Here is a 224,215-nt window from a genome sequence, read left to right on the forward strand (position 1 = left end):
TCAAGTTTTAACCATCGAAAGGACTCCCGTGGCGAACATGCAGGGTGCGCCGAGCTCGCAGGAGGAGCAGCAGTCGGCGCTCGAACAGTTCGGCGTGAACCTCACCGCCATCGCGAAGAGCGGCAAGCTCGACCCGGTGATCGGCCGTGACGCCGAGATCCGCCGCGTCAGCCAGGTGCTGACCCGGCGCACCAAGAACAACCCGGTGCTCATCGGCGAGCCCGGCGTCGGCAAGACCGCCGTCGTCGAGGGCCTCGCGCAGCGCATCGTCGCGGGCGACGTCGCCGACTCCCTCAAGGACAAGGAGCTCGTCTCCCTCGACATCTCGGCGCTCGTCGCCGGCGCGATGTACCGCGGCCAGTTCGAGGAGCGCCTGAAGAGCGTGCTCAAGGAGATCAACGAGGCCGAGGGCCGCATCATCACCTTCGTCGACGAGCTGCACCTGCTCATGGGCGCGGGCGGCGGCGAGGGCTCGGTCGCGGCGTCGAACATGCTGAAGCCCATGCTCGCGCGCGGCGAGCTGCGCCTCATCGGCGCGACCACGCTCGACGAGTACCGCGAGTACATCGAGAAGGACGCCGCGCTCGAGCGCCGCTTCCAGCAGGTGTACGTCGGCGAGCCCAGCGTCGAGGACACGGTGGCGATCCTGCGCGGGCTCAAGGGCCGGTACGAGGCCCACCACGGCGTCACGATCACGGATGCCGCGCTGGTCGCGGCCGCCTCGCTCTCGAACCGCTACATCTCTGCACGCCAGCTGCCCGACAAGGCCATCGACCTCGTCGACGAGGCGATGAGCCGGCTGAAGATGGAGATCGAGTCGTCGCCCGTCGAGATCGACGAGCTGCAGCGCCAGGTCGACCGCATGAAGCTCGAGGAGCTCGCGCTCAAGAAGGAGAAGGACGACGCCTCGAAGGAGCGCCTCGCGTCGCTGCGGGAGACGCTCGTCGAGCAGGAGCGCCAGCTCGCGACCCTGCGCGAGCGGTGGGACCGCGAGCGGATGAGCCTCAACCGCGTCGGCGACCTGAAGAAGGCGCTCGACGAGGCGCGCACCGAGCGCGACCTCGCGATGCGCGCGGCCGACTACGCGAAGGCGTCGAAGCTCGAGTACGAGACGATCGCGCGCCTCGAGCGCGACCTGGCCGAGGCCGAGCGCGCCGAGGAGGCGCCCGACGAGCCCCGCATGGTCAACGAGCAGGTCACCGACGAGGACATCGCCGCGGTGATCGCCGCGTGGACCGGCATCCCGGTGGGCCGCCTGCTGCAGGGCGAGACCGAGAAGCTGCTGGCGCTCGAGACCGAGCTCGGCAAGCGGCTCATCGGCCAGCAGACCGCGGTCGCGGCGGTCGCCGACGCGGTGCGCCGCTCCCGCGCCGGCATCAGCGACCCGAACCGCCCGACCGGCTCGTTCCTGTTCCTCGGGCCGACGGGCGTCGGCAAGACCGAGCTCGCCAAGGCGCTCGCCGAGTTCCTCTTCGACGACGAGCACGCCATGGTGCGCATCGACATGTCCGAGTACGGCGAGAAGTTCTCGGTGTCGCGCCTCGTCGGCGCGCCCCCCGGCTACGTCGGGTACGAGCAGGGCGGGCAGCTGACCGAGGCCGTGCGCCGGCGGCCATACTCGGTGATCCTGCTCGACGAGGTCGAGAAGGCCCACCCAGAGGTCTTCGACGTGCTGCTGCAGGTGCTCGACGACGGCCGCCTGACCGACGGCCAGGGGCGCACGGTGGACTTCCGGAACACCATCCTGATCCTCACCTCGAACCTCGGCTCGCAGTTCCTCATCGATCCCGCGCTCTCGTGGGACGAGAAGGAGGCCGCCGTGCGCGATACGGTGCGGCAGGCGTTCAAGCCCGAGTTCGTGAACCGGCTCGACGACATCGTCGTCTTCTCGTCGCTGTCGGAGGCGGAGCTCGGCGAGATCGTGAACCTGTCGATCGACCGGCTCGAGCAGCGGCTGCACGAGCGGCGCCTCGAGCTGGGCGTCACGCCCGACGCGCGGGCCTGGCTCGCCGAGCGCGGGTACGACCCGATCTACGGCGCACGCCCGCTGCGACGCCTCATGCAGCACGAGATCGACGACCGGCTGGCGCGGGCGCTGCTCTCGGGCGAGGTGCGCGACGGCGACACGGTGCGCGTGGAGCTCGCCGAGGACGGCGAGGGCCTCGTCGTCGCGCGAGCCGACGCGGCCGTGCCCGCGGCGTAGGCCGCTAGGCGGAAGGAGGGGTCCGGCTCGCTCGAGCCGGGCCCTTCCCAAGCGACGTTCAGGTTCGCTATCGTCGGCCCTGTCAGAGGCGTCGAACGAGGGGATTCGCCATGGCCGAGACAGGGACCAGTACGATCGCGCTCTCCGGCGGGCAGTCGACCGCCGTCAAGATCTTCGGATGGCTCGGCGTCGTGGGCGGCGCGCTGCTCATCATCGTCGGCATCGTCGCGTGGATCGCGGTGTCGAACCAGCTCCGCGCGGAGAACATCATCGTGCCCGACGACGCCTCCGCGTTCCAGGGCCAGCAGGTCGCCGGGCCGCTCACCGCGTTCGTGCAGGCCGACATCATCAACCACCACGCCCTCGAGGCGAGCGGCGGCGCCACCTACGCCGAGCTCGACCGCGAGGACCCGGTGCGCGACACCATGATGAACGCGTCGTTCCTGCGGGCGTCGCTGTTCACGTCGGTCGTCTCGTTCGGCATCGCGCTGTTCGCGGCCGGGGTCGGCGTGATGTTCATCCTGTTCGGCATCGCGCTGATCATGATCGCACCGTCGCGCAAGACCGCCGCAGCGTGACGAACGGATGCCCCGCCGGGGCGTGACGCGGCTCGCCGAGCGCGGCCGCCCCGGGGCATCCGTCAGTCGCGGTGCAGCACGAGTTCGTCGAGCGGCATGCGCCGGCGCGGGGCGACCTCGCGCTCGCGCAGTCGCTCCGGCAGCGCGTCGGGGCTCGCCAGGGCGCCGATCGCGATGACCGAGACGGGGTCGAACCGCTCGTCGAGCCCGAACGCGCCGCGCACCGCGTCGCGATCGAAGCCGCCCATCTGGTGCGCGTGCAGCCCGTCGTGGTGGGCCTGCGCGGCGAGGTAGGCGACCGACTGGCCGAGGTCGTAGTGGCTCCACGGACGGGGTGATCCGTCGAGGTCTGTCGTCTCGGCGACGTTGACGATGAGCGCGGCCGCCTTGTCGGCCCACGCCTGGTTGCCGCTCGCGAGCGCCGCGTGGATGCGCCCGAACGTGGGGGTGCCGCGACGGCCGACGATGAACCGCCACGGCTGCGAGTTGCTCGCCGAGGGTGCCCAGCGTGCGGCCTCCAGCGCCGCGTCGAGGGCCCTGGCCTCGATCGCCGCGCCGGCGTCGAACGAACGGGGACTCCACCGCTCGGCCAGCACGTCGAGCAGGGGGGTGCGGGTGTCAGCGGTGCGGGGATGCGCGTCCGCGATGCCGGCGTGGTCGATCGTCATGGGTCCTCCGGGTGATGCGTGTGCGTTCAGCGCACTGCATCGTCGGAGGCGCACCCGGTGGGAACGCGGGCCGAGGACGAGGTATTCCATGCTTCCGCATGGGATTCGCAGGCGGGGCTGCGCGCCGGCGAGCGGACGTCGTCAGGCGGGGAGCCACTCCGCCACGGCGATGCCGGCGACCGCCGCGACCGCGCCGACGATCAGGAGCGCGAGCATGATCGTCAGCGCCCGCACGCGGATGCCGGGCTGCTCGACGGTCGTGCGCACGACGAGCATCGCCGCGAACACCGCGACGATGCCGATGATCGCGCCGGTGGCGATGACCGGCTGCCACGCGGCGAGCAGCACCAGGAGCACGATGAGGAACGTCGAGGCCAGGGCGGCGACGATGATGAGCTGGCGCCCCTCGGGCCCCGCTGCCGGTGCGGTCGTCGGATCGACGCCCGGGTCGAGTCGATCGCGTCGTCCGTCGCGTGCGTCCACCAGTGCGATTCCCGTCGTCATGCGTCGCTCCCCCTTGCTTCCGAGCCAGATCACGGGGACCGCCGCGCGGATTCTCCGGCGGCGGTTCGTCTCATGATCACCGGGGGTGCGGACGCGTCGCGCCAGTGCCAGCACCGAGACCTGATCCGTTCTCAGGAACCTCGAAGCCGCAGGGCGGACGGATGGCGCGCCGAACCGGGCGTGGGCGGACGTTCGGCCGGCGTGTCAGGCGCGGGTGAGCTCCGCGCGGATCGCCGACACGAAGGCGTCCACGTCGTCGGCGAGCGTGTCGAACGCGCACATCCAGCGCACCTCGCCGCGCGCGGCATCCCAGTCGTAGAACCGGAACACGTCGCGCAGGCGGTCGGCGACGCCGGCGGGCAGGGTCGCGAACACCGCGTTCGACTGGGTCGGCTGGCTGAACTCCAGGCCCGGCAGCTCGCCCGCCTCGACACCCGCCTCGAGTGCTCCGCGCAGGCGCCTCGCCATGGTGTTCGAGTGCGTCGCGTTGCGCAGCCAGAGGTCACCCTCGAGGAGCGCGATCAGCTGTGCGGAGACGAAGCGCATCTTCGAGGTGAGCTGCATGTTGAGCTTGCGCAGGTACCTGATCGAATCGGGGCCGGTGGTGCCCGCGAGCTCCAGCGCGTCGTCGGAGAGCACCACGACGGCCTCGCCGTAGAGCAGGCCGTTCTTCGTGCCGCCGAAGCTCAGCACGTCGACGCCCGCGTCGGTCGTGAAGGCGCGCAGCGGCGCGTCGAGGGTGGCGGCGGCGTTCGCGATACGCGCGCCGTCCATGTGCAGCTTCATGCCGCGCGCGTGCACGTGGTCGGCGATGGCCCGCACCTCGTCGACCGTGTAGGCCGTGCCGAGTTCGGTGGTCTGCGTGATGGAGACGACCAGCGGCTGGGCGCGGTGCTCGTCGCCCCAGCCCCACGCCTCGCGATCGATGAGCTCGGGAGTGAGCTTGCCGTCGGGAGTGGGCACCGGCAGGAGCTTCAGGCCCGCCACGCGCTCGGGCGCGCCGCCCTCGTCGGTGTGGATGTGCGCCGTGCTCGTGCAGACCACCGCACCCCATCGGGGCAACATCGCCTGCAGGGCGGTGACGTTCGCGCCCGTGCCGTTGAACACCGGGAAGGCGTGCACGCCCTCGCCGAAGTGCTGGGCGAACACCTCCTGCAGGCGGGTCGTGTACACGTCCTCGCCGTAGGCGATCTGGTGGCCGTCGTTCGCGTTCGCGATGGCCTCGAGCACCTCGGGGTGCACGCCGGAGTAGTTGTCGGAGGCGAAGCCCCGGAGGGCGGGGTCGTGCAGTCGTGCGGTCACCCGTCCATCCTCGCATCCGTCGCCCCGCAGGGCTCGCCGTCGGCGGTGGCGGAGAGTAGGCTCCGGACTGTCCGACAAGAAACGAGGGAGTCTCATGTCGCACGTATCGTCCATGACCGCCGTCCTGGCGGCATCCGACCTCGACCGCGCCCGCACCTTCTGGCATGACGTGTTCGGCCTCGACCCGGTGCTCTCCGACGTCACCGGCGACTACTACGCCGTCGGCGGCACGAGCGTGCTCGTCTACCCGACGTCGTTCGCCGGCACCGCGAAGAACACCACGCTGTCGCTGCTCACCGACGACATCGCCGCCGACATGGCCGAGTTCCGCGCGCGCGGCGTGGTCTTCCACGAGTACGACCTGGAGGACGGCCCGCAGACGGTCGACGGCGTCGCCGACTTCGAGGGGTCGCGGGCCGCCTGGTTCGACGACAGCGAGGGCAACATCATCGCGCTCATGCAGCCGTCGGAGGAGATCCTGGCGAAGGTCGCGGCGGGGTCCGCCTGATCCGCGGCCCCTGCCACGCGGCAGCCGGCCGTCAGCGCCCGAGCGCCTCGCGCAGCTTCACCCGCCCGCCCATGCGCAGCAGGGCGTTGCCGTAGATGCGGCTGCCGATGAGGATCGCGAGCGCCGTGGTCGCGACGAGGATCGCGAGCGAGAGGAGCGGCTCCCACCACTCGGCGGTGCCGAGGAACACGCGCACGGGCATGCCGACCGGTGCGGAGAACGGCACGTAGCTCATGACCGCGAGCACCGTCTCGTTGCTGTTGAAGAACACCACGAGGAAGTACGGGATCATCACCAGCATCGTCACCGGGGTGGTCGTGGTGCCGACGTCCTCTGCGCGCGAGACCATGGCCGCCGCGGCCGCGAAGAGGGACGCGAGCATCACGAACCCGAACAGGAAGAAGACGATGAACCAGAGCACGCTCGGACCGAGCTCGCCGAACAGCACGCGTTGCCCGGTGGCGGCCAGGCCGAGCAGCGCGAGCCCCGAGATGACCACGATCTGGGTGAACGCGAGCACGCTGTTGCCCACCACCTTGCCGGTGAGCAGCGTGCGCACCGGGATCGCCGAGAGCAGCACCTCGACCACCCGCGTCTGCTTCTCCTCGACCACGCTCTGCGCGATGATCTGGCCGAACGTCAGCGCTGACATGAAGAACACCAGTCCGAAGCCGAGGGAGACGAAGTAGACGAGCGCCGGATCCTGATCGCCCGGGTCGAGCACCGCCACGTTCGGCGGCACCGAGAGGGCCTGTACGACCGAACCCGGCGGACCCTCGAGCCCGATCACGGTGATGCCGACGGGTGATGCCCCGGGCTCGGCGTCGGGCACGATCTCGGGCACGAGCGCGTCGGGCACGACGATCGCGTCGACCTCCCCGTCGCGCAGCAGACGCTCGGCCTCGGTGGTGTCGTCGGCGTCGACGACCTGCAGCACGTCGGTGCCGGCGAGCGCAGCCCGGGCCTCGCCGACGGCGGCCACGCTCGGCGGTTCGGCGTTCGAGCTCGCGACGCTGCCGATCACCACCGCCGCGAGCGCGGCGAGGACGATGATGGCGGTCGACACGACGAAGGCGACGCTGCGCAGGCGCACCAGGATCTCGCGTACCGCGACGAGCCACGCGCTCGCGGCGAACCCGGGTGCGGTCGGTCGGGCGTCGTGTGCGACCTCGGACTGCCCGGCGACGCGGCTCATCGGACGACCTCGCGGAAGATCTGGGCGAGCGTGGTCTGCTCGCGGGTGAAGCCGACCACCTCGCCGTGCTCGACGGCGCGGCGCAGCACGGCCTGCCTCGTGGCATCCGCATCGACGTCGAACAGCGCCCACCCGCCGTCGCTGTCGACCACCTCGACGCCCGGCACCTCGCGCAGCCAGCCCACGTCGGCGTCGAGCAGCAGCTCGTAGCGCGACGAACGGTGCGACTCGCGGAGCGCGTCCCGCCCGCCCGCCGCGGCGATGCGGCCGCCCGCGATGATCACGAGGTCGTCGCAGAGGCGCTCGACGATGTCGAGCTGGTGCGACGAGAAGAGCACGGGCGCGCCGGCTGCCGCAGCATCCGTCAGCACCTGCTGCACCGCCTCGACCGCGATGGGGTCGAGCCCCGAGAACGGCTCGTCGAGCACGAGCACCTCGGGCCTGTGCACGAGCGCGGCGGCGATCTGGGCGCGCTGCTGGTTGCCGAGCGACAGGGTCTCGAGCTTGTCGTCCCTGCGCTCGCCGAGTGAGAGGCGTTCGAGCAGCTCGAGCGCGTTGCGGCGCGCGGCGGCGGGCGCCCAGCCGTGCAGCCGCGCGAAGTAGACGAGCTGCTCGAGCACCTTCATCTTGGGGTAGAGCCCGCGCTCCTCGGGCATGTACCCGAACCGCTGGCGGTCGGTCCGGGTCAGCCCGCGCCCGTCCAGCGTCACCGTGCCGCCGTCGGCGGCGAGCACGCCGAGCACGATGCGCATGGCCGTGGTCTTGCCGGCGCCGTTGCCGCCGACGAATCCGGTCAGGCGCCCGGGGGCGACGGTGAAGGAGACGTCGTCGAGGGCGAGACGCTCGCCGTACGACTTGGAGACGTGGTCGAGCCGGAGCATGGGCTCCACGCTACGCGTGATCGCCCGGTGCGCCGGACCGGCGACCCGGTCAGCCGAGCGGGTCGGCCGCGAGGTCGCGCACCGTGTAGAACTCGTGGTCCCAGAGGGCGTAGATCACCCAGGTCGGCAGGATGTACGAGGCCGGCATGAAGTCGCGCTGCGAGGCGTGGATCTGCCAGCCCTCGAACTTCTTGCCCACCTCGGCGGGCATCGCGTAGTCGGGGTCGGGCTGGTTCGCGGCGACGAACGCGCCGGTCTCGCCGCCGAACATCGTGAGCGCCTTGGTCGGGCTGATCGTGTACACGATGGTGTCCGGCCCGGTGTAGGGGCCGGCGGATGCCGCGACCTGCCCGATCGCGAGCTCCGTCGCCCGCCCGATCTCCATGTGGTCGGCGTGGCCCGTCGCGCCCGACTCGGGCCAGAACGTCACCACGACGTCGGGGCGGAAGTCGCGCATGGCGTCGGCGATGCGCTCGACCAGCTCCTCCTCGTCGACCTCGGGCACGCCGCCGTCGGGGTAGTGCCACACGTCGTGCTCGTCGACGCCCAGGTTGAAGCTGTTCTTCAGCGCCTCGGCCTCGCGCACGATGCCGAGGTCCTGCTGCCGGGCGACCGTCGGCACCTGGTGCCCGGCCTCGCCGCGGGTCGCGGTGATCAGCGCGGTCTCGGCGCCGTCGTGTTGCTTCGCCCGCCAGAACAGGCCGTTCACGGTCTGCTCGTCGTCGGGGTGGGCGAAGACGCCGAGCACGCGCTCGCCGCCGACCTCGCCGATCACCGAGTCGACGCCGGTCGCGGTGGGCATGTGGAACAGGTCGCGTCCGGCCCAGTACGCGGCGCCCAGGGCGGCGGCGACGACGGCGGAGACGGTGATGAGCGCGACGGTGCGCTTGCGCATGGGGGTGGTGCCTTCGGTTCGGGGGTGCGGATGCCCGTCGCGGCCGTTTCGGGTCGGCGCGCGGGGCGACGGGGCATCGTAACCCGGCGGCATCCGCCCGCCGCAATCGCCTGTGGATGCGCCCGTGGGGTGGGCGCTTCTCCGGAGGTCGGCGCGGGTCAGGCGAGGGTCGTGACGCGACCGTTCAGCTCGCCCGCATCCGCTGCCCACAACCCGACGACCGCGTCGGCGAGCGCGTCCTCGAGCCCCGAGAGCGAGCGCACGCGGAAGATCGTCGCCGCGCCGGTATCGCCGGCCTTCGCGAACCCGTCGGCGAGCGAGCGCATCCACGACTCGCTCGCGGCCTTGACCGCGCTGTAGTTCGCGCTGCCGGCCGTGGGCTGTTCGACCGTGGTGGAGGAGACGATCGCGATGCGCCCGGCATCCGATGCGGTGAGGTCGTCCCAGAGCGTGCGGCTCACGAAGCGCAGCGCCGTGAAGCTCGCCTCGAGCGCGCGGAAGTCGTCGTCGGTCTGCCCCGGGATGCCCCCGCCGCCGCGCCAGCCGCCGACCAGGTGCACGACGCCGTCGACGTCGCCGATGCGCGCGTGCACGCGCATCGACAGCTCGAGCACGTCGTACTTGACGGTCAGGTCGGCGAGCTCCGTGATCACCCCGGGCACGGATGCCTCGAGCTCGTCGAGTCGGCCCCGGTTCGAGCCGACCGCGATGACCCGCGCCCCGTCGGCGAGCAGCGCCTTCGCGACCGCGCGCCCCGAGGCACTCGTCGCGCCCGCGATCAGTACCGTGCGTCCGTCCGTGCTCACGTGCGTCTCCCCTCGCCTGGCGGCCTCGCCCCTACGAGACTGCCGCATCGTCGCCGGGCGGTGCCAGTCCCCTGATCAGGCGTCGGGGGTCGCGCCGGTGATGCCCACGGTCGAGGCGATCACGTCGCGCATCTTCTTCTCGAGCGCCTCGTAGAACATCGACAGCGGGAACTCGTCGTCCATGACCAGGTCGGTGTAGCCGCGCGGCGCGCCCGCGAGCACCTCGTCGGGCAGTCCGCGCGCCCACTGCGAGGCCGGGTTCGGCTCGAGCACGCCCGAGACGAGCTCGTAGGCGGCGAGCCAGTGCGCGGTCTTCGGCCGGTCGATCGAGCGCCAGTACAGCTCGTCGATCGCGTCGCCGAGCGCGACGACCGCGTCGGGCACGCCCTCCCAGTCGAACGCGAGCTTCGTGTCGGTCCAGTGCAGCACGCCGCGCTGGTGCAGCCACGCGAACAGCAACTGCCCGCCGAGGCCGTCGTAGTTGCGCACGCGCGTGCCGGTGATCGCGAAGCGGAAGATGCGGTCGAAGATCACCGCGTACTGCACGAGGCGGGCGAGGTCGAGCACGTACGCCTCGACGTCGGAGAGCGGCTCGGCAGCGGCATCCGCCGCCCTCGCCTCGAGCCGGCGCTGGATGCGCACCGACTCGCGGAACGCGGTCATGTCGCAGCGCAGCTCCTCGAGCGAGTAGAGGAAGAACGGCATGCGCTGCTTGATCATGAACGGGTCGAAGGGCAGGTCGCCGCGCATGTGCGTGCGGTCGTGGATGAGGTCCCACATCACGAACACGCGCTCGGTGAGGCGCTGGTCGTCGAGCATGCGCGCGGCGTCGGCGGGCAGGTCGAGCTTCGTGATGTCGGCGGCGGCGCGCACGACGCGGCGGTAGCGGGCGGCCTCGCGGTCCTGGAAGATCGCGCCCCACGTGAACGGCGGGATCTCGCGCATCGCGACCGTCTCGGGGAACAGCACGGCCGAGTTCGTGTCGTAGCCGGGCGTGAAGTCGACCAGGCGCAGGCTCACGAACAGGGCGTTGCCGTAGTCGGATGCCTCGAGGTGCGCGATCGACTCGGGCCAGATCGTCTCGACGACGAGCGCCTCGAGGTGCCGATCGGCCGAGCCGTTCTGGGTGAGCATCGGGAAGACGACGAGGTGGCGCAGCCCGTCGATGCGGTGACGCTGCGGCTGGAACGCGACGAGCGCCTCGAGGAAGTCGGGCACGCCGAGCCCCTCGTCGCGCCAGCGGCGCAGGTCGCGCGGCAGCTGGGCGAGGTAGTCGGCGTCGTGCGGGAAGCGCGGGGCGAGGGCGTCGACGGCGGCTGCGACGCGGTCGATGAGGGCGGATGCCGCGGGGTGGTCGCCCTCCTCGGGGACGGAGCCGTCCTTCGCCTGGAGCGCCTGGAGGGCCGTGGCCGCCTGCTTCAGGTCGAGCCAGGCCGGGTCGTGCTCGACGCCGTGCGCGAGGGCGATGGCGTCGGCCGGGCTGGGCGCGTCGGCGGTGTCGATGCGGGGGTCGAGCTGGGTCTGCGACACGGGTGCCTCCGATCTCGCGGCCGTCGTCGGCCATGGTGCGTGGCGGCGGAATCGCCGCTTGCAGCAAGGCTAGGCGCAAGATCGCGGCGATTGGTTGCGACCTGACGCACGTATCCTGCGCGTGCGCGGACGGGTGCGGTGAGGATCGCGGGCCCGCGCAGCATTGCGCAGTTCGGCGTTCGGGCGGTCGGCGCCCGTGCTCCGGGCTGGGGGCGTGCGCACTCACAGCGGACGCCGGTGCGAGGCATAGCTCGCGCATGGGATCGCTGCCTACCGTGGCCGCAACATTCCCCGAGAGAGCCGAGGTTCCCGCATGTCCGCCACCCCCGCACGCCCCGTGTCCCCCGCCAAGCTCGCGCTGCCGCTGGTCGGCCTGGCCGGCTCGATCGCCGCGCTGGCGTACGGCGCGCTGATGACCGCGCGCACGATGGGCACCCTCACGACCGCGCTCGACTCGGGTGCCGCGACCGCGGCCGACGTGTACGGCGGGCAGTCGTGGGTCGTCGTCTGGGCGGCCGTGCTCGGCGCCGGCATCATCGGCACCGTCGTCGCGATCTCCGCGCTCGCGGTGCTCGTCGGCCTCGGCGGGTTGCGTCGCTCGGTCGCGGAGCCCGCGCCCGTCGAGGACGAGGCCGACCCGGCCGACGACTACGTCTGGGACGACGACGAGGAGCCCTCGGGCGCGAACGAAGCCGCCGCGCCCGCGGACGGGCAGCACGCGGCGGCAACCGCCGTCGGCGCGGCCGAGGTGGATGCCGCCGAGGAGTTCGTGCCCGCTCGCTAGCGCGAGAGATCGGCCGCCCCTGCCGACCTGGCGAGCGAACTCGTCCACCAGGTCAGCCAGCCGAACACGAGTGCGATGCCGATGAACAGGCGGATGCTCGCGGCGGGGCCGAACGGCAGTGACAGCGCGTAGCCGATCACGGCGACCGCGATCGTCAGGCCCGCCGCGACCCTGCGGTCCTCCGTCGCGAGGCGGCGTCCCACCACCAGCGCGGCGATGACGATGGCGGTGAACGCGATCGGCGGCGCGACAGCGTGCAGCACGGCCGGGAACTCGACCTCCGACGGTATGCCGTCAGGCGTCCCGGGCGGGAAGCCCAGCGCGGCGCCGGCCGGGAACACCCCGCCGATCACGAGCCCCACGCCGAAGACGCCGACCAGGAGCGGCGCCCAGCGTCGTCCCGGCCCGGTCGGGATCGCGCGCGCGATGCCGAACGCGCTCGTGAAGGCCAGCACGCCGGCGAGCACGAAGTTCGCCGCCTGCACCCAGCCGCCGTGGCCGGCGGCGAGCAGGCTGATCGGATGCCTCGCGAGGTCGAATCCCTCCCGAGTCGCCATCTGGATCACGACGACCGCGATGAAGATCGGGCCGGCGAGCGCGCCGCAGCGCAGGAGCGATCGGGTGCGTCGGGTCGCCAGGCGAGCCGCGACGGCATCGGTCGCTGAATCGGTTCGGGGTTCCATGGTGAGGTCCTTCCTGACATCCCGGTGTCCGGGAGCGGAACCCGGAACGGTCCCGTCACGTCTTCGTCGCCCGGCACTGGCGGTTCTCGACATCGCGCGGAAGAATCCGCAGGGGGGCTCAACTCCGCACGCGTGTGTCGAGAACCGTGTCGCGCGGGCGACGTACTGGTGAGCGGGCGGATCGCCCGGCGGGAAGGGGACGAGACCGTGAGGTTCATCGGGATGCTGCGCCACGACGAGGGTGCGGAGGTCACGCCAGCGACCTACGAGCGCATGGCGGAGTTCGCGCGAGAGGGGCGCCTGAACGGCACGCTGGTCGAGCTCGGGGGCCTGCAGCCGAGCGCGGCGGGTGCCCTCGTCTCGCTCGCCGGCGGGCGGATCACCGCGGTCGACGGTCCGTTCACCGAGGCCAAGGAGCTCGTCGGCGGCTACGCGATCTTCGACGTGCGGTCGCGCGTCGAGGCAGTCGAGCTCGGGCGCCGCCTCATGCAGATCCACCTCGACACCGTGCCCGGGTGGGAGGGCGCCGTCGAGTTGCGGGCGCTCCAGGAGTAGCCGCGACCGTGTCGGAGGCGACGGCGGCAGGGCCGGACGGCGTGGGCGACGCCGCCGCGACCCGGCGCGCGATCGAGGGCGTCTGGCGAATCGAGTCCGCCAAGGTCGTGGCCGCCCTCGTGCGCATGGTGCACGACGTCGGGTTCGCCGAGGACCTCGCGCAGGACGCGATCGTCGCTGCGCTCGCCCAGTGGCCCGAGAGCGGGATCCCCGCGAATCCCGCAGCGTGGCTCACGACCACGGCGAAGCGGCGGGCCGTCGACACGTATCGTCGGCACGCCCGCCGGGACCGGGCGCTGCAGCAGCTCGCCCATGAGCTCGCGGAGGAGACCGCGGTGGATCCCGCGGCCGGCGTCGACCACGTCGAGGACGACATGCTGCGGCTCATGTTCATCTGCTGCCATCCGTCGCTCACGCCGGAGGCCCAGGCGACGCTCACGCTCCGGCTCGTCGCGGGCCTGTCGGCCCGGGAGATCGCGCGCGCGTACCTCACGAGCGAGCCGACCGTCGCGCAGCGGATCAGCAGGGCCAAGCGCACTCTCGCGCGATCCGGAGCGGCACTCGAGGAGGTCCCGGCCGACGAGCGAACGGCGCGGCTCGCCACCGTGCTCGGCATCGTCTACCTGATGTTCAACGAGGGCTACACCGCGACCGAGGGAACCGACTGGATGCGGGCGGCCCTCTGCGACGAGGCGACCCGGCTCGCGCGGATCCTCACCGCGCTCGCTCCCGACGACCCCGAGGTACATGGTCTTTCGGCGCTGCTCGAGCTCCAATCGTCGCGCCTCGCGGCACGTCTGGACGACGCGGGGCGTCCCGTGCTGCTGGATGACCAGGACCGCTCGCGCTGGGACGGCGGGCGGATCCGGCACGGCCTCGATGCGCTGGCCCGGTCCGACCGCCTGGTCGCGATCGAGGGCGGGGTACGGGGTCCGTACCACCTGCAGGCGGCGATCGCAGCGTGTCACTCCCGGGCGACGCCGTCGTCGACCGACTGGCCGCGCATCGCCGAACTGTACGCGGAGCTCGCACGCTGCACCGGGTCCCCGGTCGTGGAACTCAACCGCGCCGTCGCCGTGGGACGCGCGTACGGTCCGGACGCCGGGCTCGCGCTGGTCGAGCAATTGGCGGAGCATCCGGCACTCGCCGCGTACCACCTGCTCCCGAGCGTGCAGGGAGACCTGCTGGAGCGCTCCGGGCGCACGGCGGACGCTGCGCTCGCCTACCTGCGCGCGGCGGACCTCGCGACGAACGCCCGGGAGGCGGAGCTGCTGCGCGCCCGCGCCGCCCGTGCCGTCGAGCCGTGATCGGTCTGCGGGTGCTGTTCGGGACGGAGCCCGTCAGGCGCGGAGCAGCTCCGCGATGCGCGCGGGCGCGGCCTCGTCCTGCAGGGACGTGGTGTCGCCGAGCGGGCGACCCTCGGCGAGGTCGACCAGCAGGCGTCGCATGATCTTGCCCGAGCGGGTCTTCGGCAGGTCGGGCACGAGCACGACGTCGCGCGGCTTGGCGATCGGCCCGATCGCGGCGGCCACGTGGGCCCGCAGCGCGGTGATGCGAGCGGATGCCTCGGGCGAGGCATCCGCACCCCCGACCAGCCCGTCAGAGGCGACCACGAAGGCCGCGACCGCCTCGCCGGTGGTGGCATCCGACACCCCGACCACGCCGGCCTCGCCGACCGACGGGTGCGCGACGAGCGCCGACTCGATCTCGATGGTCGAGAGCCGGTGCCCCGAGACGTTGATCACGTCGTCAACCCGGCCGAGCAACCAGATGTCGCCGTCGGCGTCGACCTTCGCACCGTCGCCCGAGAAGAAGTAGCCGCGGTCGGCGAAGCGCGCCCAGTACGAGTCGCGGTACCGCTCGGGGTCGCCCCACACCGTGCGGGCCATGCCCGGCCACGTGCCGTCGATCACGAGGTAGCCGCCCGAGCCGCGGGGCACGTCGTCGCCGCGGTCGTCGACCACGCGGGTGGTGAGGCCCGGCAGGGCGCGCAGCGACGAACCGGGCTTCAGCGTCGAGACGCCGGGCAGCGGCGCCATCACGGCCGCGCCGGTCTCCGACTGCCACCAGGTGTCGACGATCGGGGCCGTGCCCGCGCCGAGCTGCTCGCGGAACCACACCCACGCCTCCGGGTTGATCGCCTCGCCGACCGAGCCGAGCAGGCGGATGCTCGAGAGGTCGTGCTCCGCCGGCACCCCGTCGGGGAACCAGGTCATGAGCGAGCGCACCAGCGTCGGCGCCGTGTAGTACGTCGTGACGCCGTAGCGCTCGATGATCTCGAAGTGGCGGGCCGGATGCGGCGTGTTCGGCGTGCCCTCGTAGATGACGCTCGTGATGCCGTTCGACAGCGGGCCGTAGAGCACGTACGAGTGGGCGGTGACCCACGCGAGGTCGGCGGTGCACCAGTAGACGTCGTCGGGCTTCGCGTCGAACACCGCCCAGTGCGTCGCCGACGCGTGGGTGAGGTAGCCGCCCGAGGTGTGCACGAGCCCCTTCGGCTTGCCGGTCGTGCCCGACGTGTAGATCACGAACAGCGGGGTCTCGGCGTCGAACGCCTCGGCCTCGTGCTCGGGCGACGCGGTGTCGACGACGTCGTGCCACCAGACGTCGCGGCCGGGCGTCCACGGCACATCCGGAGTCTCGTCGCCCGTGCGGCGCACGACCAGCAGGTGCTCGACGGATGCCACGCCGGCGACGGCCTCGTCGGCCGCGTGCTTCACGGGCACGGCGGCCCCGCGGCGGAACTGCCCGTCGGTCGTGACGACGAGCTTCGCGCCCGTGTCCTCGACCCGGAAACGCAGCGCCTCGGCCGAGAACCCGCCGAACACGAGCGAGTGCACCGCGCCGATGCGCGCGATCGCGAGCGTGATGATCACGGTCTCGGGGATCACCGGCAGGTACAGCACGACCCGGTCGCCGCGCTCGACGCCCAGCGCCGTCAGCGCGTTCGCGGCGCGCTTCACCTCGCGCTCGAGGTCGGCGTAGGTCAGGGTGCGGCGGTCGCCGCGCTCGCCCTCGAAGTGGAAGGCGACCCGCTCGCCCCGACCCGCGGCCACGTGGCGGTCGACGCAGTTGACGGCGACGTTCAGTCGCCCGCCGGCGAACCACTCCGCGCGCGGCACGCTCAGTGCGCCGTCGGCGGTGGGAGCGGCCGGATGCCACGTGTGCGTCGTGTGCCAGGGCTCCGCCCACTCGAGGCGGGCGGCCTGCTCGGCCCAGTACGCGACCGGGTCGGCCGCGGCCGCGGCGTGCAGCGCGTCGGCGTGGGCCGCGCTGACGTTGGCGGCCTCGGCGAACGGCGCGGGCGGTGCGAAGCGACGCTCCTCGTGGAGCAGGGCGTCGAGGGTCATGCGGTCGGTCCTGTCAGTGCGGGGTGCGGGTGCGGGTGCGGGGTGCGGGTGGCGTGGCCGGGTCGTGCGGTTCGTAGGAGATTCGGGCCGGCTCGGGCGGGCGACGCGGCGTGTCGCCGCGAAACTCCTACGTTTCGCGCGTGCGGTGTGGGTCGGGGTGTGCGGATCGTAGGAGATTCGGGTCAGGGTGGGCGGCCGAGGCGGCGTGTCGCTGAACAGCTCCTACGGTTCGCACGGCGGATGTCTCAGAGGCATTCGCTCGGTGCGTCGCAACCGGGCCCGCCTCAGCGCGCTCGGTATGTGCACCCGCGTCACGTCCAGCGCCGCACGGCCCAGCGCTCGAACACGCCGATCAGCGAGTCGGAGAGCTTGCCGATCACCGCGAGCAGGATGATCGCGAGGAACGTGCGGTCGAGGCGGCCCGTGTTGGTCGAGTCGGTCAGCAGGAAGCCGAGGCCCATCGACGCGCCGAGCAGCTCGGCGGCGACGAGGAACAGCCACGCCTGGGCGAGCGCGAGGCGCAGGCCCGCGATGGTCTCGGGGATCACGGCGGGCAGCTGCACGGTGCCGAACAGGCGCGTGCCGTGCAGGCCGAAGGCGCGGGCGGCCTCGATGAGCTGGCGGTCGACGTGGCGCAGCGCGCTCGCGACGACGGTGTAGACGGGGAAGAACGAGCCGATGATGATCAGCGTGATCTTCGACTCCTCGCCGAGCTTCAGCCAGAGGATCAGCAGCGGCAGCCACGCGAGGCTGGGCACGGCGCGCAGCGCGCCGAGGGTCGGGGTCAGCAGGATGTCGCCGAGCTTCGAGAGCCCGACGATCGCGCCGAACAGCAGGCCGAGCGTCGCGCCGATCGCGAATCCGATGAGCACGCGCTGGGTCGAGATCGCGACGTACTGCCAGAACAGGCCGCGCTCGATGAGGTCGATCAGGGCGAGCCAGACCATGGTCGGGCTCGGCAGCTGGGAGGTCGGGACGATGCCGTTCTCCGACACGAGGTGCCAGGTGAGCAGCACCGCGACGGGGATGAGCGCCCCGCCGACGATCACGAACCACTTGCGGTCGACGAACCGGCGGCGCGGGGTGGCGGGGGCCGCCGGGCGCGAGGTCGCCGTGGGCGCGGGCCGGCTCGGGGCATCCGTCGTCTGCTGGGTCATGCCGGCGCTCCTCGTGGTCGTGTTGGGTTCGGTGGTGACAGGCGGATGCGCCGAGCGATGACGCTCCCCGTCGCGGTCGTCCGGTCGTGCCCGGTCGGTCGTCGTCGTGGTCGTCATCGCTCGGCGCTCCTGGGACTACTCGGCGCCGAAGCGGCTCGAGTCGGCGGCCTCGGCGAAGGACGCGTCGATCAGCGTGGCGAGCGCCTCGTCGACCTGCTCCTGCGTCGCGACGTCGCCGAGCTCGACGAACACCGGGCCGATCTTCGCGAACAGGTCGAGCTGCGTCTGGCCGGGGATGCCAGAGACGTCGAGGTTCGAGCGCTCGTCGATGACCTTCTGCGCGATCGAGACGTCGAGGCTCGCGACCTCGGCGAGGATCTCGGCGGTCTCCTCCGGGTTCTCCTGCGCCCAGACGCGGGCCGACTCGTACGCGTCGATCACGAGCTGCAGCAGCTCGGGCCGGTTCTCGATGAAGTCCTCGGTCGCGTTGAGGGCGCCGTACGAGTTGAAGCCGACCTCGCGGAAGAACAGCTCCGCGCCGTCGACCTCGGCACCGGCCATGATCGGGTCGAGGCCCGCCCATGCGTCGACCGAGCCGTTCTGCAGTGCCGCCCAGCCGTCGGCGTGCTGCACGTTCTCGACCGTGATGTCGTCGATCGCGACACCCTCGGCCTCGAGCGCCTGCAGCAGGAAGAAGTACGGGTCGGTGCCCTTGGTGGCGGCGACCTTCCTGCCGACGAGGTCGTCGACGCTCGAGATGCCGTTCTCGGGCAGGGTCACGAGCGCCGACCACTCGGGCTGCGAGTAGATGTCGACGAGCTTGATGGTCGAGCCGTTCGCGCGGGCGAGCAGCGCGGCCGAGCCGGCCGTCGAGCCGACGTCGATCGCGCCGGCGCGCAGCGCCTCGTTCGCCTTGTTCGAGCCGGCCGACTGGATCCAGGTGACGTCGAGGCCCTCGGCCTCGAGCCAGCCCTGGTCCTTGATGATGAGGCTCAGCGGGTTGTAGGTCGCGAAGTCGATGTTGAGGCTCTGGCCCTCGAAGCCGTCGCCGGTGCCCTCGCTCGAGGAGCCGCTGTTCTCGCCCGCGACGCAGCCGGTGAGGAGCAGGGCGGATGCCGCGGCGGCGGCCGCGAGGGTGAGGAGTCTGGTGCGTGCCATGTTCGTGTTTCCTTCTCTGGGTGCTGTGGTGCGGTGAGGCAGGCGTCGGTGGGCAGCGGGCATCGCCCGCCGGGTCGGCGCCGACCGGTGGTGGTGTGTGATTCGGGTCAGTACGGGTAGTGCGGGATGGTGGTGGTGGCCTCGACCCCTCGGGTGGCCCCGTGGCGGTCGATGCCGAGGCCGTCGAGGAGACGACCGCGGAGCTCGGCGAGCTCGGCCGAGCCGCGGTCGCGCGGACGGTGGCCGGGCACGACCACCGTCTGGCGGATGTCGGCGCCCTGGGGGCCGCCGTCGTTGCCGAGCAGGATGATCCGGTCGGCCAGCTGGAGCGCCTCGTCGACGTCGTGCGTGACGAGCAGCACCGTGGTGGGCGCCGCCGCGTGCACGTCGAGCAGGAGGTCCTGCATCTTCAGGCGCGTGAGCGCGTCGAGCGCGCCGAACGGCTCGTCGAGCAGCAGCACGCCGGGGTTCCGCGCGAGCGCCCGGGCGAGCGACGTGCGCTGCGCCATGCCCCCCGAGATCTCGCGTGGGCGGTGGTCGGCGAAGTCGGCCAGGCCGACCAGCTCGATCAGTCGCCCGACGACCTCGCGCCCGTCGGCCTTCGCGGTGCCGCGCGGCAGGCCGAGCGCGATGTTCGCCGCGACGCTCCGCCAGGGCAGGAGCCGGGGCTCCTGGAACCCGACGGCGCAGCGCGCGTCGTACCGGGCGACGGGCGCGCCGTCGATGGTGACGGAGCCGGACGTCGGCGCGTCGAGCCCGCCGGCGATGCGGAGCAGCGTCGACTTGCCGCATCCGCTCGGCCCCAGGATCGCCAGGATCTCGCCCGGCTCGACCTCCAGCTCGACATCGCGGAGCACCTGGCGCGACTCGCCGCCCGCGACCGGGAAGGCCCGGCCGAGGTCGTCGAAGCGCACGCCGTACGCGTGGTTGGGCACCTCGCCGAGACCGGCGATCGGTGCGACGGTCGAGGTGGTCATGACGTGCTCCGTGGGGTCGTGTTGTCGGGGACGTCTTCGACCGTAGGGGTGAGCCGGGCTCGTGTCAGGCCGACCCGGAACACGAGGTAACAGAGGCGCGACACACGGCGTCACAGTCGGCGTGCGCCGTGCCCCGCCCGGCGACGGCAGAATGGGTGGATGCCTCGAAGCGCACGCGGATCCCACGTCCTCATCACCGGAGCCGCGGGCGGCATGGGGCGGATGTACGCGGCGCGGGCGATCGCCGAGCGCGCCGCGTCCGTCACCCTGTGGGACCGCGACGCCCGCGCGCTCGCGAGGACCGCGGAGGAGCTCGGGCAGGTCGCGCGCGGGCGCACCCGGGTGCGGTCGTACGTGGTCGACGTCGCCGACCTCGGCGCGATCGCGAAGGCCGCGCACCAGGTGCGTCGGGCGTCGGGCACACCCGACGTGCTCGTGAACAACGCCGGCATCGTGCGCGGCAACCGGTACTTCTGGGAGACCGACTCGGGCGACGACACGCGCGCGACCATGCGCGTGAACGCCCTCGCGCCCATGTACATCGCGCGCGAGTTCCTGCCGGGCATGATCGCGTCGTCGCGCCCGGCGCGCATCGTCAACATCGCGTCGGCGGCGGGCACCCTCGCCAACCCGCGGATGGCGGCCTACGCGGCGTCGAAGGCCGCGGTCATCGGCTGGAGCGACTCGCTGCGCGTCGAGCTCGAGCAGGCGGGTCACGAGCACGTGCGCGTGACGACCGTCACGCCGAGCTACGTCTCGACGGGCATGTTCGCGGGGGCTCGCGGACCGGTGCTCGCTCCGATCCTGCCGCCCGACCTCGTGGTCGACCGGGTCTGGCGCGGGATGCTGGCGGGCCGGCCGCTCGTGCAGCTGCCGTGGAGCGTGGGCCTGTCGCGCGTGCTGCGCGCGGTGCTGCCGGTGCGCGCGTTCGACCGGATCGTGGGCGGCTGGTTCGGCGTCTACCGATCGATGGAGCGGTTCACGGGGCGCTGACGGCCCGACCCGCGCCGGGCGTCAGCTCGCCGCGGGCGCCGGCTTCGGCGGGTCGTCGGAGAGGCCGAGCAGGAACTCGAGGATCGCGACCGCCGGCGCGGTCAGCACCGGCCCGTGGCCGAAGGCCCACTCGGCGTCGCTCGCCCGGAGGGTGTGGTGGGCGATGACGGCACGCCGGTCGTGGGGCGCCGAGGTCGCGGCGTAGAGGGCGACCGAGCCCGAGACCAGTTCGGAGAGTTCGACCGTGGTGTCGGACTCCCGGCCGAAAGCGAGGGCGGCGCGCACGGTTCGCGCGAGCGAGCGGATCGGCTGCCGTCCGCCGTCGCGGAGCTCCGCGGCGAACGCGTGCAGCCCAGCGGGGGTCGGCGCCGGCGCGGGGTCCGACGGGCGCAGGCCGGCCTCGTCGATGAATCGTGCGATGCGCGTGCCGGGGGCATCCGTGCGTGCTGCCACGGCCGCGACCTGGTCGACCACCTCCGCGACCTGGGCGCGGCGATCGGAGGTCACCGACGACTCGTCGACGCGGGGGCGCTGGCTGAGGGGGAGGAATCGGGCGAAGTCCGCCATGGCACGAGTGTAGGCCCGGCGTCGTGCCACGCGCTCCCGGGGCGTGCGGACCCGGACCTCCGCTCGCTACGCTGACCGGAACCCCGGGAGGTCCCGTGAGCATCGAAGCCGATCGCCGACTCGCACTCAACGACTTCGCGGGCGCGGGCCTGACGCCCTTCGCGTACGCCGACGGGCCCTGCGGCATCCGGGGCGCGGCTGGCGCCACCGCGCTGCCGAGCACGATCACCCTCGCGGCATCCTTCGACCCGTCGCTCGCCGAGCGCTACGGCGACCTGCTCGGCACCGAACTGCGCGCCGCCGGGTGCAACGTGCTCGTGGGCCCGGCGTTCGATGTCGTGCGCGACCCGTACGGCGGGCGGAACGGGGAGTGCCTGGGTGAGGACCCGCTGCTCGTCGGCGAGCTCGGCGGGCGCATCGCGCGGGGCGTGCACGCGCACCGTGCGCTGACCGTCGCCAAGCACTACGTCGCCTACGACCGCGAGTCGCTCCGCACGGGCGACGGGCCGTACGAGCAGCGCACCGACGCACGCGACATGCGGGTGGATGCGCGCACGCTGCACGAGGTGCACCTCGAGCCGTTCCGTCGCGCCGTGCAGGACCACGGCGTGGCGATGCTGCTCGCCTGCTACATCCGGGTGAACGGCGTGTACAGCGCGCAGTCGGAGGAGCTCCTGCAGCTGCCGCGGCGCGAGTGGGGCTTCACCGGCGCGACCCTGCCCGACTTCCTGTTCGCCGTGCGCGACGCCCGGGCCGCGCTCGCCGCCGGGCTCGACCTGCCCGCGCTCGCCCTCGCCGGCCCGCCCCCGCTGTCGGAGCGCACCGAGGAGATGGTGGCGTCGGCCCCCGACGCGCTCGTCGCGGGCATCGGCGACCACGTGCGCGCCGCGGCCGCGCAGGTCGCGCTCGAGCCGGCCGGTGCGGTGGACCCGTCGCTGCTCGGCACCCCCGCGGCGCTTGCGCTCGCCGAGCGGATCGCGGTCGACGGCGCGACGCTCCTGCGCAACGAGGGCGTGCTGCCGTTCGCGCCGGGCACGCGGATCGCCCTGATCGGCGGCGAGCAGGTGCGCCACCGCCTCACGGTTGCGGGGTCGGCGGGCGTGGCGCTCGTCGATGAGCGCCTGCCCGATCTCGAGGAGCGCCTCGCGGACGAGGGGCTCCGGGTGGCGGCACGGGCCGGCGGGCTGCCGGACGTGCCGGTCGCGGCGCTCACCGCCGATGACTGCGTGGGGCTCTGGGCGGTGGTGACGGATGCCTCGGGGACGCGCGAGGTCGAGCTCGACGTCGCCCGGCTCGCGGCCGACCCCGATGACGCGGGGCGGCCGTGGAACGCGGAGCTGACGGCCGTGCTGCCGCCCCAGCTGGGCGCCGCGGTCGCGGTGGTCGAGTTCGCCGGGGTCGCCGAGGTGCTGCTCGACGGGGAGGTCGTCGCATCGGGCGTGCGGGAGGCGTCGCCGCTGCTCGAGGGGCCGGCGTTCACGCTGCGCGCCGGGCTGCCGGCATCCGATCGGGAACGCACCCTCGTGGTGCGGTACCGCACCGGACCCGCGTTCGCGCTCGCCGAGATCGGCATGGTGCCGCACCTGTCGCTCGGCGTCGTCGCCCTCGAGCCGGCGCTGCGCGCCGTGTCGGCCGCCGCCTCCGGCGCCGACGCGGTCGTCGTGCTCGCCGGGCGGGTGACCGGCGCGGGCATGGACGCCGACGGACTCCGCCTGCCGGTCGGGCAGGGCGACCTGATCGCCGCAGCGGCCGGGAGCGGCCGGCCGGTCGTCGTGGTCACGCACGGCGCGGGGCCGATCGACATGCCGTGGCGCCGGAGCGTGGCGGCGATCCTGCACGTCGGCCATGGGGGCGAGCGGTTCGCGCCGGCGCTGGCGCGCGTGCTCTCGGGGAGCGCGGAGCCGGGCGGCCGCCTTCCCGTGACGTTCCCCGACCGCGCGCTCCCGGTGCCGCGCGCGGCGATCGACGAGGACGGCGGGCTCGAGCCGACCGAGGGCGTGGACGTGGGCTACCGCTCGTACGAGCGCGCCGGGGTCGCGCCCGCCTACTGGTTCGGGCACGGACTCGGGTACGCGCGGATCGACTGCCCGGCGGCGCGGGTCGCGGGCCGGCGGGTGCAGGTGGACCTCGAGTGCGGGCCGGAGCGCGGCGGCAAGGCCGTGGTGCAGCTCTACGCGCGGCCCGCGCATGGCGAGACGCTCAAGCTCGCCGGGTTCGGTGTCGCCCGGCTGGACGCCGGCGAGCAGCGAACCCTCGAGATCGAGGTCGATGCCGCCGCGCTGGCGATGCGCTCGGGCGACGCGATGGTGCCCCCGTCGGGAGTCGTGCCGGTGCACGTCGGGTTCTCGCGGGGCGACCTGCGGCGCGTCGTCGAGGTCGACCTGGGCTGAGCGGGCCGCGTAGCGGCTCAGCCGCCGCCGTTGCCCTTGTCGGGGTTTCCGCCCGGTCCCCAGCCGTTGCCGTTGCCGCTGTTGCCGGGCTCGTCCTCCACCGGCTCCTCGGTGGGCTCGGGTGTGGGCTCGGTCGAGCCGGAGTCGTCGTCGGTGTCACCCGCACCGGTGTCCGCGCCGGTGCCGGTGCTCGATCCCGCGTCGCCGCCGGTTCCGGCCGCGTCCTCGGCGGGCTCGGCGGTCGGGTCGGCATCGGCGTCGCCGTCGTCGGCGCTCGCGGGCGCATCCTCCGCGGGCGGCGGCGTGGTCGGCGCGGCGCCGGTGCCCGTGCCGCCCTCGGTGGTCCGCGCCCCCTCGGCCTCGGAGGTGCCGACCGATCCGACGAACGCCGGAACGGCCAGCATCGAGACCACCGCGACCAGGAGGACCGCGGCGGCGGCCGAGCCCCAGGTGACGAATGCCCGACGGCGTCGCTCGCTCGTGCGGGCCTCGCGACGGGTGGCCGCGCCTGCGGGTGCGTCGGTCGCGGCGCCGGTCGGCGCGTCGGCCATCCCCTCCGTCCAGAACCCGGGCAGCAGCGCGGTGGGGGCGTCCGCGGCGGCGTGCGCGTCGGCCTCCGGCACGGGAAGTGGCATCGTGGCCGGATCCGATGCGCCCTCGGGCTCGTCGGTCTCGGATGTCACCGTTCGAGGCTAACCCGCGAGGGGCCCGGTCGCAGCCCGGCCAGGCGCATCAGTCGCCGTTCCCGTTGCCGTTGTTGTTGCCGCGTCCGCTGTTCCCGTTCCCGTTCCCGTTGTTGTTCCCGGGTCCGCTGTTGTCGTCCGACGCCTGGTCGCCGCCGGTATCCGCGCTCGTCTCTGCAGCCTCCTCCGCGGCCGCCTCTGCCGCCGCCGCCGCAGCAGCCTCCTCGGCCGCCTGCTCATCGGCGAGCGCCGACTCGAGGTCCGTGCGCACCAGTGCGATGGCCTCGCGCACCTCGGCCTCGCGGTCGTCGTCGATGCGCCCGTCGTCCGAGGCGGCGGCGAGTTCCTCCTCGAGCAGGTCGAGCGCCGCCATGGCACCGGCCAGGTCGCCCTCGTCGCTGCGCTGGGCGACCTCCGCCACCCCGGCCTGGAGGGTCTCCCCGGTGGCCGTGTCGAGGTCGGGACCTGCGGCGCACCCGGCGAGGGACCACGCCACGGCGGCGGTCGCGACGAGCGCGAGCACGCCGCGCGCACGGGTGCGGGTCATGGCGTCACCACCTCCATCAGGTGCTCGAGGTGCACGCCGAGGTCGCCCTCGATCGCGGGCATCTCCGGCGCCGCCGGGGTCTCCTCAGGCGTCATCGCGGCGATGGCGACGGTCGCGACCACGCCGATCAGCAGGAGTGCCGCGGCGACGATCGCCACCCAGGCGAGGGGTCGCATGCGCCGGGGTCGTCGGGCGCGCCGCGGTGCCTCCGGGGTCGGCCGGACCGGCTCCGGATCGGGTTGGCTGAGGATGCGGGTGGCCGTGGCGCCGTCGCCGGCCGGAACCGTCGACGCATCGGCCGTCGTGGGGTCGGCCGTCGCATCCGCTGTCGTGGCCATCGCCGCGGTCGAGAGCGCGGACGCCTGCGCGACCGCCGCGGTGGCGTCGGGCTCCGCCTGACCCGCCGTCGCCGCCGGGGCCACGAATTCCGGGGCCGGGACCGCGGCGGCGAGCGTCGTACCGGCCGTGGCGACCTCGGCGGCCGTCGGCCGGTGGCCGGGCTCGCGGGCCGTCATGGTTCGGAGCAGCGTCACCCACTCGTCCCCCAGCTCGTCGGGCACGACCGGGTCGTGCTGCAGCCGGGCCGCGGCCGACTCGAGCGCCTCGCCCGGGTACGCGCGCGTCCCGGTGAGTGTCTCGAGCACCACCAGCCCGAGCGCGTAGACGTCGCTCGGCGGCCCGGGCACGTCACCGCGCACCTGCTCGGGACTGAGGAACGCGGCCGTGCCGACCAGTGCGCCCGTGCTCGTGACGCGGGACGAGTCCTGGAGGCGGGCGATGCCGAAGTCGGCGAGCTTGGCGCGCCAGCGCCGCGGCGGCAGCGCGGTGCGATCGAGCAGCACGTTCGCGGGCTTGATGTCGCGGTGCACGATTCCCCTGCCGTGGATGACGTGCAGCGCCTCGCCGAGGTCGGAGAGCAGGCGGGCCGCGTCCTGTGCCGCGAGCGGTCCGCCATCCAGCTCGGTGGCGAGGTCGACGCCGTCGACCAGCTCCATGGCGATGTACTCGCGCCCGTTCGAGGGGTCGGTGCCCGCGTCGAAGAGCGTGACGAGGTTCGCGTGGGTGACGCTGGCGAGCAGGGCGACCTCCGACTCGCGACGCTGGGCGTCGTCGATGCCGGATGCCTGCGCGTCGAAGAGCTTCACCGCGACCGTGCGGCCGAGCACGACGTCCTCGGCACGGTGCACGGCGGCCATGCCGCCGCGCCCGATGAGCGGCCCGACGCGGTATCGGCCGTGGAGGAGGGGGGTGTCGCCGGTGCCGGGTGGGGCGTCGACGGATCCTGGGGAGGTCATCAGCGCGAAGCTACCGCCGGAACCCGAGAATTGGCAGGGGGTGGACAGATCCCGTGATCGGTGTCTCCAGTGCTACTGGTACGAGACGAGATCGGGCACCGGGTCGACCTCCTGCATCGTCTGCTCGGGCGTGAGCATGGGTGCATCCTCGTCGATGAAGTTCTTCCAGCCCCAGAAGACGCCCTCCGGCGCGTCCTGGTGCAGCGTGCGCCAGGTCGCCTGCTTCGCCGGCTGCGAGCCCTGTCCGTCGGCGTGCAGCAGCACCGTCACCTCGGGACGGGTCGTGTCGACGTCGTCGCGGTCCAGGATCATGTCGAGCCGGAACTGGTGCAGGATGAGCAGCTTCGGCGGCAGGTCGTGCTCGTCGCAGATACGGGCGAGCTCGTCGATGACGTCGTTCACCTCGGCCGCCTCGACCTGGCCGATGTTCACGAGGTGCCGCTGGTCGGGTTCGAGCCGCCACTCGGGGTCGAGCGCGAGGCCGACCCACGGGTACTCCAGCAGCGGGGCGTACTGCGCGAGCTGCGCGGGGAACGTGTCGCGCCCGGGCTGCAGGTCGAGCACCACGTAGAGTCCCGCGTTACCCGCCGCCTCGACCCACGGCCGCAGCGACTGGGCGTCGGGCTCGCTCGAGAAGTCGCCGTCGTCGGTGGGTGAGCCGGATGCGACGGTGGTGATGATCTCGAAGCCGGGAAGCACCGTGCGGTCGGTCAGCGGCTCGTAGGCCGCCGCGAGGTCCTCGGCGCGCGCGATCGACTCGTCGATGCCCTGCTCGCCGAGGATCCCGAGGATCGGCTCGCCCGGCAGCCCGTATTCCAGCACCAGCATGTGCTCCGGGAAGAGCTGCTGCCCGCCACCGGGGAGCTGCACGCCGGTGCGGGCCGAGCGCACCTGCCAGTCGAGCGACTGCTGCGCGGCGAAGGCCGCGCCGGCGAGCACGACCGGCCCCCCAGAGGCGGCGAGCCGCTCGATCACGCTCGGCGAGGCGAGGAGGTCGGGATCGTCGGCGGGGAGGAAGACGACGGATGCCCCTGCCGCGCGCGCGTTCGCGACGGCGGCGAGCTGCGCCGGCTCGTCGACGGCGACCAGCGTGGTCGTGTCGAGCGGTGGCGCGCGGGTGACCTCGGGCAGGGTGGGGGTGGCCTGTGCGTCGTCGGCACCGGGCGCCGGGGAGGCGGGCGGCGTGGACGCGGCCGGGTCGGCGAGCAGCACGCCGTCGCCCGGTTCGAGCTCCGCGACGGCCTCGAGCGGTTCCGTCTCGGCGGCGACCGTCTCGAGCGCGATGCCGAGTGCCGCGGCCGTGCCCGCGTCGTCGCCCTGGTCGACATCGATGACCGTGTCGACGCCGGGCGGCGGGGCCGCACCGACCGTCACCACGTGGGTCGCGCCCAGCCGGGCGAGCTCGTCGGCGGTCGCGGGTGCCGGTGCGACCGCGGTGCCGGTCGGCGAGGGGGTCGGAGCATCGCTCGCCGCGCCGTCGGCGGCCGGGTCTGCCGACTCGGTCAGCAGCATCGGCACGCCCAGCGCCACCGCGATCGACGCGGCCGCGAGCCGGTCGTCGGGCTCCTCGCCCGCGAGCACCGCGACCGGCGAGGAGGCGAAGAACGCCGCGCTGGCGGCCGCCGCGGCGGCGACCGGGTCGGCCTGGTCGACGATCGTGACGGCGTCGCTTCCGGTCACCGTCTCGACGGCGGGAAGCGCCGGCGGTGGGGCATCCGCCTGCTCGCCCTCGGGCCAGGTGCACCCGGCGAGCGCGACCGCCGCCGCAAGGCAGGCCGCCGCCCCCGCGACCCGCACCGCCCTGCCCCCCGACACGGCGCCCCGCCTATCCGAAGATCATGGGGACGTCGTCGTCGCCCCCGGAGTCGAGGTCGAGCTCGACGAGCACCGGCACGTGGTCGCTCGGCGCATCGCCCTTGCGCTCGTTGCGGTGGATCGAGGCGCTCGTGACCACGTCGGCGAACGCCTGCGAGCCCAGCACGAAGTCGATGCGCAGGCCCTCGTTGCGCGGGAACTTCAGCTGCTTGTAGTCCCAGTAGGTGTAGCCCTCGGGCACGAGCGGGCGCACCACGTCGGTGACCCCGGCGGCGGTCAGTTCGGCGAAGGCCGTGCGCTCGGCCGGCGAGACGTGGGTGGTCGCGCCCTCGATCACCGCGGGGTCGCCGTTGTCCTCGTCGAACGGCGCGATGTTGAAGTCGCCCATGAGGGAGAACGGCTGCTCGGGGTGCGCGGCCGTCTCTGCGCGGGTGTGCTCGGTGAGCGCCGCCAGCCAGTCGAGCTTGTAGACGTAGTGCGGGTCGGCCAGGCCGCGGCCGTTCGGCACGTACAGGCTCCAGGCGCGCACGCCGTCGACGGTCGCCGCGATCGCTCGGGCCTCGCGCGGCAGATCGGGCCCCTCGTGCCCCTTCTGGAAGCCCGGCATGCCCGGGAACTCGGTCTCGATGTCGTCGAGCCCGATGCGGCTGGCGATCGCCACGCCGTTCCACTGGTTCAGCCCGTGGATCGCGAGCTCGTACCCGGCCGCCTCGAACGCCTCGATCGGGAACTGTTCGGGCTTGCACTTGATCTCCTGCATCGCGAGCACGTCCACGTCCTCCCGGATCAGCCAGTCGACGACGCGACCCGATCGGGCGCGGATCGAATTGACGTTCCAGGTGGCGATGCGCATGGCGTCCAGCCTAGGCGCGCCGTGCGACGTCGGCGGACCGCCGGAACGCGACCGCGACCCTCCGTTGAATATTGGATACAAGAGAGCCCGAAGTCCGGTACGGTCGCAGCATGAATGCACGCGCAGGGCAGGCGAAGGCGGGCGATCAGGCGACGGATGCGGCGGGGGCGCCGAGCTCCGACGGCGGCGCGGAGGCGCTGCGGCGCCTGGCCGGGCAGCACTCCTCGGGCTACCGGTCGGTCGGCGTCATGGCCTACGACATCATCCGCGACGCGATCCTGAGCGGCGCGCTGCTGCCGGGGCAGAAGCTGCGGCAGGAGACCCTCGCCGAGCTGATCGGCGTCTCGCGCGTGCCCGTCCGCTCGGCGCTCATCCAGCTCGAGGCCGACGGGCTGGTCGAGCTGCAGGACCGGCGCGGCGCCGTGGTGAAGTCGGTCTCGGTCGAGCAGGCGCGCGAGGTCTACGACATCCGCACGCTGCTGGAGCTCGAGGCGCTGCGGCGATCGATGGAGCACATGACCCCCGAGCGCCTCGCGCGGATGCGCGAGCTCGGTCGCGCGGTCGACTCCGAGCAGGAGGGTGGCGGGTTCATCGATGCCCGCACGGACTTCTACGCGGAGCTCTACGACGCCGAGCGGCATCCGGTGCTCTGGGAGACCATCGAGCAGCTGAAGCTCAAGGTCGGCCGCTACGTGCTCGGCTGGAGGCTCGTCGGCGACGACGGGAACGGCCAGGCGCACTCGCACTCGCACGAGCACCTCATCGACGCCGTCGAGGCGGGTGACGTCGAGCACGCGCTCGCCGTGCTGCGCGAGCACCTCGAGTCGGTGCGCGACGCGGTGCTCGCGCTGCTCGAGTCCGAGGCCCGGGAGCGCGCGGGGGCCTAGCGGGGAGACCCTCCGTGGGAGGCATCCGCCTGCCCTTCTTGCTTTTTGGATCCAGTATCCGACAAACTGGCTCCGGCGGCCAGGTCCGCCCGAACACGACCGGTGGAAGGATGGAGGAGTGTCAGTGCACATCGGCTACGCCGCGATGCTCGAACGATTCGCTCCATCGGAGGCGGTCGAGCTCGCCGCCCTCGCCGAGTCGCACGGCTTCCGCGGCGTGATGGCCGCCGACCACTTCCAGCCCTGGCTGCCGCGCCACGGGCAGTCCGCGTTCGTCTGGAGCGTGCTGCCCGCGATCGCCGAGCGCACGACCGGCGACATCGGGCCCGGCGTCACGACGCCGACCTACCGCTGGCACCCGGCGATGGTGGCCCAGGCGAGCGCGACCATGGCCGCGATGTACCCGGGCCGGCACTGGCTCGGCATCGGCTCGGGCGAGGCGCTCAACGAGCACGTCGTCGGGCGCTACTGGCCCGAGGCGCCCGAGCGCATCAACCGCATGTTCGAGGCCGTGGACGTCATCAAGAAGCTGTTCGCCGCGTCGGCGGCGGGGCGCGACGTGCGCCACTCGGGCCCGCACTTCACGCTCGAGTCGACCCGGCTCTGGACCATGCCGCAGACTGCACCCGAGATCCTGGTCGCCGCGGGCGGACCGGTCACCGCCAAGCGCGCCGGCCGCACGGTCGACGGGCTGATCACCATGGACGCCCCGCCCGAGCGCCTCGAACTGCTGCTCGCGCGGTTCGCCGAGGGTGCCCGGGACGCGGGCCGCGACCCGAGCCGCATGCCCAAGGTGCTGCAGTTCCACCTCTCGTGGGCGCCGACCGACGAGGAGGCGATGGCCAACGCGATGCGCGAGTGGCCCATCGCCGGCATGCGCATCGGCAAGGGCGACATCCGCTCGCCGTTCGAGTTCGAGCAGCTCGCGCGCGGCGTGCGCCCGGAGGACCTGGCCGACCGCCTCACCATCTCCGCCGACCCCGACGTGCACCGCGCCGCGATCCAGCGCGCGTTCGACCTCGGGTTCGACCGCGTCTACCTGCACAACGTCGGACGCAACCAGACCGAGTGGTTCGAGGTCTTCGGGCGCGAGGTGCTGCCGAAGGTGCGCCGATGAGCGCGGCGATGCAGGTGTGGGCGCTCGAGGGAGTGCCCGAGGTGCGGCCGGGTGCGGACCTGGTCGAGCTGCTGGCGGATGCGGCGGGCGAGGCGCTCGAAGGCGGCGACATCCTCGTGGTGACCTCGAAGATCGTCTCCAAGGCCGAGGGGCGCATCGTCGCCGCGGCCGACCGGGAGGACGCGATCACCGCCGAGACGGTGCGCGTCGTCGCGACCCGCGCGTACCCCGGCGGCATCACGCGCATCGTCGAGAACCGCCTCGGCATGGTCGCCGCGGCCGCGGGCGTCGACGCGAGCAACACCGACGACGGCACGGTGCTGCTGCTGCCGGTCGACCCCGACGCGTCGGCGCGCGCGCTCGCCGCGGGGCTGCGCGAGCGCCTCGGCGTCGAGGTCGGCGTGATCGTGAGCGACACGCTCGGCCGCCCGTGGCGCGAGGGGCAGACCGACGTGGCCATCGGCGCCGCGGGCGTGCACGTCGTCGACGACCTGCGCGGGCAGACCGATGCGGCGGGCAAGCCGCTCATGGTCACGCTGCCGTGCGTGGCGGACGAGCTCGCCGCCGCCGGCGACCTCGTGAAGGGCAAGGCGAGCGGATGCCCCGTGGCCGTCGTCCGCGGCATGGGCCGCCTGGTCGGCCCGCTCGATCTTCCGGGCGCGCGCACCATCGTGCGCCCGAGCGAGCGCGACATGTTCCGCCTGGGCACCGAGGAGGCGCTCGAGCGGGGCAGGCGCGAGGGGTACGCGGCGGGGGTCGCCGCGGCCGGTGCCGGCGACGGGGGGACCTACGACGAGGGGTACGCCGCCGGCTTCGACGAGGGGAGGGCCGAGGCATGACGCACTGGACCGTCGTGATCCCGGTGAAGGAGCCCAGCAGGGCGAAGTCGCGGCTCGGCAAGGACGTGCCGCCCGAGGCGCGCGCGGCGCTTGCCCGCGCGTTCGCGCTCGACACGATCGCGGCGACGGCGGCGACGCCCGCGGTCGACCGGGTCGTCGTCGTCACGCACGCCGAGCTGCCGATCGAGCCGGGGCCCGCGCGCATCCAGCTCATCGACGACGGTCGCGCCCACGGGCTGCCCGCCGCGATCGAGCTCGGCATCGCGCACGCCCGCGCGACCGGCGCGGGCTGGACGGCCGTGCTGCTGGGGGACCTGCCGGCGATGCGTCCGGACGAGCTCGACGGCGCGCTGAACGCCGCCGCGATGCATCCGCTCGGCTTCCTGCCCGACGCAGACGACCACGGCACCGTGCTCGCGACAGCGGGCATCGACGTGCCGTTCGCGCCCGCGTTCGGCGGGGCATCCGCCACCGCCCACGCAGAACAGGGCTTCGTGCCGCTCGACGTCGACGGCGTGGTGGGCCTCCGCCGCGACGTCGACACCGCCGAGGGCCTCGAGGTCGCGCTGCAGCTCGGCGTCGGCCCCAACACCGCAGAGGCGGTCGCCGCGTTCACCGACGGCGTGCTGCCCCACCACAGGACCACCACCGGAAAGGGAACCAGATCGTGACACTCACCCTCGGATACAAGGCCTCCGCCGAGCAGTTCGGCCCGCGCGAGCTCGTCGAGATCGCCGTCGCCGCGGAGGGCCACGGCTTCGAGTCGGTCGCCGTGAGCGACCACTTCCAGCCGTGGCGCCACACGGGCGGGCACGCGCCGTTCTCGCTCGCGTGGATGGCCGCCGTCGCCGAGCGCACCTCGACCATCCGCATCGGCACGAGCGTGATGACCCCGACGTTCCGCTACAACCCGGCCGTGATCGCGCAGGCGTTCGCGACCATGGGCTGCCTCGCGCCCGACCGCATCTTCCTCGGCGTCGGCACCGGCGAGGCGCTGAACGAGGTCGCCACCGGCTTCCGCGGGGCGGGCGAGCAGGACTGGCCCGAGTTCCGCGAGCGGTTCGCCCGCCTGCGCGAGTCGGTGCGCCTCATGCGCGCGCTCTGGAAGGGCGACCGCGTGTCGTTCGAGGGCGAGTACTACTCGACGCACGACGCGTCGATCTACGACGTGCCCGAGGGTGGCATCCCGGTCTACATCGCCGCCGGCGGCCCGACCGTCGCGAAGTACGCGGGGCGCGCGGGCGACGGCTTCATCTGCACGTCGGGCAAGGGCCAGGAGCTCTACGTCGACAAGCTCATCCCCGCCGTGAAGGAGGGGGCGGATGCCGGTGGCCGGTCGTTCGACGACGTCGACCGCATGATCGAGATCAAGCTCTCGTACGAGGAGACCGAGGAGGCCGCGCTCGACAACACGCGCTTCTGGTCGCCGCTGTCGCTGTCGGCCGAGCAGAAGCACGACATCACCGACCCGGTCGAGATGGAGCGGGCAGCCGACGCGCTGCCGATCGAGCAGATCGCGAAGCGCTGGATCGTCGGCACCGACCCCGACCAGGTCGTCGACCAGATCTGGCAGTACGTCGACTGGGGCATGAACCACCTCGTGTTCCACGCCCCCGGCCACGACCAGGCGCGGTTCATGCAGCTCTTCGAGCGCGACCTGGCCCCGCGCCTGCGCGCCCGCGCCGCCTGACCGCCCCGCGGTTGCTCGAGACCCGTCGATTCCCTGCGTTCTCAGCGCTGAGAGTGCAGTCTTTCGACGGGTCTCGCCCGTGGTGGGCGCGAGGCGGGTCGAGACCCGTCAGAAACCTGCGTTCTGGGGCCTGAGCGTGCAGTGTATTGACGGGTCTGGGGTGAGCGGATGCGGGGGAAGCGACCGCGCTCACAGGAAGCGGGCGTAGCCTTGGGGCATGCGCCCGAACGACGCCGGTTCGCGCCGGAAGCGTCGGCTGATCGCCTGGACTCCCGCGGTCGCCGTGCCCGCGGTCATCGCCGCGGGCGTACTGCTCGCGCCCGTCTCGGCGAACGCGGCGATCGACCTGCCCGACCTCGAGCCCTCGGAGCTGCTCGAGCTCGTCGAGTCGAGCGAGGTGCGCGCGCTCTCGGGCACGGTCGAGCAGACCTCCGACCTGGGCATCCCCGATCTCTCCGGCCTCACCGGCGGCATGGGCGGCGGCCCCGGCGGTGACGGCACCGGCGACGCCGGCCCGAGCATCGACGACCTGCTCGAGTTCGCGACCGGTTCGCACACCATGCGGGTCTACCTCGACGGCGACCGGGCACGCCTGCAGGTGCTCGACCGGTTCGGCGAGCGCGGGGTCATCGCGGGCCCCGACGAGGTCTGGTTCACCGACTCGCGCGAGGAGACCGCGACGCACGTGACCCCGCCGTCCGAGTCCGAGCTCGCTCGACTCGAGGCGTGGAAGGACGCGCAGTCCGAGGCGTGGAAGGCCGAGCACGGCGACGAGCTCGAGGCATCCGCCGACATGCCCACGCCCGAGGAGGTCGCCGACGACGTGCTGGCCGCGCTCGACGCGTCCGACGAGATCGCGGTCGGCGACGACGGCCGCGTGGCCGGGCGCGACGCGTACGAGCTCGTGGTGACGCCCGCCGACCCCGACACGACGATCGGACGCATCGCGATCGCGGTCGACGCCGAGACCGGCGTGCCGCTCGCGGTGGAGGTGGTCGCCCGAGGGGCATCCGACCCGGCCTTCACCGTCGGGTTCACGTCGGTGTCGTTCGACGCGCCCGACCCGGCGCTCTTCGCGTTCACGCCGCCCGAGGGCTGGACCGTCACCGAGCAGCCGATCGAGGTGCCGAGCGACGAGGAGCTCGCCGCCATGGCCGAGGGCGAGGGAGAGGCGCACGCGGGCGAGCCCGGCGATGCGCCGACCGTGGTGGGCGAGGGCTGGTCGTCGGTGGTCGTGTTCGACCCGGCCGAGATGGCGGCGGATGCCCCCGAGACCGACGCGCCGGAGGCCGACGCGCCCGACGGAGCCATGCCCGACGCGGGCTTCGACCCGTCGCAGCTCGAGCAGCTCGCGACCCCGGTCGACGGTGGACTGCTGTTCCAGACCACGCTCGTGAACGTGCTGTTCGCCGACGACGGCCTGGTCTACGCGGGCGCCGTCACCCCGCAGGTGCTGCTCGACGTCGCCGCCGGAACCCGCTGACGCGTGGCCGACCTCGCGATCGAGACCGGCGGTCTCACCAAGCGCTTCCGCCGCCAGGTCGCCGTCGATGGCATCGACCTGGCCGTGCCGCGCGGCGCGGTGTACGGGTTCCTCGGGCCGAACGGGTCGGGCAAGACCACGACGATCCGGATGCTGCTGGGCCTCGTCGGCGCGACCGCCGGCGGCATGCGGGTGCTCGGCGAGGACATGCCGTCGTCGACCTCGACCGTGCTGCCCCGCGTGGGCGCCCTTGTCGAGGGGCCGGCGTTCGCCCCGTTCCTCTCGGGGGCGGCGAACCTCGAGCGCCTCGACACGGCCGATCGCTCGGCGCCGGGGGCGACGCGTCGCGACCGCGTGGCATCCGCCCTCGAACGGGTCGGACTCGCCCACGCCGCCCGCAAGAAGGCGCACGCCTACTCGCTCGGCATGAAGCAGCGCCTCGGCCTCGCCGGCGCCCTGCTCATGCCCCGCGAACTGCTCGTGCTCGACGAGCCGACGAACGGACTCGACCCGCAGGGCACGCGCGAGGTGCGCGCGCTCATCCGCTCGTTCGCCGAGGACGGCACGACCGTGTTCGTGTCGAGCCACCTGCTCGCCGAGGTCGAGCAGCTCTGCACGCACGTCGGCGTGATGAGCGCGGGGCGGCTCGTCGCGCAGGGGCCGCTCGACGCGTTCCGCGACGGCGGTGCGGCGCGCGTGCACCTGCGCACGCCCGACGCCGGCCCTGCGCAGCGCGTGCTCGACCGGCTGGGGCTGACCGCGGATGCCGCTGAGCCGACCCCGCACGCCGACGGCGCCGACGTCGTGGCGACGCTGCCCGACGACGTGCGACCCGAGGAGGTCGTCGCGGCGCTCGTCGCCGACGGGGTGCGCGTGCGCGGTTTCGAGGTGCGGCACGCGAGCCTCGAGGAGCGGTTCGTGGCACTCACCGGGGAGGGGTTCGAGGTTGCGCGCTGAGGACGAGCCCGGGCCCGAGGCATCCGTGCGGTTCACCGGCCCGGATGAGCCGGAGCGGCGCGAGGAGCGCGTCGGGAAGTCCTTCGTGGCCGGGGCGTCCGTGGTCGGCGACGCCATCGTGCACGCGGCTCCGGCGCGCCCGGCCCGCGGGCCGGGCCTCGCCCTGCTCGGCTCGGAGCTGCGCACCATGTTCCGGCGCTGGCGCACGTGGGCGATGCTCGGGGCGCTGGCGCTCATCCCGATCCTCATCGCGGTGGCGGTGCGGCTGACGTCGGGCGAGGGCGGCGGGCCGCCGTTCCTCGATCAGGTCACGCAGAACGGCGTGTTCGTGGGCGTGACCGCGCTCGTGGTCGCGACGCCGCTGTTCCTGCCGCTCACGATCGCCGTGGTCTCGGGCGACACGATCGCGGGCGAGGCGAGCAACGGCACGCTGCGCTACCTGCTGCTGGCGCCGGCCGGGCGCGTGCGGCTGCTCGTGATCAAGTACGCGGGCGCCGCGGTGTTCTGCCTCGCGGCCGCGCTCACGGTCGTGGTCGCGGGCGTCGGCATCGGGGCGGTGCTGTTCCCGATCGGCCCGGTCACGCTGCTGTCGGGCGACACCGTGAGCCTCGGCGAGGGGCTGCTGCGCTTCCTCGCGATCGCCGGGTACGTTTCGGTCTCGATGCTCGGACTGTCGGCGATCGGCCTGTTCCTGTCGACCCTGACCCGGGTGCCGGTCGGGGCGATGGCGACGACAGCGATCCTCGCGGTGACCGCGCAGATCCTCGACGCGCTGCCCCAGCTCGAGTGGCTGCACCCCTGGCTGTTCACGCACTACTGGCTCGACTTCGCCGACCTCATGCGCCAGCCGCCGTTCTGGGACACGTTCGCCGCGAACGCGCTGCTCCAGGCCGGCTACGTGGCGGTCTTCGGCGCGCTCGCCCTGGGTCGCATCCGCACCGCCGACATCCTCTCCTGACCCGAGTCAGCGGGCGCGGGGCGGGGCCACGCAGTAGTCGGCGAAGCGGCGCCACGGGGCATCCGGGTCGGTGTTGTCGACGATGGCCGTCGCGGCCGTGTTGGGGTGGGCGTCGTCGACGTACAGCTCCTGCGCGCCGGAGTAGCGGGCGGCGAGCGGGTCGTCGGGGTCGGTCGAGAGTCCGTCGCGCTCAGCGAGGCGCCGGGTGCGCTCGGCGGGATCGACCTCGAGCCAGACCGAGAAGTGCCACAGCCCGCGCAGCTCGGGGCGGTGCAGGAACGCGCCGTCGGCCACGAGCACCGCGTCGGGGCCCGCGGTGCGTGCGGGCTCGTCCACGGGCAGGTCGGTCGCCAGGTCGAACACGCGGGTGCGGAACGGCGGCTGCGGCGAGGCATCCGTCGCCCGCACCCGGAACGGTTCGACCAGATCGCGCCGGAACGCCCCGTCGTCGAAGGTGTCGTGGTAGTTGCCCCAGGCGGAGTGCCGGCCGCGCGCCCAGCGCTCGGCGCTCGGCCGGGCGAAGTCGTCATGCGAGGCCTCGACGACCTCGACGCCGCGTTCGCGCAGCACCTCCGCGAGGTCGTGCCCGAAGCGGGACTTGCCCGCGCCCTTCGGGCCGTCGATGCCGATCATGCGTCGTCCGCGCGGAGTGAGCGCGAGGAACTCGTCGGCGAGGGCGTCGAGCACCTGCCGGCGCTGCGCGGAGAGCTCGGTCACCGGATCAGGCTACGCCCGCCCGGGCGCGGGTCGGGCGACGGATGCCTCGGGCTCAGCAGCATCCGCCCGCCGAGCCGTCGGTCGAGCAGGCGCCCGTCGCCGGCAGCGTGAGCTCGACCGACGCGGCACCGGCGGCATCGCCCGCCAGCCACGCGGCGATCGAGCGCACCTGCTCGTAGCCGGTCGCGGCGAGGAACGTCGGCGCGCGGCCGTAGCTCTTCATGCCGGCGAGGAAGAAGGCGGGCTCCGGATGCGCCAGCTCGGCGTATCCGTGCGGCTCGACCGTGCCGCAGGTGTGCACGTTCGGGTCGATCATCGGGGCGAGGCGCTTCGGCGCCTCGACCACGTCGTCGAGCTCGAGGCGGATTTCGCGGAGCATCTCGAGGTCGGGCCGGAAGCCGGTCGCGTTGACGACGAGGTCGAACTCGCGGGTCACGAGGTCGCCGGCGCGCGACCCGGTCACCAGCACGGCACCGTCGGCGGATGCCCCGAGGCGCACGATCTCGAACCGGTCGAGCAGCCCGATCTCGCCGACGTCGACGGCGCGGTCGACGTTCTGGCCGATCGTGGCGCGCGCGGGCAGCCCGTCGTCATCGCTCGAGGTGAGGCGCGCGGCCCGGCTGGACCGGATCGCCCACGTGACCGACGTGCCCGGCTCTTCGCGGGCGAGGTCGACCAGGGCGAGCAGCGTGTGCGCCGCCGAGTGCCCGGCGCCGACGACGAGCGTGCGGCGGCCCGCGAAGCGCGCGCGGTCACGGCCGAGCACGTCGGGCAGCGGCGGCACGATGCGGTCGGCGACCCCGGCCGCACCGAGCGGGTCGAGGCCGTTCGACCCGAGCCGGTTCGGCGTGCGGATGGTGCCCGATGCGTCGATCACGGCGCGGGCGCGCAGCTCGGCGACCTCGCCGTCGACGTCGCGCGTGCGGAGCACGAACGGGGCGGCGGCGCGGCCGGTGGTGCGCGTGCGGTCCATGCCCTCGCGGCTGACCGCGAGCACCTCGACGCCGGTGCGGAGGTGCGGGGCCAGCGCGGGGAGGGCGGCGAGCGGCTCGAGGTAGTCGTCGACGAACTGGTCGCCCGTGGGCAGGCGCGCGGGGTTCGGCGCGGTCCAGCCGGCGGCGTCGAGCAACTCGCGGGCGGCCGGGTCGACCAGCAGCGCCCACGAGGAGAAGAGCCGCACGTGCCCCCACGAGCGGATGCCGGCGCCGACGTGCGGGCCGGCCTCGAGCACCGTGAACGGGATGTCGCGGGCGTGCAGTTCGGCGGCGGCGGCGAGCCCGATGGGGCCCGCGCCGATGATCGCGACCGGCAGTGCGTCGAGGCGGGGGCGGCTCGTGATGGGTGGCATGAGGTCGACGAGGGTCATAGTGTCTCCTGTATCGATGATCATCGATGTATCGTGCAGCACGACTATATCGATGAACGTCGATATGCGGTAGCGTGTTCCGCGTGACCAGCCGACCCATCGCCCTCCTCGACGCCCCCGACGGCGCCACGATCGTCGACGCGGCCCCGGCGGCCGGTGCCGTGACGGTCGGCGCCGACTCCGCCGCATCCGCCGCCGCCTGCTGCGCACCGCTCGTCACCGAGCCGCTCGGCCACGACGAGGCCGTCGAGCTCGCGCACGCGCTCAAGGCGCTCGCCGACCCGACGCGTCTGCGCCTGATGTCGATCGTCGCCGCGTCCGAGGGCGGCGAGGCGTGCGTCTGCGACCTGATCGAGCCGGTCGGGCTCAGCCAGTCCACGGTCTCGCATCACCTCAAGGTGCTGACCGAGGCCGGGTTCCTCACCCGGTCGCAGCGCGGCACCTGGGCGTACTTCTCGCTCGTCCCCGGCGCGCTCGAGGGCCTCGCCGCCGTGCTGGGCGACGCGTGAACGCGGCATCCGCCCGCCGTCTCACCGCGGAGTTCCTGGGCAGTGCCGGGCTCGCGACCGTCGTGATCGGCTCCGGCATCATGGGCGCCTCGCTCACCGACGACACCGGTCTCGCGCTGCTGATCAACTCGATCGCGACCGCGTTCGGGCTCGCCGTGCTGATCCTCGCGTACCAGACCGTCAGCGGCGCGCACTTCAACCCCGTGGTCTCGCTCGTCGACGCCGCGCTGGGATACCGCGGCTGGGGCGACGTGGCGCGCTACATCCCGGTGCAGGTGATCGGATGCCTCGCCGGCGCCGTCGTCGCCAACCTCATGTTCGCGCTGCCCGCCGCCACCTGGAGCACGACCGATCGCGCGACGCCCGCGCACCTGCTCGCCGAGGTCGTCGCGACCGCCGGGCTCGTCGGGCTGATCTTCGCGCTCGCACGCACGGGGCGTGCCGCGTGGGCCGGGCCCGCCGTCGGCGCGTACATCGGCGCGGCGTACTTCTTCACGTCGTCGACGAGCTTCGCGAACCCGGCGATCACGGTCGGCCGCATGATCTCGGACACGTTCGCGGGCATCGCCCCGGCATCCGTGCTCCCCTACATCGGCGCGCAGCTCGTGGGCGCGGCGATCGCGCTCGTCGTCGTGCGCTTCCTCTTCCCGAAGCCGCTGCCGCACGCCGCCTGAACCGGCGCCAGTGCTCGTCAGTCGCGGTCGTCGACGTAGGCGATGAGGGGGCGGCCCGTGCGCGGGTGCTCGAGCACGTCGGCGCGGACGCCCCACACGTCGTGGATCAGTTCGGGCGTGAGGGTCTCGGCGGCGGGGCCGGCCGCGACGACGCGGCCGCCGTGCAGCACCACGATGTGGTCGGCGTAGGCGGCGGCGAGGCCGAGGTCGTGGAGCGCCGCGAGCACCGTGAGCCCGCCGCGCGCGAGCTCGCCGAGCAGCGAGAGCGTGGTGAGCTGCGCACGGATGTCGAGGTGGTTCGTCGGCTCGTCGAGCAGCAGCAGCGCGGGCTCCTGCGCGAGGGCGCGGGCGAGGTTCACGCGCTGGCGCTCGCCGCCCGAGAGCGTGCCGTACTCGCGGTCGGCGAGGTGCGCGAGCCCGGCGTCGTCGATGCAGCGCTGCACGAGCGCGCGGTCGAACTCGCCGAGCCCCTGGAACGCGCCGAGGTGCGGCGTGCGCCCGAGGGCGACGACCTCGTGCACGCGCAGGCCCGGCTCGTCGCGCACCTCCTGCTCGGCGAGCGCGATCACCCGGGCGCGGTGACGACGCCGCAACGTCGACAGGTCGCGGTCGCCGAAGCGCACGGCACCCGCATCCGCCCGCTCGAGCCCAGCCACCAGGTGCAGCAGCGTCGACTTGCCCGCACCGTTGGGCCCGACCAGCGCGCCCACCGACCCGACCGGCACCGTGATGTCGACGTCGTCGACGATGAGCCGCTCTCCACGCGTGAACCGCACCCGTTCGCCCGCGAGCCCGCTCGCCGGGCCCGCCGGGCCCGGCGGGTTCGCCGAGTCGTCACGAAGTGTCGCTTCGGGCCCGCGGACTCCGGCACTTCGTGACGACTCGAGGGCAATGGGGTCGGGCGTGGTGCGGGTCATGAGATCCTCCGGCTGCGGAGCATGATCAGGGCGAATACGGGTCCGCCGATGAGGGCGGTGAGGATGCCGACGGGCAGCTCGCGCGGGTCGAAGAGCGTGCGCGCGCCGGTGTCGGCCCAGACGAGGAACAGCGCGCCCGCGAGGGCGGACAGCGGCAGCAGGGCGCGGTGGCGCGAGCCGACGAGCAGGCGAACGGCGTGCGGGAGGATCAGGCCGACGAATCCGATCGCCCCGGAGACCGCGACGAGCGCGCCCGTGAGCAGCGCGGTGCCGGTGAGCAGCAGCGCGCGGCTGCGGCCGACGTGCACGCCGAGCGCCGCGGCCGCGGTGTCGCCGAACGCGAAGGCGTCGAGCGTGCGCGCGCTCGCGATGAGCGGCAGCCCGATGAGCACGACGGCGCCACCGGCGATCGCGACCGACGTCCAGTCGGTGCCGGCGAGCGAGCCGAGCAGCCAGTTGAGGATCTCGCGGTAGCTGTCGCCGGTCGCGCTCCAGAAGATGACGAGGCTCGTGATCGCGCCGAACACGCTCGACACGGCGAGGCCGGCGAGCACGGTGCGGGTCGGCGTGAGCGTGCCGGCGGCGCTCGCGAGGCCGAGCGTCGCGACGAGGGCGACGAGCGCGCCGGCGAACGCGGCGACCGGCAGCAGCAGGCCCGCGCCGAGCACGATCACCACGACCGCGCCGACCGACGCGCCCGACGAGAGGCCGAGCAGGTACGGGTCGGCGAGCGGATTGCGCGTGAGCGCCTGCATGACCGCGCCGCACAGCGCGAGGCCGGCGCCGACCGCGGCGGCGGTGAGCACGCGCGGCATGCGCAGCTCCCAGACGATGCCGTCGCGCAGCGGCGACAGGGTCGGCTCGCCGACGCCGAGGTGCGCGAGCACGCTCGCGAGCACGTCGGCGGGGCTGAGGCTGGCGGGTCCGATGGTCACGGCCACGACGACGGATGCCACGAGGGCGACGCCGAGCAGCACCGCCCAGCCCGCTGTGCGCAGGCCCCGTCGCGCGCCGCGCGGCGGCGTGCCGCGTGCAGCGGAACCTACCGGCGCGTCCGGAGCGGAACCCGGCGCCGCCCCGGACGCAGCGGCGCCCGCACGCGCGGACGCCGCGGTGGCGCGCGACGCGCGCTCCGTGGCATCCGTCTGCTGTGTCATGACTACCCGAGCTCCTCGAGCTGCGCGACGATGGACTCGACCGCGCTCACGTTGCGCACGCCGGCCTCGGTCGCGGGGAAGTCGACGATCACGTAGCGCTGCTGCTGCACGGCGGGCAGCGCGGCGGTCGCGGGGTTCGACTCGAGCAGCGCGATCTTCTGGTCGGCGGTGTTCCAGGCGGCGTCGACCAGCACGATCACGTCGGGCTCGGCGTCGACGATCGCCTCCCAGCCCATCGAGGTCCACGTGTCGTGCACGTCGGCGGCGATGTTGGTGAGCCCGGCGGCGTCCATGATCATCTGCGGTGCGCCGATGCCCGCGCCGACGTACGGGGTGTCCTCGCCCGAGCTGTACCAGAGCGCGGTGAGGCCCTCGGAGTTCGGCACGATCGCGTCGAGTGCGGCCTGCTGCCCGGCGATGAGCCCCTCGGCTGCGGCGGGCACGTCGAAGATCGCGCCGGCCTCGGTGAACTCCGCGAACACCTCGTCGAAGGTGAGCGGGTCGGGCATGTAGCCCTCGGCCTTGCACGCTGCGGGGGCGACGTAGGTGTGCACGCCGAGCTGCTCGAGCGTGTCGCGCTCGCCGGCGCCGTCGGCCGAGAAGTTCGACTCCCACCCGGCGAAGACCAGGTCGGGCTCGGCGGCGAGGGTGACCTCCTGCGACGGCACGCGGTCGCTCAGCACGGGGATCTCGTCGGACAGCCCCGAGTACGCCTCGGGCACGGGCCCGTCGGTGAACGCGACGCCGACGATGCGGTCGCCGAGGCCGAGCGCGAGCATCAGCTCGTAGGTCGACGACTTGACGGTGACCACGCGCTCGGGGGCGGCGTCGAAGGTCACCTCGGTGCCGCAGTTGTCGATCGTGAGCGGGTAGCCGGCGGCGGCCTCGGGCGCACCGGTCTCGGCGGGTGCGTCGGCGGTCGCGCAGCCGGCGAGCAGCAGGGCGGCGAGGGGGAGGGTCGCCGCGAGGGCGCGGCGGGGGGAGACGGATGCAGCGGGCATGGGGCCTTCCGGGTCGGCACAGCGGAGGTGCAGCGGATGTGCGGCAGCAAGAGGTGCACGGATCCGACGAACGTCGGCGACTCGACCCAAAGCCCGGGCCTTCGCACCGGTCAGAGCAGGACCGGCGGTCGTTCGGCAGCATACTCCGGAGCCGATTCGGAAATCAATACTGGATTCTGGATCCAGAATCCGACATGATGAACGTGCGGGCCGATCGGAGACCTCCGACACCGGCGCAGGCGGGCGATCGATCGCCCGGCCGTCCGGATCCCGCGCACCACGTCGTTCGATCCGAGAGGACCGCATCCATGAAGACCACCCCGGTCGAGTTCTTCAGCGAGGGGGACCGCATCGCCGGCCTCTGGCGCACGCCCGACGGCGACGGGCCGTTCCGCGCGATCGTGCAGGGGCCGGGCTGGCTCGGCCTCAAGGACGCCAAGCTCTACGTGCGCTACCACGAGGCCCTCGTGGCGGCCGGCTTCGGCGTGCTGGTCTTCGACTACCGCGGCTTCGGCGACTCCGGCGGCGACCGAGGCATCCTCTCGCCCGTCCGCCAGCTCCAGGACCTGGTCAACGCGGTCACCTACCTGACGATCCGCGACGACGTGGTCGCCGACGCGATCGGCGTCTTCGGCACCGGCGGCACCGGCGGCGGCAACGCCGTGCTCCTTGCCGACGCCGACCCGCGCGTGCGCGCCGCGGTCAGCCAGGTGCCCGTCGCCGACGGCGCCGACTGGCTGCACCGCATGCGCCCCGAGCACGAGTGGCTCTCGTTCCTCGCCGGGCTCGAGGAGGACCGCCGGGCTCGGGTCGCCACCGGCACCGGCCGGCTCGTGCACCCGCGCGAGGAGATCATGGTGCCGACGCCCGAGCGCCGCGCGACCAAGATCAAGGCCGACGTCGACGACCGCATCCCGAGCGCCGTGCCGCTCTCGGCCGCCGACGAGATCCTCGCCTACCGCCCCATCGACGCGGCCGAGCGGCTCACCACCCCGCTGCTCGTGATCGGCGTCGAGGGCGATGCGACCACGCCGACAGACCACGCCGAGCGCCTCTACGAGGCCGCGCAGGGACCGAAGCAGCTCATCATGCAGCGGCACACCACGCACTACGCGGCGTACGACCGCTACTGGACCCAGACGACCCCGCGCATCGTCGACTGGCTCGACCGGCACGTGCAGCCGAGCGATGTCGTCGCGCGCACCGCGGCCGCCGACGGCGCGGCCGAGACCACCGAGCACATGGAGGCACCCCAGTGAGCATCGACCTCAGGATCTCCGGCGGCGTCGTGATGACGCCCTCCGGCCCCACCACCGCCGACGTCCTCGTCGCCGGCGGCCGCATCGCCGGCATCGTCGGCAGCGACGTCTCGATCGAGTCGGACCGCACGATCGACGCGACCGGCCGGCTCGTGCTGCCCGGCATGGTCGACGTGCACGTGCACACGCGCGAGCCGGGCTACGAGCACAAGGACGACATCCTGACCACCACGCAGCAGGCCGCCGCCGGCGGGGTCACGACCATCTTCGGCATGCCGAACCTGCAGCCGCCGACCACCGACGTCGCGACCCTCTCCGACGTCTTCGAGCGCTACGGCCGCACCTCGATCGTCGACTGGAACCACAACCCGGCGCCGACGAAGCCCGCCGAGATCCAGGGCATGTCCGACCTGGGCATCCGCGCCTACAAGATCTACATGGTCGTCGACACCGGTCGCACCTACCCGCACCCGGCCGGCACCGGCATGCACGACCACGGCCACCTGCTGCAGATCATGGACCACATCGTGGCCACCGGGAAGCGGTTCATCATCCACCCGCACGACCAGGCGCTGATGGACTACATCGAGGGCCAGTACCTGGCCCGCGGCGAGAACACCCCCGAGGGCTACGCGTCGGCGTACGCGGCACGCGAGGGCGTCATCTGGGACACGGCGATCGACGTCGTGCTGCGCCTGGCCGAGGCATCCGGATGCCCCGTGCACATCGCGCACATCCAGACCCGCCGCTCGATCGAGGCCGTGCGTCGCGCGAAGGCCGCGGGCGTCGACGTCACCTGCGAGGTGAACCACTGGGCGCCGTTCCTCTCCACCTGGGAGGACGTGCAGGTGCTCGGGCCGTACGCGCTGTCGTACTGGGTGCCCGACGACAACCGCGCCGCCGTCTGGGAGGGCATGCGCGACGGCACCATCGACATCGCCAGCTCCGACCACGCGCCGCACACGCGCGAGGAGAAGGAGATCGGCTGGACCGAGATGTGGAGCGCCCACACCGGCACGCCGGGCATCCAGTACTACTACGAGCTCATGCTCGACGCCGTCAACCGCGGCGAGCTGAGCCTGCAGCGCGCGATCGACATGGTCGCGACCGTGCCGGCGGAGAAGTTCGGCCTCGAGGGCGTGAAGGGCTCGCTCGTGGTCGGCGCCGACGCCGACATCGTGATCGCCGACATGGCCCACGAGTGGACCATCACCAACGACGACGTCATGTCGAAGACCGGGTGGACCCCCTACGACGGCCGCACGGTCAGCGCGCGCATCGAGCGCACGATCGTGCGCGGCCGCGACGTCTACGCCGACGGCGCCGTCGTCGGCGAGCCCGGGTACGGCGTGCTCGCCGCAGCCCGCAACGACCCCGCGGCCCAGGCCGCCGAGCACACGGCCGACCTGGCCGGGAAGGACCTGAAGTGACCATGAAGTTCGGACTGCTGCTGCCCCACTTCGGCGAGCAAGCCAGCCGCGAGAAGCTGCTCGAGGGCTCCAAGCTCGCCGAGGACAAGGGCTTCGACTCGGTGTGGGTGCGCGACCACCTCGTCTTCGAGCCGCACGGCGAGATGGAGAAGCCCAACCGCACCTTCTACGACGCGCTCACGACGCTCACCGCGATCGGCGCCGTCACCGAGAAGCTCGAGCTGGGCACCGGCTCGCTCATCCCGTTCCGCCACCCGCTCGTCACCGCGCTCATGGCCGGCACGATCACCCAGCTCGTCGGGCCGCGCCTGATCCTCGGGTTCGGCGCCGGCACGTTCGACCACGAGTTCGAGGCGATCGGCTGGGGCGACCTCGACCGCGTCGAGGCGGTGCGCTCCAACGCCGAGATCCTGAAGCGCGTGTTCACCGAGAACGACGTGACCTACGACGACGGTGTCTTCTCGTTCGAGAACGTGACGATCGAGCCGAAGCCCGTGGGCGGCCGCGTGCCGTTCTGGTACTGCGGTGCGACCCCCCGCTCGGCGCGCCTCGCGGCCGAGTACGCCGACGGCTGGATGCCGGGCCGCATCTCGCTCGCGACGATGGACCGCCGCATCCAGAAGATGCGCGAGATGACGGATGCCTCGGGCCGGCCCATGCCGACCGTCGCCGTGATCCCCCCGACGTCGATCGAGGAGACCCGCGAGGAGGCGCTGCAGCACGTGAACGTGCCCGGCCTGCTCGCGTGGGCCAACAAGGCCAAGTTCGCGGTCAAGCCCCCCTCGGGTACCTTCGAGACCGTCGAGGACCTGGAGGGCCAGCTCATCGTCGGCAACCCGGACGAGGCCGTCGAGGAGATCAGGAAGTTCCAGGCGCTGGGCGTCGAGCACCTGGTGTTCGACTTCCGGTTCAAGTTCGACCGTTTCTTCGAGCAGATCGAGCTCCTCGGCAGCGAGGTGCTGCCGAAGCTGCGCTGACGCCGGAACCCGAGGAGCCGACCAATGACGGTGAGAGAGAGTGCGCCCATGACCGAGACGAGCGAACGCGACGAGAGCACGGCGGCCGAGCCGCTGATCTCGGTGCGCGACCTGAGCGTGCGGTACAACGTGGCCCGCACCGGCAACACCCTGACCGCCATCGAGGGCGTCGACCTCGACGTGCGCGAGGGCGAGTTCATCACCGTGCTCGGCCCCTCGGGCTGCGGCAAGACGACGTTCATGAACGTGATCGCCGGGCTGGTCGCGCCGACGACCGGCTCGGTGACCGTCGACGGGAAGCCGGTCACCGGCCCGGGGCCGGACCGCGCGGTGGTGTTCCAGGACTACGCGCTGCTGCCGTGGCGCACGGTGTTCGACAACGTGAAGTTCGGCCTCGAGATGCAGAAGGGGCTGAAGGGCGACGGCTGGCGTGGCCGCGTGCAGGAGGCGATCGAGCTGGTCGGCCTCTCGGGCTTCGAGTCGTCGTACCCGCGGGAGCTGTCGGGCGGCATGCAGCAGCGCGTCGGCCTCGCCCGCGCGATCGTCGCGAAGCCGCGCATCCTGCTCATGGACGAGCCGCTCGGCGCCGTCGATGCGCTCACCCGCGAGGTCATGCGCGACGAGATCGAGAAGCTCATCGCCGCGACCGGCAAGACCGTGCTCTTCATCACGCACTCGATCGAGGAGGCGATCCTGCTGGGCGACCGCATCGTCGTCTTCAAGAGCCACCCGGGTGCGATCAAGGAGATCATCGAGACCCGGCTCGACCGGCCGCGCTCCGAGCGCAGCGTGCAGTCCGACCCGCGGTTCCTCGAGCTGCGCGACCACCTGTGGGACGCGCTGCAGGGCGAGGCGACGGCGGCCGCGCACAGCTCGAGCACGAAGACGCGCGCGACGAAGGTGCAGGACGGATGAGCACCCTCCTCGCCTCCGGGCCGAACCTCGGCAAGGGCGGCGCAGCGGCGTGGCTCGCGAGCCTCGACACTCGCGGCAAGGCCGTCGTCATCGCGGTCGAGGTCGTCATACTCCTGGCGCTGTGGGAACTCGTCGTCGGCGTGCTCGGCTGGATCAACCCGGTCTTCTTCCCGCCGCCGTCGGCCATCGCCGGCGGGTTCGGCGAGCTGGTCGCCAGCGGCGCGCTCTGGTCGAACATCGCCATCTCGATGCAGGCGTGGCTCACCGGCTTCGCGATCGCCGTGGTGGTCGGCGTGCCGGTGGGGCTGCTCATGGGCAGCTCGCTGCCGGTCGACCGGGTCGTCGGCCCGATCGCCTGGACGATCTACGCGACCCCCGCGATCGCCTACCAGCCGCTCGCCAAGGCGTGGTTCGGGTTCGGCATCGGCCCCGTGATCTTCCTGGTCACGATCAGCGCCCTGTTCCCGATCCTGCTGAACATCGCCGCGGGCATGCGCACGACGAGCCAGTCGATCATCCGAGCGGGTCGCGTCTACGGCGGCTCGCGCATGGACCTGTACCGCAAGGTGTTCCTGCCGACGACCGTGCCGTTCCTGTTCGCCGGCCTGCGGCAGGCGGTCGTGCTCGCCACGATCGGCATGGTCGTCGCCGAGCTCGCCGGCTCGTCGTCGGGCATGGGTGCGCTCATCATCCGCTCGGCGAACACCTACCAGACCGACCAGGCCTTCGCCGCGATCGCGGTGGTGGTCGTGTGGAGCGTCGGCATGACGCAGGTGATGACCGGCATCGAACGCTGGGTCGCGCCGTGGACGAGGAAGGCCCGCCGATGATCACGACCGCACCCCGCGTGCTGCGCCCGCGCAACCTGGTGGGCGGCGAGGCGAAGTGGCGCTGGCTGCTGCTCGCGGTGATCGCCGCGATCCTCGTCGTCTGGGAGGCATCCGTCACCTGGCTGCAGCTCGTGCCCGCCGCGTTCCTCCCGCCGCCCACCGCCGTCTTCGCGTCGTTCGTGCAGCTGCTCGTCGACCCGGAGTTCTGGCAGGCGTTCGTCTTCAGCTTCCAGAACCTCGTCATCGGCCTGCTGATGGCCGTGGTCGTCGGCGTCACCGTCGGCCTCGCGGTCGGCTGGTCGCCGGTGCTGCGGTTCACGGTCGCGCCGTTCCTCTGGCTGCTCTACTCGACGCCCAAGGTCGCGCTCGCGCCGCTGTTCATCCTCGTGCTCGGGCTCGGCAACGAGTCGAAGATCGCCCTGGTGTTCCTGCTCGCGGTGTTCCCGATCATCCTGAACACGATGGAGGGCGCCGTCACGGTGAGCGACTCGCTCGTGAACGCCGGCCGCGTCTACGGGGTCAACGGCGTCGCGCTCGGCTGGAAGGTCATCTTCCCGGCGACACTGCCGTATTCCCTCGCGGGCATCCAGCGCGGCGCGGCCCTCGGGTTCACCGGCGAGGTGCTCGGCGAGTTCCTCGGCGGCACCGGTGGGCTCGGCCACATGCTCGAGTACGCCGCCTACCAGTTCCAGATGGACGAGGCGATCGCCATGGTCATCGTCATGGTGGTCATCGCGAACCTCACGCTCGTGCTCATCGCGGCGCTGCGCAAGCGCCTCGCGCCCTGGTACGACGACCGGCAGATCATGGGCGCGTCCTGACGGACGCCCGGAAGGAGCGCGGATGCAGAAGGAGATCATCGTCCCCGAGGGCGTCTACCCGCCCACGGCCGACTTCAGCCAGGCCATCCGGGTCTCGGGCGGCGACCTGCTGTTCGTGAGCGGCATCATCGGCTACCGGCTCGACGGCACCATGCCGACGACCGCGGTCGAGCAGGCCGAGGTCGCGTTCGACAACCTCCGCCGGGTGCTCGAGTCGGCCGGCGGCACCATGGCCGACATCGTCAAGGTCAACGTGTACCTGGGCGAGGACTTCCGGCTCATGCGCGACGAGCTGCGGGAGGTGCGTGCCCGGTTCTTCACGAACGACTTCCCCGTGTCGACGCTCGTGCAGGTCGCCGGCTTCGCCAACCCCGACTACCTGTTCGAGATCGAGGCCATCGCGGCCCTGCCGTCGAAGGAGTAGGCGCCCCGCGAGAAGACCGCCGGCCCCCGTTTCATGCGCAGTAGACGGGGGCCGGCTTCTCGCGTGCCCGGGCGTCGTGCCCGCCTCGTGCCCGCGCCTCGTGGGCCGGCGGGTGGGGCGGATGCCTCGGGCCCGACCGCCCACGCCACGGCCCCGTGGTTTCGCTGCGGCCAGTCCACGTCGTGCGGGCCAGCCGTGCAGGGCTGGCCGCAACGGGTCCGGCTGGCCGGCGCGTGTGCCCGGCGGGATCCCGCGTCCACTATGGCCCACCGGTGCACCGGCCGACGCTGGGCGCGCCCTCAGGGGCATCCGCTCGCCCTCGAATGCGCACGGAGCACCCCGCACGCAGCGAAGCGCCCCCACCGTCATGCGCTGCGGTGGGGGCGCTTCGAAGGATAGACCCGACTCAGGGGTAGGGCAGCGTCTCCGGTCCCTCGTTGCCGAGGCCGAGCAGCTCCTGCGCCTTCAGCAGGTAGGCGATCTGCGACTCGTCGAACTCGATCGGCTGCAGCGACTGCGTCTCGACCGTCTCGTCCCACGCCGCGGCGTCGAAGTAGAGGTTGTCGCAGGCGAGGTGGCCGTCGAGCACCCACGGGGTCTCGTTCGCGCGAAGGTCGGCCACGTCGTAGTCGTTGGCCTCGTAGATGTCGAGCACGCTGTCGACGTTCTCGGGGAACTCGCCCGGCGCCGGGGCGGTGATGTAGCCGACCGCCTTGATGGTCGCCCGCAGGAAGCGGATGAGCGTGTTCGGGTTCTCCTCGATCCAGCCGTCGCCGGCGATCTGCACGTCGTTCGCCCAGTTGCGCAGCGACTCGACGATGATGTTCGCGTCGTGCGCCTCGAGGGCGGGCAGGTCGTCGCCGTAGAACGGCTGGAGGGTGATGCGGTCGTTCACGAAGAACTCCGTCCACGACTCCGAGCCGGGGCCGGGGTAGACGACCTCGACGTCCACCGTGTCGAGGTCCCAGCCCTCCTCCTGCAGCACCAGCGCGCGCTGGTACTCGGCCGGGTCGCCCGGCGTGCCGGCGAGCACGACCGAGGTGCCGTCGAGCTGGTCGACCGAGGTGATGCCGTCCTGCACGGCGAAGTCGAAGTTCTGGCGGCAGTAGTGGCCGCTCACCAGGTCGACCTCGACGCCGCCGCGGATCGCCTCGATCACCGTGCCGGTGCTCTCGACGCCGATGTCGGCGCTGCCCGAGGCCACCGCGGCGGTGACGTTGTCGGCCGTGATCACCTCGACCGTGAGGCCTTCCTCCTCGTAGTACCCGAGGTCGGTGGCGAGGATGTACATGGAGTACATCGTGATGTCGGGGAACGGGATGGCCACCGTGATCTCGGTGTCCTCGGCGGGCCCGGGCTCGCCGTCGGCGATCTCGACGGGTTCGTCGGATCCCGTGGCCGTGTCGGTCGCCGCACAGCCCGCCAGCAGCGCGAGGGCGGAGACCCCCGCGGCCAGCATGAGGCCGTACCGTGCTCTGGAATTGCGCATGACTTTCTCCATTCTCGGCGGGTTCCTCGCGGTCGGCGTTCCGCTGTGCAGAAGGCCTCCCGCGAATTGCGGATACTGTATCCAAAGTGGTGGAGGGTGTCTACGGATGCGGCGAGACTCGCAACGCGGTCGTTACCTGGGCACGTATCGTCGAATGACCGTGGACAGCTCCGGGCAATTCTGGATACAGTATCCAAGACACGTTGACGGAGCCGCCCGGCGGCTCCACCGAGGAGGCGAGACGAGATGGTCCGAGCGGCGCGCCTCACCGCGCACGGCCTCGAGGCGCTGAGGGTCGAGGACGTGGCCTCGCCCGAGCCCGGTCCGGGCGAGGTGCTCGTCGCCGTCGAGACCGTGGGCGTCAACCAACTCGACCTGAACCTCATCGCGGGCGTGGGCCCGGGCGCGGCCGTGCGTCTGCCGCGCACGCTGGGGCTCGACCCCGCCGGCACGATCGTCGCCGTCGGCGACGGTGTCGACTCGTCGCGGGTCGGCGAGCGGGTCGTCGTGAAGCCCAACGTGCCGTGCGGCGCGTGCTCGTGGTGCGCTCGCGGTCGTGAGGCCGACTGCCTGGCGCAGACGGTGATCGGCGGCCAGCGGGACGGCGGCGCCGCCGAGCTCGTCGCCGTGCCCCACCGCAACGCCGTCGACCGGCGGGACCTCGACGCCGCCGTCGCCTCCGCGGCCGTGCACAGCGTGCCGATCGTGCTGAACGCGCTCGAGACGGCCGGTGTCGCCGCGGGCGAGCGGGTGCTCGTCACGGGCGCGGGCGGCACGCTGGGGCAGGCGGCGGTGCAGCTCGCGCGCCACCTGGGCGCCGAGGTGGTCGCCGCGTCGCGGCAGCCGCTCGACCTCGGCGCCGACGTCACGACCGTGCGGGCGCCGTCGCCCGCCGAGCTCGCGACGGAGCTCGCACGCGCGGTGCCCGACGGCGTCGACGTCGCCCTCGACGTGAGCGGCCACGCCGGCATGCTGGCCGCGGGCGTCGGGGCGCTCCGCTGGGGCGGCCGGGCCGTCTTCTGCTCCGCCTCGGTCGAGACGTCGCTCGAGCTCGACGCCCGCGCCTTCTACCTCCGGCGCCTCCGACTCATCGGGGTCGCGAGCGCCGATCACGCCCAGGTGCGCCGCGGCATCGACCTCGTCGCCGACGGTGTCGTGCGGCCCGCGATCGCACGCCGCTATCCACTCGACCGCATCGCCGACGCGTACCGCGAGTTCGGCGAGCACCGCACGGGGAAGGTGATCGTCGATGTCGCCTGAGCGAACCGCCGCACGCGGTGGGCAGGGGGCGGATGCCGCCTCGAACCCCTCCGCCGAGTCCCCGGCGCCCATCGTCGACCGCCAGGCGCTGCGCGCCTCGATGCACCGCTCGTCGGCCCGCCTCTGGAAGGACGCCGAGGCGGGCGTCGTGCGTCCCTGGGTGTCGGCCTCGCTCGAGCGCGACGTCACGGCCGTCTCTCGATTCACGCAGTACGGCACCGACGTCGAGTTCCGCGCCGACGAGGCGCCCGACCGCGGGGGCGCGGGCTCCGCGCCGAGTCCCATGCGGTACCTGCTGAGCGGCATCGCGTTCTGCGTGCTCGGCTGGGCGGCCAAGACCTGGTCGTCGCGCGACGTGGCGGTGCTGCGCCTCGACCTCGACGTGCGCACCCTGCTCGACACGCGCGGCGAGCTCGGCGTGGGCGATGCCCCGCCGCATCCGCAGTGGTTCGTGCTCGATGTGCGCGTCGAGGATACGGCGACGGATGCCGCGGCGGTGGGCATGCTCCGCGAGGCGGTGGCGCGATGCCCCATCAGCGCGCTCATGTCGCGCGCGGTGCCAGTGCACCTCATGCTGGAGCACAACGGACGCAGCGTGCTCGACGAGCGCCCCGCCGAGCTGCGCACCGAACACGAACAGGAGCAGACCCGATGACCGACCACTCCCTGCCGGCCGATGGCGCCCGGGGGCCGCTCGCCGGCGTGCGCGTGATCGAACTGGGCCAGTACATCTCGGGCCCGTACGCGGCGAAGCTGCTGGCCGACCTGGGCGCCGACGTGATCAAGGTGGAGTCGCCCGACGGCGACCCGATGCGCAGGTGGGAGGGCAGCGGCACGTACAGCCCGCAGTTCGCCGCCTACAACCGCGGCAAGCGCGGGGTCGTGCTCGACCTGAAGGACCCGGAGGGCCTGGAGCGTCTGCTCGAACTCGCCGAGGGCGCCGACGTGCTGATCGAGAACTTCCGCCCTGGGGTCGCCGAGCGCCTCGGCTTCGGCCCCGGGGTGCTGCGCGCCCGCAACCCGCGGCTCATCTCGTGCGCCATCACGGGCTTCGGCCCCGAGGGCCCCTACGCGAAGCGCCCCGCCTACGACACGGTGATCTCGGCGGTCGGCGGCATGTACAGCCAGGTCGTGCCCGACAGCGTGCTGCGGCCGCTCGGGCCGGCGTTCTCCGACCTGCTGTCGGGCATGTCGGCCGCGCAGGCCGTGCTCGCCGCGCTCCACGCCCGCGAGGCGCGCGGCGAGGGCGAGCACCTCGAGGTGTCCATGGTCGGCTCGCTCATCGACTTCGTGACCGAGGCCGCGTCGACCTATCTCGAGACCGGGCAGGTCGCCGCGCCCGACTCGCGGCCCCGGCGCGCGCAGGCCTACGCGTGCGTGGGCTCCGACGGCAAGGCGTTCGTGATCCACATGTCGGTGCCCGAGAAGTTCTGGACCGGCCTGCTCGAGGTGCTCGAACGCCCCGACCTCGCCGACGATCCGCGCTTCGCGACGCGCGAGGGACGCGTGCGCAACTACGACGAGCTCGACGTCGAACTGAAGGCCATCACCGCGACCGAGCCCCGCGAGCACTGGATGCAGCGGCTCGCCGCGCACGACATCCCGCACGGCCCGCTGAACACCGTGGCCGACCTGTTCGACGACCCGCAGGTCGCCGTGATGGGCCTGGTCGAGGAGATCGCGAGCCCGGCCGGTGGCACCGTCCGCGTGCCCGCGCCGAGCACGCGGTTCCACCGCAGCGGCCGGCCCGAGCTGCGCGCCGCGCCGCTGCTCGGCGCCGACACCGACGCCCTCACCCGGCCGCGCACCGAAGGAGCCCGCGCATGAGCATCCCCGACGACCTCGTCGCCATCGACGCGCACACCCACCCGCAGACCGAGGAGTTCCTCGCCGCCATGGGGTCGCGACACACGCAGATGGCGAAGCACTTCGGCCGCGAGCGGCCCGTGGTCTCGTTCGCCGAGCAGGCCGACCAGTACCGCGACCGGCGCATGATGGCGGTCATCGTGAACTCCGACTCGGAGACGACCTCCGGCATCCCCGGCGCGCCGAACGACCTGCTCGGCCGGGCGCAGGCCGACCACCCCGACGTCTTCCTCGCCTTCGCCGGCATCGACCCGTGGAAAGGCGAAGCCGCGATCGCCGAGATCCGCCGCATGCACGCCGAGTACGGCATCAGGGGCGTCGGCGAGCTGAACCCGGCACGCCAGAAGTTCCTGCCGAACGACCGTCGGTTCTTCCCGATCTGGGAGACCTGCGCCGAGCTCGGGCTCGTGGTCATGTTCCATTCCGGCTTCCCGGGTGCGGGCGCGGGCACGCCCGGCGGCGGTGGGTACCGTCTCGAGAACGCCAGGCCCGTGCCCTACATCGACGACGTCGCCGCCGAGTTCCCCGAACTCAAGATCATCAGCGCGCACCCCGCGTGGCCGTGGCACCTCGAGAACCTCGCGATGGTCTGGCACAAGTCGAACGTCTACCTCGACCTCTCCGGCTGGGCGCCGAAGTACCTGCCCCCGGAGGTCGTGCGCTACGCGGACTCGCTCATCACCGACCGGGTGCTGTTCGGGTCGGACTGGCCGGTCATGACGGCCGACCGCTGGATGCGCGAGTTCGACGACCTCGGACTCAAGGAGACGTCCAGGCAGAAGATCCTGCTGGACAACGCCCGGACCCTGTTCGGGCTCTGACCGGGTGCCGCGCCGGGGGTTCCGTCCACCGCCGGTCGCGGCATCCGATCGCCCTCGACCCCCCGCACTCGACCCCGACGGAAGGCGGCACGCATGGCCGAACTCGTGATGGCGGCGGCGACGCCGCACAACCCGCTGCTCTGGCGAGCGATGCGCGACCCGATGCCCGACGACCTCGCCGCGGTCGCGGGCAACTTCGCGCGCATACGCGAGACCATGCGCGAGCTCGAGGTGGACGTGCTCGTCGTCGTCGGCACCGACCACATCCGCCAGTTCTTCTTCGACCACGCCCCCGCGTTCGTCGTCGGCAAGGCCGCGCAGTACCACGGCACCTACGAGAACGAGGTGCGCACCTTCGGCATGGAGTACGTCGAGCTGACGGGGCATCCGGAGCTCGCCGAACGCATCGCCGGCCGCGAGCTGCTGCCCGAGGCGATCGACTTCGCCGTGAGCCACGAGTGGCGCCTCGACCACGGCTTCGTGATCCCGCTGCAGTACCTGCGGCCCGAGCTCGACCTGCCGATCGTGCCGATCCACACCAACGCGACCCTGCCGCCGCTGCCCTCGCCGCGCCGGTTCGCGGTGCTCGGCGAGCACCTGCGCGAGACGATCGCCGCCTGGGAGTCCGACGCGCGCGTCGCGCTCATCACCTCGGGCCACATGGCGACCGACGTCGGCGGCCCGAGGCAGTTCGCCGGCTCGCCCGACCCCGCGTTCGACGCCGACGCGGTCGCCTGGATGCGCGACGGCGACCTCGAGGGCGCGGTGAACGGATGCCGCTTCGATCGCGTCATGGCCGCGGGCAACGTGACCTACCAATACGTGAACGTGATCACGGCGCTCGCCGCGATGGGCGGCCGGCCCGCCGACCTCGCGGAGGCGACCGAGTCGCGCTTCGCGTCCAGCCCGTTCTTCATGTGGAGGAAGCCGGCATGACGAAGTACATGATCGACAAGTTCATGCGTGCGGTCGAGATGAGCGACGACGCGGTCTCGCGCTACGTCGCCGACCCGGCCGGCTTCGTCGACGCCTGGCTCTCCGGCGGCGGCACGCCGGACCTCCCGACCGACGACCGGGTGCTCACGCCCGAGGAACGCGAGGCGTTCGCCACGGTCGACCACGCCGCGCTCTACGCCCTCGGCGCCCACCCGTACCTGCTGTGGCACTTCATCGAGGCCGCGCACACCCATGAGTTCGGCGACGGCTTCGGCTGGCGCGACCTGGTCGAGCGGTATCGGGCGGACGTCGCGCCGCACGGGCACGTCGACTACATCCCCTGACGTCCGCCGGGGGGCGGGGCGGCGAGCGGATGCCCCCGGGTCAGCCGGTCGCGATGTCGATGGCGTGACCGGCGATCGCGGCCGACGTGTCGACGTCGTGCATCCAGAGCGGCACGGCGGCTGCGCGGATGCCCGCCGAGACGAGCGACGACGTACTCGCGGCATCCGCCTCGTCGACCAGCCACGCGTCGAGCAGCCCGGCGTGCGAGCTCGCGCCGTAGTGGCGCGCGACCGCAGCGGCATCCGTCGCCACCCCGATCGCCGTGAGGCACGCATCGGCCATGCCGCGCACGACCGAGCCCGCGATGATCGGCGAGACGCCGACGACGGGGGCGGATGCGGCGGTGATCGCGTCGCGCACGCCCGGCACGCCGAGGATCGGGCCGATCGAGACGACCGGGTTCGAGGGGGCGAGCATGATGAGGTCGGCGTCCGCGAGGGTGTCGAGCACGCCCGGGGCGGGGCGCGAGACCTCGATGTCGAGCTGGCGGAACGACCGCGCGCGCATCGTCGCGCGGTGGCGGGTCCACCACTCCTGGAAGTGCATCTCACGGCTGCCGGTCGGCGCCTCGGGGTCGTCGACGAGCACCTGGGTGTCGATCTCGTGGTCGGTGACCGGGTGCAGGCGCGCACCGAGCGTCCAGCGCTGCTGGAGTCGCTCGGCGACCTGCGTGGGCGTCCTCCCGTCGCGCAGCCACGAGGTGCGGGCGATGTGCGTGCCGAGGTCGAGGTCGCCGAGGGTGAACCACGGCCAGCCGACGCCCCACGCGGCGAGCTCGTCGCTCACCCGCTCGGTCTCGCCGGCACGGCCCCAGCCACGGACCTCGTCGTTCACGCCCGCGAGGGCGTAGAGCAGCGAGTCGAAGTCGGGCATCAGGCGCAGCCCCGCGAGCCAGAGGTCGTCGGCCGTGTTGACGATCACGTCGATCTCGGCGGTCGTGCCGCCCTCCCCGTCGGGCCAGCGGCGGATGCACTCCTCGCGCAGCCCGCGCGTGAACCGCGCGCCCCCGACACCGCCCGCGAGCACCACGATCCGCATTCGACCAGCCTACGTCCGCGCGCGGCGCGATCGCGCCGCGCGCCCACACCGCGCGATCGCGTTGCGGCCAGCCTGCGTCGCCCGGGCCAGCCGTGCAGGGCTGGCCGCCACGGCGTGGACTGGCCGAACGGAGTTGTGGAGTCGAGTCGGCACGCTCGAGTCGTTCGGGCACGTCGAGTTCGACGTGCCGGTGGGAGTTCGACGTGCCGAGTCCGGGGAGGCGGGCGGGGCGGATGCGGGGGTCAGCGCGTCCCGCGCACGCCGGCGAAGTAGCGCGAGATCGCGATGCCGGCGGCCCATGCGCTCGCGAGCGTCACGACCGTGTCGGCGTTCGCGCCGAAGCGGAACCGCCCGACCCCGAACAGGAGCGCGGCGCCGCCGATCGCGTTCGCGCCGCTCCATACGACGTTCGTCTCGGGCGACGACTCGCCTACCCCGGGCGGGCGCCCGAACGGGCTCTGGAATCGCTTGCCCGACAGCCCGTGCACCCCGTGCGGCACCGCGTTCACGAGCAGCGCGGCGCCGGCGGCATGCGCGAGCAGGTGCCCGACCGGCGTGCGGCCGGTGGTGCGGTGCGAGCGTGCGGGCTTCGGCATCGGCGTCCCTCCGGTCGGCGTCGCGGCGAACGTAGCACGCCGTGCGCGTGCGCCGGCTGATGGTCTCCACCGATCAACTCGCGCGTCAGGCGCGGTTGCGGCCAGTCTGCGTCGTGGCGGCCAGCCGTGCATGGCTGGCCGCCACGATGGGGACTGGCCGTCGCGGAGCTGCGGGCGGTTGGACGCGGGTCAGTAGCCGCCGGCGGCGTGGTGGTGGGCCGCGGTCGCGAGCGCGTCGGCCACGTCGTCGATGCCCTCGCGCACGACGCCGACGGTGACGCGCACGAAGTCGCGTGGGCGTCGCGAGGCCGGCCCGCCGGTCCGCGACGAAGGTCCGACGGCCCGCGCGGGCGAACCGGCGAGCGACCCGCCGGCCCCAGCGGCATCCGCCCCCGCCGCCAGGAACGGCGTGCCCGCCGCGACCCGGATGCCCCCGGCCGCGAGCTGCACGAGCGCCGATCGCTCGCTGAGCACCGGCACCCACAGGTTGATGCCGTCGGCCGGCGCGACGTCGACCCCCCGCGCGCGAAGCGCGTCGCCGAGCGCGCGCTGGCGCGTGTAGTACTGCCGGCGCGCCTCGGCGACGGCATCGATCGAGGCACCGTCGGTGAGCAGGTCGAGGAGGATGCCCTGGAGCATCCGCGAGGTCCAGCCCGGGCCGATCATGCGGCGCGCGATCACGCGCTCGACGAGGTGGCGCGGCCCGCCGAGGGCGGCGATGCGCAGGTCGGGTCCGTGCGACTTCGAGAAGCTGCGCACGTGCACCACGCGCTCGGGCAGCCACGTGCCGAGCGTCACGTCGCCCTCGGTCGAGATGAGGCCCGAGTGGTCGTCCTCGACCACGAGCAGGTGGTCGGTATCGGGCGCGTTCCGGATGACCCCCGCCAGCGCCTCGGCCCGCTCGGGCGTCATGGACGCGCCGGTCGGGTTCTGCGCGCGCGGTTGCAGCAGCACGGCGGCGGGGCGGCGCAGCAGGGCGGCCGCGAGCGACTCGGGCACCATGCCCGACGCGTCCATGCGCACCGGCACGGGCTCGGCGCCCAGCAGTTCGATCAGGTCGAGGAACGGCGGGAAGCCCGGATGCTCCACCACGACGCGATCGCCCAGGCGCACGACCTGCTCGAGCGTGCGGCTGATCGCGTCGAGCGCGCCGTCGACCACCATGATCGTCTCCGCCTGCGCGGGCCATGAGGACGCGAGCACCGCGGCGAGCTCCGGGATCACGGGCTCCTGCTGGTAGCTGCCGGTCTCGGCGCGGGCCGAGACGCGCGAGAGCGCGGGCCCGAGCGGCGGCAGCAGCAGCGGGTCGGGCGTGCCGCGCGAGAGGTCGAGGCGCACGGGGTCGTCGGGGGCGGCCATGCCGCGCATGCGCGGGGCCAGCCAGGTCGGCGCGGTATCCCGCACGAAACTGCCCGCGCGACCGCGCGACTCGATCAACCCCGCGCGGGCGAGCGCCTGCCACGACTGGCTGATCGTGGCGGGGCTCACCCCGAGCGCGGTGCCGAGCTCGCGCACGGTGGGCAGACGGATGCCGGGGGCCAGGTCGCCGTCGTTGATCAGGCGTGCGAGCACGGCAGCGATGGCCCGCGGGGAGCGATCGGGGAATTCGGGAGCGACGCTCAGCCCGGGGAACAGCGCGCCGAGGTCGGGCGCATCCGAAGCGGCATCCGTCACCGACGCACCCGCGCGAGAGCCGGACGACGCCGGCTCACCGGCATCCGTCGCCCCTCGCACCGTCTCACCGCCCACACGAATACTCGACACGACCATTGCCTCCTGACGAAGAGAGGGACAGGATGATTAACCACAACGTCACAGGGTGAAACACAAGAGAAATGTTCACGCCGAAGAATAACAGAACGGGCGCGGAGCCCGGGCAGACACGTTCCATCGGCATCACGACTCGGCGTTCCCCCAGCGCCCGGTAGGCCCATCACAGCCCACCGAGCGGCGGCAGCGACGCCGACCGACTCAGGAGGCAGCATGACGATCGTTCGAGCGGCGATCACGCAGACGACGTGGACCGGCGACAAGGACTCGATGCTCGACAAGCACGAGCAGTTCGCGCGCGGCGCCAAGGAGCAGGGCGCCCAGGTGATCTGCTTCCAGGAGCTGTTCTACGGCCCCTACTTCGGCATCACCGAGGACGTGAAGTACTACGACTTCGCCGAGCCGGCCGACGGCCCGATCGTGCAGCGCTTCGCCGCGCTCGCGGCCGAGCTCGGCATGGTGATGGTGCTCCCGATCTACGAGGAGGAGCAGCCCGGGGTGTACTACAACACCGCGGTCGTCGTCGACAACGACGGCACCATCCTCGGCAAGTACCGGAAGCACCACATCCCGAACCTCGACAAGTTCTGGGAGAAGTTCTACTTCCGCCCCGGCAACCTCGGCTACCCGGTCTTCCAGACCGCGGTCGGGCCGATCGGCGTGTACATCTGCTACGACCGGCACTTCCCCGAGGGCTGGCGCGAGCTGGGACTCAACGGCGCGCAGATCGTGTTCAACCCGAACGCGACCAAGCCCGGCCTCTCGAACCGCCTGTGGGAGATCGAGCAGCCCGCCGCCGCCGCGGCCAACGGGTACTTCGTCGCCGCGCCCAACCGCGTCGGCCGCGAGGACAACGAGTACGGCGACCTCGCCGTCGACTTCTACGGCTCGAGCCAGTTCTGCGACCCGCAGGGCAACATCGTCGGCGAGTACGGCTCGCAGCACGACGAGGAGATCGTCGTGCGCGACCTCGACATGGACATGATCCGGCAGGTGCGCAACGCCTGGCAGTTCTACCGCGACCGTCGCCCCGAGTCGTACACCTCGATCCCGAAGCCGTGAGACGTCGCCACGGGGCAGCCGGCACCTCTCGCGGATGCCCCGGGGCGACCACCCGCGCACCAGACATCCCGACCCGCATCCAGCGAAGGAGCGCACCATGGCAACCACCCTCATCACCGGCGGCACGGTCGTCAGCGCGACCGGCCGGGCGAACGCCGACGTGCTCGTCGACGGCGAGCGCATCGTCGCCGTGCTCGAGCCCGGCAGCGAGCTGCTCGGCACCGACCTGAAGTCGGGCGTCGACACCGTGATCGACGCGACCGGCAAGTACGTCATTCCGGGCGGCATCGACGCCCACACCCACATGGAGCTGCCGTTCGGCGGCACCGCCGCGATCGACACGTTCGAGACCGGCACCCGAGCGGCCGCGTACGGCGGCACGACCTCGATCGTCGACTTCGCCGTGCAGCGCTACGGCGAGCGGGTGCAGGACGGCCTCGACGCCTGGCACGCCAAGGCCGCCGGCGAGTGCGCCATCGACTACGGCTTCCACCAGATCATCGGCGGCGTCGACGCCGACGCGATCGCGGCGATGAAGACGCTGCCCGACCAGGGCGTGACGAGCTTCAAGCTCTTCATGGCCTACCCGGGCGTCTTCTACTCCGACGACGCGCAGGTGCTGAAGGCCATGCAGGTCAGCCGCGACACCGGCATGCTCACGATGATGCACGCCGAGAACGGCCCCGCCATCGACGTGCTCGCCGAGCAGCTGATCGAGGAGGGCAAGACCGACCCGTACTTCCACGGCATCGCCCGCGCCTGGCAGATGGAGGAGGAGGCGACGCACCGCGCGATCATGCTCGCGAACCTCACCGGCGCGCCGCTGTACGTCGTGCACGTCTCGGCCAAGCAGGCCGTCGAGCAGCTCGCCTGGGCGCGCGACAAGGGCCAGAACGTCTTCGGCGAGACCTGCCCGCAGTACCTCTACCTCTCGCTCGAGGAGCAGCTCGGCGCCTCGAGCGAGGAGTGGGGCAACTTCGAGGGCGCCAAGTGGGTGTGCTCGACGCCGCTGCGCTCGCGCGAGGAGGGCCACCAGGACGCCATGTGGCAGGCGCTGCGCACGAACGACCTGCAGATGGTCTCGACCGACCACTGCCCGTTCTGCATGAAGGACCAGAAGGAGCTCGGCCTCGGCGACTTCCGCAAGATCCCGAACGGCATCGGCTCGATCGAGCACCGCATGGACCTCATGTACCAGGGCGTCGTGACCGGCGAGATCACCCTCGAGCGCTGGGTCGAGCTCACGAGCACGACCCCGGCGCGCATGTTCGGCATGTACGGGCAGAAGGGCGTGATCCAGCCCGGCGCCGACGCCGACATCGTCGTCTACGACCCGAACGGGCACACCTCGATCGGCCTCGGCAAGACGCACCACATGGCGATGGACCACTCCGCCTGGGAGGGCTACGAGATCGACGGGCACGTCGACACGGTGCTCTCGCGCGGCAAGGTCATCGTCGACGACAACGCCTACCTCGGCGCCAAGGGCGACGGCCGCTTCATCAAGCGGGGACTCACCCAGTACCTCGTCTAGGGGCGAGCGGATGCCCCGGGCGCAACGCCGGCCCAGGGGCATCCGCCCTCGCACCACCCGCTCAGGAAGGAACGCATCATGGACTTCGGAGTCGTCCTCCAGACCAACCCGCCCTCGTCGCGCGTCGTGCAGCTCTCGCAGCTCGCCGAGGTGCACGGCTTCAGCACCGCGTGGACCTTCGACTCGCACCTGCTCTGGCAGGAGCCGTACGTCATCCACTCGCAGATCCTCGCCGAGACCAAGCGCATGAAGGTCGGCCCGTTCGTGACGAACCCGGCCACGCGCGACTGGACCGTCACCGCGTCGACCTTCGCGACGCTCAACGAGATGTACGGCAACCGCACGATCTGCGGCATCGGCCGCGGCGACTCGGCGGTGCGCGTGACCAACGGCAAGCCCGTCACCATGCGGGAGCTGCGCGAGTCGATCCACGTGATCCGCGAGCTCGGCAACTCGCGCGAGGTCGAGTACAAGGGCTCGAAGATCCGCTTCCCGTGGTCGGTCGGCTCCGAGCTCGAGGTGTGGGTCGCCGCATACGGGCCGATGGCGCTGAAGCTCACGGGCGAGGTGGGCGACGGGTTCATCCTGCAGCTCGCCGACGTCGACATCGCGAAGTGGATGATCCGCACCGTGCGCGAGGCCGCCGAGGCCGCGGGCCGCGACCCCGACAGCATCACGTTCTGCGTCGCGGCGCCGTTCTACGTCGGCGACGACTGGGAGCACATGCGCGAGCAGTGTCGCTGGTTCGGCGGCATGGTCGGCAACCACGTGGCCGACATCGTGACCAAGTACGGCACCGACGGCGACGTGCCGAAGGCGCTGACCGACTACATCGCGGGACGCACGGGCTACGACTACAACACGCACGGCAAGGCCGACAACGACCACGTCGACTTCGTGCCCGACGAGATCGTCGACCGGTTCTGCCTGCTCGGCACCGCCGAGGACCACATCGCGAAGCTCGAGGAGCTCAAGGCGATCGGCGTCGACCACTTCGCCGGCTACCTCCAGCACGACAACAAGGAGGAGACGCTGCGGGTCTACGGCGAGACCGTGATCCCCGCGCTCTCCGACCTCGTCCTGGCCAAGGAATGACGGGAACCCTGCAGGAACAGACGACGGATGCCGCCCAGGCGGCCTCCGCACCCGACCGCGCGCCCGCGCCGGGCGCGCGTCGCCGTCGCGGCGGCCGCCAGGCCGCCCGCTGGGTCTGGGGCGTCGCCGGCGTCCTGCTCGTCGCGGTGATCTGGGAGCTGTACAAGTGGCTGGCCCCGGCCGACGGGGTCGTGATCGGCGAGACGCGCGTGCTGCCGCGCACGACCGACCTGGCCATGCCGCACGTGTGGGACATGCTCGCCCGCCTCGGCGAGCCCGTCACCCGCGCGCCGGGCGCGAACGTGCTGTGGCTCGAGATCGCGCTCGCTGCGCTCGTCACCCTCGGCATCGCCGCCGCCGGCTGGCTCGTCGGCGTCATCGTCGGCATCGGCCTCGCGCTCGTGATGCAGCGCTGGCGGCTCGCCGAGTGGGGCCTGCTGCCGTGGATCATCGTCAGCCAGACCGTGCCGCTCATCGCGTTCGCGCCGGTCGTGCGCAGCTGGGGCTCGCGCGTCGAGATCGGCGCGTTCGAGTGGCAGGACTGGATGTCGGTCGCGCTCATCGCCAGCTACCTCGCGTTCTTCCCCATCGCCGTGGGGGCGCTGAAGGGCCTGCAGTCGCCCGACCGCATCCACACCGAGCTCATGAAGACGTACGCCGCGGGCTACTGGCAGACCCTGTTCCGGCTGCGCTTCCCGGCATCCGTGCCCTACCTGCTTCCGGCCCTGCGCCTGGGCGCCGCGAACGCCGTGATCGGCGCGGTCGTGGCCGAGGTGTCGACGGGCCTGCAGGGCGGCATCGGCCGCCTCCTCATCCAGTTCGCCGGGCAGGCGTCGGGCGACCCCGCGAAGGCGTGGGCCCCGATCTTCGGCGCCATCGTGCTCGGCCTCGTCGCCGCGGGCTCGATCGCGCTGCTCGGCGTCATCCTGCAGAACTACCGCCGCGTGGAGGTCACCGCATGAGCACCGCACCGACGACGACCGCAGCCGTGCGGGTCACCGGGGTCGACAAGACGTTCGAGACCCGGTCGGGCGTCGTGCACGCCCTGCAGGGCATCGACCTCGAGGTGGCGGCGGGCGAGTTCGTCTCGCTCATCGGGCCCTCGGGGTGCGGCAAGTCGACGCTCATGCGCCTCATCGCCGACCTCGACGAGCCCACCGCCGGCACGGTCGAGGTGAACGGCACGTCCGCCGCGCAGGCGCGCAAGGACCAGGCGTACGGCATCGCGTTCCAGCAGGCCGGCCTGCTGCCGTGGCGCACGGTCGCCGCGAACGTGTCGCTGCCGCTCGAGCTGCACGGCCCGTCGGGTGCGGCCCGTCGTGAGCGCGTGGCCGACCTGCTCGAGATGGTCGGCCTCTCCGACTTCGCCGACCGCTACCCCGACCAGCTCTCGGGCGGCATGCAGCAGCGCGTCGCGATCGCCCGGTCGCTCGCCGAGAAGCCCGGCATCCTGCTGATGGACGAGCCGTTCGGCGCGCTCGACGAGATGACCCGCGAGAAGATGCAGACCGACCTCGTGCGCATCTGCGCCGAGACCGGTGCCGCGGTCGTGTTCGTCACGCACTCGATTCCCGAGGCCGTGTTCCTGTCCGACCGGGTGGTCGTGATGAGCCCGCGCCCGGGGCGCATCCAGGAGATCGTGCCGATCCAGGTGGGGGCGGATGCCGCGCGCGACGACCACCTCCGCGAGGAGTCGGTCTTCTTCGAGCACGTCACCGCGGTGCGCGAGGCGCTGCACGGCGGCACCGCCGCCTCGACCGCCCGGGGGGTCGAGACCCGATGACCCTCGCCACGCTGAGCCCGCGCGCCGAGACGACGGTGCGCATCGTCGCGCCGGTCACGGTCGGGCTCCTCGTGCTGGGCGTCTGGCAGTTCCTCGTCACCGTCGTCGGCGTCAGCGACTACCTGCTGCCGAGCCCGGCGTCGATCGTCGAGGAGCTCGTCGCGTTCTGGCCCTCGATCGTGTCGGCCACGGTCATCACCGGCACCAACGCCCTGATCGGCCTCGTCGTCGGCACCGTGCTCGGCGTCGGCCTCGCGGCGCTCGCCGCGCGCTGGCGCGCGGTCGACGACATGTCCGCACCGATCGTCGCGGCGCTCGCCGTGATCCCGATCGTCGCACTCGCGCCCGTGCTCAACTCGATGTTCGGCGCCGACAGCCAGTTCGGCCGGCAGGCCATCGCCGCGCTCGCGTCGTTCGTGCCCGTGTTCATCAACACCCTGCGCGGGTTCCGGCAGACCCTGCCCGTGCATCGCGACCTCATGCGCGCCTACGCCGCGAGTGGCAGCCAGGTCTTCCGCACCGTGACGCTGCCGACCGCGTTGCCGTTCGTGCTCACGGGCATCCGCATCGCCTCGTCCCTCGCGGTGATCTCCGCGCTCGTCGCCGAGTACTTCGGCGGCCCGCGCGGCGGCCTCGGCGGGCTCATCTCGACGTCGGCCGCCTCGAGCGCCTACGCCCGCGCGTGGGCGTACGTCGTGGCATCCATCGCCCTCGGCCTGCTCTTCTACCTCGTGACGCTCGGCATCGAGCGCCTCGTGCTGCGCCGCATCCCGGCCGGAGGTGCGCGATGACGCGCGCCGCCGCCGGCATCGCGGCACCCGGACCCGGTACGCGAGGCGTACCGGACGGACGCCCTCGCACCCGGAGGCGACCTGCACCACCAGCACGCACCGAGCACTCGAAAGGACTGACATGAAGCACAGCACTCGCCGCGGAATCGCGGCCGGAGCGTTCGCCCTCTCGGCGGCGCTCGTCCTCGCAGCCTGTTCCTCGTCTGACGACTCCGGAGACACCGGGTCGGACGCGGGCGGCGACGAGCTCACCGAGGTGAAGCTCCAGCTCCAGTGGCTCCCGCAGGGCCAGTTCGCCGGCTACTTCGCAGCGGTCGAGAACGGCTACTTCGAGGAGGAGGGCCTGGAGGTCGAGATCATCCCGTCCGGCGGCGACATCGTGCCCCAGGACGCCCTCGCCAACGGCGACGTCGACTACGCGATCGCGTGGGTGCCGAAGGTGCTCGGCTCGATCGAGGCCGGCGCCAACCTCACCAACATCGCGCAGATCTTCCAGCGCTCGGGCACCCTGCAGGTGTCGTGGGCCGACTCCGACATCTCGTCGGTGGCGGACTTCGAGGGCAAGAAGATCGGCTCGTGGGGCTTCGGCAACGAGTGGGAGATCTTCGCGGCCATGGCCGCCGAGGGCCTCGACTCGTCGACCGTCGAGATCATCACCCAGGACTTCAACATGAACGCCTTCCTGCAGGGCGACATCGACGCGGCCCAGGCGATGACCTACAACGAGTACGCGCAGCTGCTCGAGACGCCGAACCCCGACACGGGCGAGCTGTACACGGCCGACGACTTCAACGTCATCAGCTACCAGGACACCGTCGGCGCCATGCTGCAGGACGCGATCTGGGCCGACACCGAGCGCCTCGAGTCCGACGCCGAGTACGAGGAGATGACGATCAGCTTCCTGAAGGCCGTCATCAAGGGCTGGGCGTTCGTGCGCGACAACCCCGAGGAGGCGTCGTCGATCACCATCGCCGCCGGTTCCGGCTGGGGTCCGAGCCACGAGCTCTGGATGGTCAACGAGACCAACAAGCTCATCTGGCCGGCGCCCGCGGGCATCGGTGTCATCGACGAGGCGGCCTGGGACCAGACCGTCGAGGGCGCGCTGAGCGCCGTCAACGAGGTCGGGGCCAGCCCCATCACGACCGAGCCGCCCGCGACCGCCTGGTCGAACCAGTACATCGAGCAGGCCATCGCCGAGCTCGGTGACGAGGTCGACACGACCGGTGAGTCGTTCTCGCCGATCGAGGTGGAGCTCCTGGAGGGCGGCAACTAGCCATGCGCACCACCGGCGGCCGGATGCCACGGGCGGAGACCCCGCTCGCGGCGTCCGGCCGTCGCCGTGCCGGGCGGGTCCGCGCCAGCGTGGCATCCGCCCGGCACCACCACCAGACCGCACCGCGCCGCACGAGGGGGAACCCATGACCGACACCGCCGCACCGAACCCCGATCTCGACGAGCTCGCCCGCGAGCTCGACCACGCCCACGTGTTCCACTCGTGGTCCGCGCAGGGCTCGCCGCCGCAGCTCACCATCGCCGGCGGCAAGGGCACGAAGGTCTGGACGCACGGGGGCGACGAGTACCTCGACTTCTCGAGCCAGCTCGTCAACGTGAACATCGGGCACCAGCATCCGTCGGTCGTGTCCGCGATCCGCGAGCAGGCGTCGCTGCTGTCGACCATCGGCCCGCCCATCGTGAACCTCGCGCGCGGCGAGGCGGCCAAGCGCATCACGGCGCGAGCGCCGCGCCGGTTCCACAAGGTGTTCTTCACCAACGGCGGGGCGGATGCGAACGAGAACGCCGTGCGCATGGCGCGCCTGCACACCGGGCGCGACAAGGTGCTCTCGACGTACCGCTCGTATCACGGCAACACCGGCGCCGCCGTCGTCGCGACGGGCGACTGGCGCCGCATCCCGAACGAGTACGCCCGCGGGCACGTGCACTTCTTCGGGCCGTACCTGTACCGCTCCGAGTTCTGGGCGACGACGCCCGAGGAGGAGTCGGAGCGCGCGCTGCAGCACCTGCGGCGCGTGATCGAGAGCGAGGGGCCGTCGTCGATCGCGGCGATCCTGCTCGAGACGATTCCGGGCACCGCCGGCATCATGCTGCCGCCGCCCGGGTACCTGGCAGGGGTGCGCGAGCTTGCGACGCAGCACGGCATCGTGCTGATCCTCGACGAGGTCATGGCCGGGTTCGGGCGCACCGGGCGCTGGTTCGCGTTCGACGGGTACGACGTCGAGCCCGACCTCATCACCTTCGCGAAGGGCGTGAACTCGGGCTACGTGCCGGTCGGCGGCGTGCTCATCGCCGAGGAGATCGCGGCGGACTTCGATGCGAAGGTGTTCCCGGGCGGGCTGACCTACTCGGGGCATCCGCTCGCCGCCGCCTCCATCGTCGCCGCGCTCGACGCGATGGAGTCGGAGGGCATCGTCGACAACGCCCGGCGCGTGGGCGCCGAGGCGATCGGGCCCGGGCTCGAGGCGCTCGCCGAGAAGCACGAGATCATCGGCGAGGTGCGCGGCGAGGGCGTGTTCTGGGCGATGGAGCTCGTGGCCGACCGGGCGACGCGCGAGCCCGTGGCGCCCGCGGTCGTCGCCCGGGCGAAGGGCGAGCTCGCCGCGCGCGGGCTGCTCGCGTTCACCGCGGAGAACCGCATCCACGTCGTGCCGCCGTGCGTCGTCACCGACGACGAGGTGGGGCAGGCGATGGACATCTACGACGAGGTGCTGGGGCTCGACCTGCTCGGCTGAGCGGGCGACCGACGGCACGGTAAGGGAGAGGGAATCATGACGGAGACGACGATGACCCCGCAGGCGCAGGTGCCGACGGGTGCCACGGTGATGGGCCACTGGATCGACGGGCACGAGGTCGCCGGCGAAGGTTCGCGCACCGGGCCGGTGTACGACCCCGCGCTGGGCGTCGTGCAGAAGGAGGTGCGCTACGGGTCGGCGAGCGACGTCGACACGGCCGTGCAGGTCGCGCGCACCGCGTTCGCGAGCTGGAGCGAGGTGTCGGTCGCGAAGCGCCAGGGCATCATGTTCGCCTTCCGCGAGCTGCTGAACGCGCGCCGCGGCGAGCTCGCCGAGATCCTCACGGCCGAGCACGGCAAGGTGCTGTCGGATGCCGGCGGCGAGATCGCCCGCGGGCTCGAGGTCGTCGAGTTCGCGTGCGGCCTCGGCCACCTGCTGAAGGGCGAGTTCAGCGACAACGTGTCGACCGGCGTCGACGTGTACTCGCTGAAGCAGCCGCTCGGCGTGGTGGGCATCATCAGCCCGTTCAACTTCCCGGCGATGGTGCCGCTCTGGTTCTTCCCGCTCGCGATCGCGGCCGGCAACACGGTCGTGCTGAAGCCCAGCGAGAAGGACCCGACGGCGGCGAACTGGATGGCCGCACTGCTGAAGGAGGCAGGCCTGCCCGACGGCGTGTTCAACGTCGTGCACGGCGACAAGGAGGCCGTCGACGCGCTGCTCACGCACGAGCACGTCGCCTCGATCTCGTTCGTCGGCTCGACGCCGATCGCGCGGTACGTCTACGAGACCGCGACCGCGCACGGCAAGCGCGTGCAGGCGCTCGGCGGGGCCAAGAACCACATGCTCGTGCTGCCCGACGCCGACCTCGACCTCGTGGCCGACTCGGCCGTGAACGCGGGCTTCGGCTCGGCGGGCGAGCGGTGCATGGCGATCAGCGTCGTGATGGCGGTCGACTCGATCGCCGACGAGCTGGTGGGCAAGATCACCGAGCGGATGTCGCGCCTGACCACCGGCGACGGCCGACGCGGCTGCGACATGGGCCCGCTCATCACCTCCGCGCACCGCGACAAGGTGTCGGGCTACCTCGACGTGGCCGCCGCTGACGGCGCCACCGTCGTGGTCGACGGGCGCGAGGCGACGTTCGACGGGGCATCCGACGGCTTCTGGCTCGGGCCGACCCTCATCGACAAGGTGCCGACCTCGTCGACGGTCTACACCGACGAGATCTTCGGGCCGGTGCTGTCGGTCGTGCGGGTCGAGGGCTACGAGGAGGGCATGGAGCTCATCGAGCGCGTGCCGTACGGCAACGGCACGGCGATCTTCACGAACGACGGCGGCGCCGCCCGGCGCTTCCAGCGCGAGGTGCAGGTCGGGATGGTCGGCGTGAACGTGCCGATCCCGGTGCCGGTGGCGTACCACTCGTTCGGCGGCTGGAAGGCGTCGTTGTTCGGCGACGCCAAGGCGTACGGCCCGCACGGCGTGGAGTTCTTCACGCGCGAGAAGGCCGTCACGTCGCGCTGGCTCGACCCGAGCCACGGCGGGCTGAACCTGGGCTTCCCGCAGCACGACTGATGGGTGGGGGCGTCGTCGTTCGTCGGGTTCTGGCCGACGAATGGATGCAGGTGCGCGACCTCCGCGTCGAGGCGGTCTCCGACCCCGACGCGGCGGTCGCGTTCCTCTCCACCCGGGAGGAGGAACTCGCGCGCGACGACGCGTTCTGGCGCGACCGCGCGGCGACGGCCGGGTCGGCCGACTGGGTGGCGCAGTTCGTCGCCGCGTCGCCCGACGGGCTGCTCGGCTCGGCGACCGTGCTCATCTGGGAGGCGGGCGCGACCGATCACCTCGGGCATCGCGTCGAGGAGCGGCGGGCGGATGTGCTCGGCGTCTACCTGCGGCCATCGCATCGCGCGGCCGGCACCATCGACGCCCTGCTCGACGCCGCCGCATCGTGGGCGGCGTCGCGGGGTCTCGCGGCGCTCACGCTCGACGTGCACGTCGACAACCTGCGCGCGCAGGCGGCCTACCGGCGCTGCGGCTTCGCGTCCACCGGCGTGGAATTCACCAGCTCGATCGGGCCCGAGCTGCAGATGCGGCGGGTGCTCCCCGTCTCCTAGGACGGGTTGTTCGCCCTCGTCGCCCCCGACGCGGCGAGTTGTTGCACGCGCTGCGCCGAGAGCCCGAGCACGGCTCCGGCATCGCGGTAGGTCAGCCCGTCAGCTCGGAGCGTCGCTACTGCGCGGCGTGCGAGCTGAGCCGCCGCCTCGCTCTCGGTGCGCGCGGTCGCTTCGCGCCGTCGCGACTCCTCCCACGCCTCACGGGCGTTCTCCGGAATCTCGAAGGTCACGGCGACATCGAATGCGTCCGGCTCCACGTCGAGCCAGAGCGCGATGACCTCGCGGGCGACCTCCTCGACCTCGGCGGTGTTGCGCGCCTGGCCCACGGTGTCGAGCTCGGGGACCTCCACGAGCCACCAGCGCCCGTCGCGGCGCGCATTGGCTCGGTACGCCTTTCGCTGCGACATCAATCCATCCTCCTTCGCGAACTCTAGGCCCACTTGATGTGTCCGTAAAGGGGTACCTGATAGACCCCGTCATCGCCGATCAACGATCGTCCAAGACGGCGACAATTAGCTTCCGAGGCTCGACCTCCTTCGTGCGGCCTCCCGGACGAGGGTCATTGCCTCCGTCATCCCGTACTTGTCTTCGAGGCGGTGGATCACGACCTCGGTTGAGGAGCGAGGCCCGGAGCGCCCGCTCCTCGCGGCGATCTCGGCCACAGCGGTCAACGCGCGATGCGGGCTGATCTGCGTCGCATCCAGGGCGAATTGGTGCGGCGGCATGGCGCCCATGCCGCTCGGGAGTCGACTCGCGGGGAAGTCCCGCAGGTTCGAGGTGACGATGACGGCTGCGCCTCCGAGGTGCGCCGCCGCAACGACGTGTTCGTCGTCGGGATCGGGGAGTCCATAGGTGCCTTCGAGCGCCTCCCACCCGGTGATCTCGGCGTCGACGAAGGCGGATCGCATCGTGCTGACGAGACGCGCGGCGCGGCGTTCCGACTGCTCGGTCTCGATGCCGTGGCGATCGCGAAGCTTCCGGGCCTCGTGGTACTCGAGCTCGGCGAGGATGGCACTGCTCCAGATCGGCCGATAGATCTGTTCGATCGCAAGTGAGAGCAGGAAGTCCCGCTGAAGGCTCGGCCAGAGGACGCTCGTGTCGAGGAGGGCGGTGAACACACCTCGACGATGTCAGCGGGTACCCACACCGCCCCGACGCTGGGCCGCAACGGCTCGACGGGCCGCCTTGAGCTCCCCGAGGACCTCGTCGACCGGAGCATCCTCATCGAGCTCGTCGGAGAGCACGCTCAGGGCGGCATACTGCTGTTCCCGCCGGAACCTGCGGAACTCGAGCAGGTCGCTCAGGGTGATCCTGCGATGGCTGCCGACACGCTCGAACGGGATCCTCCCTTCGTCGAGGAACTTGATCAGCGTCGGCCGGCTCACCCCGAGCAGCTCGGCTGCCTGCTGCGTCGTCAACGTCTGCGCCACCGGTGAGATGGTCACCGACAGCCCGCGTTGCATCGCCTCGACGACCTGCCGGAGCACCGAAAAGACCTCCTCTGGGAGTTCCACCTGGTCGCCTGGCTCGGCACCGGCGAGGAGATAGCGCGGTACGGGCGCGTTGCGCCCCGTGGTCTCGTGGGCAGCGAGGAAATCATGAACGCGAGCGATGCCGTCGTCGTCGGCAGCTTCGTACGTCTCCGGCGCGAGTGCGGAAGCGGCGTTCGTCATCTGATCTCCCCTTAACGCAAGAAACGTAACACACTTCGTCTCTTGCGGATAGTCAGATGGTCGAGACCTTGGTCAGGCACTGCTGTGTGGAGAGCTAGTGGAAGCGGATTGGCGCGCCCGGTAGGTTGGCGGCGACCGCTGCGAGGAGGCCGTGCCATGAAGCGTCGCACCATCGGGCTCGCATCTGCCGCGGTGGGATTGGTCGCCGCAGTCGGCCTGGGTGCCTGTGCCGCGTTGGCGATGGTTCCGACGTTGGCGGCACCAGGGGGCGTCTCCAGTTCGCCGGGCATCGCGACCGAACGGATGCCCGCGCCGGAGTATCCGCGAAACGCGAACGGGCAGACCTACGGGTCCGCCGCCGACGCACCAGCTCCCGGCGCGGAGCCAGACCTCATCCTCGTGATGGCCACGAACGGCATCGAGGGCTACGTGCAGAAGGCGGAGCTCGACGACGCGAACGGCTCCGCCGCGGCCGAGACCTTCACGAGCCCGGAGCAGGCGCTCGCGTGGCAGGAGGCGAACTCCCACGATCGGTACGTGCCGGTCTACGACCGGGACGGCGAGCGCGTCATCGGCGAGTTCCTCATCGCCGGACTCGACTCGTGGCGAGCGGTGCCCGACGAGGCCCCGCTCGACTAGGGTCAGGCGCCCCGAGCGGATGCCGCGGCGAACGCCGCCACGCGACGCTGCGCCTCAGGCGCGGCGAACGCGGCGCCGATCGTACGCGCCTCGTCGTCGAGCGAGTCCCGGAACGAGCGGGTGCCGCCCGCGTGCAACAGGCGCTTCGCCTGGCCGTAGGCGCCGGTCGCGCCCGACAGCCACACCTCGGCGATCGCCCGCGCCCGCGCATCGAGCTCGTCGGGCGCGACGACCTCGGCCACGAGGCCCCACTCGTACGCCTCGGCCGCGGTGAGCATGCGGTCCGAGAGCGTGAGCTCGAGCGCGCGTCGCATGCCGACCGCCTCGGGCAGCAGCGTGCTCACCCCGCAGTCGGGCGTGAGGCCCATGTCGGCGTAGCGGCTGCCGAAGGTGGCGCGATCGGATGCCACGATGACATCGGCCACGAGCATGAACCCGAGCCCGCCGCCGACCACGACACCCTGCACGGCCGCGACGATCGGCACGGCGGACTCGCGGAGCATCCGATGCCCTTCGTGGATGTCGTCGGCGAGGCCCTTCACCGTCGCCTCGCCGCCGGTGGGGTCGTTCGCGGAGAGCTCCGACATTGCGCGCACGTCGCCGCCCGCGCAGAACGCGCGGCCCGTGGCATCCAGCAGCACCGCACCGATGTCGTCGCGCGTCGAGACGGCCTCGGCGGCGGCGCGCCAGCCCGCGATCGCCTCGGGGTCGACGGCGTTCAGGCGGTCGGGGCGGTTCAGGGTGATGCGGGCGAGCCCGTCGGTCACGTCGAACAGGATCGCGTCGTCGCTCATGACGAGGGAGTCTAGCCCGTGAATCCGACCGGGCGGTCGGTCACGCGTCGCCTCACGCGGCGGCGTGCTCGGCCTGCACCTGCGCGGCGCGGCGCACGAGCGCGTCGACGACCGTGCGCACCGCGAGTCGCTCGGCGACGTCGGGCCGCATGAGCGCCACGATCGTGCGTTCGGCGGCGATGCCGCGCAGCGGCTTCAGCACGACGTCGGGCGAGGCGTTGCCCGAGGTGAAGCGCGGCACGAGCGCGACCCCGTGGCCGGCGGCGATGAACGCCTCGATGACGCGCAGGTCGCTGAAGCGCTGCCCGATGCGCACGCGGTGCCCGGCCTGCTGCTCGATCTCGTGCAGCACGCGCTCGAACGGCAGCCCGGGCGGCACGCCGAGCCAGAGCTCGTCGGCGACGTCGGCCGCGGTCACGTACGACCGCCCGGCGAGGCGATGGTCGGCGGGCAGTCCGACGTCGAGCGGCTCGTGCATGAGCTCGACCGCCGTGAGCCCGCGACCGCCCCACGACAGCAGGCCGGGCATGGTGTGGGCGAGCACGATGTCGTGGTCGTTGGTGAGGTCGGGGAACTCGTCGAGCCCCGGGTCGAGGTCGCTGCAGTGCAGCACCAGGTCGTCGATCGCGGCCAGCTCGGTGAGCACGTGGGGCAGGAGCATCTGCCCGGCGGTCGGGAACGTCACGAGCGTGACCTCGCCGCCGGGGTCGTTGCGGAACTCGTCCCACAGCGCCTCTGCGCGCTCGAGGGCGACCGCGACGTCGGCAGCGCTCCGCGCGAGCGCGTGCCCGGCGCTGGTCAGCACGACCCCGCGACCCGAGCGCTCGGTGAGCGGCATGCCCGCCTCGCGCTCGAGCACCTTGAGCTGCTGCGAGACGGCCGACGGCGTGCGGCCCGTCGCCTCGGCGACCGCCGTCACGCTGCCGCGCTCGGCGAGTTCGCGGAGCAGGTCGAGGCGTCGCACATCCATGTAGCCAGCCTACAGAAACAGTGAAGTATTGTGAGCTTGTGCTGAAGAGTCATTCGCGGTTCAATTGACGTGACGCCGGCGCGACCACGAGGGTCCCGAGCCGGCGTCGGTCATCTTCCGTCGAAAGGATTCATCGTGTTCGCACTCATCGCACTGCTCGCAGTCACCGCCGGTGCGGCTGTCGTCATGGCAGTCGTCGAGACGGCACGTGACGGCTACGGCCGTACCCCCGAGCGTGAGTACCCGCGCGCGATCTGACGCGCGACTCCTCGCAGCAGGGAAGCAGGGCCCTGCAGACGGCCGCCGGGTGGGCAGGGACTCCCACCGGCGGCCTTCGTCGTTCCCGCGCCCGGGGGCGGCGCGTCGTGCACAGGCGGCCCGAGCCACCCCGGGTATGGTGTACGGCCGACGCCCAATAGAGTGGACGCCGTGACCGACGCACGCCAGCAGCTCATCGACTACATCACGGCCGAGGCCGTGTTCCACGGCGACTTCACGCTCACCAGCGGCAAGAAGGCCTCGTACTACGTCGACCTGCGCAAGGTGAGCCTCGACCACCGCGTCGCGCCGCTCATCGGGCAGGTCATGCTCGATCTCATCGCCGACATCCCCGACGTCGCCGCCGTGGGCGGCATGACCATGGGCGCCGACCCGATCGCGTCGGCGATCCTGCACCAGGGCGCCGCGCGCGGCGCCGAGTACGACGCGTTCGTCGTGCGCAAGGAGCCCAAGGACCACGGCCGTGGCCGCCAGGTCGAGGGCCCCGACCTCGAGGGCAAGCGCGTGATCGTGGTGGAGGACACGTCGACGACCGGCGGCTCGCCGCTCAAGGCGATCGAGGCCCTGAAGAAGGTCGGCGCCGAGATCGCGGCCGTGGCCGTCGTCGTCGACCGAGGCACCGAGGCGCGCTCCGTGATCGAGGACGAGGGCTTCCTCTACCGCTACGCGATCGGACTCGACGACCTGGGGCTCGCCTGATGGCAGCAGGCAGGGATCGCGACGAGGACGACGTCGCCGGGGGTGCGGACTGGCTGATGGGCCAGCTCGGCGGCGACGCGTCCGAGCCGGACGAGCCCGAGGCGGAGGCGTTCGGCGACGAGGGGGCGACGGATGCCCCTGGGTCGGCCGAGTCCCCGGACGAGCCGGCGGCCGAGGAGCCGAAGGCCCGCATCGACTGGGAGCCGCCGCCCCCGCCCGCCGCGGAGGAGGTCGACGACTGGTTCTCGGTCGCACCATCGCCGAAGCGCCGCGGTTCGACGCCGGAACCGGCCGAGGCGCCGGCCGCGCCGGCGGAGGAGTCCAATTCGCCCGCCGAGGAGCCTGATGCGCCTGCCGAGGCGCCCGTCGCGGAGCCTGCCGCCGAGCCCGCAACGCCGATCGCTCCGCCTGCTCCGTCCGTCGCCGAGTCCGCCCCGAAGGCCGAGCCCGCCCCGGAGGCCGAGCCCGCGAAGCCCGAGGCCGATGCGCCCGACGACCTGGACGACGCCATGCGCGCGGCGCTCTGGTCGATGATCCCGCAGGACGAACAGGCGCCACCGCAGGCGCCCGTTCCACCGCCCGCGGCGGCCGCCCCGCCCGTGCCGCCCCCGCCGCCGGGCCCTCCGGTGCCTCCCGTGGCACCTCCCGCGCCTCCGGCCGCGCCGCCCGCCGAGCCGGGTGCGTCGTTCGCACGCCCGGCCGAGGAGGCGCCCGAGGCCGGGGACGACGGGCTCGTCTGGTCGATCTTCGACGAGGAGCACCCGACCGCCGTCGCCCGTCGCCGGGAGACCGGCGAGGTCCCCCGGCTGCCGGTCGAGCCCGAGCCCGAGCCGGAGCCCGAGCCCGATGACACGGCGGTGTACCCGCCGGGCATGGTCGGCGGCGGGACCGAACCCCCCGCGCCGGATCCCTTCGCCTCCCTGACCGCCGGGGGCGCCGCGGGTGCGAGCGCATTCGCGTGGAACCTCGAGCCCGACCCGAACGCCGCCGATCCCCTCGCGCCGCCGCGCAGGCCGTCGTGGCGACGGCCCGACACCGCGGGCGTCGACGACGCCGGTGCGGCCGGCGACGACCGCAGCGCCGACACGGACGGCGCGACCGGGGCGAGCCGGGGCACCGAGTCCGACCAGGGCGACTCGACCGCATCGGGGTCGGCCTGGGCGGCGGGCAGCGCGTTCGGCGCGGCAGCTGCCGGTGCCGGCGCGGCGGGTGCATCCGCTCCCTCCGAGGGCATCTGGAGCCTGATGGGCTCCGGCGCGACGCCTCCCGACGACCGCGGCGGCACGACCGGCGGCGCGTTCGACATGCCGGACCCGTTCGGCCGGCCCGATCCGTTCGACTCGGGCGATCCGTTCGCCGCGGACGCGCCCCGGGCGGGCTCCTCCATGTCGCAGGCGCGCCCGGGCCACGAGGGCTTCACCGCCGACCCGTTCGGCGAGGACGTCGGCGGGACCCCGTTGACGCCGCCGGCCGAGCGCAGCGACCCGTTCGCCGAGCTGTTCGGGGGCCTCGGCGACGAGCCGGCCCCGCCGGCGCACACGTGGGATCGCGCGGAGTTCGCCGACGACACCGCACACGTGCCGGGCGTCGCGCCCATCGGCATGCCGCCCACCGCCGCCGACGAGGAGAACGCGACCCGGCTGCTGCCCCTCGCCGGGTTCATGGCCGCGCAGGGCGGCCAGGGCGCGGGCGCGCCGACCGCCGTGCTGTCCCGCGCAGGCGACGATGCACCGCCGCCGGGGGCGCCGTCGTCGCGGGGTCCCGAGGGCACGGGTGCCGGCGGCTCGGGAAGCGGCGGCTCGACCCGCACGCTGCTGTGGATCGCCGGAGGCCTGGTCGCGGCGATCGCGCTGATCGGGCTGTTCTTCCTGGGCACGCAGCTCGGCGGCACCGTCGTGACCGCCACGACCCCGACGCCCACGCCCACGCCGACCCCCACGCCGACGCCCACGATCATCGCGGGCCCCGCCTCCGCGCAGGCGCCCGGCACCCACGCGTGGGACACGCTCTTCGGCACCGAGTGCATCGACCCGTTCGACTCGCCCTGGGCCGAGGAGTTCACGGTCGTCGACTGCGCGACCCCGCACGCCGCGCAACTCGTGTTCCGCGGCACGCTCGGCGAGATCGGCGATCCCTTCCCCGGCGAGGCCGAACTCGCCGCCTCGATGGGCGAGCGCTGCACCGAGCCGGGACTCGTCGACCTCGCGACGGTCGCCGACATCGACGACCTGCAGGTGCAGGCGTCGTTCCCGGTCACGGCCGAGCAGTGGGACGAGGGCCAGCGGGCCTACTACTGCTTCGTCGACCGCGCCGGCGGCGAGCCGCTCACGGGCAGCATCGCGGGCCCCGGCCCGAGCTGATCGCGCCGACGCGCTGAGACGCCGGCCCCGGTGGCGCGGCCCGATGCCGGGGCTCGCGGCCACGCGGCATCCGCCCGTCAGTGCCCGGCGCCGAGGCGCCCCGTGAGCCGCTCGCGCATCTTGACGCTGGCGTCGTTGAGGCCGACGAGTTCGACGGATGCCCCGTGCGCCTCGTACTTCGTCACGATGGCGTCGATCGCGGCGACCGTCGACGCGTCCCAGATGTGCGACGACGACAGGTCGATGACGACGCGCGACGGGTCGTCGGCGTACTCGAACTGCGTGGTGAGGTCGTTCGACGAGGCGAAGAACAGCTCGCCGGTCACGGTGTAGTGCACGATCTCGCCCTCGTCGTCCTCGCCGACCTTCCGGCCCACCGAGGTGAAGTGCGCGACGCGGCGCGCGAACAGCACCATCGCGATGACCACGCCGATGATGACGCCGATCGCGAGATTGTGCGTGACGACGACGATCGCGACCGTCGAGACCATGACGATCGTCTCGCTCAGGGGCATCCGCCGCAGGGTCGCCGGGTGGATCGAGTGCCAGTCGAAGGTCGCGACCGAGACCATGATCATGACGGCGACGAGCGCGGCCATCGGGATCAGCCCGACGATGTCGCCGAGGGCGACCACGAGGATCAGCAGGAACACGCCCGCGAGGAACGTCGAGATGCGCGTGCGCGCCCCCGAGACCTTCACGTTGATCATGGTCTGGCCGATCATGGCGCAGCCGCCCATTCCGCCGAAGAGGCCCGAGAGGATGTTCGCGGCGCCCTGGCCGAGCGACTCGCGGGTCTTGCGCGAGTGGGTGTCGGTGATCTCGTCGACGAGCTTCGCGGTCATGAGCGACTCGAGCAGGCCCACGAGGGCCATCGCGAGCGCGAACGGCGCGATGATCGTGAACGTCTCCCAGGTGAACGGCACGTTCGGGATGAACAGCTCGGGCAGGCTCTTCGGCAGCTCGCCCTGGTCGGCGACGTTCGGCACGCTCCAGCCCATGACGAGCACGATGCCGGTGATGATCACGATCGCCACGAGCGGCGCCGGCACGATCTTCGTCAGCCGAGGCAGCAGCACGATGATGATGATGCCCGCCGCGACGAGCGGGTAGACCAGCGCCGGCACGCCGAGGAGGTGCGGCAGCTGCGCCATGAAGATGAGGATCGCGAGCGCGTTGACGAACCCGACCATGACGCTGCGCGGGATGAACCGCATGAGCTTGGCCACGCCGAGCGCGCCGAGCACGAGCTGGAAGATGCCCGCCAGGATCACCGTCGCGATGAAGTACTCCATGCCGTAGTCGCGGGCGACCGGGGCGATGACGAGCGCGACCGCGCCCGTGGCCGCGGTGATCATGGCCGGCCGGCCGCCGAGGAACGCGATCGACACCGCCATCACGAACGACGAGAACAGGCCGACCCGCGGGTCGACGCCCGCGATGATCGAGAACGAGATGGCCTCGGGGATGAGCGCGAGCGCGACGACGAGGCCCGCGAGCACCTCCTTGGTGAGGATCCGCGGCGAGCGCAGCGCCTCCATGACGGAGGGGCGCGCGCGGTAGCGCTCGCGCTCGGCGGCGCGGTCGACGGTGGCGATGCTGGAGGTCATTCGGGGGCTCCGAGGGTCGTGTGACGATCGGTGCGCCCCATCGCGCACGCGGGAACAGCCGGTTGTTCGGCGAAAAGGGGGAGGCTCCGGCGGATCGCGCCGGTCATGACACCATACCCGACCGCCTCCGTGCTCCCCGCCTCGGTGCTCCCCGGATCGGGCGTGGCCCGCGGTTAGGCTGGCGCGCAGGGAGGGGTGCGCGTGGCAGCTGCAGCTCGGGCCGGATCCGTGGTCGTCTTCGGCTCGCTCAACGTCGACTCGACGAGCTACGTCGACCGCTTCCCGCTGCCCGGCGAGACGCTCGCGAGCACGGGGTTCGCGACCGCGCTCGGCGGCAAGGGCACGAACCAGGCGGTCGCGGCGCATCGGTCGGGTGCGGCGGTGCGCCTGGTCGCGAGGGTGGGGGCGGATGCCTCCGGCGACTTCGCCCTCGCCGAGCTCGCGCGCCACGGGCTCGACGTCGCCTCGATCGCCGCGGTGCCCGACGCCCCGACCGGCGTCGCGCAGATCACCGTCGACGCGTCGGGCGAGAACACGATCGTCATCACCGCGGGCGCGAACGCCGCCCTCACGCCCGAGCTGGTCGTGGAGCGGCACGACGACATCGCCGCCGCCGACCTCGTACTGACGCAGGGCGAGGTGCCCGCGCCGACCATCGAGCGGCTCGCGGCCGCGTGCGCCCGGTTCGGCACGCGCTTCGTGCTGAACCTCGCGCCGCCGATCGACGTGTCGCGCGGCGCACTCGCCGAGTGCGACCCGCTCGTGGTGAACGAGCACGAGGCGCGGTCGGTGGGCATCGCGCCGGAGGGCGCCGGGTCCGCCGACGACTGGTGGGGCGCGGCCGAGGCCGCGGTGGGCCGGGTCGCGCGCTCGGTGGTCGTCACGCTCGGCGCCGAGGGTGCGGTGGGCGCCGCCCCCGGCGTATCCGTCGCCTGTGCCGCCCCCGAGGTCGACGCCGTCGACACGACGGGTGCCGGCGACGGGTTCACCGGCACGCTCGCCGCGTTCCTCGCGGGCGGCGCCGAGCTCGACGAGGCCGTCGTGGCAGCGGTCGCGGCCGGCGGGCTCGCGGTGCAGCGCCGAGGCACGACCGACTCGTACGCGAGCCGCGACGAGATCCTGCAGGCGATGGAGGACGACGCATGACCGATCCGATCCCGCTGATCCTCGACTGCGACCCGGGGCACGACGACGTGTTCGCGCTCTGGCTCGCCGCCGCGAGCCCCGCGGTCGACCTGCGCGCGATCACGACGGTCGGGGGCAACGTGCCGCTCGAGTTCACGTCGATGAACGCGCGCATCGCGTGCACGGTCGCGGGCGTCGAGGTGCCGGTCGCGGCAGGGGCATCCGGCCCGCTCGTGAAGGTGCTGCAGACGGCGGAGTGGATCCACGGGGCGAACGGGCTCGGCGGCCCCGAGCTGCCCGAGCCGACGGTGCCGCTCGACGACCGCGACGCGACGACGCTGATGGCCGACGTGCTGGCCGAGGCATCCGAGCCCGTGGCGATCGTCGCGACCGGGCCGCTCACGAACGTGGCCGTCTTCCTGCGCGATCGCCCCGAGCTGGTCGACCGCGTGCGCGAGGTGGTCTGGATGGGCGGGTCCACCGAGCGCGGCAACGTCACGCCCTACGCCGAGTTCAACGCCTGGGTGGACCCCGACGCGGTCGCGATCGTGCTGGGCAGCGGCGTGAAGTTCACGATGGTGGGGCTGAACACCACCCACCGCGCGCTCGTCACGAGCGAGGTGCAGGCGCGCATCGCCACGGTCGGCAACCGCACCGCCGGGTTCGCCGACGAACTGCTCGACTACTTCTGCCACACCAACGCCGAGGTGTTCGGCCTGCCCGACGGGCCGCTGCACGACCCGGTGGCGGTGGCGGTGCTCACCGACCCGGGCTGCATCACGACCGTGCACACGCGACTCGACGTCGAGCTCGCCGGCACCGAGACGAGCGGCGCGACCGTGGTCGACTTCGACGGCATGCTCGCGCGCGAGCCGAACGCCCACGTGGCGGTCGACATCGACGTGCCCCGCTTCTGGAACGGCGTCGTCGACGCGGTCGCCCGCCTGGCCTAGGAGGGCGCTCCTACAGCTCGGTCTCGACGGGCTCGGATGCGACGAGCTCGTGCACCCCGTCGATGACCTCCGACGGGCGGAACGGGAACTTGTCGATCTCGCTCTGGTCGCTGATGCCGGTCATCACGAGGATCGTGTGCAGCCCCGCCTCGATGCCCGCGACGATGTCGGTGTCCATGCGGTCGCCGATCATCGCGGTGTTCTCCGAGTGCGCGCCGATCTTATTCAGCGCCGACCGGAACATCATCGGGTTCGGCTTGCCGACCACGTAGGGCTCGCGCCCGGTCGCCTTGGTGATCATCGCGGCGATCGCGCCGGTCGCGGGCAGCGGGCCCTCGGCGCTCGGGCCGGTGGCGTCCGGGTTGGTGACGATGAACCGCGAGCCCGTGCCGATGAAGCGGATCGCCTTCGTGATCGCGTCGAACGAGTAGTTGCGCGTCTCGCCGACGACCACGAAGTCGGGGTCCGACTCGGTCATGATGTAGCCCGCCTCGTGCAGCGCGGTCAGGATGCCCGCCTCGCCGATCACGAACGCGGTGCCGCCCGGCTGCTGCTGCTTCAGGAAGTCGGCGGTCGCGAGCGCCGAGGTCCAGATCGACTCCTCGGGAACGTCGAGTCCCGACCGCCGCAGGCGGGCCGACAGGTCGCGCGCCGTGAAGATCGAGTTGTTCGTCAGCACCAGGAAGGGGGTGCCGGTGTCACGCCACTGCTGCAGCAGCTCGGCCGCGCCGGGCAATGCGTGGTTCTCGTGCACGAGCACGCCGTCCATGTCGGTCAGCCAGCACTCGACCTCGTCACGTCGTCCCATGTGATCAGACTAGGGCTGCCGGCTGAGGGGGACATGCACGGATGCCACGGGGTCGCCGTGCCCCGATCGCGAGCGTGCGGCGGATTCGGCCGGGTCAGTTCAGCCGCTCCTCCCAGTCGTCCGGCACGTTGCCCGCCGGGCCGGGGCACGCCTGCTCCAGGGGCCGCGAGAACGGCGGCGACAGCGGAACGGGCCTGGCCGGCGCGTCGAGCTCGAAGTCCCAGAACCAGTCCTCGTCGGGCTCGAAGGTCGTCATGACCGGATGCCCGTGGGTCGCCGCGTGCTCGCGCGCGTGCCGTGCGGGCGACGAGTCGCAGCATCCGATGTGCCCGCACGCGACGCAGCGGCGCAGGTGCCACCACCATCCGCCGGCCTCGATGCAGGAGGCGCAGACGGTGCCCTGCGGCGGCTGCGCGAGCTCGGTCATGCCGGCACCTCCATCGCCGCGAGCGCCCGGTGCACGGATGCCACGGCGCTGGAGCCCTCGCCGACGGCGGCCGCGACGCGCTTCATCGAGCCGCGCCGCACGTCGCCCGCGGCGAACACCCCTGGGATCGACGTCTCGAACGGCAGTGGCATGCGGCCGATCGCCTGCCACTCGTCGCCGAGGCCGAGCACGTCGGCACCGGTGAGCACGAACCCGTGGTCGTCGCGGTCGACGTCGGCGAGCCAGCCGGTCGACGGCTCGGCGCCGATGAAGCAGAACAGCTGGCTGCAGGCGACGCGCTCCACAGAGGCATCCGCCCCGCCCGTCGCCCGGAGGCCGACCCCCTCGATCGCGCCCTCGCCGTACAGCTCGCCGACCTCGGTGCCGGTGCGCACCTCGATGCGCGGGTCCTCGCGGATGCGGTCGACGAGGTAGCTCGACATTCGCGCCCCGATGTCGTCGTTGCGCACGACCAGGTGCACGCGGCAGCCGCTCGCCGCCAGCGCGAGCGCGGCCTGCCCGGCGGAGTTCGCCCCGCCCACGACGACCACGTCGCGCCCCGCGGCCTGACGGATCTCGAGCGCCGTGGCGGCGTACGAGATGCCCGCGCCCTCGAACTCGGCCCAGCGGGGCAGGGCGAGCGTGCGGTACGAGACGCCGGTCGCGACGATCACGGAACGCGCGTCGACGGTCGTGCCGTCCGCGAGCACGAGCCGCAGCGGGCCGCCGTCGTGCTCGAGCCGCACGCCCTCGCACGGCGCGACGACCTGCACGCCGAACTTGAACGCCTGCAGCGACGCCTGCGCGGTGAGCGCGTCGCCGCTCACGCCGAACGGGAAGCCGAGGTAGTTCTCGATGCGCGACGTCGACGCCGACTGCCCGCCGGGCGCGACCGAGTCGAGCAGCACGGTGCGCAGGCCCTCGGATGCCCCGTAGATCGCGGCGGCCAACCCGGCGGGGCCCGCGCCGACGACGGCCAGGTCGACCGCGACGTCGTCGTCGGCCGTGTACGCGAGGCCGAGCAGCTCGGCCACCTGCCCGGGCGTCGCGTTGCGCAGGTACTCGCCCTGCACGATCGCGATGGGCAGGTCGTCGGGAGTGAGGTGGTGCACGTTCAGGTAGTCGGCCGGCACGTCGTCGGGATCGACCCAGGTGTGCACGAGCTCGAGCCGCTCGACGTACCGGCGCAGGGCGTGGCCCTCGACGGTGCGGTCGGATGCCACGATCTTCAGCGTCCATGCGGCGGGGCCCGAGCGCAGCTGCTCGCGCCTGGCCCACAGCGCCCGCAGCATGAGGTCGCACAGCTCGTCGTCCTCCGCCATGAGGCGGGTGAGCGCGGCGTGGTCGATGCGGTGCACCGTGCCCGCCTCGGAGACGCGTGCGGTCAGGAACGCGCGCTGCCCGTTGAGCAGCCCGAGCTCGCCGACGAACCCGCGCGGCCCCACGGTCGCGATCGTCGCCTCGCCCGCCCACGGCAGCGCGTCGCGCACGACGTCGACGGCTCCGCGCTCGACGAGCACCAGGTCGTACCAGCGCTCGCCGGTGTGGAACAGCACCTCACCCGGCTCGGTCTCCACGGCGACGCCGTATCGGGTCAGCCGCTCCCACTGCGCGTCCGTCAGCTGGGGCATGGCCGTCGTGTGCTCGGCTCCCATGCCCCCATCGTGCATCACGTCGGGCGCGGCGGGAAGGGGCGGGGCCGGTCGGGTCAGGCGGTCACCCAGATCGCCTCGGCGTGCGTGCGCGGCAGGTGCAGCGGCGCCGAGGCGACGGGCGCCGGCCCCGGGGCATCCGCTCGCCCTGCCGCCGACGCGGAGGCGATCGACGCGGGGTCGAGCTCGACCGTGACGGCGTCGGGCGTGGCCTCCGTGAGCGTCAGCACCGTGTCGAGGCCGACGCCCACCTCGACGAGGTCGCGCAGCACCGCGGGGTCGCGGTCGCTGATGCGCACCACGCGGCCGACATGGGCGACGGATGCCTCGGAGAGCAGCACCGCGTCGGCCTGCACGCGCGTGCCGTCGGCGTGGGGGATGGGGTCGCCGTGAGGGTCGCGGTCGGGCCGGCCGAGCCGGGCGTCGATCGCCTCGAGCAGCCGGTCGCTGAGCGCGTGCTCGAGCACCTCGGCCTCGTCGTGCACCTCGTCCCACGCGTAGCCCATCTCGCGCACGAGCCAGGTCTCGATGAGCCGGTGCCGCCGCACGACCGCGAGCGCCCGCGTGGTGCCGCCGGGCGTCAGCCGCACCGCGCCGTACGGCACGTGCGACACGAGCCCGGCCGCCGCCATCTTCTTGACCATCTCGGTGACCGAAGACGGGGCGACGCCGAGCTTGCCGGCGAGCACCGAGGGCGTGATCGGTTCGTCCTGCCACTCGGTGTGGCCGTAGATGGTCTTGAGGTAGTCCTCGACCGCGGGGCTCGTGGAGGCGGGCATCGGGGTCAGGATAGCGGCGGCGTTCAGGTGACGCTGGCCGCCACGTCGTCGGTGGGCGCCCCCGTGCGCCGAACGGGCGCTCGCCGCAGCATCCGCACCACCACGCCCTGCCGCGGGGCGAACAGGTACGCGATCGCGAACGCGACGCCCATCGCGAGCACGACCATGCCGCCCGACGACGTGTCGAGGTAGTAGCTCGCGTAGATGCCGGCCACGGCGCTCGCCGCGGCGATCGCGGGCGAGATCAGCAGCATCCGCCCGAACCGGTCGGTGAGCAGGTACGCGGTCGCGCCCGGGATGATCACCATCGCCACCACGAGCACCACGCCGACCGCCTGCAGCGCGACGACGACCGTGAGCGCGAGCAGGCCGAGCAGCAGCGCGCCGAGGGCGCGCGGGTTCAGGCCGATCGCGTTGGCGTGCGTCGGGTCGAACGCATAGAGGGTGAGGTCGCGGCGCTTGAACACGAGGATCGCGAGCGTGAGTGCGCCGAGGCCGAGCACCTGCACGAGGTCGGCGGTGTTCACGCCGAGCAGGTTGCCGAAGAGGATGTGCCCGAGGTCGGTCTGGCTCGGGAAGACCGAGATGAGCACGATGCCGAGCGCGAACAGGGTCGTGAACACCACGCCGATCGCGGCGTCCTCCTTCACCCGGCTCGTCGAGCGCACGAGGAAGATGAGTGCGACCGCGGCGAACCCGAACACGAGCGCGCCGACCGCGAACGGCGTGCCGAGCAGGTACGCGATCACGACGCCCGGCAGCACGGCGTGCGACACGGCGTCGCCGAGCAGCGACCAGCCGATGAGCACGAGCCAGCAGCTCAGCACGCCGCAGACTATCGCCGCGGTCACGGTGACCGCGAGGGCGCGCTGCATGAAGTCGTAGGTCAGCGGTTCGAGGAGGAAGTCGATCACGCCGCCTCCTCGGGCCGGCGCAGCACGTCGAGGCCGAATGCCCGCACGAGGTGCTCGGGCTGCAGCACGACCTCGGGCGCGCCGTGCACGAGCACGCGCCGCAGGAACAGGATCGCCTCGTCGGCGAGGTCGGCCAGCGCGTGCAGATCGTGGGTCGAGACGAGCACCGTCGCACCGCCCTCGGCGAGCTCGCGCAGCAGTTCGGTGATGGTCGCCTCGGTGCGCTTGTCGACGCCCGCGAACGGCTCGTCGAGCAGCAGGATGCGCGCCCCCTGCGCGAGGCCGCGTGCGACGAAGGCGCGCTTGCGCTGCCCGCCCGACAGTGCGCCGATCTGGCGGCCGGCGAGGTCGGCGAGCTCGACCCGCTCGAGCGCGTGGTCGACGGCCTCGTGGTCGGCGCGGCGCGCACGACGGGTGGGTCCCTGGAACCCGTAGCGCCCCATCATCACGACGTCGCGCACGCTGAGCGGGAACGACCAGTCGACGTCCTCGCTCTGGGGCACGTAGCCGATCGCTCCGGCCTTGCGGGCTGCCTTCGCAGGCCCGCCGTCGATCGTGATGCTGCCGGTGTCGGGCCGCACCATGCCCATGATCGCCTTGAAGAGGGTCGACTTGCCCGACCCGTTCATGCCGACGAGTCCGCAGACGCGGCCGGCGCCGATCTCGAGCGAGGCGTCGTCGACGGCGAGCACGTCGCCGTAGCGCACGGTGAGGTGCTCGACCGCGATGGCGGGGTCGGTGGCGGATGCCCGGGGGCCGGTCGCGCCCGTCATCCCGCGCTCCCCGTGAGGGCCTGCACGATCGTGTCGGCGTCGTGGCGCAGCAGTTCGAGGTACGTCGGCACGGGGCCGCCGGGCTCGGAGAGCGAGTCGACGTAGAGGGTGCCGCCGAACGCGGCATCCGTCGCCTCGACCACCTGCTGCATGGGCTTGTCGCTCACCGTCGACTCGCAGAACACGGCCGGCACGTCGTTGTCGCGCACGAACTCGATCGCGCCCGCGATCTGCTGCGGGGTGGCCTGCTGCTCGGCGTTGACGGCCCAGATGTAGCGCTCGGTGAGCCCGGCGTCGCGGGCCAGGTACGAGAAGGCGCCCTCGCAGGTGACAAGCGCCCGCTCGGCCTCGGGGAGGGTGGCGAGCTCGGCGACCAGCTCGTCGTGCACGGCCCGCAGCTCGTCGGAGTAGGCGGCGGCGTTCGCCGCGTACGCCTCGGCGTTGTCAGGGTCGAGCTCGGCGAACGCGTCGGCCATGTTCGCGGCGTAGACCTGCACGTTGAGCGGCGACATCCAGGCGTGCGGGTTCGGCAGGCCCGCGTACGCGTCCTCGGTGATCGACATCACCTCGACGCCCTCGCTCACCACGACGTGCGGCACGTCGAGCCCCTCGACGAACTGCGCGAACCACGCCTCGAGGTTCAGCCCGTTGTCGAGGATGAGGTCGGCATCGGCTGCGCGCCGCAGGTCGCCGGGCGTCGGCTCGTACCCGTGGATCTCCGCGCCCACCTTCGTGATCGACTCGACCCGCAGGTGCTCGCCGGCGACCTCCTGTGCGATGTCCTGCAGCACCGTGAACGTGGTGAGCACGACCGGGCGGTCGTCGTCGTCCCCGTTCGCGGCAACGGAGCATCCGGCCAGCGCGAGTGCGGCCGCGACGGCGCCCGCGATCGCGGCGACGGCGCGTGCGCTGCGGCGTCGGCCCGGGGCATCCGTCGACCTTTTCGGCATGCCGAAATCGTACACACTTTTCGGGTCGCCGAAAAGCAGGCGAGCGGATGCCGCGTGTCGGCGTTCGCGGCGTCGCCGCTGCCGCCCGGGGCATCCGCCGTAGCCTTGGGGCGTGCAGACCTCATCCGAGCCCGAGCGCGCGCCCGAGGGGCAGTCCGTGGCGCAGCCCGAGCCGAGCCCCGAGCGCTCGACGCACGGCGTCGGCCCGTGGCCCGGCGGGCCGGACGAGTGGCCCGACGACCCGCGCTTCGACCCCGAGCTGCTCGCGGCGGGCGACACGCGCAACGTGATCGACCGGTACCGCTACTGGCGCATGGACGCGATCGTGGCGGATCTCGACGAGCGCCGGCATCCGTTCCACGTGGCCATCGAGAACTGGCAGCACGACATGAACATCGGCTCGATCGTGCGCAGCGCGAACGCGTTCGCGGCCGACACCGTGCACATCATCGGCCGCCGGCGCTGGAACAAGCGCGGCGCGATGGTGACCGACCGCTACCAGCACGTCGACCACCACGACGACATCGCATCGTTCGTCGACTGGGCGCGCGAGGCGGGCGTGCCGATCATCGCGGTCGACAACGTGCCCGGCGCGGTGCCGATCGAGACGTTCGCCTGGCCGGAGACCTGCGTGCTCCTGTTCGGGCAGGAGGGACCCGGACTCTCGCCCGAGGCGACCGCTGCCGCCGACGCGGTCGTCGAGATCGCCCAGTTCGGCTCGACCCGCTCGATCAACGCCTCCGCGGCCGCCGCGATCGCGATGCACTCCTGGGTGCTCGCCCACGCCGACCTGCCCGGCTGACCGGCGCTCGCGAACGGTCATCTCGTCGTTTCGGCCAGCCCGCGGCGTCGCGGCCAGCCGTGCACGACTGGCCGGCGCGGCGCAGGCTGGCCGGCACGCTCAATTCGCGCGGGCACGTCGGATTCGGCGTGCCGAACCGAGTTCGACGTGCCGGCGCGTCTGCAGCGGGTCGCTTCCACGTGACGGCCAGCCCGCGGCGTCGCGGCCAGCCGTGCACGACTGGCCGGCGCGAGGCGGACTGGCCGGCGCGAGGCAGACTGGCCGGCACGCTCGACTCGATCGGGCACGTCGAATTCGGCGTGCCGAACCGAGTTGAACGTGCCGAAACGACCGGCCCGTGAGGAACTGGCGCGACGCGTCAGTCGGTGCCGAGGTCGAACGCGGCCGCCTCGTTCGCGGCGTCGGTCGCCGCCTCGAGGTCGCGGTCGTGCACCTCGCCCGCCGGCTCGCCCACGATCGCGAGCGCCTCGCCCTCGGTGAGGTCGCCCACGAGCGACGCGGTCGCGCCGCCCACGATGCCGAGGTGCGCGTACTGCTCGAGGCGTGCGCGCGAGTCGGCGATGTCGAGGTTGCGCATCGTCAGCTGTCCGATGCGGTCCTCGGGGCCGAAGGCCTGGTCGCCGACACGCTCCATCGAGAGCTTGTCGGGGTGGTACGACAGCGCGGGGCCCGACGTGTCGAGGATCGTGTAGTCGTCGCCGCGGCGCAGGCGCAGCGTGACCTCGCCGGTCACGGCCGAGCCGACCCAGCGCACGATCGACTCGCGCAGCATCAGCGACTGCGGGTCGAGCCAGCGGCCCTCGTACATGAGGCGCCCGAGGCGGCGGCCCTCGTTGTGGTAGTTCGCGACGGTGTCCTCGTTGTGGATCGCGTTCAGCAGCCGCTCGTACGTGATGTGCAGCAGCGCCATGCCCGGCGCCTCGTAGATGCCGCGCGACTTCGCCTCGATGATGCGGTTCTCGATCTGGTCGCTCATGCCGAGCCCGTGGCGGCCGCCGATCGCGTTCGCCTCGAGCACGAGCGCCACCGGGTCGGAGTACTCCACGCCGTTCAGCGCCACCGGGCGGCCCTGCTCGAACCGTACGGTCACGTCCTCCGCGGCGATCTCGACGTCCTCGCGCCAGAACTGCACGCCCATGATCGGCTCGACGATGGTCACGCCCGCGTCGAGGTCCTCGAGCTTCTTCGCCTCGTGGGTCGCGCCCCAGATGTTCGCGTCGGTCGAGTAGGCCTTCTCGACGGATGCCCGGTACGGCAGGTCGCGCGCCTGCAGCCACTCGCTCATCTCGGTGCGGCCACCGAGCTCGGTCACGAAGTCGGCGTCGAGCCACGGCTTGTAGATGCGCAGCCGCGGGTTGGCCATGAGGCCGTAGCGGTAGAACCGCTCGATGTCGTTGCCCTTGTAGGTGGAGCCGTCGCCCCAGATGTCGACGCCGTCCTCCATCATGGCGCGCACGAGCAGCGTGCCCGTGACCGCGCGGCCGAGCGGCGTGGTGTTGAAGTACGTCTTGCCGCCCGAGCGGATGTGGAAGGCGCCGCACTGCAGCGCGACGAGGCCCTCCTCGACGAGCGCGGCCTTGCAGTCGACCAGGCGCGAGATCTCGGCGCCGTACTCGATCGCGCGGCCGGGCACGGCCTCGACGTCCGGCTCGTCGGGCTGGCCGAGGTCGCCCGTGTAGGTGCAGGGCACGGCGCCCTTCTCGCGCATCCAGGCGACGGCCACCGAGGTGTCCAGACCGCCGGAGAAGGCGATGCCGACGCGCTCGCCGGCGGGAAGGGAAGTGAGGACCTTGGACATGCGTACCAGCCTACTTGCGCGCGCGTGCGCGACCTGAATCGTGACGGGGCGGGCGAGGGCGGCGGATGCCTCTGAGCGGGCGTCCGGCTCGAGGCATCCGTCACCCGGCACTGTGCAGCGGATGCCGCTGGGTCTACCGTTGCCTCATGACCGAGATCACCGACGATCTTCCCGCCCGTCTGCTGCACGAGGAGCACTCCGGGTGGCGCGCCATCCTCGACGGCCACGGCGGCGAGCACTACACCCGCGCGATGACGCGCGACGGACTCATGATCGTGGAGGGCGCCGTGCTCGGCCGCGACGAGATGATGCAGGCGTTCGCGGGCACCGCGCCGTGGGAGCACTACGAGATCCACGAGCCGGCCGTGGTGCGGCTCGGCGACCGGGCCGGCGTGCTCGCCTACCGGGCGGTCGCCCGCCGCGGCGACGACGAGGTGCAGCTGCGCATGTCGACCACGTACCTCTACGAGGGCGGGGCGTGGCACGTGGCCGCGCACCAGCAGACCCCGGCCTGAGGCTGCCGACCGGCGCATCCGTTGTCCGGTTTTCGTACGGCCGGCCGTCATGACCCGGGCTGAAACGGGGCCTCGCGATAGAGTGAAGTGTGAGCGCAGACGAGACGAACGGGCGTACCGAACGGTACCTGCCCGATGAGACCGCCGTACGCGAGGCGCTCCAGGGGGGCGGGCGAGCAGACGTCGCCCGCATCGTGGGGGCATATCCGCAGTCGCCGCTGGCCTGGGCAGAACTCGCCGACATCGCCGACTCCGAGGGTCGCGTGACCGACACGTATGCGAGCGCGACGGTCGCCGTCGATCGCGCGCGCGAGGTGCTGCGCGAGTCCGGCTGGCAGCCGGGCGACGCCGTGCTCTGGTCGCACGAGCCCAACCGCGCCTACCTCCGCGCGCTCGACGCGAAGCGCCGCTCGGCCAACGTGCTGGGGCTGGCCGCCGAGGCCGGTGCCGCCGCCGACGAGCTCGCCGCTGCCGACCCGGACGCGCAGATGCGCATCCACTCGGAGTTCACGCCGACCCAGGTGATCAACGTCGAAGAGGTGCAGGCCATGCTCGCCGAGCGCATGGCGGCGCAGGTCGCCGAGGCCGAGGCGGCGATCGCCGCGGCGGATGCGGCCGGGCCGACCCCGTACGCCGAGCAGCCCGCGTACTCCGAACCGGTCGCGCCGCCCGCGCCCGTCGGAGCCGCCTACGCGGCGGCCTCCGACGTGCCGCCGATGGTCGCGCCCGAGGCCGACCAGGCCGTGCCCGCACCGGTGCCCGCGAGCTGGGCGTTCGACGGTGCGCCGGCGCCGTCGTACACGCCCGGATACGGGGAGGCGGCCGCGCCCGCCGCCGAGGAGGAGTCCCCGCACGACACCGCGGAGATCCCCGACGACGTCGACGGGTCCACGCCCGGCCCCGAGGCATCCGCCGCCCCCGCCGACGAGGGCGAGCCGGTCTCGGTCGACGAGAACGACGGAGGGCGCTGACGTGCCGGCGATCATCCTGATCGGTGCGCAGTGGGGTGACGAAGGCAAGGGCAAGGCGACCGACCTGCTCGGTCCGCGCGTCGACTACGTCGTCAAGTTCAACGGCGGCAACAACGCGGGCCACACCGTCGTCGTGGGCGACGAGAAGTACGCGCTGCACCTGCTGCCCTCGGGCATCCTGACCCCCGGCGTCACGCCGGTCATCGCCAACGGCGTGGTGGTCGACATCGAGGTGCTCTTCGACGAGCTCACCGCGCTGTCGTCGCGCGGCGTCGACGTGTCGAAGCTGCGCATCAGCGCCAACGCGCACGTCATCACGCAGTACCACCGCACGCTCGACAAGGTGACCGAGCGCTTCCTCGGCAAACGCCAGATCGGCACGACCGGTCGCGGCATCGGGCCCGCCTACGCCGACAAGATCAACCGCGTCGGCATCCGCATGCAGGACCTCTTCGACGAGAACATCCTGCGCCAGAAGGTCGAGGGCGCGCTCGACCAGAAGAACCACCTGCTGCTGAAGGTCTACAACCGCCGCGCCATCGGCGTCGACGAGATCGTCGACGACCTGCTCTCGTACGCCGAGCGCCTGCGACCGATGGTCACCGACACCGCGCTGCTGCTGCACCAAGCGCTCGACGCGGGCGACACCGTGCTGTTCGAGGGCGGCCAGGCGACCATGCTCGACGTCGACCACGGCACGTACCCGTTCGTCACGTCGTCGAACGCGACGTCGGGCGGCGCGATCACCGGCTCCGGCATCGCACCGAACCGCGTCGACCGCGTGATCGCCGTCGTGAAGGCGTACACGACCCGAGTCGGCGCCGGCCCGTTCCCGACCGAGCTGTTCGACGAGTCGGGCGAGTTCCTCCGCTCGAAGGGCTTCGAGTTCGGCACGACCACCGGCCGCCCGCGCCGCTGCGGCTGGTACGACGCGCCGATCGCGCGCTACACGGCACGCATCAACGGCGTCACCGACTTCGTGCTGACCAAGCTCGACGTGCTCACCGGGCTCGAGACGATCCCGGTCTGCGTCGGCTACGACGTCGACGGCACGCGCTTCGACGAGATCCCGGTCAGCCAGTCGGACTTCCACCACGCGACGCCGATCTACGAGGAGTTCCCCGGCTGGACCGAGGACATCACCGGCGCTCGTTCGTTCGACGACCTGCCGAAGGCCGCACAGGACTACGTGCTCGCGATCGAGGCGATGAGCGGCGCGCGCATCTCGGCGATCGGCGTCGGCCCCGGCCGCGACGCGATCGTCGTGCGCCACGACCTGCTCGACTGACGTTTCGGGTCACTTTTCAGGAAGGCTGCCCGGATCTGCCCGACCCGTCGCCGGGTGTGTGCGGCACTTTTCAGGAGCCGCCGCGGGCCTGTGGCGCAGATCGCCGCAGCCTCGGGCTCTCGCGCACGAGATCGGCGGCGGGCAGTGGCCCGATGCATGAATCTGCACCGGCACTCGGGCTGCTTCCTGAAAAGTGACGGATGCCCGTGAGCCGGCGCTCCTGAAAAGTGCCGCGCTTCAGGGGGCGGCGATCAGCTCGAGCACCTCGCCCTCGTGCAGCGCGAGGTAGACGCGATCGCGCAGCGCGTTCGCCTCGGCGTCGGTGAGCGTGCGGTCGAGCGGGCGCAGCACGAGGCGCACCAGCGCGTTGCGGTCGCCCGGCCTTGTGCGCAGGCGTTCGCGGGCCGCGGCGGGCAGCTCGGCGGCATCCGTCACCGCCAGCACCTCGAGCGACTCGAGCACGTCGGCCTCTGCGCCGAGCGCGTCGCGCGCCCGGTCGCCGAGCAGCTCGTCGTCGACGTCGTCCGCGACCACAATCGACAGGTCGCGGCGCACGGCGGGCTGCGACGACACGGGCCGCCACGGCTCGAGGTCGCGCATCTGCGCGGCGACGAGCGGGTGCGCCGAGCGCAGCATCCGGATGTCGGGGATGCCCTTGCGCAGCATGAGCGCGCGGTCGAGGCCCATGCCGAGCGCGACCCCGGTCCAGAGGTGCGGGTCGAGGCCCGCGCGGCGGATCACCCCGCGATCGATCGCGCCGCACTCGGCGAGCTCGACCCACTCGCCGTCGTGCCAGACGTCGACCTGCCGGCCGTCGCGGGTGTACGGATGCCTCGCCGGCACCTGTCGCCACCGCGCGCCCGGCAGCACAGCCTCGACGACCGCGCCCGCGAGCTCGTCGAGCGTCTCGCCCGGCAGGTAGCCGCGGTCGGCGACGCGCCAGAGGTCGAGCTGGTGCGGGGTGCCGACGTGCAGCCGGTCGACGGCGTCGCGGCGGTGGGTCACGCCGGGGAGGGCATGCACGACGTCGTAGCCGCGTGGGGGATCGGCGGCCAGGCCGCGCAGGATCGCCGGCATGCCCGAGCTGGTGTGGCTGCGCAGCATCACGCCGGGGGCGACGTACCGCGTGTAGCGGGCGTCGCGGGTGACGTCGGCGGGGTCGTAGCCGAGGTGGTCGTAGTTGTCGGCGACGGTCACGAGCGGGGTCGAGCGGGTCACGGCGACGGGCGCGCCCCAGAGGGCGCCGACGGCGTCGAGCACGTCGGCCAGCACGAGCTGCATGGCGTGAGCGCCCTGGGCGGGGTCGGCGAGGTCGCGCACGGCGAGGGCGTGGCGCACGGCGTCGGCCGTGAGGAGTTGCTCGGTGGGAGCGGGCCCGGGAGCGGATCCCGGGGTCGGTTCGGCGAGGGTGGGCATTGCGGAGTCCTTTGCGAGTCGGTGCGGAGGGAGGATGCTCCCCCGTCCGGTCCGACTCACCGGGACGTCGCGGCCCGACTAGCGTGCGCGCATCGACGATCGCCCCGGGCCGGTTGCCGGCCGGGGGCGAGGAAATCGCCGGGCGTACGCCATGCGCATGAGGATAGCGGCATTCAGGGGCATCCGCCGCCCGTGAATGTTCAGCGCGAGCCCGCGGACGGGTGCGGCGCGCGACCGCGCACCAGCAGCAGCGCGAACACGACCGCGGACGTCAGGCCGGTGGCCAGTGCGACGGCCGCGAGCGGTGTCGTCGACAGAGGACCGGCCAGCCCGACGAGCGGCGCCGCAGCTGCGCCGGCGACGAACCGGCTCAGGCCGAGCACCGACGACGCCGTGCCCGCGAACGCGGGGTAGTCGGTGAGCGCCATCGTCGTGGACGGCGGGGAGACGGCGGCCGCGCCTGCGGCGATGAGCAGGAACGCCCCCACCATGACGGCGAGGGGCGGTGGGGCCGAGGCGGTGGCCGCGAGCACCGTCGCGCCCGCGATGACGAGCGCGATGCCCGTCGCGAACACTACGCGCTCGCCCCACCGCTCGGCCGCTCGGCCCGCGGTGAACCCGAACGCGGCGAAGCCCGCGGCATTGACCCCGATGACCAGGGCGTATTGCGCGGGCGAGAGCCCGAAGAGGTCCTGCAGCACGAACGGCGCGGCCGCGAGGTACGCGAAGTACGTCGCCGAGGTGAGCGAGCTCGCGGCGGTCGCGCCGACGAAGCGTCGATCGCGGGCGAGTACGGCCAGGTGGGCGAGCGTGTGGCCGGCCCCGCCCGTGACGCGACGCTCGACCGGAAGGGTCTCGCGGAACGAGACGGCGACGGCGAGTGTGATGACGAGCCCGAACGCGGCGAGGAGCACGAAGAAGCCCTGCCACGCCACGTGCGCCGCGAGGACGCCTCCGATGACGGGCGCGACGATCGCCGCGAGACCCGAGAGCACGACGATGCGGCCGTTGTAGCGGTTGAGGCGCGGGCCCTCGTAGAGGTCGCGGCCGCAGGCCTGGGCGATCACGAGGCCGAACCCGCCGGCCGCGCCCTGCACGAGCCGGAGCACCACGAGGAGGGTGATCGAGTCGCTGAACGCGCAGGCCAGCGACGCGACGGTGTAGACGACGAGGCCGCTGAGCAGCACGACGCGGCGACCGTAGCGGTCGGAGAGCGGGCCGGCGATCACCTGCCCCAGGGCGAGGCCGAGCAGGCACGTCGTCATGGTGAGCTGCGCCGCCGAGGTGGTGGTCGCCAGATCCGCTGCAAGGCTCGGCAGGACCGGCAGGTAGAGGTCCATCGACAGCGGTCCGAAGATGGTGAGCGTCGCGAGGATGACCGCGATCCAGATCGGCGACTCGCGCAGCCGATGCAGCGGCGTGCGTGCGGCCGCGCCGGCGGACGGGGTCATCGAGCATTCACCTCGTCGCGCCAGGCGAGCCACTCCGACACGAGCGACGCGTCGTAGCCGTCGCCGTCGAGCCCGAGTGTGAAGATCGTCGCGCCGAGGGCGTGGAGGTCGTCCGCCTCGGCGAACGTGCGGTGCGCGATCGTGTCGACGACGCCGGCCGAAACCTCGATCTCGGTGACGTCGCGCCCGACGGCGTCGGCGTGGGCGGCGAGCACCGACAGCTTGTGCTCCATCTCGGAGGCATCCGAGTAGCTGTGCCAGATGTCGGCATGCCGCGCGACGATCCGCAGGGTCTTCTTCTCGCCTGCGCCGCCGATCAGCACCGGGATCTTGCGGGTCGGCGGCGGGTTGAGCTTCGCCCAGCGGCCCTCGATCGTCGGCAGGTCGGCGGCGAGGGCGTCGAGACGCGACCCGACCGTGCCGAACTCGAACCCGTACTCGTCGTAGTCGCGCTCGAACCAGCCCGAGCCGGTGCCGAGGATGAACCGGCCCATGCCCGTGCCGTGCGCGCTGATGTGGTCGATGGTGCGCGCCATGTCGGCCTGCAGGTGCGCGTTGCGGTAGCTGTTGCAGTTCACCAGGGCTCCCAGCTCGACCCGGCGGGTCTGCTCGGCGAGCGCGGCGAGCATGGTCCACGACTCGAAGTGCAGCCCGTCGCGATCGCCGTAGAGCGGGAAGAAGTGGTCCCAGTTGAAGAGGATGTCGACGCCCAGCTCCTCGAGCTCGGCGGCGCGGTCGCGGATGGTCTCGTAGCGGGCGTGCTGCGGCTGCAGCTGGACGCCGATGCGGACGGGGCGGGTGGTGGGGGTGGGCGTGGTGCTCATCGAGGGGCTCCTTGGTGTGCGGTAGCGGTGCGGATGCGGGTGGGAAGCGCCGGTCGGCGCGCGACGACCAGGTGCGGTCAGTCCGTCGCGGGCTCGAATCGGAGGGCGCACGTCGGTGCGCAGGCGACGATCTCGTCGAGCCCCGAGGTGACGGATGCGACGAGCACGAGTCCGTCGTCGGGCACGCTCGTGCCGTCGGCCGAGAACACGTAGAGGCTGCGGTCCTGGGCCCGGTAGGCCACGTCGCTGGCGCGGTAGCCGTCGGCGGGCACGGTGGGCGCGAACCGGAGCGGGAACGTGAGCGAGGCGACGACGGCGTGCCCGAAGCGCTGCTCGAACTCTGTGGAGGCGAGGGCGTCGCCCGAGAGCTGTCGCTCGACGGCGGGGTCGTGCCACTCGACCTCGACCGCAGTGGCGGCCGACCGGTCGGGAACATCGGCGAGGTGCGCCGGAAGGATGGTCAGCAGGCCGGCTGCTGCGACGACGGAGGCCGTCACCAGGGACGCCACCCGACCAGTCGATGCGACGCGGGCGGTCGTCGTGCGGGAGGTGAGTACTGTCATGCGGCCAGTGAACCGCTCGCCTCGCGGGCGCGGGAGTCCCGCCCCTGACGCGCCCTGACAGGGCACCCCAGTACGGCTCGACACCGACGTAACCTGTGGGCATGGAGACGCACGACGAGGTTCGCGAGTTCCTCATGTCACGGCGTGCTCGGGTCGAGCCCGAGCAGGTCGGACTGCCGCGCGGCACCGACCGGCGTGTGCCGGGGCTGCGGCGCGGCGAGGCGGCCGCGCTCGCCGGCGTGAGCGTCGAGTACTACGCGCGCCTCGAGCGCGGGGCGATCGCCGGTGCATCCGGTGCCGTGCTCGACGGGCTCGCCAGGGCGCTGCTGATGGATGATGCGGAGCGCGAGCACCTCTACCGGCTGGCGTCCCGCTCCGGCCGGGCATCCGCCCCCTCGCCCAGGGGTCGCCGGAAGGGCGAGCGGGCCTGGCAGCCGTCGCCGAGCATGCAGTGGGTGCTCGACTCGATGCACGACGCCGCGGCGCTGGTCGGCAACGGGCGCACCGACCTGCTCGCGTACAACGCCCTCGGCGGGGCGCTCATGCACGAGATGATCGCCTCGTCGACGACGCCGACGCCGAACTTCGCTCGGTTCCTGTTCCTCGAACCCGTCGCGCGGCGCTTCTATCCCGACTGGGACGCGATGGCGGCCGTGAACGTGGCGCAGCTGCGCACCGAGGCGGGGCGCGACCCGCACAGCAAGCCGCTGCACGACCTCGTCGGCGAACTCTCGACGCGCAGCGACCGGTTCCGCGAGTTGTGGGGTCGCCACGACGTCTGGCACCACGAGTCGGGCACCAAGCGGTACCACCACCACGTGGTCGGCGACCTGACGCTCCACTTCAACGGGCTCGACGTCGTCGGCGAACCCGGCGTGCAGCTCACGGTGCTCACCGCGCAGCCCGGCAGCGCGGACGCCGAGGCGCTGCGGCTGTTGAGCAGCTGGGCGGCGACGCCGGAGCATGCGGTGGACGCTGAGGCGCCTGCGGAGCGGTCGTCGGGGTCGGCGGCCGGCTCGCGTACCTGAGCGGCTCCGGCTCGCCGGGGCATCCGTCGCCCCCGCGGTGCAGACTGGTCGCGTGACCGCCACCACCCCCGAACGCGTCGACCTCGTCGGCCGGTTCATCCGCCTGACGCCGCTCGCCGAGTCCGACCTCGACGAGCTGTACGACGCGATCGGGTCGGCGCGGGTGTTCGCGAGCGGGTACGGCGGCGGGCCGGCCGGGCTGCCCGGTGACGCGGCGGCGTTCCGCGAGTTCGCGCGCGGCTACTACCACTGGGGCGAGCGCGGCATCGCGTACGCCATCCGGCTCGAGGGCGGGGCGGATGACGGCCGCATCGTCGGCACCTCGACGCTCGGCGACTTCGAGCCGGTCAACGAGGCCGCGCACCTCGGCTGGACCGCGTACGACCCGCGCGTGTGGGGCACGGTCGTGAACCCCGAGGCGAAGCTGCTGTTGCTGGGCGCCGCGTTCGACCACGGCTTCGGCCGGGTGAAGCTGCAGGCGGATGCGGTGAATGCGCGCTCGCGCGCCGCGATCCTGCGCCTCGGGGCGACGTTCGAGGGCGTGCTTCGCCGGGTGATGCCGAAGCCCGACGGCACCTGGCGCGACACGGCCGTGTACTCGGTGCTGGCCGACGAGTGGCCGGGCGTGCGCGCGGGGCTCGAGGAGCGCATCGCAGCCTGGGGCGACCGGCCCGTCGAGCTCGCAGACTCCGCGGTCGACTGAGCTGGAAGCACACCGCATCCGGTCTGTCCACCCCCTCGCCACCCGCCGGAGGCCGACCTAGCGTCGAAGGCGAGACGCGCGCCGCGAGGGGAACAGGCGGCGCCCGCCGAATCAGGAAGGAGTCTCCATGGGAACGGACGACAAGGCACAGAACAAGGCCGAGGAACTGGTCGGCAAGGCCAAGGAGAAGGTCGGCGAGGCCACGAACGATCGTGAGATGCAGGCCGAGGGCAAGGCCGAGCGGTCCAAGGCGAACCTCAAGCAGGCCGGCGAGAACGTGAAGGACGCGTTCCGCTGACCCGCTGACCGACGCGCCCCGTGGGAGGAGCGCGTCACTTTTCAGGAAGCCGGGTAGCGGCCGCGGCGAGAATCGCCGCGGCCGAGCTCCGGGACGCATGGATCGAGCTGCAACAGCACCGACCCTGCAACCTTCCGCACCGGCTCCCGGTGCGACTCCTGAAAAGTGACCATCCCCACGGGGCGCTTCCGTGCGTGGGCGAGCGGATGCCCCGTGCCGACGTGCGCCCACCTGGCAGCCGATGCGCTAACATACCGAGCGGTCGGTTTTTTGCGAGAGGAATCACGATGGGGCGATTCGACGGCAAGGTGGCGCTGGTCACCGCGGGCAGCAGGGGCATCGGCCTCGCGACGGCCAGGCGACTGGTCGACGAGGGGGCGCAGGTCGTGATCACGGCCAGGAAGCCGGACGGGCTGGAGCAGGCGGCATCCGACCTCGGGCCCGCCGTGAGCTGGGTCGCCGGCCGAGTCGACGACCCCGACCACCGCGCCGAGGTGTTCGCCCACGTGCGCGAACGCCACGGCGGCCTCGACGTGCTGGTGAACAACGCCGGCATCAACCCGATCTACGGGCCCGCGCTCGAGGCCGAGCCGTCGGCGGTGCGCAAGATCCTCGACGTGAACGTCGTGAGCGCGCTCGACTGGTCGCGCGACGCCGTCGCCGCGGGCCTCGCAGACCGCAAGGGCGCCATCGTCAACATGGGGTCGATCTCAGCGCTGACCGCGAGCCCCGGCATCGCCTTCTACGGCGTCTCGAAGGCGGCGCTGCTCGGCCTCACCCGCCAGCTCGCCTGGGAGCTCGCCCCCGAGATCCGGGTCAACGCGATCGCACCGGCCGTCATCAAGACGAGCTTCGCCCGCGCGCTGTACGAGGGCCGCGAGTCGGAGGTCGTCGAGGGGTACCCGCTCGGTAGGCTCGGTGCGCCCGAGGACGTCGCCGCCGCGGTCGCCTTCCTCGCCTCGTCCGACGCGTCGTGGATCACGGGGCAGACCATCGTCATCGACGGCGGCGGCTCGCTCTCGCCGGTGCTGTAGGAGGCATGATGAAGGACTTCAGCGTTCGCGACCAGGTGCAGCAGGCGGCCGTCGAGCTGTTCGCCACCAAGGGCTACGCCACCACCTCGGTGCAGGAGGTCGTCGAGGCGGCCGGCGTCACCAAGGGCGCGATGTACCACTACTACCGCTCGAAGGACGACCTGCTCTTCGGCATCTACGAGCGGCTGCTCACCCTGCAGCAGGAGCACCTCGACGAGATCATCGGGCGGGGGATGCCCGTGGCCGAGACGCTCCGCGCCGCGTGCGTCGACGTCATCGAGACGTCGATCGAGTACCTCCCCGAGGGCACCGTGTTCTTCCGCTCGATGCACATGCTCACGCCCGAGCGGCACGACGAGGTCATGAAGCGGCGGCGGCACTACAACGACGACTTCGTCGCCCTGATCGAGCGTGGCCAGGCCGAGGGCGTGTTCCGCACCGACATCCCCCGCGCCGTGCTCATGGCGCACTTCTTCTCCGACATCCACTACCTCTCGCAGTGGTACAACCCGTCCGGGCCGGAGTCGGGCACCGAGGTCGCCGAGCAGGTCACCGAGCTGTTCCTCGACAGCCTGACCAAGGGCGTCGGCGCATGAGCCGGGTCTGGCAGGTCGTGCGCCACGGCGACCCGAGCGCGGCGCTCGAGCTCGGCGACCGCGAGGTGCCGACGCCCGGCCCCGGCGAGCTCGTCGTGCGCACCCGCGCCGTCGCGCTGAACTTCCCCGACGTGCTGCTCTGCCGCGGCGAGTACCAGGTGCGGCCCGAGCTGCCGTTCCCGCCGGGCATCGAGGCGTGCGGCGAGGTGGTCGCGGTGGGGGCGGATGCCCCTGAGTCGGCCGCCTTCGCCGTCGGCGACCGGGTCGTGGGCTCGCGTATCGGCACCCTTGCGGAGCACGCCGTGCTCGACGCGGCCGTGACCTTTCCCGCGCCCGACGCGCTCTCCGACGCCGAGGCGTCCGGGCTGATCATCGCGTACCAGACCGCGTACGTGGCGCTGCATCGCAGGGCCCAGCTCCAGGCGGGCGAGACCGTGCTCGTGCACGCGGCGGCCGGCGGGGTCGGCACCGCGGCCGTGCAGCTCGCGAAGGCGGCCGGCGCGCGCGTGATCGGCGTCGTGAGCTCGCCCGAGAAGGCGGAGGTCGCCCGCGCTTGCGGCGCCGACGAGGTCGTCGATCGCACGAGCGAGGACGTCATCGCCCGGGTCAAGGAGCTCGCGGGACGGCACGGCGTGGACGTCGTGTTCGACCCGGTCGGCGGCGACGCGTTCGACCAGTCGACGAAGGTCATCGCGTTCGAGGGCCGCATCGTCGTCGTCGGCTTCGCCGGCGGACGCATGCAGGAGGTCAAGCCGAACCATGCGCTGGTGAAGAACTACAGCGTGCTCGGCCTGCACTGGGCGCTGTACAACACGTACCGGCCCGACCTCGTGCGCGAGGCGCACGCGGAACTCACGCGGCTGGCCGCCGAGGGACTGATCCGCCCCGTGATCGGGGAGCAGGTCGGGTTCACGGATGCCCCCGAAGCGCTCGACCGACTCGCCGCTGGCGCCACGGTGGGCCGCAGCGTCGTGCTGGTCGACTGATCGACGTGGCCGACTGATGAGCAGGGCGACGCTTGGACGGCGACGACTGATGGGCCGAGCGCCGGATGGGCCGAGCGCGGATGGACGGCAACGACTGATCGCGGCGGCTCGACTGATGGGCAGGGTCGACTGATGGGCCGCCTCGACGGACGAGTGGCCCTCGTCACCGGCGCCGCCCGCGGTCTCGGTGCCGCGTACGCCCGCGCCCTGACCCGCGAGGGCGCGCGGGTCGTTGTCGCCGACGTGCTCGACGACGCCGGAGAGGCGCTCGTCGCCGAACTGCTCGGTGCGCGCTACCTGCACCTGGACGTGACCGACCAGGCGCACTGGGAGTCGGCCGTCGTCGACATCGTCGCCGAGGCGGGTCGACTCGACGTGCTCGTGAACAACGCCGGCATCGCCGATCGCGGCAGCCTCCGCTCGTACACGCTCGAACGCTGGCAGCGGATGATGGACGTCAACGTCACCGGCACCTTCCTCGGCCTGAAGGTCGTGTCGGCGGCCATGCGCGAGGCCGGCAACGGCGGGTCGATCGTCAACATCTCGTCGGTCGAGGGCCTGCGCGGCAGCATCGCCCTGCACGGCTACGTGGCGAGCAAGTTCGCGGTGCGCGGGCTCACCAAGTCGGCCGCGCTCGAGCTGGCGCGCGACGGCATCCGCGTCAACTCGGTGCATCCGGGCTTCATCGACACCGCCATGACCGCCGACATGGATCCGGCCGACGCCGGCATCCCCCTCGGCCGCCCCGCCGCGCCTGAGGAGGTCGCCGAGCTCATCGTCTTCCTCGCGAGCGACGCGTCGAGCTACTCCACCGGCGCCGAGTTCGTCGCCGACGGCGGCCTCACGGCCTCACTCCCGCACCACTGACCCCCGGGGCATCCTCCCTGCCCCTTTCTCCGCCCCTCTCCGCCCTGCCCCTATCTCCGCCCGCCCTCTGCCCCGGCCATGTACGCGGATGCGGAGTTCGCGGCCGACGCGCCGGTGACGGATGCCTCAGGGCGGCGTGTCGCGGGACATCTCCGCATCCGCGTGCATGCCTGGGCACGCATCGGCCCGCCGGCATCCGCTCGCAACCGCCCGTCGCGGCACGGCGGGCGTGCGAATCGTCGGAGATTCTCCGCGACACGCCGATGACGGATGCCTCGGGCCGGCGTGTCGCACGAAGTCTCCGACGGTTCGCACACGCGAGGGCCGCGACGGCCGTGGGGCCGCGCGTCGGCCCACCCGCATCCGCCCGACCGCCACGCGAGCCCCGATCGGCGGCCCTCGCGGGGAGCGCTCTCCACGGAACATACCGCCCAGTCGGTTTCTCTGCTACAGTGGCCGAACCAACGACCGGCGACACGATGAGGTGCCCATGTCCGTCGATGCTCCACCCGCCCGCGACGAGGCGTCCCCGCCCGCGGCGGACCCGCTGCGACTCGAGCACGTCACCGTGCGGTTCGGCGGCATCGTCGCGATCGACGACGCGTCGCTCGCGGTCGGCGCCGGCCACGTCGTCGGGCTGATCGGTCCGAACGGCGCCGGGAAGACCACGCTCTTCAACGTCGCCTGCGGCATCGTGCGCCCCCGCACCGGCACGGTCCGTGTCATGGGCGTCGACCGCCCCCGCCCGCACCGCCTCACCGGCCTGGGTGTGGCCCGAACCCTCCAGGGTCTCGGCCTCTTCCCCGGACTCACGGTGCGCCAGAACGTCATGGCCGGCCTCAGCCACGGAGCGCCCGGCGCGGCGGCGGGACTCGTCGGCGCACCCGCATCCGCCCGCTTCCTGCGCGAGGCCGCCGAGCGCGCCGAGGCAGCCCTCGAACGGGTCGGCCTCGCGAGTGCAGGCGAGCGGATGCCCGAGGCCCTGCCCTACCCCGAGCGCAAGCGCGTCGCCCTGGCCCGCGCCTTCGTCTCCGAGCCGCACCTGCTGCTGCTCGACGAGCCCGCCGGTGGCCTCGGGGCGGCCGACATCGACGAGCTCGCCGCCCTCGTGCGCGACTTCGCCGGCGGCGAGCACGGCCGCTCGGTGCTGCTCGTGGAGCACCACGTCGACCTGGTGATGTCGCTCTGCGACCGCATCGCGGTGCTCGACTCGGGGCGCATGCTCGCCACGGGCACGCCCGACGAGATCCGCGACGACCAGGCCGTCGTCGACGCGTACCTGGGCGTCGACGTCGACGGGGAGGATGCCGCATGACCGACACGCTCACCGCCACCGCTCGCGCCGACGCGCAGCCCGCGCCCCTGCTCGAGGTCTCCGGCCTCGTCGCCGGCTACGGGCAGGGCGAGGTGCTGCACGCCGTCGACCTCGCGGTCCCGGCCGGCTCGGTCGTCGCCGTCGTCGGCGCGAACGGCGCCGGCAAGTCCACGCTGCTGCGCGTGCTCTCGGGACTCCTCCCGGCGCAGGCCGGCACCGTGCGCTTCGACGGCGACGACCTCGCCACGGCGCGCGTCGAGGACCGCATCCGCCGCGGCATCGTGCACGTGCCCGAGGGCCGCCACGCGGTCGCCGAGCTCACGGTCGACGAGAACCTCCGCCTGGGAGGCCTCTGGCGAGGCGATCGCCGCGAGCTGCGCGCCGACGTCGACGCCGCCTACGATCTCTTCCCCGCGCTCGCCGCGCGCCGCACCAGCCACGGCCACTCGCTCTCGGGCGGCGAGCGGCAGATGCTCGCCATCGCCCGCGCGCTCGTCGCCCACCCGCGCCTGCTGCTGCTCGACGAGCCGTCGCTCGGGCTCGCCCCGCGCATCGTCGCCGAGATCCTCGGCACGCTCGCGCACCTGCGCGCCGAGCGGGGCCTCGCGATCCTGCTCGTCGAGCAGAACGTGCGCAGCGCCCTCTCCGTCGCCGACACCGGGGTCGTGCTGAACCTCGGGTCGGTCGTGGCCGCCCGACCGTCCGCCGCGCTGCTCGATGACGAGCAGCTCCGACACGCCTACCTGGGGTTCTGAATGGACGTCCCGATCCTGCTGCTCGCCGGCACCGGCCTCGCCCGGGGTGCGATCTTCGCCGCCTTCGCGCTGGCCCTGGTGCTCATCTGGCGCGCGGCCCGCATCGCCAACTTCGCGCAGGGCGCGATGGCCACCGTTTCGTGCTACGTCGCCTTCCACGTGAGCGCACTGACCGGCAACTACTGGATCGGCCTCGCGGCGGCACTCGTCTCGGGCGCGGTGCTCGGCTGGATCGTCGAGCGGGGCGTGATGCGCTTCGTCGACCGGTCGAATCCGCTCGCTGCCGTCATCGTCGCGATCGGCCTGGTCATGGTGCTCACCTCGACGCTCGCGATCGCGTTCGGGGCCGACTACCGGCCCATGCCGGCGCCGTTCCCGCGCGAGCCGATCCGCATCGGCGACGTGGCGGTCATCTCGCCGTACTCGCTGTTCGTGCTCGTGGTCGTGGGCGTGCTCATGGCGGCACTCGCGCTGCTGTTCACCCGCACGAGCGTGGGTCTCGCGATGCGCGCCGCCGCGTTCGCCCCCGAGGTGTCGCGCCTGAACGGCGTGCGCGTCGACCGCATGCGCACCCTCGGCTGGACCCTCTCGGCAGCGGTCGGCGGCCTCGCCGCGCTGCTGGTGATCCCCACCGAGCTCGGCCTCAACCCGCACGCGAGCGACCAGCTGTTCGTCTACGCGTTCACCGTCGCGATCGTCGGCGGGCTCGACTCCCCGGTCGGCGCGGTCGTCGCCGGCCTCGCGGTCGGCGTGATCCTCACCTTCGTCACGGCGTTCGCGGGCGCGACCTTCGCGCCGATCGCCATCGTCCTCATCCTGCTGGTCGTGCTGCTGGCCCGCCCGCAGGGACTGTTCGCCGCGAGGGAGGCGAGGGTCGCATGACCACCACCACCGAACGACCCGCCGACACGAGCGAGGCCCGCATGCCAGAACAGCGAGCGGATGCCTCCGGCCGACGCCCCGCCCTCCTCGGCACGGTGCGCGGGCGGTACGCCGTCGCCGCGATCGGCCTGGTGCTCGCCGTCGGCGCGACCTTCCTGCTCGACCCGTACCGCAACTACCTGCTCTCGCTGACCGCCGCGTACGTCTGCGCGACCGCGGGGCTCACCATGCTCGTGGGTCGCACCGGGCAGCTCTCGCTCGGGCACGCGGCCTTCATGGCGACCGGGGCATACGCCTTCGCGCTCACGTCGAACGGCCTCGCCGAGGCCGGCATCGAGGGCCCAGTGCTGCTCCTCGCTCCGTTCCTCGTGGCCGTCGTCGCAGCGACCGCGTTCGGCACGCTCGTCGGCGCCGCCGGCGCCCGCCTGCATGGGCCGTACCTCGCGGGCCTCACCCTCGCGATCGTGCTCGCCCTGCCCGCCGTGACGAGCACCTTCTCGGGACTCCTCGGCGGCGACCAGGGCCTGTACGTGCAGACCGAGCGCCGCCCCGAGGTGCTCAGCACGGTGATCGCGAACGAGCAGTGGCAGGCGTGGGTCGCCCTCGTGGCGGCCGCGATCGTGCTCGTGCTGCTCGCGCAGCTCGGGCGCTCGCCCAGCGGCATCCGCATGCAGGCCGTGCGCGACGACACGGCCGCGGCCCGGCTCTCGGGCATCGACCCGTTCCGGGTGAAGGTGCAGGCGTTCGCGATCAGCGCGGGCGCGGCCGGCCTCGGCGGGGCGGTGCTGGCGTACGTGACGCAGGCCGCGAGCCCGGGCGCTTACGGCCTGGCGTTCTCGCTGTTCCTGCTCGTCGCGATCGTCGTGGGCGGCACGGGCACCCTGCCCGGCGCCGTCTGGGGCGCGCTGCTGCTCGTGCTGCTGCCCGAGGCCATCGCCGCCGTCACCGAGACCCTCCCGCTTCCCGACGACGCCGTGAGCCGGCTCGACGGGAACCTGGCGGTCCTGATCTTCGGCGCCCTGCTCGTCGTGATCATGATCGCCGCACCGCGCGGCATCCAGGGGGCGCTCGTCGCCCTGCGGGGCCGCATCCGCTCTCGCACCACCCGCACCACCCGCACCACGTCCACCTGAACGCGCACCACCACACCGCATCATCCGCACCGCGTCACCATCACCGCGTTGCCCACACCGAGAGAAAGGGTGTCGACGATGACACAGCACACCACCAGATGGATCGCCGCGCTCGGCGCAGCGGCCCTCGCCGTACCGGCGCTCGCCGCGTGCAGCACCCCCGGGGACGCCGCGCCCGGCGTCACCGAGGAGTCGATCGTGATCGGCACCCACCAGCCGCTCACCGGCCCCGCGGCCGCCGGCTACGCGTCGATCTCCGCCGCCACGCAGGCGTACTTCGACTACGTGAACGACAACGGCGGCATCAACGGCCGCACCATCGAGTACCTGGTCAAGGACGACGGCTACAACCCGGCCGAGACCCAGACCGTCGTGCGCGAGCTCGTGCTCGAAGACGAGGTCTTCGCGATCGTCGGCGGCCTCGGCACGCCCACGCACAGCGCGGTGCTCGACTTCCTGAACGACAACGAGGTGCCCGACCTCTTCGTGGCATCCGGCAGCCTCGCCTGGGACCAGCCCGAGGCGTACCCGATGACGTTCGGCGTGAACACCGACTACACCCGCGAGGGCAAGATCCTCGGCGCGTACGCGGCGGAGGAGTTCCCCGACGGCACGTACTGCTACCTCGGTCAGGACGACGACTTCGGCGAGGACTTCTCGGCCGGCGTGCTGCAGACCCTCGGCGCCGACTTCGCCGAGTCGCAGGTCTACACGGTCTCGAACCAGGACGTCTCGGCGCAGGTCGTCGCCATGCAGTCGGCCGGATGCGACGTGGCGTTCCTCGCCTCCATCCCCGGGTTCACCGCGCTGACGATCGGCACGGCCGCACAGCTCGGATGGTTCCCGCAGTACATCACCGCCAACCCCGGCGCCGACTACCCGACGCTCGCCGAGTACCTGGGCGAGTCGGCCCCGCTGCTGCTCGAGGGCTTCATCTCGTCGAACTACCTCGGCGCCGCCGGCGACGACAGTGACGAGTGGGTGCAGCTGTTCCGCGATATCAACGACGAGTACGGCGACCCCGACGTGTTCAACGGCAACACCGTCTACGGCATGGCGATCGGCTACCTGACCGCCGAAGCGCTCGCCAAGGCCGGTGACAACCCGACCCGCGAGTCGCTGCTCGAGGTCGTCGCCTCGGGCGAGCTCGTCGGCAGCGGCGTCGTGCCGCTCGCCTTCGGCGCCGACAGCCACTCCGGCTACGCAGGCGCGCAGATCACGCAGGTCGTGAGCGGCGCGCAGGTGCCGATCGACGGCTCGCCGTTCGTGACCGACTCCGGTGACGGCCCGGTCGAGGTGTACGAGGGCGGCTCGGCCCCGATCGAGAACGACGGCATCCCGGTCGGCTGACGCCGGTTGAGCCGAGCGGATGCCCCTGAGCTGCGTGGTGGCTCAGGGGCATCCGCTCGTGCCCTTGGACATGTGAAGGAGGTCCACCATGCGTGGAGTGGTCATCCACGCCCCCGGCGACGTCCGGGTGGAGGAGCGCGAAGATCCGACCATCATCGACCCGACCGACGCGATCGTGCGGCTGACCGCGACCTGCATCTGCGGGTCGGACCTGTGGCCGTACCGCGGCATCGAGCCGGTCGACCACACCCCGATGGGGCACGAGTACGTCGGCGTGGTCGAGGAGATCGGCGCGGACGTGAAGACCCTCAAGGTGGGCGACTACGTCGTCGGGTCGTTCGTGATCTCCGACAACACGTGCGAGATCTGCCGGTCGGGCTACCAGTCGCAGTGCGTGCACCGCACGTTCGTCGCGCAGATCGGCACGCAGGCCGAGAAGGCGCGCATTCCCTACGCCGACGGCACCCTCGTCGCGACGCCGGGCGAGCCGACCGAGGAGCAGGTGCGCCACCTGCTCGCGGCCTCCGACGTGCTCGGCACCGGGTGGTACGCGGCCGTGGCCGCCGAGGCAGGCCCGGGCAAGACGGTCGCCGTCGTGGGCGACGGCGCGGTCGGGCTGATGGCGGTGCTCGCGGCGAAGCAACTCGGCGCCGAGCGGATCATCGCGATGTCGCGCCACCCCGAGCGGCAGGCACTCGCCCGCCACTACGGCGCGACCGACATCGTCGAGGAGCGCGGCAAGGCGGGCATCGCGAAGATCAAGGAGCTCACCGACGGGCTCGGTGCGCACTCCGTGGTCGAGGCCGTCGGCACGCAGGAGTCGTTCATGCAGGCGGTAGGCGCCACCCGCGGCGGCGGCCACCTGGGCTACGTCGGCCTGAACTACGAGGTGCAGATCCCCGGCATCCGCCTCTTCTTCGCCGGCATCCGCGCCGAGGGCGGCCCGGCTCCCGTGCGCCGGTTCCTCCCCGACCTCATCCGCCTGATCTGGGACGGCGCCATCGACCCCGGCAAGGTCTTCGACCTCACCCTGCCGCTCGAGGAGGCGGCCGAGGGCTACAGAGCCATGCACGAGCGCCGCGCCACCAAGGTGCTGCTCACCCTCTGACCACGCCGCCGCGTCGATGGATCGAACCATGCAGGCCCCCGCGCGAGTTGCATGAAACGGCCGACGCGCGAGCGACCCGCCCACTCGTAGCGTCGCCTCCATGGAACTCGCGACCCTCGCCGGCACGGTGTCGACCGTGCTGTTCGCCACGGCGAACCTGCCGATGGTGGTCAAGGCGGTGCGCTCGCGCGACCTCGCGTCGTACAGCCTCCCGGCGCTGTGGATGGGCAACATCGGCAACCTGTTCCACACGTTCTACGTCGTCACGCTCCCGTTCGGGCCGGTCTGGGTGCTGCACGGCTTCTACCTGGTCACGATGCTGGCGATGCTCGCCATGTATCTGCGCTACCGGGTAGGCTCCCGGCATGACCGACGCCAGCGTCATGATCGACGCGGCGCGCCGGGCCCATCGCGACGCGAACTGGCGTGACGCTCGAGCGGGGTTCCTCGCGGCGAACGCCGACGGCGGCCTCGCCCCGAGCGACCTGCGCGCCCTCGCCGCGAGCCAGTGGTGGCTGAGTGACATCGACGGATGCCTCGTGTCGCTCGAGTCGGCCTACCGCGCGTCGCGCGCGGAGCATGACGAGGTCGCCTGCGCCGACACCGCGCTGCTCATCTCGTTGCTGCGCCTCACGCGCGGCGAGCTGACCGTCGGCACGGCCTGGGCGCGTCGCGCGCAGAAGCTGCTGGCGGATCGCCCCGACAGCCTGTCCCACGCCTACCTCGCCTACTTGGAGGGTGCCAGCGGCATCGCCGCGGGCAGCGAGGACCTGTGGACCGCGGAGTCGGTCGCGCGACTGCGCGAGCTGGACGACGCCCTCGACGACCCGGCCGTCGGCGCGATCGCCGCCGTGGTCGAGGGCATGCGCGCGATGCGCTCGGGCGACGCGGCGGGCGGGTTCGGCAAGCTCGACGAGGCGATGCTGGCGGTCGTCGGCGGTGACGTCGCCCCGGAGTGGGCCGGGGACATCCTCTGCATGACCATCCACGCCTGTTACGAGCTCGCCGACTACCGGCGCATGGCCGAGTGGACGCACGCCACCGAGGAGTGGTGCGCCGGATACGGCGCCGACGCGGTCTACGTCGGCGTGTGCCGCGTGCACCGCCTCGAACTGCGTAGCGCCGGCGGCGACTGGACCGAGACCGAGTCCGAGCTCGAACGGGCGTGCGCCGACCTGCAGTCCGCCGACCCCTGGGTCGCGGGCGAGGGCTGGTACCAGGTCGGCGAGATCCGGCGGCTGCGCGGCGACGTCGCCGGAGCCCGCGCGGCGTACGACCAGGCCCGCGAGCTCGACATCGACCCGGCACCCGGCGAGGCGCTCCTGCACCTCGCAGACGGCGACGGCGAGCGGGCGTGGGCGCTGCTCACCTCCGCCCTGATCGGGCGCGACCGCCTGGCCCGCGTGCGCCTATTGCGCGCAGGAATCGAGGTCGCGATCGCCACCGGCCGTGAGGCTGATGCCCGCGAGCTGCGCGACGAGCTCGTCGCCGCGGCAGAGGACTTCGGCACCGACGGCTTCCGCGCCTGGGCGGAGCACGGCAGCGGCATGGTCGCACTCGCCGAGAGTGACGCGACCGGCGCGGTGGAGGCGTTCCACCGCGCGCTGGGCCTGTTCACCCGGCTCGGGCTGCGGTGGGAGCAGGCCAGCATGCGTTCGTGGATCGCCGCTGGCCTCGACGCGCAGGGCGACGCCGCCGCGGCAGCGCAGATGCGCGCGGACGCCGCAGCGGCGTTCGATCGCCTGGGCGCGTTGCCGGTCGTCGTGCAGAAGCGCCCGGAGGCGCCGCGCACCGGCCCGCTCACCGAGCGCGAGGGCGAGATCCTGGCGCTCGTCGCGCAGGGGGCATCCAACCGCGATGTCGCGACCCGGCTGTTCATCAGCGAGAAGACCGTCGGCCGCCACCTGGCGAACATCTACCTGAAGCTCGGCGTCGGCTCCCGCACGGCCGCGGCCGCATGGTGGCGGGACGAGACCGACGGTTCGTAGGCCAAGGGGTCGCGGGCCCGGCCCAGCAGCCCCGCCGACCGCCCCGTGCATCACGCTATGCAGACCGCCGCCCACGGATGCATGATTCGGCCGATGAGCCGCACCCTCCCCGCTCCGTAGCTTCGGAAGTGCCGACGACGCGTCGGCACGACCTGGAGGGGACATCATGACCATCACCGAGCACGAGGCGCGGGTCGCGCCCGAGCCCATCGACACAGAGAGCACGGCCGACACGGTCGACGACGCCGCAGTCGACGCCTTCGGCGAGCGCATGTTCGCGTCGATCCTCGGCGCGGTCGAGACGATGGCGGTGCACGTCGGCGGCCGGCTGGGCTGGTACGACGCTCTCTCGGGCGGCGCCGCCCTGGCGGCCCCCGAGCTCGCCGCCCGCACCGACACCGATGCGCGCTACGCGCGGGAGTGGCTGGAGCAACAGGCATCCGTCGGCATTCTCACCGTCGACGACCCCGCGGCGCCCGCCGACGAGCGTCGGTACTCGCTGCCGGCGCACGCCGAGCCGGTGCTGACCGACCGGAGGAACCTCGCCTACATCGCGCCGCTCGCGCGCATGTTCGCCGCCGCGAGCCAGGCGATGCCCGGCATCCTCGACGCGTACCGCACGGGCGGTGGCGTGAGCTGGCAGCAGTTCGGCGCCGACGCCCGCGAGTCGCAGGCCGAGGGCAACCGCCCCTGGTTCGACGCGATGCCCGCGGTGCTGGCCGACGTGCCGCACGTGCACGAGGCGCTGTCGCGGCCGGATGCCCGCATCGCCGACGTCGGCATGGGCCTCGGTTGGTCGTCGATCGCGCTGGCGTCGGCGTACCCGCAGCTGCGGGTCGAGGGCTTCGACGTCGACACCGCCTCGGTGGTCGCCGCGGGCGAGAACGCGCGGGAGGCGGGCGTGGCCGATCGCGTGCGGTTCCAGGCGACGGATGCCGCCGAGCTGGCCGAGCACGGCCCGTTCGACGCGATCTTCGCCTTCGAGTGCATCCACGACCTGCCCCACCCGGTCGAGGTGCTGCGGGCGATGCGCGACGCCGTACGCCCGGGCGGCTCGGTCGTGATCATGGATGAGGCGGTCGCCGACGCCTTCGCGCCGAACGCCGGCGACCTCGACCGGCTGATGTACGGCTTCAGCCTGTTCGTCTGCCTGCCCGACGGCCGCTCGCACGGGTCGAGCGCCGCCACCGGCACCGTCATGCGCCCCGACACGCTGCGCGGGTACGCCCGCGAGGCCGGCTGGAGCGACGTGCGCGTGATCGTGCCCGAGTTCGGCTTCTGGCGCTTCTACGAGCTCATCTGACGGATGCCTCGCACAGCCCGCCGTCCCGGGGCATGATGGGCCCATGCCAGCCGCCCATCGCCCCGGACTGCGGGTCACTGCCGGGCTCACGATTCCCGAGTCGGAGCTGACCTGGCGCTTCTCGCGGTCGTCGGGCCCGGGCGGGCAGGGCGTGAACACTGCCGACTCCCGGGTCGAGCTCGTGTGGGATGTCGCGGGCTCGACCGCGCTCTCGGCGCAGCAGCGCGAGCGCCTGCTCGACCGCCTGAGCGGTCGACTGGTGCACGGGGTGCTGACGATCGCCGCATCCGAGCACCGGGCCCAGCTGCGCAACCGGGACGCCGCCCGGGCGCGGCTCGCCGAGCTCGTCGGCGACGCCCTGCGCCCGCCGGCGCCGTCGCGCCGACCGACCAAGCCGAGCCGCGGCTCGAAGGAACGTCGCCTCAGCGCGAAGAAGCGCCGCACCGACGTCAAGCGCCTGCGGCGCCCGCCCGTCGACTGACTCGCGCCCGGGCCGAGCCGCAGGTTACATCGTGTACGACGTGCTAGGTGGATGGCCGTAGATTGCTGGTGTCGAGCACGAATCCCTTTGCGGCGAGGCGCTCGAGCATCTGTCGTCTCTCCTGCGTGTCCGCCTCGTTGGGGTGCGAAGAGTTCGCGCCGTCTTCCCTAGGCGTCTTCATTGCAAACTCGAAGGCCCCGCGGTCAGGGTCTGAGAGCGAACTACTCGCGACGGTCAGGAACTCATCGAAGTGGAGCCGTGCACGGAGGTGCCTCTCCAACTCGGTCCGCTGAGCCTCCGCAGCCGAGCGGGTGCGAAAGCGGATCTCTTCTGCTTCGGCCCGCAGTTTCTCGGCCTCTGCTGTGTTCCGTTCGGCTTCTGCGTCAGCGGCCCGGCCCTCCGCCCTTCGTGCGGAGCTGTTGCTGAAAGTGTCCACGACAGTTGCGATGGCCTGTAAGCCCTTCACGAGTACCCACGACCATCCAGCGATGAGTATCCCGACTTCGAGCGGACTTCCGTAGTGTATGTGGGAGAGCTTCACCTCCCTCGGCAGTCGCCCAACGTGACCCACATACTCCACGCGGGCCATTAGCGTTGCGAGCTCGATCACAGATTCGACATCCGCCATGTCTTGCTCGAACCCAGCAAGCGTCACGTTCGGCGACTCATTGATGATCAACGACACCGACGACGCCTGTGTGTTGGTACGAATGCCCGGCATAGGCGGAGCATATCGTCGCTTGGGGCTCGAACTAGATGGCAACATGGCCGGCAAGTGGGCACGGCTCCTAGATATTGCTTCGCTGGAATGGTCGAGAGACAGCACGTCGCCAAGCGGGGCTTGCGTGCTTTGCGCCGCAAGGGCGCTCGCCGAGAGGGGGCACGTATCGACTCTGTGGCGCCGACAGCCACGCTGGCTACTCGGGCGCGCAGCTCGCGCAATTTGCTGTCTCCGCGCAACTGGCGGTCGAGGGCATGGCGTTCAGTGCCGGTGACTGCACAATCGATGCGCTAGATGTACTGACCCGGATCGTTGTTGACGTAGGAGAGGCCTCCGGGCGGCCTGGGGTGAGATGCTTCTAGCGCGCTAACGCATGAGTGACGGACACCTCGGTGTCGTGTGGCCCCGGGGCGCACGTCCTGCACCGCATGTCAGCAGAGGCCAGTCTTGCCATGGATCACAATTGGACGTGAGAGCTCATCCACCAACGTCTTCCCGAACATGGCGCGAGGGAATCCAACGTGCGAGCTCTTCCAGCAACGTCTCCCGGAATATGGCGCGAGCGAGCGAACTCGTCTCATCCGGCTCCCAAGATCTCGAGACCTCCTCTGGTGTGCGGCCCGCCGATAGTTGCTCTCGAATCCACACGCGGTCTCGGTCCTTGTCTGCTTCTCGCGCCGCCCTGTGCTGGGCCTGCCACGCCTCGTGGGCCTCGCGCCGTTCCTGAGTGCGACGCGCCATGCACGGTTCGCAGATGTCCGACCAAGAGGTTCGACTCCTTATCCGGATCTCGGTGTCGCAGCCCCCAACGCACCAAACCACTACTTCGCTGGAGCCGGAATGCCTGTGCACAGCAGCCGCGCCTCCTTCTATCGCAAAGGCGTCGGAGATGTCTCGTGCCCTGATGTCGGGGTGATCCCAGTACAGCGCCCGGACAGTCTCTCGACTCACGTGTTGGTTGTTGAGATCCAAGGCCGAGCCATACCTCTGGATCATGGGACCTACGGCGTCACGTGCCAGTTGGAGGCGCCGTTCGGCTTCATCGCGGGCCGCTCGCGCAGCCGCAACTTCCGCGGCGGCCCGCCACATCTGGGCCTCACACTCAGCGATGAGTTCGGTCGAGGTACTCAATCGGTCTCGCCGGTCAACCCGTGCCATGTACGTAGAGTACTGATGTCCACCGACGCCTGACTGGCACTCAGGGCTGTAGGACGGCTGTAGGACGGTCTCTGCTCTGAACATGCGCGGCGGCAACATGGACGGCCCTTGTTGACAGCCTCGGCATATCGGATCATCGGCCCGGCCGCGCGTCAGGACTTCGCGTGATGGCGGCGTGCGGAGCGCAACCCGGGGTGGGTTGGCGAGTTAAAGATGAAACCGTCGTGACCCAAGGATCTACGACGGTTTCCGAAACCCAAACGGCCGTTGCCGTGGGAATATGACCCCATACTATCCTCGCTAGCGTGATCCCACAACTGCATCCGGCCGAGCAGACGGCGCTTGTCCAGAGTCTTGCCAAGCAACGTCTTCGGCGATTCCGGGCTGCCACCGCAGGTGACAAGGATGCCGTCGCGCTGTACCTCATCGATGCAGAACTTGCAGCGAATCTCCATGCTGGCGTGAGATTCGCGGAGGTCGCTCTGCGGGAGACCATTCACCGCTCGCTCGCAGCACAGTACGGCGAGCGATGGTTTCAGAACCAGAGAGAACTGCTGGACGCAACCGCAGACGAGGCGTTCTCTGAGGCCGAGGCCGCCGTAGGTGTTAACGCTCCGTCGGGCAAGATCATCGCCCAGGTGATGCTGGGCACATGGGTCAACCTGCTAGGCAGGGGGGACAAGAGGTCAGACGGGTCGCGTGCCTACTACGTCCGGGATCTCTGGGAACCCGCGCTCAAGCACAGGCTCTCGGCGCCACGCAGGGATATTGCGCGACTCGCGCAACGCGTCAACTGGGCACGCAACCGCATCAGCCATTGCGAACCGGTTGTGTTCGGATGCCCCATGCCCGGACTGGGAACCGACGGTGTTCAGGTTCGTCGTTCGCCAGCACTGATCTTCGCCGATGTGCAGAACCTGCTGCGGTTCACGACTTTGAACTTCGCTGGCTGGCTCGATCGATGGGAAACCACACACGGGCTATGCGCACACCCACTCGTGGAACGAGCACTAGATCACATTGCTACCGACAAGACCATCCAGCTTGAGCGATAGCCGATCGAGGTCCCAGATGCGGGATGACGGGTGAGGCGTTGCCAAGGACGGCGCTGTCCGGCAAGAGTCGGCTCGGGACACGAGAACCTCCGGTTCAGGGGGTAGTGGAAGCAGTTCCACTCCGCCGGGAGGTTCTCGTAGCGTCACGGCATCCAGGTCAAAGAATATCCCTGGGCACTACCCATGGTTCCACTGCTCAAGTCGGTTCGTCTAGGAAGCCCCTCGCACGCAAGGCGTCCACGAGCGGACCAGCGACTTCATCGCCCAGTTCCGATCGAATCAAATCAACGAGCCGACGAACTCGGTAGGAAAGACCAAATCCGCTTCGGACTGTGTTCCTTGCACGTGCCGCGAAGAACTCGACCAACTCTGGCCCGTGGGCGGCGAGGACTCCGGCCGGAAAGTCGGTCAGAACGGACTGCTCGCCAAACCCGGGGGCCCGCCCGTCAAAAAGCGCGATGCCATCGGGGATAGCGGTGCCGCAAAATGGGACGGCGTCAGCCCAGCACGCGAGCTCATCTGCTGATGCGATACGCGGGACTCCATTGAGTCGATCATGGACGTGAGCGCGCAACCACCGCTCCCAAATCGCCGCGCCATCAACCCGATCAACGCGGAGAAGTCTAGTGATTGACCCCGCGAAGCGCTCCGCGTACGCACCGTTCTCCGAAAGCACACTTCGGTCAAGTAGCCCCTGACGCTCTTCGTTCGTGACGCCCGAAAACGAAGCGACCGAAACCACGACGCCGAAGAACTGCTGCCGGATCGTCTCTTCAACGATGCTCCCGAGTCGATCCCATGCAGCCACCATTGCGTCAAGCAGACCTGCCGCGAGCAATCTGTCGTTGTATCGCGGGTGGTGCAGGAACGCGTTCCAGACGAGCGCAGCGCTCTCGGCGTCGTTGAACAGCGGGAGAAGGTGCGCAGAGGCAAAGTCGGCGTCTGCCATAAACAGGAAGAACAACTGGCTCGTGAACGCGGGACGTGTCGCGTCGAGGGCGTGGGATGGGCCGGCTAGAAGCTGAATCACCGCCTCTTGCTCCTCTTCGTTGAGGCCAGCCCAAACGTCTCGGTCCTGCCTCCAACGCCTATCGATTTCGGTCAGCCAGTAGAGGGCAAGGCTCCCAGGCCACGAGTTCAGATACAAAGGTGCCAACGACATCACGTCAACACCTTGGGCATGACTAAACGCACTACCATGTGCAAGCCAAAGCGCCCGCGCCATGGCTCGCATGTTCTTCAGCGAGTCATCTTCAACATCATCGACTCGCTTTCGTACCTGCTCAACTAGGAATCGACCAACCTGAAAGGCCGCCTCAGCGTCTGGCACAAGCGTGCTCGTCCTCTCAATAGCAACGAGTGCTGAAGAATTGAGATCAGCTTTCGACCATCCAGCCACGATTGCGCGAAGCATCTCAGCCTGTCGCGGCTGATCTGCGACCTGCAAGAGGACTTCGTCCCACAGGCTGTCACCAATCGATGCGTCGCTCTCTACCGACTGCGTGAGCAAAGAAAGCGTGTCACGCCAGGTCGGCTCATCGAACGCCCGCTCAGAGAAGTCTCTCGAGAGCAGATCCGCGAGTGTCGTCGCGGCATCGGCGCGGATGCCAGCCGTGAACTCGGATGGATCTACGGGCAGTCGACCGCCCCATGTGCCGGACGACATCCATGTGTCGAAGTCCGGATGATCTCTCGGAGCAAAGTCCTGGTTCGCTTGTCGGATGGCCTCGAGAGCGGAGCTTGCCTCTACCCACGACGGCGCGTGGGCGACCAGCCACACTAGCAAGTTGTACTTGCCGTACTCCACGTGCCGATCGCGATCAGGAGATTCCGCGGGGAGATCCGGCCCGACCATTACGGTCTCGAGCACCCGCCCTCGAGTCTCGCTGGATGCACCGGCGACGCTGGCAGCTAGGACGGCATAGGTTTCATGCTTCAGACCGTCCTCGTAGAGATCGCTTCGGTCCAGCAGCCATTCGAGCTTGGAATTCGAGTCGAGATCCGAATCTACCGCCGTCAGGTGTAGAGCGACTCGCTGGAAGAGTTGGCGCCCAGTTGCCCACCATCTACCGGGCAGGTCCCGTTGAGTTGCATACACTCGAAGACCGAAGTCGCGCAGTGCATCGATGATCGCATCGATGGGCTCGCGGAACTCATCCTGCGGATGCGGTTCAATCGCCGAACGACCGAATGAAAGCGCGTCCCAACCGGGCTCCCCACGATATGTATCGAGCAGGTCATAGGCCGCGGTCAATGCCTCCTCGAGCGCGAGACCCAGCGATTGATCCCCGGGCCGCGCCGCTTGAACTGCAGCGGACAGGTGAGGGGTTAGCGCATACTCGTCGCCATGCCAACTGACGTCGGCGTCGGGCACGGCCGTCGGGGTCTCGGGCTCCTCGAGGAACCATCGAGGCTTGAGGACCAGAAACGGGCGGATAGCGAAACGCAGGACGGAAACACTTCGCGGCGCTGCGCCGGGAACGAACGGAAGCAACACGTCCGATCGCGCGGGCGCGGTAAACCCGTGCACCGACGTCGCGAGAAAGGCGCGCCACCGTGCTCCTGCTGTCGGGTCTGCCTGATCTAACTCCTCAACGGAGAAGCCAGCCGTTGTGAACAACGGTTCCGCGAACGTCTGGCCGAGGCGCTGCACAGTCTGAAGTGCGGCTCCATGCAAGCCTGGGGCAGCGAGGAACGTGCGGCAGAACCATTTCCCTAGGATGGCCGAGGCCTCGTCCACGTCCCCGGGCTCAAAGAGCTCTCTGAAACCCGCGAAACTCTCCAGCCAGCGAAGCCACTCGAGCTTCAGCTCAGTCGACTCGGACGTGGTCGCCTTTGCAAAGTCGGAAGCACCCTCACGGCAAGTTAGCCGCTCAATCAGATAGTCGCGATCCACCGGAGTAAGAGTCGGACCAGCGGAAACGATCTCCTGGATCCGGGCGCCATGCTCGATCTGTCCCATCCGAGCGCGGACATCCCACGCTATGAGGGCTCGAACGAGCGCCCCATGATCATGACCCGACACCGGGTACGCCACGGGCCGGACGCCGAGTCGTTTCCACTTGATGTCATGTGCGCTGTCGGCGCTGGTTAGGGCAAAGCGGGGGGTGCCAGAAGGCAGGCCTAGTGCGAGATAACGCATGATCGGGTCGTCGTGACTATAGCCAATGAAGACGACGGTGAACCGCTGGAACATAGGCAATAGAAACCGCGTCGCCCATGCAGCGGTGAGGTAGGCGCGGCCGAAGTCTTGATCGGTGAGAACAAGTTCGCGCGGATGCCGTGTCACCGAGCCGTGAAGGTGTACGAGCCCTTCAAAGTCATCCCCGAGAGGTAGCGCCGGTCCGATCCACTTGTCCGCAATAGCGATGCCCTCACTAGCAGCTGCTGAGGCAAGATGGTCATCGAAGTTGGTCGTCACCACCCTCAAGGAGCCTGTGGCAGAAGCTAGTCGGACGATAGCGCCGTGGGTCGAGTTCGGCATTGAGTTGGCAGTCGAGATGATGTCTCGAGTGTGACCGTGGGCGTCGAAATCATCCGGCATCGAGCCGAGGAAATAGTCGATCGCGACCGCGTCGTCGTATGGGACGCGAGCTAGGACCGCCAACTTCTCGGCGAGCACCCCAAACAGCGGAAGATCTGAAGGGGGTGCAACGCTTGCTCCTGCACCAACGAAGAACACGAGGCGACCTTCTGCCTGTGCGGCGAGCACTTCATCGGGCAGTTCAACATCACCGGTGATCCACATTAGCCGATCAAAGCCTCATTCATTGCAAGGAGTTGCGCCTCGTTGTCTCCGCGCGGCCTGTTTGCTTCCGCCCAATGGGGCTGCACCAGACACCTGTGGGGCTTCGGCTTCGCTGACCGCGCCATCTCGAACTCTCTCACACGGAGCGTCATAGCTCCTGACTCTCACCACACGGAAAAACTCACGTTACCCCGGCGCAGAGAATTGTGCGGGGAGGTAGGTGCCGTGAGTCGCCCTACGGTTCGGGCGCGCGTACTGTACGAAGGACCATGACGCGATGGAGGCGAGAACCACTTGACCAATCAGGATCCGGATGCGGGTGTTCGTCCCAGTTTGGACGAACTTCGCGAGCGGGCTCTCTGGATCATCCAGCAGGTTCTCGTGCCGATTCCGGTACGAGTCCGGGCGCTGGTCCCGATGAAATCAGTCGGTGACGCCTACGAGGAGCTCGCCGAAGCGCTGCGGGACGAAGATGTCGACACGCTCACTGAACGACTCGACGATATTCGGACTTACGCCGAGGCGCTCGTGGAGAGCGCCCGCACCGTGCAGGCAACGGTGGTCGACTACGCAGTCGAGCGGGGGCTCCATTTGGATCCTGAGGATGTAGATCGATGGAGCGAACCGGAACTTTCAGCGCGTGTAGGCCTGAAGCACCGCGAGGCTGCACACAACATTGTCACGTACACCCTCTACTCGCGTCCCGGCAATGAACTGATCGGAGAGGTTACTGGTTCCGCCTCAAGTTCGTATCTCGAAGCAATGGACCTCGCACAGGACGAGGCGAATGCGCGCGGTGTGCAGATCAGTGTCCTTGGCGACAGGGGGTCAGTCGGCTTCGCCAGCCCTAAGGCGGGCTACCCGTAGACAAACGGGCGCTTGTCAGAAGTACCCTAGCTGCCGGTCGGCCGACTCCTGCTGCAATCGTGTGGGTCCTCAGGTGCCCGATCGGCCTTGCCTCGTTCGGGAGTTTGTACGTGTGCAGGCAGCCGGCACCGTCGTGGAGGGAGGCAGCCCGCCCGCGCCGGCGTTTTGACGGTGGCTCCGACCGGCATGAATCCGGCGACTCATCGATCTTCAGGCGAAAGTTCTCTCGGATTCGCGGCCGATGTGGGCTACTGGCTGTCAATGCGCCACCACCGCGGAGTACCGCGCCACCAACTCGCGCTTGAGCACCTTGCCGCTGGCACCCAGCGGCAGCTCGGCGACGAAGTCGATGTGGCGGGGGTACTTGTAGGCGGCCATGCGCTCCTGGGCCCAGGCGATGAGCTCGGCCTCGGTGACGGATGCGCCGGGCTCGAGCACGGCCGCGGCGTTGACCTCCTGGCCGCGGGTCTCATCTGAGAGGCCGAAGACGGCGATGTTGGCGACGTCGGGGTGCTGGATGAGCACGGCCTCGACCTCGCTCGGGTAGACGTTGTAGCCGTTGCGCACGATCATGTCCTTCTTGCGGTCGCAGATCGTGATGTAGTCGTCGTCGTCCTTCGTGCCGATGTCGCCGGTGCGGAACCAGCCGTCGGTGAACGCCGCCTCCGTGGCATCCGGCATCGCCAAATAGCCCGCGAACAGCGCGTGCCCGCGCACCACGATCTCGCCGGCCTCGCCGTGCGGCAGCAGCACGATTTGATCCTCGACCTCGGCGTCGGCGATCTCCACGTCGACGCCCCAGAGCGGGGTGCCGACCGTGCCGGGGCGGGTGGGCACGCCGACCGAGTTGAACGCCACGGTCGGCGACGTCTCGGTCAGCCCGTACCCCTCGTGCACCTCGGCACCGAACGTGCGCTCGAACTCCTCGAGCACGCTCACCGGCAGCGCCGCCCCGCCCGACACGGCGAAGCGCAGCTGCGGGTGCTCCGACTGCCGGCGCGCCGCGTGCAGCAGCGCGATGTACATGGTCGGCACGGCCGTGAACAGCGTCGCGCCGTGCTTCGTCATGAGCGCGAGCGCCTCGTCGGCGTCGAACTTCGGCAGCAGGATGATCGCCGCGCCCTTGCGGAACGAGATGTTCAGCACCGACATCTGCCCATAGGTATGGAACAGGGGCAGGCCGCCGAAGAGCACGTCGTCGCTCTGCAGCGGGAACGTGTCGATGAGGTTCGTGTTGACCTGCTCGATCATGCCGAGGTGCATGCCGACCGCGCCCTTCGGCTTGCCGGTCGTGCCGCTCGTGTAGAGCACCGTGGCGGCGTCCATCGGCGAGACCGACGCGTAGCGCTCGATGGGCACGGCGACGGATGCCTCGTCCTCCAGCCGCGGCACCGGAACCTGGTCCTTCATGGCCTCGGGCAGCAGCACCGAGACCATCGGCACGCCCGCACGCGCGGCGGCCGCCCCGGCCTCCTGCAGCATCGGCGCGGCGACGACCGCGAGCTTCGCGCCCGAGTCGCGCAGCACGTACTCGATCTCGTCGGCCTTGAACAGCAGGTGCACGGGCACGACGACCGCACCGAGCGAGAGCACCGCGTAGTAGACGCGCGGGAAGTCGGGCACGTTCGGCACGATCATCGCGACGCGGTCGCCCGGGCCGATGCCGCGGTCGCGCAGGGCGCCGGCGTAGGCGCGGGTCTGGCGCCACAGGTCGCCGTACGTGGTCTTCTCGTCGTTCCAGATGAGGGCGACGTTGTCGGGCATGCGGTGCGCGGTCTCGGAGAGGATCGCCGCGATCGACATGGTCGCGCGGCCGTAGCCGTCGATGATGCGGTCGGTCATGTCAGGGTGCCTTTCGTCGTCGTTGACGTGCCGGGGAAGGGCCAGGCGGGGTCGCGCAGCTGTGCGCGCCCCAGGGAGTTCAGGTGCACCTCGTCGGGGCCGTCGGCGAGGCGCAGGGTACGGGCGGCAGCGTACATCTCGGCGAGCGGGTGGTCGCTCGAGACTCCACCGCCCCCGTGCAGCTGCATCGCGCGGTCGAGGATGCCCTGCACGGTGCCGGGCACGGCGATCTTGATCGACTGGATCTCGGTCATCGCCTGCCGGTTGCCGACGGTGTCCATGAGCCACGCGGTCTTCAGCACGAGCAGGCGCATGGCCTCGAGCTCGACGCGCGAACGGGCGATCCACTCGCGCACCACGCCCTGCTCGGCGAGCGGCCGGCCGAACGCGACCCGCGACCCGGCGCGCTCGCGCATCAGCTCGATGGCGCGCTCGCCCATGCCGATGAGGCGCATGCAGTGGTGGATGCGACCGGGCCCGAGCCGCGCCTGCGCCATCGCGAACCCCTCGCCCTCGCCGCCGAGCAGGTTCGACACCGGCACGCGCACGTCGTGGAACGCGACCTCCGCGTGCCCGCCGTGGTCGCGGTCGTCGTAGCCGAACACGGTGAGCGGCCGCACGACCTCGACGCCGGGGGCGTCACGGGGCACGAGCACCATCGACTGCTGGCGATGGCGCGGAGCATCCGGGTCGGTCTTGCCCATCACGATGAACAGCGTCGCGTCGGGGTTCATCGCCCCGGTCGACCACCACTTGCGCCCCGAGATCACGAACTCGTCGCCGTCGCGGCGGATGCGGGTGGCGATGTTCGTCGCATCCGACGACGCGACCTCGGGCTCGGTCATGCAGAAGGCCGAGCGGATGCGCGCATCGAGCAGCGGGGCCAGCCACTCGTCGCGCTGCGAAGCCGTGCCGAAGTCGTTGAGCAGCTCCATGTTGCCCGTGTCGGGCGCGGCGCAGTTCATCGCGACCGGCGCGAGCTTCGGGCTGCGCCCGCTGAGCTCGGCAACGGGGGCGTAGTCGAGGTTCGACAATCCTGCGCTTCCGTCGTCGCGGGTGCCGGGCAGGAACAGGTTCCACAGCCCGCGCTCGCGGGCCGCCCGCCGCAGGTCGTCGACGACCGGGCGGAAGCCCCACTCGTCGGGCGTCGCCGCGAGCTGCTCCGCGAGCACCGGCTCCGCGGGCAGCACCTCCTCGTCGAGGAACCGGCGGGTCTCGTCGGCGACGGCGGCGGCGCGGGCGCTGGGCGCGAAGTCCATCAGGCGTCCTCCTCGAGCGCGCGCAGGCCGTAGCGCGCGAGCGGCGCGACGAGGTTGCCGATGCCGTCGAACCCGGGCCCGAGCGTCTCGCCGGCCTCGTGCCGGTAGTGGATGCCCTCGAGGATGATCGCGAGCTTCAGCGCCGCGAACGCGAGGTACCACGACAGCGACGGCAGGCGGATGCCCCTGAGCTCGGCGTACCTCGCGCACAGCTCGTCGAACTCGGGATACCCGACGGCCGGGTCGATGGCCGTGAGGCCGAGGTCGGGCGAGCCGAGGCCGACCTCGGCGAGGTTCCAGTAGAGGCCGAGCAGCCCGAGGTCGGCGAGCGAGTCGCCGATGGTCGCCATCTCCCAGTCGAGGATCGCCGCGACGCTCGCGCGGCCGCCGGCGTCTTGCGCGACGAGCACGTTGTCGAGCCGGAAGTCGCCGTGCAGCAGCGACGTGAATCTGGTCTCGGGGATGTCGTTCGCGATGCGGTCGAGCAGCCGGTCGAGGTCGGGCAGGTCGCGGCTGCGCGAGCCGTCGTACTGCTGCCCCCACCGGCGCACCTGGCGCGCGAGGTACCCGTCGGGCCGGCCGAAGTCGGCGAGGCCCACGTCGGCCGGGTCGAGCTCGTGCAGCGCGGCGAGCGTCTCGACGAGGCGGAAGCCCAGGCCGTTGAGCGTCTCGGGGTCGAAGCCGGCGTTGTCGGCCGCGGTGCGCAGGATGCGTCCCTCGACCAGTTCCATCAGGTAGAAGTCGGTGCCGACGCCAGCGGTGCCGTCGGTGTCGTCGACGAGCACGTAGGCGGCGGGCACGGGCACGTCGGTGCCGGCGAGCGCGGAGATGATGCGGAACTCGCGGCCCATGTCGTGCGCGGTGCGCAGCACGTGTCCGAGCGGCGGGCGGCGCAGCACCATCGGGCGGGCGCCGCCGTCGATGCGGTACGTGAGGTTGGACTTGCCGCCGGCGAGGAGCGTGGCCGTCAGCGCGCCGTCGAGCGGGTCTGCGCCGAGCAGGTCGGGGCGGTGGTCGGCGAGCCAGGCGCGCAGCGCGACCGGGTCGACCCCGGCGGGTGCGGCCGTGTCGACCGCCGCCGCGGTGCGGGTGCCGCGCTCGGCGGTGGGCGCCAGTGCTTCGTCCACGTCTCGTCCTCCCGGCCGGGCCGCGTCGTCGCGGGATCCCGGTGTCGAGAGACTAGCATACCGCCCGGTCGGTTTATTGTGAGCGACGTGTGCGGACCGGGCGCGCGGGCGTTCCGCGGCGGGCTGGGGCGGCGGTTCAGGCCGGTAGGCGCCGTCGGTCAGCCCGGCGGCGAGCTCAGCCCTCGCCGCCGGCGACGACGAGCTCGCGCTCCATCGCCACCCGCAGCGTGGCCGGCACCGGCGTCGGCCGGCGCGACTCGCGGTCGACGAACACGTGCACGAAGCGCCCGGTCGCGAGCAGTTCGGCGTCGGATGCCCGGAAGATGCCGGTCTCCCACGTCACGCTCGACGTGCCCAGGCGCCCGATGCGCACGCCCACCTCGAGCACGTCGGGGTAGGCGCCCGACGCGTGGTAGTCGCACGACGAGCTCACCACGAGTCCGATCGCGTCGCCCTGCTCGATGTCGAGCCCGCGCGCGATCATCCAGGCGTTCACCGCGCTGTCCATCGCCGCGTAGTAGACGACGTTGTTCACGTGCCCGTACACGTCGTTGTCGTTCCACCTCGTCGGGAACGACGCCAGGTGGCCGTAGTCGGCTGGGCGAGGCATCCGCTCGCCCTCTGCCGTGCCGGCGCTCGCCGGGCGCGTGCCGCTCATCGCCCGAGCACCAGCGCGAACGCGTCGCGCGCCTTGGCAGCGTCGGGTTCGTCGCCCGTGATGAGGTCGGCGTAGATGAACGACTCGGCGATGCGCGCGAGCAGGTACGCCAGGTCGGCCGTCGGCAGCGGTGGCGCGTAGGTGCCGCGCACGGCCTCCTCGTCGATCGCGGTCTCGATGACGACGCGCAGCCGGCGCTGGATCTCGCTGTCTGCGGTCGTGAGCAGCCGCAGCGCGCGGGCGGGCTCGCGGGTGAGGAAGGTGCGGAAGTAGTCGGCGTCGATCAGGGCGTCGACGAACGCGCTCAGCAGCTCGACCAGGCGCGCGGGGCCGTGCAGCTCGGGGTGGTCGGCGCGGTCGAGGGTCGGGATCGCGAGCGACCAGAGCACCTCGCTGAGCAGCGCGTCGCGGTTGCCGACCCAGCGGAACAGCGACGTGCGGTCGACGCCGAGGTCGGCCGCGAGCGCGCCCATGTCGATGCGCGACCCGGCGATGAACTCGTGCCGCGCGGCCCGGAAGGCCCGCAGCGCGTCGGCGTGCGGTTCGCCCGACATGCCGAGGCGATCGCTGAGCCGGGTCGGCACGGCGCGCACGGCCACGAGCCCGAGACGAGGGGCGGATGCCTCGTCGGCGGCCGGTTCCGCGGGTCGTGTGCCCGTGGCATCCGTCGTCGTCATCGCCGCTCCTCTCACCGGTTCGCAGCCCCACTGTAACCCGGCCGCTGGACAAGTGTGCAACAATCCGTAGAATGTTGCACGCCCCGACCGGGGATGCACCGACGACGCTGTCGAGAGGACGCCGACGATGACCGACCAGATGACCACGCTGACCGAGACCCCGCTGCTCGCGGCGGACTTCTACGGGTTCCAGTCGACGCTCACGCCTGAGGAGCAGGCGTCGCTCGGCCGCATCCGCGCCTTCCTCGAGGGGGAGCTGAAGCCCATCGCCGACGAGTACTGGGACCGCGCCGAGAGCGCCGTGCACCTCATTCCCCGCTTCGCCGAACTCGGCGTCTTCGGCGCCGCCTGGCCCGAGACCCGCCAGTTCGAGAACAGCGAGCTGTACCGGGCGTGGGTCGCGCTCGAGATCGCGCGGGTCGATCCGTCGAGCTGCACGCTCGTGGGCGTGCACAACGGGCTCGGCATGACCTCGATCGCCGTCGGCGGCTCGGAGGAGCAGAAGGCCGAGTGGATGGGCCCGATGGCGCGGGGCGAGGTCATCGGCGCGTTCGGGCTCACCGAGCCGGGGCACGGCTCCGACACCGCGCGCGGGCTGGAGACCACCGCCACCCGCCGCGGCGACGAGTGGGTGCTGAACGGCGCCAAGCGCTGGATCGGCAACGCCACCTTCGCCGACATGGTCATCATCTGGGCGCGTGACACCGCCGACGACCAGGTCAAGGGCTTCATCGTGCGCACGCCCGCGATCGGGTTCACCGCGACGAAGATCGAGCGGAAGCAGTCGCTGCGCGGCGTGCAGAACGCCGACATCGTGCTCGAGGACGTCGTCGTGCCCGAGCGCGATCGCCTGCAGCGCATCGACTCGTTCCGCGACCTCGCCGTCGTGCTGCGCCTCACCCGCGCCGGCGTCGCCTGGCAGGCCATCGGCGTCGCCGTCGGCGCCTACGAGGCCGCGCTCGCCTACTCGAAGGAGCGCGTGCAGTTCGGCAAGCCGATCGCGTCGTACCAGCTCACCCAGGAGAAGCTCGCCACCGCGCTGTCGAACATCACCGCGTCGATCGCGATGTGCGTGCGCCTCGCCGAGATGGAGGGCGAGGGCGAGCAGCACGACCACCACTCCGCCATGGCCAAGGCGTTCACGACCAAAATGATGCGCGAGACCGTCGCGCTCTGCCGCGAGATCGCGGGCGGCAACGGCATCCAGCTCGACCACGGGCTCGCACGGTTCTTCGCCGACGCCGAGGCCGTCTACACGTTCGAGGGCACGTACGACATGAACCAGCTCATCGTCGGCCGCGCCATCACGGGCATCGCGGCGTTCCGCTGAGCGTGCATCCAGTGGCATCCGTCACCCTTGACCCAGACCCCGCAGGCGCGGTCGCCGGCCTGCGGGAACCCCGACCCGAAGGAGCATCCGCATGACCGAAGCAGTGATCGTCTCGACCGCCCGCTCGCCCATCGGGCGCGCCCGCAAGGGATCGCTCGTGAGCATGCGCGGCGACGACATGGCCGTGCAGATGGTCGCCGCCGCCCTCGCGAAGGTGCCCGAGCTCGACCCGCACGAGATCGACGACCTCATCATGGGCTGCGGACAGCCCGGCGGTGAGCAGGGCATGAACATCGGGCGCGTGGTCGCGGTGCTGCTCGGCATGGACCACCTGCCCGGCACGACCGTGAACCGGTACTGCTCGTCGAGCCTGCAGTCGACGCGCATGGCGTTCCACGCGATCAAGGCGGGCGAGGGCGACGTGTTCATCTCAGCCGGCGTCGAGGCCGTGAGCCGCATGGGCATCGGGTCGGCCGACTGGATTCCGGGCGCCGAGCTCGAGAACCCGGTGTTCGGGGAGGCCGTGGCGCGGTCGGCGCGGTCTGCCGAGGGCGGGACGACCTGGCACGACCCGCGCGAGGACGACCTGCTGCCCGACGTGTACATCGCGATGGGCCAGACCGCCGAGAACGTGGCGCAGCTCACGGGCGTCTCGCGCGAGGAGCAGGACGAGTACGCCGCGCTCAGCCAGAACCGGGCCGAGCAGGCGATCGCCGACGGGTTCTACGAACGCGACATCACGCCGCTGACGCTGCCCGACGGGTCGGTGGTGTCGTCGGATGACGGGCCGCGGCCCGGAGTGACCGTCGAGGCGCTCGCCGGGCTGCAGCCGGTGTTCCGGCCCGACGGCACGGTCACGGCCGGCAACGCGTGCCCGCTCAACGACGGCGCCGCTGCGCTCGTGGTGATGAGCGATGCGAAGGCCGCCGAGCTGGGGCTGACGCCGCTCGCGCGGATCGTGTCGACCGGGGTGACCGGGCTCTCGCCCGAGATCATGGGGCTCGGGCCGGTGGAGGCGAGCCGGCAGGCGCTTGGGCGTGCCGGGCTGACGATCGACGACATCGACCTCGTCGAGCTGAACGAGGCGTTCGCGGCACAGGTCATTCCGTCGGCGCGCGAGCTCGGCGTCTCGTGGGACAAGCTCAACGTGCACGGCGGCGCGATCGCGGTGGGGCATCCGTTCGGCATGACCGGTGCGCGCATCACGTCGACGCTGCTCAACGGCCTGCGGGCGCGCGACGCGCAGTTCGGCCTCGAGACCATGTGCGTCGGCGGCGGCCAGGGCATGGCGATGGTGGTCGAGCGGCTGAGCTGAGGGCTGCGGGGCGGTCCGTTGGGTCGGGCCGCCCGCGCCGCATCAGGCGCGGCCGAGGATGCGCGCGACGATGAGCTCGGGCGACTCGTCGGGGCCGATGCGCTGCTCCTCGACGAAGGCGAGCGGCTGCCAGCCGTGGTACCACTCGCGCATCTCATCGACGCCGAACTCGTTGGCCAGCGGACGCGTCGCGTGCCGTCGCGCGGTCTCGTCGAAGTCGAGGTCGAACGCGAAGAACCGGGCGTCCGTCGAGTGCGCGGCGATGCGTTCGATCATCTCGCCGTAGCGGTGGGTGCTCAGGATGCCCTCGAGGATGACGTGGTCGCCGCGACGGAGGCAGTGCACCGCCGCGAGCTCGAGCAGCTCGGCGTGCGCCATGTCGTTGTGGTCCGACTCGCGGTAGACCTCGCGGCGGAAGTGGTCCTGCCCGAGATTCGCGGTCGGCCCCTCGAGCTCGGCCTGCAGCAGGCGCGCGACGGTGCTCTTCCCCGACCCCGAGTTGCCGCGCAGCACGATCAGCACAGTGGGGAGACTAGCGCCATCACTCCGCGCGTGTCGCCCCCAACGAGTCGTCATGAAGTGTCGTTATCCATGCTCGGAGTCCGACATTTCATGACGACTCGGGAATCGAGAACGCGAGTCAGTCAGGGGGCGGGGCGCGGCACGACGAGCGTCAGCCACTGGGCCGCGAGGGCGGGCGTCTCCGACTCCTCGATCTCGACGGTGAGGTCCTGCGTCACGCGGACGCCGGATCGCCCCGGCGTGGCATCCGTCACCTGTCCCACCACCCGCACGCGCGAGCCGACCGTCACCGGCGCGAGAAACCGCACGCGGTCGAAGCCGTAGTTCACGCCCATCGCGACGCCGCGCACGTCGAGCAGTGGTGACGCGAGCGCCGACAGCAGCGACAGCGTCAGGAAGCCGTGCGCGATCGGCGCGCCGAACGGGCCGGCCTTCGCGCGGTCGACGTCGACGTGGATCCACTGGTGGTCCTCGGTCGCGCGGGCGAACTCGTCGATGCGCGCCTGGTCGATGGTGAACCACTCGCCGGGGCCGAGCGAGACGGGGCCGGCGGCGACCGCCTCGACCAGCGCGGCGGGGGAGTCGAAGGTCGCGGTCACGAGGTCGGCCCGCCCGCCACGTAGAGCACCTGGCCCGAGCAGAAGCCGGCCTCCTCGGAGCAGAAGTACGACGCAGCCGCCGCGATGTCGTCGGGCACGCCCGCGCGCTGCACCGGGATCTGCTGCACGGTCGCGGCGACGAACTCGTCGAACGGCACGCCGATGCGCTCGGCCGTCGCGCGGGTCATGTCGGTCTGGATGAACCCCGGCGCGATCGCGTTCGCGGTCACGCCGTAGCGGCCCAGCTCGATCGCGAGCGTCTTCGTGAAGCCCTGCATGCCCGCCTTCGCGGCCGCGTAGTTCGCCTGCCCGCGGTTGCCGAGCGCAGACGTGCTCGACAGGTTCACGATGCGCCCCCACTTCGCCTCGACCTGGTGCGCCTGCACCGCGCGGCTCATCAGGAACGCGCCGCGCAGGTGCACCTGCATCACCAGGTCCCAGTCGTCGTCGGTCATCTTGAAGAGCAGATTGTCGCGCAGGATGCCGGCGTTGTTGACCAGGATCGTCGGCGCACCGAGCTCGTCGGCGACGCGGGCGACGGCGGATGCCACGGCGGCGGAGTCGGACACGTCGGCGCCGATGCCGATCGCGCGGCCGCCCGCGGCGGTGATCGCGTCGACCGTCTCGGCGGTCGCCGCCTCCTGCAGGTCGATCACGGCGACGGCGTTGCCGTCGGCGGCCAGGCGTCGGGCGACGGCGGCGCCGATGCCGCGGGCGGCGCCGGTGACGATGGCGATGCGTTCGGTCATGGGGTTCCTCTCGGTGGTGGTGGGGCTGGTGCGTGGTCGGGATGGTTCGGCGGGTCAGGGGTGGATGAGCTGCCGGAGCACATGGCCGCCGGCGAGCGCGTCCATGGCCTCGTTCACGTCGGCGAGCGCGACCTCACCCGAGACGAGTCGCTCGACGGGCAGTCGGCCGGCCCGCCAGAGGTCGACGTAGCGCGGGATGTCGCGTGACGGCACCGACGAGCCGAGGTAGCTGCCGACGACGGTGCGCGCCTCGGCGGTGAGGGTGAGCGGCGCGATGGTCGAGGTCGCGTCGGGGCGCGGCAGGCCGACGGTCACGGTCGTGCCGCCGGGGGCGGTGGCGGCGAAGGCGGTCTCGAAGGCGCGCGGATGCCCCGCCGCCTCGATCACGGCAGGCGAGCGGATGCCCCGGGCGGCCAGTTCCTCGGGCGTGTACGTCTCGGCGGCACCCGCCTGCCTCGCCGTCCCGAGCTTGTCGGGCAGCGCATCGACGCCGATCACGGGGTGACCCAGCGCCACCGCGACGAGCAGCGCGGCCATGCCGACCCCGCCGAGTCCGACCACCATGACCGTCTCGCCCGGCGCGGGTCGCGCGGCGTTCAGCACGCCCCCGCCGCCGGTGAGCACGGCGCAGCCGAGCAGCGCGGCGACGTCGGGCGGCACGTCGGCGTCGACGGGCACGACGGACGCGCGGTCGACCACGGCGTGCGTGGCGAACGCGGAGGCGCCGAGGTGGTGGTGGAGGTCCTGCCTGCCGGCCGGGCCGGCGCGGTGCAGCCGGCGCTCGCCGCCGAGCAGCGTGCCGGCGGCGTTCGCCGCGCTGCCGCGCTCGCACGGCAGGCGCCCGTCGGTCGCGCAGCCGGCGCATGCACCGCACCGGGGCAGGAACGTGAGCACGACCCGGTCGCCCGGCGAGAGGTCGTCGACCGCATCGCCCGCGACCTCGACGATGCCGGATGCCTCGTGCCCGAGCACCATCGGCGTGGGGCGCACCCGGTTTCCGTCGACGACCGACAGGTCGGAGTGGCAGATGCCCGCAGCCTCGATGCGCACGCGCACCTCGGTCGGCCCGGGATCGTCGAGCGACACCTCCTGCACCGTGAGCGGGCGCGACGCGGCGAACGGGCGGGGTCGGTCGCACGCCTCGAGCACGGCTGCCGTGATCTCCATCGACCCCTCCCGGTTCCGCCCGGACCTCCCTCGGACCGGTGCGGGTTCCTAACATACCGAACAGTCGGAATGTTCGCATGTCGGTGCTCTCGATTATTCTGCATTGTGTGCAACGACAGCCCGACGCTCCGCGGCGGCGAGACGTGCGCGTGAGCGAGGGCATGGCCCCGATCGAGGAGCGCCTGCACACCGCACGGCACGTCGCCGGCGACCCGCGCGAGGCCCGGCATCGCGGTGAGCCCGACGTGCGGCGCGACGCGTCCTCCGACGCGCGCGGCACGGACGGCGACGCGGCGACCCGGCGACGCGACGAGCGCACGCGCGCACGCCGCGCCGTGATCCGTGACGCGGGCCTGCACGGCTACGAGGAGCGGCCCGCCCTGCCGGCGGCCCCGCGCGGCCGCCGCGGCCGTCGCGCGCGCGGCGACGAGGGCACCGACCACACGATCGGCTGACCGAGGGCAGCGGATGCCGCCCGCATCCGTTCCTGCCGTCGATCGGCGGAATCCGGACATCGCGTCCTCCGCCCCACGCGCGGCGCCCGAACGCCGAGTAGCGTCCGATTCGTGACACACGGCAACACCGGCGCGATCGCACAGGCGCCCTCCACACCCGGCAGCTCCGGGGCATCCCCTTCGCCCGCATCGGCCAACGCGACAGGCCCCGGCCGCCTCTCGGTCGCGCTCCAGTTCGTCGGCATGGGGCTGATCTGGGGCGCCAGCTTCCTCTTCATGAAGGTCGCGCTCGACGGCGTGAGCTACTCGCAGGTCTCCTGGTCGCGGCTCGTGCTCGGCGGGTTGACCCTCGGCATCATCGTCGCCGTCATGCGCCCGCGCGTCGGCGCCGGCCCCGTGCTGCCGCGCGAACCGATGGTCTGGGTGCACTTCACCGTGATCGCCGTCACGTTCTGCGTGATCCCCCACACCCTGTTCGCGTGGGCCGAGCAGTACGTCACCTCGAGCCTCGCGTCGATCTACAACGCCGTCACGCCCATCGCGACCGCGCTCATGGCCACGCTCGCGTTCCGCGTCGAGCGGCTGACCACCCTGCGCTGGGCGGGCGTCGGCGTCGGCGTGGTCGGCGTGCTCGTCATCATCGGGCCCTGGCAGGTCTCCCTCGGCGGCGAGCTCGCCGGCCAGCTCGCGTGCCTCGGCGCGGTCGTCTGCTACGGCTTCAGCCTCGGCTACACGAAGAAGTTCCTCAGCTCGCGGCCGATCGCGCCGACCACCTTCGCGTTCCTCAACATCGGCATCGCGGGCGTCATCATGGCGCTGCTCACGCCCGTGGTCGCGTGGCAGCCGGTCGACCTCGACCTGACGATCGTGCTGAGCCTGCTCGCGCTCGGCGTGCTCGGCACGGGTCTGGCCTACATCTGGCAGGTGAACGTGCTGCGCGCGTGGGGTCCGACCGCGATGTCGACCGTCACCTACGTCACGCCCGTCGTCGGCGTCGTGCTCGGCGTGCTGCTGCTGCACGAGCGGTTCGGCTGGCACGAGCCGGTCGGCGCGGTGCTGGTGCTCGTGGGCATCCTGCTCGCGCAGGGCCGGGTCGACGCGCTGCTGCGCCGCCGGGCCATCGCGGCGGGCGCGCCGGCGGCGCCCGGTCGCTGAAACCTGGGACGGCGCATCCACCCCGACTCGCTAGGGTCGTGTGCATGGCTGAGATCCGCCCCGACGACCAGGCCGCTGCGATGACGGAGCTGCTGGGCATCCGCTCGAGCATCGACAACATCGACGCGGCGCTGATCCACCTGCTCGCCGAGCGGTTCAAGTTCACGCAGAAGGTCGGTCGACTGAAGGCCGAGCACGGCCTGCCCCCGTCGGACCCGGAGCGCGAGAAGCGCCAGATCGCCCGCCTGCGCGCCCTCGCCGTCGACGCGCACCTCGATCCGGCGTTCGCCGAGAAGTGGTTCAACTTCGTGGTCGCCGAGGTCATCCAGCACCACGAGCAGATCGCGGGCGAGGCGACGGATGCCGCGAGCGAGCCGGGCTCCGACGCATGAGCTGGTACCCCACCGCGCTCCCACCCCTCGGCGGGCGCACGTACCTCGTCACCGGCGCGAACGCCGGGCTCGGGTTCTTCACGAGCGCGCGGCTCGCCGGCGCGGGCGCGCACGTCGTACTGAGCGGGCGGAGCCCGGAGCGGCTGGCCGCGGCCGTCGCCGCGATCCGCGAGCGGCTGCCGGAGGCATCCGTCGACACCCTCGTCATGGACGTCTCGTCGCTCGACTCGGTCGGCGCCGCCGCGTCGCAGGTGCAGTCGTTCGACCGCCTCGACGGGCTGGTGCTGAACGCCGGCTCGGTGCATCCGCCCCGCGCACGCGAGGTCTCGGCCGACGGCCACGAACTCGTGCTCGCCACCAACCACCTCGGCCACTTCGCCTTCGTCGCGCAGGTGCTTCCGGTGCTCGAGCGGTCGGATGCGGCGCGCATCGTCTGGCTCGGCTCGCTGTCGTCCCGGCTCAGCGGGTTCGACCTCGAGGGCCTGCAGCTCGAGGACTCGTACGACTTCTGGACCGCGTACGCGCACTCGAAGATCGCCGCGCAGTCGACGGGCTTCGAACTCGCGCGCCGCCTCGAGACGGCGGGTTCGTCGGTGTCGAGCATCGTCGCGCACCCGGGGTACTCGATCAGCGGCCGCACGCCGTACGTGCCCGGGGTGAACGAACCCTCGGGCGCGACCCGGTTCGCCGACAACCTGCAGGCGCCGTTCACGCAGGGGAAGCACCGCGGCGCGGCGTCCGTGCTCGTCGCGGCGGCGGCGCCGGAAGCCGGCAACGGCGACTACTGGGGCCCGCGCTGGTGGACCAAGGGCGTGCCGACGCGCCACCGTCCGGCGCGCACCTCGATCGACCGGGCGATCGCGTCGCAGCTGTGGACGCGGTCCGAGCAGTGGACCGGGCAGACCGTGCCGGTGGCCGGGTGAGCGGGCCGCGATGACCGACCGGGAGTCGCTGGGCGGCCGGCTGTGGTCGGCGTTCCGGACGCGCGCCGCGGAGGTGCTCGTCGTCGTCGGCGCCGTGGTGGTGGTGCTCGCGCTCGTGACCTCGCGGTTCGGGTTCATCCTGGTCGGGCTGATGGTCGTGGTGATCGGGGCGGGCATCCGCGCGCGGACGACCCGCGGCCAGGAGCCGGACCCGGAGCCGAAGCGGCGCCGGTCGCGTCGAGGCGGCGACGCCGCGGACGGGAGCGGCGCATGATCAGCCGGGAACTCGGGCTCGCCCTGCGCGAAGCCGGACTCGTGTGGCACCCCGCATCGGGCGACCGGTTCCAGCTCGACCTCACCAGCGACGTCGAGCCCGAGATCGAGGCGGACGTGTTCACGGTGAGCGACATGACGATCGAGCCGCACGACTACTCGACCGGCACCATTCTCGGGTTCAACGGCACGACCGAGTGGGCGCTCGACTCGGTCGACCTGGCCGACGCGGTCTGGCTGCCGCGCGAGGACCAGCTTCGTGAACTGCTGCGTGGCACGTTCCGGTCGCTGCGCCGCCTGGAGGACGCCTTCGAGGTCGAGATCGAGCTCGCGGGCGAGCGCCTCCGCTTCGAGCACCCCGACCCCGCCGAGGCCTACGGGCTCGCGCTGCTCGAGCTGGTCGGCCGCACCCGCTGATCCGTGCGCCCGCCCCCGGCCCCGGCGGCGCCCGCCCGCGCGCCCTCGCTCCGCCGGCCCTCGCCCCCGCGGTTCCGCGCCCCCACCGGTCCCCTCCCGCGGGTCCCCGAGTCGTCATGAAGTGTCGCTATCCGCGCCAGGAGGCGACAGTTCGTGACGACTCGGCGAGCGGGCAGGGCGCGGGGGGCGGGTCTGTCTACGATCAGGGCATGGCGGATGCCGCTGATGCCGCGATCGTACGAGCGCGGGGAGCTCTCGTGGCCGCGCGCGAGGCGCTCGTCGCCGCCGACGCGCGCGACGAGGCGCTCGCCGTGTTCGAGCCGTCGCGCCGCGTGCTCGGCATCGCCCGCAAGCCGAAGATGCGCCCCGTCGGGCGGGTCTGGCGGCTGGGCGTGCTGCTCGTCGGCACCGACGGCACGCTGCACGCGACGGGCGAGGTGACCCGCGCCACGCCGCCCGGCCGGGCCACGTTCCAGGCGAACTCCGCCGAGGTGCGCCGCGTGTACCGGGCGGCCGCGTTCGACGGGCCGTTCGCACGCGACGAGACCGTGAACTTCCACACCCGCGAGCTCCCGCTCGATCCGGCGGCGCTCGCCGCATCCGACGGCCCCCTGCTGCTGCGCGACGGCGAGCTGCTCGTGCGCTGGAACCCCTCCTTCGACGACGCGGTGATCCCGTTCGACCGCTACCTCGCCGACCGCCTCGACCTGCTGCTCGACCCACCCGAGGGCGCCTGACCTCATCGGCGAACAGACGCGCGACCGGTGAGGTGGGTGGCGGGAGGATGCGGGCCGGCTATGCGCCGCGGAGGGCGAGCGCGGCGCTCACCCAGCGCGCGTAGGCGTCCCACGGATCCTCGACGCCCGCGCGCAGCGCCGCCACGTGCGCGCCGAGCTCCGCGTGCTGCTCGAACCACTCCGTGCCCGGGATGCGGTGCGCCGCGAACGTCGCGTGCCGGCGCTGTTCGAGCGCGCGTCCACCGCGCTCGAACGCGAGCACCTCGTCGTGCGGCAGCGCCGCGAACCGCCCGCGCGGATTCGACGTCGTGCCGATCTTCACCCGGTCGTCGAACCGCAGGTAGTACACGACCTCCACCCGCGGCGTCCCGCCCTCGCCGTCGGGCACGTCGCCGACGCGCCACTCGCACGTCGCGCACACCCACCCCGACGGGTACCGCACGCCGACCCGGCCGCCGCACGCCCGGCACGGCCCGGGCAGCAGGTCGGTCACGCCCACGTCGCGCGCGACCCAGTCGTACGCGGCGAGCAGGTGCCGCGTGCAGAGCGCCACGGGCGCCCCCGGCTCCACCCTGCGATCGCACGCGCGCCCCGAGGCATCCGCCGCCCAGCACCCGCCCGAGCTGCGCTCTCCCACGCCGGCACCGCCCACGCCGTGCTCGCCCTCGCCACCCATGCGCGCACCCTACGCCGGCCCGCCGACGCCACCCGCGTCGCCCTCCCCCGGCCCGGCCCGTGCGGACCGTAGGACGACACGCCGTCGGCCGCAGCCGGCCGCGGCGTGTCGGGCCGGATCTCCTGTATTCGGCACGCGAGCACGCCGGTACGCAGGCATGCCGGCACTCCGGCACGCGGACACGCCGGCACGCCGCACGCCGGCACGCCGGCGTACATCCGAGCCCTCATCCGCCGAGGCTGGGAATCCGGGGTGCATCGGCGGCCGTGACCGGGCGCAGACGTACGCTGGAACCAGTGGACCGCCGCAGCGGCGCGCCCGTGACGACGCGGCATCCACGACCCCGATGCGGGAGCCGGTTCGGTATCCGGTGCTCGCGAGGAGGTGGGGTCGATGGACGCGAACGCGACGCAGGCGCTCGAGGCGCCGCGACCGGATCGGAAGCCCGCGAACAGCGACTTCACCGACCTGGCCCGGATCATGCGCGACGAGGGACTCCTCCGCCGCAGGTACGGGTACTACTGGACCAAGCTCATCGCGGTGCCCGTCATCATGGCGGCCGCGATCACCGGCTTCGTGCTGCTCGGCGACACCTGGTGGCAGCTGTTCACGGCCGTGCTCTTCGCGTTCCTGTTCACGCAGGTCGCGTTCCTCGGGCACGACGCCGCGCACCGGCAGATCTTCCGCTCCGGTCGGTGGAACGACTGGATCAGCATCGTGCTCGGATCCCTGTTCATCGGCATGAGCTACGGCTGGTGGCAGCACAAGCACACCCGCCACCACGCGAACCCGAACCGCATCGGGTCCGACCCCGACATCGACCTGCCCGTCGTCGCCTTCACGCCTGAGCAGGTGCGTCGCCCGCGGCCCGCGATCCTGCAGTGGCTGATCGCGCACCAGGGGGTGTTCTTCTTCCCCATCCTGCTGCTCGAGGGCATCTCGCTGCACGCCTCGAGCGTGCGCCGGGTGTTCGTGCGCGAGCACCTCGCGCGCCGCGCCGCCGAGGCCGGCCTGCTCGCGGTGCGGCTGCTGGGCTTCCCGGTGCTGGTGCTGCTCGTGCTGTCGCCGGGCAAGGCGGCCCTCTTCCTGGCGGTCGAGCTCGGGCTGTTCGGCGTCTACATGGGCATGTCGTTCGCGCCCAACCACAAGGGCATGCCGCTCGTGCCGAAGGACCTGCGGCTGGACTTCCTCCGCCGCCAGGTCATGATGAGCCGCAACATCCGCGGCTCGCGCGCGATCGACTTCCTGATGGGCGGGCTCAACTACCAGATCGAGCACCACCTGTTCCCGTCGATGCCGCGGCCGCACCTGCGCCGGGCGGCGCCGATCATCGCGGAGTACTGCCGCAAGAAGGGCGTGCCCTACGTGCGCACCGGCCTCTGGCACAGCTACGGCATCGTGCTGCGCTACATCAACCGCGTCGGCCTGGGCGAGCGCGACCCGTTCGAGTGCCCCCTCGTGGCGCAGCGCGCCGCCATCTGCTGAGGCGCGCCGCGGCGGTCCGGTGCGCGGGCGAGTTCGTGCGTGCCGGCCGGGGCCTGCCGGCGCGCAGGTGCCTCGCAGCGCCGGTCCGGCGCCGGCCCGCGGCCGGCATGTGCGAAACGAAGGACGACACGCCGGCCGTGCGGGTGCGAGCCCGGCGTGTCGGGAGGAACGTCCTACGTGCGGCGCACACGGCCGGGTCCGGCGTGTGCGAAACGGAGGATCACGCGCCGGCGGACGGCCGCGAGCCCGGTGTGTCGGCAGGAACGTCCTACGTTCGGTCCACCCGGCCGGGTCCGGCATGTGCGAAACGAAGGACGACACGCCGGCCGTGCGGGTGCGAGCCCGGCGTGGCGGGGAGGATCTCCTACGTTCGGCCCGCCGGCGACCCCGTCAGAACCCGAACGGCGTGATCGCCGCGAGGGTGCCGTCGCGCAGGCCCTCCAGCACGGCGCGCTCGTGGTGCACCACGCGATCGGGCAGCGCGGCGAGCGGGAACCACTCGAGCGCGTCGGCGGTCTGCTCCTGCAGCGACGGATGCCCCGCCCAGCGCCGGCACGAGAACGCGAAGTCGACCCGCTGGTCGGCGGCCGCATCCGACCCCGCCCTGCGGTGCAGGGTGGTCAGGGGCACGAGGTCGGATGCCTCGAGGCCGACGCCGATCTCCTCGGCCGCCTCCCGCACCGCGGCGTCGACGGCCGACTCCCCCGGGTCGACGTGCCCCGCCGCGGACGCGCCCCACCAGCCGTCGTAGAACCCCGTGCCCGCGCGGCGCTGCAGCAGCACGCGCTCACCGCCACCGTGTCCGTCATCGTCGAGCAGGAACACGTACGCCGCCGGGATCAGGGCGAACCGCCCGTGCGCCGCGGCGTACTCGGCGGAGTACCCGCGCGGGCCGTCGTCCTCGGGCTCGCCTGCACCGGTCACGGGCTCACCCGCCTCCGGCACGACCGCCCGCCCTCAGTGCCCGACGACCGGCCCGAACGCGTCGGCCAGCGGCGCGCGGTGCGTGCCGCGCAGCTCGTCGATCGACACGGTGAACGCGTCCTGCACCTCGAGCGAGCCCGAGGCGGCATCCGTCACGCCGATGCGCGCGACCGGGTAGTCGCGGCCCTCGCACAGCCCGCGGAACTTCACGTCGTCCTCGCGCGGCACGGTCACGATCACGCGGCCCTGCGACTCGGAGAAGAGGGCGGATGCCACGTCGACGCCATCGCGGTCGAGCACCTCGCCGAGCACCACGCGGGCGCCGACGCCGAAGCGCAGCACGCCCTCCGCGAGGGCGGACGCGAGCCCGCCGTCGGAGAGGTCGTGCGCCGAGTCGATGAGGCCCTCGAGCGAGGCGGCACGCAGCAGGCCCGCGAGGCGCTCCTCGCCGGGCAGGTCGACCACGGGCGGGGTGCCGCCGAGGTGGTCGTGCACGACGCCGGCCCACGCCGACCCGTCGAGCTCCTCGCGCGTGATGCCGAGCAGGTAGATGTTGTGTCCGTCGTCCTGCCAGCCCGACGGGATGCGGCGGGCCACGTCGTCGATCACGCCGAGCACGGCGACGACCGGCGTCGGGTGGATCGGCACGTCGCCGGTCTGGTTGTAGAACGAGACGTTGCCGCCGGTGACGGGGATCGCCAGCTCGAGGCATCCGTCTGCCAGCCCCTCGACCGCGTTCTTGAACTGCCACATGACCTCGGGGTTCTCGGGGGAGCCGAAGTTCAGGCAGTCGGAGACGCCCATCGGCACGGCGCCGGTCGCGGCGACGTTGCGGTACGCCTCGGCCAGCGCGAGCTGTGCGCCGGCGTACGGGTCGAGCTGGCAGTAGCGGCCGTTGGCGTCGGTCGCGACCGAGACGCCGAGCCCCGACTCCTCGTCGACGCGGATCATGCCCGCGTCGTCGGGCGAGGCGAGCGCCGTGTTGCCGAGCACGTAGTGGTCGTACTGGTTGGTCACCCACGAGGCGTCGGCGAGGTTCGGCGAGCCGACGAGCTGCAGGAACTGGTCGCGCAGCTCGTCGGGCGAGGTCGGGCGGGGCAGCGCGGTCGCCGAGTCGGCGTTCAACGCCTTCAGCCACCTGGGCTTGCGCACCGGACGGTCGTAGACCGGGCCGTCGACCGCGACCGTGCGGGGGTCGACGTTCACGATCTCCTCGCCGCGCCAGGTGATCGACAGGCGACCGGTGTCGGTGACCTCGCCGAGCACGCTGGTCTCGACGTCCCACTTGCCGACGACCTCGAGGAAGCCCTCGAGCTTCTCGGGGCGCACGATCGCCATCATGCGCTCCTGGCTCTCCGACATGAGGATCTCCTCGGCCGTGAGCGACGGGTCGCGCAGCAGCACCTCGTCGAGCACGATCGACATGCCGCCGTCGCCGTTGGACGCGAGCTCCGAGGTCGCGCACGAGATGCCGGCCGCGCCGAGGTCCTGGATGCCCTCGACCAGGTCGCCCGCGAACAGCTCGAGGCAGCACTCGATGAGCACCTTCTCGGCGAACGGGTCGCCCACCTGCACCGCGGGGCGCTTGGTGGGGCCGCCTTCGGCGAAGGTGTCGGATGCGAGGATCGACGCGCCGCCGATGCCGTCGCCGCCCGTGCGGGCGCCGAAGAGCACGACCTTGTTGCCGGCGCCCTTGGCGTTGGCGAGGTGCAGGTCCTCGTGGCGGAGCACGCCGACCGCGAGGGCGTTGACGAGCGGGTTGGCCTGGTACACCGGGTCGAACCAGGTCTCGCCGCCGATGTTCGGCAGGCCGAGGCAGTTGCCGTAGAAGGAGATGCCGGAGACGACGCCGTGCACGACGCGCGCCGTGTCGGGGTCGGAGATCTCGCCGAAGCGCAGCGCGTCCATGACCGCGACCGGGCGCGCGCCCATCGAGATGATGTCGCGCACGATGCCGCCGACGCCGGTCGCGGCGCCCTGGAACGGCTCGATGTAGCTGGGGTGGTTGTGCGACTCGATCTTGAACGTGACCGCCCAGCCCTCGCCGATGTCGAGCACGCCGGCGTTCTCGCCCATGCCGACCATGAGGTGCTCGCGCATCTCGTCGGTGACCTTCTTGCCGAACTGGCGCAGGTACTTCTTCGACGACTTGTACGAGCAGTGCTCGCTCCACATGACCGAGTACATCGCCAGCTCGCCCGAGGTGGGACGCCGGCCGAGGATCTCGCGGATCTCGTCGTACTCGTCGGGCTTCAGCCCGAGCGCGGCGTACGGCTGCTCCTTGTCGGGGGTGGCGGCAGCGTGCTCGACGGTGTCGAGGGTGGCCGTGGTGGAGACGGTATCGGTCACGTGGGAGACTCCCGGAACGAGCGGATGCCGGGGGCGGATGCCGCGCCGGACGCTGACGCGTCGATCCTACCGCCGACGCGCCCGAACGCCGGTGTCGGGCGGCGGGCGCCGGCCGCTCTCGGCGTGCGCACAACCGGCGTGCAGCGCGCGTTCAGCGCGCACCGGTAGCGTCTGGAACAGCATGGCGGCGGTGGCCCTACGGCCCCGCCGTTCGTCGTGTCCGCAGGGTGCGGGCCGGGTGCCCGCGGTGCGGGCCGTGACGGAGCCGGGAGGTGTCGCATGGAGTGGTTGCAGTCGGTGTTCGCCGACTTCCAGTGGAGGTCGTGGATCGGACTCGTGCTCGCCGTCGGGCTCTCGATCGGCGCGAGCCTCGTGTTCAGCTGGCTCGTGCAGGGTGGCATCCGCTTCGTCGCCAATCGTGACGACTGGCCGGCCATGCTCGCCCGCCGCCTCACCCTGCCGCTGCGCGTGACCGTCTTCCTCGTCGGCGGCTTCGTCGCGCTCGCCGTGACGATGCCCGAGCGCGAGTGGCGCGCCGCCGCCGAGCACGGCCTGAAGATCGCGCTCATCGCGAGCGTCGCTTGGCTGCTCGGCTCGCTCGTCATGTTCGTCGCCGACCTGTCGACCGCGCGCTACCCGCGCGACATGGACAACCGGCACGTGCGGCGCCTGCACACCCAGCTGCAGGTCTTCCAGCGCGTCGCCATCGTGATCATCGCCGTGGTCGCGGTCGGCGCCATCCTGCTCACCTTCCCCGACGTGCAGACGATCGGCGCGTCGATGCTCGCGTCGGCCGGCCTCGCCTCGATCGTCGCCGGCCTCGCGCTGCAGTCGGTGCTCGCGAACCTGTTCGCGGGCATGCAGCTCGCCGTCACCGGTGCGATCCACGTCGACGACATCGTGGTCGTCGAGAACGAGTGGGGCCGCATCAAGCGCATCACCCTCAGCTACGTCGTGGTCGAGGTGTGGGACTCGCGCACCCTCGTGCTGCCCTGCACCTACTTCACGACCCAGCCGTTCGAGAACTGGACCAAGGAGGGCAACGAGCTCCTCGGCACCGTCGACTTCGACCTCGACTGGCGCGTCTCGACCACCCGCATGCGCGAGCGCCTCGAGCAGATCACCGCGCACTCCGAGCTCTGGGACGGCCGCACGTCGATCCTCCAGGTGCTCGACGCGGTCGGCGGGCTCGTCCGCATCCGCTGCGTGATCAGCGCCGCGGACGCCGCGAAGCTCTACGACCTGCGCTGCCTCGTGCGTGAGAAGCTCGTGCTCTGGGTGCAGGCCGAGAACGCCGCCGCACTCCCCGTGCAGCGCTTCGAGTACGTCGACCCCGAGGCCCCGGCCCCGCTCGTGCTCACCGAGCCGATCGCGGTGGTCGACAGGGCGGTGGATGCCGCCGAGGGCATGTTCTCCGGAAGCCCCGAGGCCGAGGAGCGGGCCGCCGTGTTCACGCAGACGCTCGACGTCGAGGCGGTCGAGCGCGAGCTCGCCCACGAGTTCGGCTACGTCGGAGTCGACCGCGAGCGCGAACTGGTCGCGTCGACCGGGGCGATCCACAAGGTCGCCGGTCGTGGCGGCGAGGGCGTCGACTTCGGTTCGGCCGACGGCGGTTCGGGCGGCGAGGGCGGTCGCTGACGCGGGTGCCGGCAGGGCGAGCGGATGCCCCGCTGACGCGAGCCGGGTCGGGGCGTCGGCTGACGCCGACCGCTAGGAGCGGCCCCCGGGCGGGCCGATCACGAGCAGCGCGCTGAACACGACCGCGACGCCGACCACGCCGAGCACGACCGTGGTCACGGGGCGCGCGAGCGCGAGGCGGAGCATCCGCTCGACCCACCGCTGATCGCGCGGGTCGTCGCCGGCCTCGCGTCGCCAGCCGCCGTCGAGCCGGCCCGTGCGGTCGGCCCAGATGTCGAACGGAATCGTCGCGTACGGCACGATCGCCGAGACGAGCCCCGTGAGCGTCACGCCCCAGTGCCAGCGCTGGTTCACGGCGACGACCACGACGCACACCGCGTAGGCGAGGAACACGAACCCGTGCAGCCCGCCGCCGATCGAGATGCCGAGGCGGCTGCCGTCGAAGCCGTACGCGATCACCATGCCCGCGATCAGCAGGGTCCAGGTGATCGCCTCGGCGATCGCGAGCGTGCGGAAGAGGATGCGCGGGGTCACGGTGCTCCAGGGGTCGGGGTGCCTCCATCCTCCCTGCTGAACCCGAGACCCGTCGAATCCCTGCGCTCTGGGCGCTGAGAGCGCAGGGAATTGACGGGTCTGGAGTCGGGCGGCGGTGCACAGCGGATTCGAGCGGCGGCGAGGGGTTGCCTAGGCTGGGACGGCACCCGACGCACCCGACGGAAGGACCGCATGGACGACCTCACCGGAACCGAAGAGCTCGAAGTACTCGCCGCACTCGACGGATGGTCGCACCTCTGGGCATTCCTCATCGCCCTCGGCATCTCGCTGCTCTTCGGCGTGATCGTGGTCGTGATCGCGCGGGTGATCCTCGCGCTGATCCGCCGCAAGAAGGACTGGCCCGAGGCCCTCCGGCAGCGCGCCGAGTGGCCGTTCCGGGTGACGATCCTGCTCATGTCGCTGATGGTCGGGTTCGTCTTCTTCCCGGTCACGGAGTGGGTGCCCGAGATCATCCACTGGCTGGGCATCGGGCTCATCGGCTCGGGCGCCTGGCTGGTGTGCCAGATCTTCCTCTTCATGGTCGACACCGGCGTCCGGCGGTACCGCATCCAGGAGTCCGACACCGACACCGCGGCGCGCATCCGCACCCAGCTGCAGATCGTGCGCCGACTCGTGGTCGCGGTCATCGTGGTGGTCGCGGTCGGGTCGATCCTCGTCACGTTCCCGTCGGTGCGCGCGGTCGGCGCGAGCGTGCTCGCGTCGGCGGGCATCGCCTCGATCGTCGCCGGCCTCGCCGCGCAGACCGTGCTCGGCAACGTCTTCGCCGGCGTGCAGCTCGCCTTCAGCGACGCGATCCGCGTGGGCGACGTGGTCGTCGTCGAGGGCGAGTGGGGCCGCATCAACCAGATCACGCTGAGCTACGTCGTCGTCGACATCTGGGACCAGCGCTCCCTCGTGCTGCCCTGCACCTACTTCACGAGCCAGCCGTTCGAGAACTGGACCAAGACCGGCAAGGCCCTGCTCGGCACGGTCGAGTTCGACCTCGACTGGCGCGTCTCGACGACGGGCATGCGCAAGGAGCTCGACAAGGTGCTGTCCGAGACCGACCTCTGGGACGGCGTCGCGTCGGGCATCCAGGTGACGGATGCCACGGGCGGCTACATGCGCGTCCGCGTGCTCGTCAGCGCCGAGGACTCGGCGAAGATGTGGGACCTGCGCTGCCTGATCCGCGAGGAGCTCTCGGAGTGGATGCGCGACGAGGACCGCGACGCACTGCCGCTGCAGCGCGTGCTGGTCGGCAACTCGGATGCCCCGGGGGCACCCAGCGAACGGGCGCAACGCGTGCCGCAGGATCGCACCGGCCTGTTCTCTGGCACGCCCGAGGCGCAGGCTCGCGCCGACGCGTTCAACTCGAAGGTCGAGGTCGTCGATGCCGAGCGCGTGCGGGTCATCGACCCCGAGGCGCCCAAGGGCGGCGACCCGACCGGCGCTGAGCACCGCGAGGGCGACGCCGACGGGGAGGGCGAGGGCTCGCGCTGACCCGCGAGGCCGGCCCCACGGCGCTCAGCCGAGCAGCTTGGCCTTCGCGGCGGCGAACTCGGCGTCGCTGAGGATGCCGGCGGCCTTCATGTTCGCGAGCTTCTCGAGCTCGGCCATGAGGTCGCCGCCGCCCGCCGCGGCAGGTGCGGCCGGTGCCGCCGCGGGCGCCGCCTGCTGCGCCTGCATGGCGTTCAGCTGCGCCTGCATCTCGGCGACCTGCGCCTGCGACTGCTGCTGTTGCTGCGCCGCCATCTGCTCCTCGGCCGCCTGCTGCTGCTGCGCGTTCCAGCGGTTCGCCTGCCGGTGCTGCACGCCGCCGGCGACGGCGCTCGCCGTGCCCGCGACGACCGCGGTGCGCGCCATGGTCCCGATGAGTCCGGGACGTCCGATCCTGCCTCGCATGAGGTTCCCCCTGTCTCCTGCCCGCCGCGGCGGACGCTCAGCCCTCGTCGGGCACGGTCGCGAGGATCTCGTCGACGACGGGACCCGGGATCCGGACGGTGTCGACGAGCGATCCGCCCGCGGCGGTGATCGCGTCGCGCAGCGGCTTCACCCAGACGTGCTCGAAGGCGAGGATCGCCGCGGCGCTGCCCGGGGCGATGCTCGCGGTGAGCATCTCGACGTCCTCGTCGGAGACGAGTCCCTCGACGCGGTCGATCACGCCGCCGAGCGCGGCGACGTCGTCGTCGTCGACCTCGGCGATCTCGATGAGTTCGACGGTGCCGTCGTCGGCCTTCATGGCCACGAGCCCGTCGACGATGCTGATGGTGCCCGCGGCGACCAGCCGCTCCAGCTCGGGGAGTATGGCGCCGGTGAACTTCCCCGTGAATTCGATGACGACGATCTCGATCGGACCAGAACCCATGACGTCCCCCTCGGTGTCGGTTTCCCCGATGCCGAGCCTATTGAGGGGTGCTGGCGGGGGCAAGGGTCGAAGGGCCCGGGTGCCGGCGGCGGATGCCTCGCGGCGACGGACCTCGCCGGCCGGAGGCATCCGCTCAGTCGTCGAAGTCGACCGAGGTGCCCTCGACGAGGCGCACGGAGATGTGCGTGGTGTCGATGCCGGCGTCGTCGAACGCCTGCTGCAGGTCGTCCGTGTCGGGCGCGGGCGACGGGCCCTCGACCTGGGCGACGAGCGTGTCGTTGTGCCACGTGACCGAGGTGACGATCCAGCCCGCCGGGTGCGCCCACTGCTGCAGCTCGTGCTGCACCTGGCTGGCCAGCAGGTTGTCCTGCAGCTTGACGAGGCCCGACAGGGTGAGGATCACGAGGATGGCCGCGCCCATCGTCGACAGCACGATGATCGTGCTGCGGCGGCTGCGCGAGCGCACGGCGTCCACGCGCGCGTTGGCGCCGACGCGGCTGCGACCGTAGATGGACATGACGAACATGCCCGTGCCGATCATGGCGGAGACGTTCGTCAGGAACAGCACGAACGACCCGAACGCGTCGTTCCACGCGCCGGACTCGAGCGTCACGCCGACGACCGACAGGGGCGGCACGAGCGAGATCGCGATCGCGACGCCCGGCAGCGTGTCGGAGATGTCGCGCCGCACGAGCGCGATCGACCCGACGGCGCCGGTGGCGAGCGCAGCCAGCAGGTCCACGAGCCCGGGCGACGAGCGCGCCGCCACCTGCGCGTTGTTGGTCGCGTCGATGTCGTAGACCATCACCAGGCCGAGCAGGAACCCGATGCCGACCGCGACGACCGCACCGCCGATGAGCAGCAGCATCGATCGGCGCAGGTTGAGCCGGTCTCCGAGCACGCTCGCGAGCATCACGCCCTGGATGGGCAGCATGAGCGGGGCGACGATCATCGCGCCGATCACGGTCGCGGTCGAGTCGGCGACGATGCCCGCGGCCGAGATGATCGACGACAGCACCAGCAGGATCCAGTACCGGCTGACCTTGCGCTGCCGCTCCGGCCCGGCGAAGAAGACGGCGTCGCGCATCTCGCCGAGCTCGTTCAGCTCGGACCGCTGTCGTTCCCCAGACGCCATCGGATGCCCCCAATGGCCCCGATGGTACGCCGGTGTGTGTGCGGCCTGCCAGCCTGTCCGACCTCCACCCGCCGCCACGGGCCCCGCGGCGGGCGGCCTCGACGCCGCTGCCGCGCACGCCGCTACCCTGTCCGCATGGACGACATCCGCGCCGAGCTCGAGTCGCACATCGCCCTCGTGCCCGACTTCCCCGAACCGGGCATCCTGTTCCGCGACCTCACGCCGGTCTTCACGCGCGCCGAGCTGTTCCGCGGCATGGTCGACGCGATGGTCGAGCCGTTCGCAGGCCGCTACGACGCGTTCGCCGGCATCGAGGCGCGCGGGTTCCTGCTCGCGGGCGCCGCGTCGATGCGCACGGATGCCGGTGTGCTGGCCGTGCGCAAGGCCGGCAAGCTGCCCCGTGCGACGCTCGCCGAGTCGTACGCGCTGGAGTACGGCGTGGCGCGCCTCGAGGTGCACGCCGACGAGCTCGACCCCGGCGCGCGCGTGCTCGTGCTCGACGACGTGCTCGCGACCGGCGGCACGGCCGCAGCGACCTGCTCGCTCGTCGAGCGCGCCGGCTGGGAGGTCGCGGGCGTGGCCGTCGTGCTGGAGCTCGAGGCGCTGGGAGGGCGGTCGGCCCTCAAGGGCCGCGAGGTGTTCAGCCTGCTGCAGGCGTAGCGGTCCGGGAACCCTGCGTCTACTCGCGCCCCTCCTCGAGCGGGATGAGCATGGTGCGGAACCCGCCGGGCGTCTCGTGCAGCCCCCAGATGCGCTCGGCGACGTCGTCGATGCCGTTGGGGAGCTGGAGCTTCGGGATCCCACCAGGAATGACGAGCTGCACCACGCGCACGCCCTCCTCGGCGAGGGCGTGGTGCAGCATCTCGCCGTACGCGCTCTCGGCGGGGAACGCGACCGACGTGCCCGAGAACCCGGGCCGTGCCTGCACCGACGTGCCGCCGTTGATCAGGATGATCGTGCCGTCGCCGGCCTCGCGCATCGCGGGCAGCACTGCGCGGGCGGCAGTGATCAGCCCGAGGGCTGAGAAGCTCAGCGCCTCGAGCGCGAGCTCGGGGGTGAGGTCGAGCACGGGCTCCAGGTACGTGCGGGACGGCAACGGGCTGTACTGCAGCACGTCGATCGGCCCGAGGTCGGCCGCCGCCTGCGCGAGCGCGGCCTCGAGCGACGCGGCCTCGCGCACGTCGGCGGCGTACCCGCGTGCGGTCACCCCGCCCTCGCCCAGCTCGGCGGCCAGCGCATCGAGCTTCGCCTGGTCGCGCGAGATCAGCGCGACCTGGAACCCCTCGCGTCCGAACCTGCGGGCGACCGCGGCACCGAGACCGGGCCCTGCTCCGACGATGGCGATGGTGGGCATGGGCTACCTCCTCGTAGGCGTGGACCGTCCCGACGATACCGCCACCCCGCACCGCGCGGGCCGCCCGGGCCGAAGCGGGTCTCCGGGTTCAGGCGATCGGATGCCGGTGGACGTCGGTCTCGAGCGTGACGCCGTTCAGGTCGAGGTAGAGGCGGCGCTCGGTGACCGAGACGGTGAGCTCGTTGCGGCGCTCGAGGTGCGCGGTGGCGGCGTCGAGGAAGCCCGGGTCGAACGAGTACAGGGCGAGCTCGTCGACGCGGTGGATGCGCTTGCCCGACCACTGCGCGGCGACCTTGGCCGGGTCGCGGTGCGTGTAGACGGCGGTGCGCTCGGCCTGCATGCTGCCGGTGTGCAGGCGCTCGGCGTCGGGCGCCCCGACCTCGATCCACGCCGTGATCGACCCGGTGAGGTCGCGCACCAGCACGGCCGGCAGGTCGGTGGCCGAGACGCCGTCGCTGAAGGCGATGCCCTCCTCGTACTCGAGGCAGTACGCGAGCACGCGCGTGAGCATGAATGCGTCGGTCTCCGAGGGGTGCCGGGCGACGCGCAACGAGAGCTCCTCGTAGACGCCGCGGTCGACGTCGGCCAGGTGCACCGTGAACGTGTGGACCGTCGCGCCTGTCGCCATGGGATGCGAGCCTACGCGCTCGCCGCGGGGGCGGCGGACAGGGCCTCGTCGACGGCCCGGGCCGCCGCGGCGAAGCGCGCCCGCTCGACGTCGTCGTAGTCGTGGGCGGCGACGGATGCCACGAGCCGGGCCGCCTGCTCGCGCACCGCCTCGCCCCGCTCGCCCGCACCGGTCTGCAGCGCGACGTCGTGCAGTAGCTGGAACATCCGCGCTGCGACGACCGGGTCGCCCGCGCCGTACCGGCGCGGCTGCTCGAGCGCCACCTCGAGCAGGTCGGTGAAGTCGTGCGTGCGGTGCACGAGGCGCGGCACGCCGTGCTCGTCGACCAGCGCGGCGGGCTCCGGGTCGAGCCGCGCGATCGCGCACAGCAGCGCCGAGAGGTGGCTGAGCGCGTGCACCGCGGTCGTCGGGTCGTTCACGCCGGGCGAGAGCGCACGCGCGGCGATGTCGACGAGCTGGCGGAGCCCGAACCCGATGTCCTGCGCGGCGGTGCGCTCGTAGCCCGTGTCGTGGGCGGCCACGACGGCGTCGGCGATCTCGGACGGGTCGCGCTCAGGGGCATCCGCTCGGCCCTCGCTCACCATGCTGCGCGGCCACCAGTCGGCCAGCGGCGTGCCCTCGATGACGCTCGAGCCGATCGCGCGGCGCTCGGCGATCACGATGTCGAAGCGCTCCGCGGCCTCGATGAGGGCGTGGCGGTCGACGCCGGTGAGGAATCCGGAGCGACGCGCGGGCACGGTCGTGGCCGTCGACGGCCGCTCGGGCGCGGCCCCGACGCCGTCGAGCTCGGTGGCCTCGAGCAGGTCGATCGTGCGCTGCGTCTCGCGGTGCACGTCGCGCATGATCGTCTCGACGCGCAGCTGGCGGGCGAGGTGGGCGAGGAAGAAGACCAGCACGATCACGCTGGCGAACGTGAGCACGCTCGCGAGGGTGACCGCGATGCGCGGGATGAACGGGTCGCCGTTCGCGTCGTCCACCGTGCGCAGCACCGTCAGTGCGTAGGCGAACGTGGCGAGGAAGAGCGCGAGCGTGCCGTGCACCATGCGGTCCTGCGCGAACAGGCGCAGCACGCGCGGCGACGCCTGGCTGCTCGCGAGCTGCAGCGCGACGACCGTGAGCGAGAAGGTCAGCGACGTGGCGGTGATGAGCGAGCCCGCGATGGCCGAGAGCACCGCTCGTGCCGAGTCGGTGCCGCCGCCGAAGAGCACGGCCTCGAGGGCCGCCGGGAGGTCGGGGTCGACGGCGCGGTCGATCGCGGGGATGGCGAGGCCGGCGACGACCGCGGCCACGACAGCGACGGTCGGCACGGGCCAGAGCCGGGTGCCGAACGCGTCGGTGAACGCGGCCCACCTGCGGAGCATCCGCCCCCTGCCGGCATCCGATCGGCTCGCTACGGCCACGGCACCTCCTCGTGTCGGTGCTGCCGATCGTACCGGCCGACCGCGGGTCAGATGCGAGCGAGCGCGCGCGAGATGACGCTCGTGAAGAAGTCGAGGCCGTCGACGCCCGAGCGCATCGCCTCGGGGGTGTCGGGGCCGAAGCCCGGCTCGACCGCGTGCTCGGGGTGCGGCATGAGGCCGACCACGTTGCCGCGTGCGTTGGTGATGCCCGCGATGTCGCGCAGCGACCCGTTCGGGTTCACGCCGACGTAGCGGAACACGACCCGCCCTTCGTCCTCCAGGCGGTTCAGGGTGTCGTCGTCGGCGATGAACCCGCCCTCGCCGTTCTTCAGCGGGATGGTGATCTGCTGGCCGAGCTCGAAGTCGCCGGTCCAGTCGGTCGCGGTCGTCTCGACCGTCAGCACCTGGTCGCGGCAGATGAAGTTGCCGTGGTCGTTGCGGATGAGCCCGCCCTCGAGCAGGCGCGCCTCGGTGAGCATCTGGAAGCCGTTGCAGATGCCGAGCACGGGCATGCCGTGCCGGGCCGCGTCGATGACCTCGGCCATGATCGGCGACAGGCTCGCGATCGAGCCGCAACGCAGGTAGTCGCCGTAGCTGAAGCCGCCGGGCAGGACGAGCGCGTCGACGCCCTCGAGGTCGTGCGACCCGTGCCAGAGGGCGACCGGCTCGGCGCCCGCCAGGCGCACCGCGCGCTGGGCGTCGCGGTCGTCGAGCGAGCCCGGGAAGGTGATGACGCCGACGCGCATGGTCAGTGCGTCTCGCCCGCGGGGGCGTCGTAGCCGACCCCGTCGTGCGCCTCGGGCGCGGTCGCGGCAGCCTCGGCGATCTCCGCGTCGGTGAGCGACACGTCGACCGTCTCGCTGTCGGTCTCGTCGGCCGGCGGCGCGGTCACCTCGTCGTCGCCCCAGTGGATCGCGACGACGTCCTCGATCACGCCGTTCGAGAGGATGTCGGCCGCGATCTGCTCGATGTCGGCGCGCACCGCGTCATCGACGGGACCGTCGACGGTGAGCTCGAATCGCTTGCCGATGCGCACGCCGGTGACGGCCTCGTGACCCGTGCGGGAGAGGGCGCCGGCGACGGCCTTCCCCTGCGGGTCGAGCAGCTCGGCCTTGGGCATCACGTCGACGACGATGGTGGGCACCGTGGTTCTCCGTCCGATGGGTGATGGGGATGCCCTTGGAGTCTACCGGCGCGCAGGTCAGGAGTCGGTTCCGGTGCCCTCCTGCTCGCCCCACTCGCCGCGGTCGGGGCGCTCGCCGCGCTCGCCGGGGCCGCCGGGCAGGCCGGGGAAGTCGCCGTCGGCCGGGCGATCGACGCCGACGACCGCGCGCACGCCGAAGAAGCCGGTGGTCGCGGCGCCGGTGGCGAAGCCCGCACCGAACAGCAGCAGGCCGGCGACGGCACCGGCGGTGATCAGGAACCAGAGGCGGCGGTACCAGGGGGTGCGCGGCTCGGCCGGCTCGGTGGTGGCGGTGGTGGCCGCGGGCGCTGCCGCGGCGGGGGCGTAGGCCTGCGGCGCGCCGTCGGCGGTGGCCCGGGGGAGCGGTGTGGTGGGACCGGTGGCGGCGGCGGGCTCGGGGGTGTCCGTCGAGGTCAGGGCGGCGGATGCCTCGGAGGCATCCGCCTGCTCGGCCTCGGGTGCCGGGCCCTCGGTCTCGGGCGTCGTGCCCTCGGCGTCGGGGTTCGGGTCTGCGGGCGTGTACTCGGTCGGGCCGGCGTCGTCGCCGGTGCCCTCCGGGGAGCGGTCGTCGTTCTGCATGTGAGACATGCTCGACCACGGGGCTATGGGCGACCCGGCACGAAGCTATGGATTCGCCCAGACCTCGGCCGCCCGCTCGGCCGGTGCGTGCCGGCTCAGGCCAGCCCGGCCTCGCGGGCGCGGACCGCGCGCAGCGCCTCGCGCACCGCGGCCATGCCGTGGAACGTCTCCTCGAAGCTCGTCGACAGCGGCGAGAGGCCGACCCGCAGCCCGCCCGGATCGCGGTAGTCGGGCAGCACGTCGCGCTCCCACAGCGCGGCCACGACCTCGCGCATCGCGGGATGCGACAGCGTGACGTGGCCGCCGCGGTCGGCCGCTGCCCGCGGCGATGCCACCTCGACCCCGAGCGGTGCGAGCCACTCGTCGCTCAGGGCGATCGCGAACTCGGTGAGGGCGACCGACTTCGCGCGCACCGCGGGCATGCCGGCGTCGGCGATCATCTCGATCGTGTCCTGCATCGCGAGCATCGCGACGATCGGCGGGGTGCCGCTGATGAAGCGGCGCATGCCCGGGCCCGGCACGTACGACGGACCCATCGCGAACACGTCCGCGGTGCCCATCCAGCCCTGGATCGGCTGCGCGAGCGCGGCCTGCAGGTCCTCGCGCACGTACGCGAACGCGGGGGAGCCGGGGCCGCCGTTCAGGTACTTGTACGTGCAGCCGACGGCGAGGTCGAACCCCCAGGCATCCGCCTCGACCGGCACCGACCCGGCCGAGTGGCAGAGGTCCCACAGCACCAGCGCGCCCGAGTCCTGCGCGATGCGCGTGAGCTCGGGGGCATCCGCCAGATAGCCCGACCGGTAGGCGACGTGGCTCAGCACGACCAGTGCCGTCTCCGGCCCGACCGCTGCGCGCAGCTGCCCGGCGGTCACGCCCGAGTCGCGCGCGACCTCGATCCAGCGCAGGCGGGCGCCGCGCTCGCGGGCGATGCCGTCGAGCAGGTAGCGGTCGGTGGGGAAGTCGTCGCTGCCGACCACGATCTCGACGCGGGCCGGGTCGCGGGCGAGCTGCGCGTCGACCGCAGCGCGCGCGAGCTTGTAGAGCAGCACGGTCGTGGAGTCGCCGATGACCGTCTGGCCGGGCGCGGCGCCGATGACGTGCCGGCCGATGTCGTCGCCGATGCGGAACGGCAGCTCCATCCACTCCTCGTCCCACCCGCGGATGAGGCGCTCGCCCCATGCCTCGCGCAGGAACCGCTCGACCCGCTCGATCGCCGAGACCGGCGGGCGGCCCAGCGAGTTGCCGTCGAAGTAGACGAGCGGGGTGTCGGCGCCGTGGAAGCGCGCGCGAAAGTGGGCGAGGCCGTCGGCGCGGTCCTGGCGGCGCGCCCACGCGAGGTGGCGGTCGAGGCTCATGGACTCCATTCTCGGCGACGCGCCCTGTTCGGGTCCCGCCAGTTCGGCACGTGCCGTTCGCACCGGCCCGTCGAGCTGGCACCGGCCCGTGCTCCAGCGCGGGCCGGTGTGACGTGCACCTGCCGGTGTTAGCGGCACGTGCCGGTGCGAGCGGGCGGATGCGGCGGGGCCGCGTCAGATGTGCTGCTCGAACGCCTCGGCGGGCACGACGTGGGCGCCGGTGAGCCAGGCTGCGAACTCGTCGGACGCCGCCGGGGGCGGGCCGGGGATCCACGTGGCGACGCCGTCGGGCGGGCCGACGGGCCAGGTCGCGATCATCGCGGCGAGCACGTCGGCGGGCGCGAGGCCTGCGTCGAGGAGACCCTGCACCTCGCGCGGGTTCACGCCGAGGGGCAGGTCGCCGTTGCCGAGGTCGGTGCCCCAGAGCACGGTGCCGCCGGCCGCGTGGAAGCGGGCGAGGTTGTCGAGCGCGACCGCGTGGTCGGCGCCGCGGCCGCCGCGGTCGTGGATGTCGAGCGACGAGATCCAGCGCTGCCCGGCGGCGACGGCGCGGGCGATGAGGGCGTCGTCGAGGCGCTCGGTCCACGGGGTGTGCGCGAGCGCGTCGACGCCGGCGTCGAGCGCGCGCTCGGCCATGCCCGCGCCCTGGACGTGCGCCACGACCGGCAGTCCGGCCGCCCGTGCCGCGGCCACGACCTCGGCGAGGCCGTCCGGGTCGAGCACCGGCCCGTCGTCGGCGTGCAGCGTGACCTTGACGACGGATGCCCCGAACGAGTGCTGCTCCTCCACGGCCGCCTCGGCGGGGGTGCGGCCCGCCGCGTGGTGCTCGAGGCGCCCGGTCCGCACCGCACGCACCGCGCCGGCCGGCGCCCAGTCGCGGTCGCTCGGGTACCCGCCGGGCGCGGTCAGGAACGCTCCCGCGTACGCCACCTGCGGCGAGTGGTGCTCGTCGGCGAGGCGCGAGAGCGCGGCCGGCTCGCCCCCGAGGTCGAGCACCGACGCGATGCCGCCCGCGACGATGCCGTGCAGGTCGACGAGCGCGAGGTGCACGTGGTGGTCGCAGAGCGGGGGGAGGGCGATGCCGTCCTCGCCCGTGACGCCGTGGCGCACGTGCCGCGCGAGCGGGCCGAGCAGCGGATCGACGTCGGTCACGGTGCCTCCTCGGTGCGGGCGACCGGGCGGATGCTCCGGGGCACCCGAGCCCCGGCCGGGCGGGGTTGCGCGCAGCGGGGCATCCGTCACGCCCCGATCTCGGTGCGCACCGCGTACAGCTCGGGGAAGAACGTGAGCTGCAGCGCCTTCTGCAGGAACGGGGCGCCGCTCGAGCCGCCGGTGCCCGTCTTCATGCCGATGATGCGCTCGACGGTCTTCAGGTGGCGGAAGCGCCAGAACTGGAAGTTGTCCTCGAGGTCGACGAGCTCCTCGCAGGTCTCGTACGCCGACCAGTGGTGCTCGGTGTCGGCGTAGATCGCGGTGAACATCGGCACGAGCTCGGGCTGGAAGGTCCAGGCCTTCGTGACGTCGCGGTCGAGCACCGCCTGCGGCACGGGGTAGCCCGCGCGGGCGAGCAGCCGCAGGAACTCGTCGTACAGGCTCGGCGACTCGAGGGCCTCGCGCAGCAGCGCGTCGGCGGCGAGGTCGTCCTCGAAGACCTGGAGCATCCGCTCGTTCTTGTTGCCGAGCACGAACTCGACCGCGCGGTACTGGTACGACTGGAACCCGCTCGCGTTGCCGAGGAAGTCGCGGAACTGGCTGTACTCGGTGGGCGTCAGCGTCGCGAGCACCGACCACTGCTCGGTGAGCGTGCGCTGGATGTGCTTCACGCGCGCGATGCACTTGAGCGCCGGGGCGAGCTCGTCGTGGCGGAGCAGGTCGCGCGCGGTGCGCAGCTCGTGCAGCATGAGCTTCAGCCAGAGCTCGGTGGTCTGGTGCTGGATGATGAACAGCAGCTCGTCGTGGTGCTCGGGACGACTGACCGGATGCTGCGCCGAGAGCACCTGCCCGAGCTCGAGGTAGCCGCCGTAGCTCATGCGCTCGCTGAAGTCGGTCACGACCGACTCCTCGATCGTGCGCGTGTTCTGCTCGACGCCCGATTCCTGCTCGTCCGCGCTCACGATCGCCAGCCTAGCGAGGCCGGTGCGCGCGGCGTGTGTGTGGGCGGCTGGGCCTAGGCTCGGGCGCATGGGGGAGCAGCTGACATTTCGCGCCGAGGTGTGGCAGTGGGATGCGCGCACCGAGGAGGGCTGGTACTTCGTGACGCTGCCCACGGGTCCGTCGGAGGAGATCGCCGACCGGCCGCGCCCGCCGCGCGGGTTCGGGTCGGTGAAGGTGCGCGTGCGGGTCGGCGGGTCGAGCTGGGCGACGTCGATCTTCCCCGATTCGAAGGCCGGCGCCTACGTGCTGCCGCTCAAGAAGGCGGTGCGGAAGGCCGAGGGCATCGAGCTGGGCGACGAGGTCGAGGTCGAGCTCGAGACCCTCGAGTAGGCGGCGCTCAGCCGGCGGAGCGCACCTGCACGACGTTGTCCCACGGGTCGTCGAACTCGAGAGCGCGGCCGTCGTCGCGCGCGGCCACGCCGAAGTGCGCCATGCGCTCCCCCAGCTCGCCCACGTCGTCGGCGCCCGGCACGACGATCTCGACGCGACCGAGCCCCAGCGCGAGCTGCCGGCGCCCGGCGCCCGCGCTCTTCCAGGTGTTCATCGCCATGTGGTGGTGGTACCCGCCGGCCGACACGAACAGCGCCTGCGGACCGAATGTCGCCGTGGTCTCGAAGCCGAGGCGGTCGACGTAGAACTCGCGCGCGCTCGCGATGTCGCCGACGGAGAGGTGCACGTGCCCCACGACGGCGTCGCCGAGGCGCGGCCCCGAGGCATCCGTCGCCATGCCCTGCTCGGTCAGGTGCTCCTGCAGGAAGGCGTTCGGGTCGAGGAACAGCGTGGCCATCTCGACCGACCCGTGGGTCCACGACCACTCGGTGCGATCGCGGTCCCAGTAGAGCTCGACGCCGTTGCCCTCGGGGTCGTCGAAGTAGAACGCCTGGCTCACGAGGTGGTCGGCGCTGCCGGTGAACGTGCCGGGGTAGCGCGTCGCGACCGAGTAGACGGCGGCGGCGAGCGCGGCCTGGTCGTCGAACAGCACGGCGGTGTGGAAGAGGCCGGCGCTGCGGGGGCTCGCGTGCTTCAGCTCGGGCGCGTGCTGGAGGATCACGAGCGGGGTCGTGCCGCGGCCGAGCACCGCGACCGGGCCGTCGTGGCTCAGCAGGTCGAGGGTGACGCCGTCGCGGTAGTAGCGGATCATCGCGTCGAGGTCGGCGACGCGCAGGGTGACCGCGCCCATGCCGGTGTCGGGGGCGAGCAGTCCGGATGCCCCGGGGAGATTAGTTGTACTCACAAGTAAATTGAACCACGGTGAGGGCGCCGGCATTCCCGGCGCACGGAATCAGGCGGGGTGCCCGGTGAGCCGCTCGATCAGGGCGCGGTAGCGCTGGGCCGTGCGCTCCACGATCTCGGTCGGCAGCGTCGGCGGCTCGGGCACCGACTCCTGGTCCCAGTTCCGCGCGAGCCAGTCGCGCACGATCTGCTTGTCGAAGCTCGCCATGCGCAGCTCCGGGGTCGCGCCGGTCGCGTACGCCTCGGCGTCCCAGTACCGGCTCGAGTCGCTGGTCAGCACCTCGTCGGCGAGCGTCACGATGCCCGTGTCGCGATCGGCGCCGAACTCGAACTTGGTGTCGGCGAGGATCACCCCGCGGGCCTCTGCGATGGCGGATGCCCGTGCGAACACGTCGAGCGAGATCGCACGCAGCTGCTCGGCGACCACGTCGCCCACGAGCTCGACGGTGCGCTCGTACGAGATGTTCTCGTCGTGCTCGCCCAGCGGGGCCTTCCACGCCGGCGTGTAGATCGGCTCGGGCAGGCGGTCGCCGTTCTGCAGGCCCTCGGGCAGCGGGATGCCGCAGACGGTGCCCTCCGCCCGGTACTCCTTCCAGCCCGACCCGGTGAGGTAGCCGCGCACGACGCACTCGACCGGGAACATGCGCAGCGGCCGCACGAGCATGGCGCGCGCGGCGACCGCGGCCGGGACCGCCGGCACGTCGAGCCGGTCGTCCTCGGCGTAGGCGAGGTGGTTCGGCACGTCGGCGAGCTGGGTGAACCACCAGTTCGACAGCGTGGTGAGCAGCGCGCCCTTCTCGGGGATGCCGGGCTCCAGCACGTGGTCGAACGCGCTCACGCGGTCGGTCGCCACGACGAGCGCGACCGGGGCGATCGACATGGGGTCGCCCGTCCACGTGTCGTCGTCGGTCATCGACGCGGTCGGCACGTAGAGGTCGCGCACCTTGCCCGAGTAGACGTGGGTCCAGCCGGCATCGGCGAGGTCGTTGCTCACGCGCCCAGTCTAGGTCGGCGGATGCTGCGGGCCCATGCCCGCCCGTGACGGATCAGTCGGCGACGCGGGCGGCGATGTCGGTGCGGAACTGGCCGCCGTCGAGGTGGATGCGGCCCATCGCCTCGTAGGCGCGGGCACGCGCGGTCGAGAAGTCCTCGCCGGTCGCGACCACGTTGAGCACGCGGCCGCCCGTCGCGACGAGGGCGTCGTCGGAGTCCGCGTCGCCGGGCACCGCGGTCGCGGCGTGCGCCAGGTGCACCCCGGGCACGGATGCCGCGTCGGCGAGCCCGTGCAGCAGGCGGCCGGTGAGCGGCTGCTCCGGGTACCCCTCGCTCGCGAGCACGACGGTGACCGCCGCATCCGCCCGGAACTCGGGGCGCTCGAGCGAGCCCAGCCCGCCGGTCGCGGCCGCCATGAGCAGGCCCGACAGGGGGGTCGCGAGCCGCGGCAGCACGACCTGCGTCTCGGGGTCGCCGAAGCGCGCGTTGAACTCGATGACGCGGATGCCGCGCTCGGTGAGGATGAGCCCGCAGTAGAGCAGCCCGATGAACGGGGTGCCGTCGGCGTCGAGCTGCCGCACGGTCGGCAGCGCGATCGTCTCGATCACCTCGTCGACGAAGGCCTGCTCGCTGCCGAACCGCTCGTCGAGCCACGGGAGCGGCGAGTAGGCGCCCATGCCGCCCGTGTTCGGGCCCTCGTCGCCGTCGCCGAGGCGCTTGTAGTCCTGCGCCGGCGAGAGCGGCAGCACGTTCGTGCCGTCGGAGAGGAGGAACAGCGACACCTCCTGCCCGTCGAGGAACTCCTCGACGAGCACGCCGCCGTGCTGCAGCCAGAAGGTCGCGTGCGCGAGCGCCGCCGCGCGGTCGTTCGTGACGAGCACGCCCTTGCCCGCGGCGAGGCCGTCGGCCTTCACCACGTACGGCGCGCCGAACTCGTCGAGCACCCGCTCCGCGTCATCCGTCGTCTGCAGTCGCTCCGCGCGACCGGTGGGCACGCCCGCGGCGTCCATGACGCGCTTCGCGAACGCCTTCGACCCCTCGAGCTCGGCGGCCGCCCTGCCCGGCCCGAACACGGCGATCCCGCGCGTGCGCAGTGCGTCGGCGACGCCCGCGACGAGCGGCGCCTCGGGGCCGATGACCACGAGCTCGACGTCGTTGTCGAACGCGAAGTCGGCGACCACGACGGGGTCGTTGGCGTCGAGCGCGATGGTCGTGACCGTGCCGGCCGCGGCGTCGCCGCCGGATGCCGCGATGCCGGCGTTGCCGGGAGCGGCGATGATCTCGTGACCGGCCCGCTCGGCCAGCAGTGCGGTGATGATGGCGTGCTCCCGCGCGCCCGAGCCGAGGACCAGGATTCTCACCGTCACAGGCTACCCGACCGGCCGGGCGCGGCTCGGGTCGCGCAGGGCCGGCATCGGTCGGCGGGGCGGGGGCCGCGGGCCGCACGCGGTGGCAGGATGGGCGCATGGCACGCGCGCGCATCAACGACGAGGACGGCTGGGCGGCCCTGCGGGCGGCGATCGGCGCCGAGGACGCGGCCGAGACCGCCGGCAACCCCGACGCGGCCGTGGTCAACCCCGACGCGGGCGCCGCCTCCGTGGCATCCGTCGATCGCCCCACCCTGTCGCTCGCCGTGCACTTCAGCCTGCAGCTGCTCGCCGAGAAGGCGCCCGGCAACACGCTCGAGGTGCGGGTGCCGCCGTTCGCGGTGGTGCAGTGCGTCGAGGGCCCGCGGCACACGCGCGGCACGCCGCCGAACGTCGTCGAGACGGATGCCGCGACCTGGCTCGCCCTCGCGAGCGGCTCGATCGGGTGGGACGACGCCGTCGCGTCCGGCGCGGTGCAGGCGTCGGGCACCCGCGCCGACCTGCGCGACCAGCTTCCGCTGGTCTGAGCCCGAGGGCGCTCAGGCCGCTGGCGACGCCGTTCACAGCAACGCCTGCGACAATGAGCGCGTGAACGACACCCCCGCACCCGAAGAGCACGCCGAGGTCACCCGCGACGAGGTGACGGTGCGCCGATCGCCGCGGTATCCGCGGTTCCTCGTGCTGGGCGGCGCCGTCGGGGCGCTGCTCGCGCTCATCCTCACCTTCGCGTTCCCGGCGGTCGAGCAGTTCGACAAGGGCCAGATCTTCGGCTTCCTGCTGCTCGTGCTGGGTGCCATGGGCGTCGCGCTCGGTGCGGTGCTCGCGCTCGTCATCGACCGGGTGATGGCCGGTCACGTGCGCACCGTCGTCGCCGAGCACGAGCAGGTGCACCCCGAGACCGACACCATCGAGCGGTACGTCGCAGAGACGCAGGTCGAGCAGGCTCAGGCGGGCGAGGCCGACTCGAGCAGCGACGCGAAGCGCTCGACCGAGCCGCCCGCCGTCTCGAGCTGATCGGCGTCGAGGGCGACGCGCAGCGCGCCGTCGACGCGGGCGAACACGACCGGTGACCCGGCGTGCGCCACGGCCCGCTCGAGCTCGTCGTCGAGCTCGTTGAGGTGCAGCAGGCGGAACGGCACGCCGAGCCGCGCGACCATCGCGTCCCACTCGGGGCGTCGCCGCCAGGTGTGCGTGACGTCGCAGAGCGAGCAGTGCGCCGTGCCGAGGAACTTGCCCACGATGTAGCGCACCTCGCCCGCGGGGCCGCCGTCGGCGTTGTAGACGCCGATGTACTCGGTCGCGTTCACGAGAGCTGCGTGCGCTCCACCCAGTCGAGGTACTCCTCGGTGACCGTGCCGGTGACGTACTCGCCGGTGAAGCACGACAGGTCGAGCTGCTCGATCGAGGTGCCTTCGGTGATTGCGGCCTGCAGGTCCTCGACCTCCTGGTAGATCATGTGGTCGGCGCCCAGCTCGGCGGCGATCTCGGGGATCTTGCGGCCGTGGGCGATCAGCTCGGCGCGGGTCGGCATGTTGATGCCGTACACGTGCGGGAAACGCACGGGCGGCGCGGCCGAGGTGAAGGTGACCTTGTTGGCGCCGGCGGCGCGGGCCATCTCGACGATCTCCTTCGACGTCGTGCCGCGCACGATCGAGTCGTCGACGATGAGGATGTTCTTGCCCTTGAACTCCGAGCCCATGGCGTTGAGCTTCTGGCGCACGCTCTTCTTGCGCTGCGCCTGCCCGGGCATGATGAAGGTGCGGCCGACGTAGCGGTTCTTGTAGAAGCCCTCGCGGTACTCGACGCCGAGCTTGCGGGCGACCTGCATGGCGGCGGGGCGCGAGGAGTCGGGGATCGGCATGACCACGTCGATGTCGCCCAGCGGCGCGTAGCGCGCGACGGTGTCGGCGAGGCGGTCGCCCATGCGCAGGCGCGCCTCGTACACCGAGATGCCGTTCATGATCGAGTCGGGGCGCGCGAGGTACACGTACTCGAACGAGCACGGCACGAGGCGCGGGTTCGCGGCGCACTGGCGCGAGTACATCTCGCCCTGCATGGTGACGAACACGGCCTCGCCCGGGGCGATCTCGCGCACGATCTCGTAGTCGCCGTTCTCGAGCACGAGGGACTCGGATGCCACGATCCACTCGTCGCCCACGAGCCCGGCGGTGCGGCGGCCGAGCACGAGCGGGCGGATGCCGTACGGGTCGCGGAACGCGAGCAGGCCGTGCCCGGCGATCATGGCGATCGCGGCATACGACCCCTCGACGCGCTCGTGCACGTTGCGCACGGCGTTGAAGACCTGGTCGGGGTCGAGGTCGAGCGACCCCGAGACCTCGCCCTGCAGCTCGGTGGCGAGCACGTTCAGCAGCATCTCGGTGTCGCTGGCCGAGTTCATGTGCCGGCGGTCCTTGTGGAACAGGTCGTCGGCGAGCTCGCGGGTGTTCGTGAGGTTCCCGTTGTGGATCAGGATGATGCCGTACGGCGCGTTCACGTAGAACGGCTGCGCCTCGCGCTCGTTGGCCGCGTCGCCCTTGGTCGCGTAGCGCACGTGCCCCAGGCCCATGGTGCCGAGCAGCGCGCGCATGTCACGCGTGCGGAACGCCTCGCGCACCTGGCCGCGGCCCTTGTGGATGTGGAACTGCGCGCCGTCCGCGGTCGCGATGCCGGTCGAGTCCTGGCCGCGGTGCTGGAGCAGCAGGAGGCTGTCGTAGATCTGCTGGTTGACCGGTTCGGTAGAGACGATTCCGACGATGCCGCACATGCGTGGCGTGGCTCCAGGGGTGAGGGAGGTGCGAGTGCCCGGACCGGGCAGGGCAATCCTCCCACACCGTCGTTGGGTGAAGGCTGGGTGGCTCCGGGGCGAACGGCGGGCGGATGCCCCGTGCTCGCGTCCAGGTCACGAATGTGTCACGGGTACTTGCTTCTCGACTTTCTTTAGTCCTAAAGTAAAGCCGTTCCCGCACCGCGAACCCCAACAGCAACGAGGAATCGATGGCGATCCACTCATCCACGCGCACCGACGTCAACCGCTCGGCGATCCTGGCCCGGCTCGGTGCAGGCGGCCCCGCCTCGCGTGCCGAACTCGCCCGGGTGCTCTCCCTCTCGCCCGCCCTCATCACGCAGCTGGTGAAGGACCTCATCGCGGACGGGCTCATCGTGGAACTGGAGCAGGCGCCGTCGAGCGGCGGCAGGCCGGCGCGGATGCTCGGGCTCGCGGCGTCCGCCGGTCGGGCGATCGGCATCAAGGTGGTCGCCGACCACGTCGCCCTCGTGGAGGTCGGCATCGACGGCCAGGTCGTGCGCTCCTCGAACACGCCCTTCGACGCCACGTCGAGCACGTTCGTCTCCGAACTCGTCGAGCGCATCCGCGACTTCATCGGCGCGGGCGCAGACGTCAACCTCCTCGGCCTCGGCGTCGGCGTCCCCGGCAGCGTCGACAGCCCCGGCAGCGGCGTCGTGGATTCCGCGCAGCTCGGTTGGAGCGGCGTCGAGCTCGGCGACGCGCTGCGTCGCGCGATCGGCCTCCCCGTGATCGTGGAGAACAACGTGAACGCGCTGGCCGTCGCGGAACGCCTGTACGGCCTCGGCCGGTCGCACGACGACTTCCTCGTCGTCACGATCGGCACCGGCGTCGGCGCCGGCATCGTCGTCGACGGCAGCGTGCTCCGCGCCGCATCGGGCGGCGCGGGCGAGATCGGCCATATCCCGGTCACCGACGACGGGCCGCGCTGCACCTGCGGCAACGACGGCTGCCTGGAGGCGCACATCAGCGAGGCGGCGCTCGTCACGCAGGCCCGGGACGCCGGGGTCATCCCGCAGGCCGCCGGCATCGACGCGCTGCTCGCCGCAGCGGACGCGGGCGATCAGGGCGCGCTCGACATCTTCCGCGAGGCGGGCCGCCTGCTCGGGCGCACCCTCGCCGGCATCGTGCACACGATCGATCCCGCGCTCGTCGTCGTACTCGGCGAGGGCACGAGCGCGTGGCGCCACTGGTCGCCGGGCTTCGAGCCGGCATTCCGCTCGCGCCTGCTCCGGCACCGCCGCAGCATCCCGGTCGAGGTGGAGGGCTGGCAGGACCAGAGTTGGGCGCAGGGCGCGGCGGCCCTGGTGCTCGCAACGCCGTTCGACGCGGCCGGAGCCGGCGACCAGGGCCGTCTCATCCGCCTGCGGCTCGTCGGGCAGGCGGCGACACCGTGACCACGCTCCTCGGCGAGGCCACCGGCCAGGCGCTTCGAGACGGCGCCGCCGGACCCGAACGGCCGTCGCGTCCACGCAACCGGCGCTCACGCCGCATCCGCTACGCCCTCACCGTCGCCGCCTTCCTCCTGCCGAGTGCGGTGCCGCTCGCGATGTTCACCCTCGGGCCGATGATCGGTGCCGCGTGGATCAGCCTCACCGAGTGGAACCTCATCTCCCCGGCCACGTGGGTCGGATTCGAGAACTACGCCACGCTGCTCACCGACCCCGAGACCGGCGAGGTCTTCCTGCACACGCTGTACTACATCGCGGGCTACCTCCCGATGGTCTACGTGGGCGGCCTCGCGATCGCGCTCGCGCTGAACACCGCGCTCCGAGGGCGGACGCTGCTGCGCGGGATCTACTTCCTCCCCGTCGTGACGAGCTGGATCGTCGTCGCGCTCGTCTGGCGCTGGCTGCTGAATCCGGCGAACGGCGTGGTCAACACCGTGCTCGCGTTCTTCGGCATCGACGGGCCGGGCTGGTGGACCGACCCGGTCTGGGCGATGCCGTCGATCATCCTCGCCTCGGCGTGGAAGGACCTCGGGTTCGTCATGGTGATCCTGCTCGCCGGGCTCCAGGCCATCGACCCCGAACTCCTCGACGCCGCTCGGGTCGATGGTGCGGGCTGGTGGCGACGCTTGTTCTCGGTGATCCTCCCGCTGCTGTCGCCGGCCACGTTCTTCGTGATCGTGATCTCCCTGATCAACGGCTTCCAGGTCTTCGACCAGGTGTACGCGATGACCGGGGGCGGCCCCGGCGGGGCGACGCAGGTGGTGGTGCAGCAGATCTACGACCTGACCTTCCGGTACGGGCAGGCGGGCGAGGCGTCCGCGCTCTCGTGGATGCTCTTCGCAGTGATCCTCGCCGTGACCCTGATCCAGATCCGCGGACAGCGCAGGTGGGTGAACTATGGCTGAGACGACCCTGACCGCACCCGCGCCGGCACCGGAGCCCGCGCCGGCACGTGGCCTCCGCCGCCGCAGCGCCGCCGCCCGCGCCGCACTCGCGCGCAGCGTGCTCCTGCACGTCGTGATCGTCATCGGCGCCCTGGCCATGTTCTTCCCGTTCTACTGGACGATCGTGACCTCGCTCACGCCGGGCACCGGGCTCAGCTCCACGCCGTCGCTGGTGCCCTCCGACCCCGGCTTCGACGCGTACCGGCAGCTCTTCGCCGACCTGCCGTTCGCGCGGATCGTCGGCAATAGCCTCCTGCTCGCGACGATCACGACCCTCGCACAGCTCGTCACGAGCGCCACGGCCGCCTACGCGTTCAGCCGGCTGCCGTTCCGCGGGCGCACGGTCGTGTTCGGCATCTACCTCGCGACGATGATGATCCCGCTTCAGGTGCTCGTCGTCCCGCTGTTCGCCGAACTGCGCGCGTGGGGCCTGGTCGACACCTACCTCGGAGCGCTCCTGCCGACCCTCGCCGCGGCGTTCGGGGTGTTCCTGCTCCGGCAGGCGATGAACCAGGTGCCCTTCGAGCTCGACGAGGCCGCCGCGATCGACGGCGCCGGCCACTTCCGGATCTTCTGGACGGTCGTGCTGCCGAACATCCGGCCCGCGCTCGCGACCCTCGCCGTCTTCGCGTTCATGGGCAGCTGGAACAACTTCCTCTGGCCGCTCGTCGTGCTGCGCTCGCCCGAGCTGCAGACGCTGCCGGTGGCGCTCGCCGGGCTCCAGGGCCAGTACACGACCCAATGGGACGTGGTCATGGCCGGCTCGGTCGTGAGCATCCTGCCGATGCTCGCCATCTACCTGTTCGCCCAGAAGTACGTCATCCAGGGAGTCGCGAACACCGGCCTCAAGTGAGGCGGCCGGTCATCCGCCGCGAGTTTCCGCATCCGTTCCACCCGCACCTCACACCTATCGAAGGAGATACGCACCATGAGGACCACCGCACTGGCCGGCGTCGGATTCGTCGCCGCGACCGCACTCGCACTGACCGGCTGCGCCGCAGGCGACCAGGCCGGCGACGAGGCCGACGGCCCCGTCACGATCACGTACAGCAACTTCATCTCGAACGGCGGCAACGAGGAGAACCTCCAGGCCATCGTCGACGCCTTCGAGGAGGAGCACCCGGACATCACCGTCGAGGTCACGACGCTGCCGTACGCCGACTACGGCACGGCGCTGCAGACCGACCTCGCGGCGGGAACGGTCTCGGACGTGTTCGACATCGAGTACGCCAACTTCGCGCAGTACCAGGCGAACGGCGTGCTGGCCGAGCTCTCGCCGGAGGACTCCGGCGCCTACCGGGCGAGCGTGCTGGAGGCCTACCAGGCCGACGGCACGCAGTACGCGCTGCCCAGCTCGTTCTCGACGGTCGTGCTGTTCTACAACAGCGATCTCTTCGAGGCCGCGGGGCTGGACGTGCCGGCCGGCGACTGGACCTGGTCCGACGAACTCGCCGCGGCGGAGGAGCTCACGGATGAGGGTGGCGGGGTCTGGGGCGACCACCAGCCGGTGAGCTTCTACGAGTACTACAAGGTGCTCGCGCAGAACGGCGGCGAGTTCCTGAACGCCGACGGCACGGCCGTCGCCTTCAACACGCCCGAGGGTGTCGAGGCGGCCGAGTGGCTGGTCGAGAAGAGCGGCACCGTGATGCCGTCCATCGAGGACGGCCAGGGCACGCCCGACTTCGACACGAACCTGTTCCTCGACGGCAAGCTCGCGATGCTGCACACCGGCATCTGGATGTTCGGCGCCTTCGCCGACGTCCCGTTCGGGTGGGACATCGCCGTGGAGCCGGGCAACACCCAGCAGGCGAGCGCCCTCTTCTCCAACGCGGTCGGGGTCTCGGCCGGCTCGGAGCACCAGGAGGCGGCCTCGATGTTCGCGGAGTTCCTCACCTCGAGCGACGTGATGGTGCAGACCCGCCTCGACGCGGGCTGGGAGCTGCCGGCGATCTCCGACGAGGCGGCGCTCGACAGCTACCTCACGCTGGGTGACCCGGCGAACCGGCAGGCCGTGTTCGACTCGCTCGAGCAGGTCGCCCTGCCGCCCGTCGTCGCCCAGGGTCAGCAGGAGATGCAGGACATCATGACCGAGGAGCTGGTCGAGGCGCAGGCCGGCCGCAAGAGCGTCCAGGAGGCGCTCGACTCGGCCGAGGAGCGCATCAACGCCGCCATCGGCGGCTGAACCGCGCACCGCACGGGGCCGGGCGATTCGCCCGGCCCCACCCATCACATCGAGAAGGCAGCAGCATGACCCTCCGAACCCCCGCACCGGCCGACATCGCGGCGCTCGTCGCGTCGAGTGCCGAGCTGATCTCCGAGCTCCAGGACCCCGGCGGGGCCTATCCCGCGAGCCCGACCTTCTCGGCCTACCGCGGCTACAGCTGGTTCCGCGACGGTGCGTTCATCGCCGACGGCATGTCGAGCGCGGGCCGCGCGGACTCGGCCGAGCGCTTCTTCGACTGGTGCGCGCGCGTCGTGGAGGCGCACGAGGACGACATCGCCGCGATCGTCTCCGCGGCACGGCGCGGCAGCCCGGTGCCCGACGAGCAGATGCTCGCCACCCGCTTCACGTTCGCAGGCGTGACAGGTGAGGACGACTGGTGGGACTTCCAGCTCGACGGGTACGGGACCTGGGTCTGGGCGGTCGCCGAGCACGTGCGCCGCCACGGGGTCGACGCGGGTCGATGGGCGAACGCGATCGGGCTGACGGTCGACTACCTCGCGAGCTCGTGGGAGCGCCCCTGCTACGACTGGTGGGAGGAGCACGCCGAGCACGTGCACGGCTCCACCCTCGGGTGCATCGCCGCGGGCCTGACGTCGGCAGTCGAGCTCGGAGTACTCGACGACGCCCGCACCGAGCTCGCCACCGCGGAGGCCGCGGCGGTCGAGCAGGCCCTGCGCACGCGGACCGTCGCGGGCGGGCACCTCGCCAAGTGGGTCGGCTCGTCCGCCGTCGACGGCAGCCTCGCCGCGATCGTCGGCGTGATGGAGGTCGTCCCGGCTGCGTCCGATCTCGGCCTCGCCACCATCGCGGCCATCGAGCGCGACCTGACCGTGGACGGCGGCGTGCACCGCTTCCTCGACGACACCTTCTTCGGCGGGGGCCAGTGGCCCTTGCTCACGTGCTTCCTCGGCATCGCGCTCGCCCGCGCCGGCGACCCTGCCCGTGCGCGGGAGCTGCTCGGCTGGGCGTACTCGACCACGGCGCCCGATGGCTCCATGCCGGAGCAGGTCGGCCGCCACCTCCTCGACCCCACCATGGTCGACGAGTGGGTCGAGCGCTGGGGCCCGGTCGCGCAGCCCCTGCTCTGGACCCACGCCATGTTCATCCGCCTCGCGGTCGAGCTCGACGCGCACCTGCGCGCGACGGCGACCACCGTGGCCGGCACCGACTCCCTGGAGACCACCGCATGATCCGCCACCGGCCGTTCGGCTCCGGCCATCCCTACTCCGTCGACACCGAGCAGCGCTGGCCCGTCGACCCGGTCGCGGGCGAGCCCCTGCGGCTCGGCGTGCGCGCGAGCGCGGAGATCGAGTCCGTCCGCGTCGACATCGAGGTGACGGGACCATCGGGCGATCGCGAGTCGCAGCGCCTCGCGCTCTCCCGGGTCGCGAGCACCTCCCGCGGCCAGACCATCGATGGCGGCCACCTCGCGTCGGCGCAGGCACGGCTGGCGCGCGCGGTGGGCGGGTGGGCGGTCGAGCTCCCGGCACCCGCGCCCGGCAGCGTCATCCGCTATCGCTTCACCGGTAGCGATGCCGGCGGCATGGCCCAGCGCACCCGCGAGTTCGACGCGGTGGTCTCGGGCTGGACCGACGCGCCCGACGAGACGGTTCGCGTGGTGGGCACCGACCGCGTGCTGCCGGGCAGCGTCTCCGTGCTCACCGACGGCGACCGCGTGCGTCGCGTGCGGTTCGCGCTCCCCCTCGCGGGCGGCGAGCACGTGACCGGCTTCGGTGAGCGATACGACCGGCTCGACCACCGCGGCACCGACCTCGACGCCGTCGTGTTCGAGCAGTACAAGCGCCAGGGCGCCGAGCGCAAGACCTACCTGCCGATGCCCTTCGCGCACGTGGTCGGCAGCGAAGGATGGGGCTTCCACGTGCGCACGTCACGGCGCAGCTGGTTCGAGATCGGGACGACCGCTGCCGATCGCATCGTCGTCGAGGTCGAGGCGGATGCCCCGGTCGGCGCGCCCGCCGTCGAGCTGGCCTGCTACGACGGATCGCCCGCCGAGGTGCTCGATGCGTTCCTCGCCGAGGTCGGCCGACCCGAGCAGCTGCCCGACTGGGTCTTCCGGCTCTGGGCGAGCGGCAACGAGTGGAACACGCAGGCCGAGGTGATGCGCCAGATGGACCTGCACCGCGAGCACGACGTGCCGGTCGGGTCGGTCGTCATCGAGGCGTGGAGCGACGAGCGCACGTTCACCGCGTTCCGCGACGCCCGGTACGAGGTCGCCGAGGACGGCGCACCGCACCGTCTGGACGACTTCGAGTTCCCCGCCGACGGGGCCTGGCCCGACCCGGTCGGCATGGTCGACGAGCTGCACGCCCGTGACGTGCGCGTCCACCTCTGGCAGATCCCGCTGCTCAAGGCGCGCCCGCACCCCGTCGGGCAGGCCCGGGCGATCGCACGTGCGGCCGTGCGCGACGAGGTGCTGATCCGCGAGCCCGACGGGCGCGGCGGGCTGCGCCCGTACCGCAACCGCGGCTGGTGGTTCCCGCTGTCGACCATGCCCGACCTGACCGACGAACGCGCCGCGCGCTGGTGGACGGAGCAGCGCCGCTACCTCGTCGAGGAGGTGGGCATCGACGGGTTCAAGACCGACGGCGGCGAGCACGCCTGGGGGCGTGAGCTCGAGTATCTCGACGGCACCAGCGGTGCGGAGGGGAACAACCGCTACCCGGTCGCGTACGCGAAGGCGTACGGCGACCTCCTGCGTTCCGCTGGGAAGGCCCCGGTGACGTTCAGCCGGGCGGGGTTCACCGGTTCCCAGGCCCACGGCGCGTTCTGGGCGGGCGACGAGAACTCGACCTGGGAGGCGTTCCGCTGGTCGATGTTCGCCGGGCTCTCCGCCGCCGCGAGCGGTGTCCTCTACTGGGGATGGGACATCGCCGGCTTCTCCGGCCCCGTTCCCGCGCCGGAGCTGTACCTGCGCGCGACCGCGGCATCCGTGTTCGTGCCGATCATGCAGTACCACTCCGAGTTCAACCATCACCGCACCCCGTCGCGCGACCGCACGCCGTGGAACATCGCGGAGCTCTCGGGCGACGAGCGCGTGGTCCCCGCCTTCCGATCCCTGGCGCACCTGCGCGAGCGACTGGTGCCGTACCTGGCCGCCTCGGCGGCGGAGAGCATCCGCACGTCGTCCCCGTTGATGCGGCCGGTGTACTTCGACCACCCGACGCTCCCGACCGCCTGGTCGCACCCGCTGCAGTGGTTCCTCGGCGAGGACCTCTTCGTCTCGCCAGTCGTCGCCCGGGGGGAGACTCGTCACGAGGTCGCGCTGCCGCCCGGCGACTGGGTGGATGCGTGGTCGGGGGAGGCGCTCGCCGGAGGCGCGACCATGACGGTCGACGTGCCCATCGACCGCATCCCCGTGTACGTGCGCGCGGAGGCGTGGCCGAGCCTCCGCGAGGTCTTCGCCAGCTGAGGGCGGGCGCCGCTACCGCGCGTAGCGCTCGACGAACGTGCGCAGCATGCGCTGCGGCTCGGACACGGGCGCGCGCCGCACCGAGGCGAGCGTGTCCTCGAGCTCGTGGTCCGCGAAGTAGCCGTAGCCGCCGTACGAGTGGATGCGCACCTCGATGCCGGGGAGGTCGAGCTCGGGGTGGAACTGCGTGGCGTACACGTTGGCGCCGACCCGGAAGGCCTGCACCGGGCACGCGGGCGACGACGCGAGCAGCGTGGCCGACGCGGGCAGCTCGCGCGCGGCCTCCTTGTGCCCGACGAAGGCGTTGAAGGTCGCCGGCATGCCGGCGAAGAGCGGGTCGGATGCCCCGGCGTCGGTGAGTGACACCGGCACGACGCCGATCTTCTCGGAGTACGCGCGATCGATCACCGCGCCCTGGTGCGCGCCGAGCGTGCCGACGCCGTAGCAGGCGCCGAGGAACGGGAAGTCGCGGGCGACGACCTCGTCGAGGAGCGTCGCGAACTCCGCCTCGACCCGGTGCTGCACCGCCGACTTCTGCTCGGGCGGGTCGGAGGCGTTGAACGGGCCGCCGCCGACGATGATGCCCGAGATCGCGTCGAGGTCGATGGGCGGCATGGGCTCCGCCTCGAGGCGCACGCGCACGAGGTCGCCCTCGTCGAGCCCGGCGCCGCGGAGGAAGAGCTCGTACTCCCCGTCGGCGGGCACGTCCTCGGCGCGCGTGGCGAGGAGGACGAACGGCTTCACGGCAACACGATAGCCGGACGCACGGCCCGTCGCGTCAGTATTGCGACGGTCCGTCGAGCACCGCCATGGTGCACCGCGAGACGCAGACCAGGCGGCCCCGCTCGTCGGTGATGCGGATGTCCCAGACCTGGGTCGTGCGGCCGCGGGTGATCGGCCGCGCCTCGCCGTGCACCCATCCGTCGGGAGCGGGGCGGGTGTGGTTCGCGTTGATCTCCATGCCGACGCAGTAGTGCCGCTCCGGGTCGACCGTGAACGACGCGCCCCAGCTCGCGAGGGTCTCGGCGAGCAGCACGGATGCCCCGCCGTGCAGCACGCCGCCGGGCTGGCGGGTGCGGCCGTCCACCGGCATCCGCCCCCTGATGGAGTCGTCGGTGAACCCGGTGATCTCGATGCCGAGGGAACGGATCGCGGTGTCGTCGCAGCGCGCGTCGACCCAGTCGGCGGAGGGGTGTTCGCCGGTGAACCAGATGCTCATGCGGTCGAGTCTGCCACGGCGCGGCAGGCGGCCCTGACGTGCGGATGCCCCGGGCCGACGCCTCAGGCCAGCTCGGCGATGATCGGGTGCAGCGCCTCGTCGAACGCCGCCGGGTCGGTGCGCAGCGTGTCGGTCACGGCGACCGTGAGCGAGCCGATCCACCAGATGCCGCGCGCCGCGAGCGGGAGCACCTCGACGTTGAGCTCGAACGAGTGGGCCCGCCGGCCGACCTCGCGCTCGTGCTCGGCGATCGTGCCGGCGTAGGCGCGGTACGCGTCGCCGCGGTGGGTCGAGGAGGTGGAGCGGTAGGCCTCGTGGCCCCACTCGGCCCAGGAGAGCGCGGCGTCCGCGTGCGGCACGATCGCCGCGGCCAGCGTCTCGGCGCCGGTCGTGGGCAGCGCCACCTCGGTGCCGAACGCCTCGATCAGCTCGAGCGGCACGGACGACGGATGCGCCTCCGGCTCGACCGTCATCATCCACCACGCCCGCCACTGGCGTTCGAGCTCGTCCTGCACGTCGACCGGGCGGTCGGCCGGCGTGACGGGCCCCAGGTCGCGCAGCCTCGGCAGCTCGGTGGGCGAGGCGATGCCGAGCACCTCGCGCAGGTAGAGGGCGAGCAGGACCGAGCGAGACGCGTTCTCGCGAATCACCCACGACGGCGTGCCCCCGCTCGGCATGCTCCAAGTGTAGAGCGCAGGATGTCCACGCGGCCTGCGTTTCCGGGGCTGGGGACGAACGGACGCGCCGCCCGGCGGTACGGGTCACCAGTGCGCGAGCGTGCTCTCCTCCTCCTCGACGTCCTCGTCGGGGAGCGCGTACGTCACGGCCTCCGGCACGGTCATCTCGCGGCCGCGGCGCTCGCCCGCTGCGACGGCGGCCGGGTCGGTCGTGCGGACCGCATCGAGCGAGACGGTGTGCACGGTGAACGCCTCCACGTCGAAGATGCCGATGCGCGACCGGATCGCCGCGGCGGCCGCGGCCAGGACCCCAGCCCGCTCGGCCTCGCCGCGCAGCGCGGCGACCCCGCACAGCCCCTCGAGGCCGTACGCGACGCCCTCCTCGAAGTGGAGCCGCACCGACACGTGCAGCGTGCGGAGGAACGCATCCTCCGCGGCATCCGCATCGCCCCGCGCCAGCAGCAGGCGACCGCGGTGGTTGCCGCTGACCGAGAGCGTGAAGAGGTCGGCCCCGGCCTCGGCGAGCCCGGTCGCGCGGTCGAAGTGCCGCACGGCCTCGTCGATCTCGCCGCGCAGCCACGCGAGCCGTCCGCTCGAGACCTCGGTGATCGCCTCGGCCCAGCCGTTGCCGTGCTCGTGCATGCGGGTCGCCGCGTCGCGCAGTTCGCGCTCGGCGGCGGCGATGTCGGGGTTCGGGAGCTGCAGGCGCGCGGTGGCGCGCGCCGCGAGCGACATGGCCGCCGCGTCGTCGTCACCACTCACCGTGAACTCCTCCACGCACTCGCCCAGCCCGTCGACGACCTCCTCCGACGGGTGCTGCCACATCGCGCACCAGAGCACGAAGAAGCGGGCCACGGCATGCGTGTGCGCCGACATCGGGCGGTCCTTGCCGAGCAGCTCGGTCATCCACACCCGCACCTCGTCGAAGAACCCCGCGATCCACCAGTAGATGAGCAGGCTCCACGCGAAGTCGCCGGCGTCGTCGAGCCGGTCGGTGTAGATGAGGTGGCGCACCGCCGCGCGCAGGTTCGACAGCTCGAGCCCGAGCAGCGCGACCGCGTCGGCCTGGCCGGCCCCACGGAGGCCGGGGGCGATGCGCGCCACGAGTTCGCGGTAGTAGTCGGCGTGCGCGGCGCGCATCAGCCGCGTCCCGCCCTGCTCCCGGAGCCGCTCGATGGCGAACTCGCGCACGATGGCGAGCAGCGAGTACGCGGACCTGCCCCCGACGTCGACCTCCTTCACCAGGGTGCCGTCGACGAGCGCGGCCATCGCATCGAGCGCGTCGGCCTCCCAGGCGCGGCCCGCGCCGATCGCCTCGACGGCGTCGAATGTGAACCGGGTCGCGAAGACCCCGAGGTCGTAGAGCAGCGCGCGCTGTTCGTCGGGCAGCAGCCCGACGCTCCAGTCGATCGTTCCGCGCATCGTGCGGTGGCGTTCCGGCAGGTCGCGCATGGTCGCCGACAGCAGCGGGAGCGCCTGCTCGAGACGCTGGGCGATGCCGTGGGCACCGAGCATGCGCACCCTCGCGGCGGCGAGCTCGATCGCCAGCGGGAGCCCCTCGAGCCGCCGGCAGATGTCTGCGAGGTCGGCCGCGTTCTCGGCGGTCACCTCGAAGTCGGGCTTCGCCGCGCGGGCGCGGTCGACGAAGAGCGCGACCGCCGGGGAACGGGTGGCCCGGTCGAGCGACGCGGGCGCTCCCTCGGGCGGTGCGCGCAGCGCGGGCACGTCGAAGACGCGCTCGCCCCGCACGCGCAGCACGACTCGGCTGGTGACGAGGAACGCGACCGTCGGTGCGGCGCTCGACAGGCGCACGAGCATCGGCGCGGCCTCGACGATCTGCTCGAAGTTGTCGAGCACGACGAGCGCGCGACGGCCGCGCAGCGCGTGCTCGACGCGCTCCTCGAGCGCCGCCTCGCCGTTGTCGCGGATGCCGAGGGCGTACGAGATGGTCGGCACGAGCAGTCCCGGCTCGAGCACGCCCTCGAGCGGCACGAACGTCACGCCGTCGGGGAACAGGTCATCGCACGCGTGCGCGACCTCGATCGAGAGGCGGCTCTTGCCCACCCCGCCGGGCCCGATGAGGCTCACGATGCGGCCGTCCCGGTCGGCGAGCATCTCGCGGAGCGCGGAGATCTCGTGCTCGCGACCGATGGTCGTCGTGTACGGCACCGGCAGTCCGGGCACGGGAGGGATCGAGGCATCCGCCGGCTCGTCCTCGGACTCGCGGGACTGCACGAAACGCTCGGCCAGCAGCGCCGCCAGGTCGGAGGCCACCTGCTCCTCGAGCTGCTCGGCGGAGTCGAACGACAGGTAGGCGGCGGAGTCGTCGTGCTTGATGCGGGCGATCAGCTCTGTCAGGCGGTCCTCCCGCGCGGCGCTCCGCCGGATGTAGATCAGCTTCGGCATGTGGGCCGGCGCGAGCCGGTACTCGTCCTCGAGGCCGGAGATCTCCTCGCCGGGCGCGACCCAGCCGTAGCTGTCACCGTAGATGCCGAGGAACACGTCGCTCTGCGCCAGGTAGGAGCGGTAGACCTCGCGGGGCGGGTACGGCCGGGCGCCCTGCTCGAACATCACCGGAGCGAGCCGGAGGCGCTCGATCGCGGCGCGCACGGCACGGCGCTCGGGCTGCAGTTCGCGCAGCGTCGAGCTCACGAAGACGCGGATCCGCTGATCCGGCGTCCGGATCACCGGCAGCGAGGCCATGTGCTCATCATGGCCCTCACGGACCCCCGCGGCATACCCTCGAACAGGGGGTGGGCGCCGCATCCGATCGTTGCCGGCCAGTCCGCGGCGCAGCGGCCAGTCGTGCACGGCTGGCCCGCGCGACGCAGACTGGCCGGCGCGGACGATTCGACGGGCGGCGAGGGTGAGCGGATGCCCCGCTGCGCGCACCGCCGGTACGCTGGAAGCCGTGACCAGCAACGCCTCCTACGCCGCCGCCGGTGTCGACACCGCGGCCGGCGACCTCGCCGTCGAACTGATGAAGGAGTCGGTCGCACGCACGCACGGGCCGAACGTGCTCGGCGGCGTCGGCGGATTCGCCGGGATGTTCGACCTGTCGTTCGCCAAGGAGTACGACCGGCCCCTGCTCGCGACCTCGACCGACGGCGTCGGCACGAAGATCGCGATCGCCCAGGCGCTCGACCGGCACGACACCATCGGCCAGGACCTCGTCGCCATGGTCGTCGACGACATCGTCGTGGTGGGTGCGAAGCCGCTGTTCATGACCGACTACATCGCGTGCGGCCGGGTCGTGCCCGAGCGCATCGCCGCGATCGTCACGGGCATCGCCAACGCGTGCGCCGAGACCGGCACCGCGCTCGTCGGCGGCGAGACCGCCGAGCACCCGGGGCTCATGGGCCCCGACGACTACGACGTCGCGGGCGCGGCGGTCGGCGTGGTCGAGGCCGACCGCATGCTCGGCGCCGAGCGGGTGGCCGACGGCGACGCGGTCGTCGCCATCGCGTCGAGCGGCGTGCACTCCAACGGCTTCTCGCTCGTGCGGCACATCCTCGACCGGCGCGGCATCGGGTACCAGGACGCCTCGGCCGAGCTCGGCACCACCTGGGGCGAGGCGCTGCTCGAGCCGACGCGGCTCTACACCGGCCCGCTGGTCGCACTGCTCGACGACGAGCGCGTCGGTGGCGCGGTGCACGCGTTCTCGCACGTGACCGGCGGCGGCATCGCGGCGAACCTCGCGCGGGTGCTGCCGCGCGGGGCGTGGGTCGAGCTCGAGCGCTCCACCTGGTCGCCGCAGCCCGTGTTCCGCGTGCTCAGCGACCTCGCGGGCGACCCGCTCGAGGCGTCCGAGGGCACGTGGAACCTCGGCATCGGCTTCTTCGCGGTCGTGGCGGCGGATGCGGCTGCCGACGTGGTCGCCGAGCTCGGTCGCCTCGGGCTGCCGTCGTGGCAGGCGGGCACCGTGTCGACGGCCGCGCGCGACCTCGCCGGGTTCGAGCAGGGCGCGAAGGGCGTCGACGGCGGCGCCGTGCGACTGGTCGGCGCCTACGCGTCCTGACGTTCGTCGGGGCGCGCCGCGCGCGAGGGTCCGCCCGGGGCATCCGTCATCCGGGCATGCCGAGGCGGTCCGGCGGTCGGGTCGCGCCGGCTGCGAGGTGGGTGGCCCGGGTCAGGCCCGCTTCTGCTCGTCCGACGCGTAGTCGTCGTCGGCGTACTCCGACCACTTCGACGCCTCTTCGGCGTAGTGGTCGTCATGCCCGCTCGTGAGCTCGCGCTCGAGCGCATCGTAGTCGGTCTCGGGGCTGAAGTACTTCAGCTCCCGAGCGACCTTCGTGTGCTTGGCTTTCTGACGGCCGCGCCCCATGCGTGACCCCCTAACGACGTCGGGCCGGTGCGAACATGAGCCTCGCCCGGCGCTCACTGATATGAACAGAATCCCGTTGGTCAGTTTAGCACCGTGATCGTGTGGCCCCGCCGCATGTAATCACAGCGTGGAATCCATTCTGCGAGCGTTCAGCGCGGCATGCTGAGATGTACGGGTGGAACATGCATCGGAGGCCGTGAAGGTCGTGGTGATCGGCGCCGGCCAGGCCGGTCTGTCGGTCGCATACCACCTCCGTCGCTTCGAACTCGTGGCCGGCGAGGACTTCGTGATCCTCGACCGCACCGATCGCCCGGGCGGGGCATGGGCGCACCGGTGGGAGTCGTTGAAGCTCGGCACCGCCCACCGCGTGCACGACCTTCCCGGCATGGACCAGCTCGGCATCAGCTTCGACACGGCCGACCGCTCGCTGCCCGCACGGGACGTCGTCTCCGACTACTACGGCCGCTTCGAGCGCCACTACGAGCTCGACGTGGCGCGTCCCTTCAACGTGCAGCGCGTGGTCAACCGCGGCGTGGAACTGGAGGTGCACTTCCAGGACCTGCGTCCCCGCGAGGACGAGGCGCGCCCGTCGCGCGGGCTGTTCGGCCGGTGGAGCCGCCGCGCGGAGGACCAGGCCATCGCCCGCGAGGCCCCGACGGGCCAGGTCGTGACGCGCTTCCTCGTGAACGCGACCGGAACCTGGGGTGCGCCGTTCGTGCCCTACTACCCGGGCATGCGCGACTTCGCGGGTCGCCACCTGCACACCTCCGACTTCCGCTCGGCGGCCGATTTCCGGGGCCAGCAGGTGGTCGTGGTCGGCGGCGGCACGTCGGCGATCGGGTTCATGCTCGAACTGGAATCCGTCGCCGCGGGACTCACCTGGGTGTCGCGCCGGCCGATCGACTGGATCGAGTCGCAGGAGCTCGACCTCGAGGGGGCATCCGCCGCCGTCGCCATGCAGGACGAGGCGGCCCGTGCCGGGCGCGCCCTGCCCTCGGTCGTGAGCGGCACGGGGGTGCCGCGGAGCCGGCGCATCGCGGCCGGCATCGACCGCGGCCTGCTCGTGGCCAAGCCCATGTTCGACCGCATCGAGCGTGCGGGCGTGCGCTGGAACGACGGCGACTTCGCGTTCGCCGACACGATCATCTGGGCGACCGGGTTCCGCCCGGAGCTCCGTCACCTGGCCCCGTTGAAGCTCCGCGAGAAGGCGGGCGGCGTCGCCGTCGGGCAGGGCGCATCGTGGGCGGACCCGCGCGTGTTCCTCGCCGGCTACGGCCCGCAGGCGTCCACGGTCGGGGCGAACCGGGCGGGGCGCATGATCGCGCGCCAGATCATGGCGATGCTCTAGTTCAGACGAGCATCCCGAGCCACACACCGAGCGCGGCCGCGAGCACCGAGAGCACGAGCATGCCGAGCCCGCTCGCGAGTCCGGCGGTGAGGCGCCGCTCGAGCAGCAGGCGCACGGTCTCCGCGCTCGCCGTGCTGAAGGTCGTGTAGCCGCCGAGGAACCCGGCGCCGAGCACGAGGTGCACCTCCTCGGAGACGACCCCGGAGCCGGCGAGGCCGACCACGAAGCCCAGCACGAGCGACCCGGTCACGTTCACGACCGTGGTCGCCCAAGGGTAGGCGGACACGATGCGTGCGCGCAGCAGGCCGTCGACCACGAACCGGCATGCGGCGCCGACGCCTCCCGCGAGGGCGATGCCGAGGAACAGCAGCGGGCTCACGCGGTCGCCTCGGCGTCGCGGCGGCGCACCAGCGTGCCGGCGGCGATGATGCCCGCGAAGGTCGCCGCCGCGCCGAGCACGACCGTGCCGAGCGCGTTCAGCAGCGCGAGGCCGACGAGCCCGGCCTGGAGCAACTCGACCGTGCCGACCGCGAAGGCGCTGTAGGTCGTGAACCCGCCGAGCACCCCCGTGCCGACGGAGAGCCGGATCGCGCGGCGACGCCCGGCGTCGGGGCCGAGCCGCAGCAGCACCTCGAGCAGCATGCCGAGCGCGAATGCGCCGAGCACGTTGACGATGAGCAGGGTCAGCGGGAAGTCCCCGCGGTCGGGGAAGGCCAGCGTCGCGCCCTCGCGCAGCGCAGTGCCGACCGCACCGCCCGCCGCGACGAGGGCGACGGTCGACGGCCGCAGGTGCACCGGGCGATGGGTCACGGCTCGTCCCACGGCAGCTTCTCGCCGTCGGCGACGGGCTGCAGCGGGACGACGACCACCGGCCGGCACTGGCGGTGGGACAGCTGGGCGGCGATCGAGCCGCTCAGGAACTCGGCGAGCCCCGCGAGCATGCCGCGCTCGCGGGTGCCGACGACGATGAGCTCGGCGTCGACCTCGTCGGCGAGGTGCTCCAGCTCGCGCGACGCGTTGCCGGCGAGCAGGTGCACCCGCCAGGCGATGCCCGTGTCGGCGAGTTCGCGCTGGAGGTACTGCTCGATCGCGGCGGCGGTCTCCTCGGCCGCATCCGTCACCCCGTCGGGGTCGATCGGCACGGCGAGGATCGAGCCGTCGATGTTGGTCGAGATGGCATAGCTCGACACGTCGACGTACGCGCACTCGAGCGGCACCCCGAAGGTCGCGGCGAGCCGGGCGGCGTAGCGGACGACCGCGGAGGGCTGGCCGGGCACGATTCCGGCGACGATCGGTCGAGCGGGGGTGTCGGGCATGGGTGCCTCCTCGCGGGCCTCGAGGCCCACACTACGCCCGTGGGCCGCGCGTTCGCGGGCGACCTGCCCCGAGCGCGCGGCGTGCCGTCAGTCGGCGCGCAATCGCGTCAGCACGTCGTCGCGCACGTCGGCGAGACGGGTCCGCAGCAGGTCGACTGCCTCGGCCGAGACCTGGCCGCGACGCGCGTGGGTGCGGAGGTCGGTGCGCAGCTGCTGCCGGAACGCGTTGATCACGAGATCGGCCTCGTGCACCGCCCGCCCGTCGGGGTCGGGGGCCGCGGTCGTCGCGCTGGTCGCCTCCGCCGCGGCCTCGCGCGCGGCGCGCTTGGCCTCGCGCGCGGCACTCGCCAGGTCGGCGCGCATGCTCCGCAGCGCCTCGTTGACGTTCTCGCGCACCTCGTCGGCGAGCCGGCTGACCGAGTCGGTGACCTCGGCCTCGATCGACTCGAGCTCGTGCTCGCGCTCGGCGAGCTCGGCGCGGCCCGCGTCGGTGATCTCGTAGACGGTCTTGCGCCCGTCGGCGGTCTTCACGACGAGTCCCTCCGCCTCGAGCTTGGCCAGCCGCGGGTAGATCGTGCCGGCGCTCGGGCTGTAGGTGCCGCCGAACCGGTCGGAGAGCGCCTGGATGAGCTCGTAGCCGTGGCGCGGCTGCTCGGCCAGCAGGCTCAGCAGGTACAGCCGCAGGCTGCCGTGGGAGAAGACGGGCGGGGTCATGCCGTGGCCGTCGCTTCGGCGTCGGTCTCGCCCGGGGCATCCGCCTGCTCGCCCGGCTGGCGGCGCATGACCGACACGTTGCCCGAGACGGAGTTGGCGCCGAAGTCGGTCCAGGTGCCCGCGAGCTCGCCCACCGTGCGTTCGAACCCCTTGCCGCGGGTGCCGCGGATCGTGGCGTCGTCGAGGAAGATCGTGCCGCTGACCGTGTTCACGCGGTAGCGGGCGCTCACGTCGGCGTCGAGCCGCACCGTGAGGTCGCCCGAGATGGTGTTCGAGTCGATGCGGCTCGGCACGCCGTCGAGGTCGAGGATCATGTCGCCCGACACGGTGTCGCCGAAGAACCGGGTGACGGTGCCGGTCGCGGCGATGTCGCCCGAGACCGAGTGCGCGCCGATGCGGCCCTCGTGCGTGCCGACCGAGATCTCGCCCGTGACGCTGTTGAGGTCGAGGTCGCCGGTGTGCCGGTCGATGGTGAGGTCGCCGTTCACCGTGCTGAGCTTCGCGTCGCCCACGAATCCGGAGATGAGCGCGTCGGCCGAGACCACCCCGAGCTTCAGCGCGATGTCGCGCGGGGCGAGGATCGAGACCTGCGCGCGCATGTTGCCGCGGAACCCCTTGAACACGTCGAGGAAGTTGTCCCAGCGCAGCTGCGGGTGGTCGACCTCGACCTTGCTGCCGTCGATCTCGACGCGCAGGTCGCGGCCGCGCACATCGGAGACCTCGATGCGCAGGCCGGGCTCGTCGTGGGCGATGACCGTGACGCTGCCGCCGACCATCCCGATCTTGAGCGAGCGTGCGAGTTCGATGTCGATCACCCGGCTCTGCCCGGGCTCGATGATCCACTTCTCCATGGCCATGACGTGCGTTCCTCCCGGAGGGCATCCGGCATCTGCGGGATGCGGTCGATAACGCGATATATCGCGTTCTGCCAGAGTCACGATATATCGCGTTTTAGCAGCGCGCAAGGCCGAATCGCGAAATCCGTATTGACCTTGACGCTGCGTCAACTTCTATCGTGGAGGCACGCCCGCATCGATGACGGGCGCGGACACGGCCGCGCACGAAGCGAGGACGAGATGGACTGGTCGATCCAGGAGATCGCGCGCATCGCCGGCACGACGAGCCGCACGCTGCGTCACTACGACGACATCGGGCTGCTGCCGCCGAGTCGCGTGGCCGCGAACGGCTACCGGCACTACGACCGCGACGCGCTCGTGCGCCTGCAGCGCATCCTCCTGCTGCGCGAGCTCGGCCTCGGGCTGCCCGCGATCGCGGAGGTGCTCGGCAACGAGCCACGCGAGGTGCACGCGCTGCACGGCCACCTCGAGTGGCTGCGGCGGGAACAGGAACGGCTCGCGAGGCAGGCCGCCTCGGTCGAGCGCACCATCGAGGCACTGGAGGGAGGTGAGCAGCTCATGGCAGAGCAGATGTTCGACGGCTTCGACCACACGCAGTACAAGGACGAGGTCGAGCAGCGCTGGGGCGCGGATGCGTACGCGAAGTCCGACGCCTGGTGGCGCGGCAAGAGCGCCGCGGAGCAGGAGTCGTGGAAGGCCGAGTCGGCCGCGCTGGGCCGGGACTGGGCGGATGCCGCGGAGCGCGGCGTCGCACCCGACGGCGACGAGGCGCAGGCACTGGCCGCCCGTCACGCGGCGTGGCTGGGGTCGATCCCCGGCACCCCCGGTTCCGACCGGGGACGTCCGGTGAAGGAGTACGTGCTGGGACTCGGCGACATGTACGTCGCCGACCCGCGGTTCGCGAAGAACTACGGCGGCCAGCACGGCGCGGAGTTCGTGCGCGATGCGCTCGCGATCTACGCCGAGCGCAACCTGTAGGACGACGGATGCCCCGGGGCCGGTGCGCCCCGGGGCATCCGCTCGTGCCGGCGAGCCGTCAGGTGTCGCGGGTCGGGATGCGGCGGTAGCCGTCGCGGAGCCAGTCGACGAGGGTCCAGCCGATGCCGGCGACGGCGATCGCGGCGAGGGCGGTCATGAACGCGAGCATGTCTCCTCCTCTCCTCGGATGCGTGCGGGTTCAGGTGTGGGGCGGGGCGGGCGTCGCGAGGGCGGCGAGCGGCCCGGTGGCCGGGGCGGCGTGCGTGTCGCGCACGCGCTCCGGCACCGTGAAGAACGGGATGGTGCGCCCGCAGATCGGCCCGATCAGCAGCGCGAAGGCGAGCGTGCCGACGCCGACCTGGCCGCCGAGCAGCCAGCCCGCGGCGAGCACGGTGGCCTCGATGCCGGTGCGCACGAGCCAGATCGGTGCGCCGGTGCGCGCGTGCAGTCCGGTCATCAGGCCGTCGCGCGGTCCCGGGCCGAAGCGGGCGCCCACGTAGAGCCCGGTCGCGATGCCGAGCAGCAGGATGCCGGCGGGCAGCATCGCCGCGCGCGTCCACGGGTCGAGGTCGGCCGGCACCAGCCAGAGCCCGACGTCGGCGAACGGGCCGACCAGCAGCGCGTTCGCCACCGTGCCGATGCCGGGGCGCTGCCGGATGGGGATCCACAGCAGCAGCACGACGCCGCTCGTGAGCACGGTGACCACGCCGAAGCCGAGGCCGGTGACCCGGCTGAGGCCCTGCGTCAGCACGTCCCACGGGGCCACGCCGTAGCCCGCGCGCACGATGAGCGCGATGGCGAACCCGTACAGGAACAGGCCGACGAGCAACTGGATGAGGCGACGAGGCATGACTCCATCCAATTCCGCAATTGGCCTGTTGCCAAGATGCCAATCGCGCTAGAGTGGCTGCATGAGCGATGCCACCATGGGCCCCCGAGCGCTGATCGGCCTGCTCGGCGACTGGCGCAGCGGGGGCGCGGCATACGAGGACCTGGCTGCCCGCATCCGGCTGCTGATCATCGACGGCCGCATCGCCGTCGGCACCCGGCTGCCCGCCGAGCGCGAGCTCGCCGCCCGGCTCGGCCTCAGCCGCACGACCATCGCCGCCGCGTACGCCCGGTTGCGCGAGTCGGAGCACCTCGAGTCGCTGCGCGGGTCGGGCAGCGTCACGCGTCTGCCCGCGGCGCACATCACCCCGCTGCATCCGACCGGTGCCGACAGCATCGACTTCACGAAGGCGGCGCTGCCGGCGCTGCCGTGGCTCGGCGAGTCCGCGCGCGCCGCCGCCGAGCGGCTGCCGGCCTACCTCGGCGACCCCGGCTACGACCCGATCGGACTGCCCGAGCTGCGCGAGGCGATCGCCGCGCGCTACGCGGCGCGCGGCCTGCCGACCGATCCCGACGAGATCCTCGTGACGATCGGCGCGCAGCACGCGATCTCGCTGCTCTCGCGCACGCTCGTCGGTCGTGGTGACCGCGCGCTCGTCGAGTCGCCCACCTATCCGCACGCGTACGAGGCGCTGCGCGGGGCCGGCGCGAGGCTCGTCGCCGTGCCGGTGGGCGGCGAGTCCGGTGCCTCCCTGCGTGCGGCGGACACCGGCGACGGCCCCGCGATCGCCGAGGCGATCCGGCACGTGAGCCCGTCGGTGGCGTACCTGCTGCCCGACTTCCACAACCCGACCGGGCGCTCGCTGACCGACCGCGACCGCGAGCTCGTCGTCGACGCGGCGTCGGCGCAGGGCACCGTGCTGATCGCCGACGAGACGACGGCCGAGCTCGACATCGACCTGCCCTTCCGCACGCGCCCGCTCGCGGCCCACGGGCCCGCCGTGATGATCGGCTCGGTCGGGAAGACGGTGTGGGGCGGCATCCGTCTCGGCTGGATCCGCGCCGACCGCGGGCTGATCCGCCGGCTGCTCGCCCAGCGCACGCCGAACGACCTCGGCACGCCGATCCTCGAGCAGCTGCTCGTGGCCGAGCTGCTGCCGCGCATGGACGACATCCTCGAGCTGCGCCGCACGCAGCTCGGCGAGCGGCGCGCGCACCTCGAGCGCGCGCTGGCCGAGCGGTTCCCGCAGTGGCAGGTGCCGCACGTGCACGGCGGGCTCGCGCTCTGGGTGCACCTCGGCTCGCCGGTCAGTTCGCAGCTCGCGCTCGCCGCCCGCACCCACGACCTGCTCATCACCGCCGGACCGCGGTTCGGCATCGACGGGGCCTTCGAGCGCAACCTGCGCATCCCCCTCGGCTACGGGGAGGACGTGACCGAGCGCGCCCTGGACGCGCTGGAGGCGGCGTGGGGGTCGATGGGTGCGGCGCCGCTCGTCGACGCCGACGTGCTGTCGGCGGTCGTCTGAGCCGGGGGCCGGCTCAGGCGCTCGCGCGGATCTCCAGCACCGTGCCCGCGTCGGCCCGCGTGTCGAAGTAGCAGAACCCCGAGCCGTCGGTGCGCAGGCCGCGGGCGATCACCGCGAGCCCGAGTTCGGCCCCGCGACGCTCCCCCGCCGGAAGGTCGTCGACCTCGAACCCGAGGTGGTAGACGCCCTCGCCCTGCGCGTCGAGGAACCGCCGCTGCGGGGTGTCCTGCGGACCCGGCTCGCAGAGCTGCAGCTGCACGTTGTCGAGGTCGACGCACTTGTAGCGCATGGCCCGCGAGCCCTCGACGTCGGGCACCTCGAGCTCGACGTAGGGGCTCGACTTCGGGTAGTCGAACCACGGGCTGACGCCGAGCCGTTCGTAGTACGCCACCGTCGCATCGAGGTCTCGCACGACGATGCAGACGTGGTGCAGGCGGCGGAACGGGCTCGGCATCGGGGGACTCCTACGGACGACGACGGTGTAGTGTATACACGACAGCATACACATCGGTGCGCTACTGGTCCGCCCTAGACTGTCCGCACAGGAAAGGGGAGTGCTGCCGCATGTCCGTCACCGACTCGTCTCGCAGTGCCGCATCGACCTCGGGCGAGTCCGTGCACGAGCGACTGCGCGACGCCATCCTCACCGCGCACTTCCGACCGGGCAGCCGCCTGGTCGAGGGCGACATCGCCGAGTGGCTCGAGGTGAGCCGCACGCCGGTGCGCGAGGCGCTCCTGGCGCTGCGCGAGGAGGGGCTCGTCATCCGCTCCAAGGGCTGGATCGTGCGCGACCACGCTCCCGCCGAGATCCTGCGCATCGTCGAGGCGCGGGCCTCCATCGAGGGCGCCGTCGCGTACATCGCGGCCGGTCGCATCAGCGAGGAGCAGCTCGCGGCCCTCGAGGCGCTCGCCGCCCGCATGGTCGAACCGGGCATCTCGCGCCGCCTCGCCAACGAGCTGAACAACGAGTTCCACGACCTCATCACGGAGGCGGCCGACAACGCGCTGCTCGCGAAGTTCCACCGCCAGACGCGCATCAACTACTGGAACTTCAACACCCCGGTGATCTTCACCCCCGACGACGACGCGCGCGTGGCGCACGACCACGAGGAGCTCATCGCGGCGCTCCGCGGTGGCGAGGCGGAGCGCGCCGAGCGGATCGCCCGTGCGCACGTCGGTCACACCGCGTCGATCCTCGCGCAGGCGTTCGGGCTCGACGAGCAGTGATCCGGAGCCCGGGCGGTGAGGCCGCTCCGGAACCGGACGACCGTGCGCTGGCCGCGCGGGTGGCGCACTCGCACCTCTTCAGGGGTGCGCGGGTGGCGGTCGACGGCCTGGCGGTGCCGTCCGGCGGCGGTCCGCCCACGACCCCGGCCGGCCTCGACCTGCGCTTCGGCGACGGGTCGCGAACACGCGCCGAACTCCTGGTCGACGACCGCGGACGCGCGGCGCTCGACGTCGAGCGCTACGGCACCGCGGCGGGCACCCAGCTCGGGCCGTCCCTCTGGGAGGTCTCGCGCACCGAGCCGTCCGCGAGCGGCGCGGTGCTCGTCATCGGGTCGAAGGCCGGCAGGCCGGACTGAACGCGGGTGGGACGCCTCCGGCTCCACGGGGGCGCCACCGACCTCCCGTGCGCCGCACCCGGAGGAGACCGCCGTCGCGGAGCGCGGCCGCGCCGAACAGCGCCACGCCCGCACCGGTGACCGCGAGGGCGAGCCAGCCGCGTGACGTGAGGGCGTCGCCGAGCACCGCGACCCCCAGCGTCACGCCCACCAGTGGGTGCAGGTACGTGTTGAGTGAGGTCGCGGTCGAGCCGATCCGCTGCACGAACCGGAAGAACAGCAGGTAGGTGAGCGCCGAGCCCGCGATGCCCAGCTCGAGCAGCGCGAGCACGCCGACCGGCGTGACCGGGCCGACCCGGAAGCCGTCCGCCGCGAGCGGCACAGTGAGCCAGAGCGCACCGAACGCGAGCTGGAGGAAGGCCACCACGAGCGGATGCTCCGCGGCCATGAAGCGCCGCGTCGCGACGTTGCCGGCGGCGAAGACCGCGCTCGACGCGACGACGAGCAACGGCCACGCGATGCTGCCGTCGCCCGCAGCGGGCGCCCCGTGCAGCAGCACGATGCCGCAGAACGCCAGGGCCAGACCGGCCGCGCGGAGCACGGTGATCCGCTCGGTGCGGAAGGCCAGGCCCGCGATCAGGAACACGAAGATCGGCGTCGTGCTCGACAGCACGGTCGTGACCGAGGAGTCGAGGTGCACCTGGGCGCCGATGAGCATCGAGTAGGGCAGCGCGATGTTGGTCAGCCCGAGCACCGCCGCGACCGCGTACGTGCGCGCGCCCCGGGGCATCCGCACCCCCGACACGCGCAGTGCGGCCGCCAGCACCAGTGCGGCGAGCACCATGCGCGCGAAGGCGAGCGTCGCCGGCGGGAACGACGGCAGCGCGAGCGCGGTGAAGAAGTACGCCGAGCCCCAGACGCAGGTCATGAGCGCGTACAGGCCCGCCTCGCCCAGCATGCGCGGCGCCCTCACCGCCGCACCGTCGCCTCAGGCCGACATCTTCGAGAGGAACTGGCGGGTCCGCTCGTGCTCCGGGTCGTTCAGCACCTGCCCGGCCGGGCCCTCCTCGACGATGCGCCCCTCGACCATGAAGATCACCCAGTCGGCGATGTCGCGCACGAGCGGGATGTCGTGCGTGGCCATCAGCATGGTGCGATCGTGCTCGGCCATCGACCGGATCACCGCCGCGACCTCCTGCCGCAGCTCCGGGTCGAGCGCGCTGGTCGGCTCGTCGAGCAGGATCATCGTCGGGTCCATCGCGAGCGCACGGGCGATCGCCACCCGCTGCTGCTGGCCGCCCGAGAGCTGCGCCGGGTAGTGCCCCTCCTTGCCCTCGAGCCCCACCTTCGCGAGCAGGTCCCGCGCCGCCGCGCGGGCGTCGGCCTTCGACCGGCCGAGCACCTCGATCGGCGCGTAGGCGACGTTCGCCAGCGCGGTCATGTGCCGGAAGAGGTTGAAGTTCTGGAACACCATGCCGATGCGCGCCCGCTGCCGGGCGGCGTCGGCGTCGGGCAGCGGATGGAGCACCTCGCCCGCGCGGCGGTAGCCGATGAGCTCGCCGTCGATCTCGATGCATCCGCTGTCGATCAGCTGCAGGTTGTTGATGCACCGGAGGAAGGTCGACTTGCCCGCGCCCGACGGGCCGATGAGCGCGACCACCTCGTTGGCGTGCACGCGCGCGGAGACGTCGTGCAGCACCGTGGTGTCGCCGAAGGACTTGTAGACGTGACTGGACTGGAGCTTGACGACGCGTTCGGTCATGGGTCTCACCTCGCCGGGAAGCGGTGTTCGAGGGCGTTCTGGAGGAAGGTGACGAGGGCCGTCAGCACGAGGTACCAGAACGCCGCGACGAGCAGCAGCTCGAGGTACTGGAAGTTCGACTGGTAGATGCGGCTGGCCGACAGCAGCAGCTCCATGTACCCGATCGCGTACCCCAGGGAGGTGTTCTTGATCATCATGATGTACTGGTTGCCCAGCGCCGGCATCTGGATGCGGAACGCCTGCGCGAGCACCACCTGGAGCATCACCTTGCGCCGCGGCAGGCCGAGTGCCCGGGCCGCGTCGCGCTGGCCCTGGTCGACGCCCGAGATGCCGGCGCGGATGACCTCCGCCATGTAGCCGGTCTCGGCGAGGGTCAGGGCGAAGAGCCCCGCCAGGAACGGCGTGAAGAACTGGCTCGCGGGCACGTTGTCGATGAACACCACGTCGGTGAACGGGATGCCGATGGTCACCCGGCCGATCATGCGCGGGATCGCGAAGTACCAGATGAGCATCTGCACGAGCATCGGCGTGCCGCGGAAGAGGTAGACGTAGATCGCCGCGCCCACCGACAGCACGCGATTCGGGCTGATGCGCGCGAGCGCCACGAGCGTGCCGAGGATGATCGCGAGCGCGGTGCTGAGCGTCGCGAGGGTCAGCGTGTTCCAGAGGCCCTCGAGGATGGCCGGGCTGAACAGGTACTCCCAGCTCGTCGAGAGGTCGAACACGCCGGAGGTCACGAACCAGGCGACGATCGCCAGGACGACGGCGATGGTCACGATCGCCTGCACGACCTGGCCGGTCGCCCTGGGCTGCTCGACCTTCAGGAAGACGGGGCGGGCCGGATCTCGGTCCTGCTGGGGGAGTGGGGCGGTCACACGGGTCTCGATTCTGCGGAGGGTGCGCGGAGGGCCGCGGCGGGCGAACGCGGGTTCGCCGTGCCGCGGCCCTCCCTGGTCGGTCGGAGCGGGCGCCGCTAGGGCGTCGCGCCGATCTCGCCGTTGTAGGCCGGCTCGTCGAGCGCGCCGGGAAGGGCATCGTACTTCTCGAGGATCTCGAGGTACTCGCCCGACTCCATGAGCCCGGCGACGCCGTCGAACACCGCCTGCAGCAGGGCCGGGTTCGTGTCCTTCAGGAACGTGAAGTTCGTCGTGTACGGGGTGAGGTTGTAGCCCTCGGTCCACGCGTAGAGGTCGGGGTCGGCCTCGACGATCTTCGCCGCCTGCAGCGGGTCGGGCGTGTAGGCGTCGATGCGCTCGGCGAGCAGGTCCTGCTGCCCGAGCGGCGTGGCCGTGTACTCGACGAGCTCGATCGGGTCGTTGCCGGATGCCTCGCACTCGGCGTTCTCGCGTTCGAACGCGGCCTGCAGGGTGGTCGAGCCGGCGAGCAGCCCGACGGGGTGGCCGCACAGGCTCTGCGCGTCGGTGTAGACGCCCTCGTCCGCGGCGCGGAGGAGGAACGTCGAGCCCGACTGGAAGTAGCCGACCATGTCGACGAGCTCGAGGCGCTCGGGGTTCGGGCTCATGCCGCCCGAGCTCATGTCGAACTGCTCGGCCTGGAGACCGGCGATGAGCGCCGAGTAGTCCGACTGGATCCACTCGGTCTCGAGGCCGAGGTCGGCGGCGATGGTCTCGATGATCTCGAAGGCGAAGCCCTTGAGCTGGTCGTCCTCCTCGTCGATGTACTCGCCGGGGATGTACGACTGCTGCGAGCCGATCTTCAGGATGCCGGTTTCGAGGGTCGTGAGCTCCGACGAGTCCGCAGCGGGCTCGTCGTCTGCGGCGCTTCCGGTGCTGCATCCGGCGACCAGGCCGGCGGCGGCGATGAGGGCCGTCGCGCCGAGGACGCGTCGTGCGCTCGAGGTGATCTGCATTGCACTCCTGCTTTCGGGTTCTGGGACACGGTACGGGGTGGTGCTGATGGTGCTCGGGTGGTGCGGTCGGGGGATGGGGATGGATGCGGGGCCGTCCGGCCCCCGCCTCAACGGCTCGAGGCGTCCTTGCCGGGGGCGCCGGCGGGCATCGGGCGGTCGAAGTCGGGGCACTCGGCGGCCTCGTCGAAGGTCTGCTGGACGCGGTGGCGGTACTCGGCGGGGAAGCCCTGCTCCTCGAGGCCCGAGGGGATGCGCTCCCAGTAGAAGCGCGGCGGGCGCATCCGCTTGCCGGGCTGCGAGAGCACGTAGGTGAAGCAGTCGTAGGCGACGCCGTCCTCGCCGTGCACGGTCAGGTACACGACGTCGAAGTCGTCGAACTCGTCACGGTTGCGCCCGTCGTTCACCTCGAAGACGAGGCCCTGCGCGTCCGTGCCGAACGCGGCGCCGCGATCGGCGAGGTGGCACCAGCCGCGGTCGAGGCGCTCGCCGGCCGCGCGGAACTGGATCTGGTGGTTGCGGGCGACGGCCTTGGTGACCTGTCGCGCCTCGGGGAGGTACTTGGCGACCTCGGACTCGAGGAGGTAGGTGCAGTAGCCGAAGTAGTACATCGGGGCGATCTCTTTCGTCGAACGGACTCGCGTGGTGCGCGAAGCGGTACGCCAGTATGTACACAGGTCTGTATACCGCACAAGACCCGCGACGGAATCGGTGAATTCCGGCTGGGAATCCGGTGACGAAACTGCTGCAGTGACTGCAAACATGTTTGACTGGAGCATGGCCACCGACGACGCGAAGACCACCAGCATCGACGACATCCCGATCACGACCATCGACGGCGCCGAGACGAGCCTCGCCGCGTACGACGGCAAGGTGAAGCTGATCGTCAACGTCGCCTCGCGCTGCGGGCTCTCCCCGCAGTACGAGCAGCTCGAGCAGCTGCAGCGGGACTACGCCGACCGCGGCTTCACGGTGCTCGGGTTCCCCAGCAACCAGTTCCTCCAGGAGCTCGGGTCGAACGAGGCGATCTCCGAGTACTGCACCACGACCTGGGGCATCACCTTCCCGATCTTCGATCGCATCAGGGTGAACGGCAAGAAGGAGCATCCGCTCTTCACCGAGCTCAAGAAGACGCCCGACGCGCACGGCAAGGCCGGCAAGGTCGTCTGGAACTTCGAGAAGTTCCTCGTGACGCCCGACGGGCAGGTGTTCCGCTTCCGCCCGACGACGAAGCCCGATGCGCCGGAGGTCATCCGCGCGATCGAGGAGTCGCTGCCGGCCTGAGTCGCCGCCGGCGCCCACTGCGCTCGCCGGAGTCGAGGCACCTTCAGTTCACTGACCGGACACCGGCGGGTCACCGGGCACTCACGCCCCGTTGCGCCCGCGCCGGAACGGTGGGGATCACCATGAGGCATCCGCCTCGCCCCCACTGTGAAGGAGACGCGATGACGCGCGCGCGCCGATTGACCGGACTCGCACTCGCCACCACCGCCCTGCTCGCCTGCGGAGCCGCCGCCCCGGCGCTCGCGCAGCCGAACGGGCCCAAGTACGGCACGCCCGCCACGGCGTTCCACCGCACCGCCACGTACCCCGTGTACCTCAACGTCCCCGCGGGCGTCGACCCCGCCGACGAGACCGTCGCCGAGATCTCGGCGATCAGCCCCGACGGCGACACCGTGATCTACACCGACGCGGAGGGCGAGCGCATCGGCTTCCTCGACGTCACCGACCCGTCGAACCCGGTCGGCGCGGGCACGCTCGCCCTCGACGAGATCACGGATGCCCCGGTGGCGTCGCCGACCTCGGTCGCCGCCTACGGCGAGCTCGTGCTGGTCGTCGTCGACACGACCGACTACGACGCCGACACGCTCGCGTCGAAGCCGCGCTCGGGCGAGCTCGTCGCGGTCGACGCGACCACCCACGAGGTCGTCGCGACCTTCGACCTCGCCGGCCAGCCCGACTCGATCGCGGTGAGCCCCGACGGCGCCTACGCGGCGATCGCGATGGAGAACCAGCGCAACGAGGACTTCCCCGCCGACGGCGGCGTGGGCGACGACGGCGACCTGCCGCAGGCGCCCGCCGGCTTCGTGCAGGTCATCACGTTCGGCGGCACGCCGACCGACCCGGGCACCTGGAGCATCGACCCGGTCTCGCTGACCGACGGCGCAGCGCTGCCGATCCTCGAGGCGGCCGGCATCGACACCCCCGAGGACCCGGAGCCGGAGTACGTCGCGATCAACGACGCCAACCAGCTCGCGGTGTCGCTGCAGGAGAACAACGCGCTCGTCACGATCGACCTCGCGACCCGCGCGGTGACCGCCGCCTTCGACCTCGGTGCGCCCGTGGTCCCGAACGTCGACACCGACGACGACGGTGCGATCGAGCTGACCGACACCATCGAGGTGCCGCGCGAGCCCGACGCCATCGCGTGGATCGGCGACGAGTACGTGGCCACCGCGAACGAGGGCGACTGGAAGGGCGGCAGCCGCGGCTGGTCGATCTTCGACGCCGCCACCGGCGAGGTCGTCTGGGACGCGGGCGACACGTTCGAGCACCTGGCGATCGCGCACGGCCTCTACAACGACGGCCGCGCCGACAACAAGGGCGCCGAGCCCGAGGGCCTCGCGGTCGCCGAGTTCGACGGCGTGCCCACCGCGTTCGTCGCGTCCGAGCGGTCGAACTTCGTCGCGGTGTACGACGTGAGCGACCCGACCGCGCCGGTGTTCCAGCAGCTCCTGTTCGCGACCAACGGCCCTGAGGGCATCCTGCCGGTGCCGAGCCGCGACCTGCTCGTGGTCTCGAGCGAGGTGGACGACTCGGAGGAGGGCGTCCGCGCCGCCGTGAACCTCTACCAGGTGCAGCAGGGCGAGCCGTCGCAGCCGAGCATCGTCTCCGCGGACGTCGACGGCCTGCCGATCGGCTGGTCGGCGCTCGGCGCGCTCTCGGCCGACCCGTTCGACAAGGGCATCGTCTACGCGGCCAGCGACAACGCGCTCACGCCGGCAACGGTGTTCACGGTCGACGTGTCCGACAAGAAGGGCCAGGCCGTCATCGTCGACTCGCTCGTCGTGACCGACGGCGGCGAGGAGGCCTCGTTCGACGTCGAGGGCCTGCAGGCGCTCGAGGACGGCGGCTTCTGGCTCGCGGTCGAGGGCTCGAGCGGGCCGGCGAACGCGCTGGTGCGCATCGACGCCTCGGGCGAGGTCGTGGACGAGGTCACCCTGCCCGACGAGGTCGCAGCGCACGTGCGCAACTGGGGCTTCGAGGGCGTGACGATCACGGCAGAGGGCACCGGCGACGAGGCGCTCTGGGTCGCGATCCAGCGCCCGCTGTGGGTCGACCCGTCGGTCGGCGCCGGCAGCCTCGAGCTCTACGAGGGCAACGTGGCGCGCATCGGCCGCTACGACCTCGCCGACGAGAGCTGGGCGTTCTTCGGCATCGAGCTGGAGGAGACCGGCGTCGACGGCGACTGGATCGGCCTGTCGGAGATCACCGCGATCGACGACGACACCCTGGCGATCATCGAGCGCGACAAGCTCAACGGCCCGGATGCCGCGCTGAAGACCGTGATCACCGTCGAGGTGCCCGACGAGCTGCCCGGCGAGGGCGAGCTGACGATCCTCGAGAAGTCGCTCGCGATCGACGTACTGCCCGCGCTGCAGGAGCTGGACGGCTGGACCCAGGAGAAGCTCGAGGGCTTCACCATCGGGATCGACCGCCAGGTCTACGCGGTGACCGACAACGACGGCGTCGACGACGCCACCGGCGAGACCGTGTTCCTGCGGCTCGGCGACGCGAAGAAGGTCATCCCCGCGTTCCGCTGATCCCCGTGGAACTCGACCGGCACCGGCCGGGTGGCGTCGTTCGCCACCCGGCCGGTGCGGGCCGTTCCGGGGTCTCCCAGCTTCCCGTTACTTCTTGCACTCACTGCAATGCAAGAATCGTGGAATGCATCTCCTCGCTCAGGCCAGCCTGAAGAACCGCGCCCTCATCGCGCTCGTCACGATCGTCGTCGCGATCTTCGGCGGGGTCTCGCTGACGCTGCTCAAGCAGGAGCTCATCCCCTCGATCGCGTTCCCCCAGCTGTCGGTCGTCACCACGTACCCGGGCGCTGCGCCCGAGGTCGTCGAGAACGACGTCTCGACGCCGATCGAGAACTCGCTCCGCGGCATCGCGGGCCTCGAGTCGACGAGCTCGACGAGCTCGACGAACATCTCGGTCGTCACCGCGACGTTCGACTACGAGACCGACCTCGCGACGGCCGAGCAGAAGATGACGACCGCGATCAATCGCATCTCGTCGCAGTTGCCCGATGATGTCGATCCCGCGGTGGTCGCGTTCAGCTTCGACGACTTCCCCGTGATCGCCATCGCGGTGAGCGGCACCGACGACACCTCGGCCCTCTCCGATGCGCTGAACCGCACGACGGTCGGCGAGATCAACGAGATCGACGGCGTGCGCGAGGCCACCGTCATCGGCGAGATCGGCCAGCGCGTCACCATCGTGCCCGACCAGGAGGAGCTCGCGGCCCTCGGCCTCACCTCGCAGGCGATCACGAGCGCGCTCCAGCAGAACGGCGTGCTCCTGCCCGCCGGCGAGATCACCGAGGACGGCATCTCCTACGCCGTGCAGTCGGGCACTCGACTCACCTCGGTCGACGACGTCGCGGACCTCCCGCTGCTGGGTGCGACCGAGCAGGTCGCGGCCCCGAGCACCGACGCGGGCCTGGGCGCCGGCACCGGAACCGACCTGGGCACCGGTGCCGACCTCGGTGCCGGAACGGGCCTCGGCACCGGTTCGACGACCGTCACGGTGCCGGTCTCGCCCGCGCCGACGATCGGCGACGTGGCATCCGTCGAGCTCGTCGACAACCCAGAGACCTCGATCTCGCGCGTGAACGGCGAGCCCGCGCTCACGCTCTCGATCACCAAGCTGCCCGCCGCGAACACCGTCGACGTGTCGACCGCCGTGGAGGAGGCCATGGTCGACCTCGAGGCCAACATCGCCTCGCAGTTCCCCGGCGCCGAGTTCACCGTCGTGTTCGACCAGTCGCCGTTCATCGAGGAGTCGATCGAGACCCTCGCCGTCGAGGGCATGCTCGGCCTCGTCATGGCCGTGCTCGTCATCCTCGTGTTCCTGCTGTCGGTGCGCGCGACGCTGGTCACGGCGATCTCGATCCCGACCTCCGTGCTCATCACGTTCATCGGGCTCTGGGCGACCGACTACAGCCTCAACATCCTGACGCTCGGCGCGCTCACCATCTCGGTCGGACGTGTGGTCGACGACTCCATCGTCGTCATCGAGAACATCAAGCGGCACCTCGTCGAGGGCGTCGAGAAGGTGCCGACGATCGTGAAGGCCGTGCGCGAGGTCGCCGGCGCGATCACGGCGTCGACCGTCACGACCATCGCCGTCTTCCTGCCGGTCGCGCTGGTCGGCGGCCCGACGGGCGAGCTGTTCCGACCCTTCGCGCTGACCGTGGCGATCGCCCTCGCGGCATCCCTCTTCGTCTCGCTCACGATCGTGCCGGTGCTCGCGTACTGGTTCCTCAAGCCGGCGAAGCTGACCCGCAAGGACGGCACGGCCTCGACCGAGGCGCTCGCCGAGGAGACCGGTGAGGACGAGCTCGAGCACCCCGGTCGCCTGCAGAAGGGCTACCTGCCGATCATCGGCTGGACGCTCCGCCACGGCTGGCTGACGCTCGTCGCCGCGGTGCTCGTGCTCGTGGGCACGTTCGCGCTCTACCCGCTCATGCCGACGAACTTCATCGGCGCCACGGGCCAGAACACGTTCCAGGTCACGCAGGAACTGCCCGCGGGCACCTCCCTCGAGGAGATGGATGCGGCCTCGACCGAGGTCGAGGAGACCCTGCGTGACACCGAGGGCATCGAGATCGTGCTGACCTCCATCGGCGGCGGCACCGACATCCAGCTCGGACTCGGCGGCGGTGCCGGCAGCACCATCACGTACTCGATCACCACCGACGAGAACGCCGACCAGGACGCCCTCCAGGCGGAGGTGCGCGACGAGCTCGACGCACTGGGCGACGTCGGCGAGCTCGTGCTCTCGGCGCAGCAGGGCGGGTTCTCGAGCGACATCCTCATCGACGTCACCGCCGGCAACGACGCGGACCTGCGTGAGGCGTCCGAGGCCGTGGTCGAGGCGCTCGACGGCCTGCCCGAGATCGTCGAGGTGACCTCGAACCTCTCGGAGACCCGCCCGTACATCGGCGTCGTGGTCGACCGCGAGGCGGCGGCCGACGCCGGGTACTCGGAGGTCGCCCTGAGCTCGCTCGTGGCATCCGCCATGCAGCCCCAGGCCTCGGGCAGCGTGCAGATCGACGAGGACCTCCTCACCATCTACATCGCGAGCGATGACCCGCCCGCGACGGTCGAGGAGCTCCGCGAGCTGCCCGTGCCGACGCCCACCGGCGTGGTCGAGCTCGACGAGCTCGCCGACGTCGACGAGACCGACGGCCCCGCGTCGATCACGACCGTGCAGGGCCTGCGCAGCGCGACCGTCACCGCGTCGCCCGACCAGGCCGACGTCGGCGCGGCATCGTTCGCCGTGACGTCCGCGCTCGAGGAGGCCGAGCTGCCCGCCGGCACCAGCGCCACGGTGGGCGGCGTCACGAGCGACCAGGATGACGCCTTCATGCAGCTCGGCCTCGCGCTGCTCGCGGCGATCCTCATCGTGTACATCGTGATGGTGGCGACGTTCCGCTCGCTGCTGCAGCCGCTGCTGCTGCTCGTCTCGGTGCCGTTCGCGGCGACCGGCGCGATCCTGCTGCAGCTCGTGGTCGGCATCCCCTTCGGCGTCTCGTCGCTCATCGGCGTGCTGATGCTCGTCGGCATCGTGGTGACGAACGCGATCGTGCTCATCGACCTCGTGAACCAGTACCGAGATCGCGGGTACGACGTTCGCGATGCGCTCCTGCACGGTGCGTCGCGCCGTCTGCGGCCGATCCTCATGACCGCGCTCGCGACGATCTTCGCGCTCATCCCGATGGCCAGCGGCATCACGGGCACCGGCGGGTTCATCTCGCAGCCGCTCGCGATCGTCGTGATCGGCGGCCTGCTGTCGTCGACCGTGCTGACGCTCATCGTGCTGCCGGTGCTGTACTTCCTGGTGGAGGGCGGCCGCGAGAAGCGTCGCGCGAAGCGCGAGGAGAAGCGGGCGCAGCGCCGGGCCGACGAGGCCGCCGCGGCGGCCGCCGCCGCGCCCGCCGAGTAGCGCTCCCGCCGCGGGGCCGCCGAGCGCGTCGGCCCCGCGGCATCCGCTCGCCCTCGTATCGGCCCGTCGAACTCACGCGGGCCCGCGCTGCAGCGCGGGCCGCTGCGAGTTCGACGGGCCGAACGCGTCTGGGAGAATCGTCGTGCGAGTGAAGGGGGTCGCCATGGAGCGCACCGAGACGGACGTCGACGAGTTCCTCGCGTCGCTCGAGGGGGAACGCGGCGACGCGATGCGGGCGCTCGACGCGCGCATCTCGGGTGAGCTCGCGGGGCTGGAGCGCGTGCTCTGGGAGGGCGTCTTCTGGGGCGGCACCGAGCAGCGCATCATCGGGTACGGCGCGATCACGCAGCCGCGGCCGCGCGGCGCCGAGGTCGAGTGGTTCCTGGTCGGGCTCGCCGCGCAGCAGAAGCACGTGAGCGTCTACGTCAACGCGGTCGACGACGGTGCGTACCTCGTCAAGGCGTTCGCGCCGCGGCTCGGGCGCGTGAAGGTCGGCTCGGCGGCCGTGAGCATCACGCGCCTCGACGCGGTCGACCTCGACGCGTTCGACGACATGATCCGCCGCGCGCGCGAGCTGACCCCGGACGCGCGATGAACGCGCAGCGGCACGTGCCGCGTCGGCTGGGGGGCGCCGCGCTGGCGCTGGCATCCGTCGCCCTGCTCGCCGGGTGCGCGCTCGACGACGTCGGGCTGACGGGCGAGGGGGAGACCTGCGTGTCGTGGGTCGACTTCGGCACGCCGGAGCAGGCGGCCGGCGATGCCGACGTCGTCGTGCTCGGCACGGTCGCCGGGCGCGACGGCACCGAGCGGCTGTTCGGGCTGCGCGCGTCCGCGTGGACCGTGGACGTCGCCGAACTCGTCAAGGGTCCGGACACCGGCGACGATGCGCTGCGGGTCGTCTCGACGCCCGTCACCTGCACCGGCGGCGACGCCTACCCCGACGGCGATCCGCTCGACGTCGACGGCGAGGTGTACCTGTTCCTCACGCTCGACGGCGGGGTGCTGCGCACCCTCACCCCGACCCAGGGCGTGGTCGCGCCCGGCCCGGGCGGGGGCATCCCGCCGCGCTGGCCGTCGGGCTGAGCGCGCCGGGACGAGACTGCTCCGTCAGCCCATGCGGGCGGGCTCGCGCTCCTCGCGCATCGCCTCGGGCCGGCCGCCCTCGCGGTCGAGCACGGCGCGGGTCGACGCCTCGGGGCGCAGGTCGAGGCGGCGCAGCAGCTGCGCGTTGACCGCGACCACCACGGCCGACGCCGACATGAGGATCGCCCCGACCGACATCGGCAGCACGAACCCGATCGGCGCGAGCACGCCCGCCGCGAGCGGCACCGCCACGAGGTTGTAGCCCGCCGCCCACCAGAGGTTCTGCTGCATCTTGCGGTACGACGCGCGCGAGAGCTCGATCACCGAGAGCACCGAGCGCGGGTCGGACGAGGCGAGCACGACGCCCGCCGACGCGATCGCCACGTCGGTGCCGGCGCCGATGGCGAGGCCGACGTCGGCCTGCGCGAGCGCTGGGGCGTCGTTCACGCCGTCGCCGACCATCGCGACGCTGCGGCCCTCGTGCTGCAGCGTGGCGACGCGGTCGGCCTTGTCCTCGGGCCGCACCTGCGCGAACACGCGGTCGATGCCGAGGTCGTCGGCGACCGCCTGCGCCACCGGCTCGGCGTCGCCCGTGATCATCACGACGCCGATGCCGAGCGCGTGCAGCGCGTCGATCGCCTCGCGCGACTCCTCGCGCACCTCGTCGGCCAGCGCGAGCGCACCGACGACCTCGCCGTCGGCGACCACGTGCAGCACGGTCGCGCCGCGCGCGGCCCAGTCGGCGGATGCCCCGAGGGGCTCGAGCCCGTGCTCGTCGAGCATCGCGGGGCCGCCGACCCGCACCGTGCGGCCGTCGACCGTGGCGCGCACGCCGACCGCCGGCGCAGACGAGAAGTCCGTCGCGCGCGGCACGTCCACGCCGTGCTCGTCGGCGTGCGCGACGATGGCGCGGGCGAGCGGATGCTCCGAGTCGGCCTCCGCCGCTGCCGCGAGTGCCAGCACGTGGTCGGTGTCGTGACCGTCCGCCGCAGCGGCATCCGTCACCGTCGGCTCGCCCTTCGTCAGGGTGCCGGTCTTGTCGAAGAGCACCGTGTCGATGGTGCGCATCTGCTCGAGCGCCATGCGGTCGGTGACGAGCACGCCGCCCTTCGCCGCCCGCTCGGTCGCGATCGAGACGACGAGCGGGATGGCGAGGCCCAGCGCGTGCGGGCACGCGATGACGAGCACCGTGATGGTGCGCACCACGGCGTCGTCGGGGCTGCCGACGAGGGTCCAGGCGATCGCCGTCAGCACCGCGGCGCCGAGCGCGAACCAGAACAGCCAGCCGGCGGCGCGGTCGGCGAGGCGCTGCGCGTGCGAGCTCGACGCCTGCGCGTCGGAGACGAGTCGCTGGATGCCCGCGAGCGCGGTGTCGTCGCCGACCGCGGTGACGCGCACGCGGATCGCGGTGTCGGTCGCGACCGTGCCCGCGACGACCGTGTCGCCCGGAGCGCGCGAGACCGTGGTGGACTCGCCCGTGATCATCGACTCGTCCATCTCGGCCGTGCCCTCGGTGACCTCGCCGTCGGCCGGCACCCGCCCGCCCGGACGCACGACCACCACGTCGCCGACCGCGAGGTCGGCGGGGGAGACCGTCTCGGTTCCGTCGTCGGTGACGCGCTCGGCCTCGTCGGGCAGCAGCGCGGCGAGCTCGTCGAGGGCCGACGACGCCTGCATGATCGAGCGCATCTCGACCCAGTGTCCGAGCAGCATGATCACGATCAGCAGGGCGAGCTCCCACCAGAACTCGAGCTGGTGGTCGAGGATGCCGAGGCTCGCGCCGAGCGATGCGAAGTAGGCGACGGTGATCGCGAGGCCGATGAGCAGCATCATGCCCGGCGACTTCGCACGGAGCTCGCCCACGGCGCCGCTGAGGAAGGGCCAGCCGCCCCAGAAGTACATGACGGTGCCGAGCGCGGGCACGATCCAGGCGATCGGTCCGGTCGTCGGCACCTCGTAGCCGAGGAGCATCGCGAACATCGGGCTCAGCGCGACCGTCGGCACGGCGAGCACGAGCATGATCCAGAAGAGGCGGCGGAACTGGCCGACGTGGTCGCCGTGCCCGCCGTGGCCGCCATGCCCGCCGTGGCCCGAGTGCCCGGCGTGCATGTCGTGGCCGCCGTGCATGTCGTGCCCGGCGTGGGCATCGGCATGCGCAGCGTGGTCGTGGCCCTCGTGGCCCTCGTGGCCCTCGTGGCCCTCGTGGCCCTCGTGGCCCTCGTGGCCCTCGTGCCCTGCGTGGTCGCCGTGCATGTCGTGGTGCTCGTGCATGTCGTGGCCCGAGTGACCGGCGTGGTGCTCGTGCCCTGCGTGGTCGTCGTGACCGGTGCCGGACCCGGGCTCGTGTGTGTGCGCCATGTTCGCTCCCCTGCTCTGCAACCTATACCCCTGGGGGGTATTGTTCAATCCCAACGCGAACGCCTCCCCCGATGTTCCCGCTTCCGCCCGATTCCGGCCAGCCTTCGTCCGGTCGGCCAGTCATGCACGGCTGGCCGGCGCGACGCGGACTGGCCGGCGCGGAAGCAACGCCCGTCTCCCCTACGCTCGGACCATGCCCACCCCCGACTTCATCGTCGACCTGCGCCGCTCGATCGGCACCGCCCCGCTCTGGCTGTCGGGCGTGACCGCCGTCGTCCTCCGCGGCGACGACGTGCTGCTCGGCCGCCGCAGCGACAACGGCCGGCTCGCGCCGATCTCGGGCATCGTCGAGCCGGGCGAGGCGCCGGCCACCACGGCCGTGCGCGAGGCGCTCGAGGAGGCGAACGTGCACATCGAGGTCGAGCGCCTCGCCTGGGTGCACACGACCCCCGAGATCACGTACCCGAACGGCGACCGCACCTCGTACCTCGACCTCACGTTCCGCTGCCGCTACGTCTCGGGCGACCCGTACCCGGCCGACGGCGAGGCATCCGAGGTGTTCTGGCATCCACTCGCTCGGCTGGACGAGCTCGACGACATGCCCGACGACCAGAAGGCGCGCGTGCGTGCCGCCGCCTCCGACGAGGTGGCCGCGCGCTTCGAGGCCTGAGCCCCGCGAGAGGCCGAAAGGGCGAGCGGATGCCACCGAGGCCATCCACACCCGTTGTGCGCGACGCGCCGCTCACCTGAGGATGGAATCGTGGCGAGCGACGACCGGACCGACCAGCCGACCGACCCGAACGCGCCCGCAACCGGGCCGATAGACCCCACCCTCGCCCGCGCCGCCGAGGTCGCCGACGCGCTCGGCGTCGACCCGGCCGCCGGACTCACGACGACCGACGCCGCCCGCCGCCTCGAGGCGGACGGCCCGAACGAGCTGCGCGAGTCGAGGGGCACCCCGCTCTGGCGCCGCATCCTCTCCCAGTTCCAGGATCCGCTGATCTACCTGCTGCTCGGCGCGCTCGTCGTCGCGCTGTTCGCGTGGGCGCTCGAGGGTGCGGAGGGCCTGCCGATCGACGTGATCGTGATCGGCGCGATCGTGATCGTGAACGCGATCATCGGCGTGGTGCAGGAGGCGCGCGCCGACGAGGCCGTCGCGGCGCTCTCGCGCATGACCGAGGCCAACAGCCTCGTGCTGCGCGACGGAGACCGCATCACCGTGCCGAGCCGCGACCTGGTGCGCGGCGACGTGCTGCTGCTCGGCGAGGGCGACCAGGTCGGCGCCGACGCGCGACTGGTCGAGTCGAGCGGGCTGCGCGTGGGCGAGGCATCCCTCACCGGCGAGAGCCAGCCGGTCGACAAGCACCCGCGCGCGCTCGCCGAGCCGGCCGAGGTCGGCGACCGCACCAACATGGTCTTCAAGGGCACGGCCGTGAACCGGGGCACGGGCCGGGCCGTCGTCACCGCGACCGGCATGGACACGCAGATGGGCTCCATCGCGACCCTGCTCGACCAGACCGAGGAGGAGCAGACCCCGCTGCAGCGCGAGATCGGCCGGGTCGGGCGGATGCTCGGGATCGTCGTGATCGCCATCGCGATCGTCGTCGTGGCGACCATCATCGTCGTCGAGGGCGTGACGCAGCCGGCCGACCTGGTCACCGTGCTGCTGCTCGGCGTCTCGCTCGCGGTCGCCGCGGTGCCCGAGGGGCTGCCGGCGATCATGTCGGTCGTGCTGGCGCTCGGCGTGCAGCGCATGGCCAAGCGCAACGCCGTGGTGCGGCAGCTGTCGAGCGTGGAGACGCTGGGCGCGGCATCCGCCATCTGCTCCGACAAGACCGGCACGCTCACGACCAACGAGATGACCGTGCAGCGGATCCTCACCGCGTCGGGGGAGGTCGAGCTCGCGGGCGTCGGCTACGCGCCCGTCGGCGACGCGACGGCCGGCGGCGTGCCGCTCGGCGACGGACCGCTGCGCGAGGAGGCGCAGGTCGTGCTCGCGGCGGGCTCGCTCGCGAACGACGCGGGGCTGCGCGAGGACGGCGGCCGGTGGAGCGTGCAGGGCGACCCGACCGACGGGGCCTTCCTCGTCGCGGCGCGCAAGCTCGAGGGCACCGTGGAGCGGGTCGGACGGTTCGAGCGGCTCGGCTCGGTGCCGTTCGACGCCGACCGCATGATGATGTCGACCGCGAACCGCCACCTCGACGAGGGCGTGTCGGTGCTCTTCAGCAAGGGCGCGCCCGACGTGCTGCTCGAGCGCTGCACCGCGATCCGCGTGGGCGACGAGGTGGAGCCGCTCACCGACGAGCGGCGCGCGCGGGCGCTCGCCGACGTGCACGCCCTCACCCGCGAGGCGTACCGCACCCTCGGCGTCGCCTATCGCGAGCAGCCCGACGACCTTCCGACCGAGACGGATGCCCCCGAGCTCGACGACTCCGTCGAGCACGACCTGGTCTACGTGGGTGTCGTGGGCATCATCGACCCGGCGCGGCCCGAGGCGAAACCGGCGATCGCGGAGGCGCATCGGGCGGGCATCCGGGTGCTCATGATCACCGGCGACCACCCCGAGACCGCGGCACGCATCGCGACCGACCTCGGCATCGCCCCGCCCGGCGAGGAGGCCGTGGCCGGGCGCGAGCTCGGCGCGCTCGACGACGAGACGCTGCGGCGCACGGTGCACGAGCACTCCGTGTACGCGCGCGTCGCCCCCGAGCACAAGCTGCGCATCGTCGACGCGCTGCAGGCCGACGGCCAGGTCATCGCGATGACCGGCGACGGCGTGAACGACGCGCCCGCGCTGAAGTCGGCCGACATCGGCGTCGCGATGGGCGTCACGGGCACCGAGGTGACCAAGCAGGCGGCGAAGATGATCCTCGGCGACGACGACTTCGCCACGATCGTGGCGGCGGTGCGCCAGGGTCGGGTGATCTTCGACAACATCAAGAAGTTCCTGCGCTACCTGCTGTTCTCGAACATGGGCGAGGTCATGACCGTGTTCTTCGGCGTGGTCCTCGCCGGCGCGCTGGGGCTCGCGGGAGCGAGCGACGAGGCGGTCGTGGCGCCGCTGCTCGCGACGCAGATCCTCTGGATGAACCTCATCACCGACTCCGCGCCCGCGCTCGCGATGGGCGTCGATCCCGAGATCGACGACGTGATGGCCAGGAAGCCGCGCAGCGTCGACGACCGCGCGATCGACGGTCGCATGTGGTTCGGCATCTTCCTCACCGGCGCGGTCATGGCCGTCGCCGCGCTCGGCGTGATGGACCTGTTCCTCCCCGGCGGGCTGATCCCGGGCGGCGAGGACTCGGTCGAGGTCGCGCGAACGGCCGCGTTCACCACCCTCGTGTTCGCCAGCATGCTCACCGGCTTCAACGCACGGTCGGAGACCCGCAGCGCGTTCTTCCGCCCGTTCAGCAACCGGTGGCTGCTCGGCGCGGTCGCGTTGAGCGTGGTGCTGCAGGTCGCCGTCGTCGAGGTGCCGTTCCTGCAGGTCGCGTTCGGCACGGCGCACCTGTCGGCCGAGCACTGGATCGCCTGCATCGCCGCCGCGACGCTCGTGCTCTGGGCGTCCGAGCTGCAGAAGCTCGTGCTGCGGGCGCGCGACCGGGCTCGGTTCGCGGGCTGAGTCGCTGCGGGGGTGAGGGGCGGGCGGATGCCTCGGGCCGGCCGTGCGGTTCGCCCGGCGTGAACCGTGCTGGCGCGGCATCCGCTCACCTGCTCTGATGGGGGCATGGAGATCCTCATCCTGGGCGGCACCGCCTGGCTCGGGCGGACGATCGCGGCGACGGCGCTGGAGCGCGGGCACCAGGTGACCTGCCTGGCGCGCGGCGAGGCCGGCGCCGTGGCGCCCGGGGCCGCGTTGGTCGCCGCCGACCGGAGCGCGCCCGGCGCGTACGACGAGGTCGCCGGGCGCGACTGGGACGCCGTGCTCGAGGTGTCGTGGCAGCCCGGGTTCGTGCGCGACGCGGTGCGGGCGATCGGGCCGCGCGCGCGTCACTGGACCTACGTGTCGTCGGGCAGCGTGTACGCGCGCAACGATGTGGCCGGGGAGGACGAGTCGGCCGACGTGCTCGCGCCGTACGACGGCGACGCCGCCGACCGCGAGGTGTACGGCGCAGCGAAGGTCGCGTGCGAGCAGGCGACCGCCGAGGTCGTCGGCGACCGGCTGCACGTCTCGCGACCGGGCATCATCGGCGGGCCGGGCGACCACACCGGACGGTCGGGGTACTGGGTGCGGCGCGCGGCGCGCGACCCCGAGGCGCCGCTGCTCGTGCCCGACACCCCCGCCGCCGCGACCCAGGCGATCGACGTGCGCGACCTCGTCGCCTGGCTGCTCGACGCCGCCGAGCAGGGCATCGCGGGCACGTTCAACGCCGACGGCCCGATCGTGCCGTTCGCGCACTGGGTCGAGGACTCGCGCGAGGTGGGCGGGCACACCGGCGAGGTCGCCCGCGTCTCGTCGGAGTGGCTCGTGCAGCAGGAGGTCGGCCCGCTCGAGCTGCCGTTCTGGCTGCCGGGCGACGACTACGCGGGGTTCTTCGCGCGGTCGACCGTCGCGGCCGAGGCGGCGGGGCTCAGGCTGCGGCCGCCTCGCGAACTGCTCGCGGACGTGCTCGCGTGGGAGCGAGTCAAGGGGCTGCACGCCGCTCGACCGGCGGGCATGCCCGCCGAGCGCGAGCGCGAACTGCTGGGGAGGGTCGCATGACCGCCGCACTCTCGCACGACCCGCTCTGGCCGCGCGCGGGCGACTGGCCCGGGCCGGATGCCACGGGGCCCGACGACCGCTTCGACCTCGCGCTCCTCGGCGTGCCCGCGTTCCGCACCTCGCTGTCGCCCACGCGCGCCGACACGACGCCCGCGGCCGTGCGCGACGCGCTGCGGCGGTACAGCCCGGCGCTCGTGCCCGACCGGCGGCACGACGGATCGGCGGCTGCGGCCGAGCACCGGGCGACGCGATCGGGCGTGCACGTGCACGGGCAGGGCGTCGCGCATCGGCCCGAGGCATCCGCCCCGCTCGACCTGGGGGCGATGCGCTGCGTCGACCTCGGCGACATCGACGAACCCGACGGCGAGGCGGGGGAGGCGGCGACGGTCGCCGCGGTCGCGTCGGCGCTGCGCCGGTCGTCGACCCTGGTGGCGCTCGGCGGCGACAACTCGGTGACGGTCGCCGCCGCGCTCGGCGCGTTCGGTGCCGACCTCGGGCGAGCCGGGCTCGTCACGATCGACGCGCACTACGACCTGCGCGACGGCGTCTCGAACGGGTCGCCGGTCAGGCGGCTCGTCGAGGCCGGGCTCGACCCGGCGCGCATCGTGCAGGTCGGCATCGCCGACTTCGCGAACTCGGTCGCGTATGCGCAGCGGGCGGCGGACCTCGGCATCACGGTGATCCACCGCGACGAACTGCACGGCCGGCGACCGGCCGACGTCATGGCCGAGGCGCTGGCGATCGCCGGGGCCGCCGGCGGCCCGGTGCACCTCGACGTCGACGTCGACGCGTGCGACCGGTCGGTGGCGCCCGCGTGCCCGGCGTCGGTGCCCGGCGGCCTGCAGGCGTGGGAACTGCGGGCGATGGTGCGGGCCGCGGCGTCCGACCCTCGCGTGCGCTCGGCCGACCTCGTCGAGATCGACGCGACGACGGATGCCCCGGACGGGCGCACCGTGCGCCTTGCCGCGCTGTGCGTGCTGGAGTGGCTCGCGGGGGTCGCGCTGCGCTGAGGCGAGGCCCTCGCGACGGGGTTCGTGAAAGGATCGGCGTAGTCCTCCGCGGCGCCCGACCGCGGACCTCGGCGAGGGGAGCACGCGATGAAGACGCTCATCCTGGTGCGGCACGCGAAGTCCGACTGGAGCGGGCGGCTCGACGACCACGAGCGGCCGCTGAACGACCGCGGGCAGCGGGATGCCCCGGAGATGGGCCGGCGGCTCGCCGAGCGCGGGGTCGTGCCCGACGTGATCCGGTCGAGCACGGCGGTGCGGGCGCGCACCACGGCGGCGGCGCTCGCCGAGGCGCTCGGCCTGGGCGCGGACCGGCTCGTGCTCGAGGAGCGGCTCTACGGGGCATCCGCCGCCGTGCTCAGGCTCGTCGCCGAGGAGTTCGACGAGTCGGTCGGCACGGGCATGATCGTGGCCCACGATCCCGGTATGTCGGATCTGGCATACGCGCTGTCGGGCTCGATCGGCCGCATGCCGACCTGCGCGGTCGCCGAGTTCGACTTCGACGTGACGCACTGGGCCGAGACGGTCGCGGCGATCCCCGTCGACGTGCGCCTCGACACCCCGAAGGGCTGACAACCCACTGATCGACCCTTGATGCGTGTAGCGATACGCGATACACTTGTTCAGTGATCGTGAGCTTCCGCCACAAGGGGCTCGAAGCCCTGTACTGGACCGGTTCGAAGAAGGGAGTCCAGCCCGCACATGCTCCGAAGCTCCTGCGCATCCTCGGCGTGCTCGACGTCGCCCAGTCGCCGGCCGACGTTGCGATTCCGGGATTTCGGAGCCACGAACTGAAGGGCGACCTCGCCGAGCACTGGTCGATCTGGGTGAACGGCAACTGGCGGGTCACGTTCCGATTCGTCGGGGCGGATGTCGAACTCGTCGACTATCAGGACTATCACTGACGAAAGGAGTGGACATGATGAAGCACCCCCCGCACCCCGGGGAGATCATCGGGGAAGACGTGCTGGGCGAGCTGGGGCTGACGGTCGCCGAGGCCGCGGCGCGCCTCGGCGTCTCGCGCGTGACGCTGAGCCGCGTGATCCACGGGCACTCGGGAGTGAGTCCGAACCTCGCGGTGCGCCTGGAGCGCGCCGGCGTCGGCACCGCTCGCGCGTGGCTCGCGATGCAGACGAACTACGACCTGGCCCGCGAGCTCGAGAGCCGCGACCACGAGGTGCTCCCGCTCGTCGTCGCCTGAGCGTCGGGTGCCGCAGGCGTTGCCCTACGCCGGCGCGCCGTCCTTCCAGACGCGGCGCACGAGCGGCACGCCCGGCCGGTAGGCCAGGTGCACGTGGCTCGGCGCGGCGAGCTCGACGAGGTCGGCGCGGGCGCCCGCGCGGATCACGCCCACGTCGTCGCGCCGCAGCGCCGCCGCCCCGCCGGCCGTCGCCGCGTGCAGCGCCTCGCCCGGGGTCATGCCCATCTCGCGCACCGCGACCGCGATGCAGAACGGCATCGAACTCGTGAAGCTCGACCCCGGGTTGCAGTCGCTCGCGAGTGCCACGCGCACGCCCGCGTCGATGAGGCGCCGCGCGTCGGGGTACGGCTGCCGGGTCGAGAACTCGACGCCGGGCAGCAGGGTGGCCACAGTGTCGGATGCAGCGAGGGCGGCCACGTCCGCATCGGACAGGTACGTGCAGTGGTCGACGGATGCCGCACCCAGCGCGACCGCGAGCCGTACCCCTTCGCCCGGGCCGAGCTGGTTGCCGTGCACGCGCACGCCGAGCCCGCGGGCCGCGCCCGCCTCGAGCACGCGCCGCGACTGGTCGGGCGTGAATGCACCGCGCTCGCAGAACGCGTCGATCCAGCGCGCGTGGGGTGCGCACGCGTCGAGCATCGGCCCGATCACGAGGTCGACGTAGTCGTCGGGGCGGTCGGCGTACTCCGCGGGCACCACGTGCGCGCCGAGGAACGTGACCTCGGGCGTGACCTCGGCCGCGAGGCGGGCGAGGCGCTCCTCGTCGGCGACGGTGAGCCCGTAGCCGGTCTTCACCTCGAACGTCGTGGTGCCCTGGGCGCGCAGCTCGGCGACGAACCCGGCGAGCCGGGCCCGCAACTCGTCGTCGCTCGCGGCGCGGGTCGCCGCCACGGTCGAGCGGATGCCCCCGGCCTCGTACGCCCGCCCGGCCATGCGGGCCGCGAACTCGTCGGCCCGGTCGCCGCCGAACACGAGGTGCGTGTGCGAGTCGACGAACCCCGGCACGAGGCATCCGCCCGCCAGGTCGACCACGTCGACGGGGTCGTCCCAGAGCTCGCGGTGCTCCTCGCCCTCCTCGCGATCGTCGCGCCCGGGGTGCCGCGAGACGCGCTCGCGCGCGTGCGTGTCGGCGCCGACCCACGCGATGCGGTCGCCCTCGACCAGCACCGCCGCGTCGCGCACGATGCCGAGCGGCCCGCCCTCGCGCCCCGGTCCCGGCTCGTTGGTGACGAGCTCCCCGACGCCGACCAGGAGCATCCGATCGCGCCTCATGCGTGCACCCTCCCCGCCCGAGCGTTGCCCAGACCCGTCAAAAGGGTGCCGAATGCGGGCTCGGAGCGCAGGAAACTGACGGGTCTCGGAACTGTGGGACCCCAGACCCGTCGAAAAGCTGCGGAATGCGGGCCCAGAGCGCAGGAATTCGACGGGTCTGGAAACATGGGGACGGGCGCAGGGGCGGGCATCAGGCGTCCAGCATGGGGACGCGGAGGCCCCGCTCGCGGGCGACCTCGACGGCGCGGTCGTAGCCGGCGTCGACGTGGCGCATTACGCCCGTGCCCGGGTCGTTGACGAGCACGCGCGCGATCTTCTCGGCGGCGAGGTCGGTGCCGTCGGCGACCACGACCTGCCCGGCGTGGATCGAGCGGCCGATGCCGACGCCGCCGCCGTGGTGCAGCGACACCCAGGTCGCGCCCGACGCCGTGTTCAGCAGGGCGTTGAGCAGCGGCCAGTCGGCGATCGCGTCCGACCCGTCGGCCATCGCCTCGGTCTCGCGGTACGGCGACGCGACCGAGCCCGAGTCGAGGTGGTCGCGGCCGATCACGACGGGCGCCGACAGCTCGCCCGACGCGACCATCTCGTTGAACTTCAGCCCCGCGAGGTGCCGCTCCTGGTAGCCGAGCCAGCAGATGCGCGCGGGCAGGCCCTCGAAGTGCACCTGCTCGCCCGCCTGCGTGATCCAGCGGCGCAGGTGCGCGTCGTCGGGGAACAGCTCGAGGATCGCCTTGTCTGTCGCGGCGATGTCGGCCGGGTCGCCCGAGAGCGCGGCCCAGCGGAACGGGCCCTTGCCCTCGGCGAACAGCGGGCGGATGTATGCCGGCACGAACCCCGGGAACGCGAACGCCCGGTCGAACCCGCCGAGTTCCGCCTCGCGACGGATCGAGTTGCCGTAGTCGAACACCTCGGCCCCGGCGTCCTGGAAGCCGACCATCGCGGCGACGTGCTTCGCCATCGAGGCGCGCGAGCGCTCGGTGAAGCCCTCGGGGTCGGATGCCGCGAGCTCGTGCCACTCCTCGACCGAGACGCCCTCCGGCAGGTACGAGAGCGGGTCGTGCGCGCTGGTCTGGTCGGTGACGATGTCGACCGGCACGCCCTCGGCGAGCAGCTCGGTGAAGACCGTCGCAGCGTTGCCCACCACGCCGACCGAGAGCGCCTCACCCGCGGCCTTCGCCGCGAGCACGCGCGAGACGGCGGCGTCGAGCGACGGGGCGACCTCGTGCAGGTACCCGTGCTCGACCCGGCGGCGCAGCCGCGTCTCGTCGACGTCGACGATGAGCACGGCGCCGCCGTTCATGGTCACCGCGAGCGGCTGTGCGCCGCCCATGCCGCCGCACCCGGCGGTGAGGGTGAGGGTGTGCGCAAGCGAGGCATCCGTCACGTGCACCGAGGCGTCGAGGCCCTCGGCGAGCGCCCGGCGGGCGGCGATCGAGCGGGCCACGGCGCCGAACGTCTCGTAGGTGCCCTGCAGGATGCCCTGGGTGCCGATGTAGATCCACGAGCCGGCGGTCATCTGGCCGTACATCGTGAGCCCGAGCTGCTCGAGGCGGCGGAACTCGGGCCACGTCGCCCAGTCGCCCACGAGGTTCGAGTTCGCGATGAGCACGCGCGGCGCCCACTCGTGGGTGCGGAACACGCCGACCGGCTTGCCCGACTGCACGAGCAGCGTCTCGTCGTCGGCGAGGTCGCGCAGGGTGTCGACGATCGCGTCGAACGCCTCCCAGCTGCGTGCGGCGCGGCCGGTGCCGCCGTAGACGACCAGGTCGTCGGGGCGCTCGGCGACCTCGGGGTCGAGGTTGTTCATGAGCATGCGCAGCGGCGCCTCGGTCTGCCAGCTGCGGGCGGTGCGCTCGGTGCCGCGCGCGGCGCGCACGGTGCGGGGCGAGTGATCGGTCATGTTCCGATCACACACCGGCGGGCGGGGGGTGAGGGGGCGGATGCCCCGGGCATCGTCCGGGATACCGGACGCATCGGGTCAGCCCCCGAGGTTCCCGAGGAAGGCCGAGCCGAGCACGACCCCGCGCACCTGCATGAACGGCACCGCGTCGACGGCCTGGTCGTCGATGCGGACCTCGTAGTGCAGGTGGCATCCGGTCGACGCGCCCGTGCTGCCCACCGCGGCGATGGTCTGGCCCGCGACGACCTCGTCGCCGGGCGCCACCAGCGTCGAGCCGGTCGCGAGGTGCGCGTAGCCGGTCGAGATGCCGTCGCCGTGCTGGATGAGGATCCAGTTGCCGTACGTGCCGTTCGGGCCGACCTGCACGACGATGCCGTCGGTCGCCGCGAAGACCGGGCTCGCACAGGTGCTCGCGATGTCGGTGCCGCGGTGGAAGTCCTGCACGTACGGCAGCGGCTTCACCGGGCGGTGGCCGAAGCCGTCGGTGATGTAGCCGCTCGCCGGGGCCGACCAGCCCTGCTCGCTCAGCTGGCCCGAGTCGGTCGGGAGGTTCTCGAACCGGTACGCCGTGGTCGCGCCCGCCAGCACGACCTCGTTCGCCTCCGCCTCGGCCTCCATCTCGGCGCGGGCGTCGTCGACGCCGTCCTCCGCGGCCGAGACGGCGTCCTCCGCGTCGGCGACCGCCTGGCGGAGCGCCGGGATGCCGACGGCGTCGACGGCCTCGTACGCGGCGTCGGCTCGGGCCTGGGCGCGCTCGGCGACGTCGCGCGCGGCGGCGGCCGCATCGGCGAGCACCGAGACGTCGGCCGTGAGGTCGGAGACGCGGTCGATCGAGGCGAGCCCGCCGAGCAGGTCGGACTCGGTGTCGAAGAGCAGGTCCAGCGTGCTCGTCGAGGTGTCGAGGCTGCCGCGCACGGCGTGCAGGTAGAGGCCGGCGATCTCGTCCGCGTCCGCGGCCGCGGCGTCGGCCTCGGCCTGCAGCCGGTCGGCGACCGCCTGCGCGCGTTCGACCTCGGCGAGGCCCGCCGCGAGCGCGTCGCGCGCGTCCTGCAGCGCGCTGCGGGCGTCGACCAGGCGCTCCTGCGCGGCCAGCAGCGCGGGCGACGGGCCCGTGCTGACGGTCCGGCTGGTCGTGGAGCCGGTGAAGATCAGCGGGTTGTACGCCGAGTACGAGAAGTACGAGAACGGCGAGGGTGACGGCACGGGGCTGGGCGTGGGTGTCGGAGCTGGGGTCGGCGAGGCGGTGCCGGTCGGCGTGGGCGTCGGCGTCCCGGGTGTCGGGGTCGGCGTGCCGGTCTCGGTCGGGGTCGGCGTGCCCGTCTCCGTGGGCGTGGGTTCCGCCGTCTCGGTCGGCGTCGGCTCGGCGGTCTCGGTGGGCGTCGGCTCGGCGGTCTCGGTCGGCGTGGGCTCGGCGGTCTCCGTCGGTGTCGGTTCCGCGGTCTCGGTGGGCGTGGGCTCGGCGGTCTCGGTCGGAGTGGGAGTCGGCGACGGCTGAGGCTCGGGCGTCGCGGTGCTCTCGTCGGCGGGAGGCGCCGTCTCGGTGGGCGTCGGCGTGGGCGTGGGCGTCGCCGTCTCCTGGGTCTGCGTCTCGGACCCGGTGGTCTCGACGGCCGCGGCGAGCGGTGCCCCCGCGAGCACGAGCGACGCGGCCGCCAACCCCGCCATGACAGGGAGCGGCCACCGGCCGTTCCTCAGCCGGCGGTGTGCGTCGCCTTCACTCGGTGCCACTGTGCACGTCTGCCCATCGATCGGTTCGGGGAACCATCGTGGTCAGTCTGGCACCGCCGCGATGCGGACACAATGGTCGGCCCGGTGAACGGCACCCCTCCGACGCATGCATCCTGGGCCGATCGGGTGCACGCCATCGGGACGCAGGGCCGGGTCAGCGCAGCGGCCCGACCGCACCACCGGCCGCCACCACGACCGAACCGTCGCCGACGAGCCCCACGACGGCCTCGATCTCGGGTGCGAGGAACCGATCGGCACCGGGCCCCGGCACGACCCCGGAGACGAGCCCCGCGACCGCACCGGTGCCGGCCGCGGGCGCCAGCGGAGCGCGCAGCGCGAGCCCGCGCGTCGCCGTCATGACCTCGATCGCGAGCACGCGGGTGAGCCCGTCGAGCGCGCGCCGGAGCTTGCGCGCGGCCGCCCAGCCCATCGACACGTGGTCCTCCTGCATGGCCGACGACGGGATCGAGTCCGCCGACGCCGGCACCGCCAGGCGCTTCAGCTCCGACACGATGCCCGCCGCGGTGTACTGCGCGATCATCAGCCCCGAGTCGACGCCGACCTCGTGCGCGAGGAACGGCGGCAGCCCGTGGTTGCGCGCGCGGTCGAGGAACCGGTCGGTGCGCCGCTCGCTCATCGAGGCGACGTCGGCCACCGCGATCGCGAGGAAGTCGAGCACGTACGCGACCGGTGCCCCATGGAAGTTGCCGTTCGATTCGACCCGTCCGTCGGGCGTGAGCACGGGGTTGTCGACCGCGCTCGCGAGCTCGGCCCGGGCGACGGATGCCGCGTGGGCGAGGGTGTCGCGCGCCGCGCCGTGCACCTGGGGCGCGCAGCGCAGCGAGTACGCGTCCTGCACGCGCGTGCACTCCGGACCGCGGTGGCTGTCCATGATCGGCGATCCGGCGAGCATCGCGCGCAGGTTCGCCGCCGACGCGGCCTGCCCGGGGTGCGGCCGCAGCGCCTGCAGGTCGTCGGCGAAGACGGCGTCGGTGCCGAGCAGCCCCTCGACGCTCATGGCCGCGGCGACGTCGGCCGTCGTCAGCAGCGCGCCCAGGTCGTGCAGGGCGAGCGCGAGCGTGCCGAGCATCCCGTCGGTGCCGTTGATGAGGGCGAGCCCCTCCTTCTCGCGGAGCGCGAGCGGGGCGATTCCTGCGGCGTCGAGGGCGGATGCCGCGGGCACTCGCCGGCCCAGGGCGTCGCGCACCTCGCTCTCGCCCATCGCGGCCAGCGCCACGTGGGCCAGCGGTGCGAGGTCGCCCGAGCAGCCGAGCGAGCCGAACTCGTGCACGATCGGGGTGACGCCGGCGTTCAGCATCGCGGCGTACGTCTCGCACACGACGGAGCGCACGCCGGTGCGGCCGGTCATGAGCGTGGAGAGGCGCAGCAGTTGGAGCGCACGCACCACCTCGCGCTCGACCTCGGCGCCCGATCCCGCGGCGTGCGAGCGCACGAGGCTCGCCTGCAGCTGGGCGCGGCGGTCGCCCGGGATGAACGTGGTCGCGAGCGCCCCGAAGCCCGTCGAGATGCCGTAGTGCGGCTCGGGGTCGGCGGCGAGCCCGTCGACGATGGCGCGGCTCGCGTCGACCGCGGCGAGGGCCGCGGGGTCCAGCGCGACCCGTGCGTCGTGGCGGGCGACGGCGACGACGTCCTCGATCGAGAGCGGTCCGGTGCCGATCAGGACCTCGACGGGCAGGTCGGATGCCGCGGGGCCGGCGACGGGCGGAGTGCTGGAGGTGGTGCGCATGCTCCGATCCAACCTCGCCGCGAGGCATCCGGAGCCGCCGCGGGAGTAGCCTCAGTCTGTGATCCCGGACGGTTCGCGAGCTCCGAAGGTACCGGCGGCGGATGCCGCGCTGCGCATCCTGTCGCACCTCGCGACGCTGCGCGGCCCGGCGCCCGCCGCGTCGATCGCGTCGGCGCTCGACCTGCCGCGCTCGACCGTCTACCACCTGCTCGCGACCCTCGTCGAGCACGGCTACGTGCTGCACCTCCCCGAGGAGCGCCGGTACGGCCTCGGCGTCGCCGCGTTCGAGCTGAGCTCGGGCTTCAGCAGGCAGCAGCCGCTCGCGCGGCTCGGCGCCCCCCTCGTCGCGGGCCTCGTCGACGCCGCCGGCGAGAGCGGCCACCTCGCGGTGCTGCACGGGCGCGACGTGCTCTACCTCGTCGAGGAGCGCGCCCCGCGCCGCCCGTCGCTCGTCTCCGACGTCGGGGTGCGCCTGCCCGCGCACCTCACCGCGACCGGTCGCGCCATGCTCGCCGCGCTGCCCGCGCCGCAGGTGCGCGCGCTCTACCCGGACGCGTCGGCGTTCGCGCCCGGTGCCGCCGACGGCGAGGCATCCGCCTGGCACCTGCGCCGCCTGCGCACCGTGCTTGCGGAGGTGCGCGAGCACGGGTACGCGGCCGAGGACGGCGAGGTCACCGCGGGGCTCGGCTCGGTCGGCGTCGCCGTGCTCGACCACACGGGCTGGCCGGCCGCCGCGATCGCGGTCACCTTCCCGGCCGACCGGGTCGGCGACGCGCGACGCGACGCGCTCATCGGCGAGGTCGATCGCGCGGCGACGGAGCTCTCGCGCCGCATCCGCGGCATCGGGCACCGGGCGGCACCGTCGGCCGGCACGCTCGCCTGAGCGGTGCGCGGCTCAGGGGCATCCGCTCAGCTGTCCACCCGCCCGGTCAGCGCGCGCGATGCAGCCACGGCTGGAGCAGGCGCGTGACCCAGGGCAGCACGAAGTAGGTCATGAGCGGCGTGAGCACGAGCGTGAGCGCGAGCGAGTGCAGCCAGATCGGCAGCGCCTCCCAGCCCGGGATGCCGCCCACCAGATACGAGAACACGAGGTTCACCGGGAAGAAGCCGAGCCAGATGGTGACCGCCTGCTTCCAGCGCGGCGGTGCCGGCGGCAGCGCGGGTTCGTCCACCGTGGGGGTCGAACCCGTCGGCTCGTCGAACCAGCCCTCGATGCCGGTGCGGCGCGTGCTGCGCTCCGAGCGGATGAGGCCCTCGCCGGTCGAGAGCCACCATGTGCGTTCGGGCGAGCCTTCCCACGCGGCCAGCGTCTGCTCGCTCGTGAACCGGTAGAGCATGTACCAGACGTGCGACTCTGCGCCGGACCGGATCCACCCGGAGCCGAGGAAGCCGGGGTACCGGTTCGCCAGGTTCACGCCTGCCTGCACCCACGCGGTCACCTCGGGGATGCGGTCGGGGTCGACCTCGCGGCGGATGGACACGGTGATCGGCGTGGAGGGCATGCCCCCTATTGCAGCGCATCCCGGCTGAATGCGCGCCCGACGGCGCCGGGGTCAGCCCACGCCGGATGCCGCGAGCCAGAGCCCGACCGCGAAGAGGGCGAGGTTCACGAAGATGCCGAGGATCGGGAGGCGGCGGGCGGCGCGCCTGCGGAGCATCCGCACCGTCGTCCAGATCACGACGACCAGCGCGACGAGCCACGGCCCGAAGATCGCCAGGAGCGAGCCCCACCCGATGACCACGCGGTCGCAGGCGGCCTCGGTGATGCAGTCCTCGGTGAACGACGGCAGGAACACGCCGCCGAGGCTCACGGTGCCCGTGGCGACGAGGAAGAGGGCGAGGAGCAGGAGGGTCGCGACGACGTGGCCGGCTCCCGGGCGCGATGCGGCCTGATCGGCGGGTGCGGCCTTCGCCGCGGGCTCGGACTTCGGCTGCTGCTGCGAGTCCTCGGTCGTCGTGTCTTCCATCTCCACCCTCCGGTCGCGGTCGGGTGCCGCGCCTGCGCAAGGCTAGTGCCCCGCGGACACCGACGGTCGGCGACGCTCCACAACGCGCCGGTCAGTCCTTCGGGAGCCGGGCCTTCGCCGCCTCGGCGGCCTCCTGCTCGGCGAGCTCGGCCCGCCGCCGGGCGACCTTGGCGCTCTGCGCCGCCTCGAGCCGGAGCTCGATCGCCTGCGCCACGTCGTCGCGGACCTTCTGCGCCTTCTTCTCGATGCCCGACGCGTCGCGCAGCGGCAGCTGCACCGCGACCTCGGACTCGACGCCCATCTGCAGCTCGCGCACCCGCTCGAGCTCGGTGTCGAGCTCGGCGCCGGCCAGCACGGCGAGGTTCGAGATCCACATCCACAGCAGGAACACGATCACGCCGCCGAGCACGCCGTAGGTCGCGTCGTAGTTGGCGAAGTTCGACACGTAGACGCCGAACCCGTACGACGCGAGGCCCCAGACCACGATCGCGAGGAACGCGCCGACGCTGAGGATGCGGAATCGCTGCCGCACGTTCGGGGTCGCGTAGTAGAGGATCGCGATGGCGATCACCGCGATCAGCGCGAGCGCCGGCACCTGCAGTGCGTTCCAGATCGCCACCGAGGCCGCCGAGATCCCGAAGAACGCCCCGACCGTCTCGGCGATCGGGCCCGACACGACGAGCAGCAGGCCCGCGCCCGCCGCGAGCAGCACGATCACGACCGTGACGAGCAGCAGCCACGGGCGCAGCTTCCAGATCGCCCGGCCCTCCTCGACCCCGAGGATGCGGTTCATGCTGCGCGAGAACCCGCCGACGTAGCCCGACGCCGACCAGAGCGCGCCGATGAGGCCGACGGTGAACGTCCAGGCGGAGGCGGTGGACGCGGTCAGCCCCTGGATCGGCCCCTGCACCGCGTCGACCACGTCCTCGCCGCCGAGCTCGCCGATGAGCTCGAACGCGGCGTCGGTGGTCTCGTCCGCCTGGCCGACGAGGCCGAGCAGCGACACGATCGCGAGCAGGCCGGGGAACAGCGCGAGCACCGAGTAGTACGTGAGCCCCGCGGCGAGGTCGGTGCACCGGTCGGCCGAGAACTTGCGGATCGTGCGGCCGAGCGCGAGCTTCCACGCGGTCCAGGTCAGGCGCCTGGGCCCGCCCCGCGAGCCGAGCACCGCGGCCGCGGCATCGGCCTGGCTGCGATCGCGCCCCCGTGCGAGCGCGTCGACCACGTCCTGGGTGGTGGCGGATGCCTCCTCAGCGGCATCCGCCCCCTTCGCCCTGCCCCGACCGAACATGTCCGCTCCCCTCCCCGGGCGCCGCCCGCGCCCGCGAACCACGTCGTTTCGAGCGTAGGCGAGCCCGTCGCGTGGCCGCAGGGGGTTGCGGTCGCGGGCGGCGCCTCAGTAGTCGACCGGGTCGCGCGAGATCGGGCACGTCATGCAGTGCCCGCCGCCGCGCCCGCGGCCGAGCTCCGCGCCGACGATCTCGATCACCTCGACGCCCTGGTTGCGCAGCAGCTCGTTCGTGTACGTGTTGCGGTCGTAGGTGAAGACCACGCCCGGCTCGACCGCGACGGCGTTGTTGCCGCTGTCCCACTGCTGGCGCTCGCCGGCGTACCAGCCGCCGCCGGGCTCGACCGCGCGCAGCTTCGGCAGCCCGAGCGACGAGGCGACGACGTCGATGAACGGCGAGGTCTCCTCGGTGACCTCAAGTCCACCGGCATCCGCCGGGCGCAGTGAGAAGGTGTGGATGCCGTCGACGATGTCGGGGTAGTACGTGACGAGGTCGCGGTCGGCGAACGTGAAGACGGTGTCGAGGTGCATCGCGGCGCGGAGCTTCGGCATGCCGGCCACGACGACCCGCTCGGCCGCGCCCGCCGCGAACAGGCGCTCGGCGACCGCGGTGATGGCCTGCCGCGAGGTGCGCTCGCTCATGCCGATGAGCACGACGCCGTTGCCGACGGGCATCACGTCGCCGCCCTCGAGGGTCGCGCGGCCCCAGTCGGTCTCGGCGTCGCCCCACCAGATCGTGTTGCCCGTGTAGCCGGGGTGGAACTGGTAGATCGCCTGCATGAGCAGCGTCTCGCCGTGGCGGGCGGGCCAGTACAGCGGGTTGAGCGTGAGGCCGCCGTAGATCCAGCACGTGGTGTCGCGCGTGTAGATCGTGTTCGGCAGCGGCGCCATGAGGTACTCGGTGAGCCCGGCCGACTCGCGCACCAGGGCGAGCTCGGGCGCGCGGTACTCGTCGGGCAGGTCGCGGGTCGAGAGGCCGCCGATGAGGTACTCGGTCAGCACCTCGTCGGCGAGCGTGTCGAGGAACGCGCGGGTGTCGTCGACGAGACCGCCGCCGACCTCGGCGGTCGTGATCTTGCGGTCGAGCAGCCAGTCGCGGGCACCGGGCACGGCGAGCGTCTCGGTCAGCAGGTCGTGCAGCTCGACGACCTCGACGCCGCGGCCCTCCAGCTTCGCGACGAAGTCGGCGTGGTCGCGCTGCGCGTTCTGCACCCACAGCACGTCGTCGAACAGCAGCGCGTCGCTGTTGCTCGGCGTCAGGCGTTCGTGCCCCAGGCCGGGCCGGCAGACGAGCACCTTGTGCAGGCGCCCCACCTCGGAGTGCACTCCGTACGACGTGTCCGACATGTGGCGTCCCCTCCCGGAGCCGTGCGGCGTGGAGCATCCGTCGGCGCCGTCGCGAATCTCGGGCGGTCGTCTCGTGTCTAGCGCATGCGTCGTGCGCGCTTCAACCGCCCTGCCGCACCGCCCCGAAACATGCAACTCCGGGCGACACGCCGCGCTCGTGCATGCATTCGCGGCGGATCGCGCAGCTCTGCATGTGCTCGGGAGGGGCGAGGGGGGCGGATGCCGCGGGCTTGCGTCGGTTCGGCCAGTCTGCGGTGCTCGGGCCAGCCGTGCAGGGCTGGCCGGCACGCCGCGGACTGGCCGGCGCGAGCGGGTGGATGCCGCGGGACGGCGCGCTGCCGGAGCCGACGGTGCGCGGGTCGGCGAAGGCGGGCGGATGCCGCGCCGGCGGGGCGTCAGGCCGACGCCGGTGAGGTGTGCGCGTCCGCGGTCGCGAGCGCGGCGCGCACGAGCTCGTACGCCGCGTCGGCGAGGTCCGACGTCGCCGTGGCCGACGGGTCGGTGGTCGGGGGGTCGACGGCGACCGGGCCGAAGCGATCGACCTCCCACGCGTCGCGCGCGAGTTCGAGGCGGGCGCGCAGCGCGCCCGCGGCCCCGACGAGGCGGGCGGCGACGGCGGGATCGCGGTGCTCGAGGAGGAGTGCAACCGCCTCGGCGGACTCGGCGATGCTGCCGATCGTGTCGGTACTGCGGGCCTCGTCGGCGGCGCGCCCGGCCTCCGCGAGGGCGCGCGCGAGGTCGCCCCGCGCGGCGAGGAGGCGTGCCATGAGCATTCGCGCCCTGATCCGCGGCGCGAGCGGGGCCGTACCGCGATCGGCGTCGGCGAGGATGCGAGCCGCGAGCGCGACCGCGGCCTCGTCGTCGCCGGACTCGTGGGCGACGAGAGCGCGCTCGAACCGCGCGAGCGAGGCGTGGAACGTCGAGCCGACCCGTTCGAGCGCAGGGATGGCCGCGTCGAGCTCGTCGGCGGCGATCACGAGTTCGCCGCGCATGCGCGCCACGAGGCCGGCGACGAATCGTGCCCAGTGGTCGTCGGGCGGGGTCGGCACGCGAAGGGCGGGTTCGAGCGCCGCGAGCGCTGAGTCGGTGCGACCCGCATAGGCGTGCACGACCGCCAGGTTGATTGACGCCATCGCGAACGCCGTCGGATTCGCATCCGCGAAGCCCGCCACGGCCCGGTCGAGCCGCGTTCGCGCCGCCCGGTCGTCGCCGAGCTCGGCCAGCACCGAGCCGACCAGGCTCTCCGCCGCCGCGATCGCCATTGCGTCCACCCGGCGGTCGGCCAGCTCGAGCGACTCGGCGGCGAGCGCGAGCGCGGGCGCGTGCGCCCCCTCGTGCGCCGCGAGCCAGCCCTCCTGGAGCAGGAGGGCGCCACGCCGGGCGGCGTCGAGGTCGTGCGCCGCGCGTGCCGCACGCAGCATCCGCCGCCCCTCCTCGTAGAGGCCGAACTCCTGCCAGTACCGCCCGAGCGCGAGCGCCGTGTCGGCGGCCGGGTCGCGCTCGCCGCGGCGCACGAGGCTCTCGACGGCGGCGAGCAGGTTCGGCCGATCGGCCCGGATGCGCGCGCGCCACTCGACCTGCTCGAACCGGCGGTGCCCCTGGCTCGACTGCCGCGCGAGGTCGGCGAACCAGCGATCGCGACGTCGTACCGCGTCGTCGAGGTCGCCCGCCTCGCGCAGCTTGGCGGCCGCGTACTGGCGCACGGGTTCGAGCACCCGGTACCGGGTCGCCCTGCCGCGGACCACGAGCACCATCGACTTCTCGATGAGCCCCGCCATCGCCGGCTCGATCGTGTCGGGTCGGGCGCCGAGCGTGGCGGCCGCGGCGTCCAGCCCGAACGGGCTGCGCAGCGTACCGAGCGCGGCGAGCAGCCGCTGCTCCGCCGGGTCGAGCAGCGCGTGGCTCCAGTCGAGCGCGGCCTGCAGCGTGCGGTGGCGGGGGAGCGCGGTGCGCGAGCCGGCCCCGAGCGCGCCGAAGACGTCATCGAGTCGCTCCGCCAGTTCGGTGACCGAGAGGGTTCGGGTGCGCACGGCGGCCAGCTCGATAGCGAGCGGGATGCCGTCGAGGGCGCGGGTGATGCGCGCCACGGCCGCGGCGTTCTCGGCGGTCAGCTCGAAACCCGGGGAGGCGTTGCGCGTGCGCTCGACGAAGAGCGCCACCGCGGGGGCGTCGGCGATGCGCGCGACGGCCTGGTCGGGCGACTCGGATGCCGCGGGGCGATCGGGTACGGGCAGGGACGGCACCGTGAGCACGTGCTCGCCCGGCACGCGCAGCGCCTCCCGGCTCGTGGCCAGGATGTGCACCCCCGGGCAGGTGCGGAGGATCTCCTGCACGGCCCCGGCGACGGCGTCGATCACGTGCTCGCAGTTGTCGAGCACGAGCACGGCCGAACGGTCGCCGAGGAGGCCGTGCACCGCCGCGGCCGGGTCGTCGTGCGCCCACGGGCCGAGCCCCAGCGCGCGGACGACGACGCCGGGCACCGCGGCAGGTGCTTCCGCGCCGACGAGGTCGACGAACCACACGCGCTCGCCGAACCGCGCCAGCGCGCGCGCGCCCACCTCCGTGGCGAGGCGGGTCTTGCCGCATCCGCCCGGGCCGACCAGCGTGACCAGCCGCCTCGACCCCAGCAGGTGACCGATGCCGTCGACCTCGCGCTCGCGGCCGATGAAGCGGTCGACCGGCGCGGGCAGCGAGTGCGGCGGGTCGTGCGGCTCGTCCGGAGCGAGCTCGCGGCGCAGGCCGCCGTCGAGCGCGAGCAGCTCCGGCCCCGCGGGCAGCCCGGCCTCGGCGAGCGCAGCCCGCGCGCGACCGATCAGGCGGAGCGCGTCGGCGGCGCCCCGGTCGCGATGCACCGCCCGGGCGAGCGCGACCCACAGCCCCTCGTGCGCGGGGTCGTCGCGCAGCACCGGCTGCACGGCGGCGAGGACCTCGGCGGCGCGGCCCGCGCCGGTGGCGAGCTCGGCCCACCTGCGGAGTGCGTCGTGGTGCAGTTCGGCGAGGCGGTCGCGGGCGGCGATCGCGAACTCGGCGTACTGGAAGCCGCCGAGCGGCTCGGCGCACCGGAGGGCGAGCGCCTCCTCGAGCACCGGAAGGGCCGCGTCGGCGTCGGTCATCGCGAGGCCGCGGGACGCGAGGTCCTCGAAGCGCGTGACGTCCACCTCGTCGCGTGGGACGTCGATGGCGTACCCGCCGGGCCTGGTCGCGACGGCACCGGGCAGCCCGGCGGCGGCGAGCGCGGTGCGCAGGCGCGACACCGCGACGCGGAGCGCGTGGGTGGTCTCATCCGGGGCATCCGCCCCCCACAGCTCGTCGACCAGTCGCTCGACCGAGACGACCGCTCCGGGACGCAGCGCGAGCAGCGCCAGGATCGCCGCCGAACGCCCGTTCCCCAGCACGGTGCCGGCCCCGTCACCGACGGCGACCGCTCCGAACAGGCGCACCAGCATCGGGGCGACTGTATCGCGGCGGCGCGGCCCGCGACCGGGGTGTGACCTCGATGTGCACTCGCTGCGGAATCGTTCGTGCCACGCGGATCGGCCGCGGCACGCACGAACGAGAGGACTGGGGATCATGGACGACTTCGACGGACGGGTGGCGCTCGTCACCGGCGCATCCCGTGGACTGGGACGCCACCTCGCGAGGGAGCTCGCGGCGGCCGGATGCAGCGTGGCGGTCACCGCCCGCACGGCCGGGCCGCTCGACGCGCTCGCCGAGGAGATCGCGGGCACGGGCCGACGGGCGATCGCGGTGCCCGGCGACCTGACCGACGCGGGCGACCGCGCCGGCATCGTGGACCGGGTGACGACCGCCCTCGGGCCCGTCGACATCCTCGTCAACAACGCCGGCGTCGCGCGCGCCTCGGGGTACGCCGACGCCGACCCGTCGCGCGTGATCGCGACGAACCTCCTCGCCCCGATGGAGCTCACGCGTCTCGTGCTCGGCGGCATGCGCGAGCGCGGGTTCGGGCGGGTGCTGAACGTGGCATCCCTCGCCGGGCTCGCGGGCCTGCCGTACCTCGTCGACTACTCGGCGGCCAAGGCCGGCCTGGTCGCGTTCTCGCGCGCGCTGCGCGCCGAGCTCGCCGGGACTGGGGTGTCGAGCACCGTGGTCTCGCCGGGCTTCATCGGCGACGAGGGCATGTACCCGGCCTACGAGACGCCGGTGCCCTGGTACCTCGGCACCAACGTGTCGGCGACGGTGGCGCGGCAGGCCGTGCGCGCGCTGCGGCGCGACCGGGCCGAGGTCGTGCTGAACACCCTGCCCATGCGCCCGCTCGTCGCGGTCGGCGCGGTCTCCGACGGGGCGATGCGCACGATGACCCGCACGCTCGGCGCCGACGCGTACCTGCGCGGGCTCGCCGAGAAGGACCTGCCGTACTCGGACATGCCCGAGCTGGTGGTCTGAGCCGGCGCCACGACGTCCCGCGGCCACGGGGGTGCTCGCGGGACCCGGCGGCGGATGCACGCGACCCGACGCGATGCGCCATCGTGCGCGTGCATCCGCTGCCACCCCGAGGGCCGGCGATGGCGGGCGGGCGGATGCCGCGGGGCGGCGGTCAGCCCTCGGCGACCGCGTCCGGCTCTGCCGGAGCATCCGTCGCGTGTGCCACCGAGCCGGCGTCGTCGGCGGCGAGTTGCTCGGCGGGGAGCTCCTCGGCCCACCCCAGGTGCGCGTGCAGGAACGCGGCGATGCGCTCGCGCAGGCCCGCGTCGAGGATGCCGATCGAGTGCCCGCTCCCCGCGACCACCGCGAGTTCGGCCGGCACGCCCGCCTCGTCGAGCGTGCGGGCGAAGCGCTCGGCCTGCGCGAGCGGGATGATCTCGTCGTCGGCGTGGGCGATGAACACAGGCGGGTCGCTCGCGTCGACGTGCGAGGTCGGCGACGCGGCATCCGCCTCGGGGCAGTCGGAGGCGCGCTCGCACCCGAGGTAGTCGGCGACGATGCCGTACAGCCACTGGCTGGCCTGGTCGGCGCCGAGCGACACCGCGTCGAGCGTGATGGGTCCGCTGAGCTCCGCGACCGCGGCCACGCGCGACCCGGTGTCGATCGGCCCGGTGCCGGTCGTGCCGAGCAGCGCGGCGAGGTTGCCGCCCGCCGATCCGCCGAGCGCGCCGATGCGCGCCGGGTCGATGCCGTACGCCT

At 72.3% G+C, this 224,215-nt stretch carries 216 protein-coding genes and 2 pseudogenes (1 of these 218 only partly in view); 112 read left to right on the forward strand and 106 right to left on the reverse strand.

Annotated elements, in window-relative coordinates:
- Positions 1-37: 37 nt before the first annotated feature.
- The gene (locus tag QMG39_RS08285; protein ID WP_281887214.1) at positions 38-2,203 is read left to right on the forward strand and encodes an ATP-dependent Clp protease ATP-binding subunit; all 2,166 of its coding nucleotides are present in this window, start codon (positions 38-40) and stop codon (positions 2,201-2,203) included.
- 110 nt (positions 2,204-2,313) lie between these two features.
- The gene (locus tag QMG39_RS08290) at positions 2,314-2,781 is read left to right on the forward strand and encodes an aromatic ring-opening dioxygenase LigA (RefSeq protein ID WP_281883932.1); all 468 of its coding nucleotides are present in this window, start codon (positions 2,314-2,316) and stop codon (positions 2,779-2,781) included.
- A gap of 62 nt (positions 2,782-2,843) precedes the next feature.
- Here the strand turns inward: QMG39_RS08290 and QMG39_RS08295 are convergent, their stop codons facing one another.
- The 3 genes from QMG39_RS08295 to QMG39_RS08305 form a co-directional block, all read right to left on the reverse strand.
- On the reverse strand, positions 2,844-3,449 hold the full coding sequence (locus QMG39_RS08295; RefSeq protein ID WP_281883934.1) for a nitroreductase family protein: 606 nt from the start codon (positions 3,447-3,449) through the stop codon (positions 2,844-2,846).
- Between the two features lie 141 nt (positions 3,450-3,590).
- Positions 3,591-3,953 carry a hypothetical protein gene (locus tag QMG39_RS08300; protein WP_281883937.1) on the reverse strand — a complete coding sequence of 121 codons (363 nt, stop codon included), beginning with the start codon at positions 3,951-3,953 and terminating at the stop codon, positions 3,591-3,593.
- A gap of 204 nt (positions 3,954-4,157) precedes the next feature.
- Positions 4,158-5,255, reverse strand: coding sequence for a threonine aldolase family protein (locus QMG39_RS08305; RefSeq protein ID WP_281883939.1), 1,098 nt, complete (start codon positions 5,253-5,255; stop codon positions 4,158-4,160).
- A gap of 112 nt (positions 5,256-5,367) precedes the next feature.
- Here QMG39_RS08305 and QMG39_RS08310 point away from each other — a divergent pair, with 112 nt between their 5' ends.
- The gene (locus QMG39_RS08310) at positions 5,368-5,763 is read left to right on the forward strand and encodes a VOC family protein (protein WP_281883941.1); all 396 of its coding nucleotides are present in this window, start codon (positions 5,368-5,370) and stop codon (positions 5,761-5,763) included.
- Between the two features lie 31 nt (positions 5,764-5,794).
- Here QMG39_RS08310 and QMG39_RS08315 read toward each other — a convergent pair whose 3' ends face one another.
- From QMG39_RS08315 to QMG39_RS08335, 5 genes are all read right to left on the reverse strand, one after another.
- Complete coding sequence (locus QMG39_RS08315) at positions 5,795-6,958, reverse strand: ABC transporter permease (protein WP_281883943.1); 1,164 nt, start codon at positions 6,956-6,958, stop codon at positions 5,795-5,797.
- Positions 6,955-7,839 carry an ABC transporter ATP-binding protein gene (locus QMG39_RS08320; protein ID WP_281883945.1) on the reverse strand — a complete coding sequence of 295 codons (885 nt, stop codon included), beginning with the start codon at positions 7,837-7,839 and terminating at the stop codon, positions 6,955-6,957. The genes QMG39_RS08315 and QMG39_RS08320 overlap by 4 nt, the downstream gene beginning before the upstream one ends.
- A 49-nt stretch (positions 7,840-7,888) precedes the next feature.
- Positions 7,889-8,734, reverse strand: a complete 846-nt coding sequence (locus QMG39_RS08325; RefSeq protein WP_281883947.1) for a PIG-L family deacetylase — start codon at positions 8,732-8,734, stop codon at positions 7,889-7,891.
- A gap of 158 nt (positions 8,735-8,892) precedes the next feature.
- Positions 8,893-9,540: an SDR family NAD(P)-dependent oxidoreductase gene (locus tag QMG39_RS08330; RefSeq protein ID WP_281883948.1), complete on the reverse strand. Its 648-nt coding sequence runs from the start codon at positions 9,538-9,540 to the stop codon at positions 8,893-8,895.
- 75 nt (positions 9,541-9,615) lie between these two features.
- Positions 9,616-11,043, reverse strand: a complete 1,428-nt coding sequence (locus tag QMG39_RS08335) for a DUF6421 family protein (RefSeq protein ID WP_373878350.1) — start codon at positions 11,041-11,043, stop codon at positions 9,616-9,618.
- A 340-nt stretch (positions 11,044-11,383) separates the two neighbouring features.
- On the opposite strand from QMG39_RS08335, the gene QMG39_RS08340 reads away from it, so the two are divergent.
- Positions 11,384-11,854 (forward strand): hypothetical protein, encoded by a 471-nt coding sequence (locus QMG39_RS08340; protein ID WP_281883950.1) that lies wholly within the window; start codon positions 11,384-11,386, stop codon positions 11,852-11,854.
- Here the strand turns inward: QMG39_RS08340 and QMG39_RS08345 are convergent.
- Entirely contained in the window at positions 11,851-12,537 is a 687-nt protein-coding gene (locus QMG39_RS08345; protein ID WP_281883952.1) for a DUF998 domain-containing protein, read from the reverse strand. The two genes, QMG39_RS08340 and QMG39_RS08345, sit on opposite strands and share 4 nt — an antisense overlap.
- Before the next feature lie 207 nt (positions 12,538-12,744).
- Between QMG39_RS08345 and QMG39_RS08350 the strand changes: the two genes are divergently transcribed.
- Both QMG39_RS08350 and QMG39_RS08355 read left to right on the forward strand, forming a co-directional pair.
- Positions 12,745-13,092 carry a YciI family protein gene (locus QMG39_RS08350; RefSeq protein WP_281883954.1) on the forward strand — a complete coding sequence of 116 codons (348 nt, stop codon included), beginning with the start codon at positions 12,745-12,747 and terminating at the stop codon, positions 13,090-13,092.
- Positions 13,093-13,100: 8 nt separating this feature from the next.
- Complete coding sequence (locus tag QMG39_RS08355; RefSeq protein WP_281883956.1) at positions 13,101-14,399, forward strand: RNA polymerase sigma factor; 1,299 nt, start codon at positions 13,101-13,103, stop codon at positions 14,397-14,399.
- Between the two features lie 33 nt (positions 14,400-14,432).
- Here the strand turns inward: QMG39_RS08355 and acs are convergent, their stop codons facing one another.
- From acs to QMG39_RS08375, 4 genes are all read right to left on the reverse strand, one after another.
- Positions 14,433-16,442: an acetate--CoA ligase gene (gene acs / locus QMG39_RS08360; RefSeq protein ID WP_281883958.1), complete on the reverse strand. Its 2,010-nt coding sequence runs from the start codon at positions 16,440-16,442 to the stop codon at positions 14,433-14,435.
- Between the two features lie 311 nt (positions 16,443-16,753).
- The gene (locus QMG39_RS08365) at positions 16,754-17,599 is read right to left on the reverse strand and encodes an ABC transporter permease (RefSeq protein WP_281883961.1); all 846 of its coding nucleotides are present in this window, start codon (positions 17,597-17,599) and stop codon (positions 16,754-16,756) included.
- Between the two features lie 135 nt (positions 17,600-17,734).
- Positions 17,735-18,757, reverse strand: a complete 1,023-nt coding sequence (locus QMG39_RS08370; RefSeq protein WP_281883964.1) for an aliphatic sulfonate ABC transporter substrate-binding protein — start codon at positions 18,755-18,757, stop codon at positions 17,735-17,737.
- A 107-nt stretch (positions 18,758-18,864) separates the two neighbouring features.
- Positions 18,865-19,734, reverse strand: a complete 870-nt coding sequence (locus tag QMG39_RS08375) for an ABC transporter ATP-binding protein (RefSeq protein ID WP_281883966.1) — start codon at positions 19,732-19,734, stop codon at positions 18,865-18,867.
- Positions 19,735-19,893: 159 nt separating this feature from the next.
- Between QMG39_RS08375 and QMG39_RS08380 the strand changes: the two genes are divergently transcribed.
- Complete coding sequence (locus QMG39_RS08380; RefSeq protein WP_281883968.1) at positions 19,894-20,727, forward strand: SDR family NAD(P)-dependent oxidoreductase; 834 nt, start codon at positions 19,894-19,896, stop codon at positions 20,725-20,727.
- 21 nt (positions 20,728-20,748) lie between these two features.
- Here QMG39_RS08380 and QMG39_RS08385 read toward each other — a convergent pair whose 3' ends face one another.
- The gene (locus tag QMG39_RS08385) at positions 20,749-21,294 is read right to left on the reverse strand and encodes a hypothetical protein (protein WP_281883970.1); all 546 of its coding nucleotides are present in this window, start codon (positions 21,292-21,294) and stop codon (positions 20,749-20,751) included.
- Between the two features lie 95 nt (positions 21,295-21,389).
- Between QMG39_RS08385 and QMG39_RS08390 the strand changes: the two genes are divergently transcribed.
- Positions 21,390-23,684, forward strand: coding sequence for a glycoside hydrolase family 3 C-terminal domain-containing protein (locus tag QMG39_RS08390; RefSeq protein ID WP_281883972.1), 2,295 nt, complete (start codon positions 21,390-21,392; stop codon positions 23,682-23,684).
- Positions 23,685-23,701: 17 nt separating this feature from the next.
- On the opposite strand, the gene QMG39_RS08395 is transcribed toward QMG39_RS08390, so the two are convergent.
- From QMG39_RS08395 to QMG39_RS08415, 5 genes are all read right to left on the reverse strand, one after another.
- A complete protein-coding gene (locus QMG39_RS08395; protein WP_281883975.1) occupies positions 23,702-24,367 on the reverse strand; it encodes a hypothetical protein in 666 nt (221 codons plus the stop codon).
- A gap of 49 nt (positions 24,368-24,416) precedes the next feature.
- The gene (locus QMG39_RS08400; protein ID WP_281883977.1) at positions 24,417-24,914 is read right to left on the reverse strand and encodes a hypothetical protein; all 498 of its coding nucleotides are present in this window, start codon (positions 24,912-24,914) and stop codon (positions 24,417-24,419) included.
- Positions 24,911-26,209, reverse strand: a complete 1,299-nt coding sequence (locus tag QMG39_RS08405; RefSeq protein WP_281883979.1) for a serine/threonine-protein kinase — start codon at positions 26,207-26,209, stop codon at positions 24,911-24,913. Before QMG39_RS08405 ends, QMG39_RS08400 begins: the two co-directional genes overlap by 4 nt.
- A gap of 72 nt (positions 26,210-26,281) precedes the next feature.
- Positions 26,282-28,024, reverse strand: coding sequence for a hypothetical protein (locus tag QMG39_RS08410; protein WP_281883981.1), 1,743 nt, complete (start codon positions 28,022-28,024; stop codon positions 26,282-26,284).
- 10 nt (positions 28,025-28,034) lie between these two features.
- On the reverse strand, positions 28,035-28,877 hold the full coding sequence (locus tag QMG39_RS08415) for an exodeoxyribonuclease III (protein WP_281883983.1): 843 nt from the start codon (positions 28,875-28,877) through the stop codon (positions 28,035-28,037).
- 110 nt (positions 28,878-28,987) lie between these two features.
- Here QMG39_RS08415 and QMG39_RS08420 point away from each other — a divergent pair, with 110 nt between their 5' ends.
- From QMG39_RS08420 to QMG39_RS08455, 8 genes are all read left to right on the forward strand, one after another.
- Positions 28,988-29,764 carry a GntR family transcriptional regulator gene (locus tag QMG39_RS08420; protein WP_281883985.1) on the forward strand — a complete coding sequence of 259 codons (777 nt, stop codon included), beginning with the start codon at positions 28,988-28,990 and terminating at the stop codon, positions 29,762-29,764.
- Positions 29,765-29,909: 145 nt separating this feature from the next.
- Complete coding sequence (locus QMG39_RS08425; protein ID WP_373878351.1) at positions 29,910-30,881, forward strand: TIGR03557 family F420-dependent LLM class oxidoreductase; 972 nt, start codon at positions 29,910-29,912, stop codon at positions 30,879-30,881.
- A complete protein-coding gene (locus tag QMG39_RS08430) occupies positions 30,878-31,720 on the forward strand; it encodes a coenzyme F420-0:L-glutamate ligase (protein WP_281883989.1) in 843 nt (280 codons plus the stop codon). Before QMG39_RS08425 ends, QMG39_RS08430 begins: the two co-directional genes overlap by 4 nt.
- Complete coding sequence (gene cofC, locus QMG39_RS08435; RefSeq protein ID WP_281883990.1) at positions 31,717-32,391, forward strand: 2-phospho-L-lactate guanylyltransferase; 675 nt, start codon at positions 31,717-31,719, stop codon at positions 32,389-32,391. Before QMG39_RS08430 ends, cofC begins: the two co-directional genes overlap by 4 nt.
- A complete protein-coding gene (fgd, locus tag QMG39_RS08440) occupies positions 32,388-33,410 on the forward strand; it encodes a glucose-6-phosphate dehydrogenase (coenzyme-F420) (RefSeq protein ID WP_281883991.1) in 1,023 nt (340 codons plus the stop codon). The genes cofC and fgd overlap by 4 nt, the downstream gene beginning before the upstream one ends.
- A 217-nt stretch (positions 33,411-33,627) precedes the next feature.
- Complete coding sequence (locus QMG39_RS08445; RefSeq protein ID WP_281883993.1) at positions 33,628-34,893, forward strand: LolA family protein; 1,266 nt, start codon at positions 33,628-33,630, stop codon at positions 34,891-34,893.
- Positions 34,894-34,896: 3 nt separating this feature from the next.
- Positions 34,897-35,850: an ABC transporter ATP-binding protein gene (locus tag QMG39_RS08450; RefSeq protein ID WP_281883995.1), complete on the forward strand. Its 954-nt coding sequence runs from the start codon at positions 34,897-34,899 to the stop codon at positions 35,848-35,850.
- Positions 35,840-36,808: an ABC transporter permease gene (locus QMG39_RS08455; RefSeq protein ID WP_373878316.1), complete on the forward strand. Its 969-nt coding sequence runs from the start codon at positions 35,840-35,842 to the stop codon at positions 36,806-36,808. The genes QMG39_RS08450 and QMG39_RS08455 overlap by 11 nt, the downstream gene beginning before the upstream one ends.
- 6 nt (positions 36,809-36,814) lie before the next feature.
- Here QMG39_RS08455 and QMG39_RS08460 read toward each other — a convergent pair whose 3' ends face one another.
- Together QMG39_RS08460 and QMG39_RS08465 are read right to left on the reverse strand one after the other, a co-directional pair.
- Complete coding sequence (locus QMG39_RS08460) at positions 36,815-37,525, reverse strand: nucleoside/nucleotide kinase family protein (RefSeq protein WP_281883997.1); 711 nt, start codon at positions 37,523-37,525, stop codon at positions 36,815-36,817.
- A gap of 52 nt (positions 37,526-37,577) precedes the next feature.
- A complete protein-coding gene (locus QMG39_RS08465) occupies positions 37,578-38,891 on the reverse strand; it encodes an FAD-dependent oxidoreductase (protein ID WP_281883999.1) in 1,314 nt (437 codons plus the stop codon).
- A 161-nt stretch (positions 38,892-39,052) separates the two neighbouring features.
- Here QMG39_RS08465 and QMG39_RS08470 point away from each other — a divergent pair, with 161 nt between their 5' ends.
- Together QMG39_RS08470 and QMG39_RS08475 are read left to right on the forward strand one after the other, a co-directional pair.
- Positions 39,053-39,400 (forward strand): ArsR/SmtB family transcription factor, encoded by a 348-nt coding sequence (locus QMG39_RS08470; protein ID WP_281887219.1) that lies wholly within the window; start codon positions 39,053-39,055, stop codon positions 39,398-39,400.
- Complete coding sequence (locus QMG39_RS08475) at positions 39,397-40,074, forward strand: aquaporin (protein ID WP_281884002.1); 678 nt, start codon at positions 39,397-39,399, stop codon at positions 40,072-40,074. The genes QMG39_RS08470 and QMG39_RS08475 overlap by 4 nt, the downstream gene beginning before the upstream one ends.
- 17 nt (positions 40,075-40,091) lie before the next feature.
- Here QMG39_RS08475 and QMG39_RS08480 read toward each other — a convergent pair whose 3' ends face one another.
- From QMG39_RS08480 to QMG39_RS08490, 3 genes are read right to left on the reverse strand one after another with little or no spacing between them, the layout of a single operon-like run.
- Positions 40,092-40,991, reverse strand: a complete 900-nt coding sequence (locus tag QMG39_RS08480) for an ABC transporter ATP-binding protein (protein WP_281884004.1) — start codon at positions 40,989-40,991, stop codon at positions 40,092-40,094.
- Positions 40,988-42,148, reverse strand: coding sequence for a putative F420-0 ABC transporter permease subunit (locus tag QMG39_RS08485; RefSeq protein ID WP_281884006.1), 1,161 nt, complete (start codon positions 42,146-42,148; stop codon positions 40,988-40,990). Before QMG39_RS08485 ends, QMG39_RS08480 begins: the two co-directional genes overlap by 4 nt.
- Before the next feature lie 2 nt (positions 42,149-42,150).
- A complete protein-coding gene (locus QMG39_RS08490) occupies positions 42,151-43,149 on the reverse strand; it encodes a putative F420-0 ABC transporter substrate-binding protein (protein WP_281884008.1) in 999 nt (332 codons plus the stop codon).
- Positions 43,150-43,457: 308 nt separating this feature from the next.
- Between QMG39_RS08490 and QMG39_RS08495 the strand changes: the two genes are divergently transcribed.
- Genes QMG39_RS08495 through QMG39_RS08525 form a run of 7 tightly spaced genes read left to right on the forward strand, consistent with a single transcriptional unit; the run spans position 43,458 to position 49,805 of the window.
- Positions 43,458-44,408: an alpha/beta hydrolase gene (locus QMG39_RS08495; protein WP_281884010.1), complete on the forward strand. Its 951-nt coding sequence runs from the start codon at positions 43,458-43,460 to the stop codon at positions 44,406-44,408.
- A complete protein-coding gene (locus QMG39_RS08500; RefSeq protein WP_281884012.1) occupies positions 44,405-45,838 on the forward strand; it encodes a dihydroorotase in 1,434 nt (477 codons plus the stop codon). Before QMG39_RS08495 ends, QMG39_RS08500 begins: the two co-directional genes overlap by 4 nt.
- 2 nt (positions 45,839-45,840) lie before the next feature.
- Positions 45,841-46,815, forward strand: coding sequence for an LLM class flavin-dependent oxidoreductase (locus tag QMG39_RS08505; protein WP_281887221.1), 975 nt, complete (start codon positions 45,841-45,843; stop codon positions 46,813-46,815).
- A 48-nt stretch (positions 46,816-46,863) separates the two neighbouring features.
- Positions 46,864-47,730, forward strand: a complete 867-nt coding sequence (locus QMG39_RS08510) for an ABC transporter ATP-binding protein (protein WP_281884013.1) — start codon at positions 46,864-46,866, stop codon at positions 47,728-47,730.
- Positions 47,727-48,560 (forward strand): ABC transporter permease, encoded by an 834-nt coding sequence (locus QMG39_RS08515; protein ID WP_281884015.1) that lies wholly within the window; start codon positions 47,727-47,729, stop codon positions 48,558-48,560. Before QMG39_RS08510 ends, QMG39_RS08515 begins: the two co-directional genes overlap by 4 nt.
- Positions 48,557-49,381: an ABC transporter permease gene (locus QMG39_RS08520; protein WP_281884017.1), complete on the forward strand. Its 825-nt coding sequence runs from the start codon at positions 48,557-48,559 to the stop codon at positions 49,379-49,381. The genes QMG39_RS08515 and QMG39_RS08520 overlap by 4 nt, the downstream gene beginning before the upstream one ends.
- Before the next feature lie 22 nt (positions 49,382-49,403).
- Positions 49,404-49,805: a RidA family protein gene (locus QMG39_RS08525; protein WP_281884019.1), complete on the forward strand. Its 402-nt coding sequence runs from the start codon at positions 49,404-49,406 to the stop codon at positions 49,803-49,805.
- A gap of 406 nt (positions 49,806-50,211) precedes the next feature.
- Here QMG39_RS08525 and QMG39_RS08530 read toward each other — a convergent pair whose 3' ends face one another.
- Positions 50,212-51,294: an ABC transporter substrate-binding protein gene (locus QMG39_RS08530; protein ID WP_281884020.1), complete on the reverse strand. Its 1,083-nt coding sequence runs from the start codon at positions 51,292-51,294 to the stop codon at positions 50,212-50,214.
- 246 nt (positions 51,295-51,540) lie between these two features.
- Between QMG39_RS08530 and QMG39_RS08535 the strand changes: the two genes are divergently transcribed.
- The 6 genes from QMG39_RS08535 to QMG39_RS08560 all read left to right on the forward strand — a co-directional run bounded on the left by QMG39_RS08535 (position 51,541) and on the right by QMG39_RS08560 (position 56,521).
- Positions 51,541-52,554, forward strand: a complete 1,014-nt coding sequence (locus QMG39_RS08535) for an alcohol dehydrogenase catalytic domain-containing protein (protein ID WP_281884021.1) — start codon at positions 51,541-51,543, stop codon at positions 52,552-52,554.
- Complete coding sequence (locus tag QMG39_RS08540; RefSeq protein WP_281884025.1) at positions 52,544-53,209, forward strand: OsmC family protein; 666 nt, start codon at positions 52,544-52,546, stop codon at positions 53,207-53,209. Before QMG39_RS08535 ends, QMG39_RS08540 begins: the two co-directional genes overlap by 11 nt.
- Complete coding sequence (locus tag QMG39_RS08545) at positions 53,206-54,381, forward strand: CaiB/BaiF CoA transferase family protein (RefSeq protein WP_281884027.1); 1,176 nt, start codon at positions 53,206-53,208, stop codon at positions 54,379-54,381. The genes QMG39_RS08540 and QMG39_RS08545 overlap by 4 nt, the downstream gene beginning before the upstream one ends.
- A complete protein-coding gene (locus QMG39_RS08550; protein WP_281884029.1) occupies positions 54,378-55,241 on the forward strand; it encodes an amidohydrolase family protein in 864 nt (287 codons plus the stop codon). Before QMG39_RS08545 ends, QMG39_RS08550 begins: the two co-directional genes overlap by 4 nt.
- A gap of 93 nt (positions 55,242-55,334) precedes the next feature.
- Positions 55,335-56,177 carry a DODA-type extradiol aromatic ring-opening family dioxygenase gene (locus tag QMG39_RS08555; protein WP_281884031.1) on the forward strand — a complete coding sequence of 281 codons (843 nt, stop codon included), beginning with the start codon at positions 55,335-55,337 and terminating at the stop codon, positions 56,175-56,177.
- A complete protein-coding gene (locus tag QMG39_RS08560; protein ID WP_281884033.1) occupies positions 56,174-56,521 on the forward strand; it encodes a hypothetical protein in 348 nt (115 codons plus the stop codon). Before QMG39_RS08555 ends, QMG39_RS08560 begins: the two co-directional genes overlap by 4 nt.
- Positions 56,522-56,561: 40 nt before the next feature.
- Here QMG39_RS08560 and cofD read toward each other — a convergent pair whose 3' ends face one another.
- The 3 genes from cofD to QMG39_RS08575 all read right to left on the reverse strand — a co-directional run bounded on the left by cofD (position 56,562) and on the right by QMG39_RS08575 (position 59,920).
- A complete protein-coding gene (gene cofD, locus QMG39_RS08565) occupies positions 56,562-57,560 on the reverse strand; it encodes a 2-phospho-L-lactate transferase (RefSeq protein WP_281884034.1) in 999 nt (332 codons plus the stop codon).
- A 242-nt stretch (positions 57,561-57,802) separates the two neighbouring features.
- The gene (locus QMG39_RS08570; protein ID WP_281884035.1) at positions 57,803-58,156 is read right to left on the reverse strand and encodes a hypothetical protein; all 354 of its coding nucleotides are present in this window, start codon (positions 58,154-58,156) and stop codon (positions 57,803-57,805) included.
- Positions 58,157-58,345: 189 nt separating this feature from the next.
- On the reverse strand, positions 58,346-59,920 hold the full coding sequence (locus QMG39_RS08575) for an aminotransferase-like domain-containing protein (RefSeq protein ID WP_281884036.1): 1,575 nt from the start codon (positions 59,918-59,920) through the stop codon (positions 58,346-58,348).
- 219 nt (positions 59,921-60,139) lie between these two features.
- On the opposite strand from QMG39_RS08575, the gene QMG39_RS08580 reads away from it, so the two are divergent.
- The 10 genes from QMG39_RS08580 (at position 60,140) to QMG39_RS08625 (ending at position 71,052) form a co-directional block, all read left to right on the forward strand.
- Complete coding sequence (locus QMG39_RS08580; RefSeq protein WP_281884037.1) at positions 60,140-60,988, forward strand: nitrilase-related carbon-nitrogen hydrolase; 849 nt, start codon at positions 60,140-60,142, stop codon at positions 60,986-60,988.
- A 97-nt stretch (positions 60,989-61,085) separates the two neighbouring features.
- Positions 61,086-62,522 carry a dihydropyrimidinase gene (hydA, locus tag QMG39_RS08585; RefSeq protein WP_281884038.1) on the forward strand — a complete coding sequence of 479 codons (1,437 nt, stop codon included), beginning with the start codon at positions 61,086-61,088 and terminating at the stop codon, positions 62,520-62,522.
- Positions 62,523-62,600: 78 nt separating this feature from the next.
- Complete coding sequence (locus QMG39_RS08590; protein ID WP_281884039.1) at positions 62,601-63,617, forward strand: TIGR03842 family LLM class F420-dependent oxidoreductase; 1,017 nt, start codon at positions 62,601-62,603, stop codon at positions 63,615-63,617.
- Positions 63,614-64,579 carry an ABC transporter permease gene (locus tag QMG39_RS08595; protein WP_281884041.1) on the forward strand — a complete coding sequence of 322 codons (966 nt, stop codon included), beginning with the start codon at positions 63,614-63,616 and terminating at the stop codon, positions 64,577-64,579. The genes QMG39_RS08590 and QMG39_RS08595 overlap by 4 nt, the downstream gene beginning before the upstream one ends.
- Positions 64,576-65,400, forward strand: coding sequence for an ABC transporter ATP-binding protein (locus QMG39_RS08600; protein WP_281884042.1), 825 nt, complete (start codon positions 64,576-64,578; stop codon positions 65,398-65,400). Before QMG39_RS08595 ends, QMG39_RS08600 begins: the two co-directional genes overlap by 4 nt.
- Positions 65,397-66,191 (forward strand): ABC transporter permease, encoded by a 795-nt coding sequence (locus tag QMG39_RS08605; protein ID WP_281884043.1) that lies wholly within the window; start codon positions 65,397-65,399, stop codon positions 66,189-66,191. Before QMG39_RS08600 ends, QMG39_RS08605 begins: the two co-directional genes overlap by 4 nt.
- A 121-nt stretch (positions 66,192-66,312) precedes the next feature.
- Entirely contained in the window at positions 66,313-67,464 is a 1,152-nt protein-coding gene (locus QMG39_RS08610; protein ID WP_281884044.1) for an ABC transporter substrate-binding protein, read from the forward strand.
- Between the two features lie 145 nt (positions 67,465-67,609).
- Entirely contained in the window at positions 67,610-68,938 is a 1,329-nt protein-coding gene (locus QMG39_RS08615; RefSeq protein ID WP_281884046.1) for an aspartate aminotransferase family protein, read from the forward strand.
- 36 nt (positions 68,939-68,974) lie between these two features.
- Complete coding sequence (locus QMG39_RS08620) at positions 68,975-70,510, forward strand: CoA-acylating methylmalonate-semialdehyde dehydrogenase (protein WP_281884048.1); 1,536 nt, start codon at positions 68,975-68,977, stop codon at positions 70,508-70,510.
- 44 nt (positions 70,511-70,554) lie between these two features.
- Positions 70,555-71,052, forward strand: coding sequence for a GNAT family N-acetyltransferase (locus tag QMG39_RS08625; protein ID WP_281884050.1), 498 nt, complete (start codon positions 70,555-70,557; stop codon positions 71,050-71,052).
- Here QMG39_RS08625 and QMG39_RS08630 read toward each other — a convergent pair.
- The 3 genes from QMG39_RS08630 to QMG39_RS08640 all read right to left on the reverse strand — a co-directional run bounded on the left by QMG39_RS08630 (position 71,049) and on the right by QMG39_RS08640 (position 72,725).
- Complete coding sequence (locus QMG39_RS08630; protein ID WP_281884052.1) at positions 71,049-71,459, reverse strand: antitoxin HicB; 411 nt, start codon at positions 71,457-71,459, stop codon at positions 71,049-71,051. The genes QMG39_RS08625 and QMG39_RS08630 overlap by 4 nt on opposite strands.
- A gap of 105 nt (positions 71,460-71,564) precedes the next feature.
- Positions 71,565-72,170, reverse strand: a complete 606-nt coding sequence (locus tag QMG39_RS08635; RefSeq protein ID WP_281884054.1) for a PIN domain-containing protein — start codon at positions 72,168-72,170, stop codon at positions 71,565-71,567.
- Between the two features lie 12 nt (positions 72,171-72,182).
- Positions 72,183-72,725, reverse strand: a complete 543-nt coding sequence (locus QMG39_RS08640) for a helix-turn-helix domain-containing protein (RefSeq protein ID WP_281884056.1) — start codon at positions 72,723-72,725, stop codon at positions 72,183-72,185.
- Between the two features lie 252 nt (positions 72,726-72,977).
- On the opposite strand from QMG39_RS08640, the gene QMG39_RS08645 reads away from it, so the two are divergent.
- Positions 72,978-73,364, forward strand: a complete 387-nt coding sequence (locus tag QMG39_RS08645; RefSeq protein WP_281884058.1) for a hypothetical protein — start codon at positions 72,978-72,980, stop codon at positions 73,362-73,364.
- A 2-nt stretch (positions 73,365-73,366) separates the two neighbouring features.
- On the opposite strand, the gene QMG39_RS08650 is transcribed toward QMG39_RS08645, so the two are convergent.
- Both QMG39_RS08650 and QMG39_RS08655 read right to left on the reverse strand, forming a co-directional pair.
- Positions 73,367-74,158 (reverse strand): enoyl-CoA hydratase/isomerase family protein, encoded by a 792-nt coding sequence (locus tag QMG39_RS08650; RefSeq protein WP_281884060.1) that lies wholly within the window; start codon positions 74,156-74,158, stop codon positions 73,367-73,369.
- 52 nt (positions 74,159-74,210) lie between these two features.
- A complete protein-coding gene (locus QMG39_RS08655) occupies positions 74,211-75,128 on the reverse strand; it encodes a LysR family transcriptional regulator (protein ID WP_281884061.1) in 918 nt (305 codons plus the stop codon).
- Positions 75,129-75,263: 135 nt separating this feature from the next.
- Between QMG39_RS08655 and QMG39_RS08660 the strand changes: the two genes are divergently transcribed.
- The 3 genes from QMG39_RS08660 (at position 75,264) to QMG39_RS08670 (ending at position 78,466) form a co-directional block, all read left to right on the forward strand.
- A complete protein-coding gene (locus tag QMG39_RS08660; RefSeq protein WP_281884062.1) occupies positions 75,264-75,386 on the forward strand; it encodes a hypothetical protein in 123 nt (40 codons plus the stop codon).
- Between the two features lie 171 nt (positions 75,387-75,557).
- Positions 75,558-76,106, forward strand: a complete 549-nt coding sequence (gene pyrE / locus QMG39_RS08665) for an orotate phosphoribosyltransferase (RefSeq protein ID WP_281884063.1) — start codon at positions 75,558-75,560, stop codon at positions 76,104-76,106.
- Entirely contained in the window at positions 76,106-78,466 is a 2,361-nt protein-coding gene (locus tag QMG39_RS08670; protein WP_281884065.1) for a hypothetical protein, read from the forward strand. Before pyrE ends, QMG39_RS08670 begins: the two co-directional genes overlap by 1 nt.
- A 77-nt stretch (positions 78,467-78,543) precedes the next feature.
- Here QMG39_RS08670 and QMG39_RS08675 read toward each other — a convergent pair whose 3' ends face one another.
- Positions 78,544-80,076, reverse strand: coding sequence for a SulP family inorganic anion transporter (locus QMG39_RS08675; RefSeq protein ID WP_281884067.1), 1,533 nt, complete (start codon positions 80,074-80,076; stop codon positions 78,544-78,546).
- Between the two features lie 201 nt (positions 80,077-80,277).
- Here QMG39_RS08675 and QMG39_RS08680 point away from each other — a divergent pair, with 201 nt between their 5' ends.
- Both QMG39_RS08680 and QMG39_RS08685 read left to right on the forward strand, forming a co-directional pair.
- Entirely contained in the window at positions 80,278-81,222 is a 945-nt protein-coding gene (locus QMG39_RS08680) for a ribokinase (protein WP_281884069.1), read from the forward strand.
- On the forward strand, positions 81,219-82,154 hold the full coding sequence (locus QMG39_RS08685) for a nucleoside hydrolase (RefSeq protein ID WP_281884071.1): 936 nt from the start codon (positions 81,219-81,221) through the stop codon (positions 82,152-82,154). Before QMG39_RS08680 ends, QMG39_RS08685 begins: the two co-directional genes overlap by 4 nt.
- Before the next feature lie 10 nt (positions 82,155-82,164).
- Here the strand turns inward: QMG39_RS08685 and QMG39_RS08690 are convergent, their stop codons facing one another.
- From QMG39_RS08690 to QMG39_RS08720, 7 genes are all read right to left on the reverse strand, one after another.
- On the reverse strand, positions 82,165-82,962 hold the full coding sequence (locus tag QMG39_RS08690; RefSeq protein ID WP_281884073.1) for an HAD-IIA family hydrolase: 798 nt from the start codon (positions 82,960-82,962) through the stop codon (positions 82,165-82,167).
- A gap of 94 nt (positions 82,963-83,056) precedes the next feature.
- Positions 83,057-83,389, reverse strand: coding sequence for a UBP-type zinc finger domain-containing protein (locus tag QMG39_RS08695; protein WP_281884075.1), 333 nt, complete (start codon positions 83,387-83,389; stop codon positions 83,057-83,059).
- The gene (locus tag QMG39_RS08700) at positions 83,386-85,044 is read right to left on the reverse strand and encodes an FAD-dependent oxidoreductase (protein WP_281884077.1); all 1,659 of its coding nucleotides are present in this window, start codon (positions 85,042-85,044) and stop codon (positions 83,386-83,388) included. The genes QMG39_RS08695 and QMG39_RS08700 overlap by 4 nt, the downstream gene beginning before the upstream one ends.
- Positions 85,045-85,097: 53 nt before the next feature.
- Complete coding sequence (locus QMG39_RS08705; protein ID WP_281884079.1) at positions 85,098-85,820, reverse strand: metal-dependent transcriptional regulator; 723 nt, start codon at positions 85,818-85,820, stop codon at positions 85,098-85,100.
- A gap of 23 nt (positions 85,821-85,843) precedes the next feature.
- Positions 85,844-86,731, reverse strand: a complete 888-nt coding sequence (locus QMG39_RS08710; RefSeq protein WP_281887222.1) for a metal ABC transporter permease — start codon at positions 86,729-86,731, stop codon at positions 85,844-85,846.
- Positions 86,731-87,507, reverse strand: a complete 777-nt coding sequence (locus tag QMG39_RS08715) for a metal ABC transporter ATP-binding protein (protein ID WP_281884081.1) — start codon at positions 87,505-87,507, stop codon at positions 86,731-86,733. Before QMG39_RS08715 ends, QMG39_RS08710 begins: the two co-directional genes overlap by 1 nt.
- The gene (locus tag QMG39_RS08720; protein ID WP_281884083.1) at positions 87,504-88,457 is read right to left on the reverse strand and encodes a metal ABC transporter substrate-binding protein; all 954 of its coding nucleotides are present in this window, start codon (positions 88,455-88,457) and stop codon (positions 87,504-87,506) included. The genes QMG39_RS08715 and QMG39_RS08720 overlap by 4 nt, the downstream gene beginning before the upstream one ends.
- 157 nt (positions 88,458-88,614) lie before the next feature.
- Between QMG39_RS08720 and QMG39_RS08725 the strand changes: the two genes are divergently transcribed.
- Positions 88,615-89,259 (forward strand): TrmH family RNA methyltransferase, encoded by a 645-nt coding sequence (locus tag QMG39_RS08725; protein ID WP_281887224.1) that lies wholly within the window; start codon positions 88,615-88,617, stop codon positions 89,257-89,259.
- Between the two features lie 358 nt (positions 89,260-89,617).
- Here QMG39_RS08725 and argG read toward each other — a convergent pair whose 3' ends face one another.
- Positions 89,618-91,057, reverse strand: a complete 1,440-nt coding sequence (gene argG / locus QMG39_RS08730; RefSeq protein ID WP_281884084.1) for an argininosuccinate synthase — start codon at positions 91,055-91,057, stop codon at positions 89,618-89,620.
- A gap of 146 nt (positions 91,058-91,203) precedes the next feature.
- Between argG and QMG39_RS08735 the strand changes: the two genes are divergently transcribed.
- From QMG39_RS08735 to QMG39_RS08745, 3 genes are all read left to right on the forward strand, one after another.
- Positions 91,204-91,572 carry a DUF4440 domain-containing protein gene (locus QMG39_RS08735; RefSeq protein WP_281884085.1) on the forward strand — a complete coding sequence of 123 codons (369 nt, stop codon included), beginning with the start codon at positions 91,204-91,206 and terminating at the stop codon, positions 91,570-91,572.
- A gap of 89 nt (positions 91,573-91,661) precedes the next feature.
- Entirely contained in the window at positions 91,662-92,543 is an 882-nt protein-coding gene (locus QMG39_RS08740) for a DUF3151 family protein (RefSeq protein WP_281884086.1), read from the forward strand.
- Position 92,544: 1 nt separating this feature from the next.
- Entirely contained in the window at positions 92,545-93,831 is a 1,287-nt protein-coding gene (locus QMG39_RS08745; protein WP_281884088.1) for an adenylosuccinate synthase, read from the forward strand.
- Between the two features lie 237 nt (positions 93,832-94,068).
- On the opposite strand, the gene srmL is transcribed toward QMG39_RS08745, so the two are convergent.
- From srmL to QMG39_RS08765, 4 genes are all read right to left on the reverse strand, one after another.
- On the reverse strand, positions 94,069-95,247 hold the full coding sequence (gene srmL / locus QMG39_RS08750; protein WP_281884089.1) for a PheS-related mystery ligase SrmL: 1,179 nt from the start codon (positions 95,245-95,247) through the stop codon (positions 94,069-94,071).
- Positions 95,248-95,447: 200 nt separating this feature from the next.
- On the reverse strand, positions 95,448-96,698 hold the full coding sequence (locus QMG39_RS08755; protein ID WP_281884090.1) for a multidrug effflux MFS transporter: 1,251 nt from the start codon (positions 96,696-96,698) through the stop codon (positions 95,448-95,450).
- Positions 96,695-97,522, reverse strand: coding sequence for an LLM class F420-dependent oxidoreductase (locus QMG39_RS08760; RefSeq protein WP_281884091.1), 828 nt, complete (start codon positions 97,520-97,522; stop codon positions 96,695-96,697). Before QMG39_RS08760 ends, QMG39_RS08755 begins: the two co-directional genes overlap by 4 nt.
- A 77-nt stretch (positions 97,523-97,599) precedes the next feature.
- On the reverse strand, positions 97,600-98,031 hold the full coding sequence (locus QMG39_RS08765; RefSeq protein ID WP_281884092.1) for a hypothetical protein: 432 nt from the start codon (positions 98,029-98,031) through the stop codon (positions 97,600-97,602).
- 155 nt (positions 98,032-98,186) lie between these two features.
- Between QMG39_RS08765 and QMG39_RS08770 the strand changes: the two genes are divergently transcribed.
- From QMG39_RS08770 to arfB, 17 genes and pseudogenes are all read left to right on the forward strand, one after another.
- On the forward strand, positions 98,187-99,113 hold the full coding sequence (locus tag QMG39_RS08770) for a helix-turn-helix transcriptional regulator (protein ID WP_281884094.1): 927 nt from the start codon (positions 98,187-98,189) through the stop codon (positions 99,111-99,113).
- A gap of 52 nt (positions 99,114-99,165) precedes the next feature.
- Positions 99,166-99,816, forward strand: coding sequence for a GNAT family N-acetyltransferase (locus QMG39_RS08775; protein WP_281884096.1), 651 nt, complete (start codon positions 99,166-99,168; stop codon positions 99,814-99,816).
- A gap of 127 nt (positions 99,817-99,943) precedes the next feature.
- The gene (locus QMG39_RS08780) at positions 99,944-100,114 is read left to right on the forward strand and encodes a CsbD family protein (protein WP_281884099.1); all 171 of its coding nucleotides are present in this window, start codon (positions 99,944-99,946) and stop codon (positions 100,112-100,114) included.
- 287 nt (positions 100,115-100,401) lie between these two features.
- Entirely contained in the window at positions 100,402-101,148 is a 747-nt protein-coding gene (locus QMG39_RS08785; RefSeq protein WP_281884101.1) for an SDR family oxidoreductase, read from the forward strand.
- Between the two features lie 8 nt (positions 101,149-101,156).
- Complete coding sequence (locus QMG39_RS08790; RefSeq protein WP_281884103.1) at positions 101,157-101,744, forward strand: TetR/AcrR family transcriptional regulator; 588 nt, start codon at positions 101,157-101,159, stop codon at positions 101,742-101,744.
- Positions 101,741-102,730, forward strand: a complete 990-nt coding sequence (locus QMG39_RS08795; RefSeq protein WP_281884105.1) for an NADPH:quinone oxidoreductase family protein — start codon at positions 101,741-101,743, stop codon at positions 102,728-102,730. Before QMG39_RS08790 ends, QMG39_RS08795 begins: the two co-directional genes overlap by 4 nt.
- A gap of 132 nt (positions 102,731-102,862) precedes the next feature.
- Positions 102,863-103,597, forward strand: coding sequence for an SDR family oxidoreductase (locus tag QMG39_RS08800; protein ID WP_281884107.1), 735 nt, complete (start codon positions 102,863-102,865; stop codon positions 103,595-103,597).
- Positions 103,598-104,087: 490 nt separating this feature from the next.
- A complete protein-coding gene (locus QMG39_RS08805; protein ID WP_281884109.1) occupies positions 104,088-104,912 on the forward strand; it encodes an ABC transporter ATP-binding protein in 825 nt (274 codons plus the stop codon).
- Positions 104,913-105,013: 101 nt separating this feature from the next.
- Positions 105,014-105,667 (forward strand): annotated as a pseudogene (locus QMG39_RS08810) (ABC transporter ATP-binding protein); the annotation flags it as partial.
- Positions 105,668-106,549 carry a branched-chain amino acid ABC transporter permease gene (locus tag QMG39_RS08815; protein WP_281884113.1) on the forward strand — a complete coding sequence of 294 codons (882 nt, stop codon included), beginning with the start codon at positions 105,668-105,670 and terminating at the stop codon, positions 106,547-106,549.
- Positions 106,546-107,682, forward strand: a complete 1,137-nt coding sequence (locus tag QMG39_RS08820) for a branched-chain amino acid ABC transporter permease (protein WP_281884115.1) — start codon at positions 106,546-106,548, stop codon at positions 107,680-107,682. The genes QMG39_RS08815 and QMG39_RS08820 overlap by 4 nt, the downstream gene beginning before the upstream one ends.
- Positions 107,683-107,760: 78 nt before the next feature.
- The gene (locus QMG39_RS08825; RefSeq protein ID WP_281884117.1) at positions 107,761-109,032 is read left to right on the forward strand and encodes an ABC transporter substrate-binding protein; all 1,272 of its coding nucleotides are present in this window, start codon (positions 107,761-107,763) and stop codon (positions 109,030-109,032) included.
- 88 nt (positions 109,033-109,120) lie between these two features.
- Positions 109,121-110,140: a zinc-dependent alcohol dehydrogenase family protein gene (locus QMG39_RS08830; protein WP_281884119.1), complete on the forward strand. Its 1,020-nt coding sequence runs from the start codon at positions 109,121-109,123 to the stop codon at positions 110,138-110,140.
- 100 nt (positions 110,141-110,240) lie between these two features.
- Positions 110,241-110,570, forward strand: a complete 330-nt coding sequence (locus QMG39_RS08835; RefSeq protein ID WP_281884121.1) for a hypothetical protein — start codon at positions 110,241-110,243, stop codon at positions 110,568-110,570.
- Positions 110,506-112,128: a LuxR family transcriptional regulator gene (locus QMG39_RS08840; RefSeq protein ID WP_281884123.1), complete on the forward strand. Its 1,623-nt coding sequence runs from the start codon at positions 110,506-110,508 to the stop codon at positions 112,126-112,128. The genes QMG39_RS08835 and QMG39_RS08840 overlap by 65 nt, the downstream gene beginning before the upstream one ends.
- Before the next feature lie 166 nt (positions 112,129-112,294).
- Positions 112,295-113,431 carry a class I SAM-dependent methyltransferase gene (locus QMG39_RS08845; RefSeq protein ID WP_281884125.1) on the forward strand — a complete coding sequence of 379 codons (1,137 nt, stop codon included), beginning with the start codon at positions 112,295-112,297 and terminating at the stop codon, positions 113,429-113,431.
- A gap of 43 nt (positions 113,432-113,474) precedes the next feature.
- On the forward strand, positions 113,475-113,912 hold the full coding sequence (arfB, locus tag QMG39_RS08850; protein WP_281884127.1) for an alternative ribosome rescue aminoacyl-tRNA hydrolase ArfB: 438 nt from the start codon (positions 113,475-113,477) through the stop codon (positions 113,910-113,912).
- Between the two features lie 43 nt (positions 113,913-113,955).
- Here the strand turns inward: arfB and QMG39_RS08855 are convergent, their stop codons facing one another.
- Entirely contained in the window at positions 113,956-114,597 is a 642-nt protein-coding gene (locus QMG39_RS08855) for a hypothetical protein (RefSeq protein WP_281884129.1), read from the reverse strand.
- A gap of 1,499 nt (positions 114,598-116,096) precedes the next feature.
- Here QMG39_RS08855 and QMG39_RS08860 point away from each other — a divergent pair.
- Positions 116,097-116,846: a hypothetical protein gene (locus QMG39_RS08860; protein WP_281884131.1), complete on the forward strand. Its 750-nt coding sequence runs from the start codon at positions 116,097-116,099 to the stop codon at positions 116,844-116,846.
- A gap of 196 nt (positions 116,847-117,042) precedes the next feature.
- Here the strand turns inward: QMG39_RS08860 and QMG39_RS08865 are convergent, their stop codons facing one another.
- Positions 117,043-120,594 (reverse strand): SIR2 family protein, encoded by a 3,552-nt coding sequence (locus tag QMG39_RS08865; protein WP_281884133.1) that lies wholly within the window; start codon positions 120,592-120,594, stop codon positions 117,043-117,045.
- 294 nt (positions 120,595-120,888) lie between these two features.
- Between QMG39_RS08865 and QMG39_RS08870 the strand changes: the two genes are divergently transcribed.
- The gene (locus tag QMG39_RS08870) at positions 120,889-121,461 is read left to right on the forward strand and encodes a hypothetical protein (protein ID WP_281884135.1); all 573 of its coding nucleotides are present in this window, start codon (positions 120,889-120,891) and stop codon (positions 121,459-121,461) included.
- A 258-nt stretch (positions 121,462-121,719) separates the two neighbouring features.
- On the opposite strand, the gene QMG39_RS08875 is transcribed toward QMG39_RS08870, so the two are convergent.
- The 5 genes from QMG39_RS08875 to QMG39_RS08895 form a co-directional block, all read right to left on the reverse strand.
- On the reverse strand, positions 121,720-123,303 hold the full coding sequence (locus QMG39_RS08875; protein WP_281884137.1) for a long-chain-fatty-acid--CoA ligase: 1,584 nt from the start codon (positions 123,301-123,303) through the stop codon (positions 121,720-121,722).
- A complete protein-coding gene (locus QMG39_RS08880; protein WP_281884139.1) occupies positions 123,300-124,562 on the reverse strand; it encodes an acyl-CoA dehydrogenase family protein in 1,263 nt (420 codons plus the stop codon). The genes QMG39_RS08875 and QMG39_RS08880 overlap by 4 nt, the downstream gene beginning before the upstream one ends.
- Entirely contained in the window at positions 124,562-125,689 is a 1,128-nt protein-coding gene (locus QMG39_RS08885) for a phosphotransferase family protein (RefSeq protein ID WP_281884141.1), read from the reverse strand. Before QMG39_RS08885 ends, QMG39_RS08880 begins: the two co-directional genes overlap by 1 nt.
- Positions 125,690-125,864: 175 nt before the next feature.
- Positions 125,865-126,299 (reverse strand): acyl-CoA thioesterase, encoded by a 435-nt coding sequence (locus tag QMG39_RS08890; RefSeq protein ID WP_281884143.1) that lies wholly within the window; start codon positions 126,297-126,299, stop codon positions 125,865-125,867.
- Between the two features lie 44 nt (positions 126,300-126,343).
- Positions 126,344-127,024 carry a QsdR family transcriptional regulator gene (locus QMG39_RS08895; RefSeq protein ID WP_281884145.1) on the reverse strand — a complete coding sequence of 227 codons (681 nt, stop codon included), beginning with the start codon at positions 127,022-127,024 and terminating at the stop codon, positions 126,344-126,346.
- A gap of 127 nt (positions 127,025-127,151) precedes the next feature.
- Between QMG39_RS08895 and QMG39_RS08900 the strand changes: the two genes are divergently transcribed.
- A complete protein-coding gene (locus QMG39_RS08900; RefSeq protein ID WP_281884146.1) occupies positions 127,152-128,354 on the forward strand; it encodes an acyl-CoA dehydrogenase family protein in 1,203 nt (400 codons plus the stop codon).
- Between the two features lie 91 nt (positions 128,355-128,445).
- A complete protein-coding gene (locus QMG39_RS08905) occupies positions 128,446-129,669 on the forward strand; it encodes an acetyl-CoA C-acetyltransferase (protein WP_281884148.1) in 1,224 nt (407 codons plus the stop codon).
- 42 nt (positions 129,670-129,711) lie between these two features.
- Here the strand turns inward: QMG39_RS08905 and QMG39_RS08910 are convergent, their stop codons facing one another.
- From QMG39_RS08910 to QMG39_RS08925, 4 genes are all read right to left on the reverse strand, one after another.
- Positions 129,712-130,191, reverse strand: a complete 480-nt coding sequence (locus QMG39_RS08910) for an AAA family ATPase (RefSeq protein WP_281884150.1) — start codon at positions 130,189-130,191, stop codon at positions 129,712-129,714.
- Between the two features lie 122 nt (positions 130,192-130,313).
- Positions 130,314-130,790: a MaoC family dehydratase gene (locus QMG39_RS08915; protein WP_281884152.1), complete on the reverse strand. Its 477-nt coding sequence runs from the start codon at positions 130,788-130,790 to the stop codon at positions 130,314-130,316.
- On the reverse strand, positions 130,787-131,539 hold the full coding sequence (locus QMG39_RS08920; protein WP_281884154.1) for an SDR family oxidoreductase: 753 nt from the start codon (positions 131,537-131,539) through the stop codon (positions 130,787-130,789). Before QMG39_RS08920 ends, QMG39_RS08915 begins: the two co-directional genes overlap by 4 nt.
- Positions 131,540-131,593: 54 nt before the next feature.
- Positions 131,594-132,706, reverse strand: coding sequence for an alcohol dehydrogenase catalytic domain-containing protein (locus QMG39_RS08925; RefSeq protein ID WP_281884156.1), 1,113 nt, complete (start codon positions 132,704-132,706; stop codon positions 131,594-131,596).
- 149 nt (positions 132,707-132,855) lie between these two features.
- Here QMG39_RS08925 and QMG39_RS08930 point away from each other — a divergent pair, with 149 nt between their 5' ends.
- The 7 genes from QMG39_RS08930 to QMG39_RS08960 all read left to right on the forward strand — a co-directional run bounded on the left by QMG39_RS08930 (position 132,856) and on the right by QMG39_RS08960 (position 137,058).
- The gene (locus tag QMG39_RS08930; protein ID WP_281884158.1) at positions 132,856-133,161 is read left to right on the forward strand and encodes a hypothetical protein; all 306 of its coding nucleotides are present in this window, start codon (positions 132,856-132,858) and stop codon (positions 133,159-133,161) included.
- Between the two features lie 111 nt (positions 133,162-133,272).
- The gene (locus tag QMG39_RS08935; RefSeq protein ID WP_444979318.1) at positions 133,273-134,316 is read left to right on the forward strand and encodes a DMT family transporter; all 1,044 of its coding nucleotides are present in this window, start codon (positions 133,273-133,275) and stop codon (positions 134,314-134,316) included.
- A gap of 44 nt (positions 134,317-134,360) precedes the next feature.
- Positions 134,361-134,708: a chorismate mutase gene (locus tag QMG39_RS08940; protein ID WP_281884159.1), complete on the forward strand. Its 348-nt coding sequence runs from the start codon at positions 134,361-134,363 to the stop codon at positions 134,706-134,708.
- Positions 134,705-135,631 carry an SDR family NAD(P)-dependent oxidoreductase gene (locus QMG39_RS08945; protein ID WP_281884161.1) on the forward strand — a complete coding sequence of 309 codons (927 nt, stop codon included), beginning with the start codon at positions 134,705-134,707 and terminating at the stop codon, positions 135,629-135,631. Before QMG39_RS08940 ends, QMG39_RS08945 begins: the two co-directional genes overlap by 4 nt.
- 10 nt (positions 135,632-135,641) lie before the next feature.
- Positions 135,642-135,905, forward strand: coding sequence for a hypothetical protein (locus QMG39_RS08950; protein ID WP_281884163.1), 264 nt, complete (start codon positions 135,642-135,644; stop codon positions 135,903-135,905).
- Positions 135,902-136,321 (forward strand): pilus assembly protein CpaE, encoded by a 420-nt coding sequence (locus tag QMG39_RS08955; protein ID WP_281884165.1) that lies wholly within the window; start codon positions 135,902-135,904, stop codon positions 136,319-136,321. The genes QMG39_RS08950 and QMG39_RS08955 overlap by 4 nt, the downstream gene beginning before the upstream one ends.
- A gap of 209 nt (positions 136,322-136,530) precedes the next feature.
- On the forward strand, positions 136,531-137,058 hold the full coding sequence (locus QMG39_RS08960; RefSeq protein WP_281884167.1) for a hypothetical protein: 528 nt from the start codon (positions 136,531-136,533) through the stop codon (positions 137,056-137,058).
- 58 nt (positions 137,059-137,116) lie between these two features.
- Here QMG39_RS08960 and QMG39_RS08965 read toward each other — a convergent pair whose 3' ends face one another.
- Positions 137,117-137,734, reverse strand: coding sequence for a GIY-YIG nuclease family protein (locus QMG39_RS08965; RefSeq protein WP_281884170.1), 618 nt, complete (start codon positions 137,732-137,734; stop codon positions 137,117-137,119).
- Positions 137,735-138,127: 393 nt separating this feature from the next.
- Here QMG39_RS08965 and QMG39_RS08970 point away from each other — a divergent pair, with 393 nt between their 5' ends.
- Positions 138,128-139,219 carry a fatty acid desaturase family protein gene (locus tag QMG39_RS08970; RefSeq protein ID WP_281884172.1) on the forward strand — a complete coding sequence of 364 codons (1,092 nt, stop codon included), beginning with the start codon at positions 138,128-138,130 and terminating at the stop codon, positions 139,217-139,219.
- A 390-nt stretch (positions 139,220-139,609) separates the two neighbouring features.
- Here the strand turns inward: QMG39_RS08970 and QMG39_RS08975 are convergent, their stop codons facing one another.
- Together QMG39_RS08975 and purL are read right to left on the reverse strand one after the other, a co-directional pair.
- Complete coding sequence (locus QMG39_RS08975; protein WP_281884174.1) at positions 139,610-140,143, reverse strand: NUDIX domain-containing protein; 534 nt, start codon at positions 140,141-140,143, stop codon at positions 139,610-139,612.
- Positions 140,144-140,176: 33 nt separating this feature from the next.
- Entirely contained in the window at positions 140,177-142,492 is a 2,316-nt protein-coding gene (gene purL, locus QMG39_RS08980; RefSeq protein ID WP_281884175.1) for a phosphoribosylformylglycinamidine synthase subunit PurL, read from the reverse strand.
- A gap of 279 nt (positions 142,493-142,771) precedes the next feature.
- Here purL and QMG39_RS08985 point away from each other — a divergent pair, with 279 nt between their 5' ends.
- Positions 142,772-144,130: a mechanosensitive ion channel family protein gene (locus QMG39_RS08985; protein ID WP_281884177.1), complete on the forward strand. Its 1,359-nt coding sequence runs from the start codon at positions 142,772-142,774 to the stop codon at positions 144,128-144,130.
- Positions 144,131-144,202: 72 nt separating this feature from the next.
- Here QMG39_RS08985 and QMG39_RS08990 read toward each other — a convergent pair whose 3' ends face one another.
- Positions 144,203-144,664, reverse strand: coding sequence for a DUF3817 domain-containing protein (locus QMG39_RS08990; RefSeq protein WP_281884180.1), 462 nt, complete (start codon positions 144,662-144,664; stop codon positions 144,203-144,205).
- Between the two features lie 192 nt (positions 144,665-144,856).
- On the opposite strand from QMG39_RS08990, the gene QMG39_RS08995 reads away from it, so the two are divergent.
- Positions 144,857-146,164 (forward strand): mechanosensitive ion channel family protein, encoded by a 1,308-nt coding sequence (locus QMG39_RS08995; protein WP_281884182.1) that lies wholly within the window; start codon positions 144,857-144,859, stop codon positions 146,162-146,164.
- A 24-nt stretch (positions 146,165-146,188) separates the two neighbouring features.
- On the opposite strand, the gene QMG39_RS09000 is transcribed toward QMG39_RS08995, so the two are convergent.
- The 3 genes from QMG39_RS09000 to QMG39_RS09010 all read right to left on the reverse strand — a co-directional run bounded on the left by QMG39_RS09000 (position 146,189) and on the right by QMG39_RS09010 (position 148,164).
- Complete coding sequence (locus tag QMG39_RS09000) at positions 146,189-146,527, reverse strand: SHOCT domain-containing protein (protein ID WP_281884184.1); 339 nt, start codon at positions 146,525-146,527, stop codon at positions 146,189-146,191.
- A 76-nt stretch (positions 146,528-146,603) separates the two neighbouring features.
- Positions 146,604-147,029 carry a DUF6325 family protein gene (locus QMG39_RS09005; RefSeq protein ID WP_281884186.1) on the reverse strand — a complete coding sequence of 142 codons (426 nt, stop codon included), beginning with the start codon at positions 147,027-147,029 and terminating at the stop codon, positions 146,604-146,606.
- A gap of 133 nt (positions 147,030-147,162) precedes the next feature.
- Positions 147,163-148,164, reverse strand: a complete 1,002-nt coding sequence (locus QMG39_RS09010; protein WP_281884188.1) for a DUF389 domain-containing protein — start codon at positions 148,162-148,164, stop codon at positions 147,163-147,165.
- A gap of 135 nt (positions 148,165-148,299) precedes the next feature.
- Here QMG39_RS09010 and QMG39_RS09015 point away from each other — a divergent pair, with 135 nt between their 5' ends.
- A complete protein-coding gene (locus QMG39_RS09015) occupies positions 148,300-148,824 on the forward strand; it encodes an adenine phosphoribosyltransferase (protein WP_281884190.1) in 525 nt (174 codons plus the stop codon).
- Between the two features lie 19 nt (positions 148,825-148,843).
- Here the strand turns inward: QMG39_RS09015 and QMG39_RS09020 are convergent, their stop codons facing one another.
- From QMG39_RS09020 to kynA, 9 genes and pseudogenes are all read right to left on the reverse strand, one after another.
- On the reverse strand, positions 148,844-149,518 hold the full coding sequence (locus tag QMG39_RS09020; RefSeq protein WP_281884192.1) for an SDR family NAD(P)-dependent oxidoreductase: 675 nt from the start codon (positions 149,516-149,518) through the stop codon (positions 148,844-148,846).
- A gap of 88 nt (positions 149,519-149,606) precedes the next feature.
- A complete protein-coding gene (locus tag QMG39_RS09025; protein WP_281884194.1) occupies positions 149,607-150,146 on the reverse strand; it encodes a YaeQ family protein in 540 nt (179 codons plus the stop codon).
- A gap of 11 nt (positions 150,147-150,157) precedes the next feature.
- A complete protein-coding gene (locus tag QMG39_RS09030; protein WP_281884196.1) occupies positions 150,158-151,546 on the reverse strand; it encodes a DUF2254 domain-containing protein in 1,389 nt (462 codons plus the stop codon).
- Between the two features lie 47 nt (positions 151,547-151,593).
- Positions 151,594-152,292 (reverse strand): phosphoribosylformylglycinamidine synthase subunit PurQ, encoded by a 699-nt coding sequence (gene purQ, locus QMG39_RS09035; RefSeq protein ID WP_281884198.1) that lies wholly within the window; start codon positions 152,290-152,292, stop codon positions 151,594-151,596.
- Between the two features lie 164 nt (positions 152,293-152,456).
- Positions 152,457-152,690: pseudogene (gene purS / locus QMG39_RS09040) on the reverse strand (phosphoribosylformylglycinamidine synthase subunit PurS); the annotation flags it as partial.
- A gap of 57 nt (positions 152,691-152,747) precedes the next feature.
- The gene (locus QMG39_RS09045) at positions 152,748-153,308 is read right to left on the reverse strand and encodes a hypothetical protein (RefSeq protein WP_281884200.1); all 561 of its coding nucleotides are present in this window, start codon (positions 153,306-153,308) and stop codon (positions 152,748-152,750) included.
- Positions 153,309-153,403: 95 nt separating this feature from the next.
- The gene (locus QMG39_RS09050; protein ID WP_373878317.1) at positions 153,404-154,663 is read right to left on the reverse strand and encodes a kynureninase; all 1,260 of its coding nucleotides are present in this window, start codon (positions 154,661-154,663) and stop codon (positions 153,404-153,406) included.
- A 174-nt stretch (positions 154,664-154,837) separates the two neighbouring features.
- On the reverse strand, positions 154,838-155,815 hold the full coding sequence (locus QMG39_RS09055; RefSeq protein WP_281884204.1) for an amidohydrolase family protein: 978 nt from the start codon (positions 155,813-155,815) through the stop codon (positions 154,838-154,840).
- Positions 155,816-155,901: 86 nt separating this feature from the next.
- Positions 155,902-156,777, reverse strand: a complete 876-nt coding sequence (kynA, locus tag QMG39_RS09060; protein ID WP_281884207.1) for a tryptophan 2,3-dioxygenase — start codon at positions 156,775-156,777, stop codon at positions 155,902-155,904.
- Between the two features lie 67 nt (positions 156,778-156,844).
- Between kynA and QMG39_RS09065 the strand changes: the two genes are divergently transcribed.
- Positions 156,845-157,147, forward strand: a complete 303-nt coding sequence (locus tag QMG39_RS09065; RefSeq protein WP_281884209.1) for a DUF1905 domain-containing protein — start codon at positions 156,845-156,847, stop codon at positions 157,145-157,147.
- Positions 157,148-157,154: 7 nt separating this feature from the next.
- Here QMG39_RS09065 and QMG39_RS09070 read toward each other — a convergent pair whose 3' ends face one another.
- The 3 genes from QMG39_RS09070 to purD all read right to left on the reverse strand — a co-directional run bounded on the left by QMG39_RS09070 (position 157,155) and on the right by purD (position 160,404).
- A complete protein-coding gene (locus QMG39_RS09070) occupies positions 157,155-157,997 on the reverse strand; it encodes a VOC family protein (RefSeq protein ID WP_281887227.1) in 843 nt (280 codons plus the stop codon).
- Positions 157,998-158,099: 102 nt separating this feature from the next.
- Positions 158,100-159,044, reverse strand: coding sequence for a phosphoribosylaminoimidazolesuccinocarboxamide synthase (locus tag QMG39_RS09075; protein WP_281884211.1), 945 nt, complete (start codon positions 159,042-159,044; stop codon positions 158,100-158,102).
- A gap of 52 nt (positions 159,045-159,096) precedes the next feature.
- A complete protein-coding gene (gene purD, locus QMG39_RS09080; RefSeq protein ID WP_281884213.1) occupies positions 159,097-160,404 on the reverse strand; it encodes a phosphoribosylamine--glycine ligase in 1,308 nt (435 codons plus the stop codon).
- Between the two features lie 104 nt (positions 160,405-160,508).
- Between purD and QMG39_RS09085 the strand changes: the two genes are divergently transcribed.
- Both QMG39_RS09085 and QMG39_RS09090 read left to right on the forward strand, forming a co-directional pair.
- On the forward strand, positions 160,509-160,937 hold the full coding sequence (locus tag QMG39_RS09085; RefSeq protein ID WP_281884215.1) for a sterol carrier family protein: 429 nt from the start codon (positions 160,509-160,511) through the stop codon (positions 160,935-160,937).
- A 61-nt stretch (positions 160,938-160,998) separates the two neighbouring features.
- Positions 160,999-161,424 carry a hypothetical protein gene (locus QMG39_RS09090; protein ID WP_281884217.1) on the forward strand — a complete coding sequence of 142 codons (426 nt, stop codon included), beginning with the start codon at positions 160,999-161,001 and terminating at the stop codon, positions 161,422-161,424.
- Here the strand turns inward: QMG39_RS09090 and QMG39_RS09095 are convergent.
- Positions 161,355-161,717, reverse strand: a complete 363-nt coding sequence (locus QMG39_RS09095) for a hypothetical protein (RefSeq protein WP_281884219.1) — start codon at positions 161,715-161,717, stop codon at positions 161,355-161,357. The genes QMG39_RS09090 and QMG39_RS09095 overlap by 70 nt on opposite strands.
- Positions 161,714-163,174 carry an amidophosphoribosyltransferase gene (gene purF, locus QMG39_RS09100; protein WP_281884221.1) on the reverse strand — a complete coding sequence of 487 codons (1,461 nt, stop codon included), beginning with the start codon at positions 163,172-163,174 and terminating at the stop codon, positions 161,714-161,716. The genes QMG39_RS09095 and purF overlap by 4 nt, the downstream gene beginning before the upstream one ends.
- Before the next feature lie 230 nt (positions 163,175-163,404).
- On the opposite strand from purF, the gene QMG39_RS09105 reads away from it, so the two are divergent.
- The 6 genes from QMG39_RS09105 (at position 163,405) to QMG39_RS09130 (ending at position 171,262) form a co-directional block, all read left to right on the forward strand.
- Positions 163,405-164,610, forward strand: a complete 1,206-nt coding sequence (locus QMG39_RS09105) for an ROK family transcriptional regulator (protein WP_281884223.1) — start codon at positions 163,405-163,407, stop codon at positions 164,608-164,610.
- Entirely contained in the window at positions 164,607-165,569 is a 963-nt protein-coding gene (locus QMG39_RS09110) for a carbohydrate ABC transporter permease (protein ID WP_281884225.1), read from the forward strand. The genes QMG39_RS09105 and QMG39_RS09110 overlap by 4 nt, the downstream gene beginning before the upstream one ends.
- A complete protein-coding gene (locus tag QMG39_RS09115) occupies positions 165,562-166,461 on the forward strand; it encodes a carbohydrate ABC transporter permease (protein WP_281884227.1) in 900 nt (299 codons plus the stop codon). Before QMG39_RS09110 ends, QMG39_RS09115 begins: the two co-directional genes overlap by 8 nt.
- A 75-nt stretch (positions 166,462-166,536) precedes the next feature.
- Complete coding sequence (locus QMG39_RS09120; RefSeq protein ID WP_281884229.1) at positions 166,537-167,790, forward strand: ABC transporter substrate-binding protein; 1,254 nt, start codon at positions 166,537-166,539, stop codon at positions 167,788-167,790.
- 65 nt (positions 167,791-167,855) lie between these two features.
- Positions 167,856-169,022 (forward strand): glycoside hydrolase family 15 protein, encoded by a 1,167-nt coding sequence (locus QMG39_RS09125; protein ID WP_281884231.1) that lies wholly within the window; start codon positions 167,856-167,858, stop codon positions 169,020-169,022.
- Positions 169,019-171,262 carry a glycoside hydrolase family 31 protein gene (locus QMG39_RS09130; RefSeq protein WP_281884233.1) on the forward strand — a complete coding sequence of 748 codons (2,244 nt, stop codon included), beginning with the start codon at positions 169,019-169,021 and terminating at the stop codon, positions 171,260-171,262. The genes QMG39_RS09125 and QMG39_RS09130 overlap by 4 nt, the downstream gene beginning before the upstream one ends.
- 12 nt (positions 171,263-171,274) lie before the next feature.
- Here QMG39_RS09130 and QMG39_RS09135 read toward each other — a convergent pair whose 3' ends face one another.
- From QMG39_RS09135 to QMG39_RS09150, 4 genes are all read right to left on the reverse strand, one after another.
- Positions 171,275-172,006 (reverse strand): glutamine amidotransferase, encoded by a 732-nt coding sequence (locus tag QMG39_RS09135; protein ID WP_281884235.1) that lies wholly within the window; start codon positions 172,004-172,006, stop codon positions 171,275-171,277.
- Positions 172,007-172,040: 34 nt separating this feature from the next.
- The gene (locus QMG39_RS09140; RefSeq protein WP_281884238.1) at positions 172,041-172,481 is read right to left on the reverse strand and encodes a PaaI family thioesterase; all 441 of its coding nucleotides are present in this window, start codon (positions 172,479-172,481) and stop codon (positions 172,041-172,043) included.
- 62 nt (positions 172,482-172,543) lie between these two features.
- On the reverse strand, positions 172,544-173,158 hold the full coding sequence (locus tag QMG39_RS09145) for a zinc-binding alcohol dehydrogenase (RefSeq protein ID WP_281884241.1): 615 nt from the start codon (positions 173,156-173,158) through the stop codon (positions 172,544-172,546).
- A gap of 84 nt (positions 173,159-173,242) precedes the next feature.
- Positions 173,243-175,861 carry a DUF4062 domain-containing protein gene (locus tag QMG39_RS09150; protein ID WP_281884244.1) on the reverse strand — a complete coding sequence of 873 codons (2,619 nt, stop codon included), beginning with the start codon at positions 175,859-175,861 and terminating at the stop codon, positions 173,243-173,245.
- Positions 175,862-176,069: 208 nt separating this feature from the next.
- Here QMG39_RS09150 and purM point away from each other — a divergent pair, with 208 nt between their 5' ends.
- Positions 176,070-177,176 (forward strand): phosphoribosylformylglycinamidine cyclo-ligase, encoded by a 1,107-nt coding sequence (purM, locus tag QMG39_RS09155; RefSeq protein WP_281884246.1) that lies wholly within the window; start codon positions 176,070-176,072, stop codon positions 177,174-177,176.
- Between the two features lie 111 nt (positions 177,177-177,287).
- Here the strand turns inward: purM and QMG39_RS09160 are convergent, their stop codons facing one another.
- Complete coding sequence (locus tag QMG39_RS09160) at positions 177,288-177,482, reverse strand: DUF3073 domain-containing protein (protein WP_281884248.1); 195 nt, start codon at positions 177,480-177,482, stop codon at positions 177,288-177,290.
- Positions 177,483-177,657: 175 nt separating this feature from the next.
- On the opposite strand from QMG39_RS09160, the gene QMG39_RS09165 reads away from it, so the two are divergent.
- Entirely contained in the window at positions 177,658-178,830 is a 1,173-nt protein-coding gene (locus QMG39_RS09165; protein ID WP_281884250.1) for an NAD(P)-binding domain-containing protein, read from the forward strand.
- 1 nt (position 178,831) lies between these two features.
- On the opposite strand, the gene crcB is transcribed toward QMG39_RS09165, so the two are convergent.
- From crcB to QMG39_RS09190, 5 genes are all read right to left on the reverse strand, one after another.
- Positions 178,832-179,209 (reverse strand): fluoride efflux transporter CrcB, encoded by a 378-nt coding sequence (gene crcB, locus QMG39_RS09170; RefSeq protein ID WP_281884252.1) that lies wholly within the window; start codon positions 179,207-179,209, stop codon positions 178,832-178,834.
- Positions 179,206-179,652: a fluoride efflux transporter FluC gene (locus QMG39_RS09175; protein WP_281884254.1), complete on the reverse strand. Its 447-nt coding sequence runs from the start codon at positions 179,650-179,652 to the stop codon at positions 179,206-179,208. The genes crcB and QMG39_RS09175 overlap by 4 nt, the downstream gene beginning before the upstream one ends.
- On the reverse strand, positions 179,637-180,146 hold the full coding sequence (locus tag QMG39_RS09180; RefSeq protein ID WP_281884256.1) for a universal stress protein: 510 nt from the start codon (positions 180,144-180,146) through the stop codon (positions 179,637-179,639). Before QMG39_RS09180 ends, QMG39_RS09175 begins: the two co-directional genes overlap by 16 nt.
- Before the next feature lie 87 nt (positions 180,147-180,233).
- On the reverse strand, positions 180,234-180,860 hold the full coding sequence (locus QMG39_RS09185; RefSeq protein WP_281884258.1) for a PadR family transcriptional regulator: 627 nt from the start codon (positions 180,858-180,860) through the stop codon (positions 180,234-180,236).
- Positions 180,857-181,717, reverse strand: a complete 861-nt coding sequence (locus QMG39_RS09190; protein WP_281884260.1) for a DUF4097 family beta strand repeat-containing protein — start codon at positions 181,715-181,717, stop codon at positions 180,857-180,859. The genes QMG39_RS09185 and QMG39_RS09190 overlap by 4 nt, the downstream gene beginning before the upstream one ends.
- Positions 181,718-181,936: 219 nt before the next feature.
- Here QMG39_RS09190 and QMG39_RS09195 point away from each other — a divergent pair, with 219 nt between their 5' ends.
- Complete coding sequence (locus tag QMG39_RS09195; RefSeq protein ID WP_281884262.1) at positions 181,937-182,695, forward strand: MerR family transcriptional regulator; 759 nt, start codon at positions 181,937-181,939, stop codon at positions 182,693-182,695.
- 199 nt (positions 182,696-182,894) lie between these two features.
- Here QMG39_RS09195 and yczE read toward each other — a convergent pair whose 3' ends face one another.
- The gene (gene yczE / locus QMG39_RS09200; protein ID WP_281884264.1) at positions 182,895-183,545 is read right to left on the reverse strand and encodes a membrane protein YczE; all 651 of its coding nucleotides are present in this window, start codon (positions 183,543-183,545) and stop codon (positions 182,895-182,897) included.
- Positions 183,546-183,606: 61 nt separating this feature from the next.
- Here yczE and yczR point away from each other — a divergent pair, with 61 nt between their 5' ends.
- Entirely contained in the window at positions 183,607-185,049 is a 1,443-nt protein-coding gene (yczR, locus tag QMG39_RS09205; RefSeq protein WP_281884266.1) for a MocR-like transcription factor YczR, read from the forward strand.
- A gap of 13 nt (positions 185,050-185,062) precedes the next feature.
- Here yczR and QMG39_RS09210 read toward each other — a convergent pair whose 3' ends face one another.
- Positions 185,063-185,503 carry a VOC family protein gene (locus QMG39_RS09210; protein WP_281884268.1) on the reverse strand — a complete coding sequence of 147 codons (441 nt, stop codon included), beginning with the start codon at positions 185,501-185,503 and terminating at the stop codon, positions 185,063-185,065.
- A 110-nt stretch (positions 185,504-185,613) separates the two neighbouring features.
- Between QMG39_RS09210 and QMG39_RS09215 the strand changes: the two genes are divergently transcribed.
- Together QMG39_RS09215 and QMG39_RS09220 are read left to right on the forward strand one after the other, a co-directional pair.
- The gene (locus tag QMG39_RS09215) at positions 185,614-186,276 is read left to right on the forward strand and encodes a GntR family transcriptional regulator (RefSeq protein WP_281884270.1); all 663 of its coding nucleotides are present in this window, start codon (positions 185,614-185,616) and stop codon (positions 186,274-186,276) included.
- 92 nt (positions 186,277-186,368) lie between these two features.
- On the forward strand, positions 186,369-186,632 hold the full coding sequence (locus QMG39_RS09220; protein ID WP_281884272.1) for a hypothetical protein: 264 nt from the start codon (positions 186,369-186,371) through the stop codon (positions 186,630-186,632).
- Here QMG39_RS09220 and QMG39_RS09225 read toward each other — a convergent pair.
- The 5 genes from QMG39_RS09225 to QMG39_RS09245 all read right to left on the reverse strand — a co-directional run bounded on the left by QMG39_RS09225 (position 186,601) and on the right by QMG39_RS09245 (position 190,851).
- The gene (locus QMG39_RS09225) at positions 186,601-187,584 is read right to left on the reverse strand and encodes a DMT family transporter (protein ID WP_281884274.1); all 984 of its coding nucleotides are present in this window, start codon (positions 187,582-187,584) and stop codon (positions 186,601-186,603) included. The genes QMG39_RS09220 and QMG39_RS09225 overlap by 32 nt on opposite strands.
- 15 nt (positions 187,585-187,599) lie before the next feature.
- The gene (locus QMG39_RS09230) at positions 187,600-188,373 is read right to left on the reverse strand and encodes an amino acid ABC transporter ATP-binding protein (RefSeq protein WP_281884275.1); all 774 of its coding nucleotides are present in this window, start codon (positions 188,371-188,373) and stop codon (positions 187,600-187,602) included.
- 5 nt (positions 188,374-188,378) lie between these two features.
- Positions 188,379-189,248 carry an amino acid ABC transporter permease gene (locus tag QMG39_RS09235; RefSeq protein WP_281884277.1) on the reverse strand — a complete coding sequence of 290 codons (870 nt, stop codon included), beginning with the start codon at positions 189,246-189,248 and terminating at the stop codon, positions 188,379-188,381.
- A gap of 98 nt (positions 189,249-189,346) precedes the next feature.
- Positions 189,347-190,243 (reverse strand): transporter substrate-binding domain-containing protein, encoded by an 897-nt coding sequence (locus tag QMG39_RS09240; protein ID WP_281884279.1) that lies wholly within the window; start codon positions 190,241-190,243, stop codon positions 189,347-189,349.
- A 107-nt stretch (positions 190,244-190,350) separates the two neighbouring features.
- Positions 190,351-190,851: a hypothetical protein gene (locus QMG39_RS09245; RefSeq protein WP_281884281.1), complete on the reverse strand. Its 501-nt coding sequence runs from the start codon at positions 190,849-190,851 to the stop codon at positions 190,351-190,353.
- A gap of 151 nt (positions 190,852-191,002) precedes the next feature.
- Between QMG39_RS09245 and QMG39_RS09250 the strand changes: the two genes are divergently transcribed.
- The 5 genes from QMG39_RS09250 (at position 191,003) to QMG39_RS09270 (ending at position 198,556) form a co-directional block, all read left to right on the forward strand.
- A complete protein-coding gene (locus QMG39_RS09250) occupies positions 191,003-191,524 on the forward strand; it encodes a glutathione peroxidase (protein WP_281884283.1) in 522 nt (173 codons plus the stop codon).
- Positions 191,525-191,685: 161 nt separating this feature from the next.
- Positions 191,686-194,064, forward strand: a complete 2,379-nt coding sequence (locus QMG39_RS09255) for an esterase-like activity of phytase family protein (protein ID WP_281884285.1) — start codon at positions 191,686-191,688, stop codon at positions 194,062-194,064.
- 124 nt (positions 194,065-194,188) lie between these two features.
- Positions 194,189-197,473 carry an efflux RND transporter permease subunit gene (locus QMG39_RS09260; protein ID WP_281884287.1) on the forward strand — a complete coding sequence of 1,095 codons (3,285 nt, stop codon included), beginning with the start codon at positions 194,189-194,191 and terminating at the stop codon, positions 197,471-197,473.
- Between the two features lie 163 nt (positions 197,474-197,636).
- A complete protein-coding gene (locus QMG39_RS09265) occupies positions 197,637-198,068 on the forward strand; it encodes a hypothetical protein (protein WP_281884290.1) in 432 nt (143 codons plus the stop codon).
- 14 nt (positions 198,069-198,082) lie between these two features.
- Positions 198,083-198,556: a hypothetical protein gene (locus tag QMG39_RS09270; RefSeq protein ID WP_281884292.1), complete on the forward strand. Its 474-nt coding sequence runs from the start codon at positions 198,083-198,085 to the stop codon at positions 198,554-198,556.
- A 24-nt stretch (positions 198,557-198,580) separates the two neighbouring features.
- On the opposite strand, the gene QMG39_RS09275 is transcribed toward QMG39_RS09270, so the two are convergent.
- On the reverse strand, positions 198,581-200,914 hold the full coding sequence (locus QMG39_RS09275; protein WP_373878318.1) for a heavy metal translocating P-type ATPase: 2,334 nt from the start codon (positions 200,912-200,914) through the stop codon (positions 198,581-198,583).
- 193 nt (positions 200,915-201,107) lie between these two features.
- Here QMG39_RS09275 and QMG39_RS09280 point away from each other — a divergent pair, with 193 nt between their 5' ends.
- From QMG39_RS09280 to QMG39_RS09310, 7 genes are all read left to right on the forward strand, one after another.
- A complete protein-coding gene (locus QMG39_RS09280; protein WP_281884294.1) occupies positions 201,108-201,584 on the forward strand; it encodes an NUDIX hydrolase in 477 nt (158 codons plus the stop codon).
- Positions 201,585-201,674: 90 nt separating this feature from the next.
- Entirely contained in the window at positions 201,675-204,536 is a 2,862-nt protein-coding gene (locus QMG39_RS09285) for a cation-translocating P-type ATPase (RefSeq protein WP_281884296.1), read from the forward strand.
- A gap of 105 nt (positions 204,537-204,641) precedes the next feature.
- The gene (locus QMG39_RS09290) at positions 204,642-205,616 is read left to right on the forward strand and encodes a Rossmann-fold NAD(P)-binding domain-containing protein (protein ID WP_281884299.1); all 975 of its coding nucleotides are present in this window, start codon (positions 204,642-204,644) and stop codon (positions 205,614-205,616) included.
- Positions 205,613-206,626: an arginase family protein gene (locus tag QMG39_RS09295; protein ID WP_281884301.1), complete on the forward strand. Its 1,014-nt coding sequence runs from the start codon at positions 205,613-205,615 to the stop codon at positions 206,624-206,626. The genes QMG39_RS09290 and QMG39_RS09295 overlap by 4 nt, the downstream gene beginning before the upstream one ends.
- An 87-nt stretch (positions 206,627-206,713) precedes the next feature.
- On the forward strand, positions 206,714-207,196 hold the full coding sequence (locus QMG39_RS09300) for a SixA phosphatase family protein (protein WP_281884303.1): 483 nt from the start codon (positions 206,714-206,716) through the stop codon (positions 207,194-207,196).
- 53 nt (positions 207,197-207,249) lie between these two features.
- Entirely contained in the window at positions 207,250-207,528 is a 279-nt protein-coding gene (locus QMG39_RS09305) for a type II toxin-antitoxin system RelE/ParE family toxin (RefSeq protein ID WP_281884305.1), read from the forward strand.
- Positions 207,529-207,542: 14 nt separating this feature from the next.
- Positions 207,543-207,824 (forward strand): HigA family addiction module antitoxin, encoded by a 282-nt coding sequence (locus tag QMG39_RS09310; RefSeq protein WP_281884307.1) that lies wholly within the window; start codon positions 207,543-207,545, stop codon positions 207,822-207,824.
- Positions 207,825-207,848: 24 nt separating this feature from the next.
- Here QMG39_RS09310 and hutI read toward each other — a convergent pair whose 3' ends face one another.
- The 4 genes from hutI to hutH form a co-directional block, all read right to left on the reverse strand.
- A complete protein-coding gene (gene hutI, locus QMG39_RS09315) occupies positions 207,849-209,096 on the reverse strand; it encodes an imidazolonepropionase (RefSeq protein ID WP_281884309.1) in 1,248 nt (415 codons plus the stop codon).
- Positions 209,097-209,286: 190 nt separating this feature from the next.
- Positions 209,287-210,996, reverse strand: a complete 1,710-nt coding sequence (gene hutU, locus QMG39_RS09320) for a urocanate hydratase (protein WP_281884311.1) — start codon at positions 210,994-210,996, stop codon at positions 209,287-209,289.
- Positions 210,997-211,074: 78 nt separating this feature from the next.
- Positions 211,075-212,661 (reverse strand): M23 family metallopeptidase, encoded by a 1,587-nt coding sequence (locus QMG39_RS09325; RefSeq protein ID WP_281884313.1) that lies wholly within the window; start codon positions 212,659-212,661, stop codon positions 211,075-211,077.
- A 217-nt stretch (positions 212,662-212,878) separates the two neighbouring features.
- Complete coding sequence (gene hutH, locus QMG39_RS09330; RefSeq protein WP_281884315.1) at positions 212,879-214,471, reverse strand: histidine ammonia-lyase; 1,593 nt, start codon at positions 214,469-214,471, stop codon at positions 212,879-212,881.
- Between the two features lie 61 nt (positions 214,472-214,532).
- Between hutH and QMG39_RS09335 the strand changes: the two genes are divergently transcribed.
- A complete protein-coding gene (locus QMG39_RS09335) occupies positions 214,533-215,354 on the forward strand; it encodes an IclR family transcriptional regulator (RefSeq protein WP_281887230.1) in 822 nt (273 codons plus the stop codon).
- 46 nt (positions 215,355-215,400) lie between these two features.
- On the opposite strand, the gene QMG39_RS09340 is transcribed toward QMG39_RS09335, so the two are convergent.
- From QMG39_RS09340 to QMG39_RS09360, 5 genes are all read right to left on the reverse strand, one after another.
- Entirely contained in the window at positions 215,401-215,973 is a 573-nt protein-coding gene (locus tag QMG39_RS09340; protein ID WP_281884317.1) for an antibiotic biosynthesis monooxygenase, read from the reverse strand.
- Between the two features lie 51 nt (positions 215,974-216,024).
- The gene (locus QMG39_RS09345) at positions 216,025-216,438 is read right to left on the reverse strand and encodes a hypothetical protein (protein WP_281884319.1); all 414 of its coding nucleotides are present in this window, start codon (positions 216,436-216,438) and stop codon (positions 216,025-216,027) included.
- 91 nt (positions 216,439-216,529) lie between these two features.
- Positions 216,530-217,729, reverse strand: a complete 1,200-nt coding sequence (locus QMG39_RS09350) for a YihY/virulence factor BrkB family protein (protein WP_281884321.1) — start codon at positions 217,727-217,729, stop codon at positions 216,530-216,532.
- Between the two features lie 105 nt (positions 217,730-217,834).
- Positions 217,835-219,073, reverse strand: a complete 1,239-nt coding sequence (locus tag QMG39_RS09355; protein ID WP_281884322.1) for an arginine deiminase — start codon at positions 219,071-219,073, stop codon at positions 217,835-217,837.
- A gap of 395 nt (positions 219,074-219,468) precedes the next feature.
- On the reverse strand, positions 219,469-222,519 hold the full coding sequence (locus QMG39_RS09360; RefSeq protein WP_281884324.1) for an AfsR/SARP family transcriptional regulator: 3,051 nt from the start codon (positions 222,517-222,519) through the stop codon (positions 219,469-219,471).
- A 124-nt stretch (positions 222,520-222,643) separates the two neighbouring features.
- Here QMG39_RS09360 and QMG39_RS09365 point away from each other — a divergent pair, with 124 nt between their 5' ends.
- Positions 222,644-223,477, forward strand: a complete 834-nt coding sequence (locus QMG39_RS09365) for an SDR family NAD(P)-dependent oxidoreductase (RefSeq protein ID WP_281884326.1) — start codon at positions 222,644-222,646, stop codon at positions 223,475-223,477.
- Between the two features lie 151 nt (positions 223,478-223,628).
- On the opposite strand, the gene QMG39_RS09370 is transcribed toward QMG39_RS09365, so the two are convergent.
- Positions 223,629-224,215, reverse strand: partial view of an alpha/beta hydrolase gene (locus QMG39_RS09370; protein WP_281884328.1) — the 3' portion only. 559 nt of this gene lie beyond the right edge of the window; only the last 587 of its 1,146 coding nucleotides appear in the window; its start codon lies off the right edge, out of view — the gene reads right to left on this strand; the stop codon is at positions 223,629-223,631.

Origin of the sequence: Agromyces rhizosphaerae, from assembly GCF_027925245.1 — a bacterium.
Lineage (GTDB): Bacteria > Actinomycetota > Actinomycetes > Actinomycetales > Microbacteriaceae > Agromyces > Agromyces rhizosphaerae.

What these genes read in the sequence shown, in the direction of transcription:
- QMG39_RS08285 (WP_281887214.1), top strand. Translation starts at nt 38, where the DNA reads ATGCAGGGTGCGCCGAGCTCGCAGGAGGAGCAGCAGTCGGCGCTCGAA.
- QMG39_RS08290 (WP_281883932.1), top strand. Translation starts at nt 2,314, where the DNA reads ATGGCCGAGACAGGGACCAGTACGATCGCGCTCTCCGGCGGGCAGTCG.
- QMG39_RS08295 (WP_281883934.1), bottom strand. Translation starts at nt 3,449, where the DNA reads ATGACGATCGACCACGCCGGCATCGCGGACGCGCATCCCCGCACCGCT.
- QMG39_RS08300 (WP_281883937.1), bottom strand. Translation starts at nt 3,953, where the DNA reads ATGACGACGGGAATCGCACTGGTGGACGCACGCGACGGACGACGCGAT.
- QMG39_RS08310 (WP_281883941.1), top strand. Translation starts at nt 5,368, where the DNA reads ATGACCGCCGTCCTGGCGGCATCCGACCTCGACCGCGCCCGCACCTTC.
- QMG39_RS08315 (WP_281883943.1), bottom strand. Translation starts at nt 6,958, where the DNA reads ATGAGCCGCGTCGCCGGGCAGTCCGAGGTCGCACACGACGCCCGACCG.
- QMG39_RS08320 (WP_281883945.1), bottom strand. Translation starts at nt 7,839, where the DNA reads ATGCTCCGGCTCGACCACGTCTCCAAGTCGTACGGCGAGCGTCTCGCC.
- QMG39_RS08325 (WP_281883947.1), bottom strand. Translation starts at nt 8,734, where the DNA reads ATGCGCAAGCGCACCGTCGCGCTCATCACCGTCTCCGCCGTCGTCGCC.
- QMG39_RS08340 (WP_281883950.1), top strand. Translation starts at nt 11,384, where the DNA reads ATGTCCGCCACCCCCGCACGCCCCGTGTCCCCCGCCAAGCTCGCGCTG.
- QMG39_RS08345 (WP_281883952.1), bottom strand. Translation starts at nt 12,537, where the DNA reads ATGGAACCCCGAACCGATTCAGCGACCGATGCCGTCGCGGCTCGCCTG.
- acs (WP_281883958.1), bottom strand. Translation starts at nt 16,442, where the DNA reads ATGACCCTCGACGCCCTGCTCCACGAGGAGCGTCGCTTCGCACCGCCC.
- QMG39_RS08365 (WP_281883961.1), bottom strand. Translation starts at nt 17,599, where the DNA reads ATGACCCAGCAGACGACGGATGCCCCGAGCCGGCCCGCGCCCACGGCG.
- QMG39_RS08370 (WP_281883964.1), bottom strand. Translation starts at nt 18,757, where the DNA reads ATGGCACGCACCAGACTCCTCACCCTCGCGGCCGCCGCCGCGGCATCC.
- QMG39_RS08375 (WP_281883966.1), bottom strand. Translation starts at nt 19,734, where the DNA reads ATGACCACCTCGACCGTCGCACCGATCGCCGGTCTCGGCGAGGTGCCC.
- QMG39_RS08380 (WP_281883968.1), top strand. Translation starts at nt 19,894, where the DNA reads ATGCCTCGAAGCGCACGCGGATCCCACGTCCTCATCACCGGAGCCGCG.
- QMG39_RS08385 (WP_281883970.1), bottom strand. Translation starts at nt 21,294, where the DNA reads ATGGCGGACTTCGCCCGATTCCTCCCCCTCAGCCAGCGCCCCCGCGTC.
- QMG39_RS08400 (WP_281883977.1), bottom strand. Translation starts at nt 24,914, where the DNA reads ATGACCCGCACCCGTGCGCGCGGCGTGCTCGCGCTCGTCGCGACCGCC.
- QMG39_RS08405 (WP_281883979.1), bottom strand. Translation starts at nt 26,209, where the DNA reads ATGACCTCCCCAGGATCCGTCGACGCCCCACCCGGCACCGGCGACACC.
- QMG39_RS08415 (WP_281883983.1), bottom strand. Translation starts at nt 28,877, where the DNA reads ATGCGCATCGCCACCTGGAACGTCAATTCGATCCGCGCCCGATCGGGT.
- QMG39_RS08420 (WP_281883985.1), top strand. Translation starts at nt 28,988, where the DNA reads ATGAATGCACGCGCAGGGCAGGCGAAGGCGGGCGATCAGGCGACGGAT.
- QMG39_RS08425 (WP_373878351.1), top strand. Translation starts at nt 29,910, where the DNA reads ATGCTCGAACGATTCGCTCCATCGGAGGCGGTCGAGCTCGCCGCCCTC.
- QMG39_RS08430 (WP_281883989.1), top strand. Translation starts at nt 30,878, where the DNA reads ATGAGCGCGGCGATGCAGGTGTGGGCGCTCGAGGGAGTGCCCGAGGTG.
- cofC (WP_281883990.1), top strand. Translation starts at nt 31,717, where the DNA reads ATGACGCACTGGACCGTCGTGATCCCGGTGAAGGAGCCCAGCAGGGCG.
- QMG39_RS08445 (WP_281883993.1), top strand. Translation starts at nt 33,628, where the DNA reads ATGCGCCCGAACGACGCCGGTTCGCGCCGGAAGCGTCGGCTGATCGCC.
- QMG39_RS08465 (WP_281883999.1), bottom strand. Translation starts at nt 38,891, where the DNA reads ATGACCCTCGTCGACCTCATGCCACCCATCACGAGCCGCCCCCGCCTC.
- QMG39_RS08480 (WP_281884004.1), bottom strand. Translation starts at nt 40,991, where the DNA reads ATGACCCGCACCACGCCCGACCCCATTGCCCTCGAGTCGTCACGAAGT.
- QMG39_RS08485 (WP_281884006.1), bottom strand. Translation starts at nt 42,148, where the DNA reads ATGACACAGCAGACGGATGCCACGGAGCGCGCGTCGCGCGCCACCGCG.
- QMG39_RS08490 (WP_281884008.1), bottom strand. Translation starts at nt 43,149, where the DNA reads ATGCCCGCTGCATCCGTCTCCCCCCGCCGCGCCCTCGCGGCGACCCTC.
- QMG39_RS08495 (WP_281884010.1), top strand. Translation starts at nt 43,458, where the DNA reads ATGAAGACCACCCCGGTCGAGTTCTTCAGCGAGGGGGACCGCATCGCC.
- QMG39_RS08505 (WP_281887221.1), top strand. Translation starts at nt 45,841, where the DNA reads ATGAAGTTCGGACTGCTGCTGCCCCACTTCGGCGAGCAAGCCAGCCGC.
- QMG39_RS08510 (WP_281884013.1), top strand. Translation starts at nt 46,864, where the DNA reads ATGACCGAGACGAGCGAACGCGACGAGAGCACGGCGGCCGAGCCGCTG.
- QMG39_RS08515 (WP_281884015.1), top strand. Translation starts at nt 47,727, where the DNA reads ATGAGCACCCTCCTCGCCTCCGGGCCGAACCTCGGCAAGGGCGGCGCA.
- QMG39_RS08520 (WP_281884017.1), top strand. Translation starts at nt 48,557, where the DNA reads ATGATCACGACCGCACCCCGCGTGCTGCGCCCGCGCAACCTGGTGGGC.
- QMG39_RS08525 (WP_281884019.1), top strand. Translation starts at nt 49,404, where the DNA reads ATGCAGAAGGAGATCATCGTCCCCGAGGGCGTCTACCCGCCCACGGCC.
- QMG39_RS08530 (WP_281884020.1), bottom strand. Translation starts at nt 51,294, where the DNA reads ATGCGCAATTCCAGAGCACGGTACGGCCTCATGCTGGCCGCGGGGGTC.
- QMG39_RS08535 (WP_281884021.1), top strand. Translation starts at nt 51,541, where the DNA reads ATGGTCCGAGCGGCGCGCCTCACCGCGCACGGCCTCGAGGCGCTGAGG.
- QMG39_RS08540 (WP_281884025.1), top strand. Translation starts at nt 52,544, where the DNA reads ATGTCGCCTGAGCGAACCGCCGCACGCGGTGGGCAGGGGGCGGATGCC.
- QMG39_RS08545 (WP_281884027.1), top strand. Translation starts at nt 53,206, where the DNA reads ATGACCGACCACTCCCTGCCGGCCGATGGCGCCCGGGGGCCGCTCGCC.
- QMG39_RS08550 (WP_281884029.1), top strand. Translation starts at nt 54,378, where the DNA reads ATGAGCATCCCCGACGACCTCGTCGCCATCGACGCGCACACCCACCCG.
- QMG39_RS08555 (WP_281884031.1), top strand. Translation starts at nt 55,335, where the DNA reads ATGGCCGAACTCGTGATGGCGGCGGCGACGCCGCACAACCCGCTGCTC.
- QMG39_RS08560 (WP_281884033.1), top strand. Translation starts at nt 56,174, where the DNA reads ATGACGAAGTACATGATCGACAAGTTCATGCGTGCGGTCGAGATGAGC.
- cofD (WP_281884034.1), bottom strand. Translation starts at nt 57,560, where the DNA reads ATGCGGATCGTGGTGCTCGCGGGCGGTGTCGGGGGCGCGCGGTTCACG.
- QMG39_RS08570 (WP_281884035.1), bottom strand. Translation starts at nt 58,156, where the DNA reads ATGCCGAAGCCCGCACGCTCGCACCGCACCACCGGCCGCACGCCGGTC.
- QMG39_RS08580 (WP_281884037.1), top strand. Translation starts at nt 60,140, where the DNA reads ATGACGATCGTTCGAGCGGCGATCACGCAGACGACGTGGACCGGCGAC.
- hydA (WP_281884038.1), top strand. Translation starts at nt 61,086, where the DNA reads ATGGCAACCACCCTCATCACCGGCGGCACGGTCGTCAGCGCGACCGGC.
- QMG39_RS08590 (WP_281884039.1), top strand. Translation starts at nt 62,601, where the DNA reads ATGGACTTCGGAGTCGTCCTCCAGACCAACCCGCCCTCGTCGCGCGTC.
- QMG39_RS08595 (WP_281884041.1), top strand. Translation starts at nt 63,614, where the DNA reads ATGACGGGAACCCTGCAGGAACAGACGACGGATGCCGCCCAGGCGGCC.
- QMG39_RS08600 (WP_281884042.1), top strand. Translation starts at nt 64,576, where the DNA reads ATGAGCACCGCACCGACGACGACCGCAGCCGTGCGGGTCACCGGGGTC.
- QMG39_RS08605 (WP_281884043.1), top strand. Translation starts at nt 65,397, where the DNA reads ATGACCCTCGCCACGCTGAGCCCGCGCGCCGAGACGACGGTGCGCATC.
- QMG39_RS08610 (WP_281884044.1), top strand. Translation starts at nt 66,313, where the DNA reads ATGAAGCACAGCACTCGCCGCGGAATCGCGGCCGGAGCGTTCGCCCTC.
- QMG39_RS08615 (WP_281884046.1), top strand. Translation starts at nt 67,610, where the DNA reads ATGACCGACACCGCCGCACCGAACCCCGATCTCGACGAGCTCGCCCGC.
- QMG39_RS08620 (WP_281884048.1), top strand. Translation starts at nt 68,975, where the DNA reads ATGACGGAGACGACGATGACCCCGCAGGCGCAGGTGCCGACGGGTGCC.
- QMG39_RS08625 (WP_281884050.1), top strand. Translation starts at nt 70,555, where the DNA reads ATGCAGGTGCGCGACCTCCGCGTCGAGGCGGTCTCCGACCCCGACGCG.
- QMG39_RS08630 (WP_281884052.1), bottom strand. Translation starts at nt 71,459, where the DNA reads ATGTCGCAGCGAAAGGCGTACCGAGCCAATGCGCGCCGCGACGGGCGC.
- QMG39_RS08640 (WP_281884056.1), bottom strand. Translation starts at nt 72,725, where the DNA reads ATGACGAACGCCGCTTCCGCACTCGCGCCGGAGACGTACGAAGCTGCC.
- QMG39_RS08650 (WP_281884060.1), bottom strand. Translation starts at nt 74,158, where the DNA reads ATGAGCGACGACGCGATCCTGTTCGACGTGACCGACGGGCTCGCCCGC.
- QMG39_RS08655 (WP_281884061.1), bottom strand. Translation starts at nt 75,128, where the DNA reads ATGGATGTGCGACGCCTCGACCTGCTCCGCGAACTCGCCGAGCGCGGC.
- QMG39_RS08670 (WP_281884065.1), top strand. Translation starts at nt 76,106, where the DNA reads ATGGCAGCAGGCAGGGATCGCGACGAGGACGACGTCGCCGGGGGTGCG.
- QMG39_RS08675 (WP_281884067.1), bottom strand. Translation starts at nt 80,076, where the DNA reads ATGACCTCCAGCATCGCCACCGTCGACCGCGCCGCCGAGCGCGAGCGC.
- QMG39_RS08685 (WP_281884071.1), top strand. Translation starts at nt 81,219, where the DNA reads ATGACCGATCCGATCCCGCTGATCCTCGACTGCGACCCGGGGCACGAC.
- QMG39_RS08690 (WP_281884073.1), bottom strand. Translation starts at nt 82,962, where the DNA reads ATGGGACGACGTGACGAGGTCGAGTGCTGGCTGACCGACATGGACGGC.
- QMG39_RS08695 (WP_281884075.1), bottom strand. Translation starts at nt 83,389, where the DNA reads ATGACCGAGCTCGCGCAGCCGCCGCAGGGCACCGTCTGCGCCTCCTGC.
- QMG39_RS08700 (WP_281884077.1), bottom strand. Translation starts at nt 85,044, where the DNA reads ATGGGAGCCGAGCACACGACGGCCATGCCCCAGCTGACGGACGCGCAG.
- QMG39_RS08705 (WP_281884079.1), bottom strand. Translation starts at nt 85,820, where the DNA reads ATGCCCGCCTCCACGAGCCCCGCGGTCGAGGACTACCTCAAGACCATC.
- QMG39_RS08715 (WP_281884081.1), bottom strand. Translation starts at nt 87,507, where the DNA reads ATGACGGGCGCGACCGGCCCCCGGGCATCCGCCACCGACCCCGCCATC.
- QMG39_RS08720 (WP_281884083.1), bottom strand. Translation starts at nt 88,457, where the DNA reads ATGCCGAAAAGGTCGACGGATGCCCCGGGCCGACGCCGCAGCGCACGC.
- argG (WP_281884084.1), bottom strand. Translation starts at nt 91,057, where the DNA reads ATGTCCAAGGTCCTCACTTCCCTTCCCGCCGGCGAGCGCGTCGGCATC.
- QMG39_RS08735 (WP_281884085.1), top strand. Translation starts at nt 91,204, where the DNA reads ATGACCGAGATCACCGACGATCTTCCCGCCCGTCTGCTGCACGAGGAG.
- srmL (WP_281884089.1), bottom strand. Translation starts at nt 95,247, where the DNA reads ATGCCCACCCTCGCCGAACCGACCCCGGGATCCGCTCCCGGGCCCGCT.
- QMG39_RS08755 (WP_281884090.1), bottom strand. Translation starts at nt 96,698, where the DNA reads ATGACCCCGTCCGCCGGCGCGGCCGCACGCACGCCGCTGCATCGGCTG.
- QMG39_RS08760 (WP_281884091.1), bottom strand. Translation starts at nt 97,522, where the DNA reads ATGAGCACCACGCCCACCCCCACCACCCGCCCCGTCCGCATCGGCGTC.
- QMG39_RS08770 (WP_281884094.1), top strand. Translation starts at nt 98,187, where the DNA reads ATGGAGACGCACGACGAGGTTCGCGAGTTCCTCATGTCACGGCGTGCT.
- QMG39_RS08780 (WP_281884099.1), top strand. Translation starts at nt 99,944, where the DNA reads ATGGGAACGGACGACAAGGCACAGAACAAGGCCGAGGAACTGGTCGGC.
- QMG39_RS08785 (WP_281884101.1), top strand. Translation starts at nt 100,402, where the DNA reads ATGGGGCGATTCGACGGCAAGGTGGCGCTGGTCACCGCGGGCAGCAGG.
- QMG39_RS08790 (WP_281884103.1), top strand. Translation starts at nt 101,157, where the DNA reads ATGAAGGACTTCAGCGTTCGCGACCAGGTGCAGCAGGCGGCCGTCGAG.
- QMG39_RS08795 (WP_281884105.1), top strand. Translation starts at nt 101,741, where the DNA reads ATGAGCCGGGTCTGGCAGGTCGTGCGCCACGGCGACCCGAGCGCGGCG.
- QMG39_RS08800 (WP_281884107.1), top strand. Translation starts at nt 102,863, where the DNA reads ATGGGCCGCCTCGACGGACGAGTGGCCCTCGTCACCGGCGCCGCCCGC.
- QMG39_RS08805 (WP_281884109.1), top strand. Translation starts at nt 104,088, where the DNA reads ATGTCCGTCGATGCTCCACCCGCCCGCGACGAGGCGTCCCCGCCCGCG.
- QMG39_RS08815 (WP_281884113.1), top strand. Translation starts at nt 105,668, where the DNA reads ATGGACGTCCCGATCCTGCTGCTCGCCGGCACCGGCCTCGCCCGGGGT.
- QMG39_RS08820 (WP_281884115.1), top strand. Translation starts at nt 106,546, where the DNA reads ATGACCACCACCACCGAACGACCCGCCGACACGAGCGAGGCCCGCATG.
- QMG39_RS08825 (WP_281884117.1), top strand. Translation starts at nt 107,761, where the DNA reads ATGACACAGCACACCACCAGATGGATCGCCGCGCTCGGCGCAGCGGCC.
- QMG39_RS08830 (WP_281884119.1), top strand. Translation starts at nt 109,121, where the DNA reads ATGCGTGGAGTGGTCATCCACGCCCCCGGCGACGTCCGGGTGGAGGAG.
- QMG39_RS08835 (WP_281884121.1), top strand. Translation starts at nt 110,241, where the DNA reads ATGGAACTCGCGACCCTCGCCGGCACGGTGTCGACCGTGCTGTTCGCC.
- QMG39_RS08840 (WP_281884123.1), top strand. Translation starts at nt 110,506, where the DNA reads ATGACCGACGCCAGCGTCATGATCGACGCGGCGCGCCGGGCCCATCGC.
- QMG39_RS08845 (WP_281884125.1), top strand. Translation starts at nt 112,295, where the DNA reads ATGACCATCACCGAGCACGAGGCGCGGGTCGCGCCCGAGCCCATCGAC.
- arfB (WP_281884127.1), top strand. Translation starts at nt 113,475, where the DNA reads ATGCCAGCCGCCCATCGCCCCGGACTGCGGGTCACTGCCGGGCTCACG.
- QMG39_RS08865 (WP_281884133.1), bottom strand. Translation starts at nt 120,594, where the DNA reads ATGTGGATCACCGGTGATGTTGAACTGCCCGATGAAGTGCTCGCCGCA.
- QMG39_RS08875 (WP_281884137.1), bottom strand. Translation starts at nt 123,303, where the DNA reads ATGACCGACCGCATCATCGACGGCTACGGCCGCGCGACCATGTCGATC.
- QMG39_RS08880 (WP_281884139.1), bottom strand. Translation starts at nt 124,562, where the DNA reads ATGGACTTCGCGCCCAGCGCCCGCGCCGCCGCCGTCGCCGACGAGACC.
- QMG39_RS08890 (WP_281884143.1), bottom strand. Translation starts at nt 126,299, where the DNA reads ATGCCTCGCCCAGCCGACTACGGCCACCTGGCGTCGTTCCCGACGAGG.
- QMG39_RS08895 (WP_281884145.1), bottom strand. Translation starts at nt 127,024, where the DNA reads ATGACGACGACGGATGCCACGGGCACACGACCCGCGGAACCGGCCGCC.
- QMG39_RS08900 (WP_281884146.1), top strand. Translation starts at nt 127,152, where the DNA reads ATGACCGACCAGATGACCACGCTGACCGAGACCCCGCTGCTCGCGGCG.
- QMG39_RS08905 (WP_281884148.1), top strand. Translation starts at nt 128,446, where the DNA reads ATGACCGAAGCAGTGATCGTCTCGACCGCCCGCTCGCCCATCGGGCGC.
- QMG39_RS08920 (WP_281884154.1), bottom strand. Translation starts at nt 131,539, where the DNA reads ATGACCGAACGCATCGCCATCGTCACCGGCGCCGCCCGCGGCATCGGC.
- QMG39_RS08925 (WP_281884156.1), bottom strand. Translation starts at nt 132,706, where the DNA reads ATGGAGATCACGGCAGCCGTGCTCGAGGCGTGCGACCGACCCCGCCCG.
- QMG39_RS08940 (WP_281884159.1), top strand. Translation starts at nt 134,361, where the DNA reads ATGGCTGAGATCCGCCCCGACGACCAGGCCGCTGCGATGACGGAGCTG.
- QMG39_RS08945 (WP_281884161.1), top strand. Translation starts at nt 134,705, where the DNA reads ATGAGCTGGTACCCCACCGCGCTCCCACCCCTCGGCGGGCGCACGTAC.
- QMG39_RS08950 (WP_281884163.1), top strand. Translation starts at nt 135,642, where the DNA reads ATGACCGACCGGGAGTCGCTGGGCGGCCGGCTGTGGTCGGCGTTCCGG.
- QMG39_RS08955 (WP_281884165.1), top strand. Translation starts at nt 135,902, where the DNA reads ATGATCAGCCGGGAACTCGGGCTCGCCCTGCGCGAAGCCGGACTCGTG.
- QMG39_RS08960 (WP_281884167.1), top strand. Translation starts at nt 136,531, where the DNA reads ATGGCGGATGCCGCTGATGCCGCGATCGTACGAGCGCGGGGAGCTCTC.
- QMG39_RS08965 (WP_281884170.1), bottom strand. Translation starts at nt 137,734, where the DNA reads ATGGGTGGCGAGGGCGAGCACGGCGTGGGCGGTGCCGGCGTGGGAGAG.
- QMG39_RS08970 (WP_281884172.1), top strand. Translation starts at nt 138,128, where the DNA reads ATGGACGCGAACGCGACGCAGGCGCTCGAGGCGCCGCGACCGGATCGG.
- QMG39_RS08985 (WP_281884177.1), top strand. Translation starts at nt 142,772, where the DNA reads ATGGAGTGGTTGCAGTCGGTGTTCGCCGACTTCCAGTGGAGGTCGTGG.
- QMG39_RS08995 (WP_281884182.1), top strand. Translation starts at nt 144,857, where the DNA reads ATGGACGACCTCACCGGAACCGAAGAGCTCGAAGTACTCGCCGCACTC.
- QMG39_RS09000 (WP_281884184.1), bottom strand. Translation starts at nt 146,527, where the DNA reads ATGGCGCGCACCGCGGTCGTCGCGGGCACGGCGAGCGCCGTCGCCGGC.
- QMG39_RS09005 (WP_281884186.1), bottom strand. Translation starts at nt 147,029, where the DNA reads ATGGGTTCTGGTCCGATCGAGATCGTCGTCATCGAATTCACGGGGAAG.
- QMG39_RS09010 (WP_281884188.1), bottom strand. Translation starts at nt 148,164, where the DNA reads ATGGCGTCTGGGGAACGACAGCGGTCCGAGCTGAACGAGCTCGGCGAG.
- QMG39_RS09015 (WP_281884190.1), top strand. Translation starts at nt 148,300, where the DNA reads ATGGACGACATCCGCGCCGAGCTCGAGTCGCACATCGCCCTCGTGCCC.
- QMG39_RS09020 (WP_281884192.1), bottom strand. Translation starts at nt 149,518, where the DNA reads ATGCCCACCATCGCCATCGTCGGAGCAGGGCCCGGTCTCGGTGCCGCG.
- QMG39_RS09025 (WP_281884194.1), bottom strand. Translation starts at nt 150,146, where the DNA reads ATGGCGACAGGCGCGACGGTCCACACGTTCACGGTGCACCTGGCCGAC.
- purQ (WP_281884198.1), bottom strand. Translation starts at nt 152,292, where the DNA reads ATGCGCGTCGGCGTCATCACCTTCCCGGGCTCGCTCGACGACCGCGAC.
- QMG39_RS09045 (WP_281884200.1), bottom strand. Translation starts at nt 153,308, where the DNA reads ATGCAGAACGACGACCGCTCCCCGGAGGGCACCGGCGACGACGCCGGC.
- QMG39_RS09050 (WP_373878317.1), bottom strand. Translation starts at nt 154,663, where the DNA reads ATGAGCCTCGACCGCCACCTCGCGTGGGCGCGCCGCCAGGACCGCGCC.
- QMG39_RS09065 (WP_281884209.1), top strand. Translation starts at nt 156,845, where the DNA reads ATGGGGGAGCAGCTGACATTTCGCGCCGAGGTGTGGCAGTGGGATGCG.
- QMG39_RS09070 (WP_281887227.1), bottom strand. Translation starts at nt 157,997, where the DNA reads ATGGGCGCGGTCACCCTGCGCGTCGCCGACCTCGACGCGATGATCCGC.
- QMG39_RS09085 (WP_281884215.1), top strand. Translation starts at nt 160,509, where the DNA reads ATGGCACGCGCGCGCATCAACGACGAGGACGGCTGGGCGGCCCTGCGG.
- purF (WP_281884221.1), bottom strand. Translation starts at nt 163,174, where the DNA reads ATGTGCGGCATCGTCGGAATCGTCTCTACCGAACCGGTCAACCAGCAG.
- QMG39_RS09105 (WP_281884223.1), top strand. Translation starts at nt 163,405, where the DNA reads ATGGCGATCCACTCATCCACGCGCACCGACGTCAACCGCTCGGCGATC.
- QMG39_RS09115 (WP_281884227.1), top strand. Translation starts at nt 165,562, where the DNA reads ATGGCTGAGACGACCCTGACCGCACCCGCGCCGGCACCGGAGCCCGCG.
- QMG39_RS09120 (WP_281884229.1), top strand. Translation starts at nt 166,537, where the DNA reads ATGAGGACCACCGCACTGGCCGGCGTCGGATTCGTCGCCGCGACCGCA.
- QMG39_RS09125 (WP_281884231.1), top strand. Translation starts at nt 167,856, where the DNA reads ATGACCCTCCGAACCCCCGCACCGGCCGACATCGCGGCGCTCGTCGCG.
- QMG39_RS09130 (WP_281884233.1), top strand. Translation starts at nt 169,019, where the DNA reads ATGATCCGCCACCGGCCGTTCGGCTCCGGCCATCCCTACTCCGTCGAC.
- QMG39_RS09140 (WP_281884238.1), bottom strand. Translation starts at nt 172,481, where the DNA reads ATGAGCATCTGGTTCACCGGCGAACACCCCTCCGCCGACTGGGTCGAC.
- QMG39_RS09145 (WP_281884241.1), bottom strand. Translation starts at nt 173,158, where the DNA reads ATGCCGAGCGGGGGCACGCCGTCGTGGGTGATTCGCGAGAACGCGTCT.
- QMG39_RS09150 (WP_281884244.1), bottom strand. Translation starts at nt 175,861, where the DNA reads ATGGCCTCGCTGCCGGTGATCCGGACGCCGGATCAGCGGATCCGCGTC.
- QMG39_RS09160 (WP_281884248.1), bottom strand. Translation starts at nt 177,482, where the DNA reads ATGGGGCGCGGCCGTCAGAAAGCCAAGCACACGAAGGTCGCTCGGGAG.
- QMG39_RS09180 (WP_281884256.1), bottom strand. Translation starts at nt 180,146, where the DNA reads ATGCCCGACACCCCCGCTCGACCGATCGTCGCCGGAATCGTGCCCGGC.
- QMG39_RS09185 (WP_281884258.1), bottom strand. Translation starts at nt 180,860, where the DNA reads ATGACCCCGCCCGTCTTCTCCCACGGCAGCCTGCGGCTGTACCTGCTG.
- QMG39_RS09190 (WP_281884260.1), bottom strand. Translation starts at nt 181,717, where the DNA reads ATGGCCATGGAGAAGTGGATCATCGAGCCCGGGCAGAGCCGGGTGATC.
- QMG39_RS09195 (WP_281884262.1), top strand. Translation starts at nt 181,937, where the DNA reads ATGGACTGGTCGATCCAGGAGATCGCGCGCATCGCCGGCACGACGAGC.
- yczE (WP_281884264.1), bottom strand. Translation starts at nt 183,545, where the DNA reads ATGCCTCGTCGCCTCATCCAGTTGCTCGTCGGCCTGTTCCTGTACGGG.
- yczR (WP_281884266.1), top strand. Translation starts at nt 183,607, where the DNA reads ATGAGCGATGCCACCATGGGCCCCCGAGCGCTGATCGGCCTGCTCGGC.
- QMG39_RS09210 (WP_281884268.1), bottom strand. Translation starts at nt 185,503, where the DNA reads ATGCCGAGCCCGTTCCGCCGCCTGCACCACGTCTGCATCGTCGTGCGA.
- QMG39_RS09215 (WP_281884270.1), top strand. Translation starts at nt 185,614, where the DNA reads ATGTCCGTCACCGACTCGTCTCGCAGTGCCGCATCGACCTCGGGCGAG.
- QMG39_RS09230 (WP_281884275.1), bottom strand. Translation starts at nt 188,373, where the DNA reads ATGACCGAACGCGTCGTCAAGCTCCAGTCCAGTCACGTCTACAAGTCC.
- QMG39_RS09240 (WP_281884279.1), bottom strand. Translation starts at nt 190,243, where the DNA reads ATGCAGATCACCTCGAGCGCACGACGCGTCCTCGGCGCGACGGCCCTC.
- QMG39_RS09245 (WP_281884281.1), bottom strand. Translation starts at nt 190,851, where the DNA reads ATGTACTACTTCGGCTACTGCACCTACCTCCTCGAGTCCGAGGTCGCC.
- QMG39_RS09250 (WP_281884283.1), top strand. Translation starts at nt 191,003, where the DNA reads ATGTTTGACTGGAGCATGGCCACCGACGACGCGAAGACCACCAGCATC.
- QMG39_RS09255 (WP_281884285.1), top strand. Translation starts at nt 191,686, where the DNA reads ATGACGCGCGCGCGCCGATTGACCGGACTCGCACTCGCCACCACCGCC.
- QMG39_RS09260 (WP_281884287.1), top strand. Translation starts at nt 194,189, where the DNA reads ATGCATCTCCTCGCTCAGGCCAGCCTGAAGAACCGCGCCCTCATCGCG.
- QMG39_RS09265 (WP_281884290.1), top strand. Translation starts at nt 197,637, where the DNA reads ATGGAGCGCACCGAGACGGACGTCGACGAGTTCCTCGCGTCGCTCGAG.
- QMG39_RS09275 (WP_373878318.1), bottom strand. Translation starts at nt 200,914, where the DNA reads ATGGCGCACACACACGAGCCCGGGTCCGGCACCGGTCACGACGACCAC.
- QMG39_RS09280 (WP_281884294.1), top strand. Translation starts at nt 201,108, where the DNA reads ATGCCCACCCCCGACTTCATCGTCGACCTGCGCCGCTCGATCGGCACC.
- QMG39_RS09290 (WP_281884299.1), top strand. Translation starts at nt 204,642, where the DNA reads ATGGAGATCCTCATCCTGGGCGGCACCGCCTGGCTCGGGCGGACGATC.
- QMG39_RS09295 (WP_281884301.1), top strand. Translation starts at nt 205,613, where the DNA reads ATGACCGCCGCACTCTCGCACGACCCGCTCTGGCCGCGCGCGGGCGAC.
- QMG39_RS09300 (WP_281884303.1), top strand. Translation starts at nt 206,714, where the DNA reads ATGAAGACGCTCATCCTGGTGCGGCACGCGAAGTCCGACTGGAGCGGG.
- QMG39_RS09310 (WP_281884307.1), top strand. Translation starts at nt 207,543, where the DNA reads ATGATGAAGCACCCCCCGCACCCCGGGGAGATCATCGGGGAAGACGTG.
- hutI (WP_281884309.1), bottom strand. Translation starts at nt 209,096, where the DNA reads ATGAGGCGCGATCGGATGCTCCTGGTCGGCGTCGGGGAGCTCGTCACC.
- hutU (WP_281884311.1), bottom strand. Translation starts at nt 210,996, where the DNA reads ATGACCGATCACTCGCCCCGCACCGTGCGCGCCGCGCGCGGCACCGAG.
- QMG39_RS09325 (WP_281884313.1), bottom strand. Translation starts at nt 212,661, where the DNA reads ATGGCGGGGTTGGCGGCCGCGTCGCTCGTGCTCGCGGGGGCACCGCTC.
- hutH (WP_281884315.1), bottom strand. Translation starts at nt 214,471, where the DNA reads ATGCGCACCACCTCCAGCACTCCGCCCGTCGCCGGCCCCGCGGCATCC.
- QMG39_RS09340 (WP_281884317.1), bottom strand. Translation starts at nt 215,973, where the DNA reads ATGCCCTCCACGCCGATCACCGTGTCCATCCGCCGCGAGGTCGACCCC.
- QMG39_RS09345 (WP_281884319.1), bottom strand. Translation starts at nt 216,438, where the DNA reads ATGGAAGACACGACGACCGAGGACTCGCAGCAGCAGCCGAAGTCCGAG.
- QMG39_RS09350 (WP_281884321.1), bottom strand. Translation starts at nt 217,729, where the DNA reads ATGTTCGGTCGGGGCAGGGCGAAGGGGGCGGATGCCGCTGAGGAGGCA.
- QMG39_RS09355 (WP_281884322.1), bottom strand. Translation starts at nt 219,073, where the DNA reads ATGTCGGACACGTCGTACGGAGTGCACTCCGAGGTGGGGCGCCTGCAC.
- QMG39_RS09360 (WP_281884324.1), bottom strand. Translation starts at nt 222,519, where the DNA reads ATGCTGGTGCGCCTGTTCGGAGCGGTCGCCGTCGGTGACGGGGCCGGC.
- QMG39_RS09365 (WP_281884326.1), top strand. Translation starts at nt 222,644, where the DNA reads ATGGACGACTTCGACGGACGGGTGGCGCTCGTCACCGGCGCATCCCGT.